Origin of the sequence: Vibrio tapetis subsp. tapetis (genome assembly GCF_900233005.1) — a bacterium.
Lineage (GTDB): Bacteria > Pseudomonadota > Gammaproteobacteria > Enterobacterales > Vibrionaceae > Vibrio > Vibrio tapetis.
On the sequence record NZ_LT960612.1, the window covers coordinates 1 to 230,686 of the forward strand.

Annotated in this window: 193 protein-coding genes, 3 tRNA genes and 11 pseudogenes (1 of these 207 cut by a window edge); 72 read left to right on the forward strand and 135 right to left on the reverse strand. The window is 43.5% G+C overall.

Features of this window, described 5'->3' with window-relative positions:
• Positions 1–1,026 precede the first annotated feature (1,026 nt).
• From VTAP4600_RS17155 to traI, 7 genes are all read left to right on the forward strand, one after another.
• Positions 1,027–1,653 carry a hypothetical protein gene (locus VTAP4600_RS17155; protein WP_145958592.1) on the forward strand — a complete coding sequence of 209 codons (627 nt, stop codon included), beginning with the start codon at positions 1,027–1,029 and terminating at the stop codon, positions 1,651–1,653.
• Between the two features lie 36 nt (positions 1,654–1,689).
• The gene (locus VTAP4600_RS17160; RefSeq protein WP_102524039.1) at positions 1,690–1,932 is read left to right on the forward strand and encodes a hypothetical protein; all 243 of its coding nucleotides are present in this window, start codon (positions 1,690–1,692) and stop codon (positions 1,930–1,932) included.
• Between the two features lie 89 nt (positions 1,933–2,021).
• The gene (locus tag VTAP4600_RS17165) at positions 2,022–2,558 is read left to right on the forward strand and encodes a hypothetical protein (RefSeq protein WP_102524040.1); all 537 of its coding nucleotides are present in this window, start codon (positions 2,022–2,024) and stop codon (positions 2,556–2,558) included.
• A 24-nt stretch (positions 2,559–2,582) separates the two neighbouring features.
• The gene (locus tag VTAP4600_RS17170) at positions 2,583–2,810 is read left to right on the forward strand and encodes a hypothetical protein (RefSeq protein WP_102524041.1); all 228 of its coding nucleotides are present in this window, start codon (positions 2,583–2,585) and stop codon (positions 2,808–2,810) included.
• A gap of 557 nt (positions 2,811–3,367) precedes the next feature.
• Complete coding sequence (gene traD, locus VTAP4600_RS17175; protein WP_102524042.1) at positions 3,368–5,467, forward strand: type IV conjugative transfer system coupling protein TraD; 2,100 nt, start codon at positions 3,368–3,370, stop codon at positions 5,465–5,467.
• Positions 5,468–5,878: 411 nt separating this feature from the next.
• The gene (locus tag VTAP4600_RS17185) at positions 5,879–6,106 is read left to right on the forward strand and encodes a hypothetical protein (protein WP_102524044.1); all 228 of its coding nucleotides are present in this window, start codon (positions 5,879–5,881) and stop codon (positions 6,104–6,106) included.
• A gap of 140 nt (positions 6,107–6,246) precedes the next feature.
• Complete coding sequence (gene traI, locus VTAP4600_RS17190; protein ID WP_102524045.1) at positions 6,247–12,036, forward strand: conjugative transfer relaxase/helicase TraI; 5,790 nt, start codon at positions 6,247–6,249, stop codon at positions 12,034–12,036.
• Positions 12,037–12,054: 18 nt separating this feature from the next.
• On the opposite strand, the gene VTAP4600_RS17195 is transcribed toward traI, so the two are convergent.
• The 15 genes from VTAP4600_RS17195 to vapB all read right to left on the reverse strand — a co-directional run bounded on the left by VTAP4600_RS17195 (position 12,055) and on the right by vapB (position 22,783).
• Positions 12,055–12,414, reverse strand: coding sequence for a hypothetical protein (locus tag VTAP4600_RS17195; RefSeq protein WP_102524046.1), 360 nt, complete (start codon positions 12,412–12,414; stop codon positions 12,055–12,057).
• Between the two features lie 553 nt (positions 12,415–12,967).
• The gene (locus VTAP4600_RS17200) at positions 12,968–13,411 is read right to left on the reverse strand and encodes a lytic transglycosylase domain-containing protein (RefSeq protein WP_102524047.1); all 444 of its coding nucleotides are present in this window, start codon (positions 13,409–13,411) and stop codon (positions 12,968–12,970) included.
• A gap of 61 nt (positions 13,412–13,472) precedes the next feature.
• Positions 13,473–13,808 carry a type I restriction endonuclease subunit M gene (locus VTAP4600_RS17205; RefSeq protein WP_102524048.1) on the reverse strand — a complete coding sequence of 112 codons (336 nt, stop codon included), beginning with the start codon at positions 13,806–13,808 and terminating at the stop codon, positions 13,473–13,475.
• A gap of 83 nt (positions 13,809–13,891) precedes the next feature.
• Positions 13,892–14,278, reverse strand: coding sequence for a DUF7659 family protein (locus VTAP4600_RS17210; protein WP_102524049.1), 387 nt, complete (start codon positions 14,276–14,278; stop codon positions 13,892–13,894).
• Between the two features lie 23 nt (positions 14,279–14,301).
• Entirely contained in the window at positions 14,302–14,646 is a 345-nt protein-coding gene (locus VTAP4600_RS17215) for a hypothetical protein (protein ID WP_102524050.1), read from the reverse strand.
• A 705-nt stretch (positions 14,647–15,351) separates the two neighbouring features.
• Positions 15,352–15,561 (reverse strand): hypothetical protein, encoded by a 210-nt coding sequence (locus VTAP4600_RS17220; protein WP_102524051.1) that lies wholly within the window; start codon positions 15,559–15,561, stop codon positions 15,352–15,354.
• 296 nt (positions 15,562–15,857) lie between these two features.
• Complete coding sequence (gene gspS2, locus VTAP4600_RS17225; RefSeq protein ID WP_331813011.1) at positions 15,858–16,235, reverse strand: type II secretion system pilot lipoprotein GspS-beta; 378 nt, start codon at positions 16,233–16,235, stop codon at positions 15,858–15,860.
• On the reverse strand, positions 16,150–17,325 hold the full coding sequence (locus VTAP4600_RS17230; RefSeq protein WP_102524053.1) for an alanine/ornithine racemase family PLP-dependent enzyme: 1,176 nt from the start codon (positions 17,323–17,325) through the stop codon (positions 16,150–16,152). The genes gspS2 and VTAP4600_RS17230 overlap by 86 nt, the downstream gene beginning before the upstream one ends.
• Positions 17,322–18,527, reverse strand: coding sequence for an N-acetyltransferase DgcN family protein (locus VTAP4600_RS17235; RefSeq protein ID WP_102524054.1), 1,206 nt, complete (start codon positions 18,525–18,527; stop codon positions 17,322–17,324). The genes VTAP4600_RS17230 and VTAP4600_RS17235 overlap by 4 nt, the downstream gene beginning before the upstream one ends.
• 383 nt (positions 18,528–18,910) lie before the next feature.
• Positions 18,911–20,038 (reverse strand): HD domain-containing phosphohydrolase, encoded by a 1,128-nt coding sequence (locus VTAP4600_RS17245; RefSeq protein ID WP_102524056.1) that lies wholly within the window; start codon positions 20,036–20,038, stop codon positions 18,911–18,913.
• A gap of 122 nt (positions 20,039–20,160) precedes the next feature.
• Positions 20,161–20,427, reverse strand: coding sequence for a hypothetical protein (locus VTAP4600_RS17250; protein ID WP_102524057.1), 267 nt, complete (start codon positions 20,425–20,427; stop codon positions 20,161–20,163).
• 10 nt (positions 20,428–20,437) lie between these two features.
• Complete coding sequence (locus tag VTAP4600_RS17255; protein WP_102524058.1) at positions 20,438–20,656, reverse strand: hypothetical protein; 219 nt, start codon at positions 20,654–20,656, stop codon at positions 20,438–20,440.
• A gap of 29 nt (positions 20,657–20,685) precedes the next feature.
• Positions 20,686–21,150: a hypothetical protein gene (locus VTAP4600_RS17260; protein ID WP_102524059.1), complete on the reverse strand. Its 465-nt coding sequence runs from the start codon at positions 21,148–21,150 to the stop codon at positions 20,686–20,688.
• A gap of 984 nt (positions 21,151–22,134) precedes the next feature.
• Positions 22,135–22,557, reverse strand: coding sequence for a type II toxin-antitoxin system VapC family toxin (locus tag VTAP4600_RS17270; RefSeq protein ID WP_231897961.1), 423 nt, complete (start codon positions 22,555–22,557; stop codon positions 22,135–22,137).
• Positions 22,550–22,783 carry a type II toxin-antitoxin system VapB family antitoxin gene (gene vapB / locus VTAP4600_RS17275; protein ID WP_102524061.1) on the reverse strand — a complete coding sequence of 78 codons (234 nt, stop codon included), beginning with the start codon at positions 22,781–22,783 and terminating at the stop codon, positions 22,550–22,552. Before vapB ends, VTAP4600_RS17270 begins: the two co-directional genes overlap by 8 nt.
• 466 nt (positions 22,784–23,249) lie before the next feature.
• On the opposite strand from vapB, the pseudogene VTAP4600_RS17280 reads away from it, so the two are divergent.
• The 4 genes and pseudogenes from VTAP4600_RS17280 to grxB all read left to right on the forward strand — a co-directional run bounded on the left by VTAP4600_RS17280 (position 23,250) and on the right by grxB (position 26,758).
• A pseudogene (locus VTAP4600_RS17280) lies at positions 23,250–23,925 on the forward strand (SDR family oxidoreductase).
• 60 nt (positions 23,926–23,985) lie between these two features.
• Positions 23,986–25,173 (forward strand): MFS transporter, encoded by a 1,188-nt coding sequence (locus tag VTAP4600_RS17285; protein WP_102524062.1) that lies wholly within the window; start codon positions 23,986–23,988, stop codon positions 25,171–25,173.
• 46 nt (positions 25,174–25,219) lie between these two features.
• On the forward strand, positions 25,220–26,101 hold the full coding sequence (locus VTAP4600_RS17290) for a DoxX family protein (protein ID WP_102524063.1): 882 nt from the start codon (positions 25,220–25,222) through the stop codon (positions 26,099–26,101).
• A 21-nt stretch (positions 26,102–26,122) separates the two neighbouring features.
• Positions 26,123–26,758: pseudogene (gene grxB / locus VTAP4600_RS26620) on the forward strand (glutaredoxin 2).
• A 665-nt stretch (positions 26,759–27,423) separates the two neighbouring features.
• On the opposite strand, the pseudogene VTAP4600_RS17305 reads toward grxB, so the two are convergent.
• Both VTAP4600_RS17305 and VTAP4600_RS17310 read right to left on the reverse strand, forming a co-directional pair.
• Positions 27,424–28,490: pseudogene (locus VTAP4600_RS17305) on the reverse strand (IS91 family transposase).
• Complete coding sequence (locus VTAP4600_RS17310; protein ID WP_102524065.1) at positions 28,487–29,374, reverse strand: site-specific integrase; 888 nt, start codon at positions 29,372–29,374, stop codon at positions 28,487–28,489. Before VTAP4600_RS17310 ends, VTAP4600_RS17305 begins: the two are co-directional and overlap by 4 nt.
• 205 nt (positions 29,375–29,579) lie before the next feature.
• Here VTAP4600_RS17310 and VTAP4600_RS17315 point away from each other — a divergent pair, with 205 nt between their 5' ends.
• Positions 29,580–29,891, forward strand: coding sequence for a hypothetical protein (locus tag VTAP4600_RS17315; protein WP_102524066.1), 312 nt, complete (start codon positions 29,580–29,582; stop codon positions 29,889–29,891).
• A gap of 672 nt (positions 29,892–30,563) precedes the next feature.
• Positions 30,564–31,049: pseudogene (locus tag VTAP4600_RS17325) on the forward strand (tetratricopeptide repeat protein).
• Positions 31,050–31,336: 287 nt separating this feature from the next.
• Here the strand turns inward: VTAP4600_RS17325 and VTAP4600_RS26625 are convergent.
• From VTAP4600_RS26625 to VTAP4600_RS17340, 4 genes and pseudogenes are all read right to left on the reverse strand, one after another.
• A pseudogene (locus VTAP4600_RS26625) lies at positions 31,337–31,839 on the reverse strand (methyl-accepting chemotaxis protein); the annotation flags it as partial.
• A 212-nt stretch (positions 31,840–32,051) separates the two neighbouring features.
• Complete coding sequence (locus tag VTAP4600_RS26375) at positions 32,052–32,255, reverse strand: hypothetical protein (protein WP_145958593.1); 204 nt, start codon at positions 32,253–32,255, stop codon at positions 32,052–32,054.
• Positions 32,256–32,361: 106 nt separating this feature from the next.
• Positions 32,362–32,889 (reverse strand): GNAT family N-acetyltransferase, encoded by a 528-nt coding sequence (locus VTAP4600_RS17335; RefSeq protein WP_102524068.1) that lies wholly within the window; start codon positions 32,887–32,889, stop codon positions 32,362–32,364.
• Positions 32,890–33,160: 271 nt separating this feature from the next.
• Positions 33,161–34,299 (reverse strand): annotated as a pseudogene (locus VTAP4600_RS17340) (IS3 family transposase).
• A 740-nt stretch (positions 34,300–35,039) separates the two neighbouring features.
• On the opposite strand from VTAP4600_RS17340, the gene VTAP4600_RS17345 reads away from it, so the two are divergent.
• Complete coding sequence (locus VTAP4600_RS17345) at positions 35,040–35,669, forward strand: LysE family translocator (RefSeq protein ID WP_102524069.1); 630 nt, start codon at positions 35,040–35,042, stop codon at positions 35,667–35,669.
• 137 nt (positions 35,670–35,806) lie between these two features.
• A complete protein-coding gene (locus VTAP4600_RS17350) occupies positions 35,807–36,379 on the forward strand; it encodes a DUF2913 family protein (RefSeq protein ID WP_102524070.1) in 573 nt (190 codons plus the stop codon).
• Between the two features lie 107 nt (positions 36,380–36,486).
• Here VTAP4600_RS17350 and VTAP4600_RS17355 read toward each other — a convergent pair whose 3' ends face one another.
• From VTAP4600_RS17355 to VTAP4600_RS17375, 5 genes are all read right to left on the reverse strand, one after another.
• Positions 36,487–36,717, reverse strand: coding sequence for a hypothetical protein (locus tag VTAP4600_RS17355; RefSeq protein ID WP_102524071.1), 231 nt, complete (start codon positions 36,715–36,717; stop codon positions 36,487–36,489).
• A 402-nt stretch (positions 36,718–37,119) separates the two neighbouring features.
• Entirely contained in the window at positions 37,120–38,286 is a 1,167-nt protein-coding gene (locus tag VTAP4600_RS17360) for a replication initiation protein (protein WP_102524072.1), read from the reverse strand.
• Between the two features lie 4 nt (positions 38,287–38,290).
• Complete coding sequence (locus VTAP4600_RS17365) at positions 38,291–38,584, reverse strand: hypothetical protein (RefSeq protein WP_102524073.1); 294 nt, start codon at positions 38,582–38,584, stop codon at positions 38,291–38,293.
• Between the two features lie 337 nt (positions 38,585–38,921).
• Positions 38,922–39,470 (reverse strand): phage regulatory CII family protein, encoded by a 549-nt coding sequence (locus VTAP4600_RS17370; RefSeq protein WP_102524074.1) that lies wholly within the window; start codon positions 39,468–39,470, stop codon positions 38,922–38,924.
• Positions 39,471–39,580: 110 nt separating this feature from the next.
• Positions 39,581–39,793, reverse strand: a complete 213-nt coding sequence (locus VTAP4600_RS17375) for a hypothetical protein (protein WP_102524075.1) — start codon at positions 39,791–39,793, stop codon at positions 39,581–39,583.
• A gap of 91 nt (positions 39,794–39,884) precedes the next feature.
• On the opposite strand from VTAP4600_RS17375, the gene VTAP4600_RS17380 reads away from it, so the two are divergent.
• The 5 genes from VTAP4600_RS17380 (at position 39,885) to VTAP4600_RS17400 (ending at position 44,319) form a co-directional block, all read left to right on the forward strand.
• Positions 39,885–40,511, forward strand: a complete 627-nt coding sequence (locus tag VTAP4600_RS17380; RefSeq protein ID WP_102524076.1) for a phage repressor protein CI — start codon at positions 39,885–39,887, stop codon at positions 40,509–40,511.
• Positions 40,512–40,679: 168 nt separating this feature from the next.
• Complete coding sequence (locus tag VTAP4600_RS17385) at positions 40,680–40,862, forward strand: hypothetical protein (protein WP_102524077.1); 183 nt, start codon at positions 40,680–40,682, stop codon at positions 40,860–40,862.
• A complete protein-coding gene (locus VTAP4600_RS17390) occupies positions 40,859–41,299 on the forward strand; it encodes an HNH endonuclease (protein WP_102524078.1) in 441 nt (146 codons plus the stop codon). The genes VTAP4600_RS17385 and VTAP4600_RS17390 overlap by 4 nt, the downstream gene beginning before the upstream one ends.
• The gene (locus VTAP4600_RS17395; protein WP_102524079.1) at positions 41,292–43,082 is read left to right on the forward strand and encodes an ATP-binding protein; all 1,791 of its coding nucleotides are present in this window, start codon (positions 41,292–41,294) and stop codon (positions 43,080–43,082) included. The genes VTAP4600_RS17390 and VTAP4600_RS17395 overlap by 8 nt, the downstream gene beginning before the upstream one ends.
• A gap of 25 nt (positions 43,083–43,107) precedes the next feature.
• On the forward strand, positions 43,108–44,319 hold the full coding sequence (locus tag VTAP4600_RS17400; RefSeq protein WP_102521929.1) for an IS256 family transposase: 1,212 nt from the start codon (positions 43,108–43,110) through the stop codon (positions 44,317–44,319).
• A 183-nt stretch (positions 44,320–44,502) separates the two neighbouring features.
• Here the strand turns inward: VTAP4600_RS17400 and VTAP4600_RS17405 are convergent, their stop codons facing one another.
• Positions 44,503–45,681, reverse strand: coding sequence for a DNA cytosine methyltransferase (locus tag VTAP4600_RS17405; RefSeq protein ID WP_102524080.1), 1,179 nt, complete (start codon positions 45,679–45,681; stop codon positions 44,503–44,505).
• A 158-nt stretch (positions 45,682–45,839) separates the two neighbouring features.
• The gene (locus tag VTAP4600_RS17410) at positions 45,840–46,220 is read right to left on the reverse strand and encodes a hypothetical protein (RefSeq protein ID WP_102524081.1); all 381 of its coding nucleotides are present in this window, start codon (positions 46,218–46,220) and stop codon (positions 45,840–45,842) included.
• A 133-nt stretch (positions 46,221–46,353) separates the two neighbouring features.
• Here VTAP4600_RS17410 and VTAP4600_RS17415 point away from each other — a divergent pair, with 133 nt between their 5' ends.
• On the forward strand, positions 46,354–47,385 hold the full coding sequence (locus VTAP4600_RS17415) for a phage integrase (protein ID WP_102524082.1): 1,032 nt from the start codon (positions 46,354–46,356) through the stop codon (positions 47,383–47,385).
• A 123-nt stretch (positions 47,386–47,508) separates the two neighbouring features.
• Here the strand turns inward: VTAP4600_RS17415 and VTAP4600_RS17420 are convergent, their stop codons facing one another.
• Positions 47,509–48,552 carry a GMP reductase gene (locus tag VTAP4600_RS17420; RefSeq protein ID WP_102524083.1) on the reverse strand — a complete coding sequence of 348 codons (1,044 nt, stop codon included), beginning with the start codon at positions 48,550–48,552 and terminating at the stop codon, positions 47,509–47,511.
• Positions 48,553–49,255: 703 nt separating this feature from the next.
• On the opposite strand from VTAP4600_RS17420, the gene VTAP4600_RS17425 reads away from it, so the two are divergent.
• On the forward strand, positions 49,256–49,798 hold the full coding sequence (locus tag VTAP4600_RS17425; protein ID WP_102524084.1) for a hypothetical protein: 543 nt from the start codon (positions 49,256–49,258) through the stop codon (positions 49,796–49,798).
• Between the two features lie 136 nt (positions 49,799–49,934).
• Here VTAP4600_RS17425 and VTAP4600_RS17430 read toward each other — a convergent pair whose 3' ends face one another.
• The 4 genes from VTAP4600_RS17430 to VTAP4600_RS17445 form a co-directional block, all read right to left on the reverse strand.
• Entirely contained in the window at positions 49,935–50,375 is a 441-nt protein-coding gene (locus VTAP4600_RS17430; RefSeq protein ID WP_102524085.1) for a PAS domain-containing protein, read from the reverse strand.
• The gene (locus tag VTAP4600_RS17435; protein WP_102524086.1) at positions 50,375–51,382 is read right to left on the reverse strand and encodes a response regulator; all 1,008 of its coding nucleotides are present in this window, start codon (positions 51,380–51,382) and stop codon (positions 50,375–50,377) included. The genes VTAP4600_RS17430 and VTAP4600_RS17435 overlap by 1 nt, the downstream gene beginning before the upstream one ends.
• Before the next feature lie 181 nt (positions 51,383–51,563).
• Entirely contained in the window at positions 51,564–51,797 is a 234-nt protein-coding gene (locus VTAP4600_RS17440) for a hypothetical protein (protein WP_102524087.1), read from the reverse strand.
• Positions 51,798–52,062: 265 nt separating this feature from the next.
• The gene (locus tag VTAP4600_RS17445; RefSeq protein WP_102524088.1) at positions 52,063–52,425 is read right to left on the reverse strand and encodes an NADH:ubiquinone oxidoreductase; all 363 of its coding nucleotides are present in this window, start codon (positions 52,423–52,425) and stop codon (positions 52,063–52,065) included.
• A 610-nt stretch (positions 52,426–53,035) separates the two neighbouring features.
• On the opposite strand from VTAP4600_RS17445, the gene VTAP4600_RS17450 reads away from it, so the two are divergent.
• The 3 genes and pseudogenes from VTAP4600_RS17450 (at position 53,036) to VTAP4600_RS17455 (ending at position 54,819) form a co-directional block, all read left to right on the forward strand.
• Positions 53,036–54,271: an L-lactate MFS transporter gene (locus VTAP4600_RS17450; protein WP_102524089.1), complete on the forward strand. Its 1,236-nt coding sequence runs from the start codon at positions 53,036–53,038 to the stop codon at positions 54,269–54,271.
• A gap of 152 nt (positions 54,272–54,423) precedes the next feature.
• Positions 54,424–54,591, forward strand: a pseudogene (locus VTAP4600_RS26380) (fatty acid cis/trans isomerase); the annotation flags it as partial.
• Between the two features lie 45 nt (positions 54,592–54,636).
• Entirely contained in the window at positions 54,637–54,819 is a 183-nt protein-coding gene (locus VTAP4600_RS17455; protein WP_102524090.1) for a hypothetical protein, read from the forward strand.
• A gap of 146 nt (positions 54,820–54,965) precedes the next feature.
• Here VTAP4600_RS17455 and torS read toward each other — a convergent pair whose 3' ends face one another.
• Entirely contained in the window at positions 54,966–57,950 is a 2,985-nt protein-coding gene (gene torS, locus VTAP4600_RS17460) for a TMAO reductase system sensor histidine kinase/response regulator TorS (RefSeq protein WP_102524091.1), read from the reverse strand.
• A gap of 97 nt (positions 57,951–58,047) precedes the next feature.
• Here torS and torT point away from each other — a divergent pair, with 97 nt between their 5' ends.
• Complete coding sequence (torT, locus tag VTAP4600_RS17465) at positions 58,048–59,064, forward strand: TMAO reductase system periplasmic protein TorT (RefSeq protein ID WP_102525429.1); 1,017 nt, start codon at positions 58,048–58,050, stop codon at positions 59,062–59,064.
• Between the two features lie 186 nt (positions 59,065–59,250).
• Positions 59,251–59,706 carry a methylglyoxal synthase gene (locus tag VTAP4600_RS17470; RefSeq protein WP_102524092.1) on the forward strand — a complete coding sequence of 152 codons (456 nt, stop codon included), beginning with the start codon at positions 59,251–59,253 and terminating at the stop codon, positions 59,704–59,706.
• Between the two features lie 125 nt (positions 59,707–59,831).
• On the opposite strand, the gene VTAP4600_RS25985 is transcribed toward VTAP4600_RS17470, so the two are convergent.
• Positions 59,832–60,431: a DJ-1/PfpI family protein gene (locus VTAP4600_RS25985; protein WP_172443226.1), complete on the reverse strand. Its 600-nt coding sequence runs from the start codon at positions 60,429–60,431 to the stop codon at positions 59,832–59,834.
• Between the two features lie 21 nt (positions 60,432–60,452).
• Positions 60,453–62,513, reverse strand: a pseudogene (helD, locus tag VTAP4600_RS17475) (DNA helicase IV); the annotation flags it as partial.
• Between the two features lie 221 nt (positions 62,514–62,734).
• Between helD and yccS the strand changes: the two are divergent.
• The 3 genes from yccS to VTAP4600_RS17495 all read left to right on the forward strand — a co-directional run bounded on the left by yccS (position 62,735) and on the right by VTAP4600_RS17495 (position 65,930).
• Positions 62,735–64,903 (forward strand): YccS family putative transporter, encoded by a 2,169-nt coding sequence (yccS, locus tag VTAP4600_RS17485; RefSeq protein ID WP_102524095.1) that lies wholly within the window; start codon positions 62,735–62,737, stop codon positions 64,901–64,903.
• A gap of 188 nt (positions 64,904–65,091) precedes the next feature.
• The gene (locus VTAP4600_RS17490) at positions 65,092–65,316 is read left to right on the forward strand and encodes a sigma-70 family RNA polymerase sigma factor (protein WP_102524096.1); all 225 of its coding nucleotides are present in this window, start codon (positions 65,092–65,094) and stop codon (positions 65,314–65,316) included.
• Between the two features lie 119 nt (positions 65,317–65,435).
• Positions 65,436–65,930 carry a hypothetical protein gene (locus VTAP4600_RS17495; protein ID WP_102524097.1) on the forward strand — a complete coding sequence of 165 codons (495 nt, stop codon included), beginning with the start codon at positions 65,436–65,438 and terminating at the stop codon, positions 65,928–65,930.
• Positions 65,931–66,061: 131 nt separating this feature from the next.
• Here the strand turns inward: VTAP4600_RS17495 and VTAP4600_RS17500 are convergent, their stop codons facing one another.
• Both VTAP4600_RS17500 and VTAP4600_RS17505 read right to left on the reverse strand, forming a co-directional pair.
• A complete protein-coding gene (locus tag VTAP4600_RS17500; protein WP_102524098.1) occupies positions 66,062–67,009 on the reverse strand; it encodes a TerC/Alx family metal homeostasis membrane protein in 948 nt (315 codons plus the stop codon).
• Between the two features lie 352 nt (positions 67,010–67,361).
• Positions 67,362–67,553, reverse strand: coding sequence for a hypothetical protein (locus tag VTAP4600_RS17505; protein ID WP_102524099.1), 192 nt, complete (start codon positions 67,551–67,553; stop codon positions 67,362–67,364).
• A gap of 787 nt (positions 67,554–68,340) precedes the next feature.
• On the opposite strand from VTAP4600_RS17505, the gene VTAP4600_RS17510 reads away from it, so the two are divergent.
• Positions 68,341–69,993: a methyl-accepting chemotaxis protein gene (locus tag VTAP4600_RS17510; RefSeq protein WP_102524100.1), complete on the forward strand. Its 1,653-nt coding sequence runs from the start codon at positions 68,341–68,343 to the stop codon at positions 69,991–69,993.
• A 436-nt stretch (positions 69,994–70,429) separates the two neighbouring features.
• On the forward strand, positions 70,430–71,752 hold the full coding sequence (locus tag VTAP4600_RS17515; RefSeq protein WP_012397019.1) for an IS4 family transposase: 1,323 nt from the start codon (positions 70,430–70,432) through the stop codon (positions 71,750–71,752).
• Positions 71,753–71,801: 49 nt separating this feature from the next.
• Here VTAP4600_RS17515 and VTAP4600_RS17520 read toward each other — a convergent pair.
• Positions 71,802–73,836 (reverse strand): annotated as a pseudogene (locus VTAP4600_RS17520) (DEAD/DEAH box helicase).
• Positions 73,837–74,118: 282 nt separating this feature from the next.
• Between VTAP4600_RS17520 and rnb the strand changes: the two are divergent.
• Both rnb and VTAP4600_RS17530 read left to right on the forward strand, forming a co-directional pair.
• The gene (rnb, locus tag VTAP4600_RS17525; protein WP_102525430.1) at positions 74,119–76,113 is read left to right on the forward strand and encodes an exoribonuclease II; all 1,995 of its coding nucleotides are present in this window, start codon (positions 74,119–74,121) and stop codon (positions 76,111–76,113) included.
• Positions 76,114–76,333: 220 nt separating this feature from the next.
• A complete protein-coding gene (locus VTAP4600_RS17530; RefSeq protein ID WP_102524102.1) occupies positions 76,334–77,167 on the forward strand; it encodes a helix-turn-helix transcriptional regulator in 834 nt (277 codons plus the stop codon).
• 89 nt (positions 77,168–77,256) lie between these two features.
• On the opposite strand, the gene VTAP4600_RS17535 is transcribed toward VTAP4600_RS17530, so the two are convergent.
• The gene (locus VTAP4600_RS17535; RefSeq protein ID WP_102524103.1) at positions 77,257–77,616 is read right to left on the reverse strand and encodes a DUF3024 domain-containing protein; all 360 of its coding nucleotides are present in this window, start codon (positions 77,614–77,616) and stop codon (positions 77,257–77,259) included.
• 179 nt (positions 77,617–77,795) lie between these two features.
• Here VTAP4600_RS17535 and VTAP4600_RS17540 point away from each other — a divergent pair, with 179 nt between their 5' ends.
• On the forward strand, positions 77,796–78,608 hold the full coding sequence (locus tag VTAP4600_RS17540) for a phosphate ABC transporter substrate-binding protein (protein WP_102524104.1): 813 nt from the start codon (positions 77,796–77,798) through the stop codon (positions 78,606–78,608).
• 63 nt (positions 78,609–78,671) lie between these two features.
• Here the strand turns inward: VTAP4600_RS17540 and VTAP4600_RS17545 are convergent, their stop codons facing one another.
• A complete protein-coding gene (locus VTAP4600_RS17545; RefSeq protein WP_102524105.1) occupies positions 78,672–79,352 on the reverse strand; it encodes a MaoC family dehydratase in 681 nt (226 codons plus the stop codon).
• Positions 79,353–79,700: 348 nt separating this feature from the next.
• Between VTAP4600_RS17545 and VTAP4600_RS17550 the strand changes: the two genes are divergently transcribed.
• Positions 79,701–79,791: transfer RNA gene (locus VTAP4600_RS17550), tRNA-Ser, on the forward strand.
• Between the two features lie 161 nt (positions 79,792–79,952).
• Here the strand turns inward: VTAP4600_RS17550 and VTAP4600_RS25990 are convergent.
• Positions 79,953–80,126 (reverse strand): hypothetical protein, encoded by a 174-nt coding sequence (locus tag VTAP4600_RS25990; protein WP_172443167.1) that lies wholly within the window; start codon positions 80,124–80,126, stop codon positions 79,953–79,955.
• A gap of 215 nt (positions 80,127–80,341) precedes the next feature.
• Here VTAP4600_RS25990 and VTAP4600_RS17555 point away from each other — a divergent pair, with 215 nt between their 5' ends.
• The gene (locus tag VTAP4600_RS17555; RefSeq protein WP_172443168.1) at positions 80,342–81,301 is read left to right on the forward strand and encodes a transposase; all 960 of its coding nucleotides are present in this window, start codon (positions 80,342–80,344) and stop codon (positions 81,299–81,301) included.
• A gap of 262 nt (positions 81,302–81,563) precedes the next feature.
• On the opposite strand, the gene VTAP4600_RS17560 is transcribed toward VTAP4600_RS17555, so the two are convergent.
• The 5 genes from VTAP4600_RS17560 to VTAP4600_RS17580 form a co-directional block, all read right to left on the reverse strand.
• Complete coding sequence (locus tag VTAP4600_RS17560) at positions 81,564–82,322, reverse strand: SDR family oxidoreductase (RefSeq protein WP_102524106.1); 759 nt, start codon at positions 82,320–82,322, stop codon at positions 81,564–81,566.
• A 4-nt stretch (positions 82,323–82,326) separates the two neighbouring features.
• The gene (locus VTAP4600_RS17565) at positions 82,327–83,541 is read right to left on the reverse strand and encodes an enoyl-CoA hydratase/isomerase family protein (protein WP_102524107.1); all 1,215 of its coding nucleotides are present in this window, start codon (positions 83,539–83,541) and stop codon (positions 82,327–82,329) included.
• 13 nt (positions 83,542–83,554) lie between these two features.
• Entirely contained in the window at positions 83,555–84,358 is an 804-nt protein-coding gene (locus VTAP4600_RS17570; RefSeq protein ID WP_102524108.1) for an enoyl-CoA hydratase, read from the reverse strand.
• Positions 84,359–84,428: 70 nt separating this feature from the next.
• The gene (locus VTAP4600_RS17575; RefSeq protein ID WP_102524109.1) at positions 84,429–85,583 is read right to left on the reverse strand and encodes an acyl-CoA dehydrogenase family protein; all 1,155 of its coding nucleotides are present in this window, start codon (positions 85,581–85,583) and stop codon (positions 84,429–84,431) included.
• 1 nt (position 85,584) lies between these two features.
• Positions 85,585–86,820, reverse strand: a complete 1,236-nt coding sequence (locus VTAP4600_RS17580) for a thiolase family protein (RefSeq protein ID WP_102524110.1) — start codon at positions 86,818–86,820, stop codon at positions 85,585–85,587.
• 133 nt (positions 86,821–86,953) lie between these two features.
• Between VTAP4600_RS17580 and VTAP4600_RS17585 the strand changes: the two genes are divergently transcribed.
• The 6 genes from VTAP4600_RS17585 (at position 86,954) to VTAP4600_RS17610 (ending at position 92,512) form a co-directional block, all read left to right on the forward strand.
• Complete coding sequence (locus VTAP4600_RS17585) at positions 86,954–87,340, forward strand: MerR family transcriptional regulator (protein WP_102524111.1); 387 nt, start codon at positions 86,954–86,956, stop codon at positions 87,338–87,340.
• 42 nt (positions 87,341–87,382) lie between these two features.
• Complete coding sequence (locus tag VTAP4600_RS17590) at positions 87,383–88,552, forward strand: isovaleryl-CoA dehydrogenase (RefSeq protein ID WP_102524112.1); 1,170 nt, start codon at positions 87,383–87,385, stop codon at positions 88,550–88,552.
• A gap of 47 nt (positions 88,553–88,599) precedes the next feature.
• A complete protein-coding gene (locus VTAP4600_RS17595) occupies positions 88,600–90,204 on the forward strand; it encodes a carboxyl transferase domain-containing protein (RefSeq protein WP_102524113.1) in 1,605 nt (534 codons plus the stop codon).
• Between the two features lie 44 nt (positions 90,205–90,248).
• A complete protein-coding gene (locus tag VTAP4600_RS17600; RefSeq protein ID WP_102524114.1) occupies positions 90,249–91,082 on the forward strand; it encodes an enoyl-CoA hydratase-related protein in 834 nt (277 codons plus the stop codon).
• A complete protein-coding gene (locus VTAP4600_RS17605; RefSeq protein ID WP_102524115.1) occupies positions 91,075–92,046 on the forward strand; it encodes a hydroxymethylglutaryl-CoA lyase in 972 nt (323 codons plus the stop codon). Before VTAP4600_RS17600 ends, VTAP4600_RS17605 begins: the two co-directional genes overlap by 8 nt.
• 82 nt (positions 92,047–92,128) lie before the next feature.
• Entirely contained in the window at positions 92,129–92,512 is a 384-nt protein-coding gene (locus VTAP4600_RS17610) for an acyl-CoA thioesterase (protein ID WP_102524116.1), read from the forward strand.
• Between the two features lie 67 nt (positions 92,513–92,579).
• Here VTAP4600_RS17610 and VTAP4600_RS17615 read toward each other — a convergent pair whose 3' ends face one another.
• From VTAP4600_RS17615 to VTAP4600_RS17625, 3 genes are all read right to left on the reverse strand, one after another.
• Positions 92,580–92,798, reverse strand: a complete 219-nt coding sequence (locus VTAP4600_RS17615) for a hypothetical protein (RefSeq protein ID WP_102524117.1) — start codon at positions 92,796–92,798, stop codon at positions 92,580–92,582.
• Positions 92,799–92,894: 96 nt separating this feature from the next.
• On the reverse strand, positions 92,895–93,578 hold the full coding sequence (locus VTAP4600_RS17620) for an MOSC domain-containing protein (protein ID WP_102524118.1): 684 nt from the start codon (positions 93,576–93,578) through the stop codon (positions 92,895–92,897).
• A 66-nt stretch (positions 93,579–93,644) separates the two neighbouring features.
• Entirely contained in the window at positions 93,645–95,075 is a 1,431-nt protein-coding gene (locus VTAP4600_RS17625; protein ID WP_102525432.1) for an aminotransferase-like domain-containing protein, read from the reverse strand.
• Between the two features lie 289 nt (positions 95,076–95,364).
• Here VTAP4600_RS17625 and VTAP4600_RS17630 point away from each other — a divergent pair, with 289 nt between their 5' ends.
• Both VTAP4600_RS17630 and VTAP4600_RS17635 read left to right on the forward strand, forming a co-directional pair.
• On the forward strand, positions 95,365–96,234 hold the full coding sequence (locus tag VTAP4600_RS17630; protein WP_102524119.1) for a DMT family transporter: 870 nt from the start codon (positions 95,365–95,367) through the stop codon (positions 96,232–96,234).
• 253 nt (positions 96,235–96,487) lie between these two features.
• A complete protein-coding gene (locus VTAP4600_RS17635) occupies positions 96,488–97,237 on the forward strand; it encodes a TetR/AcrR family transcriptional regulator (protein ID WP_102524120.1) in 750 nt (249 codons plus the stop codon).
• 93 nt (positions 97,238–97,330) lie between these two features.
• Here VTAP4600_RS17635 and VTAP4600_RS17640 read toward each other — a convergent pair whose 3' ends face one another.
• From VTAP4600_RS17640 to VTAP4600_RS17680, 9 genes are all read right to left on the reverse strand, one after another.
• Positions 97,331–97,672 carry a hydrogenase maturation nickel metallochaperone HypA/HybF gene (locus VTAP4600_RS17640; RefSeq protein ID WP_102524121.1) on the reverse strand — a complete coding sequence of 114 codons (342 nt, stop codon included), beginning with the start codon at positions 97,670–97,672 and terminating at the stop codon, positions 97,331–97,333.
• A gap of 24 nt (positions 97,673–97,696) precedes the next feature.
• A complete protein-coding gene (locus tag VTAP4600_RS17645; RefSeq protein WP_102524122.1) occupies positions 97,697–100,519 on the reverse strand; it encodes an FAD-dependent oxidoreductase in 2,823 nt (940 codons plus the stop codon).
• 3 nt (positions 100,520–100,522) lie between these two features.
• Complete coding sequence (hypB, locus tag VTAP4600_RS17650) at positions 100,523–101,203, reverse strand: hydrogenase nickel incorporation protein HypB (RefSeq protein WP_102524123.1); 681 nt, start codon at positions 101,201–101,203, stop codon at positions 100,523–100,525.
• 65 nt (positions 101,204–101,268) lie between these two features.
• Entirely contained in the window at positions 101,269–101,844 is a 576-nt protein-coding gene (locus VTAP4600_RS17655; RefSeq protein WP_102524124.1) for a HupE/UreJ family protein, read from the reverse strand.
• A 184-nt stretch (positions 101,845–102,028) separates the two neighbouring features.
• Positions 102,029–102,610, reverse strand: a complete 582-nt coding sequence (locus tag VTAP4600_RS17660; protein ID WP_102524125.1) for a chalcone isomerase family protein — start codon at positions 102,608–102,610, stop codon at positions 102,029–102,031.
• Between the two features lie 124 nt (positions 102,611–102,734).
• On the reverse strand, positions 102,735–103,607 hold the full coding sequence (locus VTAP4600_RS17665) for a hypothetical protein (RefSeq protein WP_102524126.1): 873 nt from the start codon (positions 103,605–103,607) through the stop codon (positions 102,735–102,737).
• 109 nt (positions 103,608–103,716) lie between these two features.
• Positions 103,717–104,889: a DUF5692 family protein gene (locus VTAP4600_RS17670; RefSeq protein WP_102524127.1), complete on the reverse strand. Its 1,173-nt coding sequence runs from the start codon at positions 104,887–104,889 to the stop codon at positions 103,717–103,719.
• A 64-nt stretch (positions 104,890–104,953) separates the two neighbouring features.
• Positions 104,954–105,847, reverse strand: coding sequence for a hypothetical protein (locus VTAP4600_RS17675; RefSeq protein ID WP_102524128.1), 894 nt, complete (start codon positions 105,845–105,847; stop codon positions 104,954–104,956).
• Positions 105,848–106,327: 480 nt separating this feature from the next.
• Positions 106,328–106,813 carry a MarR family winged helix-turn-helix transcriptional regulator gene (locus VTAP4600_RS17680; RefSeq protein ID WP_102524129.1) on the reverse strand — a complete coding sequence of 162 codons (486 nt, stop codon included), beginning with the start codon at positions 106,811–106,813 and terminating at the stop codon, positions 106,328–106,330.
• A gap of 159 nt (positions 106,814–106,972) precedes the next feature.
• Between VTAP4600_RS17680 and VTAP4600_RS17685 the strand changes: the two genes are divergently transcribed.
• Together VTAP4600_RS17685 and VTAP4600_RS17690 are read left to right on the forward strand one after the other, a co-directional pair.
• A complete protein-coding gene (locus VTAP4600_RS17685) occupies positions 106,973–107,887 on the forward strand; it encodes a DMT family transporter (RefSeq protein WP_102524130.1) in 915 nt (304 codons plus the stop codon).
• A gap of 205 nt (positions 107,888–108,092) precedes the next feature.
• Positions 108,093–109,352, forward strand: coding sequence for a hydroxymethylglutaryl-CoA reductase (locus VTAP4600_RS17690; protein ID WP_102524131.1), 1,260 nt, complete (start codon positions 108,093–108,095; stop codon positions 109,350–109,352).
• A 64-nt stretch (positions 109,353–109,416) separates the two neighbouring features.
• On the opposite strand, the gene VTAP4600_RS17695 is transcribed toward VTAP4600_RS17690, so the two are convergent.
• The 4 genes from VTAP4600_RS17695 to narQ form a co-directional block, all read right to left on the reverse strand.
• Positions 109,417–111,984 carry a LuxQ periplasmic sensor domain-containing protein gene (locus tag VTAP4600_RS17695; protein WP_102524132.1) on the reverse strand — a complete coding sequence of 856 codons (2,568 nt, stop codon included), beginning with the start codon at positions 111,982–111,984 and terminating at the stop codon, positions 109,417–109,419.
• Positions 111,985–111,993: 9 nt separating this feature from the next.
• Positions 111,994–113,094 carry an autoinducer 2-binding periplasmic protein LuxP gene (locus VTAP4600_RS17700; protein WP_102524133.1) on the reverse strand — a complete coding sequence of 367 codons (1,101 nt, stop codon included), beginning with the start codon at positions 113,092–113,094 and terminating at the stop codon, positions 111,994–111,996.
• A gap of 162 nt (positions 113,095–113,256) precedes the next feature.
• The gene (locus tag VTAP4600_RS17705) at positions 113,257–113,892 is read right to left on the reverse strand and encodes a response regulator (RefSeq protein WP_102524134.1); all 636 of its coding nucleotides are present in this window, start codon (positions 113,890–113,892) and stop codon (positions 113,257–113,259) included.
• Positions 113,879–115,603 carry a nitrate/nitrite two-component system sensor histidine kinase NarQ gene (narQ, locus tag VTAP4600_RS17710; RefSeq protein ID WP_102524135.1) on the reverse strand — a complete coding sequence of 575 codons (1,725 nt, stop codon included), beginning with the start codon at positions 115,601–115,603 and terminating at the stop codon, positions 113,879–113,881. The genes VTAP4600_RS17705 and narQ overlap by 14 nt, the downstream gene beginning before the upstream one ends.
• A gap of 434 nt (positions 115,604–116,037) precedes the next feature.
• On the opposite strand from narQ, the gene napF reads away from it, so the two are divergent.
• From napF to VTAP4600_RS17740, 6 genes are all read left to right on the forward strand, one after another.
• Positions 116,038–116,529 carry a ferredoxin-type protein NapF gene (gene napF, locus VTAP4600_RS17715; RefSeq protein WP_102524136.1) on the forward strand — a complete coding sequence of 164 codons (492 nt, stop codon included), beginning with the start codon at positions 116,038–116,040 and terminating at the stop codon, positions 116,527–116,529.
• An 11-nt stretch (positions 116,530–116,540) separates the two neighbouring features.
• Positions 116,541–116,795 carry a chaperone NapD gene (locus tag VTAP4600_RS17720; RefSeq protein WP_102524137.1) on the forward strand — a complete coding sequence of 85 codons (255 nt, stop codon included), beginning with the start codon at positions 116,541–116,543 and terminating at the stop codon, positions 116,793–116,795.
• A 32-nt stretch (positions 116,796–116,827) separates the two neighbouring features.
• The gene (gene napA / locus VTAP4600_RS17725) at positions 116,828–119,317 is read left to right on the forward strand and encodes a periplasmic nitrate reductase subunit alpha (RefSeq protein WP_102524138.1); all 2,490 of its coding nucleotides are present in this window, start codon (positions 116,828–116,830) and stop codon (positions 119,315–119,317) included.
• A 74-nt stretch (positions 119,318–119,391) separates the two neighbouring features.
• Complete coding sequence (locus VTAP4600_RS17730) at positions 119,392–119,850, forward strand: nitrate reductase cytochrome c-type subunit (RefSeq protein ID WP_102524139.1); 459 nt, start codon at positions 119,392–119,394, stop codon at positions 119,848–119,850.
• A gap of 30 nt (positions 119,851–119,880) precedes the next feature.
• Positions 119,881–120,453: a NapC/NirT family cytochrome c gene (locus VTAP4600_RS17735; protein ID WP_102524140.1), complete on the forward strand. Its 573-nt coding sequence runs from the start codon at positions 119,881–119,883 to the stop codon at positions 120,451–120,453.
• A 15-nt stretch (positions 120,454–120,468) separates the two neighbouring features.
• Positions 120,469–120,597, forward strand: coding sequence for a TIGR02808 family protein (locus VTAP4600_RS17740; protein ID WP_102524141.1), 129 nt, complete (start codon positions 120,469–120,471; stop codon positions 120,595–120,597).
• A gap of 150 nt (positions 120,598–120,747) precedes the next feature.
• On the opposite strand, the gene secF is transcribed toward VTAP4600_RS17740, so the two are convergent.
• The 6 genes from secF to VTAP4600_RS17770 form a co-directional block, all read right to left on the reverse strand.
• Positions 120,748–121,647 (reverse strand): protein translocase subunit SecF, encoded by a 900-nt coding sequence (secF, locus tag VTAP4600_RS17745; RefSeq protein ID WP_102525433.1) that lies wholly within the window; start codon positions 121,645–121,647, stop codon positions 120,748–120,750.
• Between the two features lie 14 nt (positions 121,648–121,661).
• On the reverse strand, positions 121,662–123,509 hold the full coding sequence (gene secD / locus VTAP4600_RS17750) for a protein translocase subunit SecD (protein ID WP_231897964.1): 1,848 nt from the start codon (positions 123,507–123,509) through the stop codon (positions 121,662–121,664).
• An 88-nt stretch (positions 123,510–123,597) separates the two neighbouring features.
• Positions 123,598–124,167, reverse strand: coding sequence for a hypothetical protein (locus VTAP4600_RS17755; RefSeq protein ID WP_102524142.1), 570 nt, complete (start codon positions 124,165–124,167; stop codon positions 123,598–123,600).
• A gap of 163 nt (positions 124,168–124,330) precedes the next feature.
• A complete protein-coding gene (locus VTAP4600_RS17760; RefSeq protein WP_102524143.1) occupies positions 124,331–125,632 on the reverse strand; it encodes an HD domain-containing phosphohydrolase in 1,302 nt (433 codons plus the stop codon).
• Positions 125,633–125,648: 16 nt separating this feature from the next.
• Positions 125,649–127,838 carry an ammonium transporter gene (gene amt / locus VTAP4600_RS17765; protein ID WP_102524144.1) on the reverse strand — a complete coding sequence of 730 codons (2,190 nt, stop codon included), beginning with the start codon at positions 127,836–127,838 and terminating at the stop codon, positions 125,649–125,651.
• 267 nt (positions 127,839–128,105) lie between these two features.
• Positions 128,106–130,361, reverse strand: coding sequence for a peptidase U32 family protein (locus tag VTAP4600_RS17770; protein ID WP_102524145.1), 2,256 nt, complete (start codon positions 130,359–130,361; stop codon positions 128,106–128,108).
• A gap of 202 nt (positions 130,362–130,563) precedes the next feature.
• On the opposite strand from VTAP4600_RS17770, the gene VTAP4600_RS17775 reads away from it, so the two are divergent.
• The gene (locus VTAP4600_RS17775) at positions 130,564–131,232 is read left to right on the forward strand and encodes a glutathione S-transferase (protein ID WP_102524146.1); all 669 of its coding nucleotides are present in this window, start codon (positions 130,564–130,566) and stop codon (positions 131,230–131,232) included.
• A 31-nt stretch (positions 131,233–131,263) separates the two neighbouring features.
• Here VTAP4600_RS17775 and VTAP4600_RS17780 read toward each other — a convergent pair whose 3' ends face one another.
• The 4 genes from VTAP4600_RS17780 to VTAP4600_RS17795 all read right to left on the reverse strand — a co-directional run bounded on the left by VTAP4600_RS17780 (position 131,264) and on the right by VTAP4600_RS17795 (position 133,719).
• Positions 131,264–131,668 carry a DUF1801 domain-containing protein gene (locus tag VTAP4600_RS17780; RefSeq protein WP_102524147.1) on the reverse strand — a complete coding sequence of 135 codons (405 nt, stop codon included), beginning with the start codon at positions 131,666–131,668 and terminating at the stop codon, positions 131,264–131,266.
• 56 nt (positions 131,669–131,724) lie between these two features.
• Complete coding sequence (locus tag VTAP4600_RS17785) at positions 131,725–132,150, reverse strand: N-acetyltransferase (RefSeq protein ID WP_102525435.1); 426 nt, start codon at positions 132,148–132,150, stop codon at positions 131,725–131,727.
• A gap of 128 nt (positions 132,151–132,278) precedes the next feature.
• A complete protein-coding gene (locus tag VTAP4600_RS17790; protein ID WP_102524148.1) occupies positions 132,279–132,896 on the reverse strand; it encodes a LysE family translocator in 618 nt (205 codons plus the stop codon).
• A gap of 10 nt (positions 132,897–132,906) precedes the next feature.
• Positions 132,907–133,719 (reverse strand): sulfite exporter TauE/SafE family protein, encoded by an 813-nt coding sequence (locus tag VTAP4600_RS17795; protein WP_102524149.1) that lies wholly within the window; start codon positions 133,717–133,719, stop codon positions 132,907–132,909.
• Positions 133,720–134,076: 357 nt separating this feature from the next.
• On the opposite strand from VTAP4600_RS17795, the gene VTAP4600_RS17800 reads away from it, so the two are divergent.
• Together VTAP4600_RS17800 and VTAP4600_RS17805 are read left to right on the forward strand one after the other, a co-directional pair.
• Positions 134,077–135,051, forward strand: coding sequence for a DUF1852 domain-containing protein (locus VTAP4600_RS17800; RefSeq protein ID WP_102524150.1), 975 nt, complete (start codon positions 134,077–134,079; stop codon positions 135,049–135,051).
• Between the two features lie 31 nt (positions 135,052–135,082).
• Positions 135,083–136,108, forward strand: a complete 1,026-nt coding sequence (locus VTAP4600_RS17805) for a methionine synthase (protein ID WP_102524151.1) — start codon at positions 135,083–135,085, stop codon at positions 136,106–136,108.
• A 104-nt stretch (positions 136,109–136,212) separates the two neighbouring features.
• Here the strand turns inward: VTAP4600_RS17805 and VTAP4600_RS17810 are convergent, their stop codons facing one another.
• The 6 genes from VTAP4600_RS17810 to VTAP4600_RS17835 form a co-directional block, all read right to left on the reverse strand.
• The gene (locus VTAP4600_RS17810; RefSeq protein ID WP_102524152.1) at positions 136,213–136,758 is read right to left on the reverse strand and encodes a GNAT family N-acetyltransferase; all 546 of its coding nucleotides are present in this window, start codon (positions 136,756–136,758) and stop codon (positions 136,213–136,215) included.
• 261 nt (positions 136,759–137,019) lie between these two features.
• Positions 137,020–142,434 (reverse strand): hypothetical protein, encoded by a 5,415-nt coding sequence (locus tag VTAP4600_RS17815; protein ID WP_102524153.1) that lies wholly within the window; start codon positions 142,432–142,434, stop codon positions 137,020–137,022.
• Between the two features lie 394 nt (positions 142,435–142,828).
• Entirely contained in the window at positions 142,829–144,982 is a 2,154-nt protein-coding gene (locus tag VTAP4600_RS17820) for a type I secretion system permease/ATPase (RefSeq protein WP_102524154.1), read from the reverse strand.
• Positions 144,982–146,361 (reverse strand): HlyD family type I secretion periplasmic adaptor subunit, encoded by a 1,380-nt coding sequence (locus tag VTAP4600_RS17825; protein WP_102525436.1) that lies wholly within the window; start codon positions 146,359–146,361, stop codon positions 144,982–144,984. The genes VTAP4600_RS17820 and VTAP4600_RS17825 overlap by 1 nt, the downstream gene beginning before the upstream one ends.
• Positions 146,362–146,366: 5 nt before the next feature.
• The gene (locus VTAP4600_RS17830; RefSeq protein ID WP_102524155.1) at positions 146,367–148,502 is read right to left on the reverse strand and encodes a type I secretion system permease/ATPase; all 2,136 of its coding nucleotides are present in this window, start codon (positions 148,500–148,502) and stop codon (positions 146,367–146,369) included.
• Positions 148,503–148,650: 148 nt separating this feature from the next.
• Positions 148,651–150,792: a hypothetical protein gene (locus tag VTAP4600_RS17835; protein ID WP_102524156.1), complete on the reverse strand. Its 2,142-nt coding sequence runs from the start codon at positions 150,790–150,792 to the stop codon at positions 148,651–148,653.
• A gap of 181 nt (positions 150,793–150,973) precedes the next feature.
• Between VTAP4600_RS17835 and VTAP4600_RS17840 the strand changes: the two genes are divergently transcribed.
• Complete coding sequence (locus tag VTAP4600_RS17840; RefSeq protein WP_102524157.1) at positions 150,974–152,041, forward strand: SEL1-like repeat protein; 1,068 nt, start codon at positions 150,974–150,976, stop codon at positions 152,039–152,041.
• 209 nt (positions 152,042–152,250) lie between these two features.
• Complete coding sequence (locus tag VTAP4600_RS17845; RefSeq protein ID WP_172443169.1) at positions 152,251–153,084, forward strand: tetratricopeptide repeat protein; 834 nt, start codon at positions 152,251–152,253, stop codon at positions 153,082–153,084.
• An 88-nt stretch (positions 153,085–153,172) separates the two neighbouring features.
• Here the strand turns inward: VTAP4600_RS17845 and VTAP4600_RS17850 are convergent, their stop codons facing one another.
• The 7 genes from VTAP4600_RS17850 to VTAP4600_RS17880 all read right to left on the reverse strand — a co-directional run bounded on the left by VTAP4600_RS17850 (position 153,173) and on the right by VTAP4600_RS17880 (position 160,780).
• Entirely contained in the window at positions 153,173–154,090 is a 918-nt protein-coding gene (locus VTAP4600_RS17850; protein WP_102524159.1) for a LysR family transcriptional regulator, read from the reverse strand.
• 106 nt (positions 154,091–154,196) lie between these two features.
• On the reverse strand, positions 154,197–155,453 hold the full coding sequence (locus tag VTAP4600_RS17855) for a BatD family protein (protein WP_102524160.1): 1,257 nt from the start codon (positions 155,451–155,453) through the stop codon (positions 154,197–154,199).
• Positions 155,440–157,191 (reverse strand): vWA domain-containing protein, encoded by a 1,752-nt coding sequence (locus VTAP4600_RS17860; protein ID WP_102524161.1) that lies wholly within the window; start codon positions 157,189–157,191, stop codon positions 155,440–155,442. Before VTAP4600_RS17860 ends, VTAP4600_RS17855 begins: the two co-directional genes overlap by 14 nt.
• Positions 157,184–158,248, reverse strand: coding sequence for a vWA domain-containing protein (locus VTAP4600_RS17865; RefSeq protein ID WP_102524162.1), 1,065 nt, complete (start codon positions 158,246–158,248; stop codon positions 157,184–157,186). The genes VTAP4600_RS17860 and VTAP4600_RS17865 overlap by 8 nt, the downstream gene beginning before the upstream one ends.
• Positions 158,238–158,771, reverse strand: coding sequence for a DUF4381 domain-containing protein (locus tag VTAP4600_RS17870; RefSeq protein ID WP_102524163.1), 534 nt, complete (start codon positions 158,769–158,771; stop codon positions 158,238–158,240). Before VTAP4600_RS17870 ends, VTAP4600_RS17865 begins: the two co-directional genes overlap by 11 nt.
• Positions 158,768–159,748, reverse strand: coding sequence for a DUF58 domain-containing protein (locus VTAP4600_RS17875; protein ID WP_102524164.1), 981 nt, complete (start codon positions 159,746–159,748; stop codon positions 158,768–158,770). Before VTAP4600_RS17875 ends, VTAP4600_RS17870 begins: the two co-directional genes overlap by 4 nt.
• 15 nt (positions 159,749–159,763) lie before the next feature.
• Positions 159,764–160,780 carry an AAA family ATPase gene (locus VTAP4600_RS17880; RefSeq protein WP_102524165.1) on the reverse strand — a complete coding sequence of 339 codons (1,017 nt, stop codon included), beginning with the start codon at positions 160,778–160,780 and terminating at the stop codon, positions 159,764–159,766.
• 167 nt (positions 160,781–160,947) lie between these two features.
• Between VTAP4600_RS17880 and VTAP4600_RS17885 the strand changes: the two genes are divergently transcribed.
• Positions 160,948–162,516 carry an arylsulfatase gene (locus tag VTAP4600_RS17885; protein ID WP_102524166.1) on the forward strand — a complete coding sequence of 523 codons (1,569 nt, stop codon included), beginning with the start codon at positions 160,948–160,950 and terminating at the stop codon, positions 162,514–162,516.
• A gap of 141 nt (positions 162,517–162,657) precedes the next feature.
• Here VTAP4600_RS17885 and VTAP4600_RS17890 read toward each other — a convergent pair whose 3' ends face one another.
• Both VTAP4600_RS17890 and ltrA read right to left on the reverse strand, forming a co-directional pair.
• Positions 162,658–165,477: an HD domain-containing phosphohydrolase gene (locus VTAP4600_RS17890; RefSeq protein WP_102524167.1), complete on the reverse strand. Its 2,820-nt coding sequence runs from the start codon at positions 165,475–165,477 to the stop codon at positions 162,658–162,660.
• 158 nt (positions 165,478–165,635) lie between these two features.
• Positions 165,636–166,919 (reverse strand): group II intron reverse transcriptase/maturase, encoded by a 1,284-nt coding sequence (gene ltrA / locus VTAP4600_RS17895; RefSeq protein ID WP_102521018.1) that lies wholly within the window; start codon positions 166,917–166,919, stop codon positions 165,636–165,638.
• Positions 166,920–167,850: 931 nt separating this feature from the next.
• On the opposite strand from ltrA, the gene VTAP4600_RS17900 reads away from it, so the two are divergent.
• Positions 167,851–168,126, forward strand: a complete 276-nt coding sequence (locus tag VTAP4600_RS17900; RefSeq protein ID WP_102524168.1) for a hypothetical protein — start codon at positions 167,851–167,853, stop codon at positions 168,124–168,126.
• A gap of 96 nt (positions 168,127–168,222) precedes the next feature.
• Here the strand turns inward: VTAP4600_RS17900 and VTAP4600_RS17905 are convergent, their stop codons facing one another.
• The 12 genes from VTAP4600_RS17905 to VTAP4600_RS17960 all read right to left on the reverse strand — a co-directional run bounded on the left by VTAP4600_RS17905 (position 168,223) and on the right by VTAP4600_RS17960 (position 179,326).
• Positions 168,223–168,999 (reverse strand): DUF5718 family protein, encoded by a 777-nt coding sequence (locus tag VTAP4600_RS17905; RefSeq protein WP_102524169.1) that lies wholly within the window; start codon positions 168,997–168,999, stop codon positions 168,223–168,225.
• Between the two features lie 65 nt (positions 169,000–169,064).
• On the reverse strand, positions 169,065–170,006 hold the full coding sequence (citG, locus tag VTAP4600_RS17910) for a triphosphoribosyl-dephospho-CoA synthase CitG (protein ID WP_102524170.1): 942 nt from the start codon (positions 170,004–170,006) through the stop codon (positions 169,065–169,067).
• On the reverse strand, positions 169,984–170,514 hold the full coding sequence (gene citX / locus VTAP4600_RS17915; protein WP_102524171.1) for a citrate lyase holo-[acyl-carrier protein] synthase: 531 nt from the start codon (positions 170,512–170,514) through the stop codon (positions 169,984–169,986). The genes citG and citX (VTAP4600_RS17915) overlap by 23 nt, the downstream gene beginning before the upstream one ends.
• 3 nt (positions 170,515–170,517) lie before the next feature.
• A complete protein-coding gene (gene citF, locus VTAP4600_RS17920) occupies positions 170,518–171,987 on the reverse strand; it encodes a citrate lyase subunit alpha (protein ID WP_197708692.1) in 1,470 nt (489 codons plus the stop codon).
• A 55-nt stretch (positions 171,988–172,042) separates the two neighbouring features.
• Positions 172,043–172,918 (reverse strand): citrate (pro-3S)-lyase subunit beta, encoded by an 876-nt coding sequence (gene citE, locus VTAP4600_RS17925; RefSeq protein WP_172443170.1) that lies wholly within the window; start codon positions 172,916–172,918, stop codon positions 172,043–172,045.
• Positions 172,918–173,217 (reverse strand): citrate lyase acyl carrier protein, encoded by a 300-nt coding sequence (gene citD / locus VTAP4600_RS17930; protein WP_102524174.1) that lies wholly within the window; start codon positions 173,215–173,217, stop codon positions 172,918–172,920. The genes citE and citD overlap by 1 nt, the downstream gene beginning before the upstream one ends.
• 90 nt (positions 173,218–173,307) lie before the next feature.
• Positions 173,308–173,490, reverse strand: a complete 183-nt coding sequence (locus VTAP4600_RS17935; protein ID WP_102524175.1) for a hypothetical protein — start codon at positions 173,488–173,490, stop codon at positions 173,308–173,310.
• A 38-nt stretch (positions 173,491–173,528) separates the two neighbouring features.
• The gene (locus tag VTAP4600_RS17940; RefSeq protein ID WP_102524176.1) at positions 173,529–174,218 is read right to left on the reverse strand and encodes a response regulator; all 690 of its coding nucleotides are present in this window, start codon (positions 174,216–174,218) and stop codon (positions 173,529–173,531) included.
• The gene (locus VTAP4600_RS17945) at positions 174,215–175,837 is read right to left on the reverse strand and encodes an ATP-binding protein (protein ID WP_231897965.1); all 1,623 of its coding nucleotides are present in this window, start codon (positions 175,835–175,837) and stop codon (positions 174,215–174,217) included. Before VTAP4600_RS17945 ends, VTAP4600_RS17940 begins: the two co-directional genes overlap by 4 nt.
• A 115-nt stretch (positions 175,838–175,952) precedes the next feature.
• Complete coding sequence (locus VTAP4600_RS17950; RefSeq protein ID WP_102524177.1) at positions 175,953–177,257, reverse strand: sodium ion-translocating decarboxylase subunit beta; 1,305 nt, start codon at positions 177,255–177,257, stop codon at positions 175,953–175,955.
• A 9-nt stretch (positions 177,258–177,266) separates the two neighbouring features.
• The gene (oadA, locus tag VTAP4600_RS17955) at positions 177,267–179,069 is read right to left on the reverse strand and encodes a sodium-extruding oxaloacetate decarboxylase subunit alpha (protein ID WP_102524178.1); all 1,803 of its coding nucleotides are present in this window, start codon (positions 179,067–179,069) and stop codon (positions 177,267–177,269) included.
• A 17-nt stretch (positions 179,070–179,086) separates the two neighbouring features.
• Positions 179,087–179,326, reverse strand: a complete 240-nt coding sequence (locus VTAP4600_RS17960) for an OadG family protein (protein ID WP_102524179.1) — start codon at positions 179,324–179,326, stop codon at positions 179,087–179,089.
• A gap of 332 nt (positions 179,327–179,658) precedes the next feature.
• Here VTAP4600_RS17960 and citX (VTAP4600_RS17965) point away from each other — a divergent pair, with 332 nt between their 5' ends.
• Positions 179,659–180,180, forward strand: coding sequence for a citrate lyase holo-[acyl-carrier protein] synthase (gene citX, locus VTAP4600_RS17965; RefSeq protein WP_102524180.1), 522 nt, complete (start codon positions 179,659–179,661; stop codon positions 180,178–180,180).
• A gap of 120 nt (positions 180,181–180,300) precedes the next feature.
• On the opposite strand, the gene citC is transcribed toward citX (VTAP4600_RS17965), so the two are convergent.
• The 6 genes from citC to VTAP4600_RS17995 all read right to left on the reverse strand — a co-directional run bounded on the left by citC (position 180,301) and on the right by VTAP4600_RS17995 (position 187,769).
• Entirely contained in the window at positions 180,301–181,377 is a 1,077-nt protein-coding gene (gene citC / locus VTAP4600_RS17970; RefSeq protein ID WP_172443227.1) for a [citrate (pro-3S)-lyase] ligase, read from the reverse strand.
• Positions 181,378–181,618: 241 nt separating this feature from the next.
• On the reverse strand, positions 181,619–183,124 hold the full coding sequence (locus VTAP4600_RS17975; protein ID WP_102524182.1) for a tripartite tricarboxylate transporter permease: 1,506 nt from the start codon (positions 183,122–183,124) through the stop codon (positions 181,619–181,621).
• A gap of 12 nt (positions 183,125–183,136) precedes the next feature.
• Complete coding sequence (locus VTAP4600_RS17980; protein WP_102524183.1) at positions 183,137–183,631, reverse strand: tripartite tricarboxylate transporter TctB family protein; 495 nt, start codon at positions 183,629–183,631, stop codon at positions 183,137–183,139.
• 109 nt (positions 183,632–183,740) lie between these two features.
• Positions 183,741–184,733 (reverse strand): Bug family tripartite tricarboxylate transporter substrate binding protein, encoded by a 993-nt coding sequence (locus VTAP4600_RS17985; RefSeq protein ID WP_102524184.1) that lies wholly within the window; start codon positions 184,731–184,733, stop codon positions 183,741–183,743.
• Positions 184,734–185,211: 478 nt separating this feature from the next.
• Positions 185,212–186,858: a methyl-accepting chemotaxis protein gene (locus VTAP4600_RS17990; protein ID WP_102524185.1), complete on the reverse strand. Its 1,647-nt coding sequence runs from the start codon at positions 186,856–186,858 to the stop codon at positions 185,212–185,214.
• Between the two features lie 167 nt (positions 186,859–187,025).
• Complete coding sequence (locus VTAP4600_RS17995) at positions 187,026–187,769, reverse strand: tetratricopeptide repeat protein (RefSeq protein WP_102524186.1); 744 nt, start codon at positions 187,767–187,769, stop codon at positions 187,026–187,028.
• Positions 187,770–188,013: 244 nt separating this feature from the next.
• Here VTAP4600_RS17995 and VTAP4600_RS18000 point away from each other — a divergent pair.
• A pseudogene (locus VTAP4600_RS18000) lies at positions 188,014–189,020 on the forward strand (helix-turn-helix domain-containing protein).
• On the opposite strand, the gene VTAP4600_RS18005 reads toward VTAP4600_RS18000, so the two are convergent.
• Positions 189,006–189,578 carry a DUF2913 family protein gene (locus tag VTAP4600_RS18005; protein ID WP_102524187.1) on the reverse strand — a complete coding sequence of 191 codons (573 nt, stop codon included), beginning with the start codon at positions 189,576–189,578 and terminating at the stop codon, positions 189,006–189,008. The pseudogene VTAP4600_RS18000 and the gene VTAP4600_RS18005 sit on opposite strands and share 15 nt — an antisense overlap.
• Before the next feature lie 176 nt (positions 189,579–189,754).
• The gene (locus VTAP4600_RS18010) at positions 189,755–191,581 is read right to left on the reverse strand and encodes a choline/carnitine O-acyltransferase (RefSeq protein WP_231897967.1); all 1,827 of its coding nucleotides are present in this window, start codon (positions 191,579–191,581) and stop codon (positions 189,755–189,757) included.
• 501 nt (positions 191,582–192,082) lie between these two features.
• On the opposite strand from VTAP4600_RS18010, the gene betB reads away from it, so the two are divergent.
• The 4 genes from betB to VTAP4600_RS18030 all read left to right on the forward strand — a co-directional run bounded on the left by betB (position 192,083) and on the right by VTAP4600_RS18030 (position 197,473).
• On the forward strand, positions 192,083–193,549 hold the full coding sequence (gene betB, locus VTAP4600_RS18015; RefSeq protein WP_102524188.1) for a betaine-aldehyde dehydrogenase: 1,467 nt from the start codon (positions 192,083–192,085) through the stop codon (positions 193,547–193,549).
• Between the two features lie 9 nt (positions 193,550–193,558).
• Entirely contained in the window at positions 193,559–195,253 is a 1,695-nt protein-coding gene (gene betA / locus VTAP4600_RS18020) for a choline dehydrogenase (RefSeq protein WP_102524189.1), read from the forward strand.
• 263 nt (positions 195,254–195,516) lie between these two features.
• Entirely contained in the window at positions 195,517–196,734 is a 1,218-nt protein-coding gene (locus VTAP4600_RS18025; RefSeq protein WP_102524190.1) for a BCCT family transporter, read from the forward strand.
• A 373-nt stretch (positions 196,735–197,107) separates the two neighbouring features.
• A complete protein-coding gene (locus VTAP4600_RS18030) occupies positions 197,108–197,473 on the forward strand; it encodes a VOC family protein (protein ID WP_102524191.1) in 366 nt (121 codons plus the stop codon).
• A gap of 31 nt (positions 197,474–197,504) precedes the next feature.
• On the opposite strand, the gene VTAP4600_RS18035 is transcribed toward VTAP4600_RS18030, so the two are convergent.
• The 6 genes from VTAP4600_RS18035 to nirB form a co-directional block, all read right to left on the reverse strand.
• Positions 197,505–198,095, reverse strand: a complete 591-nt coding sequence (locus VTAP4600_RS18035; RefSeq protein WP_102524192.1) for an alpha-ketoglutarate-dependent dioxygenase AlkB family protein — start codon at positions 198,093–198,095, stop codon at positions 197,505–197,507.
• Positions 198,096–198,155: 60 nt separating this feature from the next.
• The gene (locus VTAP4600_RS18040; protein ID WP_102524193.1) at positions 198,156–200,990 is read right to left on the reverse strand and encodes an FAD-binding and (Fe-S)-binding domain-containing protein; all 2,835 of its coding nucleotides are present in this window, start codon (positions 200,988–200,990) and stop codon (positions 198,156–198,158) included.
• 141 nt (positions 200,991–201,131) lie between these two features.
• A complete protein-coding gene (gene cobA / locus VTAP4600_RS18045) occupies positions 201,132–201,896 on the reverse strand; it encodes a uroporphyrinogen-III C-methyltransferase (protein ID WP_102524194.1) in 765 nt (254 codons plus the stop codon).
• A gap of 176 nt (positions 201,897–202,072) precedes the next feature.
• Positions 202,073–202,924 carry a formate/nitrite transporter family protein gene (locus VTAP4600_RS18050; RefSeq protein ID WP_102524195.1) on the reverse strand — a complete coding sequence of 284 codons (852 nt, stop codon included), beginning with the start codon at positions 202,922–202,924 and terminating at the stop codon, positions 202,073–202,075.
• 192 nt (positions 202,925–203,116) lie between these two features.
• Positions 203,117–203,455 (reverse strand): nitrite reductase small subunit NirD, encoded by a 339-nt coding sequence (nirD, locus tag VTAP4600_RS18055; protein WP_102524196.1) that lies wholly within the window; start codon positions 203,453–203,455, stop codon positions 203,117–203,119.
• 2 nt (positions 203,456–203,457) lie between these two features.
• Positions 203,458–206,031: a nitrite reductase large subunit NirB gene (gene nirB / locus VTAP4600_RS18060; protein WP_102524197.1), complete on the reverse strand. Its 2,574-nt coding sequence runs from the start codon at positions 206,029–206,031 to the stop codon at positions 203,458–203,460.
• Between the two features lie 392 nt (positions 206,032–206,423).
• On the opposite strand from nirB, the gene VTAP4600_RS18065 reads away from it, so the two are divergent.
• Both VTAP4600_RS18065 and VTAP4600_RS18070 read left to right on the forward strand, forming a co-directional pair.
• Positions 206,424–206,801 (forward strand): hypothetical protein, encoded by a 378-nt coding sequence (locus VTAP4600_RS18065; RefSeq protein WP_102524198.1) that lies wholly within the window; start codon positions 206,424–206,426, stop codon positions 206,799–206,801.
• A 94-nt stretch (positions 206,802–206,895) separates the two neighbouring features.
• Complete coding sequence (locus VTAP4600_RS18070; protein ID WP_102524199.1) at positions 206,896–207,495, forward strand: thiol:disulfide interchange protein DsbA/DsbL; 600 nt, start codon at positions 206,896–206,898, stop codon at positions 207,493–207,495.
• A gap of 119 nt (positions 207,496–207,614) precedes the next feature.
• Here the strand turns inward: VTAP4600_RS18070 and lhgO are convergent, their stop codons facing one another.
• From lhgO to VTAP4600_RS18090, 4 genes are all read right to left on the reverse strand, one after another.
• Positions 207,615–208,832 (reverse strand): L-2-hydroxyglutarate oxidase, encoded by a 1,218-nt coding sequence (lhgO, locus tag VTAP4600_RS18075; protein ID WP_102524200.1) that lies wholly within the window; start codon positions 208,830–208,832, stop codon positions 207,615–207,617.
• Positions 208,832–211,000, reverse strand: coding sequence for a TRAP transporter permease (locus VTAP4600_RS18080; protein WP_102524201.1), 2,169 nt, complete (start codon positions 210,998–211,000; stop codon positions 208,832–208,834). Before VTAP4600_RS18080 ends, lhgO begins: the two co-directional genes overlap by 1 nt.
• A 124-nt stretch (positions 211,001–211,124) precedes the next feature.
• Positions 211,125–212,138 carry a TAXI family TRAP transporter solute-binding subunit gene (locus VTAP4600_RS18085; RefSeq protein ID WP_102524202.1) on the reverse strand — a complete coding sequence of 338 codons (1,014 nt, stop codon included), beginning with the start codon at positions 212,136–212,138 and terminating at the stop codon, positions 211,125–211,127.
• A gap of 337 nt (positions 212,139–212,475) precedes the next feature.
• Positions 212,476–213,816, reverse strand: a complete 1,341-nt coding sequence (locus tag VTAP4600_RS18090; protein ID WP_102525439.1) for a sigma-54-dependent transcriptional regulator — start codon at positions 213,814–213,816, stop codon at positions 212,476–212,478.
• Between the two features lie 205 nt (positions 213,817–214,021).
• Between VTAP4600_RS18090 and VTAP4600_RS18095 the strand changes: the two genes are divergently transcribed.
• The gene (locus tag VTAP4600_RS18095; protein ID WP_102524203.1) at positions 214,022–216,118 is read left to right on the forward strand and encodes an ATP-binding protein; all 2,097 of its coding nucleotides are present in this window, start codon (positions 214,022–214,024) and stop codon (positions 216,116–216,118) included.
• Between the two features lie 12 nt (positions 216,119–216,130).
• Here VTAP4600_RS18095 and VTAP4600_RS26740 read toward each other — a convergent pair whose 3' ends face one another.
• The 9 genes from VTAP4600_RS26740 to VTAP4600_RS18140 all read right to left on the reverse strand — a co-directional run bounded on the left by VTAP4600_RS26740 (position 216,131) and on the right by VTAP4600_RS18140 (position 222,298).
• Positions 216,131–216,406, reverse strand: coding sequence for an ATP-binding protein (locus VTAP4600_RS26740; RefSeq protein ID WP_102525440.1), 276 nt, complete (start codon positions 216,404–216,406; stop codon positions 216,131–216,133).
• Positions 216,403–217,767, reverse strand: a complete 1,365-nt coding sequence (locus VTAP4600_RS18105) for a HAMP domain-containing protein (protein ID WP_102524204.1) — start codon at positions 217,765–217,767, stop codon at positions 216,403–216,405. The genes VTAP4600_RS26740 and VTAP4600_RS18105 overlap by 4 nt, the downstream gene beginning before the upstream one ends.
• 44 nt (positions 217,768–217,811) lie before the next feature.
• A complete protein-coding gene (locus VTAP4600_RS18110) occupies positions 217,812–218,744 on the reverse strand; it encodes an ABC transporter substrate-binding protein (RefSeq protein WP_102524205.1) in 933 nt (310 codons plus the stop codon).
• Between the two features lie 196 nt (positions 218,745–218,940).
• Positions 218,941–219,195 carry a nitrite reductase gene (locus tag VTAP4600_RS18115; protein WP_102524206.1) on the reverse strand — a complete coding sequence of 85 codons (255 nt, stop codon included), beginning with the start codon at positions 219,193–219,195 and terminating at the stop codon, positions 218,941–218,943.
• 206 nt (positions 219,196–219,401) lie between these two features.
• Positions 219,402–219,941, reverse strand: a complete 540-nt coding sequence (locus VTAP4600_RS18120; RefSeq protein WP_102524207.1) for a hydrolase — start codon at positions 219,939–219,941, stop codon at positions 219,402–219,404.
• An 8-nt stretch (positions 219,942–219,949) separates the two neighbouring features.
• A complete protein-coding gene (locus VTAP4600_RS18125; protein ID WP_102524208.1) occupies positions 219,950–220,330 on the reverse strand; it encodes a nuclear transport factor 2 family protein in 381 nt (126 codons plus the stop codon).
• 56 nt (positions 220,331–220,386) lie between these two features.
• Positions 220,387–221,286, reverse strand: coding sequence for an AraC family transcriptional regulator (locus VTAP4600_RS18130; RefSeq protein WP_102524209.1), 900 nt, complete (start codon positions 221,284–221,286; stop codon positions 220,387–220,389).
• Positions 221,287–221,390: 104 nt separating this feature from the next.
• A complete protein-coding gene (locus VTAP4600_RS18135) occupies positions 221,391–221,828 on the reverse strand; it encodes a hypothetical protein (protein WP_102525441.1) in 438 nt (145 codons plus the stop codon).
• Positions 221,829–221,860: 32 nt separating this feature from the next.
• Entirely contained in the window at positions 221,861–222,298 is a 438-nt protein-coding gene (locus VTAP4600_RS18140; protein ID WP_102524210.1) for a c-type cytochrome, read from the reverse strand.
• Between the two features lie 188 nt (positions 222,299–222,486).
• Here VTAP4600_RS18140 and VTAP4600_RS18145 point away from each other — a divergent pair, with 188 nt between their 5' ends.
• A complete protein-coding gene (locus tag VTAP4600_RS18145; protein ID WP_102524211.1) occupies positions 222,487–223,116 on the forward strand; it encodes a cytochrome b/b6 domain-containing protein in 630 nt (209 codons plus the stop codon).
• A 5-nt stretch (positions 223,117–223,121) separates the two neighbouring features.
• Positions 223,122–223,550, forward strand: coding sequence for a MarR family winged helix-turn-helix transcriptional regulator (locus tag VTAP4600_RS18150; protein ID WP_102524212.1), 429 nt, complete (start codon positions 223,122–223,124; stop codon positions 223,548–223,550).
• A gap of 135 nt (positions 223,551–223,685) precedes the next feature.
• Here the strand turns inward: VTAP4600_RS18150 and VTAP4600_RS18155 are convergent.
• Both VTAP4600_RS18155 and VTAP4600_RS18160 read right to left on the reverse strand, forming a co-directional pair.
• Positions 223,686–223,759: transfer RNA gene (locus VTAP4600_RS18155), tRNA-Cys, on the reverse strand.
• Positions 223,760–223,826: 67 nt separating this feature from the next.
• Positions 223,827–223,913 (reverse strand) — tRNA-Leu (locus tag VTAP4600_RS18160).
• Between the two features lie 435 nt (positions 223,914–224,348).
• Here VTAP4600_RS18160 and VTAP4600_RS18170 point away from each other — a divergent pair.
• Positions 224,349–224,751, forward strand: a pseudogene (locus tag VTAP4600_RS18170) (YkgJ family cysteine cluster protein).
• An 84-nt stretch (positions 224,752–224,835) separates the two neighbouring features.
• On the opposite strand, the gene VTAP4600_RS18175 reads toward VTAP4600_RS18170, so the two are convergent.
• From VTAP4600_RS18175 to VTAP4600_RS18205, 6 genes are all read right to left on the reverse strand, one after another.
• Complete coding sequence (locus tag VTAP4600_RS18175; RefSeq protein WP_145958595.1) at positions 224,836–225,216, reverse strand: hypothetical protein; 381 nt, start codon at positions 225,214–225,216, stop codon at positions 224,836–224,838.
• Positions 225,217–225,446: 230 nt separating this feature from the next.
• Positions 225,447–226,217 carry a 4'-phosphopantetheinyl transferase family protein gene (locus VTAP4600_RS18185; protein WP_102524216.1) on the reverse strand — a complete coding sequence of 257 codons (771 nt, stop codon included), beginning with the start codon at positions 226,215–226,217 and terminating at the stop codon, positions 225,447–225,449.
• Entirely contained in the window at positions 226,189–226,986 is a 798-nt protein-coding gene (locus tag VTAP4600_RS18190; RefSeq protein WP_102524217.1) for a thioesterase II family protein, read from the reverse strand. The genes VTAP4600_RS18185 and VTAP4600_RS18190 overlap by 29 nt, the downstream gene beginning before the upstream one ends.
• A 113-nt stretch (positions 226,987–227,099) precedes the next feature.
• Positions 227,100–228,278 carry a hypothetical protein gene (locus VTAP4600_RS18195; protein ID WP_102524218.1) on the reverse strand — a complete coding sequence of 393 codons (1,179 nt, stop codon included), beginning with the start codon at positions 228,276–228,278 and terminating at the stop codon, positions 227,100–227,102.
• Positions 228,278–229,033: an outer membrane lipoprotein-sorting protein gene (locus VTAP4600_RS18200; RefSeq protein WP_172443171.1), complete on the reverse strand. Its 756-nt coding sequence runs from the start codon at positions 229,031–229,033 to the stop codon at positions 228,278–228,280. The genes VTAP4600_RS18195 and VTAP4600_RS18200 overlap by 1 nt, the downstream gene beginning before the upstream one ends.
• Before the next feature lie 13 nt (positions 229,034–229,046).
• Positions 229,047–230,686, reverse strand: the 3' portion of a protein-coding gene (locus VTAP4600_RS18205; RefSeq protein ID WP_172443172.1) for an efflux RND transporter permease subunit. The gene runs 721 nt beyond the window's last position; 1,640 of the gene's 2,361 nt are visible here — the last part of the coding sequence; its start codon lies beyond the right edge, outside the window; the stop codon is at positions 229,047–229,049.

The window sequence follows — 230,686 nt, forward strand, 5'->3', positions numbered from 1 at the left end:
GGGGGGTGGGGTGAGTGTTGAAGGGAAGAGAGGGAGAGATTGTGGGGGTGGGGGAGAGGCGGGGGTTTCTTTTCCCCCTCACAAACCTCCCTCCTCACAGTAAACCCGCACCAACCCAACCAACCCCACCACACAAAAAGGGGGACCCTTTGTGTTTTTTTCCCTTTTTTTTTTTTTTTGGGGGGGGTTGTCGGGGGTGTTTATTTAAACATAGCTCGTTTTGGTGTTCTTTGATTTCACGGGGGGGGGTAAAAAAGGTAGAAAAAACAATTTTTTCCCCTCTACTCCCCCCTTTTTTTTTTACTTGGTTTTTATTTTGGGCGTGTGGGGGGTGGGAAATTTGTTGTCTTTTTTTTAATTGGTGGTTTTTGTTTTAAAAGGAAAACTCGGCTTTTGAAGGTCTAGTTATTGAGAGGTCTTTTTTTTTCCCTTAACGTTTTCCCACTCCAAGCGCCCATGAAGTCTCCCTGGGGGGGGCTGTTAAATGAAACATTTTTTCGGGTGAGGGGGTGAGCCCTCCGCGGCCGGTTTTAAAATTTTTATTTTACCCGGTTCTTTTGTCTAAAACAATCACCCCGTAGAGGGCCTTCGTTCTTCGGTGTTAGATATGGCTAAATGGGCACCGCTGGAAACAGGGGGATGCCTAACTTATTACTTGTTGATAAGAACATCCCCGGTCAACATGATATCAAATGCTCTTCCCCTGTTTTCTTGAAACGCCGCATATCTCGCGTAGCATTGTGCGACAAGCGCTAGACCTAAGAACCAAGCATCTCGCCCAAACTCTGAAAGCGGGCATGGATCGCAGGTAGTGAAGTAATCATAACCTCATTTAGACATTCTCACCCGGTGAGGGGGAATCAAATGGGGTGAGCTCTCAACTGAGTGAGGCCCTTAATAACCTGCAATCGACCAGTGAGAATGTGTTTCATAAATACCCCGGGCCCAAAGATCAATGTTGGGCGTACTTACAGAGCACTAGAAGGAGGCGCGGGCGCCGGTTTTGTCCTGGGTGGAAAGAGCGGCATGGGTGGCCCTTCCCCCTTCAGTTTGGGCGTCAACGGTGGGGTGAAATTCTCAGACGAACAGCGCACTGCTTACTCAAACATGAGCGCAGAGCAGCAACAGCAACTTGAGCAAGCCACGCAGCAATACAGCGAAGGCGCCACCACGGTTGCTAACGCCGCCTCACAAATTGACCATAAAGACACGCGCAGCGATGTGGAGCAATACGCGCACGACTTTGCCTTAAACATGCAAAACACCCAATCCTTAACAACCAGCGCCATGAACAGTCAATCGCAATTGGAGGCCTTGTCAGAAACCCAAACGCGCTTAGACTCTGGCTCGTCCAGCTTCTCCGCCAACGCCATCCAAGGATTCCAGAATTACTTAGAAAAAACCCAAAGACTAGAGGAACCGGAAGTCAAACGCCTCATGACCGCCTTCCAGCCGGAAGACATCGCCGACGCGAAAAAGAATTGGCAAGAATATGTGCGCACCGAAGCCTTCGCCTCAATAGCGGGCTTTGAGGGCGATAACGGCACTAAAATTTCAAAGATGAATAACGACTACCAAACCGATGCAACCCAAGAAGGAGAGAAACCTGCGCTGAGCCGCGGCCAACGCGGGTTAATGGATAAAGAGGGGTAGCGGTCGCAATCGGCATTTGAGGCCACCACTGAGGCGGTGCTTAGCGCCAAACAAACCGGCGCCTTGTACAACGATGAGTATTTTGAGGGCACAAAAGAGAGCGTTTATAACCAGCAAGAGCGCGCGCAACAAGACATCGCGCCGCTTGAGTCGATGATTGATATCCGCATCAAACCCCAAGTCGAGGCAGAGCTTAACCCCGAAAGGACGGAGTACGTCAGCTCAGACCAGGCGTATCCTACGGCGCCAGCTTACACCAAAAACCCAACACAACAATAGTGATCGAGGTGCATAAAAATAGCTTTATGCACCGCTTAAATACTGGTATTATGATCAGGTATTGAGTCTCACAATTAAAGGACATCGCCATGAAACATTTTCTTGCGTTACTGCTGTTTACTTGTGCGAGTGCGCAAGCTCAAACGCACTCTCCTGAACTCACTCAACTGCTAAGTGAGATACATGAGCAGTACGAGCTTTCGGTAATAAATAAAAGACCGTTTGCTCAAGATCTACCTGACATCACCAAGCTCCCTTACTTCTTGATGCACATTGATGAGACGGACACCGTTGAAAGCATGAGGCTGAACGCTTATTTAGACGGGCTTCAAGCGGCGTATCTGGGCAGCGTCAATCGCCAAAACGACTTAGGGGGCAACCACTGGTTTTGCATGCGTGACACCATGGCCATGCACCCCAAACGCAACCCTGAGTTTGTGACAGAGATGATTTGGACGGTACTGGATAAAACGGCCAAGAATGACGCGCAAGGGTTTAGGCAAGGTAACTATGCCGCCGCTTTTGGGGTTTCTACTAAAACGATACTAGAGTACGGCCTGCAAACCGAATACCCTTGTTACGCGCCCATTCCAAAATCATTGCAGCTTAATGGCTGGAAATATTAACCTCAAGAAAGCGAAGAGCACAAAATGGATACGAATTGGCAAGAAAAACTCAAGCTCGATACAAGCAGTGTGGCGTTAGTTGAGTCTCGATTTGCCCGCACGACACAATCTCAAACCGATGTAGCAAAGTGGATGCTGGATGAATGGATGCCGATGGATTTAGTGGTGGCCATAACGGGCTTACCGCTTGAAACCGTGGTGTTACTTGAGCTGGAGATGACATTCGGCATAGGGACTCATGACTTGCATTGACCACATAAAATCAAGGGAGCGCGCCCCTTACCTCATCGGCGTCTTTCTCACAAAAAAAACCCACGCATGAAGTGGCGTGGGGCTTTCACTCATAAGATCACACAAAAGTCACATAGAGCATTAATGTTGACTTATTTCGCTTGCCCGAAACAAACGAGTCAACACTTTACGCAAAATCTCACCATTTGCCAATAAAAAAACGATGACGTAGAAGCCAATCACTCATACCCTTTGGCGATGGTGTGCTGCTTGGTGAAGACGAACAAGGTATATCAGCTCCCATCGTCCATCACGCCTTATCCCCAAGGAAAACCTCCGTGTCTCGTGACACCAATCAGCCTAAAAATCATATCGAAAAAATCCATTGATTTCACGCATAAAAATGCCCTCATCAAGGAGGGCATTTCGTTTACCGATGTTATTTTCAAAAACTCAAACGATGAAATCATTAGTTTGCAGGTTACGTCTAACTCTGCTCCCCTTTTTATCGTCTAAGCCAAATCAAACTACCACACTCCCTGATTGTTTTTCAACCGCCCTCATTTAAGGAACTCATTATGCCTAGACCCACGCGAGCCAAAGGGAATCACTTTACCCGTAGCGGACAAATTACCTTTCACTCCATTCGGATGTTCTTCCAAGTCAACAACACCTTAGTCACCGCCGCCATTTGGTCGGTGATTGCCTTAACCGGCTTGATGACCTGGCTCAGAGCGCCGGATAACGCCTTTTGGTCCATCTTCTATTACTGGCGTAATCGGCTTTATGCCAGTTTAGGCCACGACCTCAACAGCGAAGTCACCACCCTATGGAGTGGGAAGCGCTACGTCGGCACGCTTGCCTCTCAATTGAACAACACCCAACTCATTAACCTGTATGATGAGGTTATCCAGCAAATACAAATCAACTTCTTGCTCACCATCGGACTGATTTTTGTGCTCTGGATGCTCGCCATGCGCTTTTTCAGACGACAAGGGGAAAAGCAAAGTGAAGACTTTCATGTTCGGGGCTATCAATACGCGGAGCCTAAACGACTGACCCAAGATTTAAAATTGCGGGCCAAAAAGCTGAAAAAGCAAGGCGTCGGTAACGGGCGTATCTCGGATTTTAAGGTCGATGGGCTTGCGTTGTTTAAACACGAATTTGAGGTGCAGCACCTACTCGCCGATGGTACTACGGGGGCCGGTAAATCCGTGTTGCTGAGAAAGCTTTTAACCTGGATACGCAAGCGTGGGGATAAGGCCATTGTTTACGATAAAGGCTGCACCTTCACCAGTAAGTTCTTTGACCCAAGCCAAGACACACTGCTTAACCCGTTTGATGAACGTTGTGCCAACTGGGATGTGTGGTGTGACGCGAAGGATGCCCCTGATTTTGAGAACATCGCTAACGCGCTCATTCCCCAACACGGCGAAGGCGACCCATTCTGGGTGGATTCCGCGCGCACCATCTTCTCCAGCGCCGCGTATCAAATGAGCCAAGACGACAAACCGTGCTCAACCGCCCGATTACTCAGCCTCATTTTAACCTCTGAGCTTGAAACGCTGGGCAATTTCTTACAAGGAACCGAATCGGCCTCACTGGTCTCCAAGGACATCAAAAAGACCGCCATCTCCATCAAGTCGGTGCTGGCCACCTACATAAAAAGTCTGCGTTTTTTAGATGGATTGGATGACAAAGACGCCAAAGGCAAACACAAACGCAAACCGTTTTCTATTACCGACTGGGTACAAGATGACAAACAAAAAGGCTTTTTGTTCTTATCCAGTAATGCGCAGCAACACCCCTCATTGCGTCCGCTCATCTCAACATGGCTTACCATCGCTTCCAATGCTATTTTGGGCTTGAAGGCCGATGACAACCGGCGTATTTGGGTCATCATGGATGAGATGCCGAGTTTACATAAACTGCCAGAGCTGGATAACATCATCTCAGAGGTGCGTAAATTTGGGGGGTGCTATGTGATTGGTCTCCAGTCTTACGCTCAATTGGTTAAGACTTACGGCAAAAACACCGCGGATGTGATTTTTGATTTGCTCAACACCCGCTTCTATTTTCGCGCACCGTCGGCACAAATGGCGCAGATTTCATCCAAAGATTTAGGGGAGCAAGAAGTGGACGTATCGAGAGAAAACATCTCTTATGGTGCAAACGCCTTGCGTGACGGGGTCTCCATTGGACATCAGACCGTGACTCGCCCGGTGGTGTCGAGCAGTGAAATACAAGCCATGGATGATTTACAATGTTACTTACGCGTCCCCGGTAGCAGCTTCATCACTCAACTGGATTTACACTTTGATAAGAGACGCGATGTAACGCCCGCGTTCATCAAGCGAGATTATACGTTCTCGCCTGCGATGATACGGGCGTATCAAGAAGCGGTGTATTGTGAATGCGTAGCCCCTGGACTGTTTCTTAGTGAAGAGGACCGGGATGTACTGGCGAAAAGGCAATCAAAGCAGTTTGATACCCCCGAAGAGATGACGCTTGAGACCGACCAAATCAAAGCGGCCACCCAAAGCGACGCGGTCAAACATCTCGCAAGCGAAGAAGCCGCTAAGCTCAACGCCGAGAGTGACTATCAAGAGCGCGCTCAGGCAGAGCTTGAAGAGTCTACGATATCTCAAGATATTGAAATCACGGATGCTTACGATTAATAATACGATTAAGGTTCTTAATATGGCAAAAACCCCCTTACAAGACCATCAACGCATGACCATTAAATCCAAATCGGACCACAGTGAGTCTCCCATCAAACCCTTATCAGAAGAAAAAAAAGTGAACACAAAGTGCGGCGGCGCATTGAGGACTTACTGGACGAGCAAGCTTTTCACCAATTATGGGACACATTTGAATAATCATTGACACACCAAATGATAATGATTACTATTTGCAGGTAATTTGACGCAACATTGCTCACATTGCTTCCAGTGTACTTTTGGGGTGGCTGAACATAACTCCCCAACCTTGCTCCATTTAACGACGCCACTTGGCGTCGTTTTTTTCTACTCCACATCGCGTATCCTATCCCTTGTCTTTTTTCATTCCTGCTTTGCATGGGAGGCCACATGAAGCCGAAAAAACACCACAAACACCAACAAAAAATCCAAAGTCAACATCAGCCCCGTCCTGCATCATCTCAAAAAGAGAGCCAAGCAAAAGCCTTATTCGTGCTTGATATGCTCGATGGCAATGACTGGCGACACCTGACATTGACACATGAAGCCGCATTAAAGCTCATTCGACGAACCAACCACCGAGGGTATACCTTGACCCCTTGCACGTCCGCCGATTAATCACTCCAACACCAAGCCTTGCCATCGCAAGGCTTTTTTACGCCACGCAGCCAAAACGCGCCATTTCACACATTTTACCGACCGACTCACCGCTCAGCTTTGCTGCTAGCGGCGATTTGCGTTGCATAAGGAAAATACTCATGCTTTCTATTAGCCCATTAAAATCCGCCTCTGGCGCTGCCAAATATTACCTTAGCGAAGAAAACCCAAAAGACTCACCGGATCTCTCGTTAGAAAAAGACGCCGGTGACAATTACTACCTCAAAGAAAAAGACCAAGAGGAGAACACCTTTTGGCATGGCAAGCTCGCCATCGAAGCGGGACTGGCAGGCAAAGCCGTAGACCAACCGACCTTAGAATCGGTACTCTCAGGCAACCTAGGCGATGAAACCATTAAAGGGAAACGGGAAAATCACAAATCAGGCTTCGATCTGACCTTTTCGGCTCCTAAAACCATCAGCGTTCTTGCGCTTGTTGGAGGAGATGCCCGTCTCATTGAAGCGCATAACAACGCCGTCAAATTTGCTTTAACAGAGCTTGAAAAAGACGTGGCACAAGTCAAAGTCACTCATGAAAAAGGGATCCAAGAATACGAAAATACGGATTCGATGCTATTTGCGGTCGTGCGCCATAAGACCAGCCGTGAAAATGACCCACAAGTCCACTCTCACGCTCTAGCGGCAAACATGACGCGAGACCAAGAAGGTGATTTACGGGCTTTATCAACCAGCCTAAAACAAAAAGGCGGTGTCATTAACGGCACAGGCGAACGCATTTACAACTTCCAAAAATACTACGGTATCTTATACCAAAGCCAGCTTGCTAAAGACGTACAAGCCCTTGGTTATTCCACGCGAGGCGTCGGTAACGGTCAGTTCGAAGTCAGCGGTGTCCCTCAACCCATTATTGAAGCCTCATCGACTCGCAAACAGCAAATTGACCAACGCACCCTAGACTTAGGCTTTGATTCACGCGCGGCAAAAGACGTCGCCAACCTCGATACACGTAAAAGCAAAACCTATCAGAGTAATGAAAGCCTCAATAATCAGTGGCAAACCAAAGTACACACGCAAGGCTATGAGCCGTCTGAGTTAGTGGGAATGGCGCAGCAAGCCAAGACATCACAAGATGGGATTACGCCAGATGATACGAAAGCTGCCATTCATAGAGCCATTGACCATTTGGGTCAATACAGCACCGCATTACACCTAGAAAAAATCATTGAACTTGCCGCGTCTGATTTTACCAAAGGAGGCGTTCAAGCCAATGCGATTGAGCTTAAAACCATCCTAGACCAACAGATAAAAGAGGGCGCGCTTATTCCTTTAGCCGATAAAGGGCAATACACCACCCAAACCCTGATTGATAATGAGCACTCACTCATGAAAAGCACCCAAGGACGGGCGCACCACATGCGCACCCACGTTGACCCCTCGCTCTTACATCGCCTTGATATTCCAGCCAACCAGCAACAAAAGCTCACCGACCTATTTCAGTCCACCAAGCAGTTTCATGTCGTCAATGTGCATGGCTCATCACAAGGTATCGCGCAGCAACTGCTTAATGTCGGCAACCACAGCGGCAAACGGGTTCAGTTCGTCTCCCAAACCGCCAAAGCCAAATCAGAAGGCGTGGAGAATATTCAGCGCCACAGCCACACCTTAGGCGCATGGATAGCCCATCACTTTTCACCTGAGCAGCGCCACACTACCCAAAGCTTGCTCCAGGGCGCAACGCCGTTCACCAACAAAGACATCTTGCTCATCGACGACGCCAATAAGATGAGCGCTAAGGAGCTGATGAGTCTCACCAACCAAGCCAAGCAATCCAACACCAAGGTGGTGATGCTGAACCGCGTCTCCAGTCGTCAAGGCTTTAAAGCCAACAACGCCATTGAACTGTACCGCAAAGGCAACGTAGAGCGTCATACATGGGCGGGTGGGAAAAGCGCCCCCACCGACATCAAGCTGCATGACAACGACACCGATAGGATAGCAAGGGTCTATGCTGACTTGCCGGACAAAGCCAACACCCAAGTGATTGCCACCTCCGGCGTCGAGCAGCGGCGATTAACCGAAGCAATACGAGGGCAGTTAAAAAACACCGGCGCCCTCTCTCGTCATGAAACCACCCTATTCACTCAAACCCCTCACTCTCTCTCCAAAGCGCAGCAACCGCTTGTCCAACACTACAAACCCGGCATGACCCTCACCCATTGGGAGAAAAACAAACCTCAGAGTTTTGTCATCGCCAGTATCGACAAAGAGAGCAACACCATGACCGCACTCAGCAAACGCGATGGACAGTCACACCGCTTTGACCCGTCCAGTCGCGCCTTTAAGAATATGAAGATGCAAATCAATAAACCGCAAAGTCTCAACATCGCCCAAGGCGAACGCCTTCGCACACTGGGTAAGCACTTTCCTTCTGGCTTAGAGGGCAACCAAAGTTACCTTGTCACTAGCGTGAATAAAGAACACATCACACTGGAGAATCAAGGTGATAGTCAAGGTAAGTCACAACACCTACGCCTAGAGAGTCTAAAAGACGCACCCCTGCAATACGATTACGTTCACGGCGCCAACCATATTGAACAAAAAGCCCATACTTTACTGTCAGGAAAAGCGTTTACTCTGTCTAAACCCCTGATAAACGACCTGACCGAAAAAACAGCGCGCCTTGATGTCTTCACCGACAAGCCAAACAAAGCCCAAAGCGCCCTAGAAAAAGAGCAGGTCTCCCCGTCAGCCATTGAGCGCGTCTTGCACACGCAAAACGTCAACGACCGCTACCTAAGCGGCGCCACCCAAGCCTTGTTAACACAAGACGTCAGTCAGGCGCTTTCCGCCTTGGCAAAAGCGCAAAACGCCCCACTGATTGAAAAAGCGGTCAGCTTTGCCTTAAATCATTTATCTGAGCGTGAAGCGGGATTTAGCCAAAAAGCGTTAGTGGTGGAGGCGGTACGCTACGCCTTTGAAGAAGCCGGTGGCGTTATTACCAAAGACCAGATTGACACGGAGCTTACCAAGCGACGTGACACCCTTTCAGCGGAGTACAGTGACGGCACGCGCTGGACAACACACGCTGCGCTGGAGACTGAAAAACGCATCTTGCAAAACATCACCGATGGCAAGGGCCAACATCCGCCTTTTTCGACAACCAAGCAGGTGCAAGCCTTTCTTGAGACCCAGCCTCGCCTCACTCAAGGACAACAAGGCAGCCTTACCCTGATTTCAACCACCCAAGACAGCTTTGTCGCCATTCAGGGCTTAGCCGGTACGGGGAAATCCACTATGCTCGAGTCCAACATTGAACTTATCCAGTTAGCAAAACAAGTCAGCCAACAACCCGAGCAAAACGTCATTGGTCTTGCCCCCACTCACGCCGCCGTTTCTGAGCTGGAAAGCAAGGGCGTGAAAGCGCAAAGCCTAGAGAGCCTACTCAGCGACGTCCGACAAGGCAACCACCAAGCCAGTGACTATCAAGGCACTTTGTTCTTTCTCGATGAAAGCTCCATGGTCAGCAACAAACAAGCCGATGAATTCACGGCGCTGGTCAATGCCAGTCAATCCAAAGCCGTACTGTTAGGGGATAAAGAGCAGTTGTTATCTTTAAGCGCCGGTAAACCCTTTGAGCTGGCCATGCGTCAAGGTCGCCTCGATACCGCTTACATGACCGACATCATTCGTCAGCAAAACGACACCCTACTCAATGCCGCGCAAAACACCATTGATAAGCAGCCCGAAAGCGCCTTGGACAAACTCCAACGCCAAGCGCCTGACGCGCAAGGCAATCACCAACATGTCATCTCTACGCTGGATGAAAACAATAAAGACCGACGCCAAGCGCAATTAGAAGCGACTGAAAAGCTGCCCTTTGTCGTAGCAAAGGATTATCTAGCGCGCACACCTGAAACCCGCGAAAACACGCTCATCATCGCCTACACCAACCAAGAGCGTGATGACATCACGGCCTACCTCCGGGTTGGCTTAATGAAAAACAAGGAAATCGGCAAAGAGAACATTGTCGCCACGAGATTGCGCTCCATCGGCGCCACCGGTGAAGAGCTCACCACCATGATGCCGTATCAAAAAGGCTTAGTGCTGAGCACCAAGCCCGGTGAGTACGCCACCATTACCCACGTGGATTCGGAGCACGGTGTGGTGACGCTTGAAGACGCCAGCACAGGCAAGACAAAGCCGTTCTTACCGCGTAACCGTGACCATCGTTTCACGACGCTTTTCTCTGTATCAGAAAAACCACTCTCAACAGGCGATAAGATTGTCACTCGCTTTACCGACAAAAGCCGCGACATCAAAGCCAATGTGGAGTACCGCATCACCCAAGCAAGCCCGGACAGCATCATCGCGCAATCAAAAAGTGGCCAAACGCTCACCATCAACCCGAATGAGTTAACAGACAGTCATTGGGATTACGCTTACAGCCGAACCGCGGATATGGCGCAAGGGGCCACGTACCCACACGTCATTACGGCCATCAAAAGCAAAGGCGCATTAACCAACCTAAGACGTGCTGGCATTGATGTCACGCGCGCCAGCCAGCACGTGAGGCTCTATACCGATAACACAACACACCTGCTCAAAAGCTGGTTATCCAAAGAAAGCCATAAAGCTAGCGCGATAGAAACCGCCAACCAAACCCCACCCCAAGACACCACTTACTTTAACCGCAACGCCCTGCCCCATGAGGACGTTCGCTTCCAAAATAAAAGCGGTGACTTTGACTACAACACCTTTAAGGAGCACATCAATACACAACTCCCGAAATACACCGAAAGCCTAGCCATGCACTTATTAGGCAAGCCCAACCAGTCCAAATCCGACCGCGACTATTTAACCTTTGGCATTGGCAAATCCGCCATTAAAGTGACCCTAACAGGCGAGCATCGTGGTTATTTTAAAGACTACACCACGGGCGAGAAAGGCTCGCTGATTAACCTCATCATGAGCCACAAAGACATGGGCTATAAAGAGGCCATGACGGAAGCCAATAACCTGTTAAATGAGCCAAGCAAATACCAACTGGAGGAAAACAGCAAACATGATAAATTGCTCAATACCACGCCAAAGCATATTGCGCAATTTGAAGAGAGAGCCAAAGAATACATCAGTCAAAGTAAACCTATTGATAACACACTGGCCCAAACTTACTTAAACAAACTTGGGGTAAATCACACCCACAATGATCAGGTTAAATTCCACCCGGCGGTTTACTCGTCTGAAGACAAACTCTTCCATCCGGCCATGGTTACCAATATTCACAACAAACAAGGCGAAACCAAAGCCATTGAGGTGATCTACCTTGACCATCAGGGAAATAAAGACAGCGCCTTAGACATTAACCCAAGAACGCTGGGGACAAAATCCAAACAATTAACGACCTTCCATCAAGGGGAGCATGTAAACACCACCCTCATCAGCACGTCGATTGAAAACTCGTTTTTAATACGCGAGCACACTCAAGGCCAAATGGACATTATTAACGTCAACCACAAGAACGACATTCAAAATATACCCACGGATGAATTAAGACAGAATGTCATTATTGTCTTAAACCAAGGCAACCACGATTTAAACCCGAACAACATCGAGAAGATTGTTGAGAACTTTAATGGTCGAGACATTCAATTCATGTCAGACGACCATTTAAAGGAGGACATTAAAACCTGCATAGATAAATTAGACCGCGATAACCGCGCGCATGATATCGAATTAAGCGAAGCCCATCCCACTCATCAAGAAAGAGCATTAGACACTCTGAACCTGGATGAGAAAAAAGAACGGGACAGTCAATCCCTTGAACACTTTGAAAACAAAGCGCCGTCGCCTCAACACGAGATGGCTTTTAATCATCCAGAGAAAGAGAACGACTGGGAGAGCAGAGAAATAGACAGAGAGTTAGAGCGATAATAGAGGGTAGCCATAGGGCTACCCTTTTTTTTCGCCTGCAAGATAGGACTCCACTTTATTATCAATATCCGCTTTGATCTGCTGTCTCACGGGTTTCGATTCTTTTTGTTCACGATATAACTTTTCCCCGTCAAAGGTTTGTCCATGAATAACATCATTGATCGCCGAACCACTTCGAACCACACGATAAATCTCTTCCATTAACTCACGGTTCGATGGCCTATCATCCTCACTATCGCTCAACTTAATGCGCAGTGCCAACGACAAAAGATCTCGAACGGCATCCGCATCCGTCAGGCGCTCTCGTTTTTGAAACTGACGAAAATCCTGCTCTAACGTCCCTTTTATCGTTGCTTGTAATACCGTGCTTCTGGCCATTTTTATATTTTTCCCTTCAGATTTCGTTAATATGATTCAATTAACAAGCAAATACAAATCCATATCATCATAACATCAATATCACTCACAAACCAATTCGGAAAAGGGCTAAATGGAAATCAAATACAATCGTAATCACTTTCAAATCAAATAGCCTGTAAGCCTTACCACAGCTTAGCTAAATGGAGATCAAATACAGTTACCGCATTTTCAAATACGATTTCAGCGGCTAATTAGTGGAGATTTTGGGAATTTTTCTTACTTACATAGACGAACCATAAATCAATTTAAAATATTGTTTTTAGTGCTTTTATATTTTTGACAGACAACCATTCGCATTGAAATCAATGCGCCGTGGTGTGTGGTAACTTTCAAAGAAAGTAAAAAGTCGGGGCGGCTTCATCAGCTTGAGTGGGTAGAACTTGAGGAAATAAAACCAAGGCGAACCCATGGCGACTGAATCGGGGATGCAGAAAGGACGAACAGGCAAGAGCAAAGAGGAATGAGAACGTTGGACGGCAAAGCGCATTGCACCAGAGTGGTGCGATGCGGGTTATTTTACGTTTTGCGAATAATAAACAGATTGGACTTTTTGGATGTATATTTTTCTGGCGGTTTCGGTACGTTTGGAAAACCCTGCGTTATATGCCCCCACGCTGTTCCAGTTATAACCGTGACTGGCAAAGTTCGCGCTTAATACCCACGCACCTAATGACACGTTAAAACACGGATCATAAACATTCTGATCATTCACATTAAAATCCGAAAGCTTGTCGAACCAGATTGAGTTAATTTGCATTAGGCCATAATCGCGGCTCACGACCTCACCGACGTTATTTTTATTTTCATTGATAGCATTAGGGTTTAAGTTACTTTCAACGGTTGCAATGGCTCTGAGTAAGTCTGGTGACACATTATAATGATTGCCAGCCTCATCAAAACAAAAAGCGAACACGGGAAAAGGAAACCATAACATCAATACGGACAGTTTATTCATTTTACCCCTCTATTAACCATCCAGCCCGAAGGCTGGATGATAACACGATAAATAATGGCCGTTAGTATTCGAACGGGAATAATACGGTGGTCACACTTCGATCGCCTTCGGTAATAATCCAAATCCTTTGATTGCAAATTTGATAACCTGACATGATACGAGCGCCTATTTTTGTCGCTTCATCATTGGCAATTTTATCTTCTATTGGCATATCCCCCCAATCGCCGTTTTGATGACGCATTAAGTAAATACGCAAATTGGCTCCGATGTTGTCACTCAATAACATTTTTACGCCTTGAGTCATCACCACCGTTCCCAATTCAAAAGACTGCGCGCTGCAAACATACTGCTCTGCTTCCGTTTTTTTTCTTTCTATTGTAAACTCTAACTCGCTCATTATTGGCTTATCCTTTAAGATTATATAATGGGTCGCGCCTTGATATTTATTGACGTCGATATCAATGCGTTTTTATTGGCTGATTAACACACGTTTTCGGTCTGGCAAATGTGGCGATAGACTTGATGAACATCATCAAAGCAATAGCCGTACTCGGTGAGGTTTTCGACGCAATCCATAATGTCCCCGCTATAAAAGCATTCGTAGTTAAATAGCTCACGGCGAATAATGGCGTCTTTCCCATTTTCTTTGATGTCTTGCTTAATTCCTTCTTGGTTAATGGTGGCGAGACGGTTAATTAATTGTTTGGCTCTGTCGGTAGGACAAATTAATCCAGCCCCTATTGAGACGTATTCAATGCCTTGTTGTTTTGCTTTGGCAAACTGCTGATTAGAAAAAGCAAAAAAAGCCCCTGCGTCATTAAACGCTTGCGTTTGTTTATCTTGGATGTAATGGGATAACGATTTCATGGTTTTACTATTCCTTGTCTTAATTAAAACGGGCAACGGTCAAATGAATAAAGGGTTTCAAAAGGCGTAGACACATCCAGCACAACAAAACAGTCCCTTAACGTCCCGATTTGAAATTGGCGCATGATAAGGGCGCGTACCTCTGCCAGCGTGAACGGGAAGTACTGAGCCTCACGCTGAACAAAGCCTGCGGCCTTGAGTTCTTCTGCTGTAATGTCACTCCAAGGCGCAATCGAAAATCCTTGCGGTGCACTCTTGCTTTGCTCTAAAGAGACATCATGTTTTGGTGAGCTTTCGTGCTCCAGCGGCGAGACGCTGGTCGCTGTTTGGCATGTAGAGAGAGTTAGGGTTGAGTTTTGTTGCGCCATGGGGAGTTTCCTTTTTGTTTGAGTATCACCTTTCGGAGCCGCTTAGCTGTCCATCGGGCTTTCATGGTTCTCAATAACAAGGGCGCGAAGCGTTCATATACCCTTGTTATTGAGGTTCTGAAAGGTCATGGTTAACAGCTTGCGAGTCCGTAAGGTGATGCGAGTAGAAAGGAAAATCGGCGCATAAAAAACTCGGCCCTTACTCTGTCTTAATGACAGGCAGTGAAAGGCAACGAGGAAGAATGACGAGGCGTAGCGAACGCAGTGAGCGGAGGCGTTGGGTGATTGTTCGCAGGAACGCAATGGCACATCGAGCTTTGCTCGATATTCGTGTCATGCGTTATCGCGGGAGGAGCGAAGCGACGGAATGAACGGAGCGAAGCGAGAACGCCCAGAAACGGTAAGGCTTTGCGGTAATATTCACCAAAAATGCCTCACTGATGCTTAAGTATTATCTGCCCCGCTCTAAACCTAAACCTAAACCAACATGCTCTGGGACAACGCCCTCTCGTGTTAACGAGCCTTTCTTTTTGCTTTCCCTCTGGTGATGGAGAGCAATCATTTATTCATAGACGACTCAATGCTCACATGCGGTTGGGAAGTAGGCAGTCTGTCAGGACTGCATATTGCGCGCATTAAAATCCACCGCGCACCCTCTGAGCGAAATGCGCCTTCTGTGGCTCTGTCAGTGATTTTTCTCCCCCATTAAGCCAGAAGCTTAACTAAATCACTCTTCTTGAGCGAGTGGGCGCTTTGTAACCACGTTTCTGACATTACAGGAAGGGTAATATCAATCAGCGCATTTTTACCGATGCGTTTGATCAAGCTGTCCGTGGTTGGCCGCCGGTACTGAGCCGTATCAAATGCCAGCGCTTGATAAAGAAACTCATGGGTGGAGCGGTTATCCCCACTCAAACAAGTCCTTAGCTTAATGACGTGGCGAACGCCACTTGCTTATGTTTTTCCTCACTCTCGAGAGCAATGAAAACTTGCAGGCGCTCTTTCTCACCGAGTGCGTCATACCAAGTCATATCCACACCTTGCCTAGTCTGCTCGAGACGCTCCAGCGCTTTGTTCTCATTAAAATCTCCTTGCTTTAGCGCTAAGTGTGCTGAAGGTTATGATGCTTCAACGGTGTTATTTAGTCATATGAAATTGATGAAGACAAAGATGTTGAAGTCACCATTACATTATATAATCCTCCCCCGTATTCAATGAAGACAGGCCTTTATAGAGATCAAACTGAAGCTCTCGACCTTTTTATTCTGACCTAGTGCTATAATTCGATAAGAGATCCCACTGCTCAATAAATACTTGGTTTCAATCTCGTTACAAAAAACATTTGCTACACGCTTTACTAAACTATCCATATCTATATTGTTTTGTTTAGTAAAAATGAGAGTGACCGTATTTTCATTTGCTTTTGCTTGAACTAATGTAATTGGGCCCATCTTTTTGGGTAATTTGCTTGATATAATAGTCGCTCTATAGTCAGCCAGTTCACTAGTTTGAGTCTGGCTTGACTGACAGCCGTTCAGAATAACACTGATGAATAGTATGGTTAGTTTTCGAGTTATCATCAGTATCATTAATCTCTTTTTTGGGAAGTAAATCGCTAAGTGAATTGTAAGAATGATGAATATGGGCTGAGGACATACAAGATAAAAGGGCACTATAATCTAGATTGAAGTCGATTTTTTGCCCAACTAATAACGGTGCCCCAGATGTTTCCATGATCAGATGGTCACTAGTTGATGAAACGATTTTTGTTCCATCTGGAGCACTTAAACCAGTCACGCAGACATCTTGACGACCTAAAGCGAGAATTATTTGTGAGACCGAACCTTTATTAGAAATATTTTCTTTTTCCCCAAAGGCATTGCCCCCTCTAACCCCACAAGGTAAAGAAGGTTTTATCTTGGATTCGATAACTTCAGCGGTTAAGGTAATCGCATCTGTATATAACCCTTCAATTTTATCTTTTGTTAGTGGTTCACAACCCAAATAAATGGCTTCTCCTATACGTAGATTATTCACTCTAGTTCGACCAGTGTAGTTAAGTGCCCAATGTATTGAAGCCGAATTCCCCCCGGATATGACATCGAGATTGATCCCAAATATTGCTTCGATTTCATTAGCTAAGTTTGAAAGAAGCTCCATTTTGGTGTCGTCTGGAGCGACACCATACCGACAGGCAAGATTTGTCCCAATCCCTCTTATAATAATGTTCGGTAAAGAAATGATTTTATCGATAAAGGCAATCACACGATTTGGCATGACGCCTTCTCTCAGATCGCCAAGTTCGACCATGATAATGATGCCATGGTTGATATTAGATTGCTTTGCGACATTGGAAAGCCTTTGAATAACTGTAACCTCAGTATTCAAACTAATCTCACAACACCTTACAACACTTGCGGCTTGGCTAAGCATCGGTGTGCGGATCAACATTTTGGGCACAGAAATACCCGCTTGTCTCATTTTTTGGATATTTTCGACTCGAGAGTCCGCAAACATTTCTGCTCCAGCATCAACAAGGACTTGAGCAATAATGGGGTTACCAAGAAAAACTTTTGTTACAGGCGTGACTGATATATTTTTTAAAGAAAGTTGAGAAATAAGGCGTTGCGCGTTGTGATGAATTTTAGAACAATCGATGTCTAATCTAGGATACTTCACCCTTTTTCGACCAGTTTATTTGCTATTAGAGGATACGCTGACAACACGATGTTAAGAAGCTGTTCTATGGGTTGTGACAAGGCATCAGTAACAGGGAGACCAAACTCACTTGAATAGTGATGCATTGTTGTAAGTATCTCATCTGAAGACATCCCTTCGTGATTCAGCGTTAACCCGATAACCGAGGTCTTTGAGAATGCCTCTATAAGATTTATTTCTGAAGCAATTGAAGGCATCGGCATATTAGGGAAGTCACTCCGATGTGAACGTTTAGGAGCGTGCTGTAAGATCACACTGGTAGGGCAACTTCCGCGTAATATAAAAGAACTAGTAGAAAATGCAGGGTGACTCAACGCCCCTTGACCTTCGATAATAATAATATCCGGTTTTTCCATTTCGTACGCTTTCACGATGACAGACTCCAATTCTCCAGCACAAAATTGCGAAGGGACTGCATCAAGTGCAACGCAATATTTTGCTCCTTGTATCATACCTGTTTGACCAGTAGCAATCATGACAACATTAAGGCCTTTTCTACTCAATTCATTCGCTAATATTGTTGCAGTTGTCCGCTTCCCTAATGCGCAATCGGTACCCATAACCGCGATTCTTGGGCACTTCACACTGTGTATTTCGCCGCTAAATGTTTGCAGCTCGTCTTTGCCCTTCGGTTTGCGAATATCTAATATTCGGACGTTGTTCTTTATGCTGGCTTCTAAAAATAGGGGGATGTCCGTGAGGAACTCATGTAATCCATTCACGATATTCATTTTAAGAGACATTGCGCCCAGAATGATGCTCTTCTCTACGTCAGATAGAAATCCACTTGATGGAGCGATCCCAAAAATAAAATAATCAGGGACTGTTTCTGCTTGAATTATCGCTTCTTCAATAGTAGCAACGATAGGTATGCCATTTACTTTTTTATCAAGCACTTCACCGGAATCTAAACCAGCAGAATAGCTGTCAATAACGGACAAAATACGATAACTCTGCGAATGCCTCACCAAACCATTAGCGGTCTTACCATCAATTTTTCCGAAGTTACCTTCACAATATACAATCGCCGAGGGTATGACCGGATTAACTTTATGGCAAAGTGGCATCCAAGGAATGGGAGACACTGAGTTGTTACTAATTTCAGCATTTTCAATTTGTGTTAAATGAAAAATATTTCTTAATTTCTGGTTTGAAATTGACATAACTAAAGCCTTGTCATAAGGCTTAGGAGGGCAACTAAGGAGTGCCGAGATGCGAGTTCGGAAAAGAAAAGGTGTCCCTACTAAGCGGTAGGGAGTAAGCCACGTTAACACACTTATTCGTTTTATGTTCGGTATTCTTAACTTAATTAGTCATGTTTTAATATTTTCCATTTATTGGCCTGGTAATCAACTCAGTCCCCCCCCCCTTTTTTTGAACGGTCTCACCAAAAAAAGTAACAAGACACCATTGATCTTTAATTACTTACTTAAGCTAGATGAAAATTCAGGTCCATTTACCAATCACAACCTTAAAACTGTATTGACCGATCATGAGTTAATACGAACAAGCAAAAAGTTATCCAATAGCTTTTAAATCGAACACTTTATCTGAAACTTGCTGGTGGATACTTACCGCCCAAAGTTTCATCTTGTTCAAAACACCTTAAAAATGCATCTACTATGTAAGCATCGTAAAGACTGTTTCGTCCTTCGATCAGAGTTTCAATAGCCTTAGTTGCACCTAGAGCTTTTCTATAAGGCCTATCACTTGCCATTGCGTCAAATGTATCAGCTACAGCCACGATACGCGCTTCCATCACAATTTGCCTCCCCTTCAAGCCCTTTGGGTAACCAGAGCCATTTAATCGTTCATGATGTTGTTCAATAATATTGATTACAGGCCAAGGAAAAGAGACATGTTTGAATATACTTGAGCCGACTTCTGAGTGACTTTTTAGAAGGTTATACTCTGCGGATAAGAGCTTTTCCGTTTTATTAAGTATTTGCAATGGAATAGCAATTTTCCCAATATCATGAACGAGTGCTCCGATGAGTAGCCCTTCTTTTTGGTGCGCTTCTATATTTAAATCTTCTGCAATTAGTCCACATAGGTGCGCAACGTTTCTTTGATGAGAAGAAGTGTATTCATCACGAACTTCAAGTGCTTTTGAGATCGCCTCGATCATCTCAACTAATACCGAATACGGGGTGTGGGATTCAAAAAGATATCGGTGAGCATGGCTAGCGAGATCAACCTCACTTGATTTACTTTCAATATCTGACCAAACTTGATTAACCCAGAGCCAAAATTTCTTAATAGAACCTTCACAATACTCAGTTTCAGAGTTACCGACCCCGATCACGGCAACTACTTGACCACATTTCAACACAGGCACACTAAAATGATGACAGACAGGCATATGCCCTCCAAGCATTGAACCTGCAGTTAGATCGTTAATGTTGTGATGATTATGGATAACAGGGCATCTATTTCGAATACTATCTGCCCATACACCAGCTAATGCAAGTGGATAATGAGTTCCGTGACTTGTATAGCAATGATCTAAAGCACTAGTCGACCAGACATTTAGTTCAATCTCATTTTTTACGGGGTCAAAAAAATGCAGATAGCCTATCTGAGAGTTAGCTTTCTGCACAAATAAGTCGATTAGATCTCGATAAAAGTCGTGCTTTGTCAAGTATTCACTCTTAAGTAACAGATTGATATCCATGCTGGTTCTTTTTTTGTTTGCATACTTAGAGTATAGACGAGATCGATATGGTTCCAATAGAGATAAATGAGCCAGCTCAATTCCGATTCGAATCCAAAGTGTGCGACTAATACCGGATAAATTTAAACGATTTGGTTAGAGGCCTGTTGATTGTTAAAGTGATCTGCTCCAGATACACTGGACGCAAAGTTATGTGGCTTTTTATCAACGCAAGAAACGTTTAAACGCAAATAGATGTGCGTTTGGTATTCGCTTGACCAATTAATTACATTACTGGATTGGCCGTCGTCATAGATACCAAATCGACGTTTGGGTGTGATCACCGCTTGTTTTTTAAAGTCACGAGCCGTGAGCTCGGAAAGTGCCGCAAAATGAGTAGGCGTTTTCATAGGACGCTCCTTATTCTTTAATCCAATGGATGAGGGTATAAACACTGTTCAACACTTTTTGATACAAGCTCTCTAGTACGTTATTACGCGCGATACCTTCCCCCCAATAAGGGAGATTAAGCTGAGTGCGCTCAATATGAATCACGATGGGTTGGCGATCATCACCATGACGTACTTTTGCTAAGACCAACGCACCGGTCACAAAAATTGGGGGGATTGGTTGTTCCATTTTTTTCTCCATGAAAAGCAGGGTTACGGTTAAGATACAAGTCGGATATCAAAGTTGAACCCACGACAGCGGTAGCGCTCACCCTGCTTTTGAAAACGTAAACCAGGGAAGACCGAGCCATAAGAGGCATACACAATGACTTCCTCACTGCTTTCTCGTAAATGCCACTCACCAAGCCCGATACTGTTATCTAGATCCAGTAAAAGCTCATATAAGTCATGATGATGAAACTTTTTCTGTCCGATGCCGGGGAACTGAATGTTGATCGTATCACGAACTCTTTGTTCTTTTAATTGAGCGATATCATCCAATTGCTCAGGACTCTTACCGCGACAGAACATTTTCAGGTGTTGTACGCGCTGCACAATCGCGTGACGCTGTGATGGTACGGTTGGCGTCTGTGGTGCCTCCATTCCTTTTATCGACTGACGCAACGCCTTCACTTGGCAGCGAAGCGCCACTGGATCTATCGCTCGGTTTGATTGTTGTTTCATGTCAGCATCCCCAAGTTAGAATTCCGACGTGCCAATCTAGTCACCTTCTCTCTCAAAGGCATCCCATGGTTCGATAGTCTCGTCCTTCTCTTCCCATTGCTCCGCCAGGCCTTCCAAACACTGCTCGACGGAGACCAGATCTTACCCTTGGGCTGGTTGAGGTAACACTTAGCCAGGCCATCTTTAGGTAGCGAACAAAAGAATTTCGTAGGATGAACATGATCCGTTTGCGCCACAAACTGTACGGCCACCTCTTCGTTGAGATTCCACACGTACGTTTTTAGGTCCTCAAAAGACGCCTCATCATTTACGCCTTCACGCTGCGCTAAGATCTGCTTTGAATCGCAGTCAATCAGTAGAATGAAGCCCATTTCGCCCTCGGACAAAGAGACATCATGTTTTGGTGAGCTTTCGTGCTCCAGCGACGAGACGCTGGTCGCTGGATGGCATGTAGAGAGAGTCAGGGTTGAGTTTTGTTGCGCCATGGGGAGTTTCCTTTTTGTTTGAGTATCACCTTTCGGAGCCGCTTAGCTGTCCATCGGGCTTTCATGGTTCTCAATAACAAGGGCGCGAAGCGTTCATATACCCTTGTTATTGGGGTTCTGAAAGGTCATGGTCAACAGCTTGCGAGTCCGAAAGGTGAAACGAGTAGAAAGGAAAATCGGCGCATAAAAAACTCGGCCCTTACTCTGTCTTGATGACAGGCAGTGAAAGGCAACGAGGAAGGATGACGAGGCGTAGCGAACGAAGTGAGCGTAGGCGTTGGGTGATTGTTCGCAGGAACGGAATGCCACATCGAGCTTTGCTCGATATCCGTGGCACCCGTTATCGTGGGAGGAGCGAAGCGACGGAATGAACCGAGCGAAGCGAGAACGCCCGATAAAACATCAGGCTTTGCAAGAAGAGTCTCACTAACGCTCGAGTATTATCTGCGCTCCGTGACTTCTCAGCGCTCTTTTCAGGCAAGGGTTTACGGTGAAATTGCTAATGAACCCAATCTTCCAGTTTCAACCCTTCGACACGCTGGAACTCTCTCGTGTTATTGGTGACTAACACACAACCTGTCGCGATGGCATGACCAGCAATAGCCGTATCGTTATTACCAATCGGTGTACCTTTTGCCATTAGGCTGCGCTTTACTTCGGTTGTTGCATCAACTGCCACTTTATCCCAAGGCAATATTTCATCAACACGCTTTAGAAATTCGGCAACAAGCACAGCATGTTTAGGGGAAGCTTTTTTACCTAATAACCCGTACTGCATTTCTTGGTAGGTGATAGCGGAAATGACGATTCGGTGTTGTTTACCAACCACATCCTGTAACATTTTCAATACCGCGATAGGTTGTTCTCTCATAATGAATGAACAAATACACGTATCGAGCATGTAGTTGATTTTTTTATTCAAAATTGAATCGCCCTTCATCTTTAATCACATCTTCACGGTTAGCCATGAAATCCTCATCGGGCTTTTCTTGCTCACCAAATGACAACCAGTCTGGACGAGCTGGGCGCAAGGTGATCACATCCCCCTCCTTGTGAATTTCAAGCTCATTAACTCCATCAAACTCAAAATCTTTTGGTAGACGAACCGCTTGATTCTTACCATTTTTGAAAATAGACACTGTTCTCATAATACACTCTCATTTGGCATATGCTTGACATATGAATAGTGTAAATAACACACTGCCTATGTCAAGCAACTGAATGCGGCTTGAGACATAAATTTATACGTAATTTATAGGCTGTTACTGTTAAAGAATGGTTTGAACTGTCTTACCTGATCCAGAAACTTCTTTGGTATAAAGACTTTCTGCCTTGTCCCATTCTAATTAAGCCGGGTCATTTTAAAAGGTTATGAGCAGAGTATTCCGATTTGAATTCGTTAACCATCGAGTTTACTGCTGACTTCAAGTCATGGTTGTTTCCTACTTGAATTGATGTTTTCCCCAAGCCCCATTTGATTACTCATCTCTATAACGCCACACAGCACATGCCGACTATTCAGCTAATCCGAATAATGATTTCAAAATTTGCACCATTATCAATTTTAATTTTATGAATATAATGGCCCCCATTAGCGGGAAAGGTGAAATACCCATGATAAAACACAAGCAAACAATCGTGATCATTGGTAGAACTTCTGGTTTTGGTGAAGCTGTCGCCAACAATTCTCTAGGTGATGCCAATATCATTCATGTTGCTGGCCTTAGCACTGGACTCGATGTGAATGACGAGAAACAAACTTGTGCTTACTTCGAGTCGATGGGTGCTTTTGATCATCGAATGATTACTGGGGGCTCATATGCTCTAGTAGGAAAAGTCATCGATGTTGATATCGCTGACGCTAAAGCAGCGTTTGATACCAAGTTCTGGGGAACCATTAACGCGGCTAAACCTACAGCAAGATCCCTTAAACCAACGAGGGCAATCACCGTAACGAGTGGGATGCTATCAAGAAAGGTTGTTGTAAACACTTACCTCAAACGCCATCAATACAGCCCTTAAAACTGTCACTAAAGTGCTCGCTAAAGAGCTCGCTAAAGAGCGCCCGGCTCGAGTTAACGCAATTAGCGCTGGTCTAACGATGACTGTCGCGAACAAGAGCATGGATGAAACCAATCGTAATTCAATGTTAGCCAATGCTGCCTCGATTTTTCCAGCCGGCAAAGCAAGAGAAGCATCTTAAACAGCGATGGCTTACTCACTGGCAATCAGCAACAAATACATGACAAGCTCGAGCACCGATGTTGATGGCGGCGAGTTCGTTAACTAATCAATCCGAATAAGCGGCTGAGTTATGTCTAATCAGCCGCCAATAGCCTAGGAAAATAAAATGAAAAAAGAATCTATACCATTCCAAGTTTGGATTTTAACACTCGCGGCATTTGCAATTGGTACTGCTGAATTTGTTATTGCAGGTATTCTTCCTCAAATAGCCACATCCTTAACCATTACAGAGGGCCAAGCCGGTTATTTAATCAGTGCTTATGCTTTAGCCATTGTAATTGGCGGCCCCATTCTTACTATTTATCTCTCACGTTTTAATAAGAAAGGCGTTTTGTCTGGCTTGATGATTTTATTCATCATCGGTAATGTGCTTTCTGCTTATGTGCCTAATTATAATTTTCTGTTTGTAAGCCGTATCATTGCCGGTCTTGTTCAAGGACCGTTCTATGGGATCGGCGCTGTTGTAGCAACGAACCTCGTCTCTGAAAAAATGGCCGGCCGTGCGGTTGGTCAGATGTTCGCAGGCCTAACCTTGGCGAACGTTCTTGGGGTTCCTGCAGGGACTTGGATTGGTCTTACTTATGGCTGGCATTCAACATTCCTCGTTGTTGCCGCATTAGGTGCTTTAGCAATGCTTTCTATTATTGCCTTCATCAAATCAACGGGTCACGGTGAAGCGAAAGATGTTCAGTCTCAGCTACGCGCCTTCAAAAACCCTGCCCTACTGCTCAGCTTAGCGATCACGGTCTTTGCTTGGTCTGGATTCATGACGCTTTACGGTTACTTAGCACCGATTGCTATGCACATAACAGGTTACGGTGACAATGCTGTGACATGGATCCTTGTCATCGTGGGTGCGGGTCTGATCATTGGTAACATGCTTGGCGGTCGCTCTTCTGACAAAGATCTAAATAAAGCATCAATGTTCTGGTCCATTGCGATGATCGTCTCACTTGTTGTGGTTGGTCTGGTTGTTGATAACAAGCTCCTATTCGTCCTCGCTGCCTTCATCTTTGGTGTTGCCTCATTCGCCAACGTGCCTGCTATGCAACTTCGAGTGATGAAGCATGGGGGTGATGGTCAAGAACTCGCTGCCACCGCCAACATCTCAGCCTTCAACTTGGCCAACGCATTTGGTGGGCTCCTTGGTGGAATGGTACTGGATAGCCACCTTGGCGCAGGAATGATCCCATACGCCGCCATTATAGTGCCTATTATCGGTCTATTCTTCATCGCTAAAGCAAACCGCAATGACGAAGCCGAAAATGCAAAACCAGCGACAATAGCCAACTAATCAAGATAAGGCCCATCTACTGGGCCAGTAATTAAAGGTGAATGAAATGAACACTTTTGATAAGTCATTACGACTCCTAACCATCATGACTGCAGTGGTCACTATCTTCTTTTCAGTCCACGCCTTGCTAGAGTACGGGCTGAATACCTGGGTATTTATTTCAACGGGTGCATTTATAACGGTGCTCATTGTCTCACTCGTTAAGACGTACAAAAAAGGTCACGTTGAATTTTTTGGGTTAATTGGTTCAATGCTTGGTGGGTTAACTCTTGGAAGACTGTTCTCAACAATGCATTTTGAACCGATCGATCTTTCAACGCTGTCATCACTTGACCCTCTCATGGTTGCTGAAACAGGACCTGGCATACAAAGCATTGCGTTCACAAGTACATTACTTTTCGCGTTATTGGCCATACAGATCATAAGACTTCCTTGGCAGAAAATGCGGTTAGCTCAAAGTCATCCCATTATCAGTCCAAACGCTTACGAATGGGGCATGACGCTAGTAAGAATTTACGTTGGCATGATGTTCGTCGCTCATTTCACTGGTCATATATTGGCTGGGGGCGCCCCATTTGCCGTCTTCTCCGACTACTTTGGTGGCATTGGGCTTCCATTCCCTCACGCGTTTGTCGTATTAGCGGGTGTTATTGAGCTATCTCTTGCCATCATGCTTTCATTTGGGCTAATGACTCGATTAGCTGGTTTTGTCTCTGCAATATATCTCTTCGTTTCGGTCGGTCTTGGTGGCCACTATGCTGTCGGGTATGTCTGGGTGCTTCCAACTGGCGGTTGGGAATTCCCAGCAATGTGGATATTTGTTTCTGGCATATTCGTGTTAGCGGGAGGTGGAAAATCATCCGCAGATCATTGGCTAAGAGAAAAATATCAATATAACTCAAGCAAGCTTAAAACTTTAATCGCTTAGTTCGACCAAATAACGAATAGGATTGAAACAACGAAACTATACACCGATGAACACTGCCCATTTTGCGCACGAGTACGTTACGTCGCTGGCATGCTAAACATAAATCCAGAAATTGTTGTTAGATATGATGATGAGCAAACGACTGTTGATATTATTGTTAAAAAACAAGTTCCAATCCTTATAAAAGGTGATGGCGATGTCATATCAGAAAGCCTAGATATTATTGAGTGCGTTCTTAGCCTTTCTGATTCAACAAACAAAGGGATCCCTTCAGATTCAATTACGGAATAGCAAAAGCAATCAACCGGTGTTCTTCAAAAGATTGGGTATCCACGCTGGTATCAAATGGTTCTTGGAGAGTTTGGCTCTGATTCAGCTAAGGCACTATGGCGCGCAAGAAAAGAAACTGAAAGACTTAACTTTGACAGGCTAGTTGCTGACTCAGCTGAAATCACTAAAGATGCGGAAGCATTAATTGATAAAGCCTGGTCTTTTCTCTATCTCGATTCTCACCATCAAATGAATGTTGTTGATAACGCAGTCGTGTTTTCTATACTTCGCGAATTCTTAAGCCTGTGAGAGATCAATTCGGATCCAGCCGTTAAAAACTGGATGGAACCTGCTAGTAAACAAGCCAACGTTAAACTAATTAAGTAAGGTTTAGCGCTGCAAAACCGTGTCGTCATGCCTGCCAATCTGCCGGGGTTGACACTTCATACACAGACTCTGCGATGTCTTGATATTCGTAACGCACATCATCACTTAATAAACGCCGATCTCGACAACCATATACTACTGATAGTATTGAAATATCGCCTTAATTTCGAGGTATTAGCCATTTTCAAAATACCATCATTCACCATTACATTAAAAGTGTTCTCCCATGCATCATATCAAGTTAACGGTACAAGTTACGCATAACATCCATAGCATATCATTTATCAATATCACGCAGGTTAGCCATAGGTAAACATAATGTTAATGTTGTTGTCATTAAGAGCCCAATTCTGAATGTACGGAATTGATTACTAACAAGTACATTTTCATTACACTGAATTTTTACGCATAACAAATAAGGATTAAGCGCTGCGCAGCCAGCGTTAAATCCCGGGTGTTGAACAAGCCCGTTGCCACTTCTTATAGTAAATTGTGCGATCTGGTTTGGTGGGCGCATCGCCTTGAGGTTTTTTCAAGGCGAGCGAAACTGAGATAAGATTGCGATAGCAATATTATCAATCAGTTAGCTGTTTTATTATCGTCTTTTGGGGTCGCTCTCCTCTGATTTCATTTCGGTCATTATCCTTATTATGTTTGCCTTTCGGCTATCTCGGTCGCGTTATTCCCACGCACGCCATCTCATGCTGGCAGCACGGGCAGGTTCGTATGGCTTTGGCTCTGATGGTCGTGGTCATTGGTGGGGTTTGATAAAACAGGTTTAACAACAAGAGCTGAATACGCACCCGTTGCGCTTTCGCTTGGCCGCGTAAAAAACCGTAGTCTCTTACTCGCTGCAACCCTTTAGGCAGCACGTGTTGCAAGATGAGCAGCAAGAACTCAATCGTGGGTAAAGTGCGTGTCTTTATTACATTGGTTTTACTTTCTTTGTAGCGGAAGGTGACGCTATGGTTATCGCTGTGAATGATGTCGTTGTCTGGCAGCACGCCTCGGTACAGGTAGCGTGATAGATATTCCAACGCGGGCTCCCCATAGCCCACGCTTTGACAGTCAACGACCCACTGTTTCGGTATCGACTTGGGTAGCCACAGTTGCGGATGTTGATTGATGGCCTCCAGCAACCGCGCGCGCCAAACTCTGGCGAGGGCGAACTCGTTAAACAAGTACCGTTTGTTGCCCTTGTGCCATACTTGTTTGGATGAGTCATACCTTCCGCCTGCCGAGATAATGTGTAAGTGCGGATGCAGGTCTCTTTTTCTGCTGTGGGTATGCAGTACGGCGGTAAAACCCAGTTCCCCCTTTTGCTCTTTTTGAGCGAAGCTTTTCAGCACGCTGGCAGCAACCGAGAACATCACTTGATACAGCGCTTTGGGCTGTTTCTTAGCGAGTATTCTCAGTTGATATGGCAAGGTAAAGGTGGTCATAAAGTAGTGTATTGGTAGCAGCTTTTGTTTTTGGCGCAGCAGCAATCACAAGTGGTGCGGTGTTGGCATTGTGGGCAATGTCGATGTCCACAAGAGAGCGGCAATCGGTCATCGTGATGGCAGTGCGAACAAAGCCATTGTGAACGGCCTTGTTGCTCGGTTTTACACCTAAGCATGGCAGACATCGCCTTGCGAATGTCGTGGCTGACTTGAGCGTTCACTTCTGGTGATAGGAGGTGGCGCTCAAGCTCATCTTTATGAGCGCGCAGCAGTTCAATGAAAGTACTCATGCTTCCTCCCACATTAAGGTCAATGCATCCGCAAGTTGGTTTGCGGCCAGTGCCGCATCGCGCTGTTTGAGTTGCGTCATTCTTGTGTAGCGTGCGGTGGTGTTCAGACTGGCGTGGCCCAGCAAGGTTTGCAGTGAACGAAGGTCGAGCCCTTGCTCCAATAGGTGCGTGGCATAACAATGCCTGAGCGAATGAGGGGAGACCAGTTTTTGGATACCGCAGTCCTTGAGTACCAGTTTCATGGCCTTTTGAACGCCCCCTCTGTCCATGGGGTTATCGATGTTTTTGCCAAGGCCAGGGAATATCAGTCTCGGATGTTTATGGGTGGCCCAATGCGCCCGCAGCGCATGAAGGGTTCGCATGGGCAAGGGCACCAATCGGTCTTTGCCGCCTTTACCATCTCGAACGTGCACTTGCATTGTGTGTCTGTCGACATCGTGGATAGTCAAGTGTAGCCCTTCACTCAAGCGGAGCCCCATCGTATATAAGGTCAGAAAGAAGACTTGATAGCGGCGCTGCCTTGTCATGCTAATGAGCAGAGCGACTTGCTGTGGCGTCATGATGTCGGGTAGTTTTCTAGTTTGAGGTGGCTTGATGATATCGAGCCATACCCACTGTTTATTCAAGGTGTAGCGATAGAAGAACTGTAAGCCATTACGGTCGAGTTTAACGGTGCTCCATGAGTGAGTGCTTATCAAGCTGGCGAAGTATTCTTTTAAATCAGCCGTGTTCAATGTATCGGGACAACAGTCAAAGAACTCGCTAATCCTACGTACCGCGCGAGAATAAGCATCAATGGTAGCGGGTCGTTTACCTTGCAGGGTTAAGTTGGTAAGGTGTTGTTCATAAGAACAATTGTATCGCTCTAGTTCGGTTGTGTTCATGGTATGTACTCCTGTTATCCGCCATCGTAGTGATGGGGCTACAGTGAGTATGGATGGAGTGCGCCTTACTCTGCCGCGGAGCGGCTTCGTTCAACTATCAGCTAGATACCCAGCACATTAGAGTCTAAGTTCTAATTTTCATGATTGACTGTTTTATTAAATAATATATTTTTGCACTCGAATTAAATACCTACCAAGGATATGCATGATTGTTATTTCTCTAGAATCTCTAAACATCGTTACTGAGTTTCTCAAGACGCTAAATATTAAGAACAACACTATTTTCATAAACGATGGTACCGCCTCAAGAGAGCTAGTAGATTTTGAAGTCAAAAGTCTTGATTTTGAAGTGAATGGCATGTATCAAGCGCTAGAGTCAGAGTACGTATTACACTTCCAAGATGCGAGTATTACGTATAGCCTCAATGGAAACAAAATCCAGATTCAACCTTTCATGTCATCTTTAACACCTTCAGATAATGGTATGCCTTCAGAAGTATCAGCATTTCATTTTTAACTTTGATAAAGCGAATCTGAGCAGATTAAATGGAGTTAACCACCCTATTTTGACTATTTAGTGTTTACGCTAGAGACAGTTCGCTTTTATTAGTAAATTGTCTTATACAGCCATAAGAAATTAGTTGCTTTTCGCGTATTGAGCCCAAAAATCATTGATGCTATAAATATGTGAAAGCGCTTATAACTAGAGAAACTAAAATGGCTTTAATTATTGGACCAAGCGAAAAAGTAGGAAGAAGTGGTGGTTCGTTTCAAGAATGCAACGCCTTAGGCACTGTCCTTTTTGGAAGGTACTGTACTATAAGAGATCATGAACAAGCTCCACCGACAAAAGCGTCAGGCAGAAAATGGAAACAGATATTCAGAACGCCTGACAACATTGAAAATTAAGATTAAGCCACTGATTTCATTGGCTTTTTAAATTCAAAGAAGTTTACCTATTCACCGCAGCCCTATGAGATTGTAACTTTATCTATCAATTTGCTTTAGAGCTTTCGAAACCTCAATAGTTGAGCTAAAATTCTTGTTCTGTATCAGAACCGATCTCTAGTAGAGCTATACCAAAAAGAAGCGCTGAGGAAGTTCATACAGTGATGACATGGCAATAAGATCAGAATTACGACGAGAAAGGAAAAAACCTACAGCATCGTTATAAGCTTCGAGGAAAATCATAGAAACTGTCATCAAGCAAGCAATTGAATTAAGGAAAGAGGCTAAGTATCAAGAATCGAGGGCTTTGCTCTTAACACTCTTAACCAATGAGAGGTATTCTGCTAAGGCTCACTTGCAAATTGCTTAGTCGTACGACAATGAAGGTAAAGAGCGAGAAGCGGTTGCTCATTATTTATTATCTCTTTCGGGTTTGCTTTCGCTTGTAGAAAGATTTGATGCTTTGTTTGGGCTAGCAGCGAGTACCTATCGAAGCCTTGGTATGTATTCAGAGGCATTAATCTATTTCGAGCAAACTCTAAATGAGTATCCTAGTTCTATCGAAGTTCAGCCTTTCTACGCTATGTGTCTTTACAATTTGGGACGCCATAAGGAAGCGACATCATTACTACTTAAACTTTTGGTATCAACCACAAACAGTGATGCCATTAATGAGTATCAGCGAGCAATTTCTTTATACGCACAAGATTTAGATAAAACGTGGTGAAATGCAACGCGGTCAAGCAAAGAACTTAAATCAGTATGACTCTTGTTTAGAGTGATGAGATGTCACGGAGCACAGATAATACTCAATCGTAAGTGAGGCTCTTGGTTGTGGTGACTCTTCGGGCAAAACATTACGTTTTTTCTCCTCTCGGAATAACGGATATCAAGCAAAGCTGGATGTGGCAATCTGTTCCTGCTAACAATAACCCAACACCGTGTCCGCCCCATGAAACCACGGGGCAGATATATAATAGTTGATTTAATATAACTGTATCACTTTAATGGCGATCACTTGAACGCTCCCATCTTAGATTGAACGTTATGAGCCAAGCTACTGATTTCCTTACATGCTATAGCGGTTTGTGAAGTGCCTTCTGCCGTTTCTGAGGAGGCTGTATTAAGATGCTCAACACTTCGATCTAACTCTTATGACACTGAGTTTTGTTCACTACAAACTGTTGAAATATGAGTACTCATCTGAGCAACGCTCTCTACAGAGTGCTCGCTCATATCAATTTGTTCACCGGCCTCATTCAACTAATCTACACATGTAGCGATACCACTCAGACACTCACGGCTTACCTCCCCCTTTTTGACGGTTTTTTCTTGTAAATCATCAACAATCTCTACAATCTGAGTGTAGATTCTTGCGTTCGTTGAGCCAGAGAACGATCTTCATCAGCTACTACTGCAAAGCCTCGTCCTTGCTATCCTGCTCTGGCTGCTTCTATTGCACCATTCAGTGCCAATAGGTTGGTTTGTTCCGCAATCCCTCTAATAACATCGACAACTACATTTATGCTAGTAGAGCTATTTTCTAAATTACTCGCTAACTAATCTGTGTTTTGTATTGTTTTAGTGACCTGAGCAATTTCTTGGATTGTTTTATTTAGGATCTCGGTTCTATGCTTTGCAACTTCAGTGGCTGAGTGTGATCCACTTTCTATATTGTGCTAACTCATTAACTGCGCCTTTATTTCAGTCATAGCTGATCCAACAGAACTCACTCCAATTGTCGATTTTGCACTCTTAAAGCCGTTTGAGCGGATATTGCACTCACCTCTTCCACCGCTGCTGTTAATTGAATTGTTGAATCACTAACTTCTGAAATTAAGGAGTGAACATTGTTCTGCATTGATACTAACTCATTAAGCAAACTCCCAAGTTCATCTTTAGTTAACTCTCTTTCATCAATTGTATTATTCAACTGACCTTTAGCTACCTGAGAAGCAAACCACAAAGCTCTATTAAACGGTTTATAAATTATTCGAAATAACAGAGTTGATAAAAAAATTGTCCTGCCTCATCGTAACCTAAGCAAATTTAGCGTACACCCAAGTGCTATCGATAACGCCCGAGGGCAAACGCCGAGCATGGCTTAACTTCGCCTCTAGACAAAAGCCACATCGTTCTGCGACTGCTCGGCTCTGTTGATTAGATCCAGCCATCTTTATTTCAAGTCGCTTGGCCCTTTTTTCTTCAAATGCATAACGCTCAACCAAGGCCAACGCTTCTGAAATGAACCCTTGTCCGGTTTTCCCAGTATCTAGCCAATACCCCAATTCGAAATAAGGTACGGTCGCATCTCGTACAATAAACCCCACGACACCGATAAACGACTGAGTCTGCTTTTCAACAATATTAAACCAAAACCCATCGGTAAATTGGTGATAGTTATCGACGGCCATTTGCACATTGTTTTCCAACGTTTGCAACGTCAATGATTCGGTCACCCACGGCAAAAATGTTGACAATTCGGTCTGACTATTGGTGATCACGCGCCACATTGCATTGGTGTATTTATGTGACGGCGGTGTTAATATAATCCGAGTTGATTCCATATTTCCCTCAATGTTTGGCAGCCTGATGATCCACGTATTAATAAGCGACTCGTTAATGATGTTGAAGACCAAGCCGCATAATAATCTTGTGGAGACACGACCTAAGCTCAGGCTACTCTAGTTGACTCACTCCCACCCGATTCTACTATGTCGCGACCAACGTTGTTAAGTGAGCGCAACTTCAATAACGTCCGAAAATATTATTTATCCGGTTTAATACAACCTAATACTAAGAGAAAATTGTAACACGAAGTGGTAAGACCCCAGAACCCTATACACTTTCAAGCTTCTGATAATACTGTCTTTCGTATTCATTCGGGGACAGTCCACCATTAGGACCATGATTCCGTTTTGGACTGTAGAAGCACTCGATATATTCAAATATCTCAGAGCGTGCTTCATCACGGGCTTTATAGAACCTTCGCTTTACTCGATCTTTCTTGAGCAGAGAGAAGAAACTCTCAGCAACGGCGTTATCGTGACAGTTTCCCCTTCTACTCATGCTAATTTCCATATTGTGCTCTTTTAGGAAACTGCGCCAATCGCTAGAGGTATACTGCACACCTTGCTCTGAGTGAACTAGAACCTGTTCGCTTGGCCGTCTTCGCCAAATAGGCATCAATGACAAGGTCGGTTTTTGGACTGCTTTTCATCGTCCAGCCAACTACTTTTCTAGAAAATAAATCGATAACGACGGTGAGGTAAAGCCAACCTTCATAGGTACGAATATAAGTAAAGTCCGTCACCCAGCTTGTATCAGGTTTATCAATGGTAAACACTCGGTCTAGGACATTTGGGGCGGCTAAATCGGCTTTGCCGGAATGGAAACCTTTGTGTCGCTTATATCCACGCACAGCCTTAATGTTGGCGGATTTTATTAGTCGGTAAACCCGATTCTTACCACAGGACTCACCATCACTTTTTAAATCAATGGTGAGATTGCGATATCCGTACACGCAACCACTCTCGAGCCAAAATTGTTTAATCTTTCCGAGCAAACGTTGGTCTTCTTTGCCTCGAGTGCTGAGAGGGTGTCGACACCAGTCATAAAAGCCACTGCGCTCAATTCCAAGAGCACCACAAACAACCATACGCGGATACTTTTGGAGTCGTTCTCTTATAACGTGTACTTTTCTTTGACTCCCCTGCAAAGTACACCGCGGCTTCCTTTAATATGTCCCTCTCCATCGTGACCCGCTTTAAATCAGCTCTCAGCTGGCGTATCTCTGCGCTTTGATCGTCTTCCTGCTTACGCTGCTTCTCAGGCTTGTCGTACTTTTTAACCCAATCACACAAGGATTTGTAACTGACTCCCAATCATTGAGCTACCGAACTGAGAGGATGCCCTTGCTTTGTGACTTGCTGGACGGCTTGAATTTTAAATTCTTCTGGGTAGCATTTTCCGCTCATGATTACACCTCATAGTTTGTTCAATTATATAACTATTTAGTGTATGGGGAACTGGGGTCTTACCAATTTTTTCTGGTTGGCTTTGCCGTGACCGCTCCATTGATAATCAGCTACACTCACTACACGTAACAACCTAGGACTCAATTCAAAACAACCAAATATAAGCAATATACTTAGGCGCTAATTGATTTCACCTCTCCAACATAAAGAACAACCCACTACCTCGCGTTGCGCCGCAGAAAAATCGTCACAAAATAAACGGCGTTTGTTTAATTTGTGGCGCATTTGAACAAAGCGAAGCGCGTTAGTTCTGTATGATATTCACTCAATCGAGTTGAGATACGCATGATGAAGAAGCAAACAAGTTAAACCGCGACGAGGCAAATACGGACTACTAATGATCAAGCTGACCGTCTCGTTGGACGGAAATTGGTTTGCGTTGTTAATCAATTCGATGAAATTAAAATCGACAGGTGATAGAAAGAGGCATCTCTACAAAACGTCACTCCATTAAATTCAGATTCAGATTCAGAATAACTAGCAATTGAACTGTTGAAATTACCAGAGTATAGTTATCTGCCGTGTTAGATATGCTACCTAGACGTTTAATGGAATAGTAAAATGTGCTTAGTCGTTAGGTGTGGTTGTACTCGCTGCCCGCCACTTTTATAAAATATCAACGTAATCCTGTTGTTTAAGGCGCATTGCTGTGCGTCATGATATTTTATTGGAGTTTAAAAATGACTATTGATACTCTCGTTGCCTTCGCTGGCATCGTTTTTTTATTGGCTATGATCCCAGGCCCCAACGCACTTCTAATTTTATATACCTCTTTGTCTGAAGGAAAACGTCTGGCATTTGTCAATGTGCTCGGTGTAAGTTTTGGTTTTCTGGTGCATGCATTTGTATCAGCACAAGGGCTAAGCCTTATACTGTCCCAATCTTCTACGGCTTTTAACATCTTTAAATGGCTAGGGGTAGGTTATTTATTTTGGTTGGGCGTAAGTCACGTCACTAAGGGCTTAAAGCAGTCTGAGTCAAAAATGGAACCAAAGCAACACGCGATTAACCCGTCTTTAATGAGTAGCTTTATCAAAGGATTGTTAACTAATTTACTCAATCCAAAGATAGTGTTGTTTTATTTGTCCATCTTTCCACAGTTTATTTCACAACAACATATTTTAGAGCAAAGCATGATATTAGGACTCGTTCAGGCTTTGGTTGTTGCTGGCTGGTTTCTTGTGGTGATCCTGTTTGCTACAAAACTCAAAGCATTACTAACAACCCCTAAAATCGCAAAATGGTTGAACTACATCAGTGGCGGACTCTTTGTTAGCTTTGGCGTTAGTTTAGCCAGCACTAGGTTGTAAGGTTTTCTCTTTCAACGTAAATAAGGGGCAACACTTTGGTTGTCCCCTCGCCCCATTTGTGAGTCGTTTTTTTAGCAACTATAGTTCATACTTTTTTGTGGTAAGATCCTGTCATCAATAGATACCCAACGTCACTAATGTCTGAATATTCCTATCATCAACTGCTTAAATCGACCTTCGAGAACGCGCTAATCCACCTTTACTTCAAAGTGAGTTCTTCTCGCGGCTTTGTTAACGAAAAACAACGAAACAAGATCATCATTGATTTCTTAAAACCAAAAGTGAAGCAAACCCGATATAGCGCTATTAAGAAAAAGCTCAAAACTGTTTGTTTGATGAAGGATAAATTTGGCTCAGTCGAAAAACGATTGGAAAGCGCTTTAAGCCAATATTCAGCGATAGAAAACAAAAACGATGTTGATAAGCTTTACTCTTTATTAGAGCAGCTTGAAAATGCGGGGTTAATGACAAAGCTTGTCGAAGAGACGCCGACTCAGGATCCAAACGTGGTTTATCTTGATAGAGCACATATTGATAACTGCTTCAATGATGACAATCGCCAAATTGCTCCAATCTCCTTGTTCATACATACTAATGAATTAGCCAAATTTACTAAATGCTTAACAGAGCAACTTTACTTCAAATTCGAGCAGTATCAAGTAAGTGAAGAGTTAAAAAACTATCACTACCAACTTCATCCAATTAGCTGACTGACTAAACAGCCATTGCTGCGCTGTACTCATTTTATGCGATTTGTAGACATGAAAGACCCAGCATTGTCAAAAGCTAAAAACTGCTCACAAAAATATCACCAAATCTAGAACTCTGGACACTTCCAACCCGGATCAGGATACGTGGTCCATGATTTATCAAGCAGCACTGCCGTCCTTGTTTCTTTAACACCCTGATCGCCCTTTTGATCATCGAGTAATAAACTGATCAGATACAACCCTAACGCAGAACGATCTTGACCGGCCGTATTTACAGCAACCGCTTCAATAATAAATTCAATCCCAATTGACAATGTCTCTTTATCTTTAAAATACATAATCGTCACCTCCATTCACTGTATAAACATACAGCAAAATACAGCGTTTGAGTTCATATTTACACAAATTGAGACATTGCTCCCATTGACTGCGTCAGTACCCGCTCGACTCATCGATAAAATCGTTTCCTAATGGGAGGTCTCCTGTCGCCGTATAGCAACAATGTCTTCTTTCGGTTTTCTTTTTTGATAACTCAGTATCATCAACCTGTCTCTCTGTGAGTGATCTTCAATCGACTTGAGCCAATAGACAACTTGTGATGATGCCGTAACCAAAGAGCCCTTTTCACTCACGTCATTTATTCTAAGCCAAGGTCGATCTCACGACGTTTCGAGAATTTCTTCAGTCCAATTAAGAAATCCACACATTGTGCTGCCAATAAAGCTCTAACAGTTTGCTCCTCAAGGGAAAGAAGCTTTTGACACAACCTTGTTTTGTTCGATAGGCAGATCAATGCAGTAAAGCGCTTTGGGGGCAGTTATCTGATGGACAGCATAATTACCACGACGCTCAGGCCCATTACGCTTGCTCACAGATAAGGCGGACTTTACCCACTCAAACAAATAGACGTAACGGCTGACGGTCTGTCGACACAGATTCGCTGTACGTGCCACTGCGTTAATCGTCAGTGTCTGTTTCTTGCGTAATAGTGACTGGCAAGCGCCGATAATTCGGCGAGTGGTCTTCGCCCTCCGAAGGTTATGAGTTCGTCTGGCCGCTCTTCGCTGCCTTTCCTGTAAACTTAATCCCCCGTCCAACTTCATCACTCCTCGCCGACAGTCAGACCGAGCGAAATAGTTATCCCAGGTCCAACGAGAAACACTTTTTACAACCGCCAAGATCTCGCTACACGCCAGTGGTGGTTTATCTACAATGTTATTATTTTTGTAACAAGCAAAGCTCTCTACACGGCGTTTAAAGTTTGCGTAGCTGCCCTTTTCTCTTTCTTCGTTGACGATGTCGTACGCGTATCGGCGAGTGTGTTCAAACAAAGTACAATTCCGAGAATAAGACACATCGAGATCTTGGCGAAGCCACGGTCTCTCGGCCTCCAATTCAAGCGAATCGGCCAACTCATTGAGTTCATAAACACTGCGGTGAAGCTCGGTCGTCTGCCAGAAAGGATGGAAGGGCGTTTTGGCTACCGGGCCTGAATAACTTAAGTCTGCCTCCAGCCTCAATGCCAACGCGCGATAAATCGCTTTAAGATACTGAATGGGTTTAGAGCGACCCCGATCGCTGGTACAAACAGGCACAATGGCATAAAAAAGGTGGGCTTTATTGCTGGCACGATCACGAACAATCAGGTTGGGTGGTGGCAACCCTTCATCTTGCCAAATATATGGGTTGGGGAAAGGTCGGTGTTCATGGTCAATGTCAAACACCATCCAAGCCTGCATCTCTTTACGATTGACCTGCATATACGGCCATTTTACTGCATAGTTTCGTGGCCTGATTAACATCGCGGTTTTATTGTCGCTGCATCTTGCCAAATAAGGCGCTTCCTCGATCAATCGACTCAGTGATGAAACAGACGAAGGCACAACATGCTGTAAAAGAGCGGTCATCGCCTTACCCTCGAACCATCTTGTTTATGCTCACGTCTAGAGAAACGAAAATCAATGCCTGTTCCAGAGCATTTAGGATCGCAACAACGTAAACGCTATTGGCTGTCCTAAGTAAGTGTTTTGAAGGATGCAACAACTTCGTTCCCTCAACGCAATTTTGCTTATCCGTTCCTATCACACCGCTTTTTAGATGGAAACCTAATGCGTGGTTTCGCTTTTCTATAGCAAGCGTGAAGACCACGTAGAGACTATCTTGAATGGCCTTTCGGAGCGCGTTTGTAAACACATGATTATTCATAAGGGTTACCTGGTCTAAAGAGGACTGTCCTTTTTGGAGTAACCAATGGCGTTACTCAGGCTGAAGACAAAACGTTAAAGCCAACGTTGCTTGATTTTGCCAACCTTCTTCTCTAGGGCGCATAAACGAATTCGAAGCCTTACTCGCTTAAAGCCATCGGTCGAACGCCTTAATTGATACGTTAACCTCTTCCGCTCAGCCCTGAGCATGCAGAGTTGACGGTTACATAGCCTCTGTCGAATTCGTCTTATATATAAAAGGCCTCTTCGCTTATCTTCCTCACTCAAGACACAACCGGAACCATCCGGGCATGGCCGATGACACTCATGAACAAACATCACGCCTCCGGACTTATCAGAGAAACTAATGCGCCGCTGCCGACCGCTTCCCTATCTGATGTTATAAACATCGAGGCCCCTCGATTAAGTTTTTCGAGGCTTTTGATGAGCCGTACATGGTTGCTGATATTGGCGTGGGCAGTCTGAACAATCTGATATTTCTCAGCTCGAGTAAGCCGGTGTTTTCCAGCAGACTCCAAGACCATTCGAGACAACTCCCCCGAATGGATGGCGTTCTCTAGTGCGCATTTAACCAGCGTGTCTTCCACGGTGTTGGCCGGTATGTGAGCCGTAAGCACTTCTAATCCGAGTAGCAGACTATTCAAAACGGTGTGATTGTCACTCGCTTTAGTGAGCGTCACGAGTTCAACGCAATTAAGAACATGAGGCTGTTCTGGATTGAGCTTATTGCGCAGCATTGTGGGATTGATGCCTATTTTCTCTGCGAGACTGGTCATGTTCTCAGAGCTCGCAAAGCCGCAACAAGCCTCATTAAAGGCCAATTGTTTTGTGCGATAAAATTCGCCTATTGAGTCAATGTCATCCATAACGAATACTCAGTTGAAAAAAACGGTACAAAAGCGTAGCCCCAACCAAAAACATTGAGCCATAGCGGGCAATACTCTTTGGTGGGAATGAAAGATGAGAAACACATGGTCTACCCCATCTTTTCCATCGTTTCACGAGTCGCCATTTCAACTAAGGCGATCATGTTGATGAGAGGGGTTTCTTTTTGCTTTTCTTTCGTTTTGATAGGAAGTTTGCCGTCTGCGACCCAATCCATAATGGTGCGTTTAGGCATGCCAGAAAACTGTGAATACTGCTCGTAAGTCATAAAAGGGGTATTTATTACTACTTGGTAAGAAAGCATGGTGGTATCCTTGTAAGCTATTGAATGTTTATATAAGTGGTCAGAAGTTACAGCTCGCTGACTACGCTTTAGCAACTAGTATTGATCGCATATGCCAACAAATCAAGATAGACTATCCGCTTTTGAGTATTTTTGTGGGAAAGACTTTGTTCAAAGGTTAAGTGAAGTAACAGAGTCAAAGAGCCAGAGAGTACTTTCTGAAAAGCTTGGTATCCCAACCTCCACCATATCTACATGGGTGAAGCGCGGACTAACACCTCATGAAATCGCAGTAAGAGTACACTTGCATACTGGCGTATCATTAAAGTGGCTTCTCTTAGGCCAAGGCGACGCATTTCCGAATAGAAGTTCTCATAAGCATGAGTCAAAACGTCTAGAAACCAAATTTTTATTCGACGTAGAATCTTTTTATTTAAAGAAAGGCAAGTTGCAAGGACTAAGAACAATCACCTTCGATAAGTCTTTGCTTGATGAAGTCGATGTAATGAACGCGATGGCTATCAAAGATGGTGATACTACCTATGTAATCGATAAAGAAGTTCACCAAGCAATAAGTGGAACTTACCTAGTTGACATGGACGGCCTACTCTCTCTAAATGACATCCAACGTTTACCGGGCAAGAAGTTAGCGATCAGCTTTAATGGCTCTACGTTGACGGTTGACGAAGATGATGTGAGGGTTGTGGGTAGAGTTGCGTTGGTGATGGAGAAGAAGTGATGGGCCTAAGAGCTACTTTGGCTACACTTTACCTACTGATGCTTGACTTGGAGAGTGTCGATTTTCACAACAGTTATGGCCGTAACAGAGGCTTTATCATTACTCAATAATTATCTGTAAACTATAACCCTCCCTACACTTGAGAACATAGAATTTAGAACCAGAGCAATGCTATCATTCGTTAAATCACCACATAGCCGATACGATGATGTGATGTTTGATATCTTTTTATCTACTGCCTACTTTGAACAATTGGCAAAATCAGAACTTGAAAACTATCAATCAAAGTCCGATGCAAAGAGTGATTTTTCAGATCTATTCTTCGATAAAGTAATCGATTACTACATGTGACATCTAATTCAGAAAAGCTCAAAGGTGATGCAAAACCCAAAGTGAATACCACTACCACGACAAATTATGCTCGCAGCCCAGAAGTCAAAGCTTGGGCTCTAAATCGTGCTAACGGCGTCTGTGAGTATTGTGACAATCCAGCTCCGTTTGAAACCGAAGAAGATAGACCTTTTCTAGAAGTTCACCATATCGTTCCACTCGTAGATGGCGGTGCTAACACCGTGGAAAACTGTGCTGATATCTGTCCAAACTGCCATAGAATGCTGCATTTTGGTAGAGGTCGTGAAGATAAAGCAAATTGGCTACTAACTAACAAAGAAAACCATAAAGTTTACAACAAAGTTTCGACGCTAAATACATCTAATTATTTTGCATGTCGTACCAGATCGGTTAATATCGTTGCATATTGTAATTTCCAAGCGTTTTGCTATGTCTAAAGAACTAATTGAGCTGTTATCCCAACGAAACCTAAATTCCTTCCAAAATTATATAGGGCAAATTCGTTTTCCTTTTTTTAAAAAACTTAAAAAAAATTCGGAAATAAACTTTTCCTACCCTTTTACTGTATTGGTTGGGCCTAACGGTTCAGGTAAGTCATCAACTTTACAGGCTCTCTATGGTTGCCCAGCAAAATATAATGTCGCTCATTATTGGTTTTCTACAGCAATAGACCCCATCAAAGAAAGTGGTGATGAGGCTCATAGGTATATTTATAAATATAAGCCCGCTCGTTACCCAGATGAAATCGAAGTAGTCCAACTAAGGCGGAAACGTGATAATGATCCTGACTACTGGGAATCAGCTAGACCACGGAGATCTGATGGCATGGATTCAATGCCTGTTTATCAGGAAAAACACGCACACCTGAGAAAAAAGACCCGTTGGAAAAAAATGGTTAAGAATGTCGTATACATTGACTTTCGAGCAGAGCTGAGTGCTTTTGATAAGTTTTTCTATTTTGGTACATTCACAAAAACTGACAACATAGAGTCTCCTCAAGATTTTCTTCGCCATCGCTCTGAGAAATTAAAAAAACATATGGACAGTTTCAATGGGACTCCATTATATTGGCATTCTCGTGTCACTGAATCTATCGATGAATTAACCGAGAAAGAACTAAACTGGACTAATCGCATACTTGGTAAACACTACGTCAGTGCTAAAATTATTACTCACAACTTTTTCAACAATGATGGATATTCAATTATCTTTGCCAATAATGATGATGAATATAGTGAAGCTGTCGCTGGTAGTGGTGAAGTATCCGTTGTTAACTGCGTAGTGAAAGTATTGAGAGCTCCTGCGCAATCACTAATTCTTTTAGACGAGCCTGAAGTTTCTTTGCACCCTGGCGCGCAAACTGAGCTTAGAACACTTCTGCTTACAGCCATCCAAAATAATGGTTGCCAAGTAGTCATGTCTACTCATTCTGAGCACTTTGTTCAGAGTTTACCTAACAACGCTGTGAAGCTATACCAATATGAAGAGACTACAGATTCATACTCGATACTTAATGATTGCTCACCTGAGCAAGCATTTATCCGCCTTGGTTCTTCTCTACACAACTCAAGTAAAAAGAAAGTTTATGTCGAAGATGAACTAGCCAAAAGTCTACTAATAGAAGCGATTACCGAGATCGATGAAGAGTCTCTCAGTTCATTTGAAATTGTTCCATACCCAGGCGGTGCATGTACTATGCTGAATAATCTTCTGATACATTTCGCTGCTTCTGAGGCTAGCACTAATGATATCGTGTTATTAGATGGAGACATGCGCAAATCGGTACATGAAACGCAAGCAGAGCTCTATCGAAACGGATTAGACAGTGGCACGCTTGAAATCAAGCGTTATAGCGCTGACATTCCAGAATCTTTATATAATGACTTGGATGATATTTTAAATACCCAAGTGGGTATAGATGGAGATTCATTCAAACTACCGCTCAATGGTGGTAATGCAGCCAATGATGAACAGGCGATTCAGTTTAAACTTAAAATTCTCGATATGTATCATGAAAAATTCAATTTCATGAATGTCGACACACCAGAAGAGTTTATCTGGAAGATGGCCAAGAATGATAATATTGGATTAATGAACATTGAAAGTATAAAAAACACTTTTAGTCAGCCAAAGTATAAAGATAGATTTGTCGACTTAACAGAATCATTGCATGGTGGGGAAAGGAGACTGTCTCAATTTCTGTGTAATTGCCTAAACTAAGCCTTAAAGGCTAAGGATAGGCAATATGAACAAGAAAGAGCTTGAAGCTTTCGCCAAGGAAGCAGCAAAAGGAATTAAAACCCCTGAGGACTTAACTGAGTTCAGCCAAATGCTGAAAAAAATTACGGTTGAGGCCGCACTCAATGCGGAAATGGATGAGCATCTTGGCTATGAAAAACACCAACCCTCTAGATCGAATAATAGCCGCAATGGAAAGAGTAGCAAACGCGTAAAAACCGAAGATGGCGAGTTTGAACTCGATACACCTCGGGATCGCCTTGGCTCGTTTGACCCCAAGCTAGTCAAAAAACACCAATCACGATTTACCTCTATGGATGACAAAATCTTGTGGCTCTACGCCCAAGGAATGAGTACGCGCGACATCGTAAACGCTTTCGATGAGTGGTACGGTGCGGAGATATCACCCAGCCTCGTATCGCGCGTCACAAATGCGGTGATAGAAGAAATAGTGGAGTGGCAATCAAGGCCACTCGATGCCATTTATCCTATCGTTTATCTCGATTGTATTGTGGTCAAGATCCGTCAAGACAAGCGTATCATCAATAAGTCGATTTTCCTTGCTTTAGGTATTAACACCGATGGTCAGAAAGAGCTAATGGGCATGTGGATAGCCGAAAACGAGGGGGCTAAGTTTTGGCTGAGTGTTCTAACTGAACTCAATCAACGTGGTGTTGAAGATATCCTTATTGCGTGTGTAGATGGATTGAAGGGCTTTCCTGACGCTATCAATACTGTCTTCCCCCAAACGCATATTCAGCTTTGTATCGTCCATATGGTGCGGAACTCATTGAAGTATGTGTCTTGGAAAGACTATAAGGCGGTGACTGCCGACCTGAAACGAGTGTATCGCTCTACTACAGAAGATGAGGCTCTACTCGAACTGGAGCGCTTTGGCGAAGTCTGGGATGGGCAATATCCGCAAATATCTAAGTCCTGGCGCAATCACTGGCAGAACCTCAACACGCTCTTCAACTACCCAGAAGATATCCGTAGAGCCATCTACACAACCAATGCTATTGAGTCTCTCAATAGCGTGATCCGTAAAGCACTAAAAAAGCGGAAGATCTTCCCTAACGATGAGGCCGCAACCAAAATGGTGTACTTAGCAATCAAAGACGCCAGCAAGAAATGGACGATGCCCATTCAAAACTGGCGTCAGGCTATGAGTCGGTTTATTATCGAGTTCGAGGAACGTCTCGATAAACACGTTAACTAAATGGCAGTTACACAGAATCTGTTACAGCCTCGGGGAAAGCGACTCTCGGAGAATATTCGATACTCAAATGATGTTCTTGCATACGAGAGATACGGAACACCCAGAGTGGATTAAGTTCAAAGAAATTGTCCAAGACCTTCTATCCTTACAACCTATCTCCTCTTAAAAGTATAAAAACCTACCTTACGGTAGGTTTTTTAGTATTGAGTCTATTAAAATAGTTCCTAGCAATGGTGGTACTGCATTCCCTATTTGGCGAGCTTGCTCTGTAGAACTACCCCAGAAATCAAACCAGTCAGGAAATGTTTGGAAACGTGCTGCATGTCTTAATGTCATGCCATGGTCCTTCCACGGGTGAACAAACCGCCCTTTCGAAGGGTTATGGCAACCAGTTGTTATGGTATTGCTTGGTAAGTGAATAAGAATTCGCCCGTAAACATCTTTATGACCTTTGTAACCATTAGAGTGACACTTTAGCCGATGCTTCTCTCCAGCGTCCTCTCTACTACCATTCAGCGGTGTGTCTACAAATCTTTCTATCATCATTTCAGATGGGTTCATCTTCGTATCACAAGGGTCTTTCTCTTTAAATGGACTGCCAAACTTTAAAGAGTCTAATAACTCAGACGTTTGCTCATATGAAAGCTTCTTTTTATCTCTGAAATAATCGATCCAGTACTTTTCGTAGAGTTCTGTTGGGACTTTTTCAAATACACTAGATGCGGTTTCCCAATGAGGTTGATCTGATGAACTAGGTGAAAAATGTTTAGGGTTTGGTGGAAAATCAACGTCCTCACAATCCAAATCTTTTCTCAGGCCATAAATAAATACACGCTTTCGATTCTGCGGTACACCATAGTCTTTCGCGTTCACAATATCGCAAAACTTAATTACGTACCCAGCATTCTCAGCAAGTGAAATGAACTTATCTAAAAAGTCTTTATGGCGCTTCCACAATAGGCCTGCAACATTCTCTACCAGGAAAGCTTTAGGATTAAACTCGTTAACGAATTCGAAGTATCTAAGCAACAGAGTGTTACGAGGATCATTCACACCAGCATTATTAATACGATGAGTGGAGAAGCCTTGGCATGGAGGGCCACCGAGGATAAGATCTAATTCTCCTTTCTTAAGCTTCAAGCTACTTCTTAGCTCTGAAGGTTCGACATTGTTAATATCGCCATCGTCTTCACCAGCTCGTAAGTCTACTTTGAGCTGACGTGTATTTATAAAATTTTCTTTATAAGTATTAGCTGCTGCTTTATCAAACTCGATAGCTGCGAGCACATCCACCCCTGCATCAATTGAAGAGAGTGTGAAACCACCGGCGCCGGCAAACAAATCTATCGCTTTTACTGTCATTAAAAATACTCAAAAAAACTTAGCTGACACATTTTACCGACTTACTAATAAATTACCATTATTACAGGAGCCAACCGGTGACAAAACATACGGAGATCCGCTTCTGATTCAGCGATAAACTTTATCCAAATTTTTCAGCTCCACTCCAAACAAAACACCTAAAAAAGCCCAAACACATTATTTTTCCCATCTTGTTCAAGGCCTTTGATCTGATGGTGCTTTGGTTCCCCACCAAACAATAAAATGTACAACTTCCGATCTTGATACGTACCCACTACATAGTGGTCTTTCTGTATCACATACTCAATAGTTTCAGCTTCCTCATCGGTACACAGGAACTTAATATCGACAAGCTTCACCCACTTCAAGCCGATCACATTTTCAGCTTCTATGAAACCACCAAATGGCGCCGTAAACCGATTACCTAGTTTCAAAAGCGCATCAATTACCCCTTGGTTCTTCTTACTTACCCCTATTGGACCGTCACTGTTAATTTTGAAATGGCTATAGCCAGCGGTCACATGAATTGATTGATACATAGCAAAAACCTATTAACTTTCTTAGCACTTTGAGAGAGGTGTCTAACCTGTGCCTTTTGTCCGATATAAAACATTGCTCTACATTTTAGCTCGACTTACACTGTGTTTATATACAGCTATTTTAGGCTTTATTATGTCTATCCGCAATTTAAAAGATCACTCTACCAAACCTTGGATCTGCGAGTGTTACCCAAACGGGCGAGCGGGAAAGCGTGTTCGTAAGAAGTTTGCGACTAAGGGCGAAGCCAAGGCTTTTGAGCTTCACACAATGAAAGAGATTGACGATAAGCCCTGGATGGGAGACAAGCCAGATCACCGTAGGCTTTCTCAACTTATTGATCTTTGGTACTCCCACTATGGTGCAACCCTTGCCAATGGCAGTGTCATTCATAGTAAGTTTCTAAGAATGGCTAACGCGATGGGTAACCCTGTAGCGACCGTTTTCGTTGCAAAAACATACTCTGAATTCAGAAGTAACCGAATGAGTGGGCGAATTAGCTTTGTTGATGCGCGCTGGCAAAAAGGGTCTCCTAGTATCGCAACGCTAAATTCAGAACTCGCGCGTTTCAAGGCGATGTTTGTTAAATTGAAGGAAATTGGAGAGTGGAAAGGATCGAATCCTTTAGAAGAAGTTAAGCCATTTAAAGATCACGAACGTACCATGTCTTTCCTTCATAAAGAGCATATTACTTTATTGCTTGAACACGTGTCTAAACACAACCGAGCAGATATGCAGAGTATAGTGAAGCTATGTCTTGCCACTGGGGCTCGCTGGAATGAAGCAGCTCAGCTGAAAGGCTCTCAGTTAAGCAAATATAAAGTTACGTTCACCAACACCAAGACTAAGAAGAATCGCTCTGTACCCATCTCAGAGGGACTTTATAACGAGATATACAAACCAACCTCAGGGAAGCTCTTTGAAGAATGCTATACACCTTTCTGCTACATATTGAAGAATAAACTGGGCATCACCCTACCCTCAGGGCAAGCCTCCCACGTTTTGCGTCATTCGTTCGCAAGTCACTTCATGATGAATGGCGGCAATATTTTAGTGCTAAGGGACATTCTAGACCACGCCGATATAAGTATGACAATGCGCTATGCCCACTTCGCACCAGATCACCTATCTGAAGCAATTCTCCATAACCCTCTTTCAAACCTGTAACCTGCCGCCACAAATTTTTTGCTCGGCTGTCGCCACTTTGTCGCCACTTGCCAAATTTCAGGTAAAAAAAGAGCCACTCTAAAGTGGCTCAATTCCTAAAATTTTAAACAATCGTTTTAAACGTTATTCTTTACCGAATACGTTGTTCTCTTGCTCTTGTACACGGATGAAGGTCGTACGCTTAGTTAGCTCTTTAAGCTTTGCAGCGCCTACGTATGTACACGTTGAACGTACGCCGCCAAGGATGTCTGAAATAGTGTCGTGCACGCTACCACGGAATGGCAGTAACACTGTTTTACCTTCAGCTGCACGGTACTTCGCTACGCCTCCAGAGTGTTTCGCCATCGCGCTTTCTGAAGACATGCCGTAGAACTTCATGAAGCTTTTGCCATCTTGTACAACGACTTCACCGCCTGACTCTTCATGACCCGCTAACATACCGCCCAGCATCACGAAGTCTGCACCGCCGCCAAACGCTTTCGATACATCACCAGCACATGAACAACCGCTATCACCAATGATCATACCACCAAGACCGTGCGCGGCATCTGCACACTCAATGATGGCAGAAAGTTGCGGGTAACCAACACCCGTTTTCACACGAGTGGTACACACCGAGCCTGGCCCAATGCCCACTTTCACAATGTCGGCACCAGCTAAGATAAGCTCTTCACACATATCACCAGTGACTACGTTACCAGCAGAAATGGTTTTGGTTGGGAACTCTGCGCGTACTTTTTCAACGTACTCGACCAAATGTTCTGAATAGCCATTAGCAATATCGATACAAATAAATGCTAATTCATCACTAAATGCCATGATTTTTTGCAGTTTTTCGAAATCTGCATCTGAGGTACCTGAAGAAACAAAGACGTTACGAATGGTTTCTTGCTTCGCATTTTTAACGAACTCTCCCCATTGCTCTACACTATAGTGCTTATGGATAGCACTCATCACGCCGTGATCAGCTAGCGCAGCCGCCATTTCGAAAGTTGCCACTGAATCCATATTCGCTGCGATAACAGGAACGCCAGACCATTGACGACCGCTGTGCTTGAATGTAAACTCGCGGGTTAAATTTACTTGAGAACGGCTTTTTAGAGTTGAACGTTTCGGGCGAAATAGTACATCTTTAAAACCTAACTTGAGTTCTTGTTCGATACGCATGGTATGCAATTTCCTTTATTCACTAGATTGCGTGCCCTAGAAAGCGACTGGCAGGTCTACTTCTAGCGTAATTTTACTTTGGCAAAAGTAAGATCACGATTTTCGGACACAAAAAAACCGGAGCGTTGGCAGACGCTCCGGTTTTCAGCATTATAGGCACTAAAAATTTCTAAGCAAGACTGATATTTGCAATTTTTTTGTGATACCTTTGAACAGATTACAAGTTCGAAAAGTTACTTATAACCGTCTTCCTATTATAGCCCCCACCGAACTCTTAAAATTTGTTATCTATCCCCATAAAAACAATAGATTACAGGTATAAACATCACCCTTCGTTCGTTCGTCTAACACCCAACTCGCCCGTATTAGATTGGCTCAATGGCAGCACAGCCTAAACTCCATCAGGTCAATCTATAAGCAAACGATTGGTTTTGTGATCTAATGCTACTTTTTTTAGCACCAATATCACGCAAAAAACCACCGCGTTTTACTCATTACTTCGCTTTTTTTATTAAGTAATGTCGCATGAGCCACCAATTCGTTCAGCGTTCTTCTTTTTGTGCGGTTCATTGGAAATTCTCATGTGAGTACATTTCCAGCCCACCCATCACGCATATGTATAATAAAAAACAGATCATTAGCTGCATTTAATCAACTTGTTAGCTATGTTTGTACTATTGGTAAAAAATGGGAAGGGAATCCGATGAAAACCAAACTTACGCTCATCGCAACAGCAACCGTATTATTGTCACCGCTTTGTTTTGCCGACTCTGGCCCATATTTGAGCGCTGGGTTTACGGAGATTCATGACGGAGACAGTAAACAACCCGCCGCTACAGCGACGCTCGGCTATAGTCACCCAGTTTCGCCATTCATCTTCGCAGATGTAAGCTACACAACAACCCTCTCTGGCGGCGCCACCTTTGATAACGCTGATGGAAGCAGCACTGTACTTAAGTACAACACCTATAATGTAGGCCTAAAACTCGAGCAAGATTTAGGAGGCTTTGTCATTGTCAATGGGCGAGCAGGAGGGAGTTATAGCCAGCTAGAAAAAACAACTATTACGACATCTTCACAGGATACCAACACAGATTCGAGCTTTAGACCTTATGCCAGCATCGGCGCGGATATTCCCTCCCCAGTTCAGGAAAATTTGCGACTGAAAGCAGACGTTATTTACCAGCAATTAGCGGTCGGTTATTACACCATAAATTATGTTTTAGGTGCCAGCCTTCTGTTCTAGAGTTTCGATAGAACGCCTTAAACTTTTCGTCATCCTTCCTTTTGTTGCGTTTTCGATCTCCAAAAAAAAGCGTAGCAAGTGTATTCCTGGCTACGCTACTGAATCAAGACAATAATCACATAGTTCAAACCTATGATTACTCGGCTTCTCCGGCAATTACCGCTTCCGCTGTTGCATCTTGTATAGACAAGAACAGTGACTTAATCTCTCCTGTTGGCGTTAGCATTGGGTTTAAAGAGACATTCTGGTACATAAAACTTGCTTGTTGAGTAATAGGACGAACGTTTCTGCACTTAAATAAATACGGTCTTTGACGCCAAGTAATAAAGCTACGGCACCCTAAGCCATACACCGGCTTTGCCTTAACAATAAACCATTCTTGAGGGATCTCTGGGAAGACTTCGAATAAGGACTTACCCATCACTTCATGGCTCTGCTTGCCACTATGATGGGTCATAAAGCCATTCCAAACTTGGATATTGTAATCACGGTCTAACACCACTAAACCCAAGTCTACGTTTTGCACCATGTCCACCATCCAGTGGAATTGTTCGAATTCAGCAGGCATATTCAACATTAGAATTCGTCCTCCATAAGGTACGCTAACTTGTTGTCCAGTAGTGGAAGCGACTCATCAACAAACATGAATAAGAGATCACACTTAATGCTTGTGCCATCAATATGATAACTCACCTCAAATGTCATCGTTTTTTGGAATGAACCAGAGGTCGATTGAATAACAGAATCAATAGGGATGTGCTGACCGAGAAGTACCGGGGAGCTTTGGAAAAAGCGAACTTCACATTGTTCCCCTAGCCCATTAAGGAATGAACCGACTAAAATATTCGACACGTCCATAAGAAGTTCAAGCTCTTCATGGCGAGCATTTTCTTCTGTCACTTTCATGAACTTGTGTAAATCCGTTACCGACGAATCACTTAGCAACACAAGAGCCTCGCCAGCAATACCTTCGCCACTGAACCCCTGACACACTCCAGATACCTGGTCGTTGTCTGCTAAGTCACGTAACGCCATGTGCAGTTCGCTGACTTCAAAGATATTCACATTAGGTAACGGAAGGTGAACAAAAACATCAAAATGTCGGGCTAGCGCGTCGGCTGCACGACCGATAGCGACATTGGCCACCTCCATATAGATATCTCTGCGCTTTAATATAGGCAGCTCGACACTTGAAGGCGTGTATAACGTCGGCTGAGTTGCCGGTTCTATGAGGTCTCGCAGTACTTGCTTAAGAATCTCTTTATCGATCGGCTTTTGAATGAATGCCTTGGCACCCAATTCCATCACTTTTTGCTTTGCTTTAGGCTGAATATCACCAGAAACAACCACGACGTTGATATCTATGCCGCGCTTTTTAATTTCCTCTAGTGTTCCATAACCATCGAGCTCGGGCATCGTTAAGTCAAGAAACATGAGTTTAAATGATTGCTGAGCAAGTTGCTCGAGCGCATCCAATCCATGGACAGCAAAGGTGATGTCTGCGCCGATCGAAGCTGGCAAAGATCTTGCCATTTGCTTTCGAGCCAAAGCGGAGTCATCACATATTAAAACGGGAAGAGACATTTATTCACCATAAACCAGATGGGGTTAACAATTACGTCATGGGATGATGAAAGTATTTAAAAGAATTAGAAAAGTTAAGTTCACCATACCTTAATATACAATATAGGAGAAAAATCGACATAGGAATGGCAATATCGAGCAGTTGCTTAATTAGTGAGCTATTTAAGGACAAATAAAACCGTTACGGCCAAAAGATTAATCCTGCGATGCGAATGATCACCGCAAAAACCAATAGGGCTATTCCAAGGCGGTACCACTTGAACTCTGATATCGACATAGGGATCCGTTTATAAAACATAGTTATAACCCCCTTCCAATCTTGGCTTCGACGCCCATATTGAAATACGCCCATAGTAACAAGCAAAATACCCGTTAAAAGCATGCTCTTTTCTATCCAAAAAACCGCGACTTCCATGCCTATTCCTTACTTTGATGAGGTAAGTTCAGTCTACTTCGTTAGGCGGTGTTTTTCAGTTATACCTTGGTCGTAGATAAACAGACCGATTTGTATATCTACTTGAAGTAAGTCGTCCGCCATTTGGGACATAACCTCGGAGCATACTCATATGAAACACTTGCGCGTTTTTTGCCTAGATACCAAGTAACGACTAAAAGTTTATCGACACGTACAAAAAAGCCTTCGACTTCGAAGGCTTTTTTTAAATTCAATCAATGGGGATTTATACGTTAGCTTCAACAAGCTTTTTTGGTTTCTCTGTTTTCGCGTCACGATAAGCAAACCACAGGTAGCTAATAACCAATGAGAAAAACAGGTAAGCGAGAGCAAATACAAGGGGTGACGTGATAATCTCGGCTTGAATACCAACCATAACGCCAATGACTGTAATTGCTAATTTTGAAAGTAATCCACAGAGCAACAACAATGTCGCGAGCAATGGGAAGCGTGAGCTTCTAAACGCAAACCAATAGCAACTACCCACAGCCAACGCTGAGACAGATAGACCTAACAAAAAAGAATTAATGTGGTCAGATGAAGCCACACCTGCCGATATTGAAGCAATGATTATCAGTAATAATTTCATAGTAGCGCCTCACTAAAACTCAAAGAAAAGCATCCTTTCAAATTTGAAAACTCAGATTCCACGCCATTATGCGTATTTTACGACCACTTTCAAGCTCAAATTTTATACACAAAACGTTACTATTTATAACTAGTTACAGTTTTTACAAGTTAATTACATTCACTTACAGTCATTGCTTAGATATTCCTTTTATAACAACAAGTTCGGCTTGGCAATAATGACAGTTAACATATTATTAACGAATAAATTTATTTTCAGATATTTTTACTAATGTGATGAGCATCAACATGCTCATCAACCTCGCCATTCTTTCGCAAATCAAGGTTACAGTATTAGTTATTGATGCTAATAACAATAATATTAGATACCCAATAGATTAGATGTAATACCTACAAAGTAACAACGGCAATACACGCTGGGTTGTATATTTACTTTCAGCCCTTACCAATTAGTTACATTTAGTTACAAATATAATTGAAAATGAGATTTCCATCACATAACAATTGGATATAATCCGCGCGACATTTTTTATTGTTTTTGTTGATGAAAGACAAATAAATTTGAATACCCCTAATTTTAACTCCCGTCAGGGAACACACTGAGATCAATAATGAATAAGATTGATAAAGCTATGCGAATTCTGCTTGCAGGATTTTGTATCAACCTTTGTTTAGGTATTTTGTACGCATGGAGCGTATTCAACAAAGCACTCGTAAGTGACTTAGGTTGGAGCGCATCAGACGCATCTCAGCCATACGCGGTAGCAACTATCACCTTCTCAGTGTGTCTTCTTATTGCTGGTATTCTTCAAGACCGTATGGGTCCTCGCAAAATTTTGATCTTGGGTACGTCTCTTACAGGTTTAGGCATGATCGCTTCTAGCTTTGCTGATTCAGTATTAATGCTAAACCTTACTTTCGGCGTAATGACTGGTGCAGGTATTGGCTTCGGCTACGCTTGTTTGTCTCCAGCAGCAATGAAGTGGTTCCACGTATCTAAGAAAGGCCTTGTAAATGGTCTTATCGCGGCAGGTTTCGGTTTGGCTGCCGTTTACTTAGCGCCACTAACTTCGACACTGATCGCGACTTACGGTATTAACCATAGCTTCATGATGCTAGGTATCGGCGTTCTTGTTATTGCAGTACCACTAGCTTGTACTATCAATAACCCACCTTCAGATTACACACCTGAAGAACCAAAAGTGAAAGAAGGTCAAACTAAACCAGTAACCGTTAAGCCTGCAGACGTCACTTGGCGTAACATGCTTAAAACGCCGCAATTCTACTCTCTTTGGGTAATGTACGCGTTTGCTGCTTCTGCTGGTCTTATGATCATCGGTAACATCACTAACATTGCTAGTATGCAAGCAAACCTACCTAATGCAGTTTACCTTGCTTCAATCCTTGCAATCTTTAATTCAGGTGGCCGTGTTGCTGCAGGTATCCTATCGGACAAGATCGGTGGCGTTCGCACTCTGCTTCTAGCGTTCGTATTACAAGGCGTAAATATGGTGCTGTTTGCAACCTTTACGTCAGAGTTCACGCTGATCATCGGTACTGCAATGGCAGCACTTGGTTACGGTACGCTATTGGCGGTATTCCCGTCGATCACGGCAGAATACTACGGCCTGAAAAACTACGGTACTAACTATGGTGTGCTTTACACATCTTGGGGTATCGGCGGCGCTATCGGTGCGGCTGTGGTTGGCTATTCTATGACTCAAGGTGGTGGCTACAATCTTGCGTACACCATCTCTGCAGTGATGATGGGTGTGTGTATTGTGCTTGCACTGGTGACTAAGCCTATCTCTCAAGAAAAAACAGCAGAACTTAAAGCGACTGCTTAATCTTCTTCCGTAAAAATTACGTTTAAAAGCTCGCTTATCTAGCGAGCTTTTTTATTTGCCCTTAATTTTATGTTTTGCTCTAGATACTCCTCCCTCCAAGCTCAGTCACGTTTAAGATAAAAAGAACTTTCCATTAATTTTCTCGACCATCAAAAAATATTAACTCTGAACCAAATAACGTTAAGTTATTGGATCAATTCGCTATCCGAAGATGCAGCAAAGCAATTTGGAAGTTAAGCGATGAGGTTCATCGATAGTGTCATCAAGATCGCCCTATCGAATACGGTTTACTTGACTATAATCGATTTGAGAACCGTTAGGGTTTGTCCATTTTCCGAGAGCATCGCTGAATTGGAGGGTTAACAATGGCTATTCGAGATAAAATTGAAGATCTTGAACAACAAATCTATGTCGCATGTTCAGAAGGAGACTACGACCAAATGGATATGCTGGAAAACCAGCTCGATCTGCTTAAATCACGGGCAGACTTAGATGTTGATGAAGACGAGTTGGACTTTATCGGCTCACGCCACCAAAAGGAACGATAGACCTTTTACCATAATAGACGCAATAACATCGGCCTTGATTCACGAGACTGTGACTCAAGGCCGTTAGACGATTGGCCACCATAATCACTCTAATCAGGCTCTCCGCCCCTAGATGATCCGATGCCCAGTTACCGATATTCAGTTTATTAAGCATCTCGAGTGACAAACTTTCGTAACTCTTGACCAGACAGTTCTAGAACCCGTTTAATGGTTGGGCTAAGCTGCGAAAATTTAGACAGTGGGTCTGCATCTTTTTCTACCTCGTGGCACATATCATGAAGCGGTTGTAACGCCATGCTCCCTGCAGAACCTTTCAGTTTGTGAACCAGTGATTTAATCAATTGATGCTCATTTGATTGCTGGGCTTGCTCTAACTCTATCCATATTTGATGACTTGACTCGACAAACAGCTCGACTAAATTTTTCATCTTAGTTTCACCTAACACATCTAAGTCTTGTTCTAATACGTTCAGATTCACAAGCTCGTGATCTTTCACCATTGCAGGGCTTTCGGCCGTTGCGGATAACGGATTAAGTTTAACTTGTTCCCTGCCGCCAGTGCCATTACACAGAGTTTTAATGATGAGATCCCTTAAGGCGTCTTTAACAATCGGTTTTGGTAAGAATCCATCAAAACCGGCGGCAAGGTACTCGGCAATATCTTCATTAAATACGTGAGCAGAAACCGCAATCATAGGCGTTGTCGCTGAAGGCTCGTCACTTACATCCGCTTCTATGCTCTTTAAGCGCTGTACCAACTCGGTGCCAGTACAATCAGGTAGATTAATATCGAGTAAGGCTAAGTCATAATCATGCTCATTGAACATTGCTTCAGCCGCTTGCCCTGTCATTACCGTCGTAACCGTATGCCCTAAACTTTGTAAAAAACCCTCAGCTACCACGCAATTCACGGGGTTATCCTCAACTAACAAGACATGTGCCGCAACGTTGATACCAGACTCTTCGTCAAAGCAACGATTTACTGATGAATGTAAAGACTCAAAATGGCAAAGTTCATACTCTTCAGCAGTGCCCACTTCCATTGGCACCGTAAACCAGCATCGACTGCCTTCTCCAAGTAACGATTCAACCCCTATCCGCCCCTGCATCGCGCTGACCAAGCGCTTACAAATCGCCAAGCCTAACCCGGTGCCACCCGTGACTTTCTCTCCACTACTGGCTTGAGTAAATGCATCAAACAAATGAAGCTGTTCGGTTTCTGAAACGCCCAAACCCGTATCGCTCACATCAAAACACAAGGTGCTGCTGTCATTTGGAGCAACACTGACATAAACATCAACGTCACCCTGCTCTGTAAATTTGATTGCATTGCCAACTAAATTCGTTAGCACCTGGCATAGACGGGTCTTATCACCAACCCAATATTGCCCTACATCCGATTCAATGTGAGTGTATAGGCTCAATCGTTTTTCATTTGACCGGCTCAAGAGTAACTGTTGTACATCGTTAACCAACATATGCAGATCAAACGGTGCGTTGGTTATTTTCAAGTGACCCGCTTCTATCTTGGAATAATCTAAGACATCATTAATAATCGACAATAAATTGGTTCCGCTGCGGTCAATTATATCTACATACTGCGACTGGTTCGTGTTTAAATTCGTATCTTTTAGTAGTGTTGCTGTGCCTAAAACACCATTTAGCGGAGTGCGTATTTCATGGCTTATCGTCGCCAAGAAAGAAGACTTTGCTCTATTGGCTTGTTCTGCATCTCTGCGTGCTTTAGCATGATTGAGCACCTCATTATTTAGCTTATTGTTACTCGCCTGCAGCTGCTCGGTTCGCTCACTGACCACTTCTTCCAAATGTTCTTTATATTCTTCTAGCTCTAACTTAGACGCCGACTCTCGCTCTGCTAGTACTTTTAATGACCGTGCAGTATCTCTCGCATTCAAAATGGCGTGTCCCATGCCCGCCATTTCGTCATTACCTTTGATGGTGACGTCGATATCTAGCTGCCCTTTGGCCACAGAGCGTAACGCAGATGAGTATTCGCTCAATCGAATCACCACAGACTGATATACGACCCGCCAAACAATCAGTACGACTCCGGCTAACCCTACGATCGAAATAAAAATCAGTGTCCATTGTGCGTAATTGAGTGTCTTTGAAACTTGCTCTATCGCTTGCGCTGTACTTTGATTTGATATATCAATTAGCTGACTCACGATCTGATTGAGTTCGGTAAAGTTATCTAGTGTTTTTACATTGAGTTCAGATGCAAGTTGGGTATTTTTATGCCGTTGCATCAACCATTCAAACACAATTTCATGTTTACGAAGCTCTGAAATAATCGTTCCCATTTTAACCGACCGTGACGGGTCTTCTACCGACTTAACTCGACGAGACATGATCGTTAGATTACTTTCATATTGCTCTCTCAATAGCAGTAGACGATCAAAGTCAGTAACGGTTTTGACCTCTTCAATTTGAGTCAATAATCGAAATGCCAATAAATGCAATTCGTGGAGCCTCTCTGACAGGTCGAGGTCTACTTCAACTAGGCTATCTAGCGCTCGATAAACGGCATCTTTATTGTCGACGTCAAGTAAATCATAGATATGTGCAACATTCGCTACGGCGACCGTACTGGTATTAAGCACTTGAGTACGCGTGAGGCTTTCAAGCTCGTTAGCTTGGACTTGCATTTGTATTACCGCAGCTTCTATCTCTGAATTAAGCAGCAATCGCTTCTCTACCGACAAACCTAACTCTGCAAAGTTATCAATGATTTTTTGAACGTTAATTTCTAACTTTTGTAGCAAAGAGCCGTCAAACGAACCTGAACCAAATGAGCTTGAACCAAGTGATCGAATATGATCAAGAAGGCGATTCAACTGATTAAATAACACCGAACCCGCTTGCTTGCGCTCCGCATCATCTTTAGCGTTGGTCAGCTGTTGAGAAGAGTTAATAATACGCGAGCTTAGTTCTGACACCTGCCTCGCTTCAAGCATTGAAGGGATTGCGTCATTCACCACACGCTTTTCTGTTTGAGCAACAAAGGAAAAACCTGATATACCAATGATAGAAGCAGTGATCATCAAGACTGTGATAGCTAAAAATGAATAAAGTAGCTTGCTTCCAATGCTTCGTGGCGAAATGCCCATGCATGTCCTCTTTATAAAAATTGATACCACTTAAACAATAGTGATATGGCCATATTTTGCTATGATTACCTCCTCTATGCCAATGCCCAAGATCAAAATGCGTAATAAAGACTGCTTTTCTCGCCTAAACTCTCTTATTAGTACAACTTTCTTCCTTATTATTTCAGGGACGCAGGTAAGTTCCGCTTATGCAAGCGAGAAACTGTGTGCCATTTACCCTCATTTGAAAGACTCATATTGGCTTTCTGTTAACTACGGCATGGTCGATGAAGCGAAAAAACTAGGGCTTGAGTTAAAGGTACTTGAATCTGGTGGTTATCCTAATATTGAGAAACAACAGCAGCAGCTAATCGAATGTAAAGATTGGGGGGCAAGCGCCATTATTCTTGGGACGGTATCTCCTAATAGTTACCAAGGTGATCTAAGAGAAATGGTGGGCGATATCCCCATATTTGCGACCGTCAATCACCTTGAATCAAGCAGAGAAAACAGCATTTCCATTAAAGGGCACGTTGGCGCCGATTGGTATTGGATGGGGTATAAAACGGGGAAATTCTTGGCAAAGCGCCACCCTAAAGGCTCTGGTGAAGTAAAAATTGCTTGGTTGCCCGGGCCAAGATATCGTGGTGGAACGAAACCGGTTGCCAATGGTTTTTTAGATGCGATCAAGGATACCGACGTTAGTATCGTCTTGTCTTTATGGGCAGATAACGACAAAGAGTTACAGCGTAACTTGGTACAAAACGTTATGGAACACGAAGATATTGATTATATCGTGGGCAGTGCCGTCGCAATTGAAGCTGCGATCAGCGAATTACGTAATTCTGGTAAGCAAGAACAGATAAAACTGCTTTCTGTCTATTTAAGCCACGGTGTTTATCGCGGCATCAGACGAAATAAAGTCCTGTTTGCCCCAAGTGACAAAATGGTGTTACAGGGCAGAAAATCTGTACAGCAAGCCGCCTATTACTTAGCAGACTCCAATGAATTTGAATCCGACTATCAACCAACAATTGAAGCGCTTACGCCAAACAGTTACCCAAGAAAGGTCATTGATGAGTCACTATCTCCACCAGAATTTAGACCAATTTATAACGTAACACTTTCTGATTAAAATGTTATTTAGCTAACGTTTATTACAATTAGAACCTTGTTCAGCAATAAAAGTATGCATTATCGCTAACCATTTGCCATTATAACCAGCTGAACAACTTAACGAATGTATGATTCAGGGATCGTGCATCTTCTACCTTGGCTCTATTCGCATCACGCCATTGGGTAGCACAACAAGGAGTACTTGATGCAAACCACAACCAGAACATTACCTGCTCATAAACACATTGCTCTTGTCGCGCATGATAATTGCAAACCCGAGCTTCTTCGCTGGGTCATTGAAAATAAAGAAAAGTTGCAGGGACACTTCTTGTACGCAACAGGTACAACGGGTCATATGCTAAGTAGCAAGACTGGATTAGCAATTAAGAGCTTGATTAGCGGCCCAATGGGAGGCGACCAGCAGTTAGGCGCTTTAATTTCAGAAAGCAAAATTGACATGATGGTGTTCTTTTGGGATCCACTTAATGCGGTACCACATGACCCAGATGTAAAAGCACTATTGCGCATCGCGAGCGTTTGGAACATTCCAGTGGCGACGAATCGTGCAAGCGCAAAGTTTATGTTTGAATCACCTTTACTGCGTGAAGAAGTGGATATTGAAATTCCTGACTACGAAGCTTACCTAGCCGATCGTACTTAAGTTCAGGTTAAAGACTGACTAGAAATACCATGTCTATAAGAAAGCCGAGCATAGAGATCCGATTGGTTGGATGTCTTTATGTTCGGCTTATTTTCTCTAGTTAGTTAATTCTAACTCGCTCTTCCTCAGTAAGCGACTACGTGCTCTTCTCGCCAATCAAAACCTATTTGATGCGCAGTTTTCTTTGCTAAGCTTTGTTTCGATAACCGAGCAACAATCTGCAAACTCATATCAATGCCGGCCGACATCCCACTAGACGTCATCACCTCACCGTCTTCAACCCAACGCACATTCTTAACCACAGAAAGTGAGGGGTACTCTTGCGATAGTTGCTCGATATCCTGCCAATGAGTTGTGACTCTTCTTCCCTGTAGCAGGTTCGCTTTGGCAAGCAGAAATGCGCCCGTACCTACCGAAGCAATAAACTTCACCCGCTTAGCTTGTTCCTGAATCCACTCAATTCCTTCACTATTATTCATTTCATGCTTATGTGCACCCCCAACAACAATTAGCGCGTCGAGCTCAGGGTGGTTTTCAAATGAGCGATGTGGGAGCACTTGGAAACCGTGACGGGCAGAAACCGCACTTCCCCCTTCACTGATTAGATAAGGAGTGAATTGAATGCCATATTCACTTGCGTAGCGATTTGCGCTCGCAAAGACTTCATATGGCCCCGAAAAATCGATAGGTTCTGCATATTCGTATATGTAGATGCCAATGTTCATGTTTGATCCTAGCCTGTTATTTTTTATGACAGGGTAGTCTCCTGTTCGTAGCTCTTCTACAAAACCAGATGGATGAGCACCATAGAGAACCCACGCTTTTTCTTTAGCACGCGTGAGCGCAACATAGAACAAGCGTCGTTCTTCTGCATTTGGAAAATCATCTTGCGATTGCAGCAAAGCACCATCTAAATGAAGTTGTCTTTCGACACAGGGGAACTGCCCTTCATCAACGTTTAATATAAATACGAAGTCGGCCTCTTGGCCTTTACTCGCATGGCACGTCATGAACTGCAGTGACAAATTACTGAAGCGTTGCTTCCATTCATCCATTGTAGAGGGACAATGGTAATGATTACGTCCTAGTAAAAGCACATCTTTCCGTGTTGTCGCCTTATCATTTAATTTTATTAGCGACTCTTCGAGTATAGTCATTGGGCAAATATAAACTGACTTTTGTTTTATAACCTTTGCACTGTTCAACTCTTTATGCAACTGGTTGTCATTCTGCATGATAAATGTGTTAGCAACATCACCAATTCGGCTATTAAATCGATACGTTGTATCCAAATAATGCACAGAAGCACCGGTAAAGCGCTGACTAAAATCAGTCGTCAATTGTACATCTGCGCCAGCAAATCGATAGATGGCTTGCCAATCATCCCCTACTGCGTATAGCGACGCTCGCTCGTCAGATTTAGGTTGTAAACACAATGCTTCTAGCAAAGCTAACCGACTTGGCGAAATATCTTGATATTCATCCACCATTACGAATTGCCATTCAGGCTTGTATTTACCAGATTCAATGTATTTGGTCGCACGAGAAATCATGGTGTGGAAATCAATTTGATTTTGCTCTTTTAGCATCTGCTGCCAGGCTTGATAACAGGGCCAAGTCAATTGGAGTTCACTGTTTAACCGTGGATATTCTTCGTTTTCAACAATTCGCTGTTGTAGCTGTTTTTTGTTCAGTTGACAGGCAGACAATTGCTCTAACTGTTTTTCAAGCCAAGCAATTAACTTGGGGTTCTCCGATTGTGATCCAAGCTCTTCATCTCCAGTTAAATAGGCGATTGGCCATTGAGATAAATGTTTTTGCCATCGTTTAAAGTTGTTGTTCGCCGTCCAATGATATTTTAACCATTCAATGCACCAAGCCTGCTTAGCTTTATCATTAGTCGTAAGAGGGCTAATTGACACTGGCTCTTTTTCAACGTGCTTTATAATATCAAGCCCTAAACTGTGGAACGTTTTAACACTGACTTGCGCCGCCGCACTTCCGAGCTTGGTATCAAGTCTTTGCTTCATTTCCGAAGCGGCATTACGACCAAATGCAACCAGTAAAATTTGTTCCGGCAGAGCTTGATGACTTTGCAACAAATAGGACACTCTCGCGCTAAGTACGCTCGTTTTACCGCTACCCGCCCCCGCAAGAATCAAATTGTGGTCGTTGTTCATTAACACAGCTTGCTGCTGCGCAAGATTTAGCGGGCTAGACTCACATTGCTCGAATAAGACTTGCCAATATTGACGTTCACTCTCAAGCCAGACTTGATTACGAGTTTGTTGGAGCTCTTTTGGTTGCGCTAACCAACGCACGATATCTTCCATCTGCTTGGGCATCATTTGCTCGGCTTCATAAACCGATATATTCAGTTCATCTAAACCAGATGATACTCGATGTCCCCAATCGCTGACTTGAGATGTTGCCAAAAAGGCCGGTTGATTTTGTAAGCGGACAAGCGCTTCGTGCCACTGTGGCAGAAGTGAGTTGAGTCTTTCACACTGGGTATGATGCCAAGTCTGATAGCACTTTTGAGCATGACGAACAAAACGGCGGCAAGATTCCCAAGGCAAGCCTTGAACCAACCAGCACATTTCTTTTCCCTCATGAATGTGGGCGTGAAACATTAATTTCCCCCAAACAACGCCTCTTTCGATCGTTATTTTTCCGCTCCAAATTGAGAAAGGAATATGTTCTTCACTAAAATCTGACGCCAAAATAAGCTTATCAGCTTCGATACTGACTTCATTGTATTCATGCTGAACAAAGAACTTGGCTGAAGGGGTGGCGCAAAGTTGCATGGGAGGGTCCTTAAAATCTAACTATTGGCATCATAGTTATTATGCTCAACTAGTACAAGTCACCGATTCGATTACTCTTTTCACTCCACAAAATCAAAAACAACCTATCTACGGTGAATGTCGCTTACTTATCGGTCAATTGACCAAATTTTTATTTTTAATCATGAAGTTCAAGCCTGACTTTTGTTACACTCTGTTTTTTGAAAATTGAATAATTTAACGTGTCGATTCGTTCCGTTTTGCGTAAATATTGGACCAACAAAACCATCAACTACAGCGTTAGGGTTGCTATTGCTCTACTCGGTGTGGTTTTCAGCTGCTGGTACCTAGAGCAAAGTGCTGCCATCATCCCGCTAATATTGGGAGTTATTGCTGCCGCTCTAGCGGAAACAGACGACAGCTTGTGGGGGCGATTAAAAGCAGTCGTCCTTACTTTTGGCTGTTTTGCTTTCGCCGCTTTTTCAATTGAATTTCTGTTCGACAAACCTATTTGGTTTGCGGTCGGGCTGTTTATTTCATCTTTTGGCTTCATCATGCTGGGAGCAATCGGCCCTAGATACGCAAGTATTGCTTTTGGTTCATTACTGATCGCTATCTATACCATGTTAGGCGCGCATGAAAGCACGGATCTATGGACTCAACCAATTCAGCTCTTACTAGGGAGTGCTTGGTACTACTTAATTTCCATGATTTGGCAAATTTTCTGGCCGATGCAACCGGTTCAGCAAAGCTTGGCAACGGTTTTTAATCAACTTGCTAACTATCTAGAAACCAAGAGTGAGCTATTCCACCCGGTAACGGATCTGATCCCTCAGCCTCATAGGATCAAAGAAGCCAGTTTAAATGCCGCAACAGTAACATCGTTAAATGATACCAAAAACACCCTGTTGTCACGTTCGCGTCGAGGGCACATAGATGGCCCAAGTGACCGTTTTCTTAACATCTATTTCATCGCACAAGATATTCATGAACGCGTGAGCTCAACCCATTATCGTTACCAAGATTTAGCAGAGAATTTCCGTTATAGCGATGTTCTTTTTCGCTTCAAACATTTAATGAATGTACAAGCGAATGCCTGTCGCACTGTCGCGAACTCTTTGAATCTGGGAATTCAGTATGAGCACCAAGCAGAATGCTCCTCGGCGTTAAATGAGCTAAAGGACTCGATCACACACTTAGCCGAGCTTGATAATCCGAAATGGCGTCAATCGCTAAACCAACTGGTGTACCTTTTCCAAAACTTAGCCACCGTTGAAAAACAGCTTAGCAACGTATGCAATCCAGATGTTAAGCAAAACGAAAACGACGACATCTTAGACGATACGTCAGCTCATACGCCTAAGGCTATGTGGCTGAGAATCAAGACTAATTTAAATACAGATTCGATTTTGTTTCGCCATGCGATTAGGATGTCATTAGCACTAACCGCAGGTTACGGCATCATCCAAGGTTTCAATATTGAGCACGGCTACTGGATTTTGCTCACAACATTGTTTGTCTGCCAGCCCAACTACAGTGCTACAAAGCAAAAGCTCAGTGCACGAGTCATTGGGACACTTGCTGGCCTGCTTATTGGCGTTCCTCTTCTTACATTCTTCCCCACCGCCGAGAGCCAATTGGTCCTCATTGTATTGTCGGGAATTTTATTTTTCGCCTTTAGAATTAACAACTATGGATTCGCGACGGCATTTATCACCTTACTTGTGCTGTTCTGTTTCAATCAGCAAGGTGAAGGCTATGCTGTGGTGCTACCTAGGCTTGCGGATACCTTAATCGGATGTGGGTTAGCGGTACTTGCCGTAATGTACATCTTGCCAGACTGGCAAGCCAAACGTCTTCACACCGTTATGGCGGAGTCCGTTGTTGCAAACCAAACTTATTTGGCTCAGATCATTGGCCAATATCGCATTGGTAAAAAGGACACCTTAGCTTACAGAATCGCACGACGCGACGCACATAATAAAGATGCAGGCTTAAGTTCGTCGATCAGTAATATGCTTATTGAACCTGGGAAATACCGAAAAGCGGTCGATGAAAGTTTCAGGTTCTTGACGTTAAATCACGCGTTGCTGAGTTATATCTCAGCGTTGGGTGCTCACCGCACCCGCATAGAAGATGAGAAGACACATAGACTTGTTTTAGAAGCCCATAGCGTTATCTTTAAACATTTAAAAGTACTGTACGAACAACTACAGAATAACAACACTGAATTCTCGTTAGAGCACATTGAAGAAAATACAATGGAGCAACGACTTAGTGAGTGGCGAGATGAAGATGAGAATTCGGTAAAATTAGTATTACAGCAACTTCACTTGATCTACCGAATGCTGCCAGAACTTCATGAGCTCGCGAGTAAGTTCGCATTATGTAATGAAACGGCTAAATCCTGACTTTGTCAGCCTCCATTCTCTCCAACATATAGATCGCGTTTTACTCCAAGCCATGGTGGAGCATAACGTGATCTATGTCTCGTATCGATCAGATTCAAATTTATTTGACATAGATTGAACAAAAGCGCCTAACGGTACTCTTATAGTAACTTGCAAACGATTCTTATACCTTTACAAGGAGCCTCGCTATGACGTATTGCGCGAATGTTCTACCAATTAGTCACTCTAACGAGATGAATAATCCTATGCATAAACTTCAATTTGAGCAACTGATGACGAGAATTCTAGAATTGCCGCCGCAGCAATTATTGACACTGAGAAGTGAAATTGAAGGCAAGTTACATGAAGAACCATCGGAAATTATTCTTACCGATGAAGAAATACAGATAATCAGTGGCCTGTTCAGGGACTAACTTCCTCCACTGAACACTCGTCATACGTAAAGATCCATTTCCTCAGGCTAATACCGTTCAAAAGTTGCACTTTCTCTGGTTAAATATTAATCTATATATAGATATAACGGAGAAATATCATGCCAGTCTCCTCAATTCAGTCAGGCCGTAATATCATCCTCCAATCACAGGATATGGCCAAGCGTTCCACGGAAGAGCTAAATGCTAATGCTCGAAGTGAACAAGCTCGCCTAGAAGAAACCAGATCTGAACAAAAACGCATAGAATCGGCTCAAATGGAGGAGTCTCGTCTAGAGTCTCGTCTAGAGTCTCGTCTAGAGTCTCAACTTGAGCGAGCGCGACAAGAAACTGCACGATTAGAAGAAATGCAATCACAGCAGGAACAGAAATCCAACGTTGAGTTAGCAGATAACAATCAAGTTAACAACCTGCCTTCCGCACAGGAACAACGTGATCTTAACACTCAAAAAGACCTTCACGATCAACAAAAAAACGCATCGGCTACTGACGCTGCAGTAAAGCTAGAACAAGCCAAAAGCTATAACCGTGTTGGGACATCTGTCGTCCAGCGTTCCAACGATATGATCGGCACGATGCTAGATATTTCGATCTAATTCACTCGCTTACTGCTAATTTCATCAAATAAGCCTTCCTGACAGCACGTCTATGCTGCCAAGAAAGCTCTCTACATAGATTCCATTCCCTTAGCGATTGATGCCCCTGCTCTGATGCCTATACCTCAAAGCTAGCCTTCTAGCTTCTCTGGTGCATTATTCTTTAGTAGCGAAGCAATAACCGCAACCGTCATCACGAACAAGAGTACAGACAACGAGATCCAAGTTGGTATCGCCCAGGCGGTTTCTACTAGGCTCATCTTAATACCGATGAACACCATGATAAACGCCAGTGCCGTTCTCAGGTAAACAAACTTGTCTATCATACCTTGTAGTACAAAAAACAAAGAACGTAGCCCAAGCAGAGCAAATACGTTTGCAGCCAATACCAAAAACGGCTCTCTGGTTACAGCAAAGATCGCAGGAATCGAGTCGAGTGCAAAAACTACATCCATCATGGCGATCACGGCAATGACTATCGCCATTGGGGTTAGCCACAACAAGCCGTCTTTTTTCACTATTAACTTATGACCTTCGTAACCATCACTCACTCTGGATACACGTCTGAGCCAACGCTCGGGTAATGGGCTAATTCCATGATCTTCTTTCTCTGGCTTAAATAGTTGAATACCGGTCCAGATCAGGAAAGCGGCAAAGACATACAACACCCAATGGAAATTCATTAGTATTTTCGCTCCAATAACAATCATTACTGTGCGTAATACTAAAGCGCCGATGACTCCCCATAGTAACGCTCTCGGTCGCAAATCGTCTGGTACCATGTACTGATGGAATATGATGGTAAACACAAACAAGTTATCAACACTCAGGGATTTCTCTAGTAGATAGCCTGTTAGGAATGCTGTCGTCGCTTGCTTAGCGCTATAGTCACTATCTGGCGAATAAAATTCCCAGAAATAGAAGATAGATATGGCAAATGCGAATGCTATCGCGACCCATACCCCACTCCAAATTGCGGCTTTTTTAACGCTAATTTTACCGCCTCTTGTTTGCCAAATATCAAGAGCAACAAGAAGCATTGTGAACAGGCCGAAGCCATAATAAGTGAAGGGACTCATAAATCTTCCTCAGCACGGAAGATCTCATTTAGGGGGACCTTCCGCATACAAAAAACCTCGCAGATCAATGTACTAAACATTCGATCAAACAAGCTCAGATGCGTTGGTCTCGTTAAGGTGTTTCCACCTTTGCATACCGGATAAGCCTAAAGCTTAACGGGATGACGATATGCAAATTCTCATCAACTACTCCCCAAAACAAGCCGATGTTATTCTCAAAGATCCATTGAGTCTATCTATATTTTACGATTACTCGTAAAAATCCCATCATACATTCAAAAAAACCGTCGACTCAGAATCTTATAGGCAAAAAAAAGCCCCGCCAAATGGCAGGGCTCTCAACTGTTCGTTTCTAACGGTAAATACCGATATCACGCTGCATGTGTGATGAAAGATCACTAGCGTTATAGTTTTGCTCTGGTTCACTAGATACAAACAAGATATCGAGTAGATGAGCAATCAATCCTTTGAAATTTACTGAATAAGTTTTCTTATCCATTGACGCTGGAACTGCGATAGTGTTGATTTGCATTACCTGTGCCATGATTGCCTCACAAAATTGGGTTTATTATTTTCGTTGAAGCAATAATAGGCATTTTTCATGTGATTAAATAATGACAAATCTTCTTTATTCGCATTAGTTATCCTAATGATACAAGTCATTAACAAAGGCCCATTTCACGGCATCACTTTTCATGCATTTAAATTCAATATTGTGCATTTATTCCGCATAATGTTTCAAATAATACAATCAACCCTCTTCCACTTTAACAAATAAATTACAATATATTCTTACTTTTAATTTGCACTAATCAGAGAGCAAACTTGAACTCTAAGTTACTACAGATAAAGGATATATTAACTTCGCGATTAATTTAGCGAACATATAAATTAGCAATCATCCTATAAGCACAATCGATAGCTTGAACATTTAGTCCAACCGACTTACACCATCTGACATATTGTGCCAACAATACACCCTTTTAACGAACGATTTACTAATAATCAAACTAATCCAAATGCTTCTGTCATCAGTTCTATTCACGGCACGACCCTGCATGAGTAGTTTGCACTTCTTTTTAACTTTACACCTGGCAAAGAAGCCTCACGAATCACGGCTAACCTGTCTTAACGCCCATTCAACATAACAATTTGTTACACACTGACTAGATAAGATTAACTTATAATATACAATAACTTAAACTGATATATAACATAATAAGCACGCAATCCTGTATTGAATGATTTCTTTTACTCACAAGTTAAATAATAGTCATTCGCAAAAAACTAACCATGGATACGATAGTTCGTGATTTACCAAGGTAATTATTATGATTAATAGCATACTCAATCAATTCAGTGTTTCAGCCAAAATACGCTTCATTATTGTGTTTGCCAGTTTGCTCATTTTGGGCGCTAAAGTTGTGTCAGCCTATTCTCTCAAAGAACAAATATTGGAAGAACGGAACGCAGCAGCAAAAGCCTTAGTCGAGAGCACCATCAGTCAAATAGACAATCTGACAAAATCGAGAACGGTTCCAGTGCTCCAGGGTAGTGAATTGTCTGTTGAACAACTTAAAAAACTGGCCTTACAGCAGATTCAATCTACCCGATATGGGGAAAATGGTTATCTTTGGGTTAATGATCTTAATGGCAACATGTTGATGCACCCAATTAAGCCTGAACTTAATGGCCAAAACATGATTAAAAGTAATACCGATTACGTCGCGTATGCGTTTAAGCAATTTGTTACGATTGCCAACCTAAAGGGCAGCGGCTTTGTCTCCTATCAATGGCCTAACCCTGGAGAGACATTGCTCCAAAACAAGGTCTCTTTTGTTGGTAAAGCCTCTTTCTTACCTTGGGTTGTTGGTACCGGTGTTTACATTGATGACGTAGAAGACGCTTTTCAACAGGAACTGATTTCCACCGCTTTGTACACAGTGCTGTTTGTCTTAGCCCTGTTCATCGTTTCAGCCGTGATCGCTAAAAACATCACCAAGCCATTGCAGCGAATAACAAAAACCATGACGCTCATAGCGGAAGAGAAAGATCTGAGCATCTCGATGAAAAATACAGGCCGAGATGAACTGTCGCATATGGCGAAAGCATTCAACAAAATGAATAGTAACCTTCGCGATGTTGTCGTTAATATTCACGGCAATACCGACTCCCTAGCCTCACAAGCTGAAGAGCTCTCATGCGTAAGCCATCAAATACAAGCAGGCATCGAGGAGCAGAAAAAACAAACCTTGTCGGTAATAGAACGGGTCGATGTACTGTCCAAATCATCTTCAGGTGTTTCAGACAAAGCCAAGTACGCCCTCGCAGCGACCAACGAATCGCACCAAACGGTGTCGGATGGGCACGATGAAGTCGCTCAAAATATTGAAGCCATTCAAAGCGTTTCTAACCATGTAAAAGATGCCGTGAGTGTTGCCGATAAACTGGATTCATCTTCTCAGCAAATAGGCAATATTCTTGATGTCATCAAACACATTGCTGACCAAACGAACCTCTTAGCATTAAATGCAGCGATAGAAGCGGCTAGAGCGGGTGAACAGGGAAGAGGCTTTGCTGTTGTGGCAGATGAGGTTAGAACGCTTGCACAGCGTACACAGGAGTCTACGGGTAACATTCAAACCATTATTACCGAGCTGCAAGAAGGCGTTCATCAAACAGTGCTCAGCATGAAAGCATGCGAAGAAAAAACAGAAATCGGCATCACCAGCGCAACACGTTGTGGACAGGCTCTTGAAAGTATTAAGTCTTCTGTCAACTCACTGAACGAAGTGGCCGGCGATATTGTTGACTCTACGGAGCAACAGCAACAGCAAATATCCAGTATCAGTCATAGTGTCAGTAGCATTTCAGCGGTGACGGAACAAACCCAATCTGGCACTCACCACACCGCGCAATCGAGTGAACAACTTAGCAACATGGCGCAGCAACTCAATGGCTTAGTTAACAAGTTTAAGATTTAGTCTATCGAGATTTGTTTTTAGATTTAAAATCACGACAGCCTTCTACCAAGAGGGCTGTAACCTGTGCTGATTTAACCTGAACCAAGTAATACCTTCATTTTACGAACGGCAAGCTCTATCGCAAAAAACGCATTCGGCTCGGCCTTGCCCAGTCTTGCATAACGGCCACATTTTGACTTTTAGCACCTTCTGAAAACAAACAACATTTAATTACGTTATCTGGTTATAAAATCTCATTCACCGAAACGAACTCACATGGCTATTCATTTCAACTAAATGATCGGCCTTGTGAAGGCCTCATTTTCTTAAACAAATAATCGTTCTTATTCTAGATACAAAAAAACCGAGCCTAAGCTTAATGCCGATCGTTTAGCTACTTGAACGATCCTCCAGAGGCCTCATAATCGGTCGTAACGTAAGTTACGGCCGATTTTTTATGTCTGAGTTTTCAAAAGAGTTACAGGTTACCGCAGAGTTTTGCCACGAACGTCCAATCGATGTGTTTAATAAACACATTCCTTGGGAATGGGTTGAAGAAGCTGTTCAACAAACTGGACGAGTATCGCTCAGAAAGCGACGCCTCCCCGCAGAGCAAGCTGTTTGGTTAGTATTAGGGATTGGGCTCCAACGTAATCGCTCCATTCAAGATGTCTGCGACAAGTTGGAGTTAGCATTCCCTGATGTAGATGGTGAACTCACACCTATGGCAACAAGCAGTATTATCAAGGGGAAAGAACGCCTCGGCGATAAACCTATGCGTTACTTATTTAAAACTACAGCCCAACAGTGGGAGCAACAATCAGACTTTGACGAAGTTTGTGGCTTAAAGCTTCTTAGTGTCGATGGAACGTATTTCAAAACTCACAATACCGAAGAAAATCAGCATTTTGGGTTTGCTCAAAAAGGTGCATCATTTCCAAGCGTGTTGGCAGTAACATTAATGTCTACACGTAGCCACCTTGTGTCCGATGCTGCTTTTGGACCAGTAACAAACAGTGAAATATCATATGCCCAACAACTTGTGGGGTCAGCACCAGATGACTCATTAACACTTTTTGATAGAGGGTTCACTTCTGCGGAGTTATTTACCAGCTGGCAGGGTGCTAGCAGTAACAGCCACTGGTTAACACCAATCAAAACCAAAATGCGCTATGACATAATCGAGAGTTATACTGATTATGATCATCTCATTGAGATGCCTGTTTCACCACAAGCTCAAAAGCAGACTCCCTATCTTGGCAAGAGATGGCAAGCACGCCTTATTCTAATTCCAACCCCTAAAGGTGAAATCAAAGGCTTCATTACTTCGTGCTTATGCCCTGAGCGCTATCTGTTTGATGACTTAGTTAAAGTGTATTGGGAGCGTTGGGAAATCGAACGCAGTTACGGCGAACTAAAGCAGTATCAGTTACAAAACAAACCAACATTACGAAGTAAGAAAAAAGTCGGGATATATCAGGAGCTATGGGGAATATTAACCAGCTATAACATCGTGAGGCTGGAAATGGCTGAGATGGCTAAACAACATGAAGTTGAGCCTCTACGGATCAGCTTCATTAATGCCTTATTTTTGATTATGGATGAGATGATTTGGGCGAGCGACACTCGAAGTCCAGGAGCGATACCAAAAAACTTAAAAGCTCTCAGGGACAATGGGAAGCGGCTTATTCTCCCCAAGAAACGGAAAAGGAAACCATACCCCAGAGCGGTTTTAAAAAAGCCAGCCCGATACCCCAATAAACATGCCACTCGCTCTTAAGCGAGTGGCATTAAGCCTAAGCTCGGTTTTTATTATTCAGAATTCTGAATTAGCCTTCGCTACGTGGAGAACGCTCACCACGATGGCTACCACGGTGATCACCACCACGGTTGCGATCGAAACGACGCTCGCCGCCTTCACGATTACCGCCGCCATCGCGAGAACCACGACCGCCTTCACGGTTGCCACGGTAACCGCCACCTTCACGGTTGCCGTCACGTTGACCACGATGGCCTTGACGAGCACCGTCACGGTTTCCGCCACGAGGGCCACCGTCACGACGGCCACCACGAGATTCGCGGAAGTCATCAAAGTCACATACTACAGCGCCAACTTCTTTCTGACGAATACGTAGCTTGCTTAGCTTGCCAGTTACTTCAGAGTTCATTGTTTTTGGAAGCTGTACAAACGTGTGGCCTTGAGCCAGTTTGATTGCACCAATAGAACCTTTAGTTAGGCCAAGCTCGTTCGCTAGAGCGCCAACGATGTCTTTAACTTGGACGCCTTGCTCACGACCAACTTGTAGCTGGTAAGTAGCCCAATCAGCAGTGTTGCCACCGTAGCTACGGCCACCATCACGACCGCCATCACGACCGCCATCACGGCTGTCACGTGGATTATCACGACGCTCTTTACGACGCTTCTTATCACGCTCGATTGCTTCGATCATTGGGTCTGGACCTTCGTAGAACAAAGGACGCTTGCCTTGTTGACGCTTAAGAAGCATTGCAGCAAGAGTAGTTGCATCGATTTCTAAGTTCGTTTGAAGCTTCTCGATAAGCTCTACAAAACTTTCTAGTGCTTTGTGTTCTTTATCTGCTTCTAGCTCAGCACCTAGTTTAACTAGACGTGCCTCAGCTACTTGATCACGTGCTGGAAGTTCAATTTCTTCCATTTGTGATTTAGTAACACGCTCGATAGTACGTAGCATACGGATTTGGTTAGTGCGAACAAGAAGAATCGCTTTACCTTTACGTCCAGCACGGCCAGTACGACCAATACGGTGAATGTAAGACTCAACATCGAATGGGATGTCGTAGTTAAATACGTGAGTGATTCGTGGAACATCAAGACCACGCGCAACAACATCAGTTGCTACTAGGATGTCGATAACACCTTGTTTGATGTTGTCAACAGTACGCTCACGGATAGACTGAGGAATATCACCGTGCAGTGCAGCAGCTTTAAAGCCACGAGCAGATAACCAATCAGCTAGGCGCTCAGTATCTTGACGAGTACGAACGAACACGATTGATGCATCAGTTTCTTCAGTTTCAAGTAGACGAGACATTGCTTCGTCTTTTTCTACGCCTTTCACTACCCAGTAGTTTTGCGCTACTTTATCAACAGTGTGGTTAGTACCAGCAACGTCAACGCGAGCAGGGTTACGTAGGTAACGGTCAACAATAGTCTTAACCATTGGAGGCATAGTTGCAGAGAACAATACACGTTGTGCAGATTCTGGCGCTTTCTCAAGAATCCAAGTAACGTCGTCTACAAAACCCATTTTAAGCATTTCATCTGCTTCATCTAGAACAAACGTATGAGCTTGGTCTAGGTGTAGGCGTTCACGAGTTAGAAGATCTTTAACACGACCAGGAGTACCAACAACAATGTGAGCACCACGGCTTAGAGCGCGCATTTGATCAACGATAGATGCACCACCGTAGATTTCTAAAACTTTAAGGCCTTTAACGTCACGACCAAGGTTTTTGATTTCTGCAGCAACTTGAATAGCAAGCTCACGAGTTGGCGCCATGATGATTGCTTGAGGTTTGTGTTGGTTCAGATCAATTTTGTTCAGCAGAGGAAGAGAAAACGCTGCTGTTTTACCAGTACCTGTTTGCGCTTTACCTAACGCATCTCTGCCTTCTAGAAGCAAAGGAATAGCTGCTGCTTGAATTGGAGTTGGTGAAACGAAACCCATGCTATCAAGAGCTGAAAGGATGTTTTCGTTAAGGGCTAATTCATTAAATTGAATTACAGATTCGGACATTGGGATCCCACTATATATCTAAGTAAACAAAAGGTCCCACGTGCTCTACCACTTCCAATACCAATCCAATATCGAGTACTGATTCCATTCAAATGCGGAAAAGTAAAAAAACGCATCAAAGCCGCTTGGGACATATCAAGGGAGCAGGATTCTGCCCTAAAAGCATAAGAAAAGCTAGAAAAAATTGAATTTCATCACAATTTTGGGGATTTTTTTCCATTTCAGGTCATAAAAAGGTCATTTTGCATAAGAATCGCTCTGCAAGCTACGTCACGTCTCATTTTATATGGTTGCATAATGATCACTTTGGCTAGCATTGATGTCCTTCTAGCATTATAGTGATGCAGCCCATTCTCAACGACCGAATATGATGTTTCAAGATAATCCTTTATTAGCTCAGCTCAAGCAACAAATCAAACAAACCCTTAAAACAAAAGAGGGTACGATAAAAGCGACCGAGAAAGGTTTTGGCTTTCTAGAAGTAGACAGCAAGCACTCTTTTTTCATTCCGCCTCCTTATATGAAAAAATGCATGCACGGCGATAAAGTCGAAGCCATCATACGCACAGAGAAAGACAAAGAAGTCGCCGAACCAGACAAATTAATAGAGCAAGGCTTAAATCGATTCATCGGCCGAGTGAAGATGTTCAAGGGCCGCCTCAACGTAACGCCCGATCATCCTCAACTCAAAAAGCTGTCTTTAAAAGCCAAAGCAAGAAAAGGATTAAACCCTGAATTACTTGAAGAAGGTGATTGGGTCGTCGCTCATCTTACTCAGCACCCCCTAAATGGTGATAAAGACTTCTTTGTCGAGATCTCAGAAAAAATCACCGACGCAAACGACAAAATTGCGCCGTGGTGGGTGACTCTAGCGCAAAACGATTTACCTAATTCAGAACCTGAGGGTATCGACAATTGGCAACTAAACGATGACGCCGACTTAGAGCGTGTCGACATGACTGAAACGCCTTTCGTTACCATTGATGGAGCATCGACCAAAGATATGGACGATGCACTCCATGCGAAAAAGCTGCCTTCCGGTGATTTTGAGCTAACCATCGCAATTGCCGATCCAACAGCTTATATCTCTGTTGAGTCAGATATGGACAAAGTGGCACGACAACGCGGCTTCACTATCTACTTGCCGGGTCGCAATATCCCAATGCTACCAAGAGATCTAGCCGACAATTTGTGTTCACTTATCGAAAATGAACTGCGCCCTGCCCTATGTTGCAAAGTAACAGTTAGCAGTGACGGCGTGATCGGGAACGACATCCACTTCTTCGCCGCGAATATCAAGTCTCATGCTCGGTTAGCCTATGACCCGGTTTCTGATTGGTTAGAAACGGGCGAAAGCAGTGAGTGGTCACCAAGTGCAGAAATTGGCAACGTCGTTCAAGATCTTTACGAATTTTCCAAAGCCCGTGCAACATGGCGTAAAAACAACGCCGTTGTGTTCCCAGACCGACCTGACTATCGCTTCGAATTAAGCGAAGACAACGACGTGGTGGCCATTCACGCTGATATGCGCCGAACCTCTAATCGACTTGTCGAAGAGTCAATGATCACGGCAAACATCTGTGCAGGTAAAGCGCTTAAAGAAAAATTTGCAATGGGTGTCTTTAATACCCACTCAGGTCTAAAAGAAGACAAGATCAAAGATGCACTCGAGCTTGTGAACCCCGACGGTGACAAACCTTTCACTCAAGAAAGCCTAGCGACCCTTGAAGGATTCAGCGCATTGCGCCGCTGGTTGTCTGAACAAGACACGCCTTATTTAGACAACCGTATGCGTAAGTTCCAAGCCTACAGTGAAATTGGCAACCAGCCACTAGCACACTTCGCTATGGGTTTAGATATCTACGCAACGTGGACGTCACCTATTCGTAAATACGGCGACATGATCAACCATCGTATGTTAAAAGCGCTGATCTTAGATAAAGAGCCAGAGCAAACTCCGGATGAAACCGTGGGAGAAGAACTGGCGCTGCATCGCAAGCACCACAACATGGCTGAACGTAATGTCGGTAACTGGTTATATGCGCGTACACTTGTTGATTCACCTAAAAATGAAACCGTCTACGACGCTGAAATTTTTGATGTGAACCGCGCTGGCGCTCGTGTGCGTCTCATTGAAAACGGGGCAGCGGCATTTGTGCCAAGCTCTCAAATCATGGATAACCGCGAGCGTATTGAATGCAACGGTGAAAAAGGCCAGATCTCAGTAGACGGCAACATCGAATGGCAACTTGGTGACACACTTCAAGTATGCCTAATCGACGTAAACCTTGAGAACAGAAACCTGGTTGCTAAGCCAACTAAGATATTTCCTGAGCCAATAACTAAAGAAGAGATTTCCGAGTAAAAACAGCTTATTAGCGAGTACAGGGTTCTGTACTCGCTGTCTAGTTCAGCCTAATGCCCTCTACCACAATTCTAAATCTACACATCTATCAATAAGTTAAGCAACTCTGATAAACTTGTCTCATTAGTTGGTATCAGTCATAATTCGTTGCATCTTTACTTGCTTTAATCGAAGTAATCTAAATAATTAACGTTATGTCCACTAAATTTCGAGATGCACTATGCCGAATGTAACCCTTCAACGATTTTCACATTTTTACCAACGTAATCGTGACAAGTATCACTCGACTAGCCCTGTAGTATTTTATGTGCAGAAAGGCAGTGCTTCTTTTCAGTTCCCTGATGGCGTGATCGGGCAACTGAATGAAGGTGAGTTTACGCTTCTTGATATTTCGATGCTTACTGAAGTCGAAACCACTAGCAGTGAAGAAGAATTTCAAGCCATAGGTATTCACCTTGATACGTCTCTTTTGCAAGGGGTAAAAGCCGGCAATCAAGAGTATGTATTTGGAGAGAGCGAAAATGGTTTCGCAAAATTGGATTACACCAACAGCGTCGCCCATTCTGTACTCGACCTTCTTATTTCGGCTCTCGACAATGGTGAAGCTCCGAACCAAGAAACAATGACATTCTTGGCAAAATCTCTCGTAAGCGAGATGCTCTGTACTTACCCGGGTTTACGCCGTTTGATTCATAATTCATTTGAGTTAAAAGTAAGCCAACGCGTTATCCAATATATTGAGCAAAACATTCGGAACGAAATCTCCCTCGAAGGGGTCTCTCGTACTCTAGGTATGTCGCCAGCTACCCTGAAACGTAGGCTATCTGCAGAAAGCCTATCGTTTTCTAACCTTTTAAAAGAAAAACGCATTAATTATGCTGCAAACCAGCTTCGTGCTTCTCATGAATCTATTTGTGATATCGCTTTTCAAAGTGGCTTCAAGAGTGCAGCACATTTCAGTACGGCATTTAAAAGCGTCCAAGGTATTACTCCGAAAGAGTTCCGTTCTCGTATTAACTGGAACAGAGAAGAACTGCGTCATTTAGCGGTTTAGCTTTCTTTGAATTCAAATTCTTACTTTCAATTCAAATAAAAACAGGAGGCAAAATGCCTCCTGTTTTTGTATCTAAGGTACTCTCAGGCTCAATACCAAATACTGTTATCACGGTCGCTTTCTACCACTGAAATCAGCTTCGAAATGTCTTTGTCGAATGCCAATAAAGGGTGTGGTTGCCATAATTTAACCAAACTCTCTTCTTCTCTTTCGTTGACATACAATTTCCAAAGCGCAGTTTCAGGGTCAAATTCCAGTTTAGCAACCTGAATCGAATAGTCTGCACTGACTGAATCCAGTTTAAAAAATGCTTTACTAAACACAACGCCAGACTCAATCACTTGAAAAGAAGCCTTACCGTGCTCAATAGGTAGACCTTGGTTTCTTTGAACGCATAATCGATGAGCCAATTTTTCTAAACGTTGGCGATCAACATCACAAACCAGCATCGCTTCGTCCCCCACTTCCGTATTGATGACAATAACTATAATACGGAATGCTCAAGCTATCCCGTAAGTTCGCCAAATAATCAGATCGCAATCATAAAACAGACCGTTAACGAGTTTCACAAAACTGTCATCATTACGACATAAGATAGGCGGCAATTACTAATAATGGAGTTTTACCTATGTCTCGAGTTGCGTTAGCTGCTCTACTTTCTGTGCTCGCCTTTTCAACAACGGCCAAGGAAGTAAATATTTCTGGATCAACCTCAGTAAGCCGCATAATGGATGTACTTGCTGAGCAGTTCAACAACACGCACCCAGAGACCTACATTGCGGTTCAAGGGATTGGCTCTACCGCAGGCATTACGATGGTAAATAAAGGTGTCAGTGAGCTTGGTATGAGCTCTCGCTACCTAACTGAAGCTGAATTTAACAAAGATATGATCGTTAAACCGATCGCATTTGATGGCTTGGCTGTTGTAATCAACAAATCAAACCCAATCAGCAATCTGTCTCGTGAGCAACTGACCAACATCTATTTAGGTAAAGTCAAAAACTGGAAAGACGTGGGTGGAGAAGACAGGACGATTGCCGTTGTGACTCGTGAAGGGTCATCAGGATCACGTTATAGCTTTGAGAGCTTGTTAGGGCTGACTAAAATTGTTAATAACCGTTTGGTATCCAATATTAACCCTGAGAACTTGGTCGTAAACAGCAACAGCATGGTAAAGACCATTGTTAATCATAACCCGCAAGCCATTGGTTTCGTCTCTTTAGGGTCGGTTGATCAGTCTGTTCGCCTTATCTCTTTTGAGAATGTAAAACCCACTTCCGCAAATATTTCTAACAACAAATATGAGTTGGCTCGTCCTTTTCTCATCATTTATCACCAAGAAGACTTAACGAAAAGTGGTCAGCAGTTTGTCAGCTATATCACTTCTGATGAAGGACAAAATATTATTCAAGATTACGGTTATACCCCAATCAAAAAATAAACCTTCATCAACAAAAAAGGAGCTGATATCAGCTCCTTTTTTTAATCTAATAAATTCGACTCGTTAGATAACCAGACGAATGACCGATACGGCAATACAGCCTGGTCTGCGCACGCCATCGATTTCAACTTTAATTTCACGCTCGACTTCTAAGCCCTTTGGAACCGGAGTTACCTTCAATAACTTACTTCTTGCTCTGATCTGGCTGCCGGCTTTCACAGGGTAAGGAAAACGTACATGATTGAGTCCGATATTGACGGTCATTTTTGCCGTCGGAAACTGAGGTTTCTCTGGATCGACGCTATCGGTCAGCTTTGGCAGCATCGATAACGTCAAAAAACCGTGCGCTATTGGTGTTTTGAACGGCGACTCTTGCTCTGCTCGTTCTGGGTCGGTGTGAATCCACTGCATATCTTCAGTGACTTTCGCAAACGCATCAATGCGCTCTTGATCAATCATAACCCAGTCGCCCACGTGTATTTCTTCACCCAGTTTAGACTGCAGTTCTAGATACAACGCTTCGCCTTCAGGGCTGAGCTCTATTATCGGCTTAGATTCATTTACCGCAGGTGTTTGATAGTCTTTGATCCACGGGAAAATCTGCTGGGCATGTGAATTATTAACAAATTCACTCCAGTACTCTCTTAATGTAGGATTCATCAGATCGCGCAATTCCGGCAATTCAAAATGATGTTTCCGCGCAAGAGATTCACTCTTGTGCTTAAGAATATCAACGACTTTCATATCTAACCTTCATAAATAAAGCCTCTCTAATTAGAGCCTTACATCACAATTTTGAACCACTTCTCATATGCAGGCAAATACTTTCGGGCGAACACGCGTATTCCGAATGCCATATAAATAATAAATATCAATAGGTTACATAATAAAACATTATTTTATTATCATTTTAAATAGTAAGCAGGTGTCTTAAATAATTAGCGATCAGTTAAATTACGAACCATACATTAAAAATCAGACTAAATCTGTTTGCCAATCATGCATTTCGCTCAACTAACGCTCGAACGAACACTATTTGCAAATTCTTGCTTTACAACGACACGATCCACTTATAATATGCGCTTCAACAACGGAGAGATGGCTGAGTGGTCGAAAGCACCGGTCTTGAAAACCGGCAGTCGTTTGTAGCGGCTCTAGGGTTCAAATCCCTATCTCTCCACCAATTCGAAGAAACCGCTAATTATTTAGCGGTTTTTTTTCGTCTTGAATTTGAGGCAAAGATTGCAAGAACGGATCTGTTCTGAGTTCACCAGTTTTAAACGATGCGTGCAGCGAGGTAAGATCTACTATATTGGCAATCAGTGATAGTAGATCTAATGTCAGTTACTGATCTTTTTTCTCGATCGTAATTTCAATCGACTTACTGTTACCCGCAAACCACTTCTGGACATACAGTGACCCTACGATAGGCGCACTCCCTTCCTCCGGAACTTCCTTATAGCGAACACTATTCTTGGTCTCTTTTTCGTATTCAAATTGAACAACTTTCTTCGACATAGTTATCTCATCACATTCATTTGTCTAATAAGCTACATATTACACAAACTAACGCCCAAACGTGAACACCAATCCCCCCTCCTCCTAAGCGGACACACACCAAATAGTATGACTAATCGCCTGAGTTTACGTCAGCTCGCCTCCAAACCCGAACTATTCAACTTCCCCTCCCTTCTGTAATCGCTATCTTGGCAAAAACCTTACTGGAAAATTTCATGGCTACTGCACGAAAACATCTCATCTCCGTCGATGCAACACCCTACTATCACTGCGTTTCAAGATGCGTCAGGCAAAGTTTTTTATGTGGCGAAGATAACATTACCAATAAGAGTTACGAGCATCGAAGAGACTGGATCGAGCACAAAATACAGTCACTCTCCCACACCTATTGCATCAATGTTTGCGCGTACGCTGTCATGAGTAATCACTACCACTTGGTGTTGCACATCAATCGTGACAAAGCTTTGAAGTTATCCCTCGCTGAAGTCATTGAACGCTGGAGCTATAATCATAAACTGCCTGTGCTGGTTCAGCGCTGGCTGAACAAACAGTTAAAGAGCCAAGCAGAAGAAGACAAATGTTTAGAAATTATCGAAGTATGGCGAGAGAGGTTATGGTCTCTAAGCTGGTTCATGAAAGAGCTCAACTACGAGATTGCCTGTAAAGCAAATGAAGAAGATCAGTGTTCAGGGCACTTTTGGGAAAGTCGCTTCAAAAGCCAAGCACTGCTGGATGAAAAAGCCTTAGCTGCTGCCATGGCGTATGTGGATTTAAACCCTGTTCGAGTAGGTATCGCACCTTCCCCAGAACAATCTGACTTTACCTCTATAAAAGCAAGGCTTAAAGCTCTTAACGAACATCTTGAAACCGCACCTTGCTTACACCCGTTCATAGGTAATTCAACTAATCAATTAATCGACGGAATCCCCTTTCGATTAATGGATTACATCGAATTAGTCGATTGGACAGCCAGACAATTTCGAGAAGGAAAAGCATCAATAGCTGGACATCTACCACCCATTTTAGAAAGGCTTAACTTTAACCAAAATAGCTGGCTAGAAGTGTGTACTTCACTCGAAAAAAAACGCTCCACAGCCATAGGCTCACCAAGCAGCCTAGCGCAAGCAAAAATCGCTTTAGATAAGTCACGAGTTCACTATTATCCACTCGAATAGACAACGACTCACTCTTCATAACGCAGTATCCAAGACCGACACTCAGTTGGTTAGTTGCGCTTGGTTCAAATTCAAAATGACAACGATCTTTAATTAACAACAACTATTCCATATATCTTTCTGAACCTACTTCCTTACGATATCTAAAAGAAATAGCTTACATTACTCACGTAGTGACTTCATTTGGTGCGTCTTCTTTCGTGTGTGTCTATTTAAAATAGCCATCTGCTAAGGTGCCTGTCCCCTTAGTACCTTGTGAAGATTACATTCTAAGTCCACCGTCTACCTCTAACACTCTTCCATTGAAATAGTCATTTTCAAAGATGAATTTAGCGGCCTGAGCTATTTCTGCTGGAGCGCCAATTCGACCCACTGGCACCATCTTGTTAAGCCTTTCTATGGCTTCGGGTTTAAGTTGTTCGGCCATAGAGGTTTGAACAATGCCAGGAGCGATGGCAGTGGATCTGATGCCATAGCGTGCCAGTTCTTTCGCCCAACCTTGCGCCATCGTTGCAACGGCCGCTTTAGAAGCCGCATAATTGGTTTGCCCAATATTTCCTTCTCTCGCCACACTCGATATATTGATGATGACTCCTTTACGCTGGGTATTTATCATTTGCGCCGCGGCTTCTCTTCCACATAAGAATGTACCGGTAAGGTTGACGTTGATTACAGAATTGAACTGTTCAAGAGACATTTTAGTCATCTCACCGTCTTTCACTTTTACTAACAAGCCATCACGAAGTATTCCTGCGTTATTGATTAGCCCATCGAGCTGCCCAAAGTCTTGGCTAATGGTGTCAAACACAGTCACAACGTCTTGTTCGTTGGTAACATCAACCTCATAAGTTAGCGCTTTAACCCCAAGCATATGGCACTGGTCTTGTGTTTGTTTCAGCGCTTGGTGGTTCACATCCAATAGTGCTAATTCGGCTCCAGATTGAGCGAGCGTTATCGCCATCATTTGCCCTAAGCCTTGCCCTGCTCCAGTAATAGCAATCACACTCTCTTTAAGGTTCATTCTTTTATTCCTTATTCTCAGTCATTTTTCTAGTTTGACTATTATCCATACCTAGCCGAGCGAGTGGATGTTGCTTAATATTCCACAATGGTGCAAACAAGCCATCAATCACCGACTCATCAACGTTAACAATGCTCGAAAACAACCAATTGGGCTTGCCATCTTTATCGACCAAACGAGCCCGTACTCCCTCTTGAAATTCGCCGAGCGTAGCGCATCGAACCGATAGTCCGAGCTCCAAACGAAAGCACTCAGCCAAAGACAGCGTATTCCATTGTTTGATTTGTCGAAAACAGATATGAACCGTTATTGGACTTCCGTCTCGCAAATTACGCTTCGCGCTTTCCAGCCATTGATGTTCATTAATGATTTGAGGCTCAATTGCTTCTTTTCGGTCGCTTTCACGGCGACATAAAGCATAAAAATCTGTAATTATTTGATTCAAATTTTTGTTCGCGAATATCGTTTGGATCTCGTCTAAGTATCTCGTTAAAGAACCTTCTGGCTTCAAATCACTATTGAGAACGAATAAACCTTCGAGTAACTCGGTCACGATAAGATCTCGGTCTTCTGTGTCTTGCCAGTCACAGATCTGCAACTGCTCAAGGGCGGTAATACGCTGCTCGCTAGAAAGATAATGATTTGCCAAACCGACCTCTAACGCATCACACCCATTTATCTGAGCTCCTGTTAAGCCAATAAATAGTCCTACGCTTGGGTCTATCCGATTTAAAAACCAAGTCGCCCCTACATCTGGGTAAAGACCGATACTCACTTCCGGCATTGCCAAGCGCGACTTAGCGGTCACCACTTTATGACTCGAGGCCATATAGAGCCCCATGCCTCCCCCCATTACAATACCGTCACCCCACGCGATGACTGGTTTGCTAAAAGTATGAATGAGATAGTCGAGTTGGTACTCCAAAGTGAAATAACGCGTGCAAAAATATTCCACCTCATTTTTTGCCTTTTCCGACATCACTTGATACATGGTTCGTACATCACCACCAGCACAAAACGCTTTGCCTCCAGAACCCTCAAGCCAAACGCACGCTACGCGCTCGCAACGATTCCATGCATCCAACTGATCCTTCAATTGGTGCAACATCTCAAATGTAAGGGCGTTGAGTGATGCAATGTTATCCAACGTCACCACTCCCACCGAGTGAACGCCGTTAGAACAAGGAAGCTCTTCAAAATTAACCTGACCTATTGGCATTGCAGCCTCCTTATCACTCGTTCTTCCAACAAGGCTCACGCTTATTCAAAAACGCATTAACGCCTTCCGTTTGGTCTTTCGTATCGAACAAATTGACAAACAGTTCCCGTTCTTTAATCAAACCATGTTGTGAAGGCTCACGCCTTGTATTCTGAATTAAGGTTTTGCACGCAGTTACCGAAGAGGGCGACTGATTCGCAACAGAAGCTGCTAAATCCATGGCAGTCCCAACTGCTGCTCCCTGCTCAACGACTTCTTCAACAAGCCGTATCTGCAATGCTTGATTACCATTCACTTGCTCACCACATAATATGATTCTCTTTGCCCAACCTTCGCCGACTAATCGTGTCAAATTTTGCGTTCCGCCAGCACAGGGCAATAGCCCGACTTTAGCTTCTGGTAGCGCCAATTTGGCCTGTTTCTCTGCTATACGTATATCGCATGCCAAAGCCACTTCCAGCCCTCCGCCCATTGCGTAACCATTGATAGCCGCAATAGACACCCCCCTAAAATTCGACAACATTTCGAACGCCTCGCCAAAGGCTTGTGCCATATCAAAAGCAACGGATTTATCCCCGCTCGCAAACAGCGTCAAATCAGCGCCCGCCGAAAAGAACTTGTCTCCGTGACCGGTTAGCACGAGAGCATAAACATCAGAATTTTGATTTAATGATTCCACCAAATTTTTCAACTCACCAAGACTTTGTTTTGTCCATGTATTGGCAGGAGGGTTGTTCATGGTTACAAGCGCAATATGATTCGATATCTCTAATACTAAGGCATGCTTTTTCAGGGAAGAATCGGGGAAGTTTGGCATGTTTATTTCCTTAATCGTTGTCGTTATAGGACGGCGACTCTGCCATCGCTTTCAAAGTTCTCTAAGAAGCCTAGAGAAGGCGCGCTTCTTCGGCCAACAAACGGCGCGCTATGATCAACCGCATAATTTCGTTGGTGCCTTCCAAAATTTGATGAACACGCACGTCTCGGAAATAACGTTCTAATGGATAATCTTTAATGTAGCCATAACCGCCATGAAGTTGCAGCGCTTGGTCACAAACTCTAAAACCCACGTCGGTTGCAAATCGTTTCGCCATAGCACAATAAGCACTGGCTTCTGGGTCTTGATTATCCAGCTTACTGGCGGCGTATCTCACTAATTGTCTTGCCGCGACAAGTTCGGTTGCCATGTCTGCAAGCTTAAATTGCAGCCCTTGAAACGACGCTAAGTCTTTGCCAAACTGTTGTCTTTGCTGCATATATTCAGTCGCATCATTGAGAGCTTGTTGCGCTGTCCCTATCGAACATGTCGCAATATTGATCCTGCCACCGTCGAGCCCTTTCATTGCAAGGTTGAACCCTTCACCTTCTCGCCCTAACAGTTGGCTTTTCGGTACGACGACGTGATCAAAAGTGATGCTTCGAGTTGCTTGGCTATTCCAGCCCATCTTTGGCTCTTTGCGGCCAAAACTGATGCCCTTACTATCAGCTTGAACAACGAAAGCCGATATGCCTTTTGCTCCTTGCTCGCCCGTTCTCGCCATCACAACCAGCACTTGGGTATCACCAGCGCCGGAAATAAACACTTTTGTGCCATTGAGCACGTAGTGATCCTCTACCTTGTTAGCAGAAGTGGTGAGTGAGGCTGCGTCTGATCCCGCATTAGGCTCGGTTAAACAATACGACCCCAACCATTCTCCTGAGATAAGTCGTGAACAAAAAACGGCTTTAGCATCATCGGTGGCATAGCGAGACACCATCCAACTCACCATATTGTGAATCGTCATATATGCCGTGGTCGAGGTACAGCCCATCGATAATTGCTCAAAAATAATCGATGAATCTAAACGAGATAAGCCGAGGCCGCCCTCCTCCTCACCGGTGTAGAGGCTCAAAAAACCAAGACCACCCGCTTGTCGGATAACGTCTTTTGGAAAGTGTTCATCTTGATCCCACTTTGATGCCATTGGCGTCAAGTGTTCTTGGGCAAATTGGTAGGCAACATCCGCAAAGGCGCGTTGATCTTCATTCAATTCAAAATCCATCTCACTCCCCTCCAACTTCAATGGCAATAGCGGTTGCTTCTCCACCACCAATACATAAGGCTGCAATTCCTCGCATCCTTCTTGGCTCATCGTTACCGCTCATGGCGATACCTTGGCTCTGTTTATATCGCAAGGCATGTATCAAGCTCACGATAATGCGCGCGCCACTTGCCCCAATAGGGTGCCCGAGTGCACAGGCTCCACCATTGACATTCACCTTTTCGATATCCAACTTGAGTTCTTGCACCGCTATTTGAGTCACCACTGCAAACGCTTCATTGATTTCCCAAAGATCAACGTCGTCGATAGACCATTGTTGCTCCTTAAGCAGTTGTTCAATGGCGAATACAGGCGCGATTGTAAATTCGCTAGGGCTCCGAGAATGAGTGGTATGGCCAACAATTTTTGCTAGCGGTTCGAAGCCCTGTTGTTTGGCGTGCTCTGCGTCCATTAACACAAGCGCCGCTGCGCCGTCAGAAATGGAGCTGGCATTAGCGGCTGTAATTCGGCCATTCGGAGAAAATGCAGGGCGAAGAAGAGGGATTTTATCGGATTTTATTTCTCTCGGGTGCTCATCAAACGCTAACACGGGGTCATCTTCTCCATAGGTAGAGACAACAGGTGCTATTTCATTTTTAAATCGATGGTTTTGCTGCGCATCTAACGCTCTGTTTAACGACAACAAGGCCCATTGATCCATCTCATCTCGACTAATATCGTATTTCTCAGCGATACTATCCGCATACACTCCCATCAGTTCATTACTGTAAGCATCTTGTAAACCATCGAGAAACATATGGTCAAACGTTGTTTTGTGGCCAAGGCGTAAACCCGATCTCGCGTCCTTAAGCAGATACGGAGCGTTAGTCATGCTCTCCATGCCACCAGCCAAAGCGCCTTTTATCCGCCCCGACTGAATTAAGCCATGAGCCAACATCACCGACTTCATGCCCGAGCCGCATACCTTGTTAATGGTTGAACACCCGACCGAGTATGGAAGCCCAGCCCCGATGGCCGCTTGGCGTGCCGGAGCTTGACCACAGCCTGCAGGTAAGACACACCCCATGAAGACTTCTTGAATCATATCTTTGGCTGGAGAGCCGTCGGGAGACAAATCATGGAGAACTGATTGAATGGCGACCTGGCCTAATTGAGGCGCAGTGAAATCTCTCAGCAGACCTTGAAAGCTGCCAATAGGCGTTCGTTTTGCAGCTACAACCCAAATGGTTTTATCCATGGCTTTGCCCTCATTAACGATATGTATATTTGTTCCGACCTACCTTGACGTTTACGTAAGCATAGCACTAACATTTACGTTAACGTAAAGAAACAAAAAATTAACAAGCAAGTCAGCATCGAGGAACGGATTTATGGAAACGTTCAAAATTAGTGAGCTTGCCAATGAGTTTAATGTCACGACCAGAAGCATTCGATTTTACGAAGACATGGGGCTCATCCACCCAGAACGACAAGGGAAGATCCGCCTCTACCAACGCCGAGATAAAATTAGGCTCAAGCTTATTCTCCGAGGTAAAAGACTGGGTTTATCCCTAGCGGAAATTGGCGAATTGCTGGAACTGTACGACACCAATCAAGGTGAAGTTCAGCTAAAGAAAATGCTTGAAGTCATCGATGGCAAACAAGCGTTACTGCAACAGCAACTTGATGACATCAACGCCGTTATGACCGAGCTTGATCAAGCACGAGAACGATGCCAGCAAGCGCTGGGAGGTTCGACAAACTCGGCAACGATCTGATTTGTATACAACCTGATTGGTTTAAAAGATATGGGAGGATTTATGAAAAGTGCGTTTTCTCCACTCAACTTTGCGCAAGGTGAAACCATCGACATGCTTCGAGAGCAAGTTAACGGCTTCGCGCTGCAATACATCGCCCCTATTGCTGCCGAGGTTGATGCAAACAACGAATTTCCAAATCATCTTTGGCAAAAATTCGGCGATATGGGGCTACTGGGCGTCACCGTTGCAGAACAATACGGCGGAGCAGACATGGGGTATTTAGCCCATGTGGTAGCGATGGAAGAGATCAGCCGCGCTTCTGCATCGGTTGCCTTAAGCTATGGTGCACATTCAAACCTCTGTGTTAATCAAATCTTTCGTAATGGAACCCCCGCACAACGCGAAAAATACTTACCCAAACTCATCGATGGTCGCCACGTTGGCGCATTAGCCATGAGTGAGCCAAACGCCGGTTCCGACGTTGTCAGCATGCAGCTCAATGCCACCTTTGATGGTTCAGATTACGTACTCAACGGAACCAAAATGTGGATCACTAACGGGCCGGATGCTCACACCATCGTTGTCTACGCGAAAACAGATCCTAACGAGAAATCTCATGGAATTACGGCGTTTATTGTTGAAAGCCAGTTTGAAGGGTTCAGTCACGCCCAAAAGCTCGACAAACTCGGCATGCGTGGTTCCAACACCTGCGAACTGGTTTTTAACAACTGCAAAGTACCGCAAGAAAATGTTCTCGGCTCTGTCAATCACGGTATTGAAGTACTAATGAGCGGGTTAGACTACGAACGAGTTGTATTGGCGGCCGGCCCCCTTGGCATCATGCAATCTTGCCTAGATCTGGTTATCCCTTACGTACATGACCGAAAACAGTTTGGCCGCTCTATCGGTGAATTTCAGTTAGTACAGGCCAAAGTCGCCGATATGTATACCCGCACCAACGCCGCTCGTGCCTACCTTTATGCGGTTGCGGCGGCGTGTGATAGAGGAGAGGCAACCAGAAAAGATTCTGCTGGGGTTATTTTATACGCCGCTGAGTTGGCGACTCAAATGGCTCTGGACGCCATTCAGTTACTGGGCGGGAACGGCTACATCAATGAGTTCCCTGCAGGGCGATTGCTGCGCGACGCAAAGCTGTATGAAATTGGTGCAGGTACTTCGGAAATCAGGCGTATGTTGATTGGCAGAGAGCTATTTGAAGAATCTCGTTAGATCAACTCCAACTCTGTCCATAACCCTCAACACAAAAAGGAAGAGTCATGACGATTATTCAAACGAAAGCCAAGCCAAGTGATCCGCACTTTATCGCTAATGAAAAAGTCATGACAACCATGTTAGAGAACCTTCAATCTAACTTAGATGTGATCAAACAAGGTGGCGGCGCAGCGGCAATAGAGCGCCAAAAGGCCAAGGGAAAACTTCCCGTTCGTGACAGAATCAACAGCCTGTTAGACGACGATTCTTATTTCCTAGAAATAGGCCAATTTGCTGCGTGGCGCGTGTATGAAGCCCCCCTTCCTTGCGCCGGTGTTGTGGCAGGCATTGGGCGAATTAACAAAATTGAATGCATGATTATCGCTAACGATCCATCTGTGAAAGGAGGCACCTATTACCCACTCACCGTAAAAAAACATCTGCGAGCGCAAGAAATTGCCGAGGGATGCCATCTTCCTTGTGTTTATTTGGTCGATTCTGGCGGCGCTAACCTCCCCCACCAAGATGAAGTATTTCCTGATAAAGAGCATTTTGGCCGAATTTTTTACAACCAAGCGCGTATGTCTGCCAAAGGCATTCCTCAAATCGCCGTGGTACTGGGTTTATGTACAGCAGGTGGCGCTTATGTTCCTGCGATGGCCGATATTTCAATCATTGTTAAACAGCAAGGCACCATCTTTCTTGCGGGACCACCGCTTGTCAAAGCCGCGACAGGTGAAATCGTCACAGCAGAAGCATTAGGCGGCGCCGATGTTCACTGTAAAAAGTCTGGTGTCGCAGATTATTACGCCAACAGTGAAGCTCATGCGCTAAACATTGCAAGGCAAGCCATCAGCAGTTGCAACCAAACACCAACCCGTACAAAAGCCCACTCTGTCGTTCCCCCGCGATATGACGCTAAAGAAATATACGGCATCGTTAACGCCGACTTGCGCCACTTATTTGATGTACGAGAAGTCATCGCTCGGGTGGTCGACGATTCAGACTTCGACGAGTTTAAAGCATTATACGGACAAACATTGGTGTGTGGTTTTGCCAAATTGCATGGAAACCCGATAGGTGTTGTTGCCAATAACGGCATCTTATTTTCTGAATCGTCTCAAAAAGGAGCTCATTTTATTGAGCTATGCGCTAAGCGAAAAATCCCGCTGCTTTTCTTACAAAATATCACCGGATTCATGGTTGGTCAGAAATACGAATCTGAAGGCATTGCCAAACATGGCGCGAAGTTGGTCATGGCCGTGGCGTGTGCTGACGTTCCCAAATTCACAGTCATCATTGGCGGATCTTATGGAGCAGGAAACTACGGGATGTGTGGCCGCGCCTATAACCCAACAATGATGTGGATGTGGCCAAACGCCCGAATTTCCGTAATGGGGGGGGAACAAGCAGCAGGCGTAATGGCGCAAGTTAAACGCGACATCAAAGAAAGGACAGAGCAAATCTGGAGCGAACAAGAGGAAGCCCAGTTTAAGCAACCGATCATCGACCAGTATGAACAACAAAGTCACCCATTTTACGCCAGTGCGCGCCTCTGGGACGACGGGATCATCGACCCCAAAGACACCAGAGAAGTGGTTGGATATGCACTCGCAGCAGCATTACGCGCCCCTATTCCAGAAAGCACATTCGGTATTTTCCGTATGTGACCTGGTTATAGATGAAAGGAAGCTCACCATAATAAGGAGATCAAATGATTAATGAGGCTGAACAAGTAAATCATCGTGCCGAAGACGTGCTGTGCCAAATCGATAGCAAAGGGGTTGCTTCGCTCACACTCAACCGCCCGAATAAATTTAACGCATTCGATGATGTGATTATCCATCAACTGCTAGAACATCTTCAAGCGCTCGCCGCGAACCCTGCTGTTCGCTGTCTCATATTACAAGCCAATGGCAAGCACTTCTCTGCCGGAGCCGATCTATCTTGGATGCAGTCCATGGCCAATAAATCGAAGGACGAAAATCAACAAGACGCGCATAATTTGGCACTGCTTCTCCACTCGTTAGATACCTTTCCACACCCAACCCTTGCCGTTATTCAAGGTAGTGCTTTTGGTGGAGCCCTTGGCCTTATCTGTTGTTGCGATATGGCCATTGCTTGCCAAAGTGCCCGATTTTGCTTAAGTGAAGTAAAGCTTGGTTTGATCCCTGCGACGATTGGGCCCTATGTGAATAGGACAATCGGAACCCGTCAAGCACGACGTTATATGCTTACGGCCGAAACCATCAGCGCTAACCGAGCGTTGAAGCTGGGGATCATACACCGACAAGTTGAGGCTCACGGCCTAACCCGTCAACCTTCCACCCCCATCAGCCAGTTTATTGATGCCATACTCGCTCATAGCCCAAATGCCTTGACTCAAACCAAACAGTTATGTGCCCGTTGTTACGCACACCCCATTGATGACGAGCTAGTCAGCCATACCAGTCAGCTTATTGCTGATGCACGAGCATCCAAACAAGGGAAGGAAGGCTTGAGTGCATTTTTTGACAAGCGACCACCTAAATGGTCTTCCGATGAGTAATCCGCTTCCCGACAGCGCCAACTGCTTGCTAGCTCAGGCATCTGAGATTACAAGCAGATTGCCAAACCATGTTCGCATCGTCGAAATGGGAGCTCGTGACGGTTTGCAAAACGAAACCAAAACAAGCACCGCAGCCAAAATTACTTTGATCAATCAACTTTCAACAACCGGGTTAACCCACATTGAAGCCGGTTCATTTGTTTCTCCTAAATGGGTGCCACAAATGGCCGACTCTGATCAGGTTCTGCAACGAATACATCGAGCACCCAATGTGGTTTATTCGGCATTGACGCCTAATTTACAGGGGTTAGACAAAGCCATTGACGCAGGTGTCGATCAAGTTGCTGTATTTGGTTCCGCATCTGAAGGGTTCTGCCAACATAATATTAATTGTTCGATTGCCGAGAGTTTTGAGCGTTTTGTTCCACTGATTAGCCGAGCCAAACAACACAACATTCCCGTTCGAGGATATTTATCATGCGTGATGGATTGCCCTTACGATGGTTCAACCGACCCCAAACAAGTCGCCCGCATTGCAAAAGACATGATTGATCTTGGTTGTTTTGAGATCTCCCTTGGCGACACCATCGGGACGGGAACCCCATTGCGTACGGCTAAAATGTTAGAAGCGGTGTTATCTCAGATACCGAGCCAGAATGTCGCGGTGCATTTTCACGACACGTGGGGTCAAGCTCTCGCAAATATTTATCAGTCACTGATGATGGGCATTAAGGTGATCGACAGCAGTGTTGCGGGATTAGGAGGTTGCCCCTACGCACAAGGCGCGGCTGGAAATGTCGCAACCGAGGATGTTCTGTATTTATGTCATGAACTCGGTATACATACCGGCGTCGATTTGATCAAAGTCGCGAAAGCGGGTTGGGAAATAAGCCAACAACTTAATCGACAGCCCAGCTCAAAAGTCTCTCTGGCACTTTATGCACGATCTTTACGCAACTCGTGATTGATACAGCGAATTTACACCGGACAGGCACCTTAAGCCACGGACACCATAAGCCAAGCCCCATAAATCATAGGAATTCATTATGTTTGAATGCACCATCGAACCTCGCTTTACGGATACCGACGCATTAGGTCACATTAGCAATACCGCATTTCCTATTTGGTTCGAACACGCTAGAACACCGATATTCGAGATTTTTCACCCAAGCCTCGATGTAAAAACGTGGCCTTTGATCATCGCCCGTATTGAGGTTGATTTAACAGCCCAGTCTTATTGGAACAAACCGATAACCATACGCACCACAATCGGAAAACTCGGCAACTCTTCTTGCCAAGTTGTGCACACTGCGTGGCAAGACGGCGTCGAGGTGGCATCAGGGATCGCCGTACTCATTTATTTTGACTACAAAAGCAAAACTTCAATCGCAATACCCGATCACATACGTACTCAGCTATTGGCTATTTAACGCTCACAGGTACGACAAACAAGCGTAACAAACCTGCGCTTAACAGCCTAAACCTGTTGAGTAAGGGTCAGTCGCTTTTAGGCTTATCTTCCGTTTTCACGGCGTAATAAACGCTACCGACACTGAGAAGTAATAAAAGAAGTGGAATAGCAGCCGCGGTGGCTTCAGTCCAAGGGAGATCCGCAAAACTTTTAGCTAAAATAAGGTGTCCAAAGATCAATAAAAAAGCACCCACAATCGTGACGGCTAGAAGTCTTAACTCGTGTTTTGTTTTTGTCGTTTTCATGGTGAGAACCCCGTGATTAAATGAGTTCCCATTTCAACATGCTAGCAACTGTTACACGTAGAACAGATTTGGTGATAAAAAACAGAACAGTTTGTTTTATGCGTGACCTAACAATCTGAAGTTCCAGTTTTCGACCTCATTGGTTTCTAGACGGATCATGACTTTACTCATCCAACTGTCTGACAATCTAATTTGTTGTTTTAATTTCTCTAGCCCGTCTTTATTAAGTGGGTCACCAAAAAATGCATCACAGACTTCACGTACAGACATAGCATTGGTTGGGCGTTCTACCAGTTCTAAAGGCGCGCTGTTACTAACCATACCAGGCGTGATAACACGGTATAACCAGCCACAACGGCTAATGTCTTGCATGCCAACAGATAACCCTTCGACACCCCACCGCTTATTCAGCTTGAAGCACGGGGAACGCGGCTGGCTCACTTCGATAACGGCCTCGCCCCATTGATAACGGTCCCCAATACATACCGTGTCTTCTGTCATGCCTTTAGAACTCATGTTTTCTCCCATTCCCGGAGCCAACCAGTTCATACCGTCGCCATACTTTTCTTTCCAGTAAGCATAGTGTTCAACGGGGTATTGATGTAAAGCTCGCTCGACACCGCCATGGTGCTTTTGATCGGCGCATTGATCGCCTTCCAAACCTAAAAGTGACAAAAATACCTCGCCTTCAATTGGGCTTTTATCAATCGCGGTTTCTAAGCCATAGTTGCGTTGAACCTTTCCGCGATAAATCTCATTTAAGTAGATTCTGTTTGTCATGTTTGTCTTCCTTTTTTCAGAACCCTAGCAATTTTAATTACCTAGGTAAACCAGTGCTGAAGAGATTTATAAAACACTCATCTTTTGTGCCAATTGAGCGAGTCGTTTAATGGCTTCAAGAATTTTACCTTCACATGAGTACGAATAATTAATTCGGATATGTCTAGTGTGGCTTTTCTGGCTACTGAACAAAGTACCCGGTGCAATGGCCACTTGCTCGTTTAATGCCTGCTCATAGAAAACGGAACAGTCGAATTCCCGGTCAAACTCTAACCAAAAGAAATAACCGCCCCCAGGGTCTGTAATACGAACTGATGCTGGGAAGTACGCTTTAATGGCCTCATGCATCTGATTTTTACGTTGCTCTAATTTACGTCGAAGTTTTCTTAAATGAGCGTCATATGCGCCGTATTGTAGATAATGGCTTATCCCTAACTGGATCGGCACGCTGGTCGACAAGGTCGACATCAATTGTAATCGTTGTATTGCTTCGCTGCGATCCCCCGCGACGACCCAGCCTAACCGAAACCCGGGTGACAAACACTTAGAAAACGACCCACACAGCAACACGTTATTATGTTGATCGTAGGTTTTGGCTGGTTTTGGTTTTTCTGCATCAAAATACAGCTCTGCGTACACATCGTCTTCTATCATTGCCACACCGTGTTTGTTCAGTATCTCGACCAACGTCTGTTTGTTAGGCTCCGACATACAGTAACCCAACGGATTTTGGAAATTAGTCATCAACCAACAGGCCTTAATGGGTAGTTCGGTAAGTGCCTCTTCGAGCGCCGATAGATCAACCCCCTTAGTTGGGTGCGTCGTAATCTCTACTGCTTTGAGGTTGAGCCGCTCTATCGCCTGCAGCGCACCATAAAAGGCGGGGCTTTCAATGGCCACGAGATCGCCTGGCTCGGTAACCGCTTGTAGGCTCAAGCTTAAGGCTTCCATCGCACCAGACGTAATTACGATGTGATCAGGAGAAACACTTAAGCCCTGCTGGGCATACCGCTGGGCAATGCTCCTGCGCAAACTATCGCTACCCGGCGGCATGTTTAATATGGCGCTATTGCCGGGCATATTTCGACTGGCGCTGGCCAGATTTCTCGCCAGTGCTTGTTGCGGAAAAAGGGAAGGGTCAGGAAAAGCCGAACCTAATGGGATCACATCCGGTTGCTGATTTTTCTTCAATACATCAAACAACAAGTCGTTGATGTTAACGTCGCTGACTTGCGCTGGAACGATAGATGTTGAAACAGGCTCAGAGTGCGACGCTATCAAGTCCTCTATTTGAGGTGCAACGAAGTAACCTGACTGAGGTTTAGCAACGACCCAACCTTGGCTCTCCAGTAATTGATAGCTTTGTAACACGGTTGAAATACTGTATCCGGTACTCTTACAGCTCATCCTTACTGAAGGGATTTTATCGCCTGAACGCCACACTTTTTGAATGATCTGTCGTTTGAGGTCTTTCGCGAGTAGTTCATAGCGCGTCATTGCAATGCCTTCCACCGTTCCTTGGCCAGACACTGTATCACCAGATGTTGCGCAGTGGAAATCCGTCAGATACCGTTTTTATCGGCACTCAAATTGGCCTGTTCACTTCCCCTACCGAAACGAGGTAATCTTCGGTTTAGTCTTTGTTAATATTACGAAAGAAACCAACGTGCAGGTTGCTATTTTTCTGTTTGGGCGTATGCTTCCGCGAGATCTATATTATGTGTCATTTCCTTCACACTTACCCTGCAAATGATCCACAAATCATTAACGAGATAAAGAGACAAACATGCGCGGAGAACTCTATCTATTTGTTGCAACCATATTGGCCGCTATCGGCTGGATTGCATCAAAAATGGTTATTCAAGACGTACCGGGTGACGCATTCATTGCCACACGATTTTTGCTAGCAAGCTTAATTCTTCTCCCTTTCTGCTATAAGGCCATCATCAAATTAGGCCTAAAACGAATTGCAGCATCTTGTGGTGTCGGCCTCTTCTTGGCGGTCTCGCTGCAAGTCTGGATCTACGCCTTATCAATAAGTGATGGTTTATCAGAAGGTGCGTTCATTATGGCGCTCGCGATGATCATTGCGCCAATGACCGCGTGGATACTGTTTCGTAGCCGGCCAAACCGAGCGTTCTGGTTTGCTTTACCAATCAGTATTCTCGGCATGGGGTTACTTACGTTAGGCAATGGCTGGCATGTAGAAAAAAGCCAATTATTGTTCCTACTCGCCTCAGCCCTGCTGTCTGTTCATTTTGTATTGAACAAAAGAGTCAGTGCGAGTGTCAAACCGTTAGTGACCATCACCCTGCAATTATTTACGGTAGGCGCCGCTGGCACCATATTCGCTTTACTTAGCGGCACTGCAGAATTTGAAATCACTAATCAAACGATCTTTTGGTTCACAGTTTCAACGCTTGTTGCCACCTCGATTCGCTACCTATTGCAAACCATGGGGCAATTTACAGTCAAAATTGAAACCGCGTCGTTATTGATGATTCTTGAACCGGTGTGGACCATGATCATGAGTTTCACCATGCTCGGTGAGCAATTGGATGTGAAGAAAGTATTAGGCGGTGGCGTAATATTACTGTCTTTATTTGTGTATGTTCGTTTTGCTCAAATTCAGAAAATGCTTGGCTTTCGTGCCTAGCTTCTCTTTCGTGCTTAACTTGCCTTTCGCACTTTAGGAGCATGACGTCTGTTTGTTTGTGGTTCTGCCGGAAATACAAACTAAGTTGCCAATAACAGAGCAAGACGCAATGCAAGATAAGGACTAAGCTAACCATTATTGAATCAATCGAACCGTTAACAACGCAAATCCCTAGCCATTGCTTGTCCTACCATTAGGCGCTATCTTAGCTGGTAGAATAAATATGTATTTTTAATGTCTGTTTGGAAAATGAATGAAAACCCGTGATAAAATCATCTATGCAAGCCTAGAGCTATTCAATAAGCTCGGTGAACGTTCAGTTACAACCAACCATATCGCGGCACACTTAGGGATAAGTCCAGGCAATCTTTATTACCACTTTAGAAATAAAGAAGACATCATTCACTCCATTTTTGAAGAATATATCTGTTACATGGATGAGTCATTTTTACCTGCCTCTGAAGACACGTCTGCAGCTGAAACCTTACGACAATATTGTGACCAGATATTCGATAGTATTTGGCGATTTCGTTTTTTTCACGCCAGCATGCCAGACATTCTACTTAAAGACGAAAACCTGCATCAAAAGTACTTAGGCGCCCATAAACAACTGAGTGAACGCGCCCAAACCTCACTGTATAGAATGAGAAAAGAAGGCGTTATTGCCATCGACGACGACGCCATTTACGACCTAGTAGAACTGATGCGTTTGGTGGCTGGTTTCTGGCTTAGCTCATGGATGGCAAATACTCGAAATCAAGAAATTTCACGTGCGGCTGTTTATCAGGGAGTATTAAAAATGATCGCCTTGATGAGCCCTTACGCGACCCCCGAGGGCAAACCTACGCTTGATGCTCTTAAAGCTAAATACGAAGAATTGAGAGTCAGTCACGAAGAGCACACTTTAGACGCTGCGCAAGGTAAAGCACCTCTTAATTCCTACCGGACCGACCAACGTTCTTTAGTACGACGTTATGACGAACTATTCGGCAAAGAAGACTAAATCCTCTTCACTCGAATTATATTAAAAACGCCGATAATCTGAATAGATTATCGGCTTTTTGTTATTAACGCGTTTTATTATCCGCACTCATCGTTAACACGCGATGATTTCTTTAATCGTAAATTCTTTTCCTCCTAACAAACCCCATTCTGCACTGTTGCATTCAGGGCAATGAGACCGATGTTTAATCACATTAAACACATGGTGGCATTGCTTGCACATGGCATTCGCAGGCAGAATTTCGATCTTCAATTTGGTTTTTTCAAGTGCTGTTCCATCGACCGCGGCAGGGTAGCACTCTTCAATAAACCGAGGGATCATTGATGAAAGTTCACCAATTTGCAGAACAATGGTGTCGACCTTGGTTACGCCATTATTACGGGCAAAATTGGTCACCGTTTTTGCCACTTCGATCACTACTCCGAGTTCGTGCATACCCTTTCCCTCTTTTTATGACCGTTAATTGCCCATAAAGAACATCGATTTAATGCGTTTAATCGGCTTATTAACCGCAATTCTGACTTTACGCTTTAGGGTATATTTTATGATGGTTTTCTTTGCATCACGCAGGTCTACGCCTTCCGCGTCGTAGGCTCTAACTAGGGATATCGCTCCAAACTTACATTGAGTGGTACACGCACCACAGCCTACACACATGAATTCATCAGCGGTTGCGACGCCGCAACCTAAACATCGCTGGGTTTCAATTTTGACTTGGTCTTCGGTAAAAGTGTCACGCAAATCTTTAAACGTGGTTTTGGCTTTCCTTCCATCGACATGGCTGACCATCTGTCTGTGGCTATTATCATACCCCGCGAGATTTAAGCTTTGCTTTTCAAAAGATCGATAGTTTCGATTGATGCGCCCTAGTACCAAACTTTGACCATGTTGAACAAAACGATGAATCGAAATCGCGCCCTCTTTCCCCTGTGCAATGGCGTCTATCGCGAACCTTGGACCCGTTAATGCATCTCCACCGACAAACACGTCGAGTTCATCACTTTGGTATGTTGTGGCGTCTGCCTGCATGGTATGGTTCGGGTTAAGTTTGATCGCGCTGTCATTAAGAAGTGATCCCCAATCCATTGCCTGACCAACAGAAATCAGCACATGCTCGGCCTCTACTGTTTTGGTTTCACTTTCATCAAAGATCGGGCTGAACTTTCCTGTTTCATCCAATACAGATAAACACTTTTTGAACTCGACCGCTACCACACGGCCGGATTCTGAAATAATTCGAGTTGGTCCCCATCCATTACTAATTCCGATGTCTTCCTCTAGCGCTTCATCTATTTCCTCTTGGTGAGCGGGCATGTGCTCTCTTGATTCCAAACAGAACATTTCTACGCTGTTACTCACGCTAGCGCTAGTACTGCCCAAACGCGTTGCCGTTCTCGCCACATCAATTGCAACGTTACCGCCACCAATCACAATTACGCGACCAGTTAATTGTTTACTGATGCCTAAGTTCACTTCACGTAAAAAATCGACGCCCGTTGTAACACCAACGCTGTGCTCACCGTCGATCCCCAGTAAGCGCCCTGCTTGTGCCCCAATCGCCATGTAAAATGCTTGATAGCCTTGCTCTCTGAGATCGCTAAGACTGAGGTCTTTGCCAATTTCAACACCGGTTTCAAAGTTGACACCAAGCTCTCGGAGCACGTCAATTTCTGCATTGATCACCTCTTTCTCTAAGCGATAAGATGGAATACCAAGCGCAAGCATTCCGCCAAGTACTTTTTGCTTTTCAAACACAGTGACAGCGTAACCTTCAATTGCCAAATAATACGCGCACGACAAGCCAGCAGGCCCACCTCCAATGATGGCTATTTTCTTATCGAAGCTGTTTTTGGGTTTCGGAACAAAGCGAGTCTTAGCATCGAGATCTTGTTGCGCGATGAATTTTTTGATGTCATCGATAGCAACAGGGTCGTCGATATCACCACGAGTACAATCAGACTCACACTTTTTCGGGCAGATACGTCCACAAACCGCCGGGAATGGGTTTTCTCGTTTAATTAGCTCTAGGGCTTCAGTGTATTTTCCTTGGGAAGCGAGTTTGATGTAACCTTGAATGCCGATATGAGCAGGACATTCCGCCTTGCAGGGGCTTGTTCCCCCCTCAAGCACCACCGCTTTATTGGTTCGATAATCAGGGTTCCATTTGTCGGCTCCCCACTCCGTATCGTAAGGCAGTTCGGTTCGTTGCTGCCCGTTGGAAGTTAGGTGCCTGTCCGGTGAATTCTTGCTCGGTGAATTCGGGTGTGTGTCCGATGAAGTGCAGAGCTTGTGGCCCAGTTTTAGTGCGTTGGTTGGGCAGGCTTCGACACACTCTCCGCATGCAACGCACTTTTCTCGGTCAATTTTCACAATGTAGTTAGAACGTACCATGTCTGGATTTTGCCACTGTTCAGCTAACCTCAGGGCAAAACAACCGCACCCGCAGCAGTTACAAATTGCGTGCGTTTTTCCTGATCCGTCCAAATTTGGAATACTGTGCATCAACCCATTGGCTTCTGCTTTTTTGATGACCTCGAGCGCTTCGTCTCGAGTGATTTTTCTACCCCGGCCTGTGCGTACATAATATTCCGCAGCGTGGCCCATCTGGATGCACATTTCTTCCTTTAAATGCCCGCAACCTTCTCCCATCGCTTCTCTTGATGTTCTACAGGCACAGTCAGAAATAGAGAAGATGTCATTATCATTTAGATACTTAGATACTTCTTCGTATGAAACCGTCCTGGTGTCGCCGTCTATCGAGGTTTCAATGGGAATTACCCGCATCGGCCCTGAACCCACAGGGATGTTACCCGCTGCCAATGGGCCTTTTTTCTTACCAAACTCATCAAAAGCAGCGCCTAATTGTGGAAACTTCTGAATAAGATCTTTGTTATTAACGATCATTTCCATGTGCCCGGGAACCCACACATCTAGCCAGTACTTATCTATCCCATCTTTTTCATTAACGAAAGCCGTCCCCGCCACAGCCGACTGCCATAACAGATCCTCTGTTTCTTCTACGCTTCGTCCGCATAGCTGCGCGACTTCAGCGGCGCTTTTGGGCTCCCGCAATGCCAAGCAGAGCGTGACTTCTGCCATGTCTTCCGTAAGAATCGGTTCCAGTATTTTGTACTCTGGATCATCTATTGTTATGCCGGATTTTGAACCTCGTTTTGTTCGGCTAATTTTGTTGGCAAGGTCGAGTACTTTGTCTTTCACTACTCGCGGTTTAGGCTGAATATCCACATCATGATTGTCCAACTTGGTTTTATCTTCCGACATAACTTATTCCTCACCAAGACCTTTCCATATCGCGACTTGGGTACGAAGCCAGTCCGCCCATTCATCAATGCCCTGTCCCGTTTTCGCAGAAATCGGAATCACTTTGATATTTGGGTTCAACCTTGTGACACGCTCAATGACTGCGTTCAAATCGAAGTCAAAATAGTCCATCGCGTCGATTTTATTGATCAGTAATACGTCTACGATTGAGAACATAAGTGGGTATTTTAGTGGTTTGTCGTCCCCTTCTGGCACGCTCAAAATCATGGCATTTTTAGAAGCACCCGTGTCAAATTCGGCTGGGCAAACTAAATTCCCAACATTTTCTAGAATGGCTAAATCGACACCTTCAACCTCCAACCCAGCAAGGCCTTGCTTAGTCATGCAGGCATCAAGATGGCACATACCGCCAGTATGAAGTTGGATGACTTTGGCGCCTGTTTTCGCAATGGTGTGTGCATCGACATCCGAGTCTATGTCCGCTTCCATAATGCCGATGTGCATTTCGTTTTTCAGTGTTTCAATGGTCTTAACTAATGTGGTTGTTTTACCTGATCCCGGAGAAGACATCAGGTTAAGCAAAAACAGTTGCTTCTCTTTTAGCTCCGCTCTCAACAATTCGGCTTGCTTGTCGTTGTTATCAAATACGCTTTCTTTGATTTCCAGTACTTTGAAGTAATTCATACATTGCTACCTTATAATTATTTATCATCGGCGCGCTCAAATGAACTGACCGAATCAATTTTTACCTAACCTAAAAGTGCCAAAAAGAAACCACTTGAAGCGACGACCCCTGCAATGAGCTTTTTGGGCAGGAAGTTGGCAGATTGATAACCAACAAACAAAAGCAAAGACGAACTCAATAGCATGCCAGGGATAAATTGCATAAGAGCTGCTCCGTGCAACTCTGCGCCATGAGCCCAACCGTGAAATAGCACGAGGCCAATAGATATACTCATCAATACGGTTGATAGCGTATTGCTGGTATCACGTGCTTTCCAGATTGTGCCTGCCGCCACAAACGCCGAACCCAGAATTAGGAATTCCAAACCGCTGACCGCGCCAGCAAGTTTCCCGACCATGGTACCCAAGAACATGCTCCCGATGACTCCAAGTACAATTAAAGCCTTACCCTTTTTGGTCGTAGCTTGCTGAGCCACAACGCCCATTGCGAGTAACACCAATAAGTGGTCAAGCCCAAAGATAGGATGCTGAAAGCCCTGTGAGAATGAATTGATTAAACCATGATCCCCAACGTGAGCTAAGGCCGCTTGGGGGGCGAAAACTGCAGCTAATGCTAAAACTTGAATACTGCTCTTTTTCATGTCGCTTTCCTTAATTAAAGTTAAAACCAATAACCTCAGCCATTCATTTTTCTCGCCTTTTTCATTGGTTTTAACTCTGTGTTTCTATCGAGATAAGTCTCTCCATTCGAACCATGGTTCATCCTGTATAGGGTAAAACCAGACGGGCACCGTTTACATCCGATGCCCTCCTGCTTGGCTAACGTTATGAGTTATCAAGCATGTCTTCTTTCAAGTCACTGTCTGTTGGTTTATCTCCTAACCAAATTGACAAGACGGCACGTCGGAACTGCTCACCGGATGTAACCGTCAGTTCCTCACCGTTTTTAAACGCGACAATGCCTTTGGTCGGCACACTCAAAAATGTGAATTGATCCCCTTCTTGGATTGGCTCTGAAAAGGCAGTAATGAAGGTATCAACGCTTTCCTTTATCGGCGAAATATCACCGTTCATCGCCAACTTGAAACCGTCGTATACTGCTTCCGTCATTTTTTCTGACGTGATCATTCCAGACGTAATATTGAGTCGAATCGCAACGGGCTCTTGGACTGCAATAACCTCGGTCGCATTCGACATCACTTTTGGCGTAAACAACGAGCCCACGTAAAGATCCATAAAGAACTTGCTTCTCACACCAGCGCCATTAAAAACCATTTGTGAGCCTTGCAAATCTATGGAGTCTGGAATGCTAACGCCCGATACTTGGGTTTCAGCGATAGCATTGGATGTCATCGCGGCAGACGCCATCAAACACATTGCACTGACGAGTAGAGTTTTCTTTTTCATTCGACTGTCCTGTCTTGTTCTTGAATAATTGAAATAGGAAGTTGGCGCCAATACATCCCATCCGAGGGAGAGCAGTGGAAAGTTTTAAATGCACTAGCGCCGAACATGGTATTAATGAAATAACCTAAAACGCGTAGTTGTATTCCAACCAATAACTATCATCCGTATCATCACTATCATCGGTTTTGTAGTTCATACGAAGATTCTGGTGGCTGTTAATTTGGTACGCGACAGAAATCTCGCCTTCAACATTCGCCATTTGCATGCCGCCTTCTAGTACCTCATCACTCCAGTTTTTACCCTGAATTGCACCTGTATAGCGTGCACTGCCTAACACCCACCAATTATCGTTAATGGTGTAACGGGCATAGGCCATACCCGTCATGATCAAGGATGCGACATCCACGCCACTGCTTCTCAACCCAAGAGCTCCTGCATTAGAGCCAAGTGCAGAACTCGCCAGCATGTCTATGTTGTCTTCAACTACCACGCCCCCCACATACAAAACGGGGAAGATATAGAAATTATCAGTAACCGGAATCGTCATAACCGGGCCTGCTTGAACGGCCGTCATGGTTCCGTAAAATGGGTGGTCACCTATGGATGCATCTACCGACCAGCCTGTACCGTTAGTCGTATTGATGGTTCCGAAACGGAAACGATAAGAGCGCTCGCTTTTTTCGTCATTAAAGGTGGGGACTAAACCATACGTCGGGTGATTGACTGTGCCCGAAAACTTAGGCGACTTATCGCCTTCGTTAAAAACATTTTTAGCTTCAAAGATAATGCCTGTTTTTTGCCCTGAATCTCCCGTTGTTTCAGACAACATTAATTGCCCTTTTAGGTTCATCCCTTCGCTGCCATAGGAAACACCTACTGACGTATATACATCTGTTGGGTTCGACATATCGATATCGCTTTTCTTTTCTTCTGCTGCATTAACAAGTGCAGGAGCCATAGACAAAATAATTGCCATTGCAAGAGTGCTATTTTTCATATTACTACCTATTTAATTCGTTAAAATTTGGACTAAAAGTATTTTTATTAGCATTGATACTGAAGTTGTTATAATTATATTTATTTGTAATTATTTTTATTATTCAACACTAGGCGTGTGACTTGATTCTGCTTGTTTTCCATTTCCCGCTAAAAAATACATATGCGTAGGCCGCGTTAATAATAAAGCTCGCAAGACCTGCCAATAACATTAATTCATCATTTCGTGGCATCATCACGACATTACTTTCGTACATAAACGGACAGCTGAAGTAATACATAAATGAACCGGCCAGAGTAAATGCTCGTGCTTGTAGCCATGTGCCTTTCTTAATAAACATGGCAGGAAGCGTTGCTGCAATTAACACCATCATTTGCGCGGTTGCTGACCCTGGGAAGTTAAGGTAAACAAAAACGATATTCCAAACATCGTAAGCAATGATCCAGAAAGCCGTCATTGCGGGCCACACCATGTCTCGCTCTTTGCTCTTGTCTGCCGCGATCTTCGCCCAGCCAGTTAGGGTTATGATGGATAACACACCACCAATTGCATTCAATATGTTGGCCATGTTGCCCATACTGAAATCTTGCATCACCGCTTCGGAAATATTAATTGCTAGGAAGGCCGCTGCACCGAATTTGGCCCACTTCATATCCCCGACTTTGGTAAATCGTATTAATGTGAATAACGCGGCCGCACCTACCACTGAATATAGTTTTATCCATTTAAACCAATATGTCACACCATAGCTTGACCATAATGGAATCAACACGATAGGCAGCACGAACCAGAATAGATAATTAAGATTTTTGTTTCGACGACACACTTCGTTCAATAACATCAAACCAAACAACACAAACAACACGTGCATGATTGCTCGATACTGATACCATTTATGAATGTTGAACCCGTCGTCTGCAAGAGTGAAACGAAACTGCTCCGAATCCAAGACCTTAATTGTCGCACCATCAAAGTCAGTAATTTCATCTCCCGGGATGCTAGATATACGAATGACATCCCCTTGTTGTACCCAGCGCTGCGTTTCTGTTTTATTGAACCCGCCAGATTGTTTGGTTACCAGCACACTATCGTCTACGCCAAACTCCAAGCGATAAAACAGGCTACCTTCTCCTGGTTTGCCATCTCTCGTTCCTTGCCATATCTCACCCGCAGGCGTGATAGTTGTGGACTGTTCATTAGCAGACACACTACCAACAAAACTCGCGCACATAAGCACAACAGCAATCAGCATACTTATGAATTTTTTACTTATGAGTTTCATAATCGATACTCTCATTGATTATCTATTGGGTGCCCAATTAAAGAGCACCACTCATTTATTAAGACTATGCGTTAACCGCTTTAGCTAAGTGCATAGGACTTTGCTCGGTTTCTGGCGGCGCATTTTTTCCAAATGGAGGCTCGCCTGTTTCGCTTTTTTGTTTCTTGTAGAAATACCAAATAACAAACGGAACGTGCATAGCCAAGTTCGCCACACCCCAGTAATAAAGAACGTTTTCATTTGCCCAACTTGAAGAATCCATAATTGGTGTGAAGATATCGCCATTTGCACGAATTAATATATGGAATGCTAACGTATATACTCTAGCAATAACGTATAACTCAGGACGGCCTTTAATTAATGGGTAAAGCTCTGCTGCCATCAAGATACAGAATGATGAAGCGAAATAACCTGGATTTTCTCCAAACACAAATGCTAAGTTCCAAGTTGTATATAGGAAGTTCCATGCAGCTGTTGAATAAAACAGTAAGTCGTGTGGTGAATCTTTGCTTATTATCCAATAATTCCTCTTTCCGTTCTTATATCGAGGGAACGGAATAGTAATACACAAAATGACGCCACAAATTGCATTCATATAGTTTGCTGTTGCGAAGTCTTTTGCGGTTGCTTCTGCAATGTTCAAGAATAAAACGGCATAAAGGACTTTTAGAACCCAATCGCCCCTAAAAAACTTCAGTACTCTATTTGGGTTATCGTGATAAAGCCACGCTAACCTCGCTCCCCCAACCACAATTGCTGTTGGAATTAACACACTGACGGTTTTAACCCAACGAAACCAACCGTCCAAATGTTCAGCCCACATCGGGGCGGTAAGTAGTGAAAGTAACCAAAAGGCTGCGGTCAGCCTCGGCGTTCGTCGCATTGCTTCAACCAAAACGAGCAGAATTAAAATGTAACCACTCATTGAAACAACATATTGCATCATGGGAATTTCCATAGCCCCTCCAAAAGTTTATCAACATGTCAAATTCGTTCATTTCTACTTTGCGTAGAAATTAATAGAGCAATAACTTTAAGTTAGATTATTTACTCTAAACTAGAGCTATTACTCTAGATCTGAAATGTGATCTTTTATGTGCTCCAGCTCATAAAACAATCCCATTAAAATTGTGGGTATTGGTTTTGTTTATAAATCGTGAACTTTGTCTCATTACGGCATGCATGACCGCCAGATAAGTCACATTTTGCAATACTTAATGCTTAACTGGGTTATTTCTGCGTGATGTTAGGCTAACGATTTAATGTTACTTAGGTAAATAAACTTAACAAGTTGCTGTGCTGTGGTTGGCGTAAAGCTTTAGTATCTAGGAAGAGGTGGAGGTGGCACTTCACTAAGTGGAATAGGTGAAGTGCTGGCGCTAGCGGTTAAAAAGAGACATTTCGGTGGTTAAGAGATCTCTGTTAATGTGGTTATTGATTACTTTTCAAATTGATTTAGCCATAACTTTAAATATTGATCTAATTCTGTAGACGACTCTAAAGACAAATCCACTACCAATTCATGCTGAATTTGAACATAGTGCTGCATCATATCATCGATCAATTCGAATCCATCTTTCGATAATTCAACCGAGACACTGCGCCGATCTTCTTTGCTGTGACAACGCATAATCAACCCTTTCGATTCGAGTTTGTCTAAGCGATTGGTCATGGCACCAGAGGTTAGCATCATAGTATTCATTAACGCTGATGGTGTTAAGCGATGAGGACACCCACTTCTTCTCAGTGTTGCCAATACATCGAACTCACCCATTTTCAAATCATAGCTTTTGTGAAATTCACTCAACTTCGTTTCAATGTGTTTGGACAATCGAAGTAAACGCCCAATCAACGCCATCGGCTTCGTTTCAAGCTCTGGTTTTTCAATTGCCCATTGCCCAATAATTTTATCTACTGCATCCATGAGTTTTGACCTAGAAGTTTGTGCTTTCTTATTAGCACTTTAGCATAAACTCACTTCAGATAAAGTGTATTAACCAAAGGTATCTCCACATAAAGATACTTTACTTGTGCTTTTTTTAAGCGTACAGTTCAAATATAACTTCACGTAAAGATAATTAACATGAATATACTGCTTGCGATGATCCCGGCCTTTTTTTGGGGCACGACTTATTCAGTCACACAATACACGTTACATGATTGGCCCCCCTTGCTTCTTGGGGCACTGCGTGCTCTGCCTGCTGGTCTTATATTGTTAGCCATAAAACCATCACTGCCAAATAGACAATACTTACCTACTCTTGCAAAACTTGGGTTCGTCAACATAGCCATATTTTTTAGCCTCATTTTTGTCATGGCACTGACGTTACCATCGGCTATTTCTGGTGTTGGTATGATTTCAGTGCCAGTCTTTGCCATGTTGTATCTATGGATAGTCAAAAAAACAAAGCCCAACGCAATTCAAGCCGTATGTGGCTTTGGCATCGTCAGCCTTGCATGGAAGCTATTCGATCCTAGCTCTATTTCACTAGATCCCATTGGCCTTATTGCCATGCTGTTAGCCATAATGTGCATTGTAGTAGGCAGCAGCATCACTAAGTCACTCGGCACCAAAATCCATTGGTGGACGGTACTAACATGGCAACTCATTTTAGGGGGGACTTTCTTAAGCATCGCAGCCCTAATTCATAGCCTGATCGCGCCAGAATCCTATCGCGACGCCCTCAGCTCATTTGATAGTCGAAACTTCATCGGATTACTCTGGGTTATTGGACTCAACACGGCCCTTGGCTATGGCATGTACGTATGGCTGCTACAACGCATGTCCGTTGTGGATTTTACATTTGGCGGCATCGCCAACCCGATCGCCGGGATTCTTGGTGGCATGTTACTGATGGGTAATACATTTTCATTGGTGCAATACGCATTGATGCTGGGAATGATTTTGTTATCGCTGACCCCACAAAGCATTATTATTATGCGAAAACGTTGGGTACCTTCTTCGCATAGCCACTCAAACACACCAAGTAACACGTAATATCATGATGGAAATATCAACCTGAAAAGTACGTTAAAAACAATGTTAAATATATAAAACATGAATGATAAGTGATTGCGGTAGGGCCAACTCAATCACTTATACCATCAGATCATCGGATTAGTGTAACGGCGTTTGTCTAGTGCTTGTTTTCTGTAGGCTGAACGGTAAAATCGAGCACCCTGTTCTCCTGATATATGACGCTATGCCTAAACTGAACCTTAACTTGAGCCATGCCCCCTTAGAGCTCACCTGCGAACAATCATCAAGTACGCTTGAACAAAAGCTCGCCCCGGTTCATGAGCCCGTAAGAAACAAGCTTCCACGATCCCCTTTTCTTAGCGTAAAAACGGTAGAAAAACGCTGGCATACGCTAAACAACAATAACGCCAGAACCCAGTTATTAGACGATCATACTCAAGAGAACATGAACGTTTTCAGTAAGAATATTGAGAACTTCATTGGTACCGTCAAATTGCCTGTCGGCGTTGCCGGGCCTCTAAGGGTTAACGGGTTGCATGCCCAAGGTGACTATCATATCCCGCTTGCTACTACTGAAGCAGCCCTTGTTGCCTCTTATCATCGTGGATCTCAACTGATCACGGCAGCGGGTGGTGCAAGCGTTATGCTACTCAATGAAGGCGTAACCAGAACACCTGGCTTTGCTTTCAGTGGCCTTGCCCAGGCCGGTCAGTTTGTTGCTTGGGTAGTCACTCAATATGACATGTTTAGACAATTGGCTGAATCAACCACCCGCCACGGAAAACTGAAAGACATCAACGTCAATATAGAAGGCAATCACGTTTACCTAGTGTTTGAATACACAACAGGTGATGCCAGCGGTCAAAATATGGTGACGATAGCAACTAGCACTGTGTTTGATTTTATCCTTAAGCACAGCCCGATCGACCCTGTTTTTGCGGTCTTAGATGGCAACTTGTCCGGGGACAAAAAAGCAAACGCTCACACCATGCGAGGCGTCAGGGGAAAAAAGGTCTCTGCTGAAGTTACGTTATCCGCAGAACTGGTGAAAAAATACTTACATACGACACCGGAAGAAATGGTTCGCTTTGGGCAAATGACCACATCCGGAGGGCTATTGAGCGGCACTATTGGCATAAATGCCCATTACGCAAACGCGCTGGCTGCCTTCTATATCGCAACGGGGCAGGATGCCGCATGTGTTGCCGAATCCGCGATAGGCTTAACCCGCATGGAGCTCACGCCTCAAAATGATCTCTATACCAGTGTGACAATGCCTAACCTAATGGTTGGAACGGTTGGTGGAGGCACGAGTTTGCCAAGCCAACAAGCAAGCTTGGATTTGATGGGGCTTTCTGGATCAGGAAAATCACAAGCCTTAGCGGAAGTATGTGCGACGATATGCCTGGCTGGAGAGCTCTCGATTGTCGGCGCTTTTTGTGCTGGTCATTTTTCGAAAGCGCACCACAAGCTAGCTCGATAAAATAGCTTGGTTGAATTCTTACTCTAGTTAACTAACGCTCCAACAGCAGTTAGCTAGAGTACCATTATTGTTGTAAGAACCGCTCTTTATAGAAACTCAAAGCTTCGAATAATGGTAATTCTTTGATTGGTTTAACAATGATGTAGTTTGCTACTGCGTCCATGAACGCTTGCTTGGTTGATTCGAACGCATCGGCGGTACACGCGAAAATCGGAGTGACTATTCCCAATTCATTTCGAATGATCCGAGTTGCTTCAACCCCGTCCATGTTAGGCATTTGGTTATCCATTAAAATCAAATCAAATGACTCGACCTTTAGCTTCTCGATAGCAGCGACACCATCTTCAACCCAAACCGTGTCCATATTGTATTTAGTACAAAATGCTTGAGCGATAAACGCATTACTCTTGTTATCTTCAACTAACAACACTCGTTGTGGCTCTTCAAATAACTCATAATGGTGCTTAGCCTCTTCTATAACTGTATCCATTTGGCCTTGTTCAGACACAACAACCGGAATAGTCACTTTAAATTCAGAGCCCTGACCTAGCGTACTAACAACGTGTATATAACCACCCATCATATCGAGCAAATTCTTGACAATAGCAAGGCCTAAACCACTACCACCGAACTCTCTAGTCGTGGTTCTTTCTGCTTGGGTAAACGGTTCAAACATCGACTTAATACTAACGTCAGTTAAGCCAATTCCAGTATCTTGGACGACAACACACAATACACGATCATTCGCTTTGGCTTCACCATCGTTGTCTGTTTCTCCAAAGTAAAAATGAAGCTTAATGCTGCCAGAACTGGTGAACTTGATCGCGTTGCTCAACAAATTAAGAATAATTTGATTTAGGCGAACCTGATCAGTGCAAATAACCGCATCGGTAGGAATGTCATTATGCACGTCAAATTCAAGATTTTTATTAAGGCACAGCTGGTGATGGATATTAACCAGAGGCTGAACAAAACGAGTAAACACAAAGTCGCTTGTCTCTATATGTAGCTTACCTTGCTCAATTTTCGAGAAATCAAGAACATCGTTTAGAACCGTCAAAAGGTGCTCACCGCTACGGTAAAGCAAGTCTACCTGTTCTTTGTTTTTTGTATGCGTTAATGAGTGTTTTAGTAACTGAGACACTCCTAAAATGGCATTTAACGGAGTACGGATTTCATGACTCATTTTCGCAAGAAAATCAGCCCGTGCATTAGCTGAGCTTTCCGCTTCTAAGCGAGCTAAGTTGCTTTGTTGTTCAGCATCAATGAGCGCCGTAATATCTTGCCCTTGGCCAATAATGGAGTGAATACCAGAGTCCATTTCAATTGACGACAAATTCCAGCGAAAAGTTTTGTTTTCGATAGGAATGTTCACACCCATTGCCGTCTCACCTTTCATAACCAAAGTAAGATATAGCGAGACTTTACTTTGAAATGCATCAAGTGCTTCATCAAAATCTTCGAGTAACAGTGCCTTATGCGCCGCAGGATTCATTTTCATGATCGTGCCATCAGTCCCCCAAACGATGATCGGAGACAATGAAAAGTTAAACAAATCTTGAAACGACTTATCTTTTTCTTTTATTGAACTGAATGCACCTTCGAGTGCCGTACCTACGTGTTCAAATTCGTAGATACTAGAACCTTGGAATTTTAAATTATTGTGGTGATCACTTGCACTGCGGGCGTAATCCATCAAACTGCTCAGCTCTGTGTTAATAATCCGTTGAATAATTTGGCGGATCACCAATGCCAAGCAAAGCATGATGACGAGAGAAATACTGAGCCCTAATTTATAGCTGTCTTCTAGCGACTGTACCGTCGAATTGTTTTGCACAATCGCGACACTCAGTGGCGTTTTCACATCATGGATCTTGATATCTGTTATGTTAAAAAGATAATTTTTGAAATAGACGTCTACGTTGCCATCTTTTGCTTTCAAAACCCATTCGTAAAGTGGGTCGTCTTCATAGATGGAAGCGGCAACCGCATTGTTTTCGGACAATAGAATAATGCCATCACTGTTCGACGCTTCTTTCATCTGCTCAATCAAAGAAAAGTTATTGTTAAGCACCATAGCAACGTACAGGTAGCCTAAAAGCTGACCGTTTTTGGTACTGATGATTGGCGAGCGACGCAACAAGATATCACGCATCCCCATAATACTGGATTCGTGTTTAAACGACCAAAAGCTATTCGCATCGGTATCCTTAGCAAAACCAATCAAGCTGTCGTCCGTTAGGCCGTAAAAATAACTGTTGCCATCACTCCAACGAATATCGCCGTTCAACTCAGTCACAAACCTAAAGTCGGGGGAGTTAACTGGGTCACTTTGCTCGACATCGAGAAAGAAAAAATCAAGCTCTCGCTCTGCCCCACTTTCGAGTAAGTTTTGCAATGTTAAACTCATGGCATTGCTGTCTTGATGTGACTGCATTGTCATTAGTTTGTAGTCAAACAAATGCTGAATTAGACTTGAAGCTTGAGAAGAAGTTCGTTCGACTTCCTGTTGAATGATTTTAGACGACCACTGATAGCTAAACAGCACAACGCCCATCATCAATACCCGGAAAATCAAGATAATGAAACGAATAAGTAGGGTTGCGAGTTTATGTTTCTTCTTAAAGTGCATTAATTAGGCTTATCTATCAGAATATCTAAAGGCTTTGAGTTTCAATTCGTTGAGTTTGCTTGCGCTATCACCGCTAGTCACCACCTCAAACTCACCAGAATAAACCGTTGGAACCGGCTTCTTTTGAATATCGAGCTTAATCGCTTCAGCCATTGCGACTCCGGTATCATCATTCATTCGCATGACGGTTAAGTCCAAATCTCCAGTCATCAGGGCATCAAGCTCAGCCGACCCTCCTCCCCAACCATTGATGGCGATATCAGTACGCCCTAACTCGGCTAGAGCATCACTGGCTCCCAAAGCCACATCAGTGGAACAAACATAGATAAATTGGAGATCTTGATTGGTGTTAACGGCCGCTTTCGCCGCTTCATATCCACTCTTTCGGGTCGCCTTTGTATAATACGAAGACTTTAAATTGTACTTTACATCAGAGTCATCCATGGCTGAAATGAAGGTGTCACCGCGCATCTCACTGATATAGCCCTGTGAAAAATACAGCACAGAATAGTTACTTCCTTCATCGTATTGCTGACGAAAGTGCTTAGCCAGTTCTCGGCTACCTGTTGCGTGATCAAAACCCACGTATAAAAACGGCTGTTTGTCCTGCCAAGCTTTTACGGGAGTTGTAATGTTTTGCAAAATTAACTTGGTGTCGCGATTAACCAAGACATGCTCAATAAATTTACGATGACGTGTCGTGTCTAGTGTAAAAATTAAATAGTCACTTTTTTTATGAAGTGCTTCCATTAAAGAGACACTTTGCTGGCGAATATCCACGGTTGGCCGAGTAAAAACTTGGTCAATCTTGTACTCTATCCCGAGCTCATCCATGCGAAGGCTAAACGCCTTAATATTTCTTCGCCAATAATCTGAGATCTGCTCTCCAGGATAAACGACTGAAATGGTAATCGGCTCTGTTTGTTCACTTACCAATGGAATGGCATCGTGACGAACGGCACGGCTAAGTTGATTAGTAAGAGCCTGTTGGTCTGGAAATTCAGACAAAAATTCCTGATACTCCCAGAACCCGGAAAGTAACTGGCCGCTAGTTGCACTAATTGGCATTATCAATGCCAACATACTTATAAGCTTTCCCTGCCATTTCATAAACGCTTTACCTGTAAAAAGGTGATATGTTATTAATATAGTTGATAATAAGATAAAGATGTAGCATAAAATCTTTCAGCTTGTTTAACTGGTCATCGTTACATCAATTTAGCAAATAATAGTAGAGAACCTACACAAAAACACCTTTTCACAATATTACACTTACTTCATATCACTGCCAAAGTGCTCCAAATAGATAATTGTCGCGGCAGTTCGAGATGGAACCTCTAGTTTTTTCAGCAAGCTTTTCATATGAACTTTGACTGTTGATTCCGAAATAAATAACCGTTCAGCAATTTGCTTATTGCGAAACCCTTTAGCCACTTCAGTTAAAATTTGCATTTCGCGCTCAGTCAGTAATTCTGACAGAGACGGTTTATCATCTCGTGTTTCCAAATACTTCTTAACTAATTCACTATAGCTTTCATGGCCATCTAATGCTTTTTTGATTAGCCCTATCAACTCTTCGGGTTCGGTGTCCTTCAATAAATAACCATCCGCACCCGCTTTAACTAACGCGTCAATATCCGATGGATTATCAGAGACGGTAAGGATAACGATAATCCCTTCGACGGACTCATTTCTCATTGCTTTGAGAGTATCTAATCCGGACATACCCTTCATGTTCAAATCAAGCAAGATTAAGTCTGGCTCAAGCTTGTTGGCCAAAGCCAATGCATCTGCCCCATTACTTGCTTCTGCCACCACTTCAAATTCTGGCTCAAAATTGAGTAACTGCGTGATGCCTCTGCGCATCAACGGATGATCATCAACAACTAACACTTTATGCTGCGCCATTTTCTGCCTCTTGTCGGTTAGTAAATACTAAATGAATTTTGCATCCAGCGCCGATGTCACTCTGGATAGATAACTTACCGCCTAAGCGTGATGCCCTCTCGTTCATAATGCTCAAACCGTAGTGATTAAGTTTATTGCTACTGGTATCAAACCCTTTACCGTCATCAATAATCTTAACGTGAATTTCTTGTTGGTGATTGACGCACTCGACACAAATGGAGTCAGCCTCTGCATGTTTCACTGCATTGAGTACCGCTTCGCGAATCAATTGAAGAAGATGCACTTGATGATTCGATCTCAATTGAATCGAAGACAGATGATTCTTAATATTAATCGAAGCGGGGGTTTGATCTTCTAACGGAACCAATAACTGAGTAAGAGCCTCGCCAAAATCAGCCTCTTTGATCGTTAATCGGAACGTGCTAAGCAGTTCTCGTAACTGGGTATAGGCGGTCGAAAGTCCAAGATCAATATCTCCTATCGCTTGTCTTGCGCCGTTGCAATCGTCTGTCTGGCAGTCTGTTGCCACTTGCCTTTTAAGTAATGCCACCTGAATTTTTAAGTAGGAAAGTGACTGCGCAATCGAGTCGTGTAGTTCACGAGCGATCGTCGCCCTTTCTTCCATAAGCAACAACTGTTCTGTTTGTTTTTGCGCACGATTGTAATAAATACCTCTCGCTAATATCTGAGCGACATTGTTAATGAGCGCCTGATCTGGGCACGGTAACTCAGCTTGCCACTCAAGTGACCCAAGCCATTCTCCATCTAAAGACAAAACCATGTGATGCCACGTATCACCATCTTGATCGCCGGACGATAAATTAAATTCGCCACCGTTGCTTTTGCCCACCATCAAACGTACCGCTTTGATACCTTCTAAACTGGATAGATACGTCAGAATAGATTGGAAATGCTCTGTCGATAAATGGCTAACACTCAGCTGCTGAGAACAATCATAGAGCACTTTTAGTGATTGATTGGCGTGCTGTAAACGATGTGTTTTTTCATCAACAGCTTGCTCTAATCCACGATACAATTTCCCCAAGTCAGCGGTCATTGCATTAAAAGTCTTGGCCAACATGCTTAATTCAGTATGCCCGTCGATGCCTATTTCAATGTTGAAATTCCTATTTTTTATCTGCTCACTGGCTCTGGCAAATAAGCGCAATGGACGCACAATTTCTTTGCGAACAAAGTGCACAACAAACAACGAGATAATAAGAATTCCGCCTAAGCCTAGGCCTGCAACCCAGCCCAAAATAATGAGTTTCTTTTCAGAATGACGCTGTAGCTCCAAAACGAATCGGTCAATTTGTTCGACAAAATCGGCCACTTGCAATATATAGTGCTCACGATCCGCCCCTTTCAACAACTCCGACAGCACTTCCCAGCGCTTAATCAGCGCAAGGTAATGGTAAGTGATCTCGTCTGGAACGTCCCACTCAAGTAAGTCTCTCATGGTCGGGGAATAGAGTGAATGTTCAAATTGGTCAATATGGTGTTCATACAACGCAGACTCACCTTGTATATCGTACGCCAGACGATAGCTCTGCATCCGCATCGACCCAGACACATTCACCGCCTCGGCATCACTCAAACTGGACGCCAAAGTAAACAAAGCAAATCCTGTTGTGATGACCGATAAAAGCAGGATCAAAAACATCGCGCGAGCAACGGTACTCGTAACCGGTCTACGTGGATTAATGCGCACAAACGAGCCTTATAAAAACAAATTTCTGACAGTGTAATACCAAGCTACCACAGTCCAGCTTAAGAGGATTAAAAACTGTGAAGCGCACAGCGGCAAGTCACGTTTACGGTCAGTATACGTACAACTTTTCGCGTTATTAATTAATCATTTGCATATCGTGCTGAAACCCAAATATAAGGCTGATTGCACATTTAAATACTTTTATGAACATTGTAAAAAAATCAACGCTCAATTCTTGATTAATATGTGAGCCAAATCTTCCGTATAAATTGATCTAGCGCAAGTATCACATTTATTTACCCCTTAAGGGGTATTTATTAGCGAATATCAAAAATTAAACTAGAGTTATACAGAATATATTTAATTATTAACAACGTACAACAAATAAAGATAATAACAATCATTATCAATTAGTTGTTAATTTGAGGTTTGATTTGGTAGATATTGCGCGTCGTCGATTATTCAGCCGAAGCCCTAAGGCGAACATAGATACTTCAGCACCGTTACGCATGCCGTGGTTGAAAGCTGAATCCGTTTTTTTAGATGATTGCACGCGGTGTGGAAAGTGCTTAGAAAGTTGCGAAACCAATATCATTATTAAAGGTGAAGGTGGTTATCCCGAAGTGGACTTTCAAATAGACGAATGTACTTTCTGTGAGCAATGCGCTGATGTTTGCCCAGAGAGCCTGTTTTTGCCTCGAACTGAAAAACCTTGGCAATACCGCGCTGAAATCGATAACAAATGTTTGTCATTGAATGGCGTCGATTGCAGAACATGTGGTGAACAATGTGAAGTATCGGCCATTAAATTTCAACTCAGTGTTGGCAGTGTCGCGAAGCCAATATTGAACCAAGATGAATGTACTGGTTGCGGAGCATGTGTCGCAGTATGCCCAACGCAAAGTATAAAAATAAACAATAAATAAAAGAGAAAACTATGGGACTAAACGAAGTCCACATTTCCAGTTTAATCGTCCACGTAAAACCGGACCACTTAACTGAGACTAAATCTAAGATTGCCTCTTATCCGGGCGCTGAGATTTATGGGGAAAGTGAAGAAGGAAAACTCATTGTGGTAATGGAAACAGAGAATCAAGGCTTTGTGACCGATACCATCGATAAAATCAATAATTTAGAACATGTACTAAGCACCGCTTTGGTTTACCACCAAATTGAAACGGACTTAGATTGAAAAACACTGGAATTGTAACCCGAGGGTGATGTATGAAAATGACGAGAAGAGCGTTTGTTAAAGCAAACGCGGCTGCATCTGCAGCAGCAGTAGCGGGGATCACCTTACCCGCGAAGGCAACCAATCTTATCGCGAGCTCAGACGAAACAAAGATAAAATGGGACAAGGCAGCTTGTCGCTTCTGTGGTACTGGTTGTTCTGTTTTAATCGGAACTCAAAAAGGTCGCGTAGTCGCGACTCAAGGCGATCCTGAAGCACCAGTAAACAAAGGCCTAAACTGCATTAAAGGCTACTTCCTTTCTAAAATCATGTACGGTAAAGATCGTCTAGAGACGCCTCTACTTCGTATGACTGACGGCAAATACGACAAAAATGGCGATTTCGCTCCTGTATCTTGGGACACCGCTTTTGACGTAATGGCTGAGAAATGGAAAGAAGCTCTAAAGAAAAACGGCCCTTCTGGCGTTGGTATGTTTGGTTCAGGCCAATGGACTGTAATGGAAGGCTACGCTGCATCTAAATTGATGAAAGCAGGCTTCCGTTCAAACAACATCGACCCTAACGCACGCCACTGTATGGCTTCTGCTGTAGGTGGGTTCATGCGTACCTTCGGTATCGATGAGCCAATGGGTTGTTACGACGATTTCGAAAACGCAGACGTATTTGTGCTTTGGGGCTCAAACATGGCTGAGATGCACCCAGTTTTATGGACTCGTATTACTGACCGTCGCTTAAGTCACCCACATGTTAAAGTAAACGTTCTATCGACTTATCAGCACCGTTCATTTGAACTTGCAGACGAAGGTTACATCTTCAAGCCACAAAGTGACCTTGCTATTGCGAACTTTATCGCAAATTACATCATCGAACACGATGCCGTAAATTGGGACTTCGTTAACAAGCACACCAACTTCAAGCAAACTGCAACGGATATTGGTTACGGCTTGCGTGATGAGCACCCTCTTCAAGTTGCAGCGAAAAACGCCAACTCAGGCAAGATGACTGGCATCACATTTGAAGAATACAAAGCATCCGTAGCGCCATACACGGCTGAAAAAGCATCTGAAATTTCAGGCGTCTCTGTAGAGAAGCTAATTACTCTTGCTAAGCAGTACGCGGATCCAAATACGAAAGTAATGTCTTTGTGGACAATGGGCATGAACCAGCACACTCGTGGTGTTTGGATGAACAGCCTTGTTTACAACATCCACTTACTATTAGGTAAAATCGCGACTCCTGGTAACAGCCCGTTCTCACTAACAGGCCAGCCGTCAGCGTGTGGTACTGCTCGTGAAGTAGGTACGTTCTCACATCGTCTCCCTGCTGACATGGTTGTAGCCAATCCTAAGCACCGTAAAATTGCTGAAGATATCTGGAAGCTACCTGAAGGCACTATCCCGCCGAAACCGGGATACCACGCAGTACTTCAAGACCGCATGTTGAAAGATGGCAAAATGAATGCCTACTGGATCCAATGTAACAACAACATGCAAGCTGGACCGAACATTAATGGCGAACGTCTTCCTGGGTACCGTAACCCTGAAAACTTCATCGTATGTTCTGACCCATACCCAACAGCAACAGCGCAAGCTTCCGATCTTATTCTACCAACCGCAATGTGGGTAGAAAAAGAAGGCGCTTACGGTAACGCAGAACGCCGTACTCAAGCTTGGTATCAACAAGTGAAAACCGTTGGTGACGCTAAGTCGGATTTGTGGCAGCTAATGGAATTCTCTAAACGCTTCAAAATTGAAGAAGTTTGGACTGAAGAGCTACTAGCGAAAATGCCTGAGTACCGTGGAAAAACCATGTACGACGTGTTGTACGCTAACGGCCAAGTGGATAAGTTCCCCGTGTCAGAAGTGCAAGAACTGAACGACGAATCCCACCACTTCGGTTACTACGTACAAAAAGGGCTATTCGAAGAATACGCTGCATTTGGTCGCGACCACGGGCACGATTTAGCACCTTACGATGTTTATCACACAGTACGTGGTCTACGTTGGCCTGTTATCGATGGTAAAGAAACACTTTGGCGTTTTGCCGAAGGGTCTGATCCATACGTTAAGAAAGGCGCTGGTTTCGAGTTTTACGGCAAACCAGATGGTAAGGCGCTTATCATATCCGCACCTTACGAAGCGCCACCAGAAGTGCCAAATGAAGAGTTTGACCTCTGGTTATGTACCGGCCGTGTTCTTGAACACTGGCATACAGGTACAATGACACGCCGTGTACCTGAACTGTATAAAGCCGTTCCAGATGCATTGTGTTATCTACACCCAGAAGACGCTAAATCTCGTGGCCTGCGCCGTGGTGATGAAGTATTGATGGCAAACAAACGTGGCGAAGTACGTGTTCGAGTTGAAACTCGTGGCCGTAACCGTCCACCAAAGGGACTGGTGTTTGTTCCATTCTTTGATGCACGCATCTTGATTAACAAACTCATTTTGGATGCAACAGATCCGCTTTCTAAGCAAACCGACTTTAAAAAATGTCCGGTTAAGATCACTAAGATTGCATAACTGTTAGTCAGATGCTCGGGCTATCAAATTGGATAGCCCGTGAAAAGAATTAGCCATAAGGCGGAGATTTAAACATGAAAAAATTCCTTATCGCCCTTTTGTCTGTCGGTAGTTTACTTGCTGGCAGTGCATTCGCTGAGCTTGATAACCCAGGCGGCATTGGTGGTGTTGAGTCACTACGTGGTGCGAGTGAGCTCGAAACAACACGCGCAGCAGACGATTTCAAGCGTTACCCAAAAGATCACGTTACGCTAGAAAGTGATTACGTGTACCAACCACCCTTGGTGCCGCACTCAATTCGTAACTATGAAGTTTCATTAAACGCGAACAAATGTCTAGCATGTCATAGCTGGAAGAACGCGAAAGAAATGGGCGCAACTAAGATCAGCGTAACTCACTACATGAACCGCGAAGATCAAGTATTGTCTGACGTTTCACCTCGTCGTTACTTCTGTTTGCAGTGTCACGTACCTCAAGCAGATGCCAAACCATTGGTTGAGAATGAGTTTGAACGTGTTGACTCGTTGCGCTAGCAGTAGCCAAATTATCAAGAGAGGCTATTTATGAAACTATTAAAAGCGTTCTGGACTCGATTGAAGTCGCCAAGTAAAGCCGCCGTTGGTGTTGTGCTTTTCATGGGGTTCGCAGGTGGTCTTCTATTCTGGGGGGCATTTAACACCGGTATGGAAGCAACCAACAGCGAAGAATTCTGTTCAGGTTGTCACGCACCGATTGTTAAAGAAATCCAAGAGACGATTCACTACTCGAACCGTTCTGGTGTTCGAGCAATTTGTTCAGATTGTCACGTTCCACATAACTGGACAGACAAAATCATCCGTAAAGTACAGGCTTCAAAAGAGCTAGTTGCATTCGCTATGGGGACAATCAGCACAGAAGAGAAATTCCAAGAAAGACGTGCCTATCTTGCAAATCGAGAGTGGCATCGAATGAAAGGCAACGATTCTCAAGAGTGTCGTAACTGTCATGAGTTCGACTTTATGGATTTCTCAGAGCAAGGGCCGCGCAGTGTGAAACAGCACTCAACAGCACTTGCTTCCGGAGACAAGACCTGTGTAGATTGTCACAAAGGTATTGCACACAAACTGCCTGACATGAAAGGCGTTGAAGGCTGGTAATTAAGGAGCAAAAAGATGAGCACATTAGAGTCGGTTATCTGGCATGTTCTTGGTTATTCAGCAATGCCTGTCATCATTTTGGCTGGGTTTGCCGGAGTTGCTGCGGTATCTATTTGGTTACTCTCGTTAGGTAAAGACAGCTAATTGGAATCCAAATCAGCGTAGACCAAGACAAGTTTGAAGTCTGAATAAAACGGATATCATAAAAAATAAAACGCCACCTTCATAGGTGGCGTTTTTCTATTTTGCTATATTGAGTTTAAGCTTAAGTTTGAGATGTTTTAATTCGTGGCGTTACGGAGCATCATCTATTGGCACCGCCATATAGTGCTTAGACTCGAGCTTCAACCATTCAGGTAGTACTGTCCCGATTGATATAGACGACCAAGTGCCCGACAAAATACCGATGAACATGGCGGTTGCAAACGCTGATAAAGCATCCCCTCCTAACAACCATAAAGAAGCAACGGTAATCAACGTTGTACCCGATGTAACCATAGTGCGAGAAAACGTCGCTAAAACGGCGTTATCGTTGTTCACTTCAATACTTGTATTAGGCTTAGATACCAATAACTCACGAATTCTATCTGCAATGATGATTGAGTCGTTCAATGAGTAACCCAGAATTGCCAATATCGCGGCAAAAACCGTCAAGTTGAATTCCATTTGAGTGGCCGCAAAAAAGCCCAAGACCAACACCACATCATGGAGTAATGCGACGAGAGAACCACACGCTAATCGCCATTCAAACCGGAAACATAAGTAACCCAGAATACACAACATACAAATAAGCATAGCAAGACCACCTTGGTCTATTAGGTCTTGCCCTACTTGCGCACCAACAATGCTGTTACTGATGATCTTTACATCCGATGACACCACTTCAAGCTGTTGCTCAATTTGTAATGGTTGAACATCGCTAGACGTTGGATAACGTAAAATCCAACGTCCATCTTGGCCACCCTTAGTGACAGTGACTGAATGTTCGGAGATCGTCGTTAGCTGCTCACTAATTTGATTACTGGTAACCGTTGAATTTAGTTGAACCTCAGTAACCACCCCTCCGGTAAAATCCAATCCTAGATTAATGCCTCGTACGCCCATAAACACTACAGAAGCAAGCATCAAGGCCAATGAAAGCCAACTCGTGACGTAACGGATTTTTCGGATGTTATTTTTCATAGCATTTTTAATTGAAGTCATAATAGTTACACCCTTACGTCGCGACGGGCATCTCTACCCCAAATTAGATTAATGATGGATCGAGAAGCAAAAATGCCAGTAAACATGCTGGTTAACAAACCAAGGCCTAGGGTCAATGCAAAGCCTTGAATTGGGCCATTACCCATCGAATACAAGACGACCGCCGTGATCATAGTGGTAATATTGGCATCCATAATGGTACTCAGCGCACTATCAAAGCCCGAGTCGATAGACTGTGCAAAGCTACGCCCTTCTGCCATTTTGTCCTTTATTCGTTCGAAAATAAGCACGTTCGTATCGACTGCCATACCAACCGTCAGCACGAGGCCAGCGATACCCGGCAGAGTTAATACAGCTCCAGGGACTAACGCGATTAAACCAAGTAAACACAGCATATTGGTTAACAAGGCAACATTTGCAACCCAGCCTAAACGACGATACCAAAAGGCCATAAAGGTCAGCGTCAGGCCTAAGCCCAATGCAAGTGCTGCGAAACCATTGCTGATGTTTTCAGCGCCCAACGATGCACCAATTGTTCGCTCTTCGACAATGGTAACGGGAGCCGTTAATGACCCAGCTCTTAGCAGTAGTGCCAATTGTTGCGACTCTTCAATAGAGCCTGATCCTGTGATCCTAAATTGCGTTCCTAATTGAGACTGAATCGTTGCCACGCTTATTACTTTGTCAAAGCGAGCACTTCCCCCTTTCGCATCCACTTTGTATTCTCGGTACACGGTCGCCATTGGCTTACCGATGTGTTTACCCGAAAAATCACTCATGATCTTTCCGCCAGCATGATCGAGAGAAATATTCACCTGTCCTCTGCCCATTTCATCTCGGCTAGCGCGCGCATCGACAATATGTTCGCCCGTTATGACCGGCGTTTTGTTCAGCTTCACTGGCTGACCATTGCCATCTAATACCGTAATATCTCGAATAGAGCGTGGGTCAGACGCCGATTTTGCTTCATGGAACGCCAAACTCGCTGTCGCACCAATCACTTGTTTCGCTTGTGCTGGGTCTTGAACGCCCGGCAATTCAATACGAATGCTGTGCTCACCTTGTCTTTGTACCAACGCTTCTGTTATGCCTAATTCTTCAATACGATCACGCATAATTTTCAGGTTTTGTTGTAGCGTTAGCAGCGTAAACTCTTGTACTTCTTTTGGATCAGGGGTCACCGTCAAAGATGAGCCACCATGTGCAATTACCCAGTTCGGATAATTGGTATTAATGAATTTACGTAAACTGCCTAATTTTCCATCTTCTCGAGCGTCGATCTGAATGCCATTATCGCCCGACACCTTAACCACCACTCCGCGGAGTCGGTCATCTCTGACTTGTTGCTTGAGCTCATCAACCATGCTGTCACGCTTTTCTGCAAAAGCCTGATTGATATCTACATCCAGTAGAAATTGAACACCGCCTCGTAGGTCTAAGCCTAACTTGATCGGTTCAAAACCCATATTTTGCATCCAATTAGGTGCAACTGACACGTATGAAAAGGTAATTTGATCTTCTTTTTTCAATGAATTCGACAACAGAGATCGAGCAACACTTTGATCATTTTCTGAGTCAAAAACGATGGTCGAATTTTCTCCTGTATTGGTAATACTGGTTGGAGAAATATCATGCGCTTTCAGCAATGCTGCGGTTTGTTGAACCGTAGGAACCGTTTGGTCATAACGGATCTGAATCGCGGGTTTGTCACCGTACCAGGTAGGAATAGCACTTAATGTAAGTAAAATAACAGTGACAATTAACACCACATATTTCCATGCGGCAAAGTGGTTCATTCTTTTTACGCCAGCGCCATTACGGGTCGGTTTATTAGAAGCGTTTGATCTAGACATAGTAACTCCTCTCGACTAAATACAAGCCAAGATAAATCGCGCATGAAGCGCATTAATAAATTAAAAAGATATTGGAGAAAACGGCTGTCTAGGGATGTGCATTCAGGTGGACGTAAAGCGCGTTGCTTTCTTTCCAACCAGATAAACGATAACGTGACGCGATGCTCGCTTGGAAGTGATAAGGGTTAACTTGAGGCGTGATAGAGCAACTAGCAGCAACGGTAGCCACTGGCACAGAGAAATCATCAACGACTTCAAAATTAGGTTCGTGATTATACAAACACTCAAATTCAGTTGCGCCTAGCTGACCACGAAAAATCGCAGCAAGGGTTGTTGGTGATTCCATCTGTTGCGTTTGGTTACTTAACGGATCACGCTTAGTCGCCATGTCTTTGTGGTTAACTTGACATTGGCCAGTGAAATCGGCAGGAAAGTCACCAAGCCAGGTATTTTGAGTGGCTTGCTCTTTATCAAAATCATCGATAATAGAGTGCACCGACGCAAAGTCGGCTACAACGCCATAATCAGACTCGCTGACGTGCGACTGATTTACATGAAGTGAATTGGTATACGTCTGACTTGCAGGTACAGCAAAAACACTCACACTAAATAGCGCAAGAGTAAGCAGTAGAGTCCTAACAAAGTAAGAGCGTAACATTCAAAATACACAAAGAGAAAATCAAGGTTGAATAGTATTCCTGCGCGGTCAATAGCACAACTAAAAAGATATAAAAGCCACTGGTCAATTAGCGCTATAGGGCATTTAGATCAAACCTTAAAGGTCATTGAACCGCTTAAAAGTATCATTCAATCAAGAAGAGCTAGCCTTTACTTGTTGCAGAGATTAAGTACGCAAACTTCTGGTTACCAGACTTTTCCATTTCAGCTAGCCGTTGCAACATCTCTTCGTTGAGTTTGCTACCGCTTTTGATCAAGATCTTCCCATTAGACAATAACAGATCTCTTTTTAACTCATCCCCTGGGTTAATATCATATAGGCCAACACTATAATCGATGCTCCTTGCCTCATCTTGAGGTCGCACATCAAGCATTTTCAAATAGGCTCGAACTACTTCAGGATCATAATAGATTTCACTTTTCTCCCGAAGAAAAATGGCCGCTAATTCCGGTGGGCGTAGCTTTTCGAAATTACAATTAGTCACGGTTAGATAATCATAATCCTTTACTACCCTCAATAACCTAGAGATCAGCGGTATTTTTTCAGCACTAAGACGTTCAGGAAAACCGGTTCCATCATAGTTTTCATCTTGATGCCAAATCGAATCGGTCAGATCGCTAAACGAAAGGTTATCCTTTAAAAACACCTCTATATTTTGACCATAACAACATGGGCCAACATGATGATAGCTAAAGTTTGAGACCGATTGATTTTCTAGCTTACTGAATGCTAAGCCAATGGGGTGAATCATTGCACATTTAAACGTTTGATGGATAACATCTTCAGGCAGGTTCATGTACGTTGCTAGTTGCCGAGCATGTAGTGCTACCCTTCGCAAATCAGACAACTTGTACCAAGAGTGCGATGCCGCAACGGAAGCAATCGCCTGTAACGTGTCTTCAGTTAAAGATTGATACCTATGTACTAAGGTTTGATATTTACCCGCTAAGCGATTTAAGTGCAATTTTTCTTGTTCGATATAACGGCCAAGCTTTCTATTATCGTCATGCAATTGCGCATTTTCTCGCTCTAGTTGTTGCGCATTTTTATCCTCGGTAGCCGGTGTGTTATTTTTCGCTTTGTAGTGACCAAGTACGCTTTTTAGGTCATCGATCTCCCATGGCTTCTCGACTAAACGATGTATGCATCCTTCATTAATCGCATGGGTTAAAGTTCTATAACTTGAATCACCAGACATCGCAATGCGTATAGCGTTAGGCTGAATAGAGTTAACCTTACTTAAAAATTGCACGCCATTTAACTTTGGTGTCCCGATATCAATTAACACGATGCAAACGGAGTGTTGTTCCAAGTACGTAAGGGCTTGGCTACTGTCATTAAATGCAACGACGGTAAACTCCTTTCTAAGCAGGCGAGTCAAAGACTTTGTGATCTGTAGTTCACCATCAAGTACTAGTAATTTGACTAACGAATTTTCGCTCATGGACTCACACCTCTATTTACATTGCGATAGAAACCGGCAATTTTATTGTTAGCTTAGTTCCCTTTCCTAGCTTACTCACGGCACTAATATGGCCGCCGTGGTTATTAACAATACCGAAGCATATCGACAAACCCAGACCTGAATGCCCGGTTGCACTGTGAGTAGTAAAAAACGGGTCAAAAATACGAGGCAAATGTTCTTCATTGATACCTACTCCATTATCAATAAATACAATCGTTACCTGTTTATTGTCATGCTTGACGGTAACCTTTATTGCGCCTTTTTCATCGCCTACTGCCTGCAAAGAATTAGATAAGACGTTAACAAATAGCTGCTCCAATTGAAGCGAGCTACACGAGACCATAGGCGTTCCTGATTCATAGGCTTCAATTAATTGGCAGTTTGCTTGCACTTGTTGGGATACACGTTCAACGGCCGACGCCAAGACAGTATTAACATCGTTCAAATCGAATTTTTCGTCGCCATATTCTGAAAACGTTCTTATGTTCGACAAGATGTTTTTTATTTTGTCTGCACCTTCTGATGCTGCCTCTAAAAGCTCTTCGCTATCTTGAAAGACAAAATCTAAGTTTTCTTCTTCACATATTTTATCGATTCTTTTTAATACCTCATGGGCAACAGTAGGATGTTCTGATATGGAGGCAGCATAGGCTTTGTATTCGGTAACGAGTAACTTGAAAAAGCTGTTGTATTCGTTAAGCGTATTTATGTTGCTCAATACGTAGCTTATGGGCTCATTGATTTCACGAACCAAACCCGAGCTAATTTGCCCCAAACTTGATAAACGTTCACTTCTTAGGACCTTAGATTCCATGCTTTTCAAGCGTTGATTTGATTGCAACAACGAACTGTGCTTTTGTGTGACTTTTAACAACGCTTCTTCAAAGCGAGACAACACTCGATTATATTGCCTTGCGATCATGCCTATTTCAGACGTTGGATCGTAATTAACTCGCTGTGAAAAGTCTCCGCTCGACTCATGCTCTTGCATCGTAGAAACCAGGTCGTACAGGTCACTGCTTGCATCGTGGGTCGCGATATTCAACCCCAACAGTTCCTCTTGCTCTGACACCCTCAAAGGAATTATCTTGGCAACAAGACTGAACATTAGATAGCAAAGCGTGAAAACAAATAAACCCGTAACGACAACCCCAATGACTTGCACCTCCAATAGCTTCAGTCTTGCGTCCCACACCGACTCAGATAAAAAGTAGTCGTTCGGCGCGAACAAGGCAACTGCAATTGTCCCCCAAATTCCACTCGCTAAATGAACCGGAACAGCATCGACCACATCATCAAGTTTTTTGAATCGAAGTAAATAACTGAGTGCAATAGAAAACAATGACCCAATTGCTCCAATAGCAATTGAACTTGGAATCGAGACAATATTACAGCTAGCCGTAACCGCTACTAAACCAGACAAAATACCATTACAAAATAAAGGAATATTAAGTTGTTTAGTCAGATACAGTGATAAACAGACAGCCGTTAATCCACCAGCTGAGCCAGCCAAGATAGTATTGAGAACGATGTTAAAGGTATTAACGTTAAATTGTTGAGAGCTGCCAGCATTAAAACCTAACCACCCAATCCAAAGAAATACAACACCAGCAACGGTCTGCACTAAACTGCTGTGATTAAACCCATGTCCATCTACAAATCGGTTTATCCTAGGTCCTATAATTATTATCGATGCAAGAGCCGCCCACCCTCCAACGGAATGCACGACCGTAGCGCCCGCAAAATCAACGAAACCGAGCTTAGCTAACCAGCCGACATCGCTCCAGACCCAATGCCCTACCACGGGATAAATGAACACAACGACTAAAACTGAAATTGTGATATATCCCTTGAGGCTTCCTCGCTCTGCAATCGCTCCAGAGATTATGGTGACTGACGTTGCACAAAACACCGCCTGATAGAGAAATACGGCGCCCTCTTCGATAGACATGAACTCGGAGATCATGAAACGGCTCGATCCGAACAGACCTTGAAAAGACGCACCAAACATGACGCCATAGCCGACAAGCCAAAACAAAAAAAACACGACGGCCAAATCGACTAGGTTTTTTGCCGCGACATTAACGGTATTTTTTTTGCGTACTGTCCCTGCCTCTAAAAACAAAAAGCCGACTTGCATTAAAAGTACAAGCAATGTACACAGGAACAAGAATAACAGGTCCATGAGCCTCCTTTAACTTCGACGAAATACGCACGAACATGTACAAAACAAGTCCCATATAAACTTTAATATAGGTTGAGTTTCAACACATTGCATAGATGATCTAACGTTTAGTAAGAGGAAGCGGTGGTTATCGTTATCTTGATCACATTATTGTTTTGCTGTTGGAGAACAAACATTTATAAAAAAGCCGACTGTAAACAGTCGGCTTCAAGTGGGGTGATTACGTCGGGCACGTGCCCAACCTAAGTCATCAGATTGGAATCAATATTACAAACCTTGTACGTACTGCGCGTTAGTTCTCACTTCCACTAAGCGATCAAGGTTCTGCTCAGACCCTTCAATACCGTTCACAAGACCTTCGAAGTGTTTAATCAATTCAACTTTGTCTTGAACTTCTTTCGAGCCCGCACCAATGTTAGTCAAATCGATAAAGAACTCATCAAACAAACCAGAGAAGTCACTCACGGCATCATGGTTCAAGAATTGCTCATGGTTATAAATGCTTGGGTAGCCGCCCTTTTGTTTATCTACCGCGAAAGAAATGCCTTTCACGTTAGTAATCGTGGTCGCTTTCTCACACTTCAACATACAACCGGCTTCGATACTTGGCTTGTTACAACCCACGGTTCTTTGGAAGAAACATTGACGACTGGTCATCATTAAAATTGGGTGGTAAATACTGTAGAACAGTTTGAAGTTCTCAGGTCGGCGAATGTGGCGAATTTGCCCTTTGTTAATTTCATTAGAAATAAACGCACCCGCACAATTCAACTCTTCTTTTAATGTGACTAACGCATGAGAGTTAGTGGTGTTCATGAATGGCCCTGCCACCCACTCGATACCCATCTCAAACGCTTTGTATGCAATACCTGTGTTATTAGTCACGATGCGCGCAGGCTTCACTTCTTCCAATACACGAACCGCTTCATCGTAATCCTTACCAATTAATACCGCAGGGAACCAAGGAATAAGGCGCGGATTTTCGTTAAGAATATCGATGTACTTATTACAGCGCTTCTTAAAGCTTTCAGGTAACTTGAAGTACACATCGGCCTTTGTTACATCACACAAATGCAGATCTTCCACATCAGCAATCAACATAGAAAGCGTTGGGGTTTCATTCACTTTAGGGTGCTGAGGTAATGTCGGTACTTCTGCGTGCTTAATGACTTGTACTGAGCCATTCAAGATGAACTCGATTTCGTCTTTTAGTGCCGAGACTTCTTTTAATGGGATAGCAAGCCCTGCATCCAGCGGCTCAAAATCGTATCCTTTCAATTCATGAACTGCACTCTTAATTGACTTAAAGCGCTTTTCCAACAACTCTTGCGTAATCGCTTTCTCGCCTGCTACCGACAAAATTGACGGAGACTGAACCGTGAAGGTTTTCGCATCCGAAATAACAGACACGACAAATGGCTGGCCAAGTTTGGCACTAAACGACAACGTGATCGGTGTTTTACGGATATCAAGGAATTCGATCTTATCGCGCATTTCAGCGCCTATCTCATTCTTAGACGTGTATAGGTTGTCTGTCACTTCTTGGATTTGAACCACAGAAATCGATTGATTTTCAGATGCAGCTTTATCTACTGCGTAGTTCACACTGTTATCGCGAGGGTTATCAATGAACATGTCTTTCGTTAAATTACCTTTAAGGAAAGAGTTAGTGAAATCTCGGTTAAACACCTTGTGCAGGTTTGAATCATCTTCAATCAACAAGCCACTTTCAACAAAGCTGTCGATCTGCTTACGCCACGTATCGACCACGGTATAAACGTAGTGCGCGCCTTTAATACGACCTTCTACCTTTAACGAGTCTACTTTGGCGTCGACCAATTCTGGTAAATCGTAATACGCAGAGTTATCTTTTAGGTTCAGTGGGTACTTGTTACCTGCATCTGTGATTTCATATTCATCACGACATGCTTGGCTACAACGGCCACGGTTTCCTGAATTACCCACACTCACTGAACTTGAGTAACATTGTCCAGAAAACGCAATACACAACGCACCATGAACAAACACTTCCGTTAATACATCGTGATCGTGCGCGACTTCTGTCAGCATTTTTATTTCTGGTAAGTTCAGCTCACGAGACAAGTTAACGCGCGTTGCGCCAATCTTAGATAAGAACTTAATCTGGCCTTCGTTGTGCGTTGTAAGTTGTGTAGAAGCATGCACGTCCAATGATGGGAAATGCTTTCTAACTAGGTCAAACAGACCCAAATCTTGAACAATAATGCCATCAAGCTTAGTGTTAACCAGTTGGTTTAACAGCTTAGTGATGCTCTTAATTTCGTGCTCAAGCAAAACCACGTTTAACGTTAAGAACACTTCGCAGCCGTATTCATGAGCAAGACGGATCACTCCGTTCAATTCATCCAGCGATAAATTGGACGCTCTATTACGAGCATTGAACGTGTTTAATCCACAATAAATTGCATTTGCACCTGCAACGATAGCCGCTTTAATCGCTTCTACGTCACCGCCAGGGGCCAATAACTCTATTTTTCTGCTCATGTTGAAACCGCTCACTTACTAGACTTATAATTTTTTTGAGCGCGTATTCTAACGACATCGCCTATCCATTACCACACATCTAGCTTTTATTGACCTGAATCAATTTAACATTCGCAAAAATAGAGTTTGAAATTAGAGGCGTAGCGTTAAAATTTAGTTAAAATGAATACATCTCAACATCGCCAACTCAAAAAGAGAACCCATGTCGCTACCCACTTTGTATTCTTTACGCCGCTGTCCTTATGCGATGCGAGCGCGAATGGGGCTAATTTTAGCTAACCAACCTGTTATGTTGCGCGACATCGTTACGCGTAATAAGCCACCAGAGCTCATCGAAGCGAATCCAAAAGGCACCGTTCCGATTATCGTGCTAGATCACTCAGCATCCACCGAGACAGACCCAACCGTCATCGCGGAAAGCTTGGACATTATGCTTTGGGCGCTTAAGCAAAATGACCCACATGATGTACTACGTGATAGCCAAGTGGATCTTGCAAAGGAAATTTTAGAGCTAATAAAGCTGAACGACACTCAGTTCATCCCAATGCTAGAACAATACCGAGCGTCTTATCGCTACCACAATGACGATCTAGAGGATCGGCGCTTACAGTGTTTAACCTTAGTTGCACCTTTAGAAGCAAGGTTGGCGAAACATAAGTTTTTGTTCGGAGATAATCCAAGTCTAGCGGACTATGCACTTATGCCTTTTATTAGCCAGTTTGCCCGAGTAGAAAAGAAATGGTTTGTTCAATCTGAATACGGCAACATCGCCCAATGGCTAAAGGCGCATTACGAGAGCGCCCTATACACCAAAATTATGAGGCAATATCCGCAATGGATTGAAAGCGGAGAAGAGTTTTTATTTGACTAACTGCATCTAAGAAACAGCAATACAGAGACTGTTAAGCACCTAACAATGGCAAGTCTTTCACTTTTTGATACGTTAAGCCGAGTGTAATGCAGTGCCTGATGGCTTGCTCCGGTAGCGGTTCAGACAAACGCAACACAATGGCTCTGTTACCTTGAAACTCCAGTTCTTCAGCATGCAGTTCGCGGAACGTATCGACCAATGTCGTCTTGCAATTAAAAAACAGATAATAGTTGCTTGGCGACTTAAGCTTCCAATCAATACGGATCGGGCTACCGGATTTCACGCTGTAGCTGGACTCGCCCCACTTCAGGGTTTCCTCCACTTCGCCGAGTTCAAGCTCAGAAGCGATGTTCAGAATCAAGGCTCTAAGATCCGACAATTTCTTTCGTGCTTCTTCTGGGTATTCATTAAAGCAACTCGCCACGGTTGGGTTCATTCAACACTCCTTTTCATTACTCCGTTTCAACAAAGCGCATCGGTCAGGACACATTGTTACACCCCAAAGGTCATAGTGTACTCCTGGTGACCGGTATGATCATCCGCTTGCTCACTTACCACACTAAAGCCCTGTGACAGATAGAACTGAAAGCTCGCGTTGTTTTCTTGATACACATTTAAAGAAAGCGGTGAACACTGACTTTTTGCATGACTCAAAAGGAGCTTACCAATTCCTTTACCTTGATTTTCTGGCAACACAAAAATCGCCGCTAAGGTATTTTCGTAGATAGCGTAGAAACCCACCACCTTTGAATTCAGTTCATAGACATAAGTTGTCGAAGCTGGAATGTAAATATCACGCATGTTATCCACTTGCGCTTCCCAGAACTCAGCCTCGACAAAGTCATGCGCCTTAATGGATGCACGCAGCCAAATATCTAACACTAAGGAAATGTCGTTTTCGTTGTATTCTCGAATCATTTTGTTATCACTGATTAAAATTGAAGACCCAAGACCTATTATGGCTGACAACATTACCCGTTAATTGAATATTTGCGACAAAATTCTAACTCTACGTAATGGCCATGATTCTAAGCTTCTATATGAGTTTAGTGCTGACGGCTCAATAGCAGATTCGCGCCAGACATCGCTAGAAAGGCAGCGCACGCTCTATTAAAACGTTTTGCCATTAGTGGTTTAGAGAACCACTGTCTCAAATATATTCCAAAGACAGCATAGATAGAGATGGCTGCCATTTCCAACATTAAAAACGTAATGCCTAATAGGAAGAACTGCTCATTTATATTTGCAGTAACGTCTACAAATTGCGGAAGAAAGGCGGTAAATATCAAGATGGCTTTAGGATTGCCAGCCGCTAATACAAACTCCTGTTTAGCTAATGTAAATCTGTTTTTCGTGGCACTCATTTCGGCGACAGGACTTACATCTGAGCGCCATAGATTAAAAGCAATCCACAGTAAATAGGCAGCGCCGACTAACTTAATGGTGAAAAACAGGGTTTCGGATGCGTATAGTACAACGGCCAACCCTGAAGCCGCCAAAGTAATCATCATCGAGAATGCGGCAATTCGCCCTAAGCCCGCAATGAAAGCCGATTTAAACCCATAGCAACGAGCATTATTCATCGACAGAAGGTTATTGGGTCCAGGCGTCATATTTAGAGCAAAACATGCAGGTACAAAGATAAGCAACGCCCAGATTTCCATAACATTTCCTTTAGGTCGTAATCATATTGGTGGCCATAACAAACAATAACACAGCGAATATTCTTTTTATTGTTGAGACAGGCAAATGTTGGGTCGACTTTGCCCCCAAGGGCGCTGTGAACCATGAAGTACACACTATACCTAATAGAGCGGGTAAATAGACAAACCCTGCAAATCCATCTTCTAAAGCAAAGTGACTGCTCCCAGAACTGATGTAGCCTATCGACCCAAATAATGCGATAACAATGCCGCATGCCGACGCACACCCTATTGCTTTTTTCATATCTAGAGAGAAAAACGTTAACAAAGGCACCAATAGCGCACCACCACCAATACCGATCATGGCAGACAACCCGCCAGTAATTGTCGTAAAAATGGTCAACAGGCCTTTATTCGGCATTTTACGATCATTTGAGGCTCCTTTCTTGAAGCTGCTGTAAAGCATCTTGCACGCAATAAGCACGACACTCACAGCAAACACTATTCGAACCACTTTTTCTGGTAGTAGCGCGGCCATAAAGCCACTTATGAGAGCGCCAAAGGCAACACCAGTCATGATCCACGGAGCTAAATCCCAGGGCACATTACCATTTTTATGATGCGCGATTGCTGAAGATGTTGAGGTGAACAAAATCGATGCTAATGACGTTGCAATTGCAGCGACCACGACTTGATCGGCAGGCAGCACATCAAAATGAAGTAGTATACCGCTCAGCACTGGAACGATAACTAAACCTCCACCGATACCGAGCAACCCAGCCAAAAAACCTACGCCACTACCAAGTAACGCACAGTATAGAACCAACAGCATCCATTCACTCATTCTCTATATATCCTTAATATAATTACGTCTATTTACTGCATCGCTGCAGTCATATTGAAATCAAGCGAAATAATATAACTGACACTCACCTAAACATACAAACAGAAATGACCATGAATATTCCTCATGTTGAATGTGAAACAAAACCATTTTAAATAATGCACTGAAGCACGTATAAAAACACTATAGCTTTAAGGGGCTGCAGTATTTAAACAGATTATTTATTAAAGTAAATATTATAAATAAAGACACAATCAATAATCTGACGGCTATACAACAGCAAATGGAATTGGAATACCTGAAAAATATAAAAAATACATTCAGGATTAGTCTCAACAAATTGGATACCAAATTACTATGAATAACGAATTTACTTTCAGCGTTAAAAGCATCCGTCTCGATGAAAACTATCACCCATCAGACAGCACCCGTATCACGACCAACTTTGCTAACTTGGCTAGGGGTGACAGCCGCAAGTCTAACCTGCGTAACGCTTTGAATATGATTGATAACAGCTTCAATGCTTTGGCTAATTGGGACAACCCAAATGGCGATCGCTACTCTGTCGAACTTGAGATCATTTCCGTTGATATGGACATAGAAAGTGGTGAGCAAGCGTTTCCGTCAATCGAAGTATTAAAGACCAATATTATTGACACCAAAACCAACGAACGCATTGAAGGTATTGTAGGTAATAATTTTTCTTCATACGTTCGAGATTACGACTTTAGTGTTCGATTATTAGACCACAATAAAAACCAACCGACATTCAGTGTTCCTAGTGACTTTGGTGATTTACATGGCAAACTATTTCAGTATTTTGTAAATTCTAACACCTATAAGCAAAACTTTAATAAATTGCCAGTTATATGTTTAAGTGTATCTGATAATAAAACTTACCACAGAACTGAAAACCAGCACCCTATATTAGGGGTGGAATATCAGCCAAATGACACATCTCTAACTGAACAATATTTCAAAAAAATGGGCTTACAAGTTCGCTACTTTATGCCAAGTAATAGTGTTGCACCATTGGCGTTCTATTTCTTTGGTGATTTGCTTAATGACTACACCAATCTTGAACTGATAAGCACCATTAGCACGATGGAAACATTTCAAAAAATTTACCGACCTGAAATTTATAATGCGAATGCTGTTGCCGGAAAATGCTACCAGCCAAACTTGAAAAGCTTAGATCATTCATTAACCCAAATTGTTTATGATCGAGAAGAACGCAGTCAGTTGGCGATTGAGCAAGGAAAGTTTGCTGAAGAGTACTTCATCAAGCCATACAAATCGGTTCTTGAACATTGGTCTGCGAATTACGCTTAATCAGTCATCCAAATATACGGCAGCATTTATTATGAAAACACTATTACCTACTTCGACTTCAGGCAGTCTTCCCAAACCGGCTTGGCTTGCCGAGCCTGAGACACTTTGGTCTCCTTGGAAACTACAAGGTGATGAACTAAAAGAAGGCAAACACGATGCCTTACGTGTGTCATTGCAACAACAACAACTCGCTAATATTGATATTGTTAGTGATGGTGAACAAACGCGCCAACACTTCGTAACGACATTTATCGAACACCTTAATGGCGTTGACTTTGAAAAACGAAAAACTGTTAAAATTCGCGACCGTTATGATGCGAGCGTACCGACAGTTGTTGGCCCCGTGTCTCGTCAAAAATCTGTTTTTGTTGAAGACGCCAAGTTTCTACGTAAACAAACCAAACAACCGATTAAATGGGCACTTCCTGGCCCAATGACAATGATCGATACACTTTATGATGACCATTATAAAAGCCGCGAGAAACTGGCCTGGGAATTTGCCATCATACTGAATCAAGAAGCTAAGGAATTAGAAGCGGCTGGAGTTGATATCATTCAATTCGACGAGCCTGCATTTAATGTGTTTTTTGACGAAGTTAACGATTGGGGAATTGCTTGTTTAGAAAGGGCCATCGAAGGGCTTAAATGTGAAACGGCAGTTCATATTTGTTACGGCTATGGTATCAAAGCCAATACGGATTGGAAAAAGACGTTAGGATCTGAATGGAGACAATATGAAGAGGTGTTTCCAAAACTACAAAAATCCAACATCGACATCATTTCGCTAGAATGCCACAACTCTCATGTTCCCATCGAGTTGCTAGAGCTTATTCGCGGTAAAAAAGTAATGGTGGGTGCGATCGATGTCGCGTCCGATGACATTGAAACACCAGAAGAAGTAGCCAACACCTTAAGAAAAGCACTTGAATTTGTAGACGCAGACAAACTCTACCCTTGTACTAACTGTGGCATGGCTCCTTTGTCTCGCTCCGTAGCGACGGCCAAACTCAATGCATTACACGCAGGTGCGGAAATTGTCCGAAAGGAACTCTCCTAACTATCAACACCACATATATCAAGCGGCACTTGCGGCCTAAAAGTAAGCTCACGGGCTGACGAAGACACCGAATAAAGGCAGAGAGTTAAGCACACAACTCTCTGTCACCCTTCACCCTTGGTACGTAACGCCATCGTTAGTTCTGGCACAGAAACGCCATCGATGCGGTAACAATCCGCCATTTCACCGATGATCATAAAACCACATTTTAGATATAAATTCTTAGCTGGAAGATTATTTGAAAGTACATTTAGATCCAACCAGTCAATACCTTCGCTCCCAAGACAAAATTGAGTCACTACCTCGACTAATTTCCCCCCTACGCCTCGCTTTCTAACGCTAGTATCAACGCCCATACCTAACAGCACTCGATGCGATCTATATTCTCCACTGTGATGACGTAAGTCAATGTGGCCTCGAATATCCCCGTTAGAGTCTTTTGCCACCCATAACTTACGCCAACTAGGCTCACCTACTCGGCTCTCAAAACCATCTCTAAACTTCATTTCCAGTTCTGGTGTGATGTGACAATATTTTTTGGCGATCGGCTGAAAAAGTGGTGTGTCATCCGACGCATTGTCTAATAGCTGCACTCCCAAATACTCAAAAAATGAAGGTAGATCTGATGGCTCTGCTTCTAAAATCTTCACGCATACTCCTAATTACGCTGAATACTTATGCGACTGCGATGCTCTGAAGTAGTAACATTAACAACCAATTAAGTAATTGTGTCTCAGTCAGGACGATGTATCAACCTGCTTAAACAACAATTTTCCCACGTTGTTTAGCAGGCTTGTCTTAATACATCCGCACGTTAAGCGACTGCTGTTTCTGCCTACATAAAAAGTCTTGCGCCGAAACGCAAGGCTTTACTACTTAGATACCACTTTAACTCCGATAGCTAATCAGCATCATGCAACGGATGTTGTTAAGACGGGTAACACAACCTCTCTCACTTGCTTGGTCGCTGAACCTACACCAGCCCCATCAGCATCGAATGCCGCCATAGCCCCCGACAGCACTGCAAGCCTTTGATGACTCGTTACCTCATCTGCAGTTGTCCCACAATCGATAGAAGGTAATGTCCCTTTATTCGGAGTACTGGTGGTCATAAACTGAACCTGCAAGCCCTCCATCCTAACCCCATAATGTCCGGCCCAGAATTCATTATCTTTGCCTGCATCAGTGACTTCGATGTAATGAGCTTGCTCGCTGTACCCCTCTAATTTATGATTGATTTCGGTGCTGCCTCGCACCTTCTGCTCACCAGTGCTCCAACTTGAAAGTTCTTTCCCCGTTCTGTCTAACAGCTTCACCGACACTTTGAAACTGTCCTCGGTATAACCAACTTGATGGAAGTTTTCACTGATAGTTATCGGATTCGCACCATAAGTACTAATGAGACTTGAAACATCAAAACGACGGGTACGTGAACTCCAATCATAAGATGATATTAAGCCGCTATCAGTAACAACAAAGCCATCTCCACCTTTATTGACTTCCCAACCGTTCAGTGTGTTGGAAGACTCAACCAAATCGATAAAACTTGGTTCAGGAGCCATTTCCGGTGCTAACAAGTCTCGAGTACCGCTTGCTTCAACAGCAGTGTTAACAAAAATACCTAAGGCAGTACCTTGGATTAGCTGATCAGCAAAACGTACACCTTTCACTCTGCTCATTAAAAGATCACCAAGACTGGCACCGTCAGGAGAGTCCGCAGGGACATCTTCGCTGAGCAAAACATCATTTCCATGTTTTATTCGAACTACGAGGCCGCCATTCACGACTTCTTGAGACACACTAACTTCAGTAGAAGAGACATTCGGGACGTTCATTAATACTCGTCCGTCTGGCATTAGCTCCCAACTGTGTTGGTAGTTGCTACCATCAACGATTTGCTCATAATAATCAGCGACATCTTTAACTAGCACTTGTTTTGAGTCGCCATCAAAAATAATGCTTAACGGCTGTTCACCCATTTCGATAACACCACCATCTTCATGCTGCAACGAAGTCCCGTCTCCGGCTAAACGCCAATCGTTGACCTCCCCTTTTAATACCAAGCAAAAGTTCGCTTTGTCAGCACTGACTACCTTAACCTTATTCGAGCCACTAGCTTCTAATGTAGCAAACTGATCGACATAAACGACCGACTGTTCATTACTACTATTCTGCGAGACGTCTATGTAATCACGACCCATTCCGGTGTGTACATCAGCACGCCCAGCAACAAGATGAACAAGATCATTACCTGCTCCAGCATAAATGCTGCCGTTAGCCATCTTAGATTCGACGTAATTGGACAGTTGATTCATTTGAATGGAAGAGTCGTCTTTTTCGCCATTAAACTGCCAGATTGAACCACCTATTAGGTTCATGATAGAGCTTTGATCTAACACAGAATCACCGACACGAATGGTAGAAAAACGAGAAGAGAAGCTCTTTGATAAGGCCAGCGTCTGCGCGTCGTTAGCTTGCCCATTCCACCCTAATAATTGTCGCCCAGACTCTACGTCCTCGAACAAGATCGCTCCGTTATCTTTACGTACAAACGAAATACGTCCACTTTTCGAGTCTACAATTACCTTTATTTGCGCCAGAGAAACGCCATCAAATGCTAAGGCGTTGCTGGCGTCAGTATCGTCAACAATAGCATGTCCATCAGCTTTGATTTGATAGAAATCTTTACCTCCTCCGCCCTCGAGTAAATCTACGCCGCCATCGGCAACGAGAACATCATTACCGCCCAACCCTTTCAAGGTGTCACTTCCTGCCCCACCGGTTAGTTGGTTGTTCTGAGAGTTACCAATGAGAGTATCGTTTCCATCGCCACCAACAAGCCCTTCAATATCAGTCATTTTATCGATGATATGGCCCGTTTGTTTATCTCGGGCAAATGTGGTCATTCCATTATCATCAAGTTGAATATCTAGATGCCGTTTTCTATCGGACTCACTCATGCTGTAATCCACAACATCAAAACCAGACCCGCCATGCAATTCGTCGATATCGTCACCGCCAGAAAGACGATCATTACCCGTACCACCAAATATTTTGTCGTAACCGCTGCCGCCAATCAGCGTGTCATTACCAGCGCCACCATATAGGTTATCGTCCTTTTTGCCGCCAAATAAAACGTTATTATTGCCGTCCCCAGTTAGACTATCATCTCCATCACTGCCAACCACATTTTCAAAATTTCTAAAGGTGGTTTTAGTTAAAGGGTCTGCAAAGCTATACCCTTCTCCACGTGATAGGTTAACCAAAACACCGTCAAACTGAGTAAAGGCAACAGTATCGGTATCTGCGCCCCCATCTAGCGAGTTAGCGCCTTTTCCTCCATCAACGTAATCATCACCCGCGCCAGAGTTCACTTCATCATTACCATCACCCGCTACAATCTGGTTAGCATTTTCATCTCCAGTAATCACGTCACGATGCGTAGACCCACTCACGTTTTCAATACTTATTAGTGTGTCTATCTGTCCACGTTCAACAGCAGTTCCAGCAACCAAGTTGACGGTTACTCCTGCAGCGCTTTTAGCATAACTGACTGTATCTGTGCCTTCACCGCCATTTACGGTCTTTATTCCCTTTCCGCTGGCGTCGAGTACGTCATTTCCACCACGCCCCTCCAAGGTATCGTCACCATCTTTTGCGATCAGTACATTCGCGTTGTCATCACCCTTGAGTAAATCAGCAAACTGGGAGCCCACCACATTTTCAATGTCTTTCAATGACGCAGATGCGCCTATCTTGTCAACCAGATACAGATAGAATCCAGCTGCAGACTTTAGATTCGCATTCTCTCCACCAGCCATTGAAATCAACGTTTCTTTGCTGATATTAGCGAAGCCCATTTTCGGGTCAAAAATCATCAGTGACTTACCATCAGTTAACACTGGCATGCCGCCAAAATAGCCCTTAGACGGTAAGAATGCCAATGTCGTTTCACCTAACAGATATACATTACGCCCTTTACTATTCGCCTCAGACATAAAAGCATCGTAACCGGCTCTTATCTGGTGGTCTGCCGCGTCGTCCATGACATAAGAGCTCCAATCATGATCATGGTACATCGGCGCGAGGTGGTTGTTTGCGTGATCACTGAAATTGATGCGCCCCATTAAAGAAATCAGCGGCAATGGTTTTTCAAACATGAAATGACTGCTGAAGTCACGCTGGTCGTCAGTGTAAGCGTGTTCACTCTTAGGGAAGACATTGTAATTGTACAGACCGCCTTCGATATCATTGACTGCAGTAATGCCTAAACGCGCCTTCGCTGAATGCGACGCGAGATCGACGTCAAAACCAATAGCAGGCTCAGACTCTGGGGCGTAATCTTTCCAGTTACTCTGATTGGCAACAGCTGTATAGGTATCCCGTTCAGAGTCGCCCCAATTTTGTCCGTCAGGCAACTCCCAACTTACAGCCAACGACCGTGATGCCAACGAATCAAACATCTGCTCAACACTCAAGGTATCACTGTCTCCCCCGCCATCAATGTTATCTTCTCCCAGTAGGCCACTTATCACATCTTGACCTGGTCCCATATCAACCAAATCATCGCCCAATCCAGCACGTGCGGTATCATCGCCTTCGCCTCCTTTAATTGTGTCACCACCCAATCCACCATCTAACGTATCGTTGCCTGAGCCACCAAACAATGTGTCTTTACCCACACCGCCGATAATAATATCATTGCCACCGTGGCCATAAATGATGTCGTTTCCTTTACGTCCGTCAAGGTAGTCGTCGTTTTCGCGCCCATTCAGAGTATTACCACTAGCTGTACCATCAATCAACGCCAGGCGATTGTTCGGGTCATCACTGTATTGTTTTGCTTTTTCAGTCAGATCTCGTTTTACCGTTTTAACGTAATCCGTTAAATCATCAATGCCCGACTGCGACAAGCCCGCTTCTTCTGCATCGATAATATACTTGAATACATCGTATCCTTCTTTTTTGAAGGTCTCTGCTTGGCCGTCAATGAACTTGGTAAACTCGTCAGAATCGACATACGAATCTAGGGCCTGAGTGATTTTTTCTTCAGGGGTTCGACTATCCAATTGGTCGGCAAAGAAACCCAAAAGAGTATTAATCCCAGTTAACGCAAAGTTAATGCAATCTAGAACAAAAGAAATAGCCGTGCCTACCACTGGCACAAAGTCACAAATTAAACTGGCTACATCAAGAATAACGCCCAGTCCATCAATGACGGCCATTGCCGTATACATGGCACCACGACTTGAGTTGCCACTGTCAAAAGCTTTTTCAGCAGCAAGCGCATTCTTGGTAATACTCACGACACCCAACCCAATTGCTAGAGCACTACCGACAACCGTCGCGAAACCTACACCAGCTTTCGTTAATCCTGAAGAAGCACTAAATCCAACTTCCGCGATCTCTTTTTGAAGCGCCGCTTTTGAGAAAAACTTAGCCACTTTCTCAGCGGTATCTCCGCCAGCTTTTTGAGCAATTTTGGTAATCACAACGCTAGAAAGTGAGTAAACCCCCTTCGTCACACTTAATGCGCCGCCAGTAATACGCAAATCACGATTTATACCGTCTTTTTGTGCACCCGCAGCAATACTAATCCCCCCTTGCACAACACCAAACATGGACGTTGCAATACTTGCTCCAGTTGCTACATTATCAAACGTTTTCTTAAATGATGATTGGCCTTCGGTTAACACATCGCCACTATCTAATGCGCCTTGTAATTTGGTCTTCCACTCTGGGATCCCATCCAAATCACCACTTTTTAGAACCTTAGCAATTTTGTTATAGCGGAATTTCTCTATACCTCCCAACACCAGTCCAGTACCATCTTTGATGTCTGACGGCAAGCCAACCATATAACCACCAAAGCTGGTGCCCGCTCCAGAAATATAGTCGCTGTATTCTTCTAACGTTTTGACTTTGCCGTTTAATCCAGAATCTATTGTTGGCTGATCAGGAAATACTTCATCTACCGAAGGCAGAACCGCGTCTCCAGGTACAACGAACGCAGCATCTTGATTTCCTTCTAAGGTCTGATCAAAACTTTGTAAGGCCTCGAGAATATCCGGGTCCTTCATTAACCCTGATAGCTCGCTTACCACAGAAGGATCTACACCTGAATCTGTTAAAGCTTGCGCAAAAAATGCCTCCATTTTTTCTGTACTAATCTCACCGGCATCTTTATTCACAATACTGTCACGCATCATTTGAGAAAAACCAGCACCAAACTGCTTCATAAAGTTGCCAAGAACATCGCTTCGAATGGCATCACTAGACTCTGTTGCTTCATTTATCTGCCTGCCAAAATCTGTTACTGCTGTCATTGTTTCATCCTTACTTTTGCTACTTAATATGCCCGAAGGCTCTGTTTACCCACGTAATAAATAAAGACATATACGCAGGCGGTAAAAATAAAAATCCACTCTTTCAGCATCATTCGATTTATAGGCTTTCGTAGATGCAATAAAAGCCAATTTGGACAAGTCCAAACAAATATTTTTCTATAAACGAACTTGTGTGACATTAATAACACATTGATCAGTCCCATCGATTATTAACTGGCTTATCATCACACTAAATATTAATTAATGAGAAATATTTTAATTAGAAATAAAAAACCAAGATCAACCCGCTATTAGTGGCACGATAAATACATGTAAATAAAAGCTCAGTCTGGTCTAAGTAATTTTAATAAAAGAGCAAGCCACTTAGTTAAATCTACGATGCTACCTGCAACTTCCAAAGGTGCGCATATGTTCCGCCTAGTTTTAATAGCGCTTCATGAGTACCTTGTTCGGCAATTTCACCGTTGTCGATGACAAGTATACGGTCAGCATGACGCAAGGTATTAAGACGATGAGCAATGCTAATCACGGTTCGATTTTGAGAGATAACATCCATATTGGCCATGACTGCCGCTTCAGATTCATAATCTAAAGCACTTGTTGCTTCATCCAGTAGCAAAATACCAGGATTGGTCATCAAGGCTCTCGCAATCGCAACTCTCTGACGCTGACCACCAGATAAACGCACGCCTTTCTCACCAACCTGAGTGTGATAACCTTCTGGCAATTCTCGAATGAACTCATCCGCACCAGCTAAAACTGCCGCGTTCACAACATCGGCATCGCGGGCGAGTGGACAGCACAAGCGGATGTTATCCGCGATGGTGCCAGAAAAGAGCAAACTATCTTGCAGTACAACGCTCATATTTCTTCGAAGTGCCACTGGATCTGCGATGGCGAGATCGATACCGTCGATTAACACTTTCCCATGCTGAGGGATGTAAAGACGTTGCAATAGCCGCGTGAGTGTCGATTTCCCTGATCCCGACGGACCCGTAATACCGATAAATTCCCCTGGTTTAATCTCAAAATTGAGATTACGCAGTACTTCCTGACCATCGGAGTGATAACGAAATCGCACCCCACTAAAATTCACTCCCCCCGCTAAAGTAGGAACCGATGCCAATCCCCCACAACCCTGTTCCGTATCTTCGTCAAGAATATCGCCAATACGACGTAATGAAATCAAGGTATGCTGAAAATCTTGCCAAATCTGAGCAAGACGCAAAATTGGATGAGTCACGTTTCCTGAAAGCATATTAAATGCGACTAACTCTCCGGGGCTGAGCGAGCCTTCCATCACCAGAGTTACCCCCCACCAAAGCACTAAAGCTGACGTCAATTTTTGAATTAAACCGATACCTTGGCCGGCGATGATCCCCGTCACTTTTGCACGAAAAGCTGCTCGGACATAACCTGCAAGCTGGCGCTCCCATTGGCGCAGAAATGAAGGCTCTGTTGCCGTAGTTTTGATTGTTTCTATTCCAGTCACAGACTCAGTTAGAAAAGCGGTGTTGTCTGCCCCTAACTCATACTCTCGAGTCACTCTAGCCCGTAAATCGGGCCCTACAACTAACCAAAAAAGGAAATACAAGACCAAAGAGCCTAATACAAGCCATGTTAGCTTAGCCGCATAAGTAAACATCACAGCAACAAACAGCCCAATAAAGGCTAAATCTAAGACCATGGTCAGGGCTGAGCCCGTTAAAAACTGCCGTATTTGATTCATTTCCCGCACTCGTGCGATGATTTCTCCGGTCTGACGTTGCTGGAAGTAAGTCAAAGGCAGAGTAACTAAGTGCTCGTATAGACGGCTCGTTAACTCCGAATTGGTTTTGCTTGCCAAATTCGCAAATAACCACGAACGCATAAAGCCATACAATGGATCAAAAATCGCTAGGGCTAGCATAGCGACACCCAATACCTGTAGACTAGACAGGCTGCGGCTAACTAAGACCTTATCGATCACATTTTCAAATAACAAAGGTGTGACCAGAGCGATCAACTGCAACATCAAGGAGACAAGCAATACAGAACGAAATTGGCTCGCATGCTTACGAATTGACGGTACAAACCACCCAAATCCAAATCGAGATTTTTTTGATATGTCTAGTGTTTCGGCAAGCAGTATTATCTCTCCTTGCCAAATCTCACTCATCTCATGCCATTTGTAATCCAAACACTCTTCGCGGTCGGGAACAAAAACGGTTAACAGCTCATCGCCTACTTTCTCTAGAACCACCCAACCTTGCGTTGTGAGTAACATTGCAGGTAAAGGCAAAGCTGCTAACCTAGCAGGCGAACTCCGGCTTTGACGAGCCCGCAGCCCTAGCCAGAGTGCGCAGCGGCATAGCTCTGTACTATTAGCTCGACCATGATCTCTACCAAGTTGATGAACTAACTGACTCTCGTCTACAGCCAGCTTGAAACCGCTGGCAGCACGTATTAGAGCTTTCAAGCCAGAATCAAAAGGCGTTCTATCACCGGCCGAGGAGCTTTCTTGTGTCAATGATTCAACTGTAGCCATTAACGCTCCCTCATCGCTTCAGACTGATACTGTTGCAAAGGGCTCAGCAAATAATCGATTACACGTCGTTCACCCGTTCGAATCTCGGCGTTAACACTCATTCCTGCTTGTAACGGCACATCTTTGTCTTCAACTAGAATTGTGGTCTGTTGTATTTTGACACGAGCTGGGAAGACCAACCCCCGCTTTTCATCCTGTACAGAGTCCTTTGACACATAAGCAACCTGGCCGGAAACCGTTCCGTAACGTGTATAAGGAAACGAGTCAATTTTTACTTCTACTTCTTGCCCGCTGTGGACAAACCCAACATCTTTATTCAGAACCATCACTTCAATCTCAAGAACCGCTTCATCCGGAACGATAATCATCAGTTGTTTGGCAGCTTGCACGACCCCACCAACAGTGTGCACATTCAGTTGCTGAACAACCCCATTAACCGGCGCTCGTAAACTCTGCAATCGATATTTCTCTAGTAACTTAATCTGTTGTTGGCTCATCACCGCAATGGATGCCTGAGCTTCATTCATCTTGTCGTAATATTCGCGACGGATCTTTGCCAAGTAACTCTTGCGTTGCTCTTGTTTGCTCTTATATTCCGCTTTCAAGACATCAATTTGCGTGTACTGCTGAGATAGAGTTCTCTCTATTTCTAACTGCTCTCTTTCTTGCTCTAAAAGCTCAAATTTCGGAATAAGCTTGCTCGTTGCAAGTGCCCTTTGTGCATCCAGACGATCTTTAATATTAACCGCAAGCCGGTTTAAACCAGTGATCTCATTTTTGCGCGCTTGCTGATTTGCCATATTTACGCGCATCTCACCTTTAAGGCTATCTAGATTGGCTTTCACCTCTGTCCACTCGCTTTGTAAGTGAGCTCGTGCAATCTTTATTTGTTGCTCAGTTGCACTTTCCGGTACATCAAAACTACTTAGAGGGTCATGACTTAACAAAGCCTGTGAACGCGCCATTTCCAAACGCTTGAAATTCAGTTGCTCGCGCAACTCCTGAAGCTCTGCCTTAATACCGACTGGGTTGAGCTCAATCAACACTTCACCTTTACGAACCCGTTGACCATCACGAACATTAATTGCGGCGACCTCTCCCGGTTCAATTGATTGAATAACTTTAGAATGATTAGAGACCAATAAACGTCCAACCGCGCTAGCATGGATATCCAACTTACCAATCACAGACCATAAGAGAGCCAACATCAACAGCATCGTTAAAGCAAGAGACGTGCGACGCGCCCAAGGTGCTGGAGGCCGTTCAACGATTTCCAAATAAGCAGGCTGAAACTCGTACTCATCGCGGGAACGTTTGATCTCTGGCGCGTCACTCTTCTGGGCTTTCCACGCCTGAATAATGGTTCTTAAATGCTTCATCACTTTCACTCAGTTTCCTTACGCAATTCTTGTTGCAACGTCCATAACCGTGCGTAGCATCCTTGTAGTTCCAGCAGCTCTTTATGACAGCCGGATTCTGTAATGCAGCCCTTTTCGAGTGTGATAATCCGATCACAATCGCGCACTGTAGACAAACGATGGGCAATAATAATCACTGTACGAAGACGAGAAATTTCCCGCATGTTCTCTTGAATAAGTGCTTGTGATTCGTCATCAAGCGCACTGGTTGCTTCATCAAAAATAAGGATTTTAGGATTGGACATAAGAGCACGAGCAATAGCAATTCGCTGCCTTTGCCCACCTGATAGTGATCCGCCAGCTTCTGCTAAAATCGTGTCATACCCGTGCGGTAACTGCAGAATAAAGTCATGTGCACCTGCTAGTTGGGCCGCTACCACAACCTCCTCCAATGAGGCTGTAGGATCTTTGATCGCAATGTTATTTCGAACACTGCGGTTAAACAGATAGTTTTCTTGCAAAACAACCCCTATCTGGCTTCGCAAGTAATCTGGAGACAAACTATGCAGTGGAATTCCATCAATTAAGATGTTACCTGCTTGAGGGGCATATAGCTTTTGCAACAGTCGTGTAAGTGTCGACTTGCCTGAACCTGACGGGCCGACAATACCTAGACTCTCACCCGCTTTAATATGCAAATTTACATCCCGTAATACAGGCTCTAAATTCGGCTGGTATTGAAATGAAACATTCTGCATCGTCAGCTCGCCAAGAAGTGCAAAAGTTGGTGTCTCGCAGCCTTGCTCCTGTTCCATTGGCAGATTTAGCATGTCTCCAAGTTTGTCTACAGCAACGCGAGTTTGTACGAACTGCTGCCAGAGCTCTACAAGTTTAGCGATAGGTTGGCAGACATGAGACGTCATCATATTAAATGCAATGAGCTGACCTATGGTCAGGTCGAGTGACATAACTAAATTAGCGCCCACCCAAATCACTACTACGCCAGTTACTTTCTGTAGCAGCGTAACCCCATGACTAATGGCGCTGTTTAAGGTCTGAGTTTGGAAACCAGCCTCGACCATTTCTTCCGTTTGTGTTTCCCAACGTCTTCGCATACGAGGCTCAACAGCCAGACTTTTGATCGTTTCAACGCCGCTAACGGTTTCATTGAGGAAAGACGTATTCATAGCCGAAGTTTGGAACTGTCGTTCTATACGCTCTTGCAATTGACCGGTACTTAGCCAAGCGAGCGCAAAGTAGAAAGGCAAACTGGTTAGCACTATTCCGGTCAAAAGCGGTGATAGCCACGCCATGACACCAAAGAAAACAAATGTAAAAACCACGTCGACACAGAGCGTTAGCATTGAACCTGTAAGAAAGTCACGTATGCTATCAAGTTCTTGCACTCGTGTGATGATCGCCCCAACCTGACGGTGCTTGAAATAAAGCAACGGTAAACCGAGCAAATGGCGAAACAACTTAATACCTAACCCGATATCTATACGGTTGGAGGTATGGGCAAATAAATACTCACGTAACCCTTTAAGTACGACTTCGAAGATACCCACGACAACAAGAATCATCACCAAAACATCTAATGTAGACAATGCGTTGTGCACCAAAACCTTATCCATCACCACCTGAAAAAACAAAGGTGTCGCAAGAGCCAATAATTGCAGCATCAGTGAAAACAGCAGGACTTCGACAATCAATTTACGATGGCGAACAAATTCAGGAATGAACCAAGAAACGTCAAACCGCAGAGCCGCTCCTTGCAAAATTAGAACAGTCCCGAGCCATAATGACTGAAGTTCTTCAATCTTTAGCAGTTCCGGAGTGTTAGACTCTGGTCGCTGGATAAGTGCTTGGCTAGACGACATCTTGGCCAACACTACATACAACCCCTTACTGTCTTTAAAAGCTAAAGGCAACATTTCTGGTGTTATGGTATCCAACGATGATTTTCTACTTACCAAATTTACGTTATTCGATTGTCCGAATTGCTTTATGGCTTTCTTAAAGGGCAAATGATCATCGAATTCTTCATTAGGTTTGTCGTTGGCGCCAGACAACTGTAATAGCAAGACGGCACACGCCACCGCCGACGACTTTTCTTCATATTTACTAGAGGACTTCTGATCGATTTCGATCTTCTTATTCATATCTGAATTCCGACTAATTAATAAAAACTAAACCGCCAATAAATAGGCGTTAAATTGACAACGTCGCAATAATATTTTGCTGCTAACATCCATTAGAATTGATTAACAGCTTATTATTCTATGAATATAAATTTAGATAGCGTATTTATTAAATCCTATCAACAGAAAGTTCAATAAAACTTCTCACTACTCCAACCTTTGAATCCAAACTGTTTGAGCCGAATCCTTTTGAGTCGGAATCAAACGCTACCATGCTATGAACTAGATTATTCGCACTACTAGAAACTGCTGATATATGAGGATTTAATATTATAGGCTCCGTACCACAATGTGGCCGTTCTCCACCTGATGAGGTATTAATTTTATCTGTATCAACTTTCCCCTTATTAGGTAAAGTTACCCCATATCCCGGAGAATTACCGCATGGATCTTGCCCGCCTGAAAAGTCCGAATCTTCAATATTTGTATTAAACTCTTTAAACATTGCGATTAACTTTTCTAATTCCTCTTTGCTTAAACCCCCATCATTACCACAACTAAGAGGCTCGTTGTCAATTGGATCATTATTAATTTTTTCAGATTCTTGATCATTAATTGAATTACCATTGCAGTCTAGCCCACTATCTTCAGTCGCTCTCCCATCTTCTAGCAATCTTTTTTTTCTCTCCAACTCAGCTATTGAATCCTTAGCATCATTGTCATCTTTTTCTTTTTCTTTTTCTTTTTCTTTCGAAGCGCTACCAGTTGAAGCTGTATTATCATCGCTATCATCGCCATCGCTCTTTTTATCAGTCTCATCCGTGTCCTTGGAAGCACTGCTGCTTTCATTAGATTTGCTAACATCTTTCTCAGGCCGACTTTCGTACACGACTACCGATGTTTTAGCAGTTGCACCAAAAGCTTCAACATATGTTCCTACCTCTACTTTATGTTCCACACCCAACTTTCCTTGTTTTGCACTGTATTCAACCGCAGCCCCAACTGAATAACCATCGATCGGTTCTATTCTGTAACCAACTGATGCATTACAATCACCATCAAAAGCCGCTGCGATGAACTTCCTCTTTGGTACGTCCATTTCCGCTCTGATCGTTCCCTTACACTCTACACCAAAAATCAACTTATCTGATGGTATTGGTGTAGTCGGTAGGTTTACCTTATATACCCCAGCACCTGAAACTATTGCACTAATTGACAATCTTCCACTTGAGCTGTAATTACTTGAAAATGAAGAAGTTAATGAAGATGACTTATTGTTGATGTACGTGTTCTGAAACAAACCATTTAGCCCAACCTTTTCTGCTCTAGAACTAAATATAGAATGATAATTTGTAGGAGAGGTAGTTGTTTGGCGACCTGTTGTATATGAGTATTTTTTCTGCGAAGGAGCTAGTTTTCCACCAGCATAGTCATGGATCATGGAAGAAGAAGGAGTCTCTACACCATAAAGGTATCCAATTCTAGATATTTGTTGATTTCTAGATGCTTCTATTCCTTGTAGCGACGTTGGCCCCCCGAAAAGTCTCGAGCTATCTTCAATCGAATACTTTCTTAGCTCCCCTCTAGACTGGAAATACAGTGATGATGGTCTATATAAATCGTTTATATTGACCCCCGAACTCTGACTATTTTTTACTTGACTAATAAAATCTGGTTCTATTAGATTGTTCTCTATTTGACTTCTTGTCCAACCGATTTCTGACAGTGAACATTGTGACAAAGAAAGTTCTCTATCGAATGACTCCAATAACCTATCGTTGTCATTATATATTTCGATATTCTCCTTACGAGAAACACCATCATCTGTAAATCTAGAAAATAGCGTGAGCTTAATTCCATCTCTTTCATAATCATAAGAAGTCAAGATAATATCATTTAGTTCTCCATAACTTCCAACTGAGGTATCTCGAATGCTCGTAACTTCTAATTTAATACTCTTATTTTTACTTGAATAATAGAAATCACTCGTAATTCCATTTTCAAGAGTTGACTCAATTCCAATGTTTTTATACTGTTCGACCACCTCATTATTTGCCGATAAATATCTGTCATTATTCCCAAAAGCTGCTCGATTTTGACCATATTCAGTTTGCGCATCATTTAACCAACGACTATAACTTGGTTTATATTTACTCATCAAAAGTGAATCTTTCGCTAGGCTTTCTCTCACATTTGAAATATCAGATGACGCTTCAGCTACTTGTTTATTCCCAATAAGGCCTATCACTTCAGATAATATCTCATCAAAATCACTTGTCTTTGACACCCTATATGCTGGTCCGTTATTCATAATATTCACCCATAAATAGAATTAAATGGCAAAGACTATCATTTATTTAGTCAAGAACTTCAATGCATATAATCCTGAACCCAAAAAATGACCCCTTCGGTATCACAAGGTGGAACTTTACAGGGTTTGCTTTACTTGAGGAAAGATCTGGTATATTAATGATTTATAATTAGAGGTATATATGAAAAGTCCGTTCTTGATCAAGATTATGTTAATATCTATGCTACCTATGTATACAAGTGTGGTTTTAGGTGCTCCCCTTTCAGTTACAGATAAAAATACTAAGAGTAAGCTTGAATCTTCCGCACAAGCTATCAATTCCCCTTTACTCAATGTAAATGCTTCTGAACTATACGAACTCGCTACCATGTATGAAAATGGAGATACTGTTGAGAACGATATAAATAAAGCTATTGAACTCTATACTCAATCGGCTCAGCAAGGCGAGGTAAATGCTCAAGCAAGGTTATCCTCGTTGTATTTTGAAGGTATACATGTTGAAGATGATTTCAATAAAGGTCTTTATTGGGCAGAAAAAGCAGCACAGCAAGAAAATGCCAAATCACAAGTCATGTTAGGCTACCTATATAGAACAGGAACTGGTGTTTCAAAAAACATAGAATTGGCATTAACTTGGACCAAACGTGCTGTGGCTAATGGCAGTACTGATGGCTTAGTGATGCTTGCATTCATGAATAGCGAAGGGATAGGTATGCCAGTCGATGACAAAACTGCATTTGACCTGTATCTAAAGGCGGCAAAGGCTGGTCATCCCATTGGTCAAGAAAACGTTGCAACCTCTTACGGCCATGGCACAGGCGTAAAACGCAATTATGAACAATCCGTCTATTGGCATAAAAAAGCAGCTGACGCCGGACAAGTCAACTCTATGGTGGCGTATGCAGCCTCTTCACTTTTTAGTCGTGGAATGACTAAAGATATTAATATTACTTTAGAATATTTTCATAAAGCAGCGGACAAGGATAATCCTGTCGCATTGTCGATTCTTGGTACTATGTATGGCTATGGCTGGGACGTAGAACAGGATTGTAAACTTGCCATCGAATATATTAGCAAAGCGGCCAATATGAATTATGAGCCTTCACTAAAGCTCCTTTCTGCTATATACAAAAATGGTTGGGGAGTCCCCATATCATTAGATAAATCAAAAGACCTCGAGAGAAAGCTGATAGCAATAGGAAGTGACATTTCAAGCAATGATATACAAAAAATCTCTTGTGAAAAATAGACAACACTTTTGATTGAACTCAAGGAACCATAGCAAAAATGGAATTAATATTGAATTTATCTATGAATAGACTTAATAAGAAAATTAAAAGTAACGCTAATATTAAAGAGAATAGTTCCTCATTCATTAACATTCATCGAACTATCAGGCTAACTTTCCGAACTCTGATCTCAATTGCCTTATTGTCATATCCAGTCATTGTGTACCCAATGGAACATAACAAAGAAATTGTTAACTCTGATTTTGTTAATTTAGGCAAAGAGTATGAAATATTATACCGACTAGCTAAAGATGGTGATGCTGTCATGCAATACTACCTAGCAGAAGCATACTACAAGAAAGGCTATAATGAATTAGCAATCGACTGGTATCATAAATCAGTGGAACAAGGTTATGCACCAGCTCAGTACCACCTGTCACGCAGATATCTTTATGGTAAAGGAGTAACTCAAGATAATGCCCATGCTATGCATTGGATGCAGCAATCAGCCAAACAAGAATATTTACCTGCGCAGTCAGAATTGGGGATCCTGTATGCACAAGGTGAAGCAGTCTCTCAGAACAATGAATTAGCAAAATATTGGACTAAAAAAGCGGCGGATAGAGGCTATGCTAACGCACAATTCAATCTCGCTATTATGTACCATATGGGAACCGTTGTTCCAAAAGATAGAGAAAAGGCGTTGTATTGGTTTGAAAAATCCGCAGCGCAAGGAGATGAAGGAGCTCAATTCCACCTGGGAACCTATTATGCAAATGGTATAACAGTCAAGCAAGATGGTAAAAAAGCCCTATATTGGTTTCGTCAAGCAGCAAATTCAGGCTACGCCTTCGCTCAGTTCAACCTTGGTTTGATATATTTCAATTTGGAAGAACATAGCAACGCGCTTTTGTGGCTTCTAGTATCTAAGCTAAATGGGTATGACGCTTCCAACGCGATAAAGATTGTCCACGAATATCTAACCACTGAGGCGATTAGAAATGCTGAGAACATGTCCAAGAAATGCGTTGAGTCCGATTATTTAATGTGCGATGAACTTTAGATAGAGGACGGATAAGGCATTGGGGCGGTCGACAACTAAGGTAGCATCTAGGCCCTCCTGATACGACAGTGCACCCATTACCCCAGAATTAAGGTTCTTTACAAAATCTGATGCGTTTCGCCGCCTCTTTAAGCCTATCTCTTAACCAACGGTGTGCACTTTCGTTAGTACGGCTAGGGTGCCATATCATACTTAAATCCGAGACAGGTAAATGAAATGGGACGGGCAACATTTTGACATTATACATCTGTTGGAACATGGCAACGCTTGATTCTGGCATGAGGCCGATAAGCTCTGAAGAATCAATCACTGGCAGCATTTCAAGCACACCTGCGGCGCGATAAACGATCTTACGTCGCTCTAACGAAGGGTAATCATCATTGTTAAGTAAACTTCCACGGGCGTGCCAACGTGACACCACGACATGGCCTTCAGTGAGAAATTCCTGCTCTGAAATAACACTCCCAATTCTAGGGTGATCGCTCGCGCACACCACTTTCAGGCTTTCTGTGTACAAGACTTCTTGTTTCAAGCTACTGCGAGCATTGGGCGGAATATTGATAATCAAATCATACCGCTGCAGCCTCAAATCAGACTCATAGTCTTCAGTAAATAGCGGGTGAACTTCTAAGGCAATATTAGGCGCAACTTTGGCGATGATGGCCATTAGCCGAGGTAACAACTCATAGCTGGCAACCGATACACACGCCACAGAGAAAACTCGATTGGAAACACGATGATCAAAATCACGAGAAGCCGATAAGGTTGAGGTGAAATTCTTTAATGAGGCAGACATCGCAGGATAGATATCACTTGAAAATGACGTCGGTTCGACACCAGATGCACTGCGATGAAACAGAGGCTCATCATAAATATCACGTAATCTTGCCAGCGCCTTACTCACCGCAGGTTGGCTGATTTGCAAACGTGTCGCGGCACGAGACAAACTGAGTTCTTCATAGATTGCCACAAAAATAGGAATTAAATTTAACTCAGTGTTTTTCATACCATCTCAGTTTCTCTAAAATATAACGACAAGTATAGTGGACTAAATCACTGTTTTCGAGGTGAATTTACGTAACGTGTTCAGCCTCACTTGCTTTTACCCTTCTTTATAAGTTCAAACATTTAAAGACAAACTTGCGGCTTTTGTTCGCCCTGTTTTTCATCTGAAACCAAATCCAAGTCACCACGTATCTGCTGGTTACCTCAGTTTGTAACTGTTGGCTATGTCTCTGCCATTGATCATGAGCTTGATAACCACTGAGCGCGAGCAAGCCTGTTTTGTTTCTCAACCTCTGATAAACCACAGCTCTCACTTGTGGCCAATGTTGCAATCGAAGTAGATTAAGCAAACAAGCCAATTCGGGTAATGGGCGATGTCGGTAATAACGAATCATCCAGCCAATTAAAATGATAGCGCCGCCTAACGCAGACAATGCCACAACAATCGCTTTTTGGTATTGCTGAACGAATGAAACGAATGTGTGCTTTATTTGAAAGCGATGCTCTGGCAACGTCAGTACTTGTTGGGTTTTCGTTTTGCTATTCCACCACACAAATTGCTGCTCAGGAAAAACCAACTCGCCTCCCTTTTGAACCACATAGGTTCGCTGTTCAACCCGCTTAGCATGATAGCTCCCGCGTGATTGTTGATCGCTCAATTGATTAGGCGCGGCGAAATTTTGGTAATACTCTGTGCTATCGGTGGAGATAGTCGAAGGTAAAAAAATGGACAACGTATCCGTTGCATCAATCATTACGGTTCGGGTGATTGAATCACCAACCTTTAATACGTCATCACTTTTTTGCCACGTTTGATGTATTCGCGCTTTGGTCGCACTAAACCAAGGTTTTGATGGGTCAGCCAATTCTGTTGGCGTAACAGCTTCAAACATGATTCGGGGAGTGACAAACTCTAACGCCAATTTCTGACGATTTTCATCTGCGACCGTCACAGATACTGTCGTAGGGGGAATTTCATACCGCCCAACTTGCTGCGCGAACAGGGTGATCTCCCAACGCTGCTTTGACCATGTCTGCCCCTTTTCTCGAGTCGTATAGTTGGTGGCTAATTGATTGCTTTGTTTAACTATCGCATTAGGAACATCAATATAGCTAATGCGTGTTCCTGCCGAAAACCAAGTCGGCGTGCTCACTTCAATATACAATTTGACCTGTTCGTTAACGTAAAATTTGGCGGCAAGATCCGGTTCTTCCTCATTGGCAAGCCAAGCAGATATAGACACTTGCTCTTTCACCGAACTGAGTTGTTTGGCATTTATTGCAGCTGAAAACGTAAAGACCAAAACCAAGCATATCGTCTGTATCACTAATAGAACGCGGTTGCGTTGGCTAATTGATGCCATGATCTCGCTCCTCACCTGCTCGGTTTTGCAATTGAATTTGAAACTTGGCCATTAAAAAATGCGTGGGATCGGCCTCGACTCGTTTTAGCCATTTGTCAGCAAGCGCTTTGCTTCCTAGGATTTCCTCGGCATTTAGCTTTTCTCTAAGCAGTACACTTGACACCACTTTCTCTTCATAGCCTTTAGAGGTCTGAGGGTTGTCACCCAGTTCCATCGACTCTTCTAATCCTTCCGTCGTATTGGCTTGGCTCTCGCTGGTTCGTTCTATCTGCTCAACTATATGGTCAATTACGGCTAAGTTTTGGTGCGCTTTGGTGCTTAAGGAGGGGGTTGGCTTGAGCTCCTCTAGTAAATAAATAAGCAAATCCTGAGCGGCTAAGTATTCTCGCTGGCGAGCCATTGCGCTCGCTGCGTTGTAAATTGCCAGTTCTTTGTCTTCACTTTGCATAAACGTCATATATGCCAATTCATATTCTGCCGCGTAGTAATATGCGATGCCCTTTCGCATCGGGTCTTGATAATGTTGAGCGGCAGCCAAATAGGCTTTGTTGTTGAACAGTCTTTGTCCTTGTTGATCCGGTGTTAACCATAGATCCATCCACCAGCTCGTTATTACTGAGAACCGCCCGACTTTTTCAGTAGTCAAAGCGTCTGTCTGGATTTTTTGGTTTTCTACTCGCAAATCGGAATGTTGAAATTGCACGCCTCCAAGATTGCTTTCTTGCGCTAAAACCGGGGGGCTAAACGTCAGATTCCCGAGCGCTAACCCAACCACCGCCCATTGTACTAACCACCCTTTTCTAAACCAAAATAGTAAGATAAAAGCGACAGGAAACAGTAAGTAATAGCCCATATCCTGCCAAGGCATGTCAGATTCTCCATTCAATTGCATATGAGTGTCGACCAGTTGAGTAATGCGTTCTACATCACGACCATCGATACTCATTTCGATTAAATTTCCGCCGGTTTTTGAGGCTAAGGAATGCAAGGATCTCATGTCTAATGGCGAATTTGATACACGCTCTCGGTTGCCGGCCGCCAAGATCAAAAGCTGAGTATCCGTTTGACTAAAATACTCTTGGTAATCCTGAATATCTTCCGGAGCAACTGCGTCGGTCACTAACAAAACGGTGTTCCCATGTTGCGATTTATCTGTACTGAAGGCGAGGCTAAGCTGGGGTAAAACGCTGTTGGCTTGCTTGCCCGGCTGAGGCATCACTTCTGGAGTAATCGCAGCCAAGTACGGTAAGAACACGGCTTTGTCTGTCGTTAATGGCATCGCGGTATGCGCACTTCCCGCATAAACGATCAACCCTGTTTTTCCACCTTTTCGTAAATCAACAAGGGATTGGATCTTGTGTTTAGCACGCGCTAATCGGTTAGGGGCAACGTCGGTTTCTAGCATAGATTTACTGGTATCTAATACGATCATCAACTCTGCCTTATCTTCTCCAAATGGCGAAGGAATGTGCTGCCACGTTGGCCCAGCGCACACCGTTATTCCCAAGAAAAAACTGACTGTTAGTACTTTCAAAGGCAATTGGGATTGCCAGCCTTGCTCAGTCAGCACCAAAGCTGTTCGTAAGTGCTCAGGAAGTAAATCGTGTCCGACTTTCTCTGTGTCTTTTTTCCATCGCAGCCTGACCAATACCGCTAGAGGGATCAACAAACCAAACCATTGCGGCCTTAAAAAGTGAAATTGCTTAACAATCAATTCCCACGTCGTGAAATCAAACATCTGCATTATCCTCACTGGTATTCGTTTGTTCTGCCAACCAATGTTGTGACAAAAGTGACACACTGAACGCTAATAAATAGAGCATAACCACCGTTAGCATTAAGTAATGATGAACTTCTTTACGTGGTTGATACGATGTGCTTTGATATAGCTTTGGTTCCAAAGTGTTGATGACTTGATAGGCGTTCAATAAGGCTTTGTTGTCTAGCGCTTGAAACGCCTGCCCACCCGATTGAGATGCAATCCTTTCTATTGTCTCCATGTCAATTGCGGATTCTCCAACGGTTTGCGGGTCCCCCATCGCCACCACATGAATACGCACATCGAATGCTGAGGCGACTTTTGCTGCATCAATCGGAGCCACAAAGCTGCCAGTATCGTTACCGTCAGTTAATACAATGACTACTTTTTCGTTAACCGCGTGCATGGGATCTTCAAGTGTTTTTAGCTGTTGCTGCGCACCCTCTTGTTGCTGAAAGACTTTGATCGCCAGCCCCATCGCATCTCCTAAAAATGTACTTTGCCCCGCCATAGCAACGTCTGTCTCATCAAGTAACGTCAACCAAGCTTGATGATCTGCAGTAAAAGGCGTTTGCACAAAAGCGGCATCTCCAAACAAGATTAACCCGAGCCGGTCCCCGTCACGGCTTAACGCAAACTCGCTCAACACCTCTTTAGCCGCTTGCAGCCTACTGATTTTTCTCCCGTCTTCGGTCTCAAAGTCTTGTTCCGCCATGGAGTCGGACAAATCTAAAATAACCATCACATCTCGCCCCATCAGGTCGCGAGTTTGCACTTCACCTAGTACGCTAGGTTTCGCCATTGCAGCAACGATAAGAACCCATGAAGCGACGAGTATTATCCTTTGCCACCACTTAGGTTTTAATTGATCGTTACGTTTGTTTTCGTTGGCTAATGCTCCCATTATTATGCTAAAAAACGGGACTTTCGCTGCGACATGACGAGTCTTATAAGTGGGAAATAACCAATAGACCAAGATCGGCGCTGGCAGAAGCCAAAACCACATTGGGTGAACCCATTCCAATTCAGACATCATTTAACTTACCTCTTACTTGGTGTACTTTTATCCAATGAACACCTTGGGTAATGATCTGTTCCAGTTCATGCTGCTCAAGCTTCTCATTCGGATTAATGAGAGAAGTCACCCAGCGCTGACCGAGATCGCTGTTGAACCGAAAACTTGTTGATTTAAGATCGTCCCGTCTATCGCCCTCTGGTAGCATCATGTGATCGAGCTGCCTTAAAAAGGCGGTTCCATGCAAGGGTGCGTGTTCTCGGTTTAAATAACACAAGACTCGCTTTAACACGCTGAAGGTGCGATAAGCCGCGTCATCCGTCTTTAAGTGCATAGACAATAGGGCTTGGGTCGCTTCAATACGATACCGATTCTGCCATTGTCTTTTTGCCAATTTGAACGCGAACCAACCCAACACAACGAGTGCTGTACAAGCCAATATTTTCCAGCCTAGGGTCTGCGGTATAAAGCTGACATCGAGCGCGACTTCGACGTCGTTTAATTCTCGTAAAAGGTAGGTGCTTGGAGGTCGGTGATCGATCATGTACGCCCTCCTACCTGCTGTTTAAATTGACGTAAATGCGCACCGGCTGTATCCAATTCGATCAGAGGCAATTGTTTCATCGCCATCAGTTTTTGTAATTGGGTGCGCTTGTTCTGACCTTCGTTAAACAAAACGTGATTCAGTGCCGTCACCAGCTTTTTGCCACCAATGTGCATTTGTTGTTCACCATCACCAATCACCCACGAATTGTTGTATAGATGTTCCGGTAATTGTTGTTCAAAAGGGTCACTAATCAGTACGCTCAATACATCATTTCTCTGTTGCAAATACTTCAACGCGTCCAAATCTTTCTCAGTGGCATCATGCCAATCACTGATCAAAATAAGCGTGCTTGTTTTCGGGTTCAGCCGTTTTAACATCTGTACAATGTGGCTAAAGTCGCTCAGGATCTGATCAGAAGAACAACGATTAAGTCGCTGATTCGCCGCTGAGATGTCACGAAATTTGGCCAATAAATTAGGTTGGGATCGACAAGGTGCTCCCATATAGACGCGGTGAGGTTCTGCAATAACAAATCCAATTCTGTCACCTTGCTTTATTGCTTGCCACGCACACAATGCCGCTATCTCGGCGGCAATAACGGATTTCATAATCGACTGGGATGAGAAGAACATGCCAGAACGCTGATCGACCAATATTAAAACCTCACGGTCTTTTTCTTCGGTGTAACTACGTACATATGGCTTGCCAAGCCTGATAGTGGTTTTCCAGTCTATATTTCGAATGTCGTCACCGGCTTGATAGTGCTTAAGCTCTTCGAAATTCAAACCTCGCCCTCGAAATAAAGAGCGATGTCGCCCTGTCATGTTTGCGTGAGCACTCGCATGAGGCAGTAAATTAAAGCCCTGAGCTTGCGATTGAATCGAAACCAGCTGCTTATAGCTACAATAGATTCTGCTGTCTAAGAGCGAATTTACAGGCTGTGCGCTACGTTGCTTAGTGAAGAAGCCTCCCATTGTTGAACCCCCTCACTAGCCTATTTCTACATGATCAAGCAGTGTATGGATGATATCGCTACGGCTGATACCATCGGCAAGCGCATCGTAAGACAACGAAAATCGGTGCCCCAACACCATTGGGGCGACACTGCGCACATCATCCGGCATGACATAATCACGCCCTTGTAACCACGCATATGCTCGGCTGCACTTGTCTAGTGCGATGGACGCTCTTGGGCTCGCTCCGACTAAAATCCAATCCGCTAACAGGCTATCTGGATAACGTTCTGGTTTACGTGTCGCCATCACCAGCGCAACGATGTATTTTTCAACCAACGGCGACACTTCCATTTTCACGAGTTGCTTTCTCGCATCTGCAATAACTTGTGGGTCAATCGCCTGCTTTGCTCTTCCGTTACCACTACCTTGATGGCCATTATTCTGGTGATGTTCAACATTCAGCGCCGAATACTCTTCAGAACGAAGCAGTTGAATGATGCCTAATTCACTCTCGTCGTCAGGATAACCGACGCTCACTTTCAGCATAAAACGATCAAGCTGTGCTTCTGGTAGGCTATAGGTTCCCTCTTGTTCTATCGGATTTTGGGTTGCCAATACCATAAATAGGTCGGGCAGCGCATGGCTCTGTGTGCCAATAGTGACGGTGTTTTCCGCCATGGCTTCTAACAACGCAGATTGCACTTTCGCTGGAGCTCGGTTTATTTCATCTGCAAGTACTATGTTGTTAAAGATTGGCCCCGCTTGAAAGCGCAATGACGGCTTGCCATCAACATCTTGATAGACCTCTGTACCCGTTACATCAGAAGGCAAAAGGTCTGGAGTAAACTGAACTCGACCAAATCCAGTCTCTAGCTCAGCAGCCAAGCTCTTCACAGAACGGGTTTTAGCCGTCCCTGGTAAGCCTTCTAAGAGCACATGCCCCTTGGTCAATAGCCCTAAAACAAGCGCTTCTACTACATGGCGCTGTCCAATTACCGCTTGTTCTACACGCTGGATGAGTTGGTTGACACTCTGTTGGGTCTGATTCATTTTTTACTCCGGTCAATCAGTTAGCGTTCTGATCTTATCTCAACCAGATATAACTAATGGTTATAGTGACTATAAAGCGACACCAAACCGGGAACGGATTAGCTTAGATGGCAACAAGGTGTACAAACACTTTGATTTTCCAATCTCAATAAACAATTGGAGTCCTTATGACTACCCAAATCAATAAACTGGCCGTAGGCGTTGGCCTTTTAGCTGCTTCTGGCGCAGTCGCGGCAGCAGAACAACCCAACATTTTGGCTATCTGGGGTGATGACATTGGTGTGTTTAACATCAGTGCTTACAACAATGGCATGATGGGCTACGAAACCCCAAATATTGACCGTATTGCTAATGAAGGTGCGCTATTTACCGACCACTACGGTCAACAATCTTGTACCGCAGGGCGAGCAGCCTTTCTTACGGGCCAAGAACCTTTCCGTACCGGCCTACTGACTATTGGTATGCCGGGCTCTGACCACGGTATTCCAGATTGGGCTCCAACTGTTGCTGACTTATTAAAAGAACAAGGTTACATGACAGCGCAATTTGGTAAAAACCACATGGGTGACCAAGACAAACACTTACCAACCAACCACGGTTTTGACCAGTTCTTTGGCAACCTTTACCACCTGAATGCCGAAGAAGAACCAGAAACGTATTACTACCCTAAAGACGCAGAGTTTCGTAAGAAATACGGCCCTCGTGGTGTAATTAAAGCAACCGCAGACGGAAAAATTGAAGATACCGGTCCAATGACCCGTAAGCGCATGGAACACGCCGACGAAGAGTTCTTAGAAGAGTCATTGGCCTTCATGGAGAAAGCGGTGAAAGCGGATAAGCCTTTCTTCATCTGGCACAACACGACTCGCATGCACGTTTGGACTCGCCTGCAAGAGAAATACCAAGGCGCATCAGGCATCAGCATTTACGCTGACGGTATGTTAGAGCATGATGACCACGTTGGTATTCTGTTAGACAAACTTGATGAGTTAAAAATCGCAGACAATACCATTGTGATTTACTCAACAGATAACGGTGCTGAAACCGTCTCATGGCCTGATGGTGGAGCGACGTACTTCCACGGTGAAAAAGGCACAACATACGAAGGCGGCATGCGTGTTCCTCAGCTAGTTCGCTGGCCTGGAGTCATCAAGCCGGGAACTAAAATCAACGACATTATGGCTCATCAAGATTGGATCCCAACTTTAATGGCGGCCGCTGGTGATGACAAAGTGGTTGAAAAGCTGGCGTCTGATAAAGGGGCTCGTTACAACGGTAAAGACTGGCGCGTGCACTTAGATGGCTACAACTTCATGCCTTACTTCGAAGGTAAAGAAGATCATGGGCCCCGTGATAGCATGCTGTACTTCTCTGCCAACGGCGAACTCAACGCCGTACGTAGCGGAGACTTCAAAATTTCGTTTGCTGTGTTAGAAGGCAATATCACTGATGCGGTACGCTTCCAGCCAAACTGGCCTCAAATCGTCCATTTACGTGCCGACCCGTTTGAAAAAGCACCACACGAATCTGGCATGTATCTACGCTGGATGGCCGACAACATGTGGTTATTTGTACCGGTAGGCAACGAAGTACAAGACTTCCTGAGCACACTAAAAGACTACCCGATGCAGGCAAGCCAAGTGCTTAACCCGGGTAACTTCAATCAAAATTCTATGATGCTGCAAGGTAGACTTCAGCAATTAGAACAAGCTAGCCAACAGATGATGAAACAATAGTCACGCCGATAACACTGATTAGTTTCGCTTTCTAGCAACGAAACAAGGCCGTTCTCATTAGAGAATGGCCTTTCGTTTTCCAACCCATAGTGAACGTAAACATCAAACAGCGAGAGATCCTACACCAACAAGGCGTGTCATTTAGGCACCTGTAGACTCTATATACTGACGTACCTTCGCCATGTACGTGGACTTATCGAATGATTCGATTTGATGATTTGGTAAAAATTTGTTCGCATAATCCAAGTACACATCTTGGGTCAGGAATATCAAAAATAGCTGCGGGTCAATATGACCGCTGGTCGCCATATGAGTCAAAATACCAATCGACTCTTCCAATGTTTTGGCCTTTTTGTACGGCCTATCACTGGATGTTAGAGCCTCAAAAATGTCTGCTATTGCCATCACTCTTGGCGAAAGACCAAACTCATCACCTTTAATACCCATTGGATAGCCTTGCCCATCCACCCTTTCATGATGACCACCAGCAATGATAGGAACCCCCGACAAATGCGGCGGATAAGGAAGTTTATTCAACATTTCAATGGTTTGTACAATATGGTCATTAATTATGTATCGCTCTTCTTCTGTTAGCGTACCAGCGCGAGTCGACAAATTATAAAGCTCGCCACGGTCATACTTATATTTACCTGCTCGCATAGTGTATGCTTCTGACAATTCTGGTCTTTGGTCCCAAGCAATATGATGAGCTTGCTTGTCCGCTAAGATACATTCTTCCACAGGCAATGGTTCAGGATCAGCCATACGATCGACCTCTGCCCAAGACAGCCCCAATCGGTCATCGATCGTACGGGTCCATTTTCTCTCTGAGATGGTACTCAAGCGTTTAAGCGCCTCTTCACTCATCCACTCGCTGCCTAAATTACAGTGGGCAATAAATTCAAAGTCGCTATCTAATTCTTGTTGTTTTTGTCGCTTAATCTGTTCCGCTTGTTGCTCACTCATCCCGTGATGGAGGTTCTTCCAGTACTCAACTTCTGCTTCAGACTTAAGCAATTCAAATCTCATTCTGACTTCATGGATTCGGTCATAAATCGTTTCAAGCTTAGTGGCTTTATCTACCACGTATTCTGGCGTCGTCACTTTTCCGCAATCGTGAAGCCAAGCGGCTAACATCAACTCTTCCCATTCCAGCTCCGTCATTTCAAAATCTGGATAAAACTCCTCATCATCTACAACGGCTTTTACCAGCATTTCAGTTAACATAGGGACTCTCTGGCAGTGCCCACCAGTATAAGGCGACTTGGTATCTATAGCTGAAGCCGTCAGTTCAATGAAAGCGTTAAGCATGTCTTTTTGCTGCTGGATCTGGTCGATATTTTCCTTGGCAATACCTGCGAAATTCAGCACTTGCTTCAAAAAGCTATGGTGGTAGTCACTTTCATTACCAATTTTTTGTTCATTTAGAGCAAGTACAACCACCAGCTGCTGAGCCTTATTCAAAATAGGGAACAAGCTCCAACGCATTGCTTCTCCATCGTCTATTTTGACAATGTCACCAGATTTCAGTGTTTGATAATCGGCGTCATTACTATGGAAGAAGGCCATAATGTCGAACGGTATTCGCCCTTCATCTCCGATTTGACAGAACGCATTGTCACCCTGATCCTTAATGAATACATTGACTGAATGAGCATGCGAAATAGTGTAACAATGCGCGATCAACTTATTTGCTAATACGGAAAAATCGTGATTTTGAGAGGTTTCCTTTAACAGATGGAGAAAATCATCCAGAGCATGCTCCATTAACTTAACAGAGGATGTCAGTTCATCCACTTCTTTGATCTGACTGTCTGGGTAATCCTTTTTCTTGAACTTAAAGTGCGTAATATTCTGGGTCAACTTGGCGAGGTTTTCGAGTGGCTTAGAGATTCGCTTAGAGATCAAAAAGACAAAAACACAACCGACAGACAACATAATGATGGCAGCAAATACCTGTTTATTTCTCAGCGACAAAATGTCCTGAATAAGCATGTTCTGGGGTATAGCCTCAACCAAAAACAAGGTTACTTTAGGGCTAAGTTCAACAGGAATGATGGCTCTGGCCCAGGTTTCACCTTCAAATGAGACAAAATCAAGCCCCACTTCTTTCACTTCAAATGTCATATCACCTAGCACCGATTGGCTTGGGACATTCAAAGCGCCAGATTCAAATTCATTTTCAAGCAAGTTTTTGTGGGCGATCAACTTAAACTTCTGATCAAACAATGCCAGTACAGAATGCTCACTCCCCAAATTTTCGGCAATTTCCGTCGACAAAGAACCCAGCGTGAAATCAATTCCCAACACCGCTTTTCCATTAAGTGATCGTCGAGACAAGGTAACGCCATGCTTTTCTAACATATAAAACTCATACGGCTCAGTCAGACGAATAATCCCATCGCGCTTGGCGCTACTAAACCAAGACCGCTCCTCGGGTACAAATGTGCTGGCTTCTTTGGTTATCTGCCCTAACACTTTCAATTGAGAATCATAGAATAATCGGGTCATTTGGCCTTTAGGGTCGGTATGGCTGAGCATAAACTTCGACTCTTCAGGGGCACTGAGTCTCTCACGCTCTGTGTGACTTGGGATGGGTCGGAATAGAGTAAAGTGGCCATCATCTGATGCATAAAAAAGCGATGTGACCGACGGTGTTTTTTCAAAAAATCGATACAACGAATTAAGCCAATGCCCTTGTGTAACTGGCGCGCCTTCGTATTCCACTAAAGCGCTTGAGGCAAGCATATCTAAGGTGTTCAACACTGGCGCTACTTCAAGCTTAAAGGCCGACTCCAATTTCTCACCTTTATCTCCACTCAATTCTAGGGCTGTCACCGCCAATAACTTCTGAGAATGCAAATAGCTCACCGAAATCAAAACAGAGCCAATAGAGACAGCGGCGAAGATAAATAACAGAGTAATATAAAACCGTAATGAATGGCGACGATGCCTTGTCATGAAAAAATTCCTTTTTTGGCTTGTTAATCAGTATCGTAGACAATAGAAAAAAAGCCAGTGGCGGTTGCTAATTGCAGATTATCAGCCACATCGAGTAGGGTGAGGCGTCTCCGCCTCATCCCTCTCACAGAACCGTACGTACGGACCTCGTATACGGCTCATGCACATTTCCATTCAGCATAATGGCTGAACACATATCCTGTCCTAACGTGTTCAAGATTCACTAATCCAAGGTCGTTAAACCATTGATTTGGCATCGAGTAACTGGCTAATGGACTCGCAGCATTTCTCCAACTATCCATACAGATATACCTGAATGACCCTTCGTAACCTAGCTGTCTTAGCCTGCGGTGGAGTCGGGTCGGTTTTTTCCATAATCGTAATTGGACGCTGCGAAGTCTTCGCCTTAACCACGCGGCCAGTTTCTTAAACTCCCTGTTGGCATTCGCTATTCGAAAGTACTGGCTGAACCCTCTCAGAAGTGGATTCAGTTGTTTAATGACTTCTAACAATGGCTTACCGCCATTGCGTCTTGTCACTCGCTTCAACTTTCCTTTGAACGTCGACATTTTCTTTGGCTGAATACGGCTATAATGGCTACCGATTTCTATTCCAAGGAATTTCACACCTTCGCCGCTGTGCGCTATGTGTGATTTGGTTTCGTTCACCGTTAACTTGAGCTGTTTTTCCAGGACCTTCGTTGCCTGTACTTGCGCATTTTCTGCACCTTTACGGCTGCGACAGAAGATCAGTATGTCGTCGGCATAACGGACTATTCGATGTCCTCGCTTTCGCATCTCTTGATCAAACGCATCCAGATAGATGTTCGCTATCAGTGGGCTTATTACTCCACCTTGCGGACTACCTATCTCGGTATGCTGCCACTCTCCATCAACCATTACGCCACTTTTCAGGAACTGTTTGATGAGCTCCAGTACGCTACTGTCTGTGACTCGTTTCTTAATGCTTTTTAGAATAAGCTCATGATCGAGCTTATCGAAGCACTTCGATAAGTCCATATCTACGACGTGTTGCATTCCGTATCGACGGATGAACATCGTCGCTTTGTTTATAGCATCGTGACAACTTCGATTCGGTCTATACCCAAAGCTGGATGGGTGAAACTGCTCTTCGAAGATTGGGGTTAATAGATCATTTAGAGCTTGTTGGACAACTCTATCCCGTACTGTTGGGATCCCAAGTAATCGCACCCCACCATCATCTTTCGGTATTTCTACCCGTCTGACGGGTTGAGGGGTGTATCGCTTGGTTTTGAGTTCCAGAAGAAGTTGATCTAGGTTATCACTCAGATTTTGGGCGTAGTCGCTTAGGCTCTGCCTATCTATTCCGGCCGCGCCTTTCGCTTTCCACACTTTTTTAAATCCTTTATAGAGTCGCTCTTTGTGGAGCAAGTGACCATATAAACTGTAGTAAACTCTCAACTTTTTCCTTTAGATTGTGTGCCGTGTGGGGACAAATGCTCTCTCACAGTGTTGGTGTATTTCACTCCACTCTCTAGCCTTCTAGCTCAATGGCAATTTACTAGAGTGAGTCAGAGTTACTCCCTTGTACGGTTTCTCGCTTCAGTGCTTTGCTTTCACAAAGACCGAGACGGAATACCTCGATAGCTAATCAACTTGTATACCACTGAAAAAAAAACATCTGCTCATCACAGACTTAAAATGTACTTCATCCCTTCGCAACACCAGATTGCTTTTGGCAAAATGTTGTCCCATCAGACGTGTTACTGATGGTCAGCTCAGTTTTATCCTCCACACCATTACTGGGCTTCACCGGCCGAGCTTTACTCACTACTACGGATTCATCTGCCACCTCGCACCAACATAGATCTTGGCTCTCGCCTTGAGTTTATGCTTCCGACGTTTGCTCGGATGTGGTGTCAGGCTTCCCCAGTTACTGCACTGGCTCCCTGTTAACAATGCCACCCTCAAGCACAATCTAGGTCTGATTGAGTATCGGGCTTCACGCTATTTTGCACGCTTACCCACCTAAATTGCCGAATCAGGTTCACTTTCGTTGTGTACTGTTAACTTCCTATCGCTTCCTTCAAACCCTGCCGTTGGCCAGCAACGCCCTTGCGATTCGGATTATCTTCCCCTCAATCAGGGTGATTTAGGCTTCTTTCAGCCTAATGGGTTTGCCAGCTTCGCTGGGCAAACAAAAAAGCCGCCAACAGCTCACTGTGACGGCGACAAATTAAACACAATTTTTCACGAATAACGGTTAAAAACATTGAAACCATTTACATCCATTAAATACCCGTCAAGTTGCGTTAGTGCGCATAAATCCATCTAAAAAATGCGCTTATTATAGATACATCAACTTGAAAGAGACCAGATAGCAGGTAAAAGTATGATCGTTTCGAATGCGTTTAATGAAAATCTAACCGAAAAGTCTAAACAACATTGGCTGAGTTACTGGAAGCACTTTGATAAGAAACACTATCACTTTTGTGCTGAAGTGAATTGCACCAATGAATACCACCATGGTGCCTTGGTTAAGCAAAATTCAGTAGCAGAAGAATTTCTGTTTGTTATCCCCCTCTGTAAAGAACACAGCAACAGCTTTCGTGATCAAATAGAATTGGATCAGAACATCGAGATTATTCCAGCAGAGCTTAGTTTATAGTCCTTGTAGGGATTTTGTTGGGATTTGAGCAATGATTTATCCATATGAATCATTGCTCTTTTTTATTTGATTTCCTTAATCAAAAATAAAAAATCACTATACAACTAATTGCGAAAATGAAAGCAGTTCATCATTGTTAACCGACTTATTACGTTCGAACATTTCTCTTACTGTTTGTTCAGATACAAAATCTGAGTTAAACGCAGCTATATGCACCTTGTCTCCTTTCTGAACAAAGTTATCCTCTCCCCATGAGGTGTAATTTGGTGCTCCGGTATAAAGCACAAGCTCTTCAGGGTAGTTTTGCGTTTTAAGCGTAGGTAAAATAGCTTCGTACATACCGTCATCTTGTTGATGATTGATTCGGTCTGTCATCCATGCCATCAGATGACAATAGAAAACTTTAAGTTCAGTGCAGTCTACAACGGGAGTAGCTAAGTGAAGTGTTTCATTTCTTTCTAGGTATGAAACCAATTTTAGGTTATTACCATAATTCGCGGGGCTGAGCCTCAAAACGTCCCACCATGTTTGGTTAATACCTTTGGATTTTTCACCCCATGCTTTACGTTCTGATATTTTTTTCGAACCTTCGAGCTCACGAATAGTGAAATCATTACCTATGGTAATTTGCGTTGCCATCAACGCGCTCACTTGGCCACTGTCGTCGTAATTCACCTTACAACGCAATACAAACTCAGGCTCTATGTCCACTCGCGTCCCCTTTACTGGATAATGAGCCAGATTACCACTCGATAAGGTTTCGTTGTGGTCACAATGAATGACAAAAATGCCATTTGGCAGGGTGTCTTCTTCTACATTTTCAGCGCCACTTAAGTGACCTGAAAAGTTACCAATAATGCCAATGCATAGCATGTACTTTCTCCTAATTGATATTTCTAATTATATTGTACCGATGGATATCGAATTGCTTACTCACGTCAGAAGGTTGCACAGCTGCATGTATCCAGTTGAGCAAGTAACCATGTTGCCGCAAGTAAATCAGCACTCCCTCCTGGACTTAAGTTTTTTTCAACTAATAAAGCATCAAACTTCCACATTAGAGCCTCACGTTCTTGAATGGTTGAAATGTCCTGCTCTAATAAGTCGTGTGCATAGTTTTTGACTAGCTTTAGCCCAGCGATACCACCGCGATTCACTAGATTACTGTCACTATTTTGGGCCATCAGAACCAACAGCGTTTTACTCATGGCTTGCTCTTCAGAGTCTCCCGCTTTAATCGCCCTCTTGTAGACAGGCAATGCATAGTCATAGATAGTTGGGTATCCACTCGCCGCTTCCCCCCTAATACCTGTTAAGCCATGCTGCTGATATATCCTCTCTCCCGCAGTAACAGGCCGCTTATGTGTTCGCGAAAGGTCATCTCTTACCAAGGTCTCGCAACATGCTCTAATCACTGAGCGAACCCGCAGTGAATCAAAGCCTATCCTTCTTGAATGTAGCCACCCAGTGGCACCACAAATTAACCCAAGAGTGAAGATCATGCCTTTGTGGGTATTCACGCCATTGGTTGCCTCAAACATGGCTTTTTCTGCTTGTATTCCAACCTTTCTCAAACTTGGCAAGATCGCTTTAGCAGGCAAGTAGCTCATTCTGGCCCCTGTGTTTACAAACTGTTTCATGAACGGGTGCAACGCGTTACTGCTGGCGATGAACGTATTTAAGTCCATATCATTGTGTGAGCCGGTAGAGTGACAATCTACCAAGCCCGGTTTCGGAGTAAGGTGTACTTCTAACATCATGGCGTGATAAGCAAGGTTTCCTGCCAGCTCACAAATATTGAGGTTTCGCGCGCCACGTGTGGACGGCTTGAACAATGTGCAATCGTCCATTAGCAAATTAAACGTTCGGGTAGCTTTCATGAATAATCTCGGTCATTTTGTTCAACAACTCATGCAAAGAATGGCTCCGGTTACGAGCACATATTTTAGCTTCTTGTTGGCACACGAAGCAGCGACGGCGAGGTAAGTTGAGGGTGTCTCGTGAAATGGGCTTGCCATTAAGATCAATGACATCAATATCAAGCAGGCGCCCGAGGGGATGGGTATCTTCTATGTTTACCATTGCGTATTTCAAGTCCGAATATGACGATGAATTGACCGCAAGCAGTGCTTCGTATCCGGTCGCTGAAACGGTTTTTTCTACAGCAACGATGGGCAAGTCTACTGATAGACAATCGTCAATAATCGCTTTGTATCCAGCATGAAATGCCCGGCTAGATAACTCATTTCTCTTTATATTACCCACCATATTAATGGATAAGCTAATCAGCGGTAGAGAGTGAATCGAGATCCACTCTCGTTGCCGAAAAGCACGTTGTTCTTTGCAATCAAGTAACTGCTGTAAACTGACTTTCGGCCCGCTGTGCAAAACCTACTCCTTAACTTGCTTGATGGTGTCGAGCACAGATCCGTCACGATAACGAACATACCCAACTACTTTATCGTGGTACTCGATAGGTTCCGGTCTGCCCGTTAGCAGTTGAGCACGCTGCTGCAGTGCTTCGATTGTCAAAATCGGGATACCTGCCAAAGCCAACTGTTGCGCGATACCTTCTCGTTCAGGATTAACTGCAACACCATGATCAGTAACTAATACGTCAATTTGACTGCCTACCGTCACCTTATTGAGAACAGATTCAACAACGGTTGGAATGCGACCTCTAACAAGTGGAGCAACGATTACCGTCAGGTTGGCAGAGGCCGCTGTATCACTATGTCCTCCAGATGCACCACGGATTACGCCGTCAGAGCCTGTAATCACGTTTACATTGAACTCGGTGTCTATTTCTAGGGCACTTAAAATCACAACGTCTAGACGATCAACTGCCGCTCCTTTTGAAGATGGGTTCGCGTATTGGTTGGCTGAGATTTCAATATGATTTGGATTTCTTGCTAATGAATCTGCGGCATTAGAATCAAATGACTGAACATCAAGTAACGTCTCAATGAGTCCTTTCTCATGTAAATCGACCATTGTTGATGTTATTCCACCTAGGGCGAAACTTGCTGTTATGTTGTTGCGCAGCATTTTCTCTTCTAAGAATCGAGTGACTGCCAGCGATGCACCACCAGACCCCGTTTGAAGCGAAAAACCTTGCTGAAAATAACCAGAATGTTCGATGACTTCCGCCGCTTTTCGAGCGATCAACAACTCTCTTGGGTTGCTTGTCATGCGCGTGGCACCACCACCAATTTTGGATGCGTCTCCGACTTGATCAACTTGTACCACGCCATCGACCTGATCTTGAGCCAGTGAAGCAGGCTGATTGGGAAACGGAACGACTTGTTCTGTTAGGACAATAACGTGATGGGCATATTGCGCATCTATTTGTGCGTAGCCCAGCGAACCGCAACGAGCGTTGCCCGTTACCGCATTTGCATTGCCGAACTCGTCAGACGTTGAAACTCCGAGAAAGGCCACATCTATATCCAGTTCACCCGTCTTAACCAGGTGAACTCTTCCTCCATGTGAATGGATATGAATGGGTTCTTCTAATAGCCCACGAGAAATCTCTTCTGCGAGTTCACCTCTTAATCCAGAAGTGTATAACTTAGTCACAACCCCACTTTTGATATGTTCTACAAGTGGCGCGTGGTTTTCAGATAGAGAACTGGAGGCTAACGTTAGGTTTTTCAGCCCCATTTCGGCAATGATGTCCATCACCATATTGATAACTTTATCGCCACCGCGAAACGAGTGATGGAACGAAATGGTCATGCCATCTTGCAGGCCGCTATTGCGAATGGCATCTTCAATTGTTTTAAACAACTTGCGGCTTTTCTTCCCCTCGCGATTGAGCAAATGAGGCGTAAGCTGATGCGCCTCCGAAAATGGAATCAAGTCGTAAGACAAGGATTGGGTGTGGTCGGTTACTTTGTTATTCATCAGACTTGTCCTACTGCTTAATACCTGATTCTGCACGCTCTAATGTCCAGCGAGCCCGTTCAATAATTGGTGCATCGACCATTTTTCCGTTAAGAGAGACCACCCCTGAACCCTGTTCTTCGGCTTCTTCAGCGGCTTCAATGACAGCGTATGCATGGTCGACATCTTTTTGCGACGGGGCAAAAACGTTATGTATGATTTCAATTTGGCGAGGGTTTATAAGAGACTTGCCATCAAAACCTAGAGATTTGATGTGTTCGGCTTCACGAGTAAATCCCGCTTCATTGTTTGCATCGGAGTACACGGTATCAAAAGCCATAATGCCAGCAGCACGTGCGGCTTGAAGAATACTACAGCGCGCGAAGAGCAATTCAGTGCCTTCAGGTGTACGCTCGGTTCTTAAGTCACGTACATAATCTTCAGCCCCTAAAGCAATACCAATTAAGCGTTTTGACCCCCTCGCGATCTCTACGGCATTGTTAATACCCATTGCCGATTCAATTGCTGCCAGCATTTTAGTGCTGCCTAATTCACGGCCAAATTCTATTTCTGCTTCTGCAATCACCATTTCCATGTCGATAACATCTTGTACGCTATCTGTTTTTGCCAATCGGACTACGTTAACCCCTGCTTTTACGACGGCTTTTACATCCGCTACGCCAAACGCTGAGTCCAACCCATTAACCCTAACAATGGTCTCTATTTCTCCGTACAGCAGATGCTGCAACGCGTTATAGACCAGCATACGAGCCGTGTCTTTTTCTCGTAGAGAAACTGAATCTTCAAGGTCGAACATGATGGCATCAGGCTGATAAATAAATGAGTTACTCAACATCGCAGCGTTAGAACTCGGGACAAACAGCATACTTCTTCTTAGATGACTCATTAGACGGTTCCCCATACGATGTCTTGGTCACCAATACTGGCGGCTCGCATAATCGCAGCTTGCACTCTCGCACGAATGACACAATCTAGTGCGCCTTTATCGTTCACGACGACTAGCGCTGACTTCACTCCCATTTCATCTAGAGTGCTTGTTACAACCTGACGGATCGCCGAAGCGAACTGCTTTTCAACCGAACTATTAATGTCTATTTCGACTTGATTACTGAAACATGGGGAGACTTCTACAAGTAAATCACTCGATTCGAGTGTTCCCGCATAAGATCTCTGATTGATGTGCATATTCAATCCTTAGGATTCGTTAATTGGATGACTAATAATTTTTTCCGTCGTATAAATACCCGACTTCTTTAATGGATATTGTCTGCCAACCTAAGGGGGAATATGGGGATGACGCTCATGTTTCGTCGTAGGGTAAACACCATTAATGGGTTTAATGGTTTTAACTAAATAATCAGAAAAGTTAAGATGTAAAAAAGACCAATTGAAAAATTCCTTACCGACTAAAACAAAAAAACCACCTGTCCGAGAATCCACAGGTGGTTTAGCTTCCATGCCCTTATAGCCTTTGCTTTTGCCTAACGCCCTAAACCCTACGCATTTTTTACATAAACACGCTCAGGTCGACCAACCCGACCATGCTCGTTTTCTACCGTAAGAAAGCCGCTAGCGGAACAGAACTCTAAATAACGGCGAGCCGTGGTTTTACTGATTCCGACTTCACTGCCTAAGCTTTCTGCCGTGAACTTAATTCCGCAATTCTCAGAGAAAACTTGCTTAATTTTATCCAGCGTTAACTCGCCAATGCCTTTTGGGAGACGACTCGATACCTTGTCACGCGCTTGCATATTAAACAAATCATCAACGTGACGCTGACTAATATTGTCAAAGGCATTTATGGCGCTGTTATATTTCAAATAACGATTAAGAGTTTCCTGCAGTCGATCATAAGAGACGGGTTTTAAAAGGTAGTCGAAACAACCGCATTGTAGAGCATCTTTTACGGTGTCCATCTCGCTAGATGCAGTTACGAGGATTACGTCTGGCTGATTGCCGCTCTTATCAGCCACAATCTCACGCAGCAGTTCGATACCGCGCCCGTCGGGTAGATAATTGTCCAACAATATTAATCTAGGTTTGTTTACCCGGATCATGGTTTTAGCCATCGCAATAGTAGAAGCAATGCCTATTGGGTTAAAACGCACCGTCTGCCGCAAAAACTGTGCATGTAGTTCCGCAATGCCAACTTCATCTTCGATTATGAGTACGTCAATAGTGTTCATTCGTTATTACCTTGATTCGGAATAAAAATAGAAAATATGGTTCCCTTGGGCTCAGCGTCATCAACCAATATCACGCCCCCTGAATTAGTCACGTATCGATTGATTAAATAGAGACCTATTCCATGTCCGTCACTATCATCTTTACTTGTGACACCACGGCTAAAAATCGTCGCGGCAATATTAGCAGATATACCGCATCCGTTATCGCCAACTTCAATAACTAAGTCACTGCCTGCGTCCGTGATTAACACTGTAATAACCTTGTTGCTATCAGGATTTTTTAGTGTTGCCTCAAATGCATTGTCAATTAGATTACCAATTATTGCGGACAACTCATTTGGTTCAATTTTTTCATTTAAACTATATAACTGACAAGTTGGGTCAAACTCTAAGTTGAGCCCTAATTCCTGTGACTTTGCATATTTACCTAACAATATCCCAGCAACTTGGGTGCACTTTATGCGCGAACTAACAAAATCTATTAACTGTTGCTTTCGATTATTTTCACTATTAATCAATGCTAATGCTGAGTCATTCGCACCAATCTCTATCATTCCTGCTATCGTAGATAATTTATTTGCATGTTCGTGTCTCATTACCCTGAGATTATCGGTATATTGTTTTATTTGTGTTAATTCAGCCGTCAATGAATTAATGTCATTTTTATGTCTAAAACTAACAACCCAACCCACTAAAATATTGTTATCAAATATTGCAACTCTGTTAGCGATTAACGTTTGTCCATTAATTGAAACTATTTCATCTTTTATATTTTTGTCGAACGGGGTTTGAAAGAAAAATTGAGAATTAGTAACAAACTCCAAAATACTACGCGACTTCAGGTAAGCGACGTCCTTATCCGTATCTAGCAATTCCAATGCGGTTTTGTTTAAAGTGAGAATATGCCCTGCTTTATCCAGTGCGATTACTCCTTCGTACACCGATTGAAGAATGGACTTTTGAAGGTGGAGAGCTAAGGCGATTTCCTCTGGTTCCATGCCATTCATCTTGTTTTTAATATGGCTAGAAAAGGCCCACGCGCCTAAAATTGTTAACAGGATAATGATGATGACCTCATAAATGAGGGGTTCAAAATAAAAAGCAAGCCATTGATCAAATCGATTTAACAAGTAACCAACTGAAACGACACCTATAATTTCACCATCAAAATCAATAATTGCAGCTTTGCCTCTTACGCCATAACCTAAGCTGCCTTCTTTAATTGAAATATAAGATTCACCACGCTCTAAAACGCCCTGATTGTCACCACCTTGCATTGGTTTTCCGATACGTGTCTTCACAGGGTGAGATAAACGAATACCCGACTCATCACCAATAACAATAAAACTGGCATCCGATATTTTATGTAATCTGGTTGTTACTCGCTCAATAACCGCAACATTTTTAATCCTGACTTCTTGAATTAATTCTGGGTCACTCGCGATCTCTTTGGCTTGAATTAACGCACGAGTTCCAACTTGATGTTCAAGTGACTTTAGTAATGTACGATGAAAATTACCACCCGCAATAGCTAATTGGACTAACATTAACGCAAAGATTAGGATAAAAACTTGCTCTCTAAATGAAAGCCTATTTTTCAACCATTCCATTAATTGCATAGGGGCAGCCTTCATATACCCATTCATCCTTTATTAATTAATATATCTCACAATAATATTGTGCCTGTTTAAAAATAAAAAGGAAGATCTCACGATCTTCCTTTATATAACTTTGCTAGCCTCCGATCACATATTTGATCATTACTCCCGCAGCAACCGCAGAACCAATAACACCCGCTACGTTGGGCCCCATAGCATGCATTAACAAAAAGTTTTGCGGGTTAGCTTCCAAGCCCACTTTATTTGTTACACGTGCTGCCATCGGAACCGCTGATACCCCAGCAGAGCCCAGCAGTGGATTAACTTTGTCTTTACACACTTTATTCATTGCTTTCGCCATCAACAAGCCAGCCGCTGTACCGACACAGAAGGCAACGATTCCTAATGCTAAGATCCCTAAAGTTTGCGGCTGCAAAAACTTATCTGCCATCAATTTAGAACCAACAGAAAGACCTAAAAAGATTGTCATGATATTGATGAGTGCATTTTGTGCCGTATCAGATAGGCGCTCAACGACTCCACACTCACGCATTAAGTTACCGAAACAGAACATACCTAAAAGCGGGGTCGCCGACGGAAGGAGCATCGCAATTAAAATCAGCAACATCAGAGGGAAGCAGACTTTTTCGATCTTGCTCACCACTCGCAATTGCGACATCGTGATCTTACGTTCAGCTTCTGTCGTTAGCGCTCGCATAATAGGCGGTTGAATCATTGGAACTAATGCCATGTATGAATAGGCAGCAACGGCAATAGCACCGAGTAACTCTGGAGCTAACATGCTCGATACATAGATTGCCGTAGGACCATCAGCACCTCCGATAATGCCTATAGCAGCAGCTTGCGCAACGCTAAAGTCCATAATGCCCAGTTGGCTCAGACCGAGAGCCCCAAGTACTGTTGCAAAAATACCAAACTGAGCTGCAGCGCCAAGCAAGAGTGTTTTCGGGTTAGCAAGTAACGGTCCAAAGTCTGTCATTGCGCCAACACCCATGAAAATAACCAAAGGCCCAACACCAGAGGCTATTGCAACACTGTAAAACGTGTACAACATGCCGTCGCTGTAATTGTATTGCTCTGCCAACAGGTTCAAGGCTACTTTGTCTTGCGGCGATGCCATATGATAAGCATGCTTTATTGTTTCGGGTGCACTATCTGCAAGGTTTAGCACAGCAGAAAACGCACTCATGACTTCGGTTTTCCCTGCATATATTGCCGCTTCGACACCACTAACGGCAAGATTAGCATCTGGCAAGTTGGCTAAGATCCCACCTAAACCGATAGGCACTAAAAGTAAGGGCTCAAAGTTTTTTACAATGGCGAGATAAAGTAACCCTAAACCCACAATAATCATGATCGCTTGACCATATTGTAAGTGAAGGAAGCCAAAATCTCGGACCAAGGCTAAAATACTGTCCATTTTAATCCCTTACGCCAATGCGACTAATGCGTCGCCAACTTGAACCGAATCACCCTCGGACACACTTAGGCTTTCGACAACCCCACCCCTTGCTGCACGAATTTCTGTTTCCATTTTCATCGCTTCTAGAATGAGAATAACTTCACCTTCTTTAACCAGTTGGCCTATTTTTGCGTGAATTTTCCATATATTCCCAGCCAAAGGCGCAGCAACTGTTTCGGCATCACCAGAAGGAGAAACCGGCGCTGCTGAAACAGGCGCTGCTAATGGTATGGTGCTAGAGCTTGCTAATACTTCGGGATCAGCACCTTCGTTAATTTTCACAACGTAACTTTGGTTATTAACGTTAACCGTGTAAATGCCTTCGTCTTCTTTCGTTTGTGACGCCTTTTTTGTCGCTATTGCTTGCGTGGGCATTTCTGGTACAGGTTCGAAGGCATCTGGATTGTTGCGGTTTTCTAGGAACTTCCAACCAACTTGGTCGAATAGAGCGATGGTCAACACGTCATCAACTTTGCTCTCGGCTAACTCTATTCCCTTCTGTTTTGCCTGTGCAATGACAGATTGAGTGAGCATTTCCATTTCTGAGTCGATCAGATCGGCCGGACGACAAGTGATCGCATCAGCCCCATCAAGCACTCGAGATTGCAGTTCACGGTTCATTGGTGCTGGGGTTTGACCATATTCTCCTTTCAATACACCGGCCGTTTCTTTGGTTATGGTTTTGTATCGCTCTCCCATCATTACGTTGATAACCGCTTGTGTACCGACAATTTGTGAAGTTGGTGTCACCAGAGGGATAAAACCTAGGTCTTCACGAACTCTCGGAATTTCTTCCAACACTTGGTCCATTCTGTCTAAGGCATTTTGCTGTTTAAGCTGACCTTCCATGTTAGTCAACATGCCACCAGGAACTTGCGCGACGAGAATACGCGAATCAGAACCTTTTAATTGGCCTTCGAAATCATGATACTTTTTGCGCACTTCACGAAAGTAAGCGGCGATGCTTTCTAATTTTTCGACATTTAATCCGGTATCACGCTTGGTTCCCCTAAGAGCCGCAACAATAGACTCGGTGCACGGGTGTCCATACGTTCCGCTCATTGAAGAAATAGCGGTATCAACTCGGTCAACGCCTGCTTCGATTGCTTTTAGTAACGTCATGTCAGCAAGGCCCGCTGTCGAATGACAATGCAGATGTAGCTCTACATCCAGCTGTTTTTTAAGTGTCGACACCAACTCGTAGGACTCATACGGTGTCATCACGCCGGCCATATCTTTTATCGCAATCGAATCCACACCGGTTTCTACTAGTTGCTCCGCAACGTCAACCCACGATTGCATGGTATGGACTGGGCTCGTGGTATAGCAAATCGTACCTTGTGCATGTCCACCTTGCTTCTTAACAGCTTTGATCGCTTGTTGCATATTACGGACATCATTTAGCGCATCAAAAACACGGAATACATCCATTCCATTTGCGACGGCGCGTTCAACAAATTTGTCTACCACATCATCGGCATAATGGCGGTAACCTAATATATTCTGGCCACGAAACAACATTTGTTGCTTGGTGTTCGGCATGGCTTTTTTTAATTCACGTAAGCGATGCCACGGATCTTCACCTAAAAAGCGTATGCATGAATCGAATGTTGCCCCGCCCCACGTTTCAAGTGACCAATAACCGATGTTGTCTAATTCTGATGCAATTGGCAGCATGTCGTCTAAACGCAGACGTGTCGCGAATAATGATTGGTGAGCGTCTCGTAAAACGACATCCGTGACGCCTAATGGCTTAACAATGTTGGACATGGTGATCCCCTGTAATCCTAACTGAATTTTTTCTTGTGATGATGCAATGCAGCTGAAATCGCTGCGACTAAAGTGTCGTCTGAAGGTGCATATTTTGTTGCAGGTGCAGCGGCGTTGACCGCAGGCGGTTCAAAACGACAAGCGAGGTTGGTTAAAAGACGAATTGCGCCAACCAGCAAACATAGAAAGCAAAAAACAAAGCCCATGCCGAGCGCCATGAGAGTAATGCCTTCAAATATAATTGGATCTTGATTCATATTATGTTGAAACCATCTTGCTGAAAGTTTCTCTAGTCTACGTAGCGTGATCGATTTTCTTCGTGAAGCCCATCATTCAATTTCGTTCATTAAACTACTTAAATGGTGTTTATAAATTTTATTATTTATCGAACTCCAGTTAAGAATTTTGCTGTTAGTTTGGTCACAAAAAAACACCGTTAAAAATTAAAAATATCTATAATCTAAATAAATTCATTTAGGTCATTTAAAACACTATTACCATAGATAATTGTTCAGCAACGCAGAAATAAATACCCCCTCATCCTTTACACTTTAATAACAAATATCCAAGAACGATTAAGGGATGAGCCATGCCTACCACGACACTTCATGATCTTTTCATGAGCAAACACCAACGAGTTGAACGTCAGAACGAGCTTGTATTTCACCATAAGCTTCCCCTTGTGACTCTTACCTTGCATATGCCCGTTGAATTGGCCAAAAAGTCCTACACTAAGGTCATTTTTCAAAGCGCAATCAACGCAATACAAGGCCAGTTAGCTGAATTAGGATGGGCAATTGCAACCCGGCAACTAATGCACCTTAACATCGGCTCTGAAGCGCTGTTTGTTGTCGATACCACCTCGGCCAATCAACTTAAAAAAGCGATGATCAAAATAGAACGTCACCACCCTCTTGGTGCAATCTTTAATATTGATGTCAGTGATGCGCGCGGCAAGACCATTTCTCGGAAATCCAGTCAGCTTCCTCCTCGTCAATGCATCATTTGTGATGAAATTGCCCAACGTTGTAATATGAATAATAAGCATTCGATTAGTGAAATCGAAACCAAAATTCTAGCCCTGTGCGACAGGCAAGTTAACGTAAGCTAGTTCTTTCAGTTACTCACATAAAAAACGCCAAGCTGAATAGCTTGGCGTTTTTTATATTATATTGGATGGCAATCGGCTCACTGGCCATTATCTCTTGTTTGTTCAAACGACACCTACAACTTAAATGGCATTAGCTTTGGATTTTATGCTCATTGCTTTACGTTTTGCTTGGTATATTGACGTTTCAACACTAAATAAGTTTCTTAGGTAATCATACGTTGTGGCTGGAACCAATTGCTGTATTGAGCTCCACTCACTATCAAACAACAAATTACGAACTAAGGAAGCAGACACTGGTTGGCCAATACATTCGCTCCGTGGTATTTCAATTAAGTGAACTGGAGGACTTTCGAGTGTCGGAGTGACTAACCACTGTTGCATCTGTTGATTATAAAACCGTGTCACGCTGCAAATAGGTTCGGTTCCGACATAGCGATGAGTAATACCCAATGCAGGCGCAATATAAGAGCGGAACAATTGTAAATCCACGGCGGTGTGACAATAGTTAATCACACCTTCATCTTTAAGAAAATAACTAGGAAAAGTAGCTCGCGAGATAATGTAATCGGATCCTTCATGAATGATGACGTTGGCTAGATCCGCAACGCCCGCTCTGATCATCGCTAACCGATCTTGATATGAGAAAAATGAGCGGTCTTCTTTAACAACAAATAGATGAACCCAATCGCATTGTTTCGATGCATGCTCTACTAAGTGACGATGCCCATTCGTAAAAGGATTCGCATTCATTACTATGCTCCCAATCTGGTCTCCCAATTGTTTGAGCTGGGTTAACTGGTTACAATAACTAAGTAATCTAGATTTACTGTTCTCCATCAAAATCACGCGGTTTTTTACCGAAGTCAGGAGATGAAAACCTGCATTATGGAACATCTGATAGTTATCTGGCTTGGTGTAAATAAAGAGGTTATATCGACCCATATCGTAAGCATGAGTGACCAACTCAGTAAGTAACGTTGTCGACAAGCCAAAACCTTGATGCGTTTCATCGACTGCGATCGACTTCAGTGTACTGCCCGCTAAACCACCACAACCAACAACCTGACTTTGCGAATAAGCGATGACAAACAACTCTACGTCGGCGTCTACTCCTAAGCCCATAACGGTAAGGAAGTCTTTAACTTTTTCCATCTTCCTTGTGTTGTTTTTTCTTATTTTTTCGAAGTGATATGGCATATGCACAGAGCAGTCTCATTGCAGTAATAGAGTGACATTAAAATTATCTTATTTATACGATTTATAGTAATTGACATTGGTCATATACAGCACCAAGTATTAAATATTTAAATGGCGTTAATGAATTTATTTAACTTCGAGATTTCACTTAACTATATATAACAAAAAATGGCTCTGAGTTATTACTCAAAGCCATTTAAATTAGCAATACATATACAATTCTACATCAATATTGCAACCATTAAGCAGGTTGTGCTTCTTTCTTACTTTTTCTCATCATACTTAGAATCGGAAGGCCAATAGACAGTACCGTAATTGCAATCAGTACTTGAGAAACCGTCGAGCCCGCAAAGATTGAGAAATCTTGATCCGAAATGCGGAATGCTTGACGGAACGACTGTTCCATAGTCCCACCCACGATGACGGCAAGAATCATCGGTGCTGTCGGAATATTCGCACGCTTCATCACAACACCCGCCACACCCAAAATAATCAGGATGTAGAACTCAATGGTTGAGTTACTGATTGCGTAACAACCGATGAATGCTAGGCCTAGTACAATTGGGTACAATACTTTAGGTGGAATAGCCAGTACTCGCACCAACACACCTGCTAGTGGAATATTAACCACCGCAAGGATGATGTTAGCAACAAACATACTTGCTATCAGACCCCACGCGATATCGGCGTGTTGCACGAACAATAACGGCCCTGGTTGAATGCCTAGCATCAGAAGCGCCCCCATCATTACCGCAGTGGTACCAGACCCTGGAACACCTAGCGCTAACATCGGGATCATCGCACCAATTGAAGCCGCGTTATTCGCAGATTCAGGAGCCGCAAGACCTTCGATTGCACCGTGACCAAATTCTTCGCTGTTCTTAGACAGTTGCTTCTCATTGTTGTAACACATCAGAGAGGCCATCGTACCACCAGCGCCCGGTAAAGAACCGATGATAAAGCCGACCGGAGCACTTCGCAGGATTGCCCATTTAGAACGTTTCAAGTCGTCGCCTTCAATCCATATTCGCTTAAATTTAGTCTGTGCTTTCTTGGTTCCTTTACTTAGTGAACTGAAGCTCTTAAATACCTCACCCATTGCATAAATGCCGATAATAACGACTAGGAAATCGATACCCGTTTGTAGGTGTAAGTTACCAAATGTGAAACGCTCAGTACCACTTTGTGCATCGATACCAACCGTTGCAATCGCGAGGCCTATCACCATCGACAAGAAGCCTTTAAGCATATTGCCTTTTGACATGGATGCCGTCATAGACAAAGCAGCAACCATCAATAAGAAATACTCTGCGGGGCCAAATTTTAAAGCGAAGCCCGCTACAGGTTCAGCTAAAAGTGTCATCAATACTGCTGCAATCGTACCACCAATTAATGAAGCGATTGCCGAAATAGCGAGTGCGGATTCAGCACGACCTTTCATTGCCATCGGGTAGCCATCGAATGTCGCGGCAAGTGCTGCACCGTCCCCCGGGGTGTTAATTAAGATCGAACTACGAGAGCCCCCAAACATCGCACCAATATATACACCAGTCATGGTAATAAGCGCGGCCGTTGGACCCATTGCGAAGGTCATTGGCAGTAAAACCGCAACGCCCGTTGCAGGGCCAAGGCCCGGAAGCATACCAACGATGGTGCCCAATACACCACCGACGGTAACAAGGAGTAAATGATATGGTTGCAACGCAACACCAAAACCATTCATTAAGTTAGCTAAAATCTCAGTCATGGTTATTACGCCTTATTCCATAAATGGTAGAGGTGGAAGGCTGATTGCTAATAATGTATTAAAGATAAAGAATACACTTACAGCAAATGCCAATGCGATTGCAGCACTTTTTATCCACGCTTTTTTACCACTGGTAATAGTAAGCATCGCGAACATAAATAAGAATGTGCTGATTACGTAACCTAGAATATCAAATACCATTGCATATCCAGTTGCTATAATGCAGGTATATAAGATTCTTTTACGGTCGAACTTTTTCACTTCGTCTTCATTAATTAAATTATTGAAGGCAAGAATTGATTCCTTCATATTACTTTTTAACAGTAATATGCAACCAACGATTATAGCAAGAACTGCAACACCCATTGGGAAATATACGGGATCTAACGGGTTACCGAATGCTGCGCGAGGCATAGTATATGCCATCCCGCCATATATCAGGCCAAATACGACACTAAATAAACCTGTAAACGCATCCCAGTTTGGACGAACGCTTTTGTTTTCCATATGTTATCCTTTCGCTAGGAATGATTAAGGAACATTAGAAGATGACAATTAAGAGGGAGATATTCCCCCCCCTCTTATTATGAGGTCTTTATTTCAACAAATTACTTTATTATTTTCTAGAGAATATCTCAGCTAGTATGCCTTTGTATTCTTCATTTGTTTGCGCTAGGAATTTAGTGAAATCTTCGCCATTTTGGTAAGCTGCGTCCCAGCCATTGCGCTTACGAGCTTGCGCCCACTCTGGAGTTTCAACCATTTGCTCTAAAGTTGTTGTCCAGTATTTAACGGCATAATCCGGCATGTTTTTAGGGCCGAATAAGCCACGCCAGTTTTCAAACGTCGCATCGATGCCTTGCTCTCGCACGGTAGGAATTGCGGCGACGGCACCTTCCCCAACGCGCTTATCTGCAGTTTGAGCAAGTGCTTTAAGGTTGCCACTTTCTACTAATTGCGTCACATCACCAAGACCGGTTGAAATGAGGTCAACGTGTCCACCCAGTACTTGAGCCACAGCACCACCGTCTTGAAACGAAATGTAGTCAATCTTATTTAGGTTTGGTACACCCGCGGCTTTAGCAATGAGTAGGAATTGAATATGGTCCATACTACCTGCTGCAGAGGTACCACCCACTTTCACACTTTTAGGATCTTTCTTCAGAGCTTCCATTACTTCGTTAATCGAAGTGTATTTCGAATCTTTAGAAACAACGAATACACCGTAGTCCGTAATTAGACGAGCTAGTGGAGTGGTATCTTGATAACTGTATTTACTTGCGCCAGTTAACTTAGTTAGCAGAATTGGTGGCGAATATACTGAAATAAGTTTATCGCTGTTCTTCTGGGTTTGCATGTAAGCAAGGTTTACCGCACCACCACCACCGGGACGGTTAGTAATCGGCATATTTGCTTCTACAAGCCCAGTATCTTTCAATGTTTTGGCGACAGTACGGATAGTTAAGTCCCAACCACCACCAGCACCAGAAGGGGCAACAAAAGAAAGCGTTTTGGGCGGGTAATCTTTCGCAAATGCATTACTCATTGGCAGAGCTGCAACAGATGCAATGGCAGCGCCTATCATTACGTTTTTAAGTTTCATGTTCATTGATAATATACCTATTATTGTTATTTCCTTGATTCAATTTGTAGCTGATTAGACATATATTCAGCTTTAAATTGATGGAGTTATTATTCAACGAACTGGCAATGGTTAATGTGATTAAATACCCTATAAAGTAGTTCTTTTATGAGAGTTATGACGTTAATGAATTTTAATCACTTACTACGATGTATAAACCCAACGCAAACATCATTTTATTAAATAAAAAACAACCAGTTACCTATTAAAAACCGGCTAGAACAATCATTCATGACGTTGTGATACGCATCATTTTTTATTAACAATTTAAAGGGAGAACTCTAATTAACGTCATTTAGAACACTATCTAAGTGTTATTCATGTCGCAATTATTAGCTCCATAAAAATCGCGACCTAGCGGTTATATGGGTAATTTAGATTTTGTACAGACAAAATTAAGCCCTACTAAAAGCAGGGCTAACGTTAAATTCAAGGACATTTGGCTTTATAACTTAAAGAGCCCAACTAAGCCGTCCAGCTTGTGAGATAGCTCTTTTAAGTGATCGCTGCTGCTGGTAAGTTCTTGGGCAACATCCGCAGTTTGACCGGTTAACTGGTTAATACTTTCGACATTTCGATTAATTTCTTGTACGACAGTTGACTGCTCTTCCGTCGCGGTCGCCACATGGATATTTTGGTCACTGATGGTCATGATATGGTCAATGATTTCATTTAATACGCTATTGGTCGTTTCAGATTGCTCGACCACTAATTGACTTTGTTGTCTGCCTTTGGAAATCGCCTCAACGGCTTTGTTCGACTCTTCTTGTAGCCTATTGATGACTCGTTGTATTTCTTCCGTAGATTCTGCAGATCGACCCGCTAGGCTTCTTACTTCATCCGCAACCACTGCAAAGCCTCGCCCTTGTTCTCCAGCCCTAGCCGCTTCTATCGCAGCATTAAGCGCCAATAAATTTGTTTGCTCCGATATACTACGAATGGTTTCGAGGAAAGAACCAATCTCGTCAACTCGCTCGGCCAACGATTGAACGACTTGATTCGCTTCGCCCAGATCTTCAGTCAAATGACTGATTTGCGCGCTACCTTGACTGACTTGTTCGTTACCATCGCTAGCTTTTTCTGAGGCTTGCTTTGCCCCCTCTGCAGCCAATGCCGCATTGTTAGCAATCTCTCCAACGGTTGCCCCAAGCTCATGAATTGCCGTTGCCACTTGAACTGTTCTATCACGCTGCATCGTGCAGTTATCTTGAGTTAATGTGGCTTTATCGGTGACATTATTGGCGGCGTCGGCCAACTGATGGGAGTTAGTCGCAACTTGTTCTATTGCATGATGTACGTTTTTCAATAGGCGATTCATGCTATCACTGATATCAGTGAGTTCGTCTTTACCGCTTAAGTTGATTTGCGTATTCAGAGCCATATTATCAGCCGCATGCGCTATCGTAGTTCTTAAATAACTAACACGCTTCTTCAAATTAGTGACAATAATGGCAGACAAAATCACAGACAGAATCAAACCAAACGCGATAAAACTTTTAAGGTAGTTCTGGCCATCTTCATGACTTTCAATACTGATATCATGTTGATGTTTTGCTTGATCTAGCAACGCATCGAGGATCACATTCGCTTCTTTGCGCAATACTCCATAAGTTTTTGCATATTTATCACGGTATATAGCTTGCGCCGTAGGGATATCATCCGCTTCAAAAGCTTTAAGCATAGGATCGAGCTCATCGCTCACCATACGCTCGAACCCTGCCAACAGCTTCGCTACTTGTTTTTGTTGTTCCGGATTTACCTGCGTTCGTAGTGCATGTTCTATGGACTCTCGCATTTCAGGTATGTCTTCAAGCCTGGTTTCGTTGACGCGAGTTAACACGCCTTTTTTGTCTCTTAAGGCGGTTTCTTGCAATAGCATCATATCAATACCAACACGCATACGAGGAATACGTGAAGCCACCTCGGCCATTGACCGCATTGGTGCAGAGGTATTCAGATAGAGCTGCTTAGATTGAACTTGCAAAGTGGACATACTTTTAAAACTGGCGAGTCCTACTGCCACTAAAACCAAACAAGGCAAAAAAACGGCAAAGATCAAACGACTTTGCAGCGTGAAACGATTCAAAAACATACCTGTACCTATACACGAAAGAGTTAACCGTCAACTATAGAGTGTCAGCTAAACAATTCTCACTTGCGAGATAAGTTTTAGAAGTATTTTAAAAACGTAAATGATTTTAATGAATTTTATCCCTCAGACGCTTTAGCTCAAATTAATCTAGTCATCGACAATACAGCTTATCTAACTTGATTTTGAATAACTAACTGGCTGTTCGTATACCTTGTTTGCCAATAGTTTGCTTTTTCAGGGTTAACCCTTTGATATTTAGACAATGAATAAAACTCTACTAACAATTTTTGAGCTTCTGCTGAATCGTATTCTGCCGCGTTGGTTAACCAAAATTCTGCTTTCACTGTGTCCATATGTTTATCACTTAAATGCCATTGAGCAAGGCTAAGTTGCGATAACGCATCTCCACGTGAAGCCGCGATTTTGATCCATTGAATATCAGCACCGTCTTGCAAAAAATACATTTCTTGATTTCGAGCTAAATGGATAATGGCTGGCATATATCCATTAGCTGCAGCACGCTCTAGCCAATAGGTCGCTAATGTCGCATCTTGAGCCACACTGACTCCATAGATATACAAAAGCGCCAAATTATACTGTCCTTGGGGGTGGTTTTGATTGGCAGCCAAGCGATACCAGAATGCGGCTTGATCAACGTCAACTTCAAGTTGCTCGCCTTGCTCATACATCAAGCCTAACTTAACTTGGGCATGTGCCAAACCTTCTTGCGCCGCATTCATCGTCGCGTCAAGTGCACTATCAGCTGTCGTCGCTGATTCAACGTTAATAACGGCAGAATTACCGTCAGCGCTTTTAGAGTCTTTGTTTGAAGGTTTAATATTCGCATAGGCCAACGCGCTAGCGCCCACAGCTAGGCACAAGATAGTCGTTCTTAAGTAAGGTCGTTTCATGGTCGCTCTCCGATATAGAGATCCAGCATAATCGGTTTACGTCCTGAACATTTACCATTTTACGCCACTGGTTAAGTTATGACCGTGCGTTTACAATGTCAGCGGCAAGTCAGTAGTCTAGTCTAATATCTAAGGTTATAACCCAAGGTAACTAGCTAAATAAGCTACACTTTCTAATGACAACTCATTTTCATTAATTAACGAACAAACACACAACCTAAGAAAAGCAAAAGGATTTGCATACATGACTCCGGGTGGTTACCAAGTTCCAGTGATACAAACGGAATACGCAAAATACTCGTCACTGTATTTTCTGAATATGGGCTCAACTTACAAAAGTTACTCCACGATTCAGGGCTTCCGGCTGATCTATTGCTATCCGACAGTGATTTTATTCCACTAGAGCCGTTTAATAGGCTCATCGATATAACATCAACACAATTGGGGATCACTCAATTTTCCGCTCTGCTCGCCCTCTCGTTTCGGAAGCATATTATCCCGCAACTCCTACCCACGTTTTCCAAATACCACACTGTCGGTGAAGCATTGGGTAATATCGATGTAATACTTAGTAAAGATTTTCCAGGGAGCAACGTGTGGCTAGAGCGGAAACAAGATAAAAGCTGGTTTTGCAGACGTCCTCCTTTTGAGCACTCACCCGTCTTAGAATGGGGTGAGGCGTTTGCCATCATCTATATTATTGAATTAATTAACGCCTTGACTCGCAAGCAATGGCACCCAACCAACATTAAATTACAAGGGAGAGAATCAGATATCGTAAAATCTATCTTGCCCAAACAATGCAGGCTGTCTATCGAACAAGGAGCAACCTCGGTGTGCATTCCTAACCACATGCTCACAACACCTTTGTCACTCTTTTCGCAAATTCTTCGAGCTTCACCGACAACGGTTGAGTGGCATACTAGTTTTACCGACAGTGTATTTGAACTATTGAGACCCTATGTGAGGGAAAGAAATCTATCATTAGAAGAAGCCGCCGAACTGCTTAACTTTTCAGTTAGAACATTGCAACGAAATCTCGCGAAAGAAAAAACCTCTTTTAGGAAAGTTAAAGAAAATCTGATGTTCACCGTCGCATGTGAGTTAATGGAAGAAGGCCATAACCTCACCTATATTTCAAATCAGCTTGGCTACCACGATATTTCTAAGTTTTCTCGTGCGTTTAAGCGTGTTTCTGGATTGGCTCCGAGCGTGTATAAGAAGTCGATCATTGCGTTACATTCGCAGTAATTCGACTCGCAAGTGCTCTTCATCTTCATAAGCAACAACCGTTTGAAAGTGACCGTCTTTTTCGATCACTTCAGAAAACACATCTTTGTGTTCCTCACTGCCTATAAAAAGAATCTGAGTTGCTGAGAACATAAGGCCATCTTCATCAAAGCTGCCTTTAAGATCTTCATCCACAACACACACTAGCACCTTGCCATAGCGTGCTTTTAAATCAATTTTGTGCGCCATCGAATACTGAACTTTCGTTTTTAGCTTGTGTTCCAGAGCGCCTACCAACTCGACAAAACAATGTAGGTCCGTTGAAACCGTATGACGCAGCCTTTCTTGTTCTCTGGTTAAAATCGACTCAAGGTTACCATTTGGTTTGCGCCCTAGTAATAGCCAATTCTTCGCCGTTTTTCTCGCAACTTTATACCGATTATCTTTGGTCGCACGTTTAAGGAACTGAACCAATAAATTACTTTGCTCTGTTGATGAAAGGCGTTTATCAAGTCTTTTGAATTCTAGATGCAGTAAAGCGTGGGTGCTGATTTCTAGCAGCAATTTTGATTGGCTCATTCAGGTTCCGAGTTGTTGCAGCAATTCTTATTAATATCATATTATTATGAGTGTAACGCCGCTTTCAGGCTAGATCTTTTTTATCACAACAAACTATTTACCCCCAAAGAGCTAACGGAATGCGAGTTGTGCCACTAATATTCAAGCAGTTAACCACGCATTCCCCCCTTGATGGATTATTTCACCCTCATTACTTCGGCCATTTCTAAAAGCGACTGCTCTATATAAAAATGCATCGATTCAAGGTTTGCTTGCATCTTGGTCCTTGCGGTCATGTTAAAACAGATAGAGTCATTGCGAATAAAGTAGCGAATACCGTAACCGTTTTGAACGATTGGGCCATACCCAGCTAACTCAACGCCATATTCTGAAGTCGTACTGGTGCACACAACACTGTTCGTCAAAGCCAAATAGCCGTCATCACTAAATAACTCCGGTAACTCAGTAAGGCCAAGCTTTTCTTTTGCCATTTTATAACGATATTTCAACGCCAAAAAATGAGAATATACGCCTCGGCCAGTTCTGCACTCATTGGCTCTTTGTGTATGTTTTTTCGTAGCAAGTACCAATGATTGTTGCTTGGTTCTAATTTCACAACCAACGTTAATCATAGTGTTTATAAATGCTAGTGACTCAGGAGACACGGTATAAAGCACATCAATACGCCCTTCTTGAAATGTTCTCGTCATTACCGCTTCATAGGCGCTGTAACATTTACCATATAACTTGTACTCTGCGAGCTGTAATGCCAATTGCACAAAGGCGTCTGGGCTTACACCAAACGTTTTGATTTGTTCCTTTCCGAAAGAAGAAAAACCTAACACTCGGGTTTGCGTCTCACTAATATGCTGTTGAAATCGCCCCTTGGCACTCTCTAATAGGTGACTCAGTGGCTCATTAAGTTCAAACGACAGTGGTTCAATATCACCAACCTGTGATTCAAACCCGGTGTTGCCTTTGGCGTGAACATTCAAAAATACTTGGTCGATGTTGTCATAAACATGGGCAACCAAACGTAGCATGACCGAACCATCAACCCCAGTATGTTCAAAGTTGATGCCTGTTTTTCCGTTCCTGAAAACAACAAACTGCAACGACTTATCAAAATACCTATCACAACCAATACCATGAAGTAATTGCTGCGAAATATCTTGTATTTCTTCAGGTTCTTCTTGATCCAAACATATCGCAAAGGTTGCTTGTTCTATCGTATTCATCGTCGCTTGATTCTGGTTAGACAAACTCAGTAATTCAGCTCGCCCTTGTGCCCAGACATCACGTTGTAATGTTGTAAGCAGCCCAATGTTCTGGCCGTTATCAGCAATAGAAATGATCTGATCTAGTTCAGTTTCAAGATCCGTTGGTGATTTAATGTTCTCGCTTTCATCCAACATTTGAAGCTTAAATACGTTGCCATTATGCAATACGATAATATGGCGACGAGAAGCCGACACTTTAAGTTCGTCTGTGCCACTTTTAGGCACCCGAGTTGATGAAAAAATGTTGTCATACTGAGACATACAAAGCGGCGCGTCTTTTTGCATGTCGGTAGAAAGTGATTTTGTATCGACCAACTCAATGAACTGATACACACAGGATATAAGCGATGCAGCAATATGAGCTTGACTGTTTTTCCCTTCATCGAGCTTGCTCTTCAAGTAATAAAATACATTGCTATTAATTGGCAATGGCGCTCGTGATTCTAAATATAGATCTTTCCAAACTGGAGATGACCAATTTCTCACCTCTAGTGAACTTCCCCATTCAATTAAGTCACTTTGAAGTGCTTCACTACAACTCCCATCAGCTAAAAATCGCTCTACCGCAGCTTTAGTACACAGCTGTTGTTGCGCGGTTAATAACGGAGCCGACCATTCCAGAAAATTATGACAGGTCTCTTCCAAGTTTGGGATAGGCATCGTGGGTAGCAATGGAAAATCATGAGATCCAGAGCTGCTTTTGTCAGAGTGATTGGTTCTATTTGGTGTCAGCGTTTTACCCATCGTTACTTTCTTCCTTAATCAAGATGAATGCGAGTCCGATACTGCTAGGGCTGCTTACAATTTGGTCTCTAATGTTTCAGTTTAAGAGTACGAGCCCATACAGTTTCAGCCAGATCCGACTGACTCAAAAAACAATGAACTCAACCTAAAACGCTCAAAAGGCGACCAATAAATTTCATTTTCGTTACAGTACGAATGTTTACAACTGTAACTAATATTCTTTTATTAACCAAAAAACGATCAATTATTTAACAATTAATCCTATTAAAACATAAGCTTAGATCGATGTGATTAAAAAATCAATTGAAAGACGCCAGATTTAATAACTTGATCATTAGTGCTCTAATCATTAGGATCGAAATTAATTTAATGCTCAAGTGAACTTACTTGGGCAATTTTATCGCCACCATCTAGAGCAAAAACTCTGGTGAAACGCGTTGAGTAAGCACGCTTAATAAGCGGCAAAACTCGCGCCATGATCAAGCTGTATGGAGAAACTTAATGTCATCGTTAGCCGTCTATAAAAACTATATAAATGGGCAATACATCTCTAACGGGACTGGTGAAACATTTGAAGTAACAAACCCGGCAACCGGGGAAGTCAGTTACTTAGTTGAAACCGCAACAGACGCTGTTCAACAAGCCGCCATCACCAGCGCAAAATCAGGATTTTCGGTTTGGTCAAAAATGACACCGACAGAGCGCAGCCGCATTTTGTTGAAAGCAGTAGCACTACTACGAGACAACAACGATGACCTTGCGAAAGGCGAAGTGATCGATACCGGAAAACCATGGCAAGAAGCCTCTGTCGTCGACGTAGTGACTGGCGCAGATTCAATAGAATTTTTTGCAGGCTTAGCTCCGAGTATCGAAGGCAATCAACAATCGATAGGCGATGATTTCTATTACACCCGCCGTGAACCTCTTGGGATTTGTGCTGGTATTGGTGCTTGGAACTACCCAATTCAAATTGCCTGCTGGAAAGCCGCACCCGCCCTGGCCTGTGGCAACGCGATGATATTCAAACCCTCTGAAGAAACCCCAAGCGGCGCTCTGCACTTAGCTGAGATTTTTACTCAAGCTGGAGTACCAGACGGTGTGTTCAATGTTGTACAAGGTGATGGCCGAGTTGGCGCTTGGTTAACATCCCATGAAGATATTGCGAAAGTTTCCTTTACTGGCGAAGTGGGTACAGGGAAGAAAGTCATGGCAGCTGCGGCTGGTTCTTTGAAAGAAGTCACCATGGAGCTAGGCGGTAAATCACCACTGATCATTTTCAACGATGCTGATATCGAAAATGCGGTTTCAGCGGCGATGTTAGGTAACTTCTACACCCAAGGTGAAGTATGTACTAATGGCACACGAGTGTTTGTACAACAAGATATTTATCCTCGCTTCATTGAGCGCCTAGTCGAACGCACATCGGAAAATATTGTGTGTGGAGACCCGTTAAATCCAGATACGAACTTTGGTGCTCTGATCTCTAAAGATCATCAGAAAAAGGTGCTGGAATACATCGACATCGGCAAGTCAGAGGGCGCTACGCTCCTAACCGGTGGCACTGCACTTAAACCTGACAATGCGCCGAACGGATTCTTCGTAGCGCCGACCATTTTCACAGATTGCTCCGACGACATGACCATTGCCAAAGAAGAAATTTTCGGCCCGGTCATGTCGGTCCTGACATTTGATAACGAAGAAGAAGTTATTTCTCGTGCCAACAACACACACCTTGGCTTAGCCGCGGCCGTCTTCACTCAAGACATCACACGCGCTCACCGCGTGATACACCAAATTGACGCTGGAATTTGCTGGATAAATGCCTATGGTGCCTCCCCTGCTGAAATGCCAGTGGGTGGTTACAAAATGTCAGGTATTGGCCGTGAAAATGGCAGCGAAACGCTAAAAGCTTACACCCAAATTAAATCGGTATACGTAGGTATGCAGTCACTTGAAAGCCCATTTTAAGGAACGACAATGAGCATCAAACAACCAGATTACATCATTGTTGGCGCAGGCAGCGCAGGCTGTGTATTGGCGAACCGTCTATCAGAGAACCCAAACAACGAGGTACTCCTTTTAGAGACTGGCGGCAGTGACAAGAGCATTTTCATCCAAATGCCGACCGCTTTGTCTATTCCAATGAATACCAAGAAATATGCGTGGCAGTTTGAAACTGAAGCCGAGCCTTTTTTAGATAACCGCAATATGCACTGCCCTCGCGGTAAAGTACTTGGTGGCTCTTCATCCATCAATGGCATGGTCTATGTTCGTGGGCATGCTCGCGACTTCGATGAGTGGCAACAGCACGGTGCCAAAGACTGGGATTACGCCCACTGTCTACCGTATTTCAAAAAAGCAGAAACTTGGTCTTTCGGTGGCAATGATTATCGTGGCGATTCTGGCCCTCTTGGCGTGAACAACGGCAATAATATGAAAAACCCGTTGTACCAAGCGTTTGTCGACGCAGGGGTAGATGCCGGGTACATGGCAACCAGCGACTATAACGCCGAGCAACAAGAAGGCTTTGGCCCAATGCACATGACCGTAAAAAACGGCGTGCGCTGGTCGACTTCCAATGCCTACCTAAGACCTGCAATGAAGCGTGATAACCTCACCGTTGTTACTCACGCGTTAGTTCACAAAGTTCTGCTTGAAGATAAAACTGCGGTCGGTATTCGCTACGAACGCAAAGGCAAAATAGTGGATGTTCGTTGTAACAAAGAAGTTGTGCTTTCTGCCGGTTCGGTTGGCTCACCACATATTTTGCAATTGTCTGGTATTGGTGGTGAGAAAACACTGGCTGACGCAGGCATTGAGCAAATACATGAACTGCCAGGGGTGGGTGAGAACTTACAAGACCACCTTGAGTTCTACTTCCAATTTAAGTGCCTGAAGCCGATCTCTCTAAATGGCAAATTAGATCCTCTTAATAAACTTTGGATAGGCACTCGTTGGATTCTAGATAAGTCAGGCTTAGGGGCAACCAACCACTTTGAATCTTGCGGGTTTATCCGCTCTAAAGAGAATTTAGAATGGCCAGATCTACAATACCATTTTCTCCCAGCAGCAATGCGTTATGACGGCAAAGAAGCATTTGCAGGCCATGGTTTCCAAGTTCATATTGGGCACAACAAGCCTAAGAGCCGCGGCTTTGTGAAAGTCGCTTCAAGCGATCCCCACGTAGCACCCAAGATTCAGTTCAATTATCTACAGCATCAAGAAGATATTGAAGGTTTCCGCGCTTGTGTTCGCTTAACCCGTGAAATCATTAATCAACCGGGTTTAGACGAATTCCGAGGTGAAGAAATTCAGCCCGGTTTATCGATTCAAACTGACGAAGAAATTGACCAATTTGTTAGAAGTGCCGTAGAGAGTGCTTATCACCCGTCATGTTCTTGCAAAATGGGCGAAGATGAAATGGCTGTGGTGGACTCCGAAACCAAAGTACACGGCATTAATGGATTACGTGTTGTCGATTCATCCATATTCCCAACAATTCCAAACGGAAACTTAAACTCTCCAACCATCATGGTCGCCGAACGCGCTGCCGATCTCATCCTTGGCAATGGCATATTAGCGCCAAACGAAGCCCCCGTTGTTATTGCAGATGATTGGCAGACAACGCAGAGATTAAAAGCACCCAAGCGAGAATTAATGACCAGTAAGTAATTACTTCTAAAACAATAACTAAGAATTCATTGCCATCACTTGGGATAACAACTTCGTGATGGCTCTTATGAGGTACACGACCAACCTAGGCGAGATTCGCAAATGGTCCAATTCGCTTTGTTGCGCTTCTTTGGTTCTCACTCTCGATAAAAAGAGGTTTAAGAGCCGATGGCTAAGGCCGTCCTAAAGAAAGCTAACATCGCATTAAACATAAATAAGGATTTAATTATGTTTGCTTGCTATACACACCTCGAGGCCAAATAATGACTACTTGGCTATCCATAGGCATTCTATTTACGTTTGCCGCTATCGCTTTTATTATTTTCCGCTGGGGTAACGTAAAGTGCATTGGGGTAACTCCTGTACGTACCTTTACTTTCATTGCCATTTTGTTCACTTCAGGTCTAGATGTAGGCCTTATCATGTTCCCGCTGACCGAATTTGCAGGCTACGCAGACTTGGCAGCTAGCCCTGAATACTCCTTCACTAACCCGTTAGCCATCGAATTTGGCTTTTGGGCCTTTTTTATCTGGGCTTTTTACTTCCTAACTTGCTTCTACTTCTGCGTTATTGAACCTCGAGTTAAGTTTTTCGAGATCCCGCTGATCAAGTTCGTCAATAACCTAGTAATTATTGGTACTTGTGCGTTCACTTCTTATTTATTACTCGCAAACCTACCATGGTATTTACCAGAAATGGGGGACGGCGAGTCGGTTGTCGTTAGCTTCTACCTAGTTGTGTTTGCTGTTATAGCTATCGCAGTTTACTCCAGCACAAACATCCGCTTTGTTCGTATTTTAAGCTTGGGCAGTAGTTTCTTATTCTTGGGCCTAATTGCATTGATGTGGTCTGGTGCATTCCTTTCTGAAGGCTCAAGTGTTGGTGATTTCTTCACGACCTTTGGCTTGTTAGGTGACTACTTCGCTAACATTCATAAGTTCATCCTGCCAATCAATGACTACCATGAATTTTACCTTTATTGGTGGTTTGCATGGAGCATCATGATCGGCCAATTTACTGCACGTTTCGTCGGTGGATTACGTACTTACCAAGTGCTGATTGCAATGATGGTTGTTCCTTCTTTGCCCATCGCCATATGGTTTACGGTTCTTTATTACTACAGCGCCAACGCAATTCCAATCACGGGTTTCTACAACATGGCGATGGTGTTGGTAGGAGTAACCTTTGTTGTTAACTCATTGGACTCCTTGGTTCGTCTATACACCGACAACCTAAACTTAACCGTTCAACGCTTTGGTAAAACCAAGTACGTATTGGGTAACATCGCTCTATTAAGCGGCTTGACCTTGCTATTCAAGTTGGATTTCCTACAAATCCAATGGGTTGGCGCAACAGCGATTGCACTTATCTTAGGTTGTTTCGGTTACATCATGGCGACACATTACCGTCAAGTTGTTGAAATTAAGCGTTCGCCTAAAGACAACAAAATTGATTTCGGTAAGATTAATTTAGCTAACTAATTCTGCTCGAATTAAGTACTTAGTTAGTTTCACGTAATAAAAAAGAGCAACGCAGTTTCTGTGTTGCTCTTTTTTACAATATTGAAGTTTGGCGGAGGCCTAAAAGCCTTGAGCCCAAAGATCAGATACTGCTCGCCTGTTTTGTCGGCTAGTAATTTCATAGTAGATCACGTAACACTGATTTCTATTCATCTAGTTTATCATACCAATCAGTTATGCGTACTACCGACCGTATAAAATTTAGCAATGTCATTACGTTGTTGGTAGTATGTCTCCACCATTGTTGATGGTTATCATTATCATTTACTACTAAATATTCGATTCCACAAAGCGTTTCACACTATTGTCCTTCATCCAGTTGAGAAAACGGTCTATGAGAAACTTAGAAACTGTAGAAATAAAATCGTTCGTGCCCGCTAAAAACTTTGAGCTTTCTAAGCGTTTTTATCAAAGGATTGGGTTTCAAATGGCGTCAGAATTTGATGGCATTGCCTATTTTAAATCCGGAGTATGCTCTTTTTTACTGCAAGATTTTTATTCGCCGCTTCATTGCAACAATTCGATGATGCACCTGCTGGTTGAAGATGCACAAAGCTGGCATGAGCATGTGTTGTCGCTGAATCTTGTTGAAGAATTTGGCGCGCAAATTTCAGAGTTGGTCAATCAACCTTGGGGTATGCTTGAATTCTGCCTAACCGACCCTAGTGGCGTATTGTGGCGAATAGCGGAAAACAAATAGATTCACGGCTACGCAGCGGTTAACGGGTTTTCTATTCGTAAATATAGCGAAACGTTAGATTTAATCTCGCGGATTTCTCGATCTTAGTTTTCGGCACTGTATGCTGCCAATGGGTCTGCATCTCACCTGCCATTATCAATAAACTTCCTGGAGATAACTCAAAGGTAAGTTTTTGCTTAGTGTGACGATGCTTAACGAGAAATCGGCGTGTTTCACCAAAACTCAGCGAAGCAATCACGGGGTTGGTGCCTAGTTCAGGCTCGTTATCGCTATGCCATCCATTAGAGTCGCTCCCATTGCGATAAAGGTTGGCTAATACGGAGTTGAACCTAGAGCCTGAAACTTGCTCACAACGATGTTTTAAATCGAGTAACAAAGGCGACCATTCGTTTGCTTCCATCAATATATTAGAGTAGCAATAATCACGCTCGCCATACCAAGCCTGTAATCGTGGGATTGGCATGGTTTTTCCAAATAGCGTGATATTGTCATTTCGCCACTTTATTTGCGTCTCTAGTTGGTAAAATAGTTCGCTCGCCTCTTCCTGACTAATGAAATTCGGCGCCCAATATAGGGAAGCGTTTTGCAACTCATGCCAAACATTCGACTCAAGGTGTGCCATTTGCTTCCCTACAATTTCTATTTATCTGAGTTTAAAACTCACCATACTCCAATATAGCCTCTACGCACTGACCTTATCAACCAAATACAAAATCGAGCGATACTCTATGCCGCTGTGTTGTGACAAGCCAATTTCGCAAGTCCGACTGTTGGAGTACCCTTCAATACAGGCCTCCGGTACTTGAGATTTTAAAGGCGCAAGTGCCGATGCGTTTAACTCTGGTGTGGTAAACCCTTTGTCACCTGCGAAACCACAACACATGATGTCCTCTGGGATCACCACTTGTTCTGCGCAACTTTCCGTCACCCTTTGCATGATAGAGGCTAAGCCATTTCGGCGAGAAGTACAGGTAATGTGTAACATAACGGGTTCGGGCTGTTTCTTGATTTTCAATCGTGGCATCGCAAATTCTGCAACAAACTGAAACGGTTCATACACCGATATCTTTTTGGTGAGCGTTTCCTTAGTTAAACTTGCACACGGGCTGGTATCCATGAGTACCGGATATTTTCCCTCCTCTGTTGCTTGCCAAAGTGCTTCTTCAAGTTGTTGTGCTTTGCTTTGTGCGGTTTCCACAAAACCTTTGCTCTTATACGGCATACCACAACATTGGCTGTTGAGATCTTCCGGCATAATAATATCGTAACCGGCCTTTGCAAGTAGTGACACCGTCACATCAACCAAAGGTCGTGAGTCTTGCGCGTTTTGCTCTGTGCCCATGTTACGTGATGCACAGCTAGGAAAATAAACGACTTTATCCTTCCTAACCGATTTAATTTTAAGATTATTCAGCGTTGGCAAGGTTCCTGCGGATAACGGCATGTTAGGCGTCCACAAAGGAATGGAATTACCCGATAACTTTCGCGCAGCGCCCGTTACTGCGGTCATATTCTTAGTCCCCATCACCGAGTGCATCGCATTCGCTGCGCTTAACCCAACACGAGTCGCAGCAGTAATGCCGTCAAAGTGTTTGGCCGTCCAACTTGCAATACGCTTCGCTGTTGGTGAATGTGCTTGACGTAATTTTCGCATCAAATCACCGGTATTGATCCCCACCGGGCAGCGATCGGCGCATAACCCTGTTGCAGCACAAGTGTCGATTCCGTAATACTGGTACGATTTTTCCATTTCTGCTAACCGAACAGGGTCTTCTTGTGTTCGACGTAAACGACTGATCTCACGATAGATGCTGTTGCGTTGCCTAGGCGTTAGCGACAGGTTTCTCGATGGGCACACCGGTTCACAAAAGCCGCACTCGATACATTTATCTATTAGCTCGTCTGCGGCAGGCATCGATTTTAGATCTTTAATATGAGATTGAGTATCGTCATTGAGAATGACACCAGGATTTAAGATACCTGTCTTATCAAAGATACGCTTAATTGACTGCATAAGCGCGTAACCTTCAGCGCCCCACTCTAACTCTACAAAGGGTGCCATGTTACGGCCTGTACCATGCTCTGCTTTGAGTGACCCTTGATAATCGACGGCAACTAACTGCGCAACCGCATCCATGAAATCACTGTAGCGACTGACTTCTTTTTCGGTATCAAATGCTTGGGTAAACACAAAGTGTAAATTTCCAGCCAAAGCATGACCAATGATTATCGCTTCATGGTAATCAAACTGGATAAACAACTCTTGCAACTCTCGTACGGCGGGAGCCAGTTTTTCAATAGGGAATGCCACATCTTCGATGATCACGGTTGTTCCAGTTTCGCGTACTGCTCCGACTGCCGGGAATAAACCTTTACGAATCGCCCATAGTTGCTCACATATCTTTGCATCGCGGCTAAAGTCTATTTGCTCAATTGGACAATACGGAGCGATAAGCGCCAGAGATTCATCAATTTGAGCCTGTAAATCTGCTTCGTTTTCTGCGTGTAACTCAATCAGTAATGCCGCTGCTTCTTGGTTGCCTTCTGCCCCAAGTTTTGCAATGAATTCCGGCATTCCGGGTTTATCTGCTACCGATGCTAACGAACGACTGTCCATCAATTCTACGGCAGCAACCCCTGTTTTACTGAGTTCACTTACAGCCAAGCAGGTGCTTTCTATATCAGCAAATACAAACAAACCTGATGCTTTGTAAACATGGTCAATAACGGTGTTGTAGGTAATATCAGCAATGAAACCAAGCGTGCCTTCTGAACCAATAAGGAGATGCTGCAAAATGTCGATGGATGATTCGAAGTCTACGAGAGCGTTGAGGCTATAACCTGTGGTATTTTTTAATCGATATTTATGACGAATCTTATCTGCAAGATCGGGATTACTCCGACAGCTTTTCGCCAACAAAACCAAATCGTTAAGCATGTCACCATGGCTGGATTCAAAAGCCGTAATACTTTGCTTATCAAGCGTGTCTAATACCGTGCCATCAGCAAATACAACCGTCATCCCCGCTAAGGTCTGATAACTATTTTGCGCCGTACCACAACACATGCCTGACGCATTATTCGCAGCGATGCCCCCGACTTTACATGTGTTAATCGAAGCGGGATCGGGGCCAATTTTTCGGCCATACGGGGCAAGGTATTTATTGGCATCAGCCCCTATTACACCGGGTTGTAACCAAACCTGCTCTCCGCCATTCAGTATTTTGTGATTTCGCCAATTCGTCGTGAGGGTAATGAGAACGGAATCAGACAGCGCTTGACCAGACAGGCTAGTGCCAGCTGCACGAAAGGTTACAGGGATATTGAGTTGATGACACGATTGTAAGGTGTAGATCACCTCGTCGATGTTATCGAGTTGAACCACCAGCTTAGGTACTAATCGGTAAAAACTAGCGTCAGTACCATAAGCTAAGGTAAGCGTTGGATCGGTGATGATGCGTTGTTTGGCAACGCGAACTTCCAATGTTTCTATCAAGGTAGAGTAAGGTAATTGCATGATTGTCTTCCAGCTTCATGAATTTCACCTAGGCATATTGTTATTCATATGTAGCCTAGTTGTTATTACCTTATTCTATCCTGCGTCCTTTATTAGATATATAGCTCTCAATTCACATGTTTGTTGCAAAAAGAATCACAATTAAGCGTTCGCCTCGAACCAATCCAGTTTGCTGTGCAGCTTAGTCACCTCACCAACCACGATTAAAGACGGGCTAATCGCTTGTTGTGCTGTTTTCGCTAACTCTGCAAGCGTGCAAGTAAACACTTTTTGAGAAGCCGTTGTACCTTGTTGAATAATGGCACATGGCATGTCTGATTTTAGGCCGTTTTCGAGTAGCTTCTCAGTAATATGGCCAGATTGTTTCAAGCCCATGTAGAATACCAAGGTATTATTGGGCTGAGCCAAAGAAGACCATTGAATATCTTGACCATCTTTTTGTAGATGCCCGGTAATAAACTGAACACTTTGAGCGTGATCCCGATGAGTCAGTGGAATGCCAGCATACGCCGTTGCACCTGCTGCAGCAGTGATACCCGGGACAACTTCAAACGACAGATTGTTTTCAGCCAAGGTTTCTAGCTCTTCCCCACCTCGACCAAAAATAAACGAATCACCGCCTTTAAGACGTACCACACTTTTACCTTCATTCGCCTTATCCACCAAAATTTGATTGATCTGGCCTTGAGGCACGCAGTGATGGTCAAGTTTTTTACCGACATAAATCAACTCTGCGTTATCGTTGGCGAGCGCAATAATCTCTTTCGAAACTAAGCGGTCGTATACCACGACATCGGCGTTTTTAAGAACGCGATATCCTTTCATCGTCAAAAGATCAGGATCGCCCGGTCCTGCACCAACAAGAGAAACAAAACCGCGTTTACAAGATGTGTGATCGGTAGTCATAGAAGTGCCTAACAGTTCAAATTTGGGTATAAAGAGTAAAACTCAGCGAGGATATCTCTAAACTATGCTTATAGAAACAAAGAGCTTAAAAACAAATTGAATTCGTACTTTTTATAACCAAGTTATTAAATTCACAAACAAATTGGCCTCACCTATAAAGATGAGGCCAATTCTAATTAAGACTGAGTGCGCAGTGCTGGCTCAGATTTATCTGCTGTTTCGTTACCTAGTGACGGTGCTGTTTTTGCATGCGTTAGGTAAAGAGGAATACAAGTAAACACCAAACCACCCACGATGTTACCTAGAATGGTTGGGATAAGGTTGAAGTTCAACCAAGTCGCGATGCCAAAATCCGCACCCAAAATCATGCCCAATGGGAATAGGAACATGTTTACTACTGTGTGCTCAAATACCAAGGCGAAGAAGATGAAGATTGGTAGCCACATTGCTGCAATTTTGCCAGCGACTGAACGTGCCGTCATATTACCGATAACACCAAGACATACCATCAAGTTACAGAAAATACCGCGAACAAAACAAGTGATCCAGCCATCAGCGCCCAGATTTTCAAAACCCACAGTACGAGCAGTCGAAACCGCAATGAACTTTTGTGCCACTGCATTTGGATCAATAGAGAAGTTGTTCGTCAACGAAATAGCGACTAGGAAAGCCACAATCAAAGAACCAATAAGGTTACCCAGACCAACAAGACCCCAACAACGTAAAATACGCCCCCAAGTGATGCCCGGACGGTTATCAAATTTAGCCAACGGCGCCAGACCAAATACACCGGTGACTAAGTCGTAACCCATTAGGCTAAGAATACAAAAGCCAACTGGGAACACAAGAGCGCCCACAATGCCGATGCCAGTTTGAACAATCGTCGTGATTGCTACAACAACCGCCAGCGACAAAATGATACCCGCCATTGTTCCGCGGATCAGTAGATCACGAGTACTGGTTTTGGTTTTGGCTTCACCAACGTCGATCATCGTTTGAACAAATTCAGCAGGTTTTAAAGCAGACATAAGTGTGTCCTTATACAAAAGTTAAAATTAAAAGTTGATAGGAAAAGGCTCCGAATAACGGATGTCGCATCCGAAACCCTTGATCTATCAATTTTTTGAAATGCTAAAAGCTAGGTACTAAAAGCTAAGTAAGAACTTAGAAACTTCGTCTTTCGTACTTCGCTTTTAGTACTTCGCTTTTAGCACTTCACATCAAACACTTAACTCTACCGTGCCTTTTTGAACGCGAGCTTTGTATGCTTTCACATTAAAAAGCTCGTCTTCCATGCACTGGCCTGTTTTCAAATTGAAGCGTTGCTTCTTAAGTGGGCTTGCAACCCAAAGCTCGTCTTTGTGCTGGCAAATCAGACCACGCGACAACACATTGGACTGTGCGAATGGGTCGGTATTGCTGATTGCAAACACTTCTTCAGCGTCTGTTGGGCGGAAGATAGCCACTTGCTCACCATTGAACAAAGCGCAAACTCCAGTGCCAGGAACGATGTTTGCGATATCACAAATTGATTGAAATGCTGCTTTACCGTTTGCCATGATTAAACCTCCGCTACCGTGTCAGTAAGAGCAACATGAAGAATGTCGCCTTTTGCTTCAGGATATTTTTCTGTGTAAGTCGCTGGGCGATGTTGCTCGCGAGCTTCAACAAACTGTACGTTGCTATCACGCTCATCCGAGTTAATGAAATGCGAGAAGCGCGTTAACTGAGCTTCATCATTAATCGTATTGGTCCACTCACAAGTGAAGTTACCAACCAGTGCGGCAACATCTGCTTCAAGCTGATCATTAAGACCTAACTTGTTATCAACAATGACTTCACGCAGGTAATCAACGCCACCTTCAAGGTTATCCATCCATACTGATGTACGTTGTAGTGGTGCTGCAGTGCGGATGTAGAACATCATGAAACGGTCGATGTATTTGATCAGCGTTTCTTGGTCTAGGTCGGTAGCTAATAAATCAGCGTGACGCGGCTTCATACCACCGTTACCACATACGTACATGTTCCAACCCGCATCAGTTGCGATGATGCCAAGATCTTTACCTTGCGCTTCCGCACACTCACGAGTACAACCTGACACACCAAATTTCATCTTATGAGGGGTACGAATGCCTTTGTAGCGGTTTTCGATCAGCACACCAAGGCCAACAGAATCTTGCACACCGTAACGACACCAAGTAGAACCTACACAGGTTTTCGCCATACGAAGCGCTTTCGCGTACGCTTGACCCGTCTCGTAACCTGCGCCAATCAGTTTTTTCCAAATCGCTGGCAAATCGTCTTTTTGAGCACCAAACAAACCAATACGCTGTGCGCCCGTGATCTTGGTGTATAAGTTGTACTCAGCCGCTACGTCTGCTAGCACACTCAGCGCTTGTGGTGTCACTTCACCACCCGCCATACGTGGGATAACTGAATAAGTGCCGTCTTTTTGAATGTTCCCAAGGAAGTTGTCATTAGTATCGTGCAGCTTCACCAACTCAGGTTTTAGGATGTGCTCACCCCAGCAAGACGCTAAGATAGAACCTGCAAGTGGTTTACACACTTCACAACCGTAACCTTTACCGTATTTCTCTAACAGCTCATCGAATGTTTTGATTTCTTCAATGCGGATCAGGTGGAAAAGCTCTTGGCGAGAATAAGCGAAGTGCTCACACACATCGTTTTTCACTTCTACACCCGATTTCGCTAGTTCAGCGTTAAGAACCGAAGTCACCAGTGGAATACAACCACCACAACCTGTACCCGCACCAGTGACTGCCTTGATGTCACCTAATGTATGGTGACCGTCAGCAACCGCTTGAGCGATCTTGCCTTTAGTGACATCAAAACAAGAACAAATCACCGCGCTTTCAGGAAGCGAGTCTGCACCTAATGATGGTTTTTCTGCACCAGCGTGAGCAGGAAGGATCAACGTGTCTGGGTGTTTTGGTAGTTCAATGTTGTTTAACTTAAGCTGTAGCAAGTCGCCGTAATCAGAGGTGTCACCGACCATTACAGCACCAAGCAATTGTTTACCGTCTTCAGAAACGATAATGCGCTTATACACTTCGTCTTCTTCGTTTTGGTAAACGTAGCTCTTACAACCAGGAGTACGACCATTTGCATCGCCGATGCTGCCTACTTTAACGCCAAGCAATTTCAGCTTCGCGCTCATGTCTGCACCTTCAAATTCGCTTTCGTTACCAACTAAGTGATCAACAGCCACCGTTGCCATTTTATAACCTGGAGCAACCAAGCCGTAGAAGGTACGGTTCCATGAAGCACACTCGCCAATCGCGTAGATGTTTTCATCGGTTGTTTGACAATGGTTATTCACCTCGATACCACCACGAGGGGCAATACCTAAGCCCATTTGACGAGCCAGTTTGTCTTGTGGGCGAATACCTGCAGAGAATACGATAAAGTCAGTTTCTAGCTCAGTACCGTCGGCAAAACGCATCACGTTACGTGCTTCGTTTCCTTCTGCGACAATTTCTAATGTGTTTTTACTGGTGTGGACTTGAACGCCCATACGCTCAATTTTGTTACGGAGTTGAAGGCCGCCTTGTTGATCAAGTTGCTCTGCCATCAACACTGGGGCAAATTCAACAACGTGGGTTGTTACCCCTAATGCTTTTAGTGCACCAGCCGCTTCCAAACCAAGTAAACCACCACCAATAACGACGCCGCTTTTACTTTTCTTCGCAGTTGCTTCAATCGCTTTAAGGTCTTCAATGGTACGGTATACAAAGCAGTCTTTGCTTTCGTTGCCCTTAATTGGCGGTACGAACGGGAATGAACCTGTAGCCAGAATCAGTTTATCGTATTGAATCTCGCGGCCAGTACTTGAATAAACCGTTTGGCGTTCGCGGTTGATATTAATGGCACGCTCACCAATTAATACGTTAATACCGTGTTTTTGATAGAACCCTTCTTTAACAAGAGAAAGTTCGTCGGCGGTGTGATGAGAAAAGTAAGACGATAGGTGAACCCTGTCGTACGCCACTCTTGGTTCCTCACAAAAAACAGTGATGTCCAAGGTTTCGGCATCTGTTTTTTCAACCAGATCTTCGATATAGCGATGACCTACCATGCCATTACCGATGATGACTAACTTCATCTTGCTCATAAACGATTCCTGTTAAATATGTGTTTTAATTTACAGAGATTGTCATTTATGAAAGAAAATTATTAAATGATGTAAATCAATTACAGAATCAAACTACCCTAAAGGGGTAGATGGAAAGCCGATAAAAACATCAATAAGGTGTAGATTTACTCAAAAGGCTTCAATAACCTTTTATTTACGATGGTTTAACCCATTAAAAACACATCGATAGCAATCATGAGATCAAGATGAGACATGACTCGTAAAATGTTCTTTTGTTACAAAATAAGCCACCAAATTACAATTAGTCGATTTATTAACAGAAATTCAAATTATCTTGACAGGATTCGATAGATTTACTGTATGATTGCGGTGTAACAGTGCAATCAACTGAAGTAACATAAAAATAGACTATGCCGAAATTTGTCCACACAATTTGGATTACAACCTTCACTTTAATAGCCCTTGTGCTATCGAGTGTTGCCGCTGGTGCGTCCGGCAATCCAGAGTGGGAAAAACATGATGAACCGGCTCAAACTATTGTTGAAATCTTCCATAGCACTTCTGACATCTGCGATAACCAAACCCAGCCTAAATCGAAAGCCAGCGCAAAACATCAATGCTGTAGCTCGATGTGTGTAATGAATTTGCCAACGCCTTCCCCCCTAGATAAGTTAGCAAGACAATCACATTCATTGGCTCTTATTGGTTACGAATTGCAGCCTAAAACGATTGGCCTATCTAAGGCGTTATATCGCCCTCCGATTTTATTCTCCTACAACACCCATTAGCAAAATTTACCACTCGTGACTAATCCAACGACGATTTCGTTGTGTCGCGCTCTGTGGTCATATACAAAATAAAAACGTTTGGAGAAACGATCAAATGAAAAAACTACTGACTCTTTTTACCGCTCTTATGTTGAGCCTTTCAGCACAAGCCGCTCAATTTGAAGAAGGGACTCATTACCAAGTATTGAGCACTCAAAAAGCAACGAAGCCTGTGGTAACGGAGTTCTTCTCTTTCTATTGCCCACATTGCTACAAATTTGAGGGTATTATCGACAACATGACAGAGTCACTACCTGAGAACGTCAAGTTCCAAAAGATTCATGTGGCGTTCATGGGGGCAAAAATGGCCGTTCCAATGGCAAAAGCTTACGCCACCATGGTAGCTCTTGATGTCGAGAAAAAGATGGTGCCTGTTATGTTTAAACAGATCCACGACCTACGCAAAGCACCCAAAAATGAAGCCGAACTTCGCCAAATCTTTGTTGATCACGGTGTAGATGGTAAGAAATTTGATGCTGCTTACAAAGGATTTGCTGTTGATTCAATGCAGAAACGATTCGACAAGCAGTTTGAAGCAAGCACACTAACCGGTGTTCCTGGTGTACTGGTAAACAATAAGTACATTGTTAAGCCAGACAACATCACAAGCCTAGAAGAGTACAACCAATTGGTTAACTTTTTGCTGAAGAAGTAAGATAAATAAGAAGTGATATAAAAAGCCCGCAACAAGCTCTACGTTTGTTACGGGCTTTATTTTCCTTATCTCGAGCGCGTCGACTTACTCAATAAAATTGCCCTTTCAATGACGTTAATTTATTTCCGAACTGATTCTTCGATTTTGTCGCATATATAATGCCCAATCGGCATCGCAGATGTCGCTGCAGGAGATGGGGCATTGCATACGTGCAAACTCCGGTCGCTGCTTGCAAATAAGAAGTCATGCACCAAAGAACCGTCAGATAATACCGCTTGGGCTCTTATCCCTGCGGGGTAAGGCTCTAAATCGATCAGCTCTATGCTCGGGCAATATTTGTTTACTAGCTTCAAATAACCTGGCTTCCATAGCGAGTTTTTCCACTCAATTAAGCCCGTTTTTAGATTCTTAGCCGTGACTTTCCAAAACCCAGAATAGGCCAACATTTGCATCGTATCTTTAACGCTAAAATTAATATCTGCGTACCCTTCTCGCTTCCACCCTTGAACGGCATTTGGTCCTACGGTTACCGTACCATCTATCATTCGAGTTAAATGCACACCCAAAAATGGTAAGTCCGGATCAGGGATGGGGTAGATAAGATGGTTGACCACATCATTGTGTTTTCGGTTCAGTCGATAATACTCACCGCGATAAGGAATGATTTGAAAATCACAATCAATCCCGAGCATTTTGGTGACTCTATCAGCCATCAAGCCACTGCACGTCACTAAAAATTCAGTTTGCAGCATCATCCCTTGGCCATCAACACGAGTTTCAACATCAATTTGAGACGCCGATTCCGTCATCGCGACAACTTCAGTTCGCAAACACACTTCGCCACCAAGTTTGGTAAATTGCTCAGCCATTTTGTCAGTCACCAGCTTATAATCAACGATGCTGGTCGACTCAACCAAGATGGCTCCTAGCCCCGTAATATTTGGTTCCGCCAACTTCAATTGCGCTTGATTTAACAATTCAGCTTCGATGCCATTTTCGCTGCATCGTTGGTAAAGTGCCTGCATTCGTTCGAGTTCTAAATCCGAAGTAGCGACTAATAACTTGCCGCAGTTTTCTATCGCTATGCCATGCTCAGCGCAAAATGCCTTCGTTTGCTCTTCTCCTCTCTTACAGAAATCTGCTTTCAAACTGCCCGGTGCGTAATACACTCCAGCGTGGATTACACCACTATTATGGCCGGTTTGATGTTTTGCGAAGCCATCTTCTTTCTCGACTAAGAGGATCGATTTATCCGGAAATCGAGTTTTCAGTTGCCAAGCGGTAGACACACCGACGATGCCACCCCCAACAACAATATAGTCATACACTTTGTCCATTACTGTACCGCCCCTTTACCAGCAGATAATGTGTCTTGATGCTGTTTGTCTTTTATCTTCTTTTCTTGCTGTACGTTATATTGCTTACTGCTATAAGCAAATATGGCAACAAACCCGACACAACTAGCAAGTCTCACAATGAGCGGGATATCAGCCCAAACAAGAGAGATTCCAAGGGCTACCAGTACTATACGTAGTATCCAATTTAGTTCAGATTCTAAGTAACCTTCTATGGCGCCAATAAACGCGTAAGTACCAATAATTGCAAAGAAACCAACGGTAAGCACTTCCGTCACATCCCAGCTCACCAATCCGGTATAGGCGATTAACAACGGCACTAAATATAGACCTTTCGCAATTTTCCATGCCGTTAGGCCAGTACGCATAGGTGGGGTTTTCGCTATCGTCGCCGCAGCAAACGCTGTTAAACAAACTGGCGGTGTTACGTTACTGTCTTGAGATAACCAAAAAATGATTAAATGAGCCCCTAACAAGGCTAAACCAATGGTTTCTAAACCTAAGCTTTGCTCCAGCAGTGTTTCAACAAAGTCCGCAGGTACCAGTGCTAGCATTTCTTTTGCCGTTTCTAGCGCCATGGGTGCATTAAGCAGATCCAATTTCTCGGGAGCGGCAAGCATAAAGATAGCTTTGGCTTGTTCTGGCAATGCACCTGATGTCATTAACTCTAACAGTTGGCTTTCGGCCAATAATTTATACAACGCGGGAGCTGACAGCGTTCCAAGAACAATGTAGGCCGCTGTAACCGGGAGCCCCATACCAAGAATTAACGACGCCAGCGCAATCAGCACCAACATGATAAACAGGTTCCCATTGGCCCAACCATTGATCATTAAAGAGAAGGTGTTGCCAATTCCTGTCGTACTAATTACGTTGATCACCAGCCCTATACCTACCAATAGGACTGCCGTTGTCGCCATGTTTTTCGCGCCTTGAGACAAGGCTTCTACAATGGCTTTTGGCCCCATCTTGTGGTCTTTTGAAAACCAAGAAGCCACCACGACAGAAACGATTGAAATACCGGCCGCATAAGTTGGCGTAAACCCTTGCACGAGTAAGGTAACGAGTACGGCTAATGGGATAAGGTTATTCCAGCCTGAAAGGAGAACTTTAGACAATGACTCTTCACTGGTCGTCACTTTCTGAACGCCGCTTCGCTTGGCTTCGATACGTACAAAGAAACCAACCGATAGGAAATAGATTAATGCCGGGACAAAAGAAACTGCGATAATGTCAACATAAGGAATTTGTGTATAAGACGCCATAATAAACGCGCCAGCGCCCATTACAGGAGGCATTAACTGCCCACCGGTCGAGGCCGCAGCTTCAACGCCCGCGGCAAAACGCGATGGAAAGCCTGCTTTTTGCATCAGAGGGATACTGATCACCCCAGTTGATACCGTATTTGCGACACTTGAACCAGACACAGAGCCCATCAGACCCGAGCCAATAACAGCGATGAAACCCGGCCCCCCGATGACTTTACCCGCAGCCGCTCGCGCCACATTGATGATGTAATCGCCCACCCCAGAGCGCACCAAGAATGCACCAAATAAGATGAACATGAATACGAATGTCCAGCTGATACGAGAAATCGAGCCAAACATCCCTTCCGAGGAATAAAAACTTCTGTACAGTAGCGTTTCTAGACTCAAACCAGGGAAATGAAAAATACCCGAAGCCCACTGTCCCCATAACACGACGTAACTCAAACAAACCAAGATAAGAATGGGAATGAACCAACCCATGGTTCGGCGAATCAACTCAATCACTATTGCAATGGCTAACACCGCAAAGAACCAATCACTTGCAATAAATTTTACGCCTCGCTCATACAAAGCGTCTTCCGCATACGGTATATAAAGCAAACACGCAATCGCAGCGACGGCAATACCCACATCCACCGCTAAGGCGATTTTGCTTTCTTTTAAAGAAATATGTGCGGGGTACCACAATGAACAAATCACCGCGAATCCGGCAAAGTGAGTCGCAGATACCCATAATTCAGGCAAAGTAGAAAATGTATTAAACCAAATATGCAGCAAAGACAACACGACACCAAAGCCCGTTATCGCCTTAGTTACCCATGGAAAGCTGGTCCGTGTGGGCAACTCAAATTTTTGCAGTTCTTCATTGATGTCCTTGCTCATATATCCTCCTGAATACTTGGTTAGGAACGAATTCGCGTCTCTTCTTCCACACGGCTGACTCTTTGCAATGAATGTCATGACAAAGAGTCAGCACGTCAGTGTGGAAGAAGAAAGATGACGGAAGTTACATAGCAACTAATGAGTCAGGAATTGAAATACCCATTTCTTTGTAGAAACGTGCCGCACCTGGGTGCAACGGAACCGGTAAGCCAGCAATCGCTTTCTCTAGTGCCATTGCTTTGGTCGCTTTATGGATACCTTGCAAGAACGTTAGGTTGTCGTAAATCGCTTTGGTTAACTGATATACGTCTTCGTCAGAGATATCTTCACGAACGGCAAGAAAGTTGGGTTGGGCGATTGTGGTGATTGGCTCATCAACACCAGGGTAGGTATTTGCAGGAATTTCGTATTTGGTCCACAAGCTATAGCTACCGTTAGCCTGCTTGATCTGCTCGTCAGTAAAGGACAATATTTGGATGTCTTTACCTAAGGCAGCAAACGCTTGAGTTACCGCACCAACCGGCACACCCGCTGGTGTATTCATGCCATCGATGGTGCCATTTTGAAGCGCACTCGCGCTACCACCATAGCCCATGTACGCTAAGCTGAATTTGTCTGGGTCAATCGACAAGCCTTTCATGATCTGGCGGCCTGAGTTTTCTGTACCGGAGTTTTTCTTACCGATAGAAAACTTTTCACCATTAAGGTTAGTTAAGTCGCTTACCGTACCCGTTTTTGCGTATTCTGAACGAACAATTAAGTGTTCTACGTTTTGCCATAGCATCGAAACTGAGCGTATTTTCTCTTGACGACCCGACTTAGTATACGGCCCCTCTCCGCCCCAAGCCCAAGCACCATACAATCCTTGTAGAATGGCAAACTGTGCTTCGTTTTCATTCAAGAGTTTTACGTTTTCACCTGACCCTGCAGAGCTAATGGCAGAAAGTGAGAAGTGATGTTTTTGAGTCAGCTTGATTTTACTCAACGTTGCAAGAGCAACGCCAACAGGGTAATAGGTTCCACCGGTTGATGCCGTGGCCAAAATGTAGCTTCTTTGCTCAGCCGCTGACACGTTTGCTGCCAGACCAAATGAGGCTATTGCCACTGCTAAGGTTGTCACCAATTTGTTCATTTTCATCTTCTACTCTCCATGTGGTGTTTCACGTTATCATTTTATTAACATTCAACATCACTATGGCAATTTAGATGCCAACTCTTAACTGATTGTTTATGAATGAATTTAATAACAACCACTGTCATAATGAGCAAGTTCTTGCTCACTGAGCGCTATGTAGATAAGCAAAATTTTGCTCATCTACTTGCTCCCAAATTGAAGTATCCCCAAACTCACGCTCACAGATTGAGCAAATATGTGACAAATGTTGCATTTTGGTTAAATTGAGCATAAGCAAGATTTTGCCGACCTTATTTTTTTGGCGCTAATTTATAAAGGCTCGTTTACAAAGAACGGAGACTTAGTCTTTATAATCTAACCGGTTCAACCCCAGCTTCTGCATTTTTTGATTCAATGTTCTACGTGGCAAGTCTAGCTCTTGCATCACGTCAGCAATGCAACCATTCCATCTTGTGAGTGAATCGAGAATGACTTTACGTTCGAAGGTATCCATTTGAATTGCGAGCGGTACACCTTGCTGACCATGATTATCGACACTTGAATTAGGGCGGATCGACAGAATATCCCCAACCGACAGAGTATCGTCCAACGCAAATCGAATGGCGATGTTACGCAGCTCTCGTACATTACCCGGCCACGAATATGAAAGCAGCGCTCTTTCGTCTGAATCACTCGCTTTTCGTGTATGAGGGTTAGCTTGATTGGTAAAGTACTCAAACAGTATCAAGGCATCGTCTTCACGCTCTCTTAATGGTGGCAAGTGCAACTGCGCGACGTTTAATCGGTAAAACAAGTCTTGCCTAAATTCGGAATGGTTAAGAAGATCTTCTTTCGCAGCGGCGATAACTCGTAGATCAACCTTGCGTTTTTCGTTACTTCCCACCCGCTCTATTTCATGATCTTGTAATGTTCGTAATACCTTTACTTGCATAGCAACTGGCATGCTTTCAATTTCGTCTAAGAAAAGAGAGCCTTTATCGGCGTATTCCAGCTTGCCAATGCGTCGCTTTGCCGCGCCAGTAAATGCACCAGCTTCATGACCAAACAATTCACTTTCAAACAAGTTTTCGGGGATTGCGCCACAATTAAGTGCGACCAAATGATGGGATTGACGAGTGCTTTCTTGGTGTAAGCATGTTGCAACTAACTCTTTACCGCAGCCAGTCTCGCCATAAATAATGACGTTGGTGTCGATCGACGCGACCTTCGCTATCTGTTTACGTAAATCGCATATCACTTTACTGCGACCCACCAGCACCTTTTCAATTCCTTTAATATTTTCTAAGTAAGACTGCCGATTTTGCTGAGCGATCTTGGTTTCGTATTCCTCTACGGCCTCTTTTACTCTCGAAGACAGCCGCTCGGGATTAAATGGTTTCTCTATAAAATCGTAAGCACCAAGCTGCAACGCTTTTACCGCCATATCCACATCACCATGACCAGTAATGAGTATCACTGGCACATTAATCTGTTGTGATTGAAACTTCTTCAGCAAGTCTAAGCCGTCTATATCTGGCAGCCTCACATCACTTACGATCGCGTCAAACCCGCCACTTTCAATGGCATTCAGCGCCGATAATCCGTACTCAAAAGAATGCACGTTATAGCCTGCAAGTTCCAACCATTGGCTGGTCGCCTGCCTAACAATTTCATCATCTTCTATTAACGCGATAGATTTCATTGCCGATTCCTGCGGTAGTGCTTCTTGCATTACTTTACGCATAGTGACGTCCTATTCCTTTACTGCCCCTTTGCTAATGCTACCTACGGTATGGAAAAATCTATTTGTATTAAAGGAGCTAGCTCCCATTTCTTACGAACAAATCTTTAACATTTATGGCAATTATAGTTATCTAAACACTGTGAACATCTAAATGGAGTACGATATGACGTTCGGTCGAAAGATAGGATTGGTCGCCATCTCGTTTATTCTGATTGCGATTAGCTTAAGTGTAAGCCGCTATGCCGCGACTCAGTGGCAACTAGCTCAAGCTCAAGATACCATAGAGCAAAGGTTACTCGACTACGTAGGCGAAATACGCCGTTCTTTGCGTCGCTTCTCGCACCTTCCCTTTTTAATCACCAATGAACCCGAAACACAGCGCTTTTTACAAGGCGAGATTAACCTTCGGCCATTGCTCGAATCCCAACTCATTCAATTAGATAAAGCGGCCAATACCAAAGGGTGGTATGTACTATCCAAGCAAGGCCATGTTTTAATTTCAAGTTTATCTAATCGCTCGTTAAGTGAAGCGGATTCGCAATCCATCGCTTCTCAGGTTCACCTCGACAGTGGAAGTTTGTCGATTGTAACTAAAGTCGTGGGCTCGACTCCCTACTATTACCTAGCAGCTCCCATCAATGTTGGTTTCGATCTAGCTGGCATTGCTGTAGTTCAAGTCGATTTAAGGTTCTTGACTGAACAATGGTTTGCAAATGACGAAGCCATTTTGTTTCAAAATAAGCGTGGCACGTTTTTTCTTTCAAGCAGCAGTGAACTCAATGTTGCAAAACTCAACCAAATTGAAAGCCCGTCAAGCACCGTGAGTAGAAAAGAAATCTACAATGGTGCTCTGATTACACAAAGCACGTTATTAGGGCAAAAGTACATTGTGCAGTCGGTTGTATTAGACGATTTGCAATGGCAGTTAACCTACCTAACACCATTAAAAGGCCTTGAAGAAACCGTTTCTTGGATAAGTTGGTCGACCGCCGGCGCATGCCTATTTTTGATCTTACTGTCGATCATTTGGAATTTGCGCCATCAAAAGCACCTAAGCCAGCTTAGGATCCAAAAACTGATTGAAGGCTCAGAAGAACGTTTGAGTCAAATGATCAACAAAACCCAAGTAGGAATATTGCTCTTAACCAGTAACGGTGATCTTGCCGAAATAAACCCGATGGCAAAGCGCTACTTTAACTTATCTGACACCATGATTAAGAACCTCCCTGCGTGGCAGTTATTTGATACCAACAAACCAAGTTCTACCATTTTTCAATTGCTTCAAAATCTGAATAAGCACCACGACTTGGCGGAAATCAATAGTATAGAGACCATGGCACGCCGCAGTGATGGAAGTCATTTTCCGGTGCTGTTTTCTATAACCGTGCTGCATTGGCATAATACCCACTATTATCTAGCCACCGTTATCGATATTAGCAAACGAAAGAAAGCGGAAATCGCACTAAAAAACGTAAACAGTGAACTGCAAGACAGAGTCGAACTGCGCACACAAGAGCTCAAAGACGCACAAAATGAACTGATAGAGATCAGCAAAATGGCGGCACTAGGCCGTATGTCGAGTGCTATTACTCACGAGCTAAATCAGCCACTGACCGGGCTAAGAACCCTGCTCACCAGTAACGATTTATTAATGGAACGCGGTGAAACGCAGATGCTTAAAGCCAATAACAAGTTAGTGCATACGCTTATTGACCGCATGGCGAATATGACAAACCAGCTTAAGTCCTTTGCATTCAATCGACCAGAGCAACTCCACGCTGTTTCTATTCCTGATGCATTAAACGAAGTTCTTAGGATCCACCAGCACCGCTTAAGCAACGTTGACGTACGAGTTCGCTTAGCTGTTGATATCGAAAAAGTATTAGGAGAAGAACAGCGGATACGCCAGGTTTTAGGGAATCTAATTGTCAATGCTTGCGATGCTATGAAAGACGCACCTCACCCTCAACTGATAATCAGCACGCAACATCAAGACGAAAAGATCGCATTAAACATCATAGATAACGGTAGCGGTGTCTCTGAACAAGAACTTGCGACCATTTTTGAACCCTTTCATACCACAAAAAAAATGGGGGATGGTTTAGGATTAGGCTTATCCATATCTACCAACAGCATGCGTGATATGAAAGGTTCTTTGAGCGCCGAAAACAATGCAAAGATTAGCTCCCCCTCTGCACTATTGAATAAAGAAAATATGACAGGCATGACCTTCACTGTTACTTTCCAACCCATTAGTTAAATCGAAGTTTATTTACTCGATAGTCCTATTAGGATCAAGCTGAATTGGGACAGTTATTTCAAAATTAACACCCTTCTCTAACTCACTGGTGCAATTGATTTTTCCTTTTAACTTACTAGTAATTATGTTGTAAATTATATTTAACCCTAACCCAGTACCTCCTTGATTTCTATTTGTAGTAAAAAATGGGTCAAATATCTTCGATAGGTCGTTTTCGTTAATTCCTTTGCCGTTGTCTATATAGACAATGTTAATTTGTCCATCTTCTTGAGAGATTTCAATAACTATTTTTTTGGCGTATCTTCAGAATTGTCTTTACTCTCTACAAATCCATGTATTGTGGAATTGATAATTAAATTTGTAACAATTTGAGCATAGGAACCAGGAAATGAACTTAACATTATTTCTTCTTTAGAAACAATATCAACAACCACATTATTCTTTTTAATTACACCATCTAAGCTAAACACTACCTCGTGCAGGTAAGAAACCAATTCAAACATTCTCATATCTTCATTCGTTTGGTCAACTGCAACTTGCTTAAAGCTATTAATCAAATGAGCGGTTCGCTCAATATTTTTATTCAACTGTTGTGCGCAATCATCAGATTGCTGTAAGTACAACTTTAAATCATTAGCACTCAATTTGTTGCTTTCAAATTTTTTGTTTAAGTCTTGATTAATTTTTAGGAAATATGTCACTACGGTTAAACTGATACCAACAGGAGTGTTGATTTCATGCGCAACACCTGCAACCAATCCCCCCAATGACGCCATCTTTTCTGACTCTACCAGTTTGTCCTGCGTCTCTTTCAAGTTGATGATTATCTGCTCCAACTCATCGTTAGATCTTGTGAGCTCGATCGTTCGCTCTTCGACTTTATCTTCCAACTCGTCAATGTTTTGTTTGATCTTATCTTTCATGATAGAAAAACTATGGGAGAGTTGAGTTAACTCATAACTCCCGTTAATTTTTATTTCACTGTCTAAATCGCCATCTGCAATTACTTTTGAAGCTGTTATTAGCTTTTCAATAGGAGATAATATATGCCTAACAATGAATACTATGCATAATGAAACAATAGAAACAACCAACAATGTTAATATTAAAAACTTGTTTCTAAAATCTTTTAACGCTTCATACTTCACACTCAAAGGCATGGAGTATCCGACTATCCAATCCCAATTCTTATATCGTTTTAGAATTACCCACTTGTCAACACCTTGCACTACTATGTCAAAATCACCTTCTTCATAATTTACTATTTTTCTATACACATCACTATTTTCATAATCTTCAGGGTTACTCGCATCATAAGTGGGATGTAGAATAAGAAGTCGTTTATCATCAATTATAAATGGATATACTTTCATTGGCTTGGCATAATGAACTTTTCTCAATTCATTAATAGATAGTTCTTTAAATCCATATTCGTAGTTTTCAACTAAATTAGTTTTTTGAAGCTTTTGATATCGACTTTCTAAAGACTGTAAAATAGTTTCAACTTTTTCCGTGTAGAAGTTTAGTTGTTGTTTGTCGATCGTCTTCTTAATTTCATTTGCCGATATATAATAAAGAACAAGCATCCCGTTCAAAAGGATAAAGAGCACAAAAAAAAGGATTTGGAACTTTAATTTCGTCTTAAACATTCCACTTCCTTAGTACCCCATCTACAGAGTGAGCTTTATTGCTTTCAATCTACCAATGTCGCCATATCGATCATTTCAATTGGAAAAATGACACCCAACTTTTTGGCTAAGGACATGTTTAAACTTATTTTCGCTCGTGTGTTTTTGGTTATGGGTATCATTGTAGGGGAAGTACCATTGAGAATTTGAAGCGCTGTTTTAGCCCCATATTCGCCAAATTCGTGGACATCTTTTGCAAAGCTGATTAACACGTAAGGGTGTAGAGATTGATCGGTTGTTCCTGTCGGAATTTTTGTTTCGTTCTTGACGAGTTCCTCTGCTTCTTGATCATTCCAGTTTTTTATACCAGCATTATTCAAAAACAGTATCACGTCTACTTGTTCTTGAAGCGACGAGTATGCGGATTTCCACTCTTCAAAGGTGTTCACCAGTTTTACTTCACTAAACGTGAGATCTAAGTTGGTTTGATAGAAATTAAGTGTTTTCCTATCGGTTAATGTATCTCCCGATAAGAACGCAACCCTTTTACCTGTCGCGTATGTTTGCAGCTCAGAAATCAACTCTTTTGCCAGGTCTACTTCTATTTGCCCCGTCACATTTTCGTACGGATAACCATACTGTTCAGCGCTCCAATTCACTCCCATAAAAACAAAGGGCAGTGCTTGATCCTTGTATTTTGATACCACGTATTTACTTGCTGAGTCATCACTTGCAATCACAAGATCCGGCTTCCATTCAGCGATGACTTTTTGAACCTTAAGCCCTTCTATTTTACGTAATTCATCCTCTTTGATACGCTTGGTATCCATATGGACAAATTTCAGTTGTATATCTTCGGGCAACAAAATGTCTTTTACGACTTGAATTTGGATAATCGCGGAGTAGAAGTCTTCATGATAGGAGTTTATGTATAACACTTTTGTCTGGGCAAAGCTTGAGCTGGAAACGACAAGCAACAGTAATAATATCTGCTTCATGATGACTCCTTTTTATGTCAATCATGAAACAATTGACCAGGATGAAAAGTAAGTAATACACCAAGTTTGACTATAGTCTAATTTCTTACATCTATCCAAAAGGACGCATCGTGATGTTGTATTAGGGGCACTTAAAGGTTTAATCATCGCCTGTGATTCGACTCAGCGTAACACTGTTGCGAGTCTATTCACTCCTTTATAGCGAGGAGATCTCTCGATCTAGATTGTGTTTAGGATCAGTGACAATTTTCTCTAACACTTGAACACGCTCTGTTAGTTCATTCAGCTGTTCTTGCATAACTCGCTTATCTTTTTGCCATTCTTGATTACCGCTTTCAAACCTTAGTTTTGATTGCTTCTCTTTATGCTCACCGTAGGTACGAATCAGACCTTTACCAAATATAGCACCAAAAATGATCAACACTACCAATACTTCAGAAAGAGCTTCCAAATTAATTACCTCATTTTATTTCATATATACATCAAGAATTTCTATGTCATTCAAAGATATCTTGGCGACAGAACAGACACAATGAAATAAAGAGTCAAAGCTGATTCAGCTCACTAGATTACAAAACGTATGACAAAAGTCGCAATAGTGACACCAAAAAGTCGCTGATGGTACATGCCTTTGTTTAGCAATTTCATTAATACAGGCTAGCGGATCAATTGCAAAATTTGCTTGAACTCAGAAGATCGACAGTCCTTTACCAATTCGTACAAACACATTTCAAGCGAGGTAATTTCAACACCACTATCTCTAAGTCGATTAATACCGATCTCTTTATTGTCTAATGTTCGAGAAGAAACACAATCACTGACTAGTTCTACCCTATAACCCCGTTCAACTAAGCTTTTTGCCGTCTGATAGACACAGATATGTGCCTCGATCCCACAAATAAGCCAAGTATCTACCTTATGGACACTCATAGAATCCACGAAATCGGGAGATTCACATGCATTAAAAGTAAACTTGGTGATGGGAGCTATATTGTTAAGAAGTGCCTTGAGAACATCAGTGGTCGAACCTAATTTTTTCGGGTTTTGTTCAAGCACTATCACCGGTAGTTCGAGAGCCTGTGACCCCTTAATTAACTTCCCACAATTAGAGATTAGAGCGTCACTATCATGTACTAAATGCGCAAGCTTCCCCTGAACATCGACCACGATCAGCCCGGTATTTTCTGTCGTTAGCATCTCTTCTCCTAGACGTCATGTCCTATTTCAAAAGGTAAACAGGGAGTCCCTTGGTGAAACTTAAGCTGCCAGCAAATTCCCGTAAAAACCCAGATTGAACTCCGTTTAGCATACTCACTTGCTTCACCAGAATCATCGACCAAAGCAGACTCATACGTTAATAACTGCACTGCAGGTTCCAATTGAATACACTCGTAATTCTGTGAATGAATGCGATTAATTGAGGGCGCTTCTGTTTCCATCATTTTAACGATAGACGCAAAGTCATAGCGGTTGCCAGACTTTCCAATTTCAGTAAACGTTGGGTGGATCAGGCGTTCAATATCCGTTTCGTTTTGGCGGGTGTCGTACTGATGTAGCACGATTTCTTGTTCAACCAAAATATCCATTTTATCTCCTGAACTGATATTGAAAAACGACCTCGCATTGAGGCCGTTTCATAATATTACTTTATTGCACTACAAAAACTAACATCGGTGATGCCTTTTTCCGCATCATAGCTGTGGTAAAGCTCAAAGCATGGTCGGTCATCCATTTCAATTCCAAGGTCAACAATTTGCGAGATATGGTCGTTCCACGCTGGGCCATATTGCTGTTTGTCGGTAATGGTTGTACGCAATGTTGCGTATTCACCACCAACAAACGCTTGTAATTCAATGTCACCTGCAATTTTCACGCTCTCTGGCACCATTAAGCAAATGTCTGTGCGGCACTTGTCTACCGGAGTTAACTCTGGGTTATCATGATAAATGAATATGCATGTTGCATCTGCAACCCCCTCAGCTCCGGCCCATTGGTACAACTTACCAATGGCCGGTTCATAGTTTTCTCCGTATGGACCTGTTACTCGAACGTATGCAAGTGTAGTTGGTTCAAACTGCTTTCTTTCCATAGTGACTCTCCTTTGTTTAGTGTGAGGAGAAGTATAAGAATCGGCGTCGGTAGAGTCGTTTCCATTCTTGCTCAGTTGGTGTCCCATCTTGCTATTTTGAATGGCGATAGAAAATAGCTCTACACTCGGGCAACTTCTTACGTCCGTTGGCGACATATTAAAATACTTACGAAATGCCTTCGCAAAACTCTGTGAACTGGAAAAACCATACTCCAGTGCCACCTCAATCACCGCTGGCTTTTTGTAGAACAAATCTTGAGCCGCTTGTTGTAACCTCAAGCGACGTAAGTAATCATTCAAAGTTTCATTCGTAACGGCCTTAAATACTCGATGAAAGTGATAAGGCGACAGTGACGCGATACGCGCTACGTCCTCAAGGTTAAGTTGAGTGTTATAGTTTTTCTCCAAATAACGGATCACTGGTTTGAGTTTTAAGTGGTAATCAGTTTTCATGCGTTATTCCTTTAGAGCGCGTTTGATGACCCTAGCATGACAAATTACTGGTTTTATGTACAGTTATTCATTCGTATTTCCTGACATGACACACACCTAGCGCACTACCTTTTTTTCATCTTGATACCGTCTTTGATATTCAGCCCCATCAAAATCAAATTGGTGCCCCCTGCTAACAACTCTAATGCTTGTACACTATAAAATAGTGCTCCAAACTGCCCCTGACTGGCTAGAGATTGCAAATAGATAGCCGACGGCACCAGAATGAGTAACCCGTTCATTGCGATAAATGGCATACGCTTTTTCTTTTTTCCTATCACGCCGCCTCTGGCGTTGGGTGCTAATTTTGCCCCCGTAATACCGGTTACTGCCATCATCAATACCAATAACCCCATTGCATACAATATTGACGTTTTCACCGCCAAAATAGTGTGATGATCACCGAACAACTCAACCGTTAATGTGCTAGCAAAAAACGAAAAAATCATAAAAAATGCCATCATACCGGCGACACGATGGATACTTGCTATACGCTTGTTCATATTCATACCTTATTTCTTTTAGTAACGAGAACTTACCAGCGAGATCGATAAGTACGGTGGCAACCACGACACGTACTTTCGACTTGTTTAAGGCCAGCTTCAGCCATGTTGGCATTTTGCTGCTGACTTGCTCTGTACATATCTTCAAAGCCTGAATTCATTTGGTTAAGGTGAGAATCAAATTTGGCCGATTTATCCCACACGGCCTCTTTTGCTTTGCTGCCTTTCTGGCTCCCTTTCGGAAATGACACCGTTAATGTATTACCGTGTTCCTTTAAGGTTTGGCTAAGAATCGTCAATTGATCCCAGTCGGTTTCTGAGCCATCAATAACGTCACTTGCTTGCTCTAATCCGGTTTCAATCTCGGAAAACGCGTTTTGTCTTGCTTCAATTTCTGTTTCGAACCCTTGTGCGAACAGTGTCGTCGGTACCATGACCAAAAGTAACGCCTTAAAATTTTTTAGTCTCATTCTTCTATCCTCTGTTGTCGCCTCTCAGCTTATTACGAGAGCGGTTTGATTTGCATTTACGTCCGCTACCAATGCGAACGGCTGATGTGTTCTGTTATTTAATTTACACAACAATTATTGCTATTGCAACTGTTGTTGTGTAAATTAATTGAAATAGACATTAATTTATTTTTAACAGGAATACAGATATGAAAGTTTGGGATCTCGCAACTCGCCTATATCACTGGATGCAGGCACTTGTTTTTGTTGGGCTAATGGTAACGGGTCAATCAGGTAACGGCCCTCATGTTCAGCTAGGATTGGTATTATTGACTCTGGTAATTTGGCGAATATGTTGGGGATTTATTGGCAGTGAGACGAGCCGATTCAGTCAATTTGTCCGATCTCCCAAAATAATATGGGTCTATCTAACTGGCCGGTTGAATAACCAAGTAGGCCACAACCCTCTTGGTGCTCTTATGGTGGTCGCGTTGATTTCTTCTCTACTGCTTCAGTGTGTATCGGGCCTTGCACTCGCAGGGCTATTGGATCAGCTCCCAATGGCCGATGTTTGGCTAACAGATGGCGTTTTCTCGGCGTTGGAATCCGTTCATTTTTTCTTGGCTGACACACTTGGTTTCTTAGTGTTGCTCCATGTTGTGGTCATTCTAGGCTACAAGTTGGCTAAAAAACCCTTAGTTTGGGCGATGGTAACGGGGTATCAAGCTAAGATATCGAGATCCACCGCTCCTTTGTTGGCCTCAAATCTTCGCGCTTTTTTGGTGCTAATTTCATCCGGATTAGTTACTATGACAATAATTGCATTATCAATGGTATAGCAAACATGGGCAGTGAATTTAATAGACAAAGTAGCTTCGGCTGGATGATCAACGTGATTGCCAACCAAGCAGCTAAAAAATTTGAAGTAGAGCTAAAAAAGCACGGCTTAACGGTGGCCTTATGGCCAACTATGATGTGCTTATGGGAAGAAGAAGGCGTAACTCAAAGAGACATTTCTGCCAAGTCTAAAGTAGAAAACTCCACGACAACTCGTACATTAGACAAACTGGAAAACCTTGGTCTAGTGGAGCGACGAACTGATCCGAATAGCCGTCGTTCGTTTCGAATTTATTTAACCGCCAAAGGAAATGAGCTAAAAGAGACGTTACTGCCCATCCCCGTTGCAGTAAATCAAGAGATGTTAAGTTCGCTAAATGATGCGGAGCAAAAAGAGATGATTCGTATGCTCCAAAAAATGGTCGCAACTGTTTAACTCTCTTGAACACTAACAATAAGTATTCAAAAGGCACATCACGGATAGAGGTAAGTGATGTGCCTTTTTAGTTTTAATCGCGAGTAATCTTAAAACGAAAAAGCCCCAGCATTTCTGCTGGGGCTTTTCAAATAATGGAGGCGCCTCCCGGAGTCGAACCGAGGTCCACGGATTTGCAATCCGCTGCATAGCCACTCTGCCAAGGCGCCATTATTCTTTGTCGCTCATATCACGTTGAGCTTTATTTTCACTTCCACTCTTTGAGTAGAAAATAGATGGTGCCCCGGGCCGGACTTGAACCGGCACAGCGCGAACGCCGAGGGATTTTAAATCCCTTGTGTCTACCAATTCCACCACCAGGGCACGCAATTCTTTATTGCGATGCTCTAAACCAATGTGCTCTAAGAGCGGTTAGACACCATCTTAATACTGACACTTCAACCAGTGAATCATCAATATTGCAAAATCTTTTTCTCTAGAGCGGTTTGCCCTGAGAACGAGACGTACTTTAACGGATTAAAAAATTCCGTCAACACTAATTTTGCTCATTTTAATCAAGTGATTAAAAACCACACTCATCAGCAGTTTACTAACCACTTTTCGGACATTTTTGGCGCAGGCAATAAAAAGTAATTTTCCTAATAGCCATAAACTCTGGAGTTACACCCTATTGCTAAACCGACATTTTGACGGTTAATCAATTCGATATCACAGCCATGCCGCTTATCAGGCCATACGTTGTTCTAACACATTGGTGATATACTGCAGGCTTATTTTTGAAATCAAACTGGTTTTGTAATGAAAGCGTGTAACCAATGCGGAAAATGTTGCATCAAATATGGCGATGGCGCACTTTCAGCTAGTACTGAAGAGATAGCCCTGTGGGAGTTGTTTAATCCTGATATCTTCGCATACGTAAAAGGTGACGAAATTTGGTTTGATCCGAAGACAGGAGTAAGACTACAACAGTGCCCGTTTCTAGAGATAGCACCCAAGCTAAACCCTAATTCGCAAAACAAATACACCTGCAGCATCTATCTTGATAGACCTGAAGACTGCCGCCATTACCCAAGCCTTATCGCTGAAATGGTAAGAGACGAATGTGAAATGATCGAAACAGTTGATCTTGAAAAAACCAAAACTCGCCCAAAGAAGACTCGACTTTTTAATGAAAGATAGCCGACCTGCAAGTGGCTCGTAGCCATCGTCGCGAGTTTAGACCTCTATTCAAGCTCGAGCTTAACCAAGATAGCTCTTGATTTCGTATACGATACCATAACCATAGTTAAACGATCTTGTTCATCTCTTTTCTATAGCAGATGAACAAACCAAACGCACCACCTAGGTAGGTCAAGGCTAACGGAATGAAAGTCGGTCGATAGGCGTATTCAACACCATAACTCTCAGGGTAATGACTGTTTACGAGCAACAACCAAGCCGCGATTGCTCCAACAAGTAACCAGATGGCAGCGACGGTTATCTTGTGTTCTGGAGCCAACCAATAACCCACAAGCACTACCGTCATTGCTGAGATAAATCCCGCTATCGGCTCTGGCCACAAGGACAAGAATTCTGTGACCCCTAACGACAAGAATAGAACTGCGTAGCACGCAACAGGCACGGCTACAAACATTGCGCAGTATCTGGCAATAGTATGATTCATCATTTATCTCCTATCAGAATACGAGCTAAATAATAAAGAAACTTGTTTGTTATTTCTGTCCCGATTTGTATTGATATGTCAAAGTACTTAAAAGTTAAGTCAGTGTAAGTATTAACGAAGTAAACAATGACCGTAAAGACAATACCAAAAGCCGTACAAAGAAAGAGAAGCGCTATAAGATCTCTCAGCCAAGTTAAAACTGAGAGAGCATGCATAAGGCCAGAAGACTGAATTCAATTCGAACTAATTAAAGTCGTTATAAAAGATCCACAAGAAAGTAAATGACCCGTAAAGGTTTTACCAACTTCTAACTCACCACTAACGAGTGTAGAGCAAAGTTGAATACTGAATCTTTTGTTTGTCACGCAAATCTCAGTCACTCTAGCCTCACTAAAATTGATGTACATCTCCACTTTAGGGTAGATTGCTTTAAACAAGCTTTCTTTGGCTGAAAAAATAATGGTACAAAATTGAGTAAAACTCATGCTCAACTGATAATACAATTGCATTTCATCGCTTGTCAGTATCTGAGGAGCTATTTTTGTCGCAACATTCATCGGAATAATGGCTTCGTGGTCGATACCAACGAATGTCACAGCATGATCTTGAGATACAACTGCAATCGCTCTCTCACTCGTATGAGAAATTGATCCAACGTACCCATCCGGCCAAATTGGGTTTCTATGCATTCCAGTTGAAACGGATACATCTCTTGCATTCAATGACTCTAAAGCAACCATCGCTGCTAGCCTTCCCGCCAGAAACTCTGCTCTTCGCTTCGTCACCGCTTTCCTGATATGGCTAGGCTCCTGAAAAGTCAGCTTTTCATAAATATCACTAGTGAACACTTCAGCATTGTATTCACAAATATATACACATATATCAGAGTGATACTCAGAAAACTCATGTTTTTGAAATGATTCGATAAAACCTAAAAATGGCTTATCTTTTTGTAATATAAGACGACTCATCAATTTACGGGAAGAAACAATCGGAAGTAACACCAACACTCTCCTTCATTGAGCAACTCGAGGGATTATTAAAGCTTGTTAATAGCTCCTCAATAATCTTCATCACGTTATCTTCATTATGAATAAAGAAGTGGTCTCCAGTGAACTCCTTTATGTCTACGTCTTGAGTAAAAAAAGATTGCCATTCCTGCATATCGTTATGATTCATCTTGTCTTCTGAACCATAAATTACCGTCGACTTGCTCGGTAGCAACCCTGAGAATTCTGTTCTGAACATTTCTACCACCGAAAAATCGGCTCGAATGTAAGGCAGGCAAAAATCAAGCAAACTAGGTGTATTGAATACTTGCTCAGGCGTACCGTTTAATTTTTTGAGCTCTTCAACGAACTCTTGCTTCGGTAAACCGCTAATAGGTTTCATGCGGTTTTGACGATGAGGTGACAACGCACCCGAAAATATACAGTGGTCAGGTTTAGGCAATTTCGCCTCGTACAGCATAACTAACGTTTCAAATGCTGCTAATGCGCCCATACTATGACCAAACAAGACATACGGTTTATCCGTTAAAGCGACTAATTCACTTTTTATCCCTTGTATATATTCCTTCATATTATTTATGTTAGGTTCAGCCATTCTCTCGGCGCGACCGGGAAGTTGAACAATATGAAGCTCTACCCATTCGGGTAACCACTGAAGCCAAGAATGAAAACCAGACGCACTTCCTCCTGCGTATGGAAAGCAGAACAACCTCACTTTAGCATTTGGGTTAGCCTTATAACACGTCAGCCACTGAATATTCACATAGACCTCTTATTGATATTAATAGTCAATGAACACTTATTTAAAGCGCTCGGGTTCCAAATTAATTAACGGTATTTATCGTGGGTAACGCTAGAAATAGGCATTTAGACGAGCTACAACCATGGTATTTTTCTGGAATAAACCTTCTCATCACCATAGAATCCATTATAGCCCAGAGAGTATTCTAGGGTGTCTGATGGCTTGTAGCTAAGCTTGATCTCTAGCAAGCTAGAGTCGTCGTTGAAATTGTAAACTCCACCAATCTCTCCAGCCCACACCCCTTGCCCCCATTCATAATGATAATTCTGACTGATCTGAGGGGTGGTTTTTCCATTCGTCTGCTGGGTCACAAGAAAATCGATTTCCGTGCTTACTTCTTTAAAATAACCAATCCACCCCCCTAATAAGCTCCATTGTTCACCAGGTTCAGTCATTTTACGGTCATTCACCACTGTTAGATTCTGATCGTAGCGGGCCTGAAATTGGGCAACCCCCCCCCAATAATTCACATTATATTGGAAAAAGGCACTAGAAGTTTTGCTTCGTTGAAGGCTTACTCCTTGAGCGTTTTCGGCAATAGCAGGATCGTCTTGGTAAACATATGCTCCACCTAAAAAAAGATCGAATCCAATTCGATTAATCTGGTACCCGAGCCCCACCTCGATCGGGTGATCAAGGGTCTCATTTTCAAATGCTTCTCTTAATTCAGGCGGTGAGCGATCCCACATTGAAGCCTGTTGGGCAAGCACATTAATGCTTGGTTCTGCCGTCACAATGAAGTCAAAGACATCATCACCAGAAAATTCTCGCCAGCGTATTGCTGTCGTTGCAAGATAGTTAATGGCAAGCCCCGAAGCCAGAGGATCAGAGCTGTCTGTTGGGTTGAAGTAGTTACCTTGAGACAACGCACTTCCCGAACCCCAAATCATCATTTGCTTGCCTATCGTGATCGTCCGATTTTGTTGCATTATTGAACCATAGAGCTCTCGCACTTGGACATCCCACTCCGTCGCCTTTTCTCTTGCACCCACTGATGGGTCCCAATCTATAGAGAACGCGCTTTCAATCGTGAACTTCTGACTTTCTGGACGGTAATAAGGTTCAACCCACAGCCGTTGCCTTAAACTACCCCACTCATTAGAGCGCAAGAGGTACTGCATGGATGACTGGACGTACCCAGTCAAACCTATACTTGAAGCGGCCGACTCAACAGGCACATCGTTAAAACTAGCGAAGGGGTCTTCTGCGTGCACAAACCCGCTTATTACCGATAAAAGTAAAATCTTTTTCACTATAGCCTGCTTTGAGAAAAGTCAGCTTCACTCAGTCCAACATTGACTTGAATATTGTTAAATTGAATCAGGGTTTCACTGTTACTAACCGCACTTTTGGTCACCATTTTTTGTGCCATCCAATAGTCACCAAACTGTTTATGCCCTCCATACCACGTTGTTTTCAGAAGTTGACCCTGCTTAGAGTACCGCTCCATCTTGTGAACCAAATGAATATCTTCTCTTACCCACGTAATACGTTTTTTATAAGACGAACTGTTCGCGTCAAATGGCACACTTTCGACGACATAGCACTGTACTTCGCCGCACTCTTCCTTTCTAAGTAAGGTATGCTCGTCATCTTGAACAGAACGACTTTGAAGATCTTCGTTAATAAGGTCACTTCTCATAAAAGTCCCTTTATTCGCCGACCCAGAAATTCTTCGCGTTAAATTGGCATTTTGAAGATATAGCCACATGTCATCGACCAATTTAGGGTCGTCGTAAGACCATGTTAAATAACGCGTCCCTTGAACTTCAGCTGGTAACGAAAACTCCATAAAAGATTTTCTCCCTTCATCGGTTCGAATTGATTCACTCTTAAGTACACGTTTTAACATTTGATCATTTCGCTTGATCAACATAACCATATCCTGCGTTACATCTTGGCTTGACTCAGCGGTATCTAACCAAGTCATGACCTCTTCTCCGCTTGGTGCGGCAAAGACAAAGGGCGAAAACATTGTGATCAGTAAAGCATTCAATTTTAAGTGCATGATTTTTTTTCCTTTATCCATTCGCTTGAACAGTGTCTAACGTTTGTGTTGCTTTCAAAGGTCTGAAGATAAGCAGCAGAGCTGGAAGTAAAATTAAATCAGCTAACAGTGCCCATGAAAAAGCCATCCCAGACATGTAGCCAAATATCACGCTCTCATTAAGTACTGATAGGGTAAGAACAGAAAAACCCGTACTGAGTATTGTCGTGGTAAAGACCAACGGACGCCCAGCTTTAGTGACGGCATAACGAATCGCATCCTCGTAGTTGCCTTCTAGATTAAATGCCACCTTGAATCGGCTGAGAAAGTGAATAGTGTCATCAACCGCAACTCCAAGTATTAAAGGAGAAAAGATAATTAATGACTGACTAAGTGGCATATCTAGCCACCCCATCAGCCCTACCGATACCAAAATGGGTAATACATTAGGTAATAAAGAAAGTAACCCTAATGACCAAGACTTAAGCACCACAACCATGACAAGAGAAATAGCCATGAATGCCCAAATGAAACTATGGAGCTGGCCCTTAGAAAGGTAATCTGACGTTTCTTTAATATGGACAATAGGGCCAGTTACCGAAGCATTAACATGGCTATCGAACGTGTTTTCAACATTCAACTCTACCTGCTTAATAATGTCGTAGCTTTGCTCGGTTGACACCGCTCGCGTACGTACCGCAATACGAATTTGTTTAGAGTCAAAACTAACAAACTGATCAAGTAACTCCCCCCCACCCATTTCATAAAGGAAAAGGAAATCAGACAAGGTGCCTTGATCTGTCGGAAGCACCGCTCCTTTCTCAGGTATCAAGACTTGATTCGATTCTTTCACTATGTCGACAATAGAGCGTGCGGTAACAACATGTTCGTTCTTTTTCAATTCAGCGATTAATTTTTCGACCCGATTTAGTGTATCAACCGTCAAAATAGGAGTGTTGTTATTGCTACTCAATACAATATCAAGTGTCATCGCCCCTCCCATATTCTGATCAACAAAATCCGCCTTTTGACGCAGTTCTGTTCGGGTCGACAAGTTTTCTATCGGGCTTGTATCTAAACTCACAAAAAAGATGCCAACAGACATCGCCAATGACGAAGCTAAAAAGCCAACAGCCCATACTTTCGGAGAATTAATGACACTTTCAGCCAATTTGTCCAAACTCACATCAATCCAATCTTTTTTATGACGATTCATGGCGGATATAGGTTTGGCACCAAATGAAAGCAGTGATGGCACTAAGCAATAACTAAAGATTAACGCAACGAACACACCGATGGCGCAATACACCCCGAGTTGACCAATGGGAATGATCTCGGTTCCCTGAAACGATAAAAAGCCAATAGCGGTCGTTAATGTCGTCAGAAAACAAGGCAACGCCACTTTCGCACAGCCAGACACTAGTGCTTCATTTTTAGATTTTCCAGCCGCTAGCTCGTCTTGGTAAGCACAACCAATATGGATACAATCGGCCATCCCGATACACATAATAAGGCTTGGTACGATCGTGACAAAAAAGGTCAATTTCCAACCGATAAAGCTAATCAGACCAAATACGGCAATATTTGCTAAGGCCATCACCAAAATAGGGACCCAGGTCAATCTTACTGACCGAGTAAAATAGGCAATAACCAACATTTGAAGTACCAAAGCGA

Excerpts from the sequence above, each read along its gene's own strand:
- VTAP4600_RS17170 (WP_102524041.1), top strand. The coding sequence starts at position 2,583 with ATGGATACGAATTGGCAAGAAAAACTCAAGCTCGATACAAGCAGTGTG.
- VTAP4600_RS17985 (WP_102524184.1), bottom strand. The coding sequence starts at position 184,733 with ATGAACATGAAACTTAAAAACGTAATGATAGGCGCTGCCATTGCATCT.
- VTAP4600_RS17660 (WP_102524125.1), bottom strand. The coding sequence starts at position 102,610 with ATGAAAAAGAAAACTCTACTCGTCAGTGCAATGTGTTTGATGGCGTCT.
- VTAP4600_RS17680 (WP_102524129.1), bottom strand. The coding sequence starts at position 106,813 with ATGGATGCAGTAGATAAAATTATTGGGCAATGGGCAATTGAAAAACCA.
- VTAP4600_RS17610 (WP_102524116.1), top strand. The coding sequence starts at position 92,129 with ATGTTTGAATGCACCATCGAACCTCGCTTTACGGATACCGACGCATTA.
- VTAP4600_RS18135 (WP_102525441.1), bottom strand. The coding sequence starts at position 221,828 with ATGAACAAGCGTATAGCAAGTATCCATCGTGTCGCCGGTATGATGGCA.
- VTAP4600_RS17890 (WP_102524167.1), bottom strand. The coding sequence starts at position 165,477 with ATGACAAGGCATCGTCGCCATTCATTACGGTTTTATATTACTCTGTTA.
- VTAP4600_RS17625 (WP_102525432.1), bottom strand. The coding sequence starts at position 95,075 with ATGACGCGCTATGAACTACTCGCGAAAGACCTCAAACGACAGATCATT.
- VTAP4600_RS17345 (WP_102524069.1), top strand. The coding sequence starts at position 35,040 with ATGACTATTGATACTCTCGTTGCCTTCGCTGGCATCGTTTTTTTATTG.
- traI (WP_102524045.1), top strand. The coding sequence starts at position 6,247 with ATGCTTTCTATTAGCCCATTAAAATCCGCCTCTGGCGCTGCCAAATAT.
- VTAP4600_RS17790 (WP_102524148.1), bottom strand. The coding sequence starts at position 132,896 with ATGGAAATCTGGGCGTTGCTTATCTTTGTACCTGCATGTTTTGCTCTA.
- VTAP4600_RS18200 (WP_172443171.1), bottom strand. The coding sequence starts at position 229,033 with ATGCACTTAAAATTGAATGCTTTACTGATCACAATGTTTTCGCCCTTT.
- VTAP4600_RS17420 (WP_102524083.1), bottom strand. The coding sequence starts at position 48,552 with ATGCGTATCGAACAAGAACTCAAGTTAGGTTTTAAAGATGTACTATTT.
- nirB (WP_102524197.1), bottom strand. The coding sequence starts at position 206,031 with ATGAGCAAGATGAAGTTAGTCATCATCGGTAATGGCATGGTAGGTCAT.
- VTAP4600_RS17245 (WP_102524056.1), bottom strand. The coding sequence starts at position 20,038 with ATGGATATCAATCTGTTACTTAAGAGTGAATACTTGACAAAGCACGAC.
- VTAP4600_RS18050 (WP_102524195.1), bottom strand. The coding sequence starts at position 202,924 with ATGTCTGCTTTAAAACCTGCTGAATTTGTTCAAACGATGATCGACGTT.
- VTAP4600_RS17595 (WP_102524113.1), top strand. The coding sequence starts at position 88,600 with ATGACGATTATTCAAACGAAAGCCAAGCCAAGTGATCCGCACTTTATC.
- VTAP4600_RS17570 (WP_102524108.1), bottom strand. The coding sequence starts at position 84,358 with ATGCCAAACTTCCCCGATTCTTCCCTGAAAAAGCATGCCTTAGTATTA.
- VTAP4600_RS18025 (WP_102524190.1), top strand. The coding sequence starts at position 195,517 with ATGACTACTTGGCTATCCATAGGCATTCTATTTACGTTTGCCGCTATC.
- VTAP4600_RS17720 (WP_102524137.1), top strand. The coding sequence starts at position 116,541 with ATGGGACTAAACGAAGTCCACATTTCCAGTTTAATCGTCCACGTAAAA.
- VTAP4600_RS18150 (WP_102524212.1), top strand. The coding sequence starts at position 223,122 with ATGGGCAGTGAATTTAATAGACAAAGTAGCTTCGGCTGGATGATCAAC.
- VTAP4600_RS17385 (WP_102524077.1), top strand. The coding sequence starts at position 40,680 with ATGCTATCATTCGTTAAATCACCACATAGCCGATACGATGATGTGATG.
- betB (WP_102524188.1), top strand. The coding sequence starts at position 192,083 with ATGTCATCGTTAGCCGTCTATAAAAACTATATAAATGGGCAATACATC.
- citE (WP_172443170.1), bottom strand. The coding sequence starts at position 172,918 with ATGAGTCATCTAAGAAGAAGTATGCTGTTTGTCCCGAGTTCTAACGCT.
- VTAP4600_RS17995 (WP_102524186.1), bottom strand. The coding sequence starts at position 187,769 with ATGAAACGACCTTACTTAAGAACGACTATCTTGTGCCTAGCTGTGGGC.
- VTAP4600_RS17835 (WP_102524156.1), bottom strand. The coding sequence starts at position 150,792 with ATGAATAACGGACCAGCATATAGGGTGTCAAAGACAAGTGATTTTGAT.
- VTAP4600_RS17575 (WP_102524109.1), bottom strand. The coding sequence starts at position 85,583 with ATGGATTTTGAATTGAATGAAGATCAACGCGCCTTTGCGGATGTTGCC.
- VTAP4600_RS17830 (WP_102524155.1), bottom strand. The coding sequence starts at position 148,502 with ATGAATAAGAAGATCGAAATCGATCAGAAGTCCTCTAGTAAATATGAA.
- VTAP4600_RS17795 (WP_102524149.1), bottom strand. The coding sequence starts at position 133,719 with ATGAGTGAATGGATGCTGTTGGTTCTATACTGTGCGTTACTTGGTAGT.
- VTAP4600_RS18070 (WP_102524199.1), top strand. The coding sequence starts at position 206,896 with ATGAAAAAACTACTGACTCTTTTTACCGCTCTTATGTTGAGCCTTTCA.
- VTAP4600_RS17840 (WP_102524157.1), top strand. The coding sequence starts at position 150,974 with ATGAAAAGTCCGTTCTTGATCAAGATTATGTTAATATCTATGCTACCT.
- VTAP4600_RS18090 (WP_102525439.1), bottom strand. The coding sequence starts at position 213,816 with ATGAAATCTATCGCGTTAATAGAAGATGATGAAATTGTTAGGCAGGCG.
- VTAP4600_RS17600 (WP_102524114.1), top strand. The coding sequence starts at position 90,249 with ATGATTAATGAGGCTGAACAAGTAAATCATCGTGCCGAAGACGTGCTG.
- betA (WP_102524189.1), top strand. The coding sequence starts at position 193,559 with ATGAGCATCAAACAACCAGATTACATCATTGTTGGCGCAGGCAGCGCA.
- VTAP4600_RS17400 (WP_102521929.1), top strand. The coding sequence starts at position 43,108 with ATGAACAAGAAAGAGCTTGAAGCTTTCGCCAAGGAAGCAGCAAAAGGA.
- VTAP4600_RS17690 (WP_102524131.1), top strand. The coding sequence starts at position 108,093 with ATGCCTAAACTGAACCTTAACTTGAGCCATGCCCCCTTAGAGCTCACC.
- VTAP4600_RS17365 (WP_102524073.1), bottom strand. The coding sequence starts at position 38,584 with ATGAATAATCATGTGTTTACAAACGCGCTCCGAAAGGCCATTCAAGAT.
- VTAP4600_RS17820 (WP_102524154.1), bottom strand. The coding sequence starts at position 144,982 with ATGGCTACAGTTGAATCATTGACACAAGAAAGCTCCTCGGCCGGTGAT.
- VTAP4600_RS17155 (WP_145958592.1), top strand. The coding sequence starts at position 1,027 with ATGGGTGGCCCTTCCCCCTTCAGTTTGGGCGTCAACGGTGGGGTGAAA.
- VTAP4600_RS17445 (WP_102524088.1), bottom strand. The coding sequence starts at position 52,425 with ATGAAATTATTACTGATAATCATTGCTTCAATATCGGCAGGTGTGGCT.
- VTAP4600_RS17380 (WP_102524076.1), top strand. The coding sequence starts at position 39,885 with ATGCCAACAAATCAAGATAGACTATCCGCTTTTGAGTATTTTTGTGGG.
- VTAP4600_RS17505 (WP_102524099.1), bottom strand. The coding sequence starts at position 67,553 with ATGGCACAGGTAATGCAAATCAACACTATCGCAGTTCCAGCGTCAATG.
- citG (WP_102524170.1), bottom strand. The coding sequence starts at position 170,006 with ATGAAAGCTACCCGAACGTTTAATTTGCTAATGGACGATTGCACATTG.
- VTAP4600_RS17185 (WP_102524044.1), top strand. The coding sequence starts at position 5,879 with ATGAAGCCGAAAAAACACCACAAACACCAACAAAAAATCCAAAGTCAA.
- VTAP4600_RS17435 (WP_102524086.1), bottom strand. The coding sequence starts at position 51,382 with ATGTCTCTTCCCGTTTTAATATGTGATGACTCCGCTTTGGCTCGAAAG.
- VTAP4600_RS17800 (WP_102524150.1), top strand. The coding sequence starts at position 134,077 with ATGAATAACGAATTTACTTTCAGCGTTAAAAGCATCCGTCTCGATGAA.
- VTAP4600_RS18130 (WP_102524209.1), bottom strand. The coding sequence starts at position 221,286 with ATGAAAACTGATTACCACTTAAAACTCAAACCAGTGATCCGTTATTTG.
- VTAP4600_RS17450 (WP_102524089.1), top strand. The coding sequence starts at position 53,036 with ATGAATAAGATTGATAAAGCTATGCGAATTCTGCTTGCAGGATTTTGT.
- VTAP4600_RS17675 (WP_102524128.1), bottom strand. The coding sequence starts at position 105,847 with ATGGAAATTCCCATGATGCAATATGTTGTTTCAATGAGTGGTTACATT.
- VTAP4600_RS17950 (WP_102524177.1), bottom strand. The coding sequence starts at position 177,257 with ATGGACAGTATTTTAGCCTTGGTCCGAGATTTTGGCTTCCTTCACTTA.
- VTAP4600_RS17900 (WP_102524168.1), top strand. The coding sequence starts at position 167,851 with ATGATCGTTTCGAATGCGTTTAATGAAAATCTAACCGAAAAGTCTAAA.
- VTAP4600_RS17760 (WP_102524143.1), bottom strand. The coding sequence starts at position 125,632 with ATGAGCGAAAATTCGTTAGTCAAATTACTAGTACTTGATGGTGAACTA.
- VTAP4600_RS17515 (WP_012397019.1), top strand. The coding sequence starts at position 70,430 with ATGTCTGAGTTTTCAAAAGAGTTACAGGTTACCGCAGAGTTTTGCCAC.
- VTAP4600_RS17440 (WP_102524087.1), bottom strand. The coding sequence starts at position 51,797 with ATGGAAGTCGCGGTTTTTTGGATAGAAAAGAGCATGCTTTTAACGGGT.
- VTAP4600_RS17565 (WP_102524107.1), bottom strand. The coding sequence starts at position 83,541 with ATGCCAATAGGTCAGGTTAATTTTGAAGAGCTTCCTTGTTCTAACGGC.
- VTAP4600_RS17585 (WP_102524111.1), top strand. The coding sequence starts at position 86,954 with ATGGAAACGTTCAAAATTAGTGAGCTTGCCAATGAGTTTAATGTCACG.
- VTAP4600_RS17935 (WP_102524175.1), bottom strand. The coding sequence starts at position 173,490 with ATGGAAGCTAAACCACCTGTGGATTCTCGGACAGGTGGTTTTTTTGTT.
- VTAP4600_RS17670 (WP_102524127.1), bottom strand. The coding sequence starts at position 104,889 with ATGAAACTCATAAGTAAAAAATTCATAAGTATGCTGATTGCTGTTGTG.
- VTAP4600_RS17425 (WP_102524084.1), top strand. The coding sequence starts at position 49,256 with ATGAAAACCAAACTTACGCTCATCGCAACAGCAACCGTATTATTGTCA.
- VTAP4600_RS17310 (WP_102524065.1), bottom strand. The coding sequence starts at position 29,374 with ATGAACACAACCGAACTAGAGCGATACAATTGTTCTTATGAACAACAC.
- VTAP4600_RS17980 (WP_102524183.1), bottom strand. The coding sequence starts at position 183,631 with ATGGAAAACAAAAGCGTTCGTCCAAACTGGGATGCGTTTACAGGTTTA.
- lhgO (WP_102524200.1), bottom strand. The coding sequence starts at position 208,832 with ATGGACAAAGTGTATGACTATATTGTTGTTGGGGGTGGCATCGTCGGT.
- VTAP4600_RS17880 (WP_102524165.1), bottom strand. The coding sequence starts at position 160,780 with ATGAATCAGACCCAACAGAGTGTCAACCAACTCATCCAGCGTGTAGAA.
- VTAP4600_RS17255 (WP_102524058.1), bottom strand. The coding sequence starts at position 20,656 with ATGGAACAACCAATCCCCCCAATTTTTGTGACCGGTGCGTTGGTCTTA.
- VTAP4600_RS17620 (WP_102524118.1), bottom strand. The coding sequence starts at position 93,578 with ATGACAAACAGAATCTACTTAAATGAGATTTATCGCGGAAAGGTTCAA.
- VTAP4600_RS17590 (WP_102524112.1), top strand. The coding sequence starts at position 87,383 with ATGAAAAGTGCGTTTTCTCCACTCAACTTTGCGCAAGGTGAAACCATC.
- VTAP4600_RS17560 (WP_102524106.1), bottom strand. The coding sequence starts at position 82,322 with ATGAACCTTAAAGAGAGTGTGATTGCTATTACTGGAGCAGGGCAAGGC.
- VTAP4600_RS17695 (WP_102524132.1), bottom strand. The coding sequence starts at position 111,984 with ATGCACTTTAAGAAGAAACATAAACTCGCAACCCTACTTATTCGTTTC.
- VTAP4600_RS18110 (WP_102524205.1), bottom strand. The coding sequence starts at position 218,744 with ATGAAGCAGATATTATTACTGTTGCTTGTCGTTTCCAGCTCAAGCTTT.
- cobA (WP_102524194.1), bottom strand. The coding sequence starts at position 201,896 with ATGACTACCGATCACACATCTTGTAAACGCGGTTTTGTTTCTCTTGTT.
- VTAP4600_RS17775 (WP_102524146.1), top strand. The coding sequence starts at position 130,564 with ATGTCGCTACCCACTTTGTATTCTTTACGCCGCTGTCCTTATGCGATG.
- VTAP4600_RS17735 (WP_102524140.1), top strand. The coding sequence starts at position 119,881 with ATGAAACTATTAAAAGCGTTCTGGACTCGATTGAAGTCGCCAAGTAAA.
- rnb (WP_102525430.1), top strand. The coding sequence starts at position 74,119 with ATGTTTCAAGATAATCCTTTATTAGCTCAGCTCAAGCAACAAATCAAA.
- VTAP4600_RS18095 (WP_102524203.1), top strand. The coding sequence starts at position 214,022 with ATGACGTTCGGTCGAAAGATAGGATTGGTCGCCATCTCGTTTATTCTG.
- napA (WP_102524138.1), top strand. The coding sequence starts at position 116,828 with ATGAAAATGACGAGAAGAGCGTTTGTTAAAGCAAACGCGGCTGCATCT.
- VTAP4600_RS17875 (WP_102524164.1), bottom strand. The coding sequence starts at position 159,748 with ATGGGAGGCTTCTTCACTAAGCAACGTAGCGCACAGCCTGTAAATTCG.
- VTAP4600_RS17850 (WP_102524159.1), bottom strand. The coding sequence starts at position 154,090 with ATGAAAAACACTGAGTTAAATTTAATTCCTATTTTTGTGGCAATCTAT.
- VTAP4600_RS17285 (WP_102524062.1), top strand. The coding sequence starts at position 23,986 with ATGAAAAAAGAATCTATACCATTCCAAGTTTGGATTTTAACACTCGCG.
- VTAP4600_RS18010 (WP_231897967.1), bottom strand. The coding sequence starts at position 191,581 with ATGGGTAAAACGCTGACACCAAATAGAACCAATCACTCTGACAAAAGC.
- VTAP4600_RS17235 (WP_102524054.1), bottom strand. The coding sequence starts at position 18,527 with ATGTCAATTTCAAACCAGAAATTAAGAAATATTTTTCATTTAACACAA.
- VTAP4600_RS18080 (WP_102524201.1), bottom strand. The coding sequence starts at position 211,000 with ATGAGCAAGGACATCAATGAAGAACTGCAAAAATTTGAGTTGCCCACA.
- VTAP4600_RS17165 (WP_102524040.1), top strand. The coding sequence starts at position 2,022 with ATGAAACATTTTCTTGCGTTACTGCTGTTTACTTGTGCGAGTGCGCAA.
- hypB (WP_102524123.1), bottom strand. The coding sequence starts at position 101,203 with ATGAATTACTTCAAAGTACTGGAAATCAAAGAAAGCGTATTTGATAAC.
- VTAP4600_RS17905 (WP_102524169.1), bottom strand. The coding sequence starts at position 168,999 with ATGCTATGCATTGGCATTATTGGTAACTTTTCAGGTCACTTAAGTGGC.
- VTAP4600_RS17490 (WP_102524096.1), top strand. The coding sequence starts at position 65,092 with ATGACGTATTGCGCGAATGTTCTACCAATTAGTCACTCTAACGAGATG.
- VTAP4600_RS18040 (WP_102524193.1), bottom strand. The coding sequence starts at position 200,990 with ATGCAATTACCTTACTCTACCTTGATAGAAACATTGGAAGTTCGCGTT.
- VTAP4600_RS17355 (WP_102524071.1), bottom strand. The coding sequence starts at position 36,717 with ATGTATTTTAAAGATAAAGAGACATTGTCAATTGGGATTGAATTTATT.
- VTAP4600_RS17350 (WP_102524070.1), top strand. The coding sequence starts at position 35,807 with ATGTCTGAATATTCCTATCATCAACTGCTTAAATCGACCTTCGAGAAC.
- VTAP4600_RS17770 (WP_102524145.1), bottom strand. The coding sequence starts at position 130,361 with ATGAGCAGAAAAATAGAGTTATTGGCCCCTGGCGGTGACGTAGAAGCG.
- VTAP4600_RS17945 (WP_231897965.1), bottom strand. The coding sequence starts at position 175,837 with ATGCAATTAATGGAATGGTTGAAAAATAGGCTTTCATTTAGAGAGCAA.
- VTAP4600_RS17370 (WP_102524074.1), bottom strand. The coding sequence starts at position 39,470 with ATGGATGACATTGACTCAATAGGCGAATTTTATCGCACAAAACAATTG.
- VTAP4600_RS17635 (WP_102524120.1), top strand. The coding sequence starts at position 96,488 with ATGAAAACCCGTGATAAAATCATCTATGCAAGCCTAGAGCTATTCAAT.
- VTAP4600_RS18175 (WP_145958595.1), bottom strand. The coding sequence starts at position 225,216 with ATGATGAATCATACTATTGCCAGATACTGCGCAATGTTTGTAGCCGTG.
- oadA (WP_102524178.1), bottom strand. The coding sequence starts at position 179,069 with ATGTCCAACATTGTTAAGCCATTAGGCGTCACGGATGTCGTTTTACGA.
- VTAP4600_RS17730 (WP_102524139.1), top strand. The coding sequence starts at position 119,392 with ATGAAAAAATTCCTTATCGCCCTTTTGTCTGTCGGTAGTTTACTTGCT.
- VTAP4600_RS25990 (WP_172443167.1), bottom strand. The coding sequence starts at position 80,126 with ATGTCGAAGAAAGTTGTTCAATTTGAATACGAAAAAGAGACCAAGAAT.
- VTAP4600_RS17975 (WP_102524182.1), bottom strand. The coding sequence starts at position 183,124 with ATGACTGAGATTTTAGCTAACTTAATGAATGGTTTTGGTGTTGCGTTG.
- VTAP4600_RS17990 (WP_102524185.1), bottom strand. The coding sequence starts at position 186,858 with ATGTTTTTGAATCGTTTCACGCTGCAAAGTCGTTTGATCTTTGCCGTT.
- VTAP4600_RS17755 (WP_102524142.1), bottom strand. The coding sequence starts at position 124,167 with ATGTTACGCTCTTACTTTGTTAGGACTCTACTGCTTACTCTTGCGCTA.
- citD (WP_102524174.1), bottom strand. The coding sequence starts at position 173,217 with ATGCACATCAATCAGAGATCTTATGCGGGAACACTCGAATCGAGTGAT.
- citC (WP_172443227.1), bottom strand. The coding sequence starts at position 181,377 with ATGCCATATCACTTCGAAAAAATAAGAAAAAACAACACAAGGAAGATG.
- VTAP4600_RS17615 (WP_102524117.1), bottom strand. The coding sequence starts at position 92,798 with ATGAAAACGACAAAAACAAAACACGAGTTAAGACTTCTAGCCGTCACG.
- VTAP4600_RS17540 (WP_102524104.1), top strand. The coding sequence starts at position 77,796 with ATGTCTCGAGTTGCGTTAGCTGCTCTACTTTCTGTGCTCGCCTTTTCA.
- VTAP4600_RS17960 (WP_102524179.1), bottom strand. The coding sequence starts at position 179,326 with ATGAATCAAGATCCAATTATATTTGAAGGCATTACTCTCATGGCGCTC.
- VTAP4600_RS17780 (WP_102524147.1), bottom strand. The coding sequence starts at position 131,668 with ATGAACCCAACCGTGGCGAGTTGCTTTAATGAATACCCAGAAGAAGCA.
- VTAP4600_RS17580 (WP_102524110.1), bottom strand. The coding sequence starts at position 86,820 with ATGGATAAAACCATTTGGGTTGTAGCTGCAAAACGAACGCCTATTGGC.
- nirD (WP_102524196.1), bottom strand. The coding sequence starts at position 203,455 with ATGGCAAACGGTAAAGCAGCATTTCAATCAATTTGTGATATCGCAAAC.
- VTAP4600_RS17705 (WP_102524134.1), bottom strand. The coding sequence starts at position 113,892 with ATGGCGCAGCATAAAGTGTTAGTTGTTGATGATCATCCGTTGATGCGC.
- vapB (WP_102524061.1), bottom strand. The coding sequence starts at position 22,783 with ATGAGAACAGTGTCTATTTTCAAAAATGGTAAGAATCAAGCGGTTCGT.
- VTAP4600_RS17860 (WP_102524161.1), bottom strand. The coding sequence starts at position 157,191 with ATGTTTGATTTCACGACGTGGGAATTGATTGTTAAGCAATTTCACTTT.
- VTAP4600_RS18005 (WP_102524187.1), bottom strand. The coding sequence starts at position 189,578 with ATGAGCCAATCAAAATTGCTGCTAGAAATCAGCACCCACGCTTTACTG.
- VTAP4600_RS17410 (WP_102524081.1), bottom strand. The coding sequence starts at position 46,220 with ATGTATCAATCAATTCATGTGACCGCTGGCTATAGCCATTTCAAAATT.
- VTAP4600_RS17940 (WP_102524176.1), bottom strand. The coding sequence starts at position 174,218 with ATGAACACTATTGACGTACTCATAATCGAAGATGAAGTTGGCATTGCG.
- VTAP4600_RS17535 (WP_102524103.1), bottom strand. The coding sequence starts at position 77,616 with ATGCTGGTTTGTGATGTTGATCGCCAACGTTTAGAAAAATTGGCTCAT.
- VTAP4600_RS18035 (WP_102524192.1), bottom strand. The coding sequence starts at position 198,095 with ATGGCACACCTTGAGTCGAATGTTTGGCATGAGTTGCAAAACGCTTCC.
- VTAP4600_RS18140 (WP_102524210.1), bottom strand. The coding sequence starts at position 222,298 with ATGAGACTAAAAAATTTTAAGGCGTTACTTTTGGTCATGGTACCGACG.
- VTAP4600_RS17825 (WP_102525436.1), bottom strand. The coding sequence starts at position 146,361 with ATGAAGCATTTAAGAACCATTATTCAGGCGTGGAAAGCCCAGAAGAGT.
- VTAP4600_RS17205 (WP_102524048.1), bottom strand. The coding sequence starts at position 13,808 with ATGAGCGAGTTAGAGTTTACAATAGAAAGAAAAAAAACGGAAGCAGAG.
- VTAP4600_RS17605 (WP_102524115.1), top strand. The coding sequence starts at position 91,075 with ATGAGTAATCCGCTTCCCGACAGCGCCAACTGCTTGCTAGCTCAGGCA.
- VTAP4600_RS17315 (WP_102524066.1), top strand. The coding sequence starts at position 29,580 with ATGATTGTTATTTCTCTAGAATCTCTAAACATCGTTACTGAGTTTCTC.
- VTAP4600_RS17215 (WP_102524050.1), bottom strand. The coding sequence starts at position 14,646 with ATGGCGCAACAAAACTCAACCCTAACTCTCTCTACATGCCAAACAGCG.
- VTAP4600_RS17545 (WP_102524105.1), bottom strand. The coding sequence starts at position 79,352 with ATGAAAGTCGTTGATATTCTTAAGCACAAGAGTGAATCTCTTGCGCGG.
- VTAP4600_RS17805 (WP_102524151.1), top strand. The coding sequence starts at position 135,083 with ATGAAAACACTATTACCTACTTCGACTTCAGGCAGTCTTCCCAAACCG.
- VTAP4600_RS17415 (WP_102524082.1), top strand. The coding sequence starts at position 46,354 with ATGTCTATCCGCAATTTAAAAGATCACTCTACCAAACCTTGGATCTGC.
- VTAP4600_RS17250 (WP_102524057.1), bottom strand. The coding sequence starts at position 20,427 with ATGAAAACGCCTACTCATTTTGCGGCACTTTCCGAGCTCACGGCTCGT.
- VTAP4600_RS17395 (WP_102524079.1), top strand. The coding sequence starts at position 41,292 with ATGTCTAAAGAACTAATTGAGCTGTTATCCCAACGAAACCTAAATTCC.
- amt (WP_102524144.1), bottom strand. The coding sequence starts at position 127,838 with ATGGACCTGTTATTCTTGTTCCTGTGTACATTGCTTGTACTTTTAATG.
- gspS2 (WP_331813011.1), bottom strand. The coding sequence starts at position 16,235 with ATGATACTGATGATAACTCGAAAACTAACCATACTATTCATCAGTGTT.
- secD (WP_231897964.1), bottom strand. The coding sequence starts at position 123,509 with ATGTCTAGATCAAACGCTTCTAATAAACCGACCCGTAATGGCGCTGGC.
- VTAP4600_RS25985 (WP_172443226.1), bottom strand. The coding sequence starts at position 60,431 with ATGAACATTGGCATCTACATATACGAATATGCAGAACCTATCGATTTT.
- VTAP4600_RS17455 (WP_102524090.1), top strand. The coding sequence starts at position 54,637 with ATGGCTATTCGAGATAAAATTGAAGATCTTGAACAACAAATCTATGTC.
- torS (WP_102524091.1), bottom strand. The coding sequence starts at position 57,950 with ATGGGCATTTCGCCACGAAGCATTGGAAGCAAGCTACTTTATTCATTT.
- VTAP4600_RS17630 (WP_102524119.1), top strand. The coding sequence starts at position 95,365 with ATGCGCGGAGAACTCTATCTATTTGTTGCAACCATATTGGCCGCTATC.
- torT (WP_102525429.1), top strand. The coding sequence starts at position 58,048 with ATGCGTAATAAAGACTGCTTTTCTCGCCTAAACTCTCTTATTAGTACA.
- VTAP4600_RS17200 (WP_102524047.1), bottom strand. The coding sequence starts at position 13,411 with ATGAATAAACTGTCCGTATTGATGTTATGGTTTCCTTTTCCCGTGTTC.
- VTAP4600_RS17865 (WP_102524162.1), bottom strand. The coding sequence starts at position 158,248 with ATGATGTCTGAATTGGAATGGGTTCACCCAATGTGGTTTTGGCTTCTG.
- VTAP4600_RS18145 (WP_102524211.1), top strand. The coding sequence starts at position 222,487 with ATGAAAGTTTGGGATCTCGCAACTCGCCTATATCACTGGATGCAGGCA.
- VTAP4600_RS18030 (WP_102524191.1), top strand. The coding sequence starts at position 197,108 with ATGAGAAACTTAGAAACTGTAGAAATAAAATCGTTCGTGCCCGCTAAA.
- VTAP4600_RS17685 (WP_102524130.1), top strand. The coding sequence starts at position 106,973 with ATGAATATACTGCTTGCGATGATCCCGGCCTTTTTTTGGGGCACGACT.
- VTAP4600_RS17845 (WP_172443169.1), top strand. The coding sequence starts at position 152,251 with ATGGAACATAACAAAGAAATTGTTAACTCTGATTTTGTTAATTTAGGC.
- VTAP4600_RS17530 (WP_102524102.1), top strand. The coding sequence starts at position 76,334 with ATGCCGAATGTAACCCTTCAACGATTTTCACATTTTTACCAACGTAAT.
- VTAP4600_RS17260 (WP_102524059.1), bottom strand. The coding sequence starts at position 21,150 with ATGAAACAACAATCAAACCGAGCGATAGATCCAGTGGCGCTTCGCTGC.
- VTAP4600_RS17375 (WP_102524075.1), bottom strand. The coding sequence starts at position 39,793 with ATGCTTTCTTACCAAGTAGTAATAAATACCCCTTTTATGACTTACGAG.
- VTAP4600_RS17885 (WP_102524166.1), top strand. The coding sequence starts at position 160,948 with ATGACTACCCAAATCAATAAACTGGCCGTAGGCGTTGGCCTTTTAGCT.
- VTAP4600_RS17405 (WP_102524080.1), bottom strand. The coding sequence starts at position 45,681 with ATGACAGTAAAAGCGATAGATTTGTTTGCCGGCGCCGGTGGTTTCACA.
- VTAP4600_RS17195 (WP_102524046.1), bottom strand. The coding sequence starts at position 12,414 with ATGGCCAGAAGCACGGTATTACAAGCAACGATAAAAGGGACGTTAGAG.
- VTAP4600_RS18065 (WP_102524198.1), top strand. The coding sequence starts at position 206,424 with ATGCCGAAATTTGTCCACACAATTTGGATTACAACCTTCACTTTAATA.
- VTAP4600_RS17815 (WP_102524153.1), bottom strand. The coding sequence starts at position 142,434 with ATGACAGCAGTAACAGATTTTGGCAGGCAGATAAATGAAGCAACAGAG.
- VTAP4600_RS17470 (WP_102524092.1), top strand. The coding sequence starts at position 59,251 with ATGCAAACCACAACCAGAACATTACCTGCTCATAAACACATTGCTCTT.
- VTAP4600_RS17210 (WP_102524049.1), bottom strand. The coding sequence starts at position 14,278 with ATGAAATCGTTATCCCATTACATCCAAGATAAACAAACGCAAGCGTTT.
- VTAP4600_RS18085 (WP_102524202.1), bottom strand. The coding sequence starts at position 212,138 with ATGAAAATGAACAAATTGGTGACAACCTTAGCAGTGGCAATAGCCTCA.
- VTAP4600_RS17510 (WP_102524100.1), top strand. The coding sequence starts at position 68,341 with ATGATTAATAGCATACTCAATCAATTCAGTGTTTCAGCCAAAATACGC.
- VTAP4600_RS17855 (WP_102524160.1), bottom strand. The coding sequence starts at position 155,453 with ATGGCATCAATTAGCCAACGCAACCGCGTTCTATTAGTGATACAGACG.
- VTAP4600_RS17495 (WP_102524097.1), top strand. The coding sequence starts at position 65,436 with ATGCCAGTCTCCTCAATTCAGTCAGGCCGTAATATCATCCTCCAATCA.
- VTAP4600_RS17645 (WP_102524122.1), bottom strand. The coding sequence starts at position 100,519 with ATGTCGGAAGATAAAACCAAGTTGGACAATCATGATGTGGATATTCAG.
- VTAP4600_RS17430 (WP_102524085.1), bottom strand. The coding sequence starts at position 50,375 with ATGTTGAATATGCCTGCTGAATTCGAACAATTCCACTGGATGGTGGAC.
- VTAP4600_RS17555 (WP_172443168.1), top strand. The coding sequence starts at position 80,342 with ATGGCTACTGCACGAAAACATCTCATCTCCGTCGATGCAACACCCTAC.
- VTAP4600_RS17700 (WP_102524133.1), bottom strand. The coding sequence starts at position 113,094 with ATGAAATGGCAGGGAAAGCTTATAAGTATGTTGGCATTGATAATGCCA.
- VTAP4600_RS17655 (WP_102524124.1), bottom strand. The coding sequence starts at position 101,844 with ATGAAAAAGAGCAGTATTCAAGTTTTAGCATTAGCTGCAGTTTTCGCC.
- citX (WP_102524180.1), top strand. The coding sequence starts at position 179,659 with ATGCCTACCACGACACTTCATGATCTTTTCATGAGCAAACACCAACGA.
- VTAP4600_RS17335 (WP_102524068.1), bottom strand. The coding sequence starts at position 32,889 with ATGGAATCAACTCGGATTATATTAACACCGCCGTCACATAAATACACC.
- traD (WP_102524042.1), top strand. The coding sequence starts at position 3,368 with ATGCCTAGACCCACGCGAGCCAAAGGGAATCACTTTACCCGTAGCGGA.
- VTAP4600_RS17740 (WP_102524141.1), top strand. The coding sequence starts at position 120,469 with ATGAGCACATTAGAGTCGGTTATCTGGCATGTTCTTGGTTATTCAGCA.
- VTAP4600_RS17665 (WP_102524126.1), bottom strand. The coding sequence starts at position 103,607 with ATGAAAAATAGCACTCTTGCAATGGCAATTATTTTGTCTATGGCTCCT.
- VTAP4600_RS17640 (WP_102524121.1), bottom strand. The coding sequence starts at position 97,672 with ATGCACGAACTCGGAGTAGTGATCGAAGTGGCAAAAACGGTGACCAAT.
- VTAP4600_RS18120 (WP_102524207.1), bottom strand. The coding sequence starts at position 219,941 with ATGCTAACGACAGAAAATACCGGGCTGATCGTGGTCGATGTTCAGGGG.
- VTAP4600_RS17500 (WP_102524098.1), bottom strand. The coding sequence starts at position 67,009 with ATGAGTCCCTTCACTTATTATGGCTTCGGCCTGTTCACAATGCTTCTT.
- VTAP4600_RS17870 (WP_102524163.1), bottom strand. The coding sequence starts at position 158,771 with ATGATCGATCACCGACCTCCAAGCACCTACCTTTTACGAGAATTAAAC.
- VTAP4600_RS17360 (WP_102524072.1), bottom strand. The coding sequence starts at position 38,286 with ATGACCGCTCTTTTACAGCATGTTGTGCCTTCGTCTGTTTCATCACTG.
- VTAP4600_RS17785 (WP_102525435.1), bottom strand. The coding sequence starts at position 132,150 with ATGATTCGAGAATACAACGAAAACGACATTTCCTTAGTGTTAGATATT.
- VTAP4600_RS18105 (WP_102524204.1), bottom strand. The coding sequence starts at position 217,767 with ATGTTTAAGACGAAATTAAAGTTCCAAATCCTTTTTTTTGTGCTCTTT.
- VTAP4600_RS18125 (WP_102524208.1), bottom strand. The coding sequence starts at position 220,330 with ATGGATATTTTGGTTGAACAAGAAATCGTGCTACATCAGTACGACACC.
- VTAP4600_RS17290 (WP_102524063.1), top strand. The coding sequence starts at position 25,220 with ATGAACACTTTTGATAAGTCATTACGACTCCTAACCATCATGACTGCA.